We start from the raw sequence: 229902 nt of genomic DNA, 5'->3' as shown, positions 1-229902 counted from the left end.
AGGAACGCCTCCCGCACGCTCGCGGCGTACGCCTCGTTGCGGGGGCACCACGGCGCGGCGGGGATGTACATGACGTTGCCCCAGCCCACCTGGTCCTCGACCTGCGCGACGGAGTGGATGAGGTCGCAGTGCCACCACACGGTGTCGCCCGCCTGCACGTCGGGGATGCCGGAGACGGCCTCCATGAGCAGCGGGTGCCACTTCCACGTGATGGGGAAGGTCTGGTTGTGGGCGATACCGCAGAGCTCGTCGTCGGGGACGTCGTCGAGCAGCGGGCGCAGCATGAGGTAGGCCATCGCCTCCGGGATCGGCACCGTGTGGAGGACACCCTGGTCGTGGCCCATGTCGGACAGCGCCGTCCAACCCTGGAAGGTGCGGAACGCCGAGCACATCGTCGACGCTGGGTAGTTCACGGCCTCGGTGCGGTGGGCCGCGTTCCACGGGTCGTAGCTCTCGACGTCGCCGGAGAACAGGTGGCGGAAGACCTGCTGGTAGCCCTCGGTCATGAAGAGGTCGATGCTGCCGGTGTCGACGTGGGTGCCGAGCCCCGCCGAGTCCGTGCCCGGCGGGCGGCGGCGGATGCGGTCGGGGTAGAGCGAGTCCCGGTCCGGGTCGAACCACTGGCGACCCTCGGACTCGTGCGTCCACCGGCTGTTGAGGAAGCCCTGCACCGCGGCCATCCGCGGGCTCTGGCGCGCCTCCATCTGCGGCTGCGACCAGTAGATCGGGTAGATCTCGGGCGTGCTCTCGACGCTCGCGAAGAAGTCGTCGGCCGGACCGGTGTAGGTCTCGAAGAACTTGTTGCGCTCCACGTAGTCGACGATGTCGCGGTCCCACTGCAGGGCCTGATCGTTCGGGAAGGTGCCGCGCACCACGGCGCAGCCGCGCTCCTTGACCTTGGCGGCGAGCTCGGCGGGAACGGTGCCGGCCTCGATGTCGGCGAAGTCGATGACCGGCCAGACGCTCTCCCCTGAGGCGCGCTCGGCCTTGATCTTCTCGACCTTGAGGGCGATGGACGCCTCGAGCTCGGCGAAGAGCTCCTCGACGGTGCGGCCACTCGCGGCGATGCGGGCACGCAGCGCGCGCTTCACCTCGACGATGGCGCCCGTGACGTCCTCGGGCTTGCTCTCCCAGTGGGGCAGCTGGGGTGTGTCGGTCTGCGTGGTCATCGATGGTCCTCACTCGGCGGCGATAGTTTGTTAGGAGTCCTGACTGAAGGCAACGGTAGCGCAGCGCTCTGCTACTTTGCAAGGAGTCCTGACGAAAGGTTCCGACGTGCCCGCCGACCTGCCCACTCTCGACCTGCTGCGCTCCATGAGCGACCGCCACGTCCTCGCCGCGGTGGCAACGGCCGGCCAGCTGACCCGTGCCGCGGCCGCCAGCGCCACCGGACTCTCCAAGCCCACCGTCTCGCAGAGCGTCGCGCGCCTGCTCTCCTCCGGCGTCCTCGTCGAGGGCGAGCGCGCGACCGGGGGTCGCGGCCGGGCCGGCACCTACCTCACCGTCAACGACACGGCCGGTTGCGCCCTCGCCGTCCAGGCCGGACCGCACGGCATCGTCGGCGAGGTGGTCGCCCTCGACGGTCGCACCGTCGCCAGCCGGCGACGGTCGATCCCGGTGCCCGTCACCCCAGGCGCGCTCGGACGTGCCCTCGTCGCCGTATGCCGTTCGCTCGCGGCCGACTCCCCCGGGCCGATCCGGGCCATGACCCTCGCCGTCGCCGACCCCGTGGACCGGCGCACCGGACGGGTCATCGAGCTGCCGGCCAGCCCGTTCCTCGTCGGGGAGCTCGACCCCGTCGCCCTCCTCGACGGCGTCGTCCCGGTGCCCCCGGTCGTCGACAACGACGTCAGCTGGGCGTTGCTCGCCGAACGCGAGCACGGTGTCGCGGACGGGGTCGACGACGTCCTCCACGTCCACCTCGACGAGGGGATGGGTGCGGCCCTGTGGAGCGGTGGCCGGCCGCTGCACGGCGCGCGCGGCCTCGCCGGTGAGATCGCCTACTCCCTCACCTCGGTCCAGCGGCGAGGGTCGGCGGCGACGCGGAGCGGCACCCTCATGGAGTGCGTCGAGGCCCTCGGCTACCTCCGCGAGGGCGGCACGGCCGTCGACGTCGAGGCCGTCGTCGAGGACCTCGACCGCGGCGTCGGCCAGGCCCGCACCCTCGCCGCCGCCGTCGCCCAGGTCGTCCGGGCCCACTGCTACCTCCTCGACCCGGAGCTGGTGGTGCTCAGCGGAGGGTGGGGACGGCATACCAAAGTCGTCGACGCGGTGACCACCGCGATCGCCGAGGCGGACGGGCTCCAGGCCACCGTTCGCAGGGCCGAGGTGACCGAGAACGCCCCCCTGGTCGGCGCCCGCGCCAATGCGCTCGGCGAGTTGCTCCGGACCTGGGCTCCCGAGGCGCACGCCGTGCCACGATGACGCGTGTCAGCCCTTGTGACAGAGGCCACCCCGACTTGCCAAGCCCGCCCGGGGTCCGCTGTCACAGATTGACGAATGTCCCCGAGGGCGTCGCGGTTAGCGTCCTCGTATCCACGACGACGTGACACCACGCGCGTCGCCCGCTGAGGAAGGTACGCACATGGCTCTCGGATTTGGCTGGACCCTCAAGGAGGGCACGCTCGGGCCTGACGACGTCGTCGCTCCTCACGAGCGCCTCGACTGGGGCCGCACCGTCGGCCTCGGCGCGCAGCACGTCGTCGCGATGTTCGGCGCGACCTTCGTCTTCCCGCTCGTCATGGGCCTCAACCCGCAGCTCGCGATCATGATGAGCGGCATCGCGACCATCGCGTTCCTCCTCATCGTCCAGGGACGCGTGCCCAGCTACCTCGGCACCTCCGCCGCGTTCGTCGGCGGGGTCGCGGCGATCCGCTCCCAGGGCGGCGACTCCTCCGAGGTCACCGGCGCGATCCTCGTCGCCGGCCTCGTGCTCGCGCTCGTCGGCCTCGCGATCCACTTCCTCGGCTCGGCGGTCCTCCACAAGGTCCTGCCGCCCGTCGTCACCGGCGCCGTCGTCATGCTCATCGGCTTCAACCTCGCCCCGGTCGTGGCCAACATCTACTGGCCGCAGGACCAGTGGGTCGCGCTGCTGACGATGCTCTTCACCATCGTCTGTGCGGTGGCCTTCAAGGGGTTCATCAGCCGCATCGCGATCTTCCTCGCGCTGATCTTCGGCACGCTGCTGTCGTGGGTCCTCGACAAGACGATCGGCCAGATCAACTCGGTCCTGGGCGGCGCCACCGAGGCGACCGACCACTTCCGCTGGAACACCGACGCGATCGGTGACGCCGCGTGGCTCGGCTTCCCGGCCAAGACCATCTTCAACGCCGACGGCACCGAGGTGGCCGGCTGGCACACCCCGACCTTCACCACGGCCGCGATCCTCCTCGTCCTCCCCGCCGTCATCGCCCTCATCGCCGAGAACACCGGCCACGTCAAGGCCGTCGCCGAGATGACCGGCGCGGACCTCGACAAGGACATGGGCCGCGCGATCGGCGCCGACGGCGTCGGCACGATGCTCGCCTCGGTCGTCGGTGGCTCCCCCACAACGACCTACGCCGAGAACATCGGCGTCATGGCGGCCACCCGCGTCTACTCCACGGCGGCCTACTACGTGGCGGCGCTCGTCGCGATCCTCTTCGGTCTCTCCCCCAAGTTCGGTGCGCTCGTCGCGTCCGTCCCGGGTGGCGTGCTCGGCGGCATCACGGTCGTCCTCTACGGGATGATCGGCCTGCTCGGCGCCAAGATCTGGAAGGAGAACGGGGTCGACTTCGCCAACCCGATCAACCTCGTCCCCGTCGCCGCCGGCATCGTCATCGGCATCGGCGACGTCAAGCTCAAGTTCAGCGAGGACTTCACCCTCAGTGGCATCGCCCTCGGCACGATCGTCGCGATCGGCGCCTTCCACCTGGCGCGCACCCTCGCCCCGGCCGACCTCCGTCGGCGCGCCGACGCCGGAGGCTCGGGCGGAGGCACCGCCATCGCCACCGGCGACCGGGTCTACGGTGACGAGGACGGCATCGACGACCTGTACCAGCCCGGATACCCCGGCGACAAGGGTGAGCGCGACCCGGACCGCGACCGCCGGGTCTGACACGTCACCGCCGCCCCGCCCGGGGACGACTCCGGGCGGGGCGGCGCCATTCCCCCAATACGACCAGCAGGAACGACCAGCAGGCAGGAGCTCCCAGGTGAAACCGGCACCGTTCGTGCACCACTGCCCCCGGACCCTCGACGAGGCCGTCGCGGTCCTGGGCCAGGTCGGGCACGACGGCAAGGTCCTCGCCGGCGGCCAGAGCCTCATCCCCGTGCTCAACATGCGCCTGGCGCAGCCCGCCCACCTCGTCGACATCAACCGCGTCGCCGGGCTCGACACGGTCACCGTCACCGACACCCACGTGCGGGTCGGTGCGACCGTCCGTCATGCCGAGCTGGAGAAGCACGGCGAGGCGTATGCCGTGCTCCCCCTCCTGCGCCAAGCTCTCCTCTGCGTGGCTCACCCCGCGATCCGCAACCGCGGCACCACCGTCGGCTCGATCGCGCACGCCGACGCCGCCGGCGAGATGCCGTCCGTGCTCGTCCTCACCGAGGGCGTCATCGAGGTGGTCGGCCCCCGCGGGCGACGAGAGGTGGCCGCGTCGGAGTTCTTCGAGGGTCCGCTCCAGACCGTGCTCGAAGCCGACGAGCTTGTCGAGGCGGTCCGCTTCGCCCGGTTCGCACCAGGCACCCGAACGGCCTTCCTCGAGTCGGCCCGGCGCTCCGGCGACTACGCGGTCGCCGGGGTCGGCGTCGCGGTGGACGTGAGCACGGACTCCGGTGAGGCGGTCGTCACCGGCGCGCGGGCGGCATACGTCTCCGTCACCGACATACCGGTGGTCGTCGACCTCACCGACGCCGTTGCGGGACAGCCCGTCTCGTCGCGCTGGGATGGCGTCGACGAGCTGGTGCAGGCCGGGATCGCCCCCGAGGCGGACATCCACGCCAGCAGTGAGTACCGCCGGATGCTCGCCGCCGAGCTCACCCGCCGCGCACTGACGCGGGCCACGACGGAAGGGACGGCATGACCGACATCGACCAGGACGCGAGCACGACCGTCGACGTGACGGTGACCGTGAACGGCATCGCCCACACCCGGACCGTGGAGCCGCGTCGCCTGCTGTCCGACTTCATCCGGCACGACCTGCGCCTCACGGGCACTCACGTGGGTTGCGAGCACGGCGTCTGCGGCGCGTGCACCGTCCTCATCGACGGGAAGCCGATGCGGTCCTGCCTCATGTTCGCCGTCTCCGCGGAGGGCATGGCGATCACGACGGTCGAGGGCCTCGGCACGCAGGACGCGATGGGTCCGGTGCAGCAGGCCTTCGTCGAGTGCCACGGGCTCCAGTGCGGCTTCTGCACGCCGGGCTTCGTCACGACGATCACCGCCTTCATCGAGGAGAACCCCGACCCCACGTCCGAGGAGGCGCGCGAGGCGATCTCGGGCAACCTCTGTCGCTGCACGGGCTACCAGAACATCTGCAAGGCCGTCCTGCGCGCCGCCGAGATCAACCGTGAACGCGCCACGCCCGCCACGCCCGCCACGCCCAGCGAGGGCGGTGACCCGGTATGACGACCAGGCAGTTCGGCCAGCCCGTCCTGCGCCGGGAGGACCCGCGGCTCGTCACCGGCAACGGGCGCTACCTCGACGACCTGGGCCACACGGCATACGAGGCGGCGTTCGTGCGCAGCCCGCACGCCCACGCGCGGATCACCGACATCGACGTCGAGGGCGCGCTCGACGTCGAGGGCGTCGTCGCGATCTTCACCCACGAGGACCTCGAGGGACCGGCCGCCGACCGCCTGCCACTGCTCATCCCGCACCCGAGCATCGAGGCCGGCCGGACGGGGCACGCGCTCGCCAAGGACGACGTCAACCACGTCGGTGAGGCGATCGCGATGGTCGTCGCGACGAACCGCTACGTCGCCGAGGACGCGGCCCAGCGGATCGTCGTCTCCTACGAGTTCCTGCCGCCCGTCGTCGGCATCGAGAACGCCCGAGACGGCGCGAACCTCGTCCACGACGACGCCCCCGGCAACGTCGCAGCCCACCTGCTGCAGGAGGTCGGCGACGTCGAGTCCGCTCTGGCTGCGGCCCCTCACACGCTCACCCTCGACCTCGACATCGAGCGCAGCGCCTGCACACCCATGGAGGGCAGGGGCGTTCTCGCACACTGGGACTCGGACGAGCAGCGGCTGCGGCTGCACTCGTCCACCCAGACCTCCACCGGCGTCCGGGCCGCGGTGGCCGCCAAGCTCCAGCTGCCCTTGTCGCAGGTCGAGTGCATCGCCCCCGACGTCGGCGGCGGCTTCGGCGTGAAGATCATGCACCCGTGGCCCGAGGAGGTCCTCGTCCCGTGGGCGGCCCGGCGCCTCGACCACGACGTCAAGTGGACCGAGGACCGCCGCGAGCACTTCACCTCCAGCGCCCACGAGCGCGGCCAGGTGCAGCAGGTCACCGTCGGGTTCGACGACGACGGGCGGCTGCTCGGCCTCGACGTGAGGTTCTGGCACGACAACGGGGCCTACCTCCCCTACGGCGTCATCGTCCCGATCATCACCGCGACCCAGCTGCTCGGGCCCTACAAGCCGCAGAACTACCGCGTCGAGTTCTGGTCGTTGTACACGAACACCGCCATCGTCACCCCCTACCGTGGCGCCGGCCGCCCGCAGGGCTGCTTCGCGATGGAGCGCACCATGGACGCGATCGCCGCCGAGCTCGGACTCGACCGCGCCGAGGTGCGCTCGCGCAACTTCATCCAGCCCGAGGAGATGCCGTTCGACCAGGGGCTCATGTTCCAGGACGGCCGGCCCCTCAAGTACGACTCGGGCGACTTCCCCGCCTCGCTCGCGAAGCTCAAGGCGCTCGTGGGCTGGGACGACTTCGCGGCATACCGCGAGGAGGCGGAGTCGCAGGGACGCAAGGTGGGACTCGGCATCGGCTGCTACGTCGAGGGCACCGGCGTCGGCCCGTACGAAGGGGGCCACGTCCACGTCGAGACGAGCGGCCGCGTCAACGTCGCCACCGGCCTGACCACGCAGGGCCAGGGGCACCAGACGATCCTCGCGCAGATCGTCGCCGACGAGCTCGGCGTCTCCATCGATGACGTCCACGTGACCACCGGTGACACGCGGCGGATGCCGTATGCCGTGGGGACGTTCGCGTCGCGCGGCGCCGTCATGAGCGGCAACGCCGTCGCCCTCGCGGCCCGCGCGGTGCGCGCGAAGGCGCTGCGCATCGCCGCCGACGCGCTGGAGGTCGCCGAGGAGGACCTGCAGATCGAGGACGGGACGATCAGCGTCAAGGGCGCGCCGCACGCCTCGATCGCCCTGTCGACGGTGGCCGTCATGTCGAACCCGCTGCGCTACGCGTTCGACGAGTCGGCCAAGGCCGCGACCCAGTTCGCCGGCACCTTCGACCCGGACAAGCCGCCGGTCGCCGACGACGAGGAGCCCGGGCTCGAGGGCCAGGACTTCTACTCCCCGACCCAGGCGACGTTCGCCAACGGCATGCACGCCGCCATCGTCGAGACCGACCCTGTCACTGCGGAGATCCGGATCCTGCGCTACTGCGTCATCCACGACTGCGGCACCGTCGTCAACCCGATGATCGTCGAGGGCCAGGTCCACGGTGGGGTCGCCCAGGGCGTCGGTGGCGCGCTCTACGAGCGGATGGCCTACGACGAGACCGGGCAGCTGCTCAACGCCTCGTTCATGGACTTCCTCATGCCGTACGCGTCCGAGGTCCCGCACATCGAGACCGACCACCTCGAGACGCCCTCGCCCCTGAACCCGTTGGGGATCAAGGGCGCCGGCGAGGCGGGGACCATCCCGGTGACCGCCGTCATCGCGTCGGCCATCGAGGACGCCGAGGGCTTCCCGATCCGCTCGATGCCGATCAGCCCCAACGAGCTGTGGGACCTGCGCCGTGCGCACGCCCGCTCGCTCGAGACCGTGAGCCCGACCCCGACCGAGGAGTCCGCATGAAGATCTCCGGCAGCGCCCAGATGGCCGCCACCCCCGACCAGGTGTGGGCCGCAGTCCACGACCCGGCCGTGCTCGCCCGCTGCATCCCCGGGTGCCAGTCGCTGCGCGAGCTGTCACCGGGCCGCTACGCCATGACGGTGATGGCGGGGGTCGCGGCGATCAAGGGCTCGTATGCCGGCGAGGTCGCCATCAGCGACGTCACCGAGCCGACCGCGTTCACGATGAAGGCCGAGGGGGCCGGGGCGCCGGGCACCATCGCGACGACCGTCGAGGTCTCGCTGGCGCCGGGCGAGTCCGGCGGCACGGCGATCAGCTACGAGGCCGACGCGATCGTCGGGGGCCCGATCGGGGGCGTCGGCCAGCGGATGCTCGCCGGGGTGGCCCGCAAGATGGCCGGCCAGATGTTCACCGCACTCGACCGCGACATCGCCGGCGAGCGCCCGGCTGCGGCCCAGCCCGCTGCGGTGGGGGCCGGCGTGGGTGCCGCCGGTGGTGCGGTCGCGGCGGGCGGCGGAGACCAGGCGACGTATGCCGGGTCGGCCGGCCCGGGCGGTGCACCCGGATCGCTGGTGGGAGGATCGAGCAAGGACTTCGGCTTCGGGGTCCTCGTCGGCGGGGCGCTCACCCTCGTCGGTGTCGTACTGGGCTGGGCGATCGGAGGACGACGCTGATGCGTGCATTCACTGCAGCTGCCATCCAGGTGGCTCCCGTGCGGGGCTCCCTCACTCCGCAGGTCATCGAGGCCAACATCGCGCGCTGCGTCGACTTCGTGCGCCGGTGTGTCGCCGAGACCGGCGCCGAGCTCGTCGTGCTCCCCGAGTCGGCCACCACCGGGTTCACGCCCGACTGCCCCGTCGAGATGCTCTGGGACCTTGTCAGCGAGCTGCCCGGCGCCATGACCGAGCCGTTCCAGGCCGTGGCCCGCGAGCTGGGCGTCGTCCTCTGCGTCGGCACCTACGAGCGCGGCCCGCAGCGCGGAATCGTCTACAACGCGTCCGTCCTCATCGACACCGACGGCACACTCCTCGGGGTCTACCGCAAGACGCACCCGTTCTGCACCGAGGCCGTCTCGGGCGGCGGGTGGGTCACGCCCGGCGACACCGTCACCGTGAGCGACACCGCCCTCGGGCGGATCGGCATGATCATCTGCTTCGACGGCGACTACCCCGAGCTCTCCCGGATCCAGGCCGTCCAGGGCGCGGAGGTCATCTGCCGCCCGTCGGCGCTGCTCCGCTCGGCCGACATCTGGGAGCTGACCTCACGCGCCCGGGCCTACGACAACCACGTGTTCGTCATCGGCGCCAACGCGACCGGCATCGACCCGGCCGGGGTCATCTACTTCGGCAACAGCCACATCGTCACGCCCAACGCGACGATCGTCGCCAAGGCCGCCTCGCACGAGGGCTGGGTCTCGGCGCGCCTCGACCCCGAGACCGCGCTCGCCTCGCTCACGCCCGGCTCCAACATCCAGCAGGGTTTCGACCACCTGCGCGACCGCAACCTCGACCTCATTCGGGGCCACCGCGAGGAGCTCGAGGCGGCGGCCAAGACGTCGTTCCCCCACGGCGGCCCCCGGCCCGACCACGTACCCGAGGGCGACTGACCCTCGGCGGCATCCGACTGCCCTGTCGTTCTCGCAGCGGCATGGCGCCCGGGCGGCATGCCCGGGCGAGATCGACGTGCCGCTGCGGGAGGGACCCGACCTGGCCGACCGGGGCGCCCGGAACCCTCAGCCCTGCGTCCCCTGCGTCCCCTGCGTCCCCTGCTGGGCGAGCATGTCGCGCACCTCGCGCAGGGCGGGGTTGGTGAGGAACTCCTCGCCGATCTGCACGGTCGGGACGGTCTCGTTCCCCCCGTTGACGCTCCGCACGAGGGCCCGGGCCTCGTCGTCGGCCCAGATGTCCACGCTCTCGAAGTCGATCCCCGCGAGGCGCAGCTTCGTCCGCAGCTTCATCGAGAAGGGGCATCCCGCACGCGTGTAGACGATGACCCGCGTCCCGTGGTCGGTGTCCACCCGCGCGCCTCCTCTCCGCCGGCCCAGGCCGAGCGCTGGGCAAGACCGAGCGCTGGGCCCGACAGTGCCACGCGCGCCCGACTCGGGTCAACGGCCGCCGCCGACCCGCCCCACCGGCCTCCCCTTTTCCGGGGGCGGCGGGAAACGGTCCCCGGTTGAGACCGGCATCGTTGGCGGGTTGTGAGGCGGTTCCCGCGATCCGTTGGCAGAGATTGACAACGAGACCGGACGGCATACCCGGCTTGAATTTCAGGCATGGCGCAGCGACGGATCAGGATCGGTATCGACACGGGCGGGACGTTCACGGACGTCGTGGCCTTCGACGAGGACAGCGGTGAGCTGGTCACGACGAAGACCCCCAGCACGCCCAGCAACCCGGCGGACGGCTTCATCAACGGCATCGACAAGGTGCTGGGTCTCATGGAGGCGAGCGGCGAGGACATCACCGCCGTCTGCCACGGGACCACGGTCGCCACCAACAAGCTCCTCGAGGGCAAGGTGGAGCAGCTCGGGTTCATCACGACCGAGGGCTACGAGTTCATGTTGGAGATCGCCCGGCAGGCCGTGCCCGACGGCTACGGCAACTCCTACTTCTGGGTCAAGCCGCCGCGCATCGTGCCCGCGGAGGCCGTCCGCACCGTCGGCGGGCGCGTCGACTTCGAGGGCAACGAGATCCGCCCGTTCGACGAGGAGAGCGCCGTCGCGGCGGCCCGCTGGTTCAAGGACCGCGGCATCACGACGATCGGCGTCTGCTTCCTCCACTCGTATGCCGCGGACGAGCACGAGCTGCGGATGCGCGAGATCCTGCGCCGCGAGCACCCCGAGGCGATCGTCTCGATCTCGAGCGAGGTGCTGCGCGAGTACCGCGAGTACGAGCGCTCGATGACGACGCTCGTCGACGCCGCGGTCAAGCCCAACGTCAGCCGCTACGTGAGCAACATCCACAGCCGCCTCGAGGGCTTCACCGGCGACAGCGGCCGCGAGATCCCCTTCTACATCATGAAGTCCAACGGCGGTGTCCTCTCCGCCGACGAGGTCGTCCACCAGCCCATCACGACCGTCCTGTCCGGGCCGGCCGCCGGTGCGCTCGGCGCGGCGCTCATCGCGCAGAAGGCCGGCTTCGACAAGGTCCTCACCTGCGACGGTGGCGGCACCTCGACCGACGTCTCCGTCGTCCTCGACGGTGAGCCGACGCTGACGACCGAGGGCACCGTGGGCGCCTACCCGAGCAAGATCCCGATGATCGACGTCGTCACCGTCGGCGCCGGCGGCGGCTCCATCGCCTGGGTCTCCCCCGAGGGCGCGCTCAAGGTCGGACCGCACTCGGCGGGCGCCGACCCGGGCCCGCTCTGCTACGGCAAGGGCGGCACCGCGCCGACCATCACCGACGCCCACGTCACCCTCGGGCGCATCCCCCCGCACCTGCTCGGCGGTGAGATCCCGCTCGACGTCGACGCGGCCCGCACCGGCATCGAGGAGCTCGCCGGCCGGCTCGGCCTCGACTTCGAGCGCTGCGCCACCGGCATCCTCGAGATCTCGGCGTGGAACCAGGCCAACGCCCTGCGCCAGGTGAGCGTCAAGCGCGGGCTCGACGTGCGCGACTTCATGCTCACGACGTTCGGCGGCTCCGGCTCGCTGCTCGCCTGCCGCCTCGTCGACATCCTCGACCTCGCCGGCGTCGTCGTCCCACAGAACCCCGGCAACGTCAGCGCCTTCGGCCTGCTCACCGTCGACGTGAAGAACGACTACGTCCAGACGCAGGTGGCCAAGCAGACCGCGCTCGACCACGCAGCCATCGAGAAGACGTTCAGCCACCTCACGTCGCGGGCGGCCGCCGCCCTCGACAAGGAGGGCTTCGCGCCCGAGGAGCACCAGTTCACCCGCACCGTCGACCTGCGCTACTTCGGCCAGGCCTACGAGGTCCGGGTCACCGCGCCGACTGACCGGCCCGTCGACGCCGCGTACGCGGCCCAGGTCGGGGCGGGGTTCCACGACGAGCACCGCCAGCTCTACGGCTATGACTTCCGCGACGACCCGCGCCAGCAGGTCGAGTGGGTCAACCTCCGCGTCACCGGCGTCGGCCCGATCACCCGCCCGCAGCTGCGCGAGCTCCCCGCCGGCGACGCCGACGGCGGCTCGGTCGAGGACCGCGCCCGGCGCTCGACCCGCGGGGTCTGCTTCGACGCCGAGGACGGCTACGTCGAGACCGGCGTCTGGTGGCGGGCCGACCTCGCCGCCGGCGACACCATCGAGGGCCCCGCGATCATCGAGGAGTTCGGCTCGACTGTCCCCGTCCACCCCGGCTTCACCGTGGTGGTCGACCCGTACGGCAACCTCGTCATCACCAAGACCACGACCTCGACGAAGGACGCGCGATGAACACGGCAGGCCTGCCCACGGCATACGAGCACGGCAAGCGCCTCACCGCTGCCGACAGCAGCGTCGACCCGATCCTCGTCGAGATCGTCCAGGGCACCCTGGCGAGCGTCGAGATGGAGGTCGAGACCGCGATCGCGCGCACGTCCCGCTCCCCCATGATCCGCGACGCACACGACTTCCGTGCCGGGATCCACGACCGCCAGCTCCGCAAGCTCACCGGCCGGTCCTACAGCGCGCTCGTGCACCCGATCGCGCGCGACTTCCCGCTGTCGGAGATGAACGAGGGCGATGTCTTCTTCCACAACGACGTCTACGAGTCCGAGGGCGGCATCGGCCACCTCCCGGACCTCTGCGTCACCGTCCCCGTCTTCCACGAGGGCGAGGTCGTCGCGTTCGTGCAGGCCTTCGGCCACCACGACGACATCGGCGGCGCCGTGCCCGGCTCGATGCCGAGCAACGCGACGAGCGTGCACGAGGAGGGCCTGTCGGTCCCGCCGATCAAGCTCTGGGACGCCGGCGTGCCCAACAAGGCGGCGCTGCGGATCATGACCCGCAACTCGCGCATGCCCGACAGCCTCGCCGCCGACCTCGACGCCGAGTGCTCGGCCTGCCTCATGGGCGCCCGCCGCCTTGCGGACCTCTTCGCGCGCTACGGCCGCGACAGCGTCGAGGCCGCGTTCGACGCGATCCTCGACACGACCACCGAGACCTATCGCCGCGAGATCCTCAGCAAGATCCCCGCGGGCAGCTACGTCTGGGAGGACTACGCCGAGCACGACGGCATCGACGAGCCCCGGCTGCACACGCAGAGGATCACGCTCACCAAGGTCGACGACGCCCCGGCCGACCCCGAGACCAACTTCCCGGGCGGCCCACGGCTCATCGTCGACTTCACCGGCACCGCACCCCAGGCCAAGGGGCCGATCAACCACTGCGGCGACTACATCGGTGGCAACTTCCTCAAGAAGTGGCTGGCGCCGATCCTGCGCAACCTCGCCGACACCCCCGAACGGATGGCCGAGCTCGACGTCAACGAGGGCATCGTGCCGCTCATCGAGATGCGCTTCCCCGAGAAGGGCACGCTGCTCACGCCGATCTACCCGGCGCCGACCAACGCCCGCACCTTCGTCATCCTCCGCCTGCTCGGCGTCCTCTCGGGCGTCGTGGCGAAGGCCGTCGACGGCCAGATGCCGGCCGACCAGGAGACGATCCGCTACACCGGCGTCTACGGCAAGGACCGCGACGGCAACGACTACCTCATGCGCGAGGTGCTCGGTGGCGGCTCCGGCGGCCGCTACTACGCCGACGGCGAGGACACCATCCACGTCGTGCCGGACTCCCGCAACCTGCCGACCGAGTTCACCGAGTCGCGCTTCCCGTTCATCGTCGAGCGCCTCGGCCTGGCCGTCGACTCGGGCGGGGCGGGTCGCTACCGCGGCGGCCTCGGCTACGAGAAGCACATCCGGATGCTCAACGACGCGAACTTCATGTCCATCGCCGACCGCTCGATCCTCGCCTGCTGGGGCGTCAAGGGCGGCAAGGCCGGCCAGTCGTTCAGCGTCACCGTGGACGTCGGCGGCCCCGACGAGCGCGACGTCGACGCCCTCGCCGACGCCGAGCCCGTCAAGGCCGGCCAGGTCATCCGCATCCGCACCACCGGCGGCGGCGGCTGGGGCGACCCGCTCGAGCGTCCCCTCGACGAGGTCGAGCGCGACCTGCGCTGGGGCAAGGTCTCCCTCGAGGGTGCGCGGACGGCATACGGCGTCGTCGCGACCGGCGACAAGGACGACGTGAGCATCGACGCCGAGGCGAGCGAGGCCCTGCGCGCCCAGCTGCGCGGCGACCGCGAGGAGCAACCGTTCTTCGACCGTGGACCGGGGTACGCCCGCCTCGCCGACGGCGCCGCCGCCAGCGAGTACGACTGGGTGTGAGCCCGTCACCGAGTGAGGTCCTCGTCATCGGCGCGGCCGGCAAGACCGGCCGCGCCGTGACGCGCGCTCTCGTGGGCCGCGGGGTGCGCGTGCGCGCTGCGGTCCGGCCGGGGTCACGTGGTGTCCCGTATGCCGGCGCGTCGGTGCGCGTGGTCACGCTCGACCTCGCCACCGGGGACGGCCTGGCCGAGGCGATGGCCGGGGTCGACGGGGTCTACCACCTCGCCCCGAACGTCCACCCCGACGAGGTGCCGATGGCGCGTCGGGTCGCGCGCTCCGCTGCGGCACAAGGGGTGTCGCGCTTCGTCTTCCACTCCGTGCTGCACCCGGACGACGCGTCGATGCCGCACCACCGGCGCAAGGCCGAGGCCGAGCGAGCGATCCGCGCGCGACTGGACTCGGTCACGGTGCTGCGCCCGGCGGCATACGCGCAGAACCTGCTCCCCGCGGCCCGGGCCGGACGGATCGAGGTCCCCCACTCCGTCGACGCGCCCTTCACCAACGTCGACCTCGACGACGTCGCGGAGGTCGCGGCCGCGGTCCTCACGGAGGAGGGGCACGGCGGCGTGACGTACGAGCTCGCCGGCCCGGAACGGCTGACCGTGCGTGACATGGCCGAGATCGCGACCACGGTCCTCGGACACCCGGTCGAAGCGGTCGCGATGCCGGTGCAGGAGTGGGTCGCCGGTCCCGGTGCGGCCATGTCGGACCAGGCCCGCGACGACCTCGTCGCGATGTTCGAGAGCTACGACCGGCACGGGCTCGTCGGCGACCCGAGCACGCTCCGGCGCCTCCTGGGTCGGGAGCCGCGCACGTGGCGGGACCTCCTCGCCTGACTGCTGACGCCGGCGCAAAGTGCTGTCGCACGGCGGCACGGGCTGTCAGCATGAGGACATGACCGACGAACAGAAGTGGCTCGACCACGCCATCGACCTCGCCATCGCCAACGTGGCCAGTGGCGGAGGGCCGTTCGGTGCGGTCGTCGTCCGCGACGGGGCCGTCATCGGTGAGGGCGGCAACAGGGTCACGTCCGACCTCGACCCGACCGCGCACGCCGAGGTCGTCGCGCTGCGCAACGCGTGCCGCCAGGTGGGCGACTTCGCCCTGGTCGGAGCGACCGTCTACGCGTCGTGCGAGCCGTGCCCACTCTGCCTCTCGGCCTCCCTCTGGGCGCGGGTCGACGCCGTCGTCCACGCCGCGGACCGGCACGCGGCCGCGGCGGCGGGCTTCGACGACGCGGTCTTCCACGGGTTGCTGGACCCGGCGCCGGAGTCGGAGGCCTGGCCGATGCGCCGCGCGCACGTCCCCGCAGCCCGGTCGGAGGAGCCCTTCGACGCGTGGCGGGCCCTGCCGCACCGCACGGAGTACTGACCTTGGACGTCTCGACCTTCTACGCCCTGTTCTCCGCCACGTGCTTCACCCTGGTCGGGCTCTGGTGGACGGTCGTCCAGAAGCACGAGACCTGGCTGCGGACCGCGGAGGGACGCCGCGACATGGGCGGCATCTATCTCGCGTTCCTGCTGCCGGCACTCATGGGCCTGTTCGCGCAGATCGGGGGCACGACCAACCCGCTCATCTGGCGGGTCAGCTTCGTCGCCGTCGCCGCCATCGGCTGCTGGTCGACGCTGCGGCTGCTGCAGCGCTCTCGTCGGGACGGGGACGCGGGGACCTTCGCCCGCCACCGGTGGATCGCTGCCGTGATCTACGCGGCGATCGCCGTGCTCGGCGTCGCGCCGGAGATCGTCAAGCCGCTGGGGATCTCGCCGCTCCAGGCGGAGGCGACGCTGCTCATCCTGCTCGTGGCGGTGGCGCACTGGCTCGTGTGGGAGTTCATGACGCACACCGAGCCGGAACCGGAGTCCTGACCACCCGCCTCGTGTGCCTGAGCGCGAGCCCCCGGTCGCGCTCAGGCACACGAGGCGCGGCGGTGCGGTAGCATGTGTCGCATGGTACCCGGCGACGACGCCATCCTGACGCACCTCCGCCGTGGTGCGCTGGAGTACTGCGTGCTCGCCATGCTGCGAGACCAGCAGCTCTACGGTCTCGACATCGCGCGGCGCCTGGCCGTCGACGGCATCCTCATGTCCGGCGAGGGAACGCTCTATCCCCTGCTCGCCCGGCTGCGGCGGGGCGGACTCGTGGACACGACGTGGCAGGAGTCGGTCGAGGGACCGCCCCGCCGCTACTACGCCCTCACCCGTGACGGTCGCGACGCCCTCGCCGCCTTCACCCGCACGTGGAAACCCTTCCGCGACGCCGTCGACTCCGCACTCCTCAGGGGGAACTCATGAGCACTCCCGTCAGCCACCCGCTCGTCGGTGCGTACCTGCGCGACCTCGAGATGCTGCTCCACGGCGTCGAGCCCGGTGAGCGCGCCGAGGTCCTCGCGGGGGTGCACGAGCACCTCGAGGCGTCCCTGGGACCGGACGCCTCCGACGACGACGTGCGACGCACCCTGGCCGAGCTCGGCTCGCCGCAGTCGGTCGCCGACGAGGCGTATGCCGGCCGCCCGGCGCCCGCTGCACCCGCGGTGCCCGCGGCGCCCGTGCGTCCGCGTCCGTCACCGTGGCTGGCGCAGGTCGCGTGCGTCCTCAACGGTGTGATGCTCGCGCTCGTGCTGCTGCTGGGCTGGTTGGTCCCGCACGGGATGGAGTGGATCGGGCTGGCGGCCTTCTTCACCGTCCCGTGGCTCGCCGTCGCCGTCCTGACGTCGATGACCGAGGTGTGGTCGTCGGGCGAGAGGTTCCGCTCGATCCTCCTGATCCCGGCGACGCTTCTCGGGCTCGCCCTGCTGACCTGGGTCCTCACCGCGCTCATCGGCTGGCACGACCTCCCGCTGCACCTCACCACCCTGGCCGCGGTCCTCTCGGCCGCGTGGGTCGTCGTCGGCCTGATCCGCTCGGCGAACCGGCGGCCGGGCTGAGCGGGCGGGCATACGTCAGCCCCTCGCCTCGTGTGCCTCAGCGCGAGCCAGGGGTCGCGCTGAGGCACACAAGGCGGGGGTGGGGGCGGTTTGGCAGATGGTGACACCGTCGCCGCGCCGTCCTTGCCACGACCTGACCGGTTCCCGGGCCGCTCGGCTCCCTAGGCTCGACTCCACGCCCAACGAAGGAGCCGGACCGTGAGCGGACCACTGCAGGACATCACCGTCGTCGACCTGTCGCGCGCCCTCGCCGGGCCGCACGCGGCGATGATGCTCGGGGACATGGGGGCGCGGGTCATCAAGGTGGAGACGCCCGGCACCGGGGACGACACCCGCGGCTGGGGGCCACCGTTCGTCGGGCCCGAGGACGAGCCGATCTCGACGTACTTCCTCGCGGCGAACCGCAACAAGGAGTCGATCACCCTCGACCTCAAGTCCGACGACGGCCGCGACGTCCTCACCCGACTGGTGGAGCGTGCCGACGTGCTCATCGAGAACTTCCGCCCGGGCGTGCTCGACCGCCTCGGCTTCCCCGTGGAGCGGCTGCACGAGCTCAACCCCCGGCTCGTCGTCCTCGCCATCAGCGGTTTCGGCCACGACGGCCCCCAGGGCGGGCGCGCCGGCTACGACCAGATCGCGCAGGGCGAGGCCGGGCTCATGTCGGTGACCGGTCCCGACGCCGACAGCCCGCAGCGGGTGGGCGTGCCCATCGGGGACCTGCTCGCCGGGATGTACGGCGCGTTCGGCGTCGTCTCCGCCCTCCACGAGCGACACACGACGGGCACGGGCCGCGTCGTCCGCACGAGCCTGCTGGCCGCGGTGGTGGGCTCGCACGCCATGCACGGCACCGGCTACACGGTCGCGGGCCACGTCGCCCGTGCCCAGGGCAACCACCACCCGAGCATCTCCCCCTACGGCCTCTTCCACTGTGCCGACGGCGACGTGCAGGTCGCCTGCGGCGCCGAGTCGCTCTGGGTCAGGCTCGCCGAGGGCTTCGACATCGATCCCACGACGCCGGGCATGGCGACGAACCGCGAGCGCATCGCGAACCGCGACCAGGTGGCCGCCACCCTCAACGAGGCGTTCGCGTCGTGGCGACTCGACGACCTCCTCCCCCGGCTCGCCGAGCTCGGCATCCCTTCCGGGGAGGTGCGCACGATCGACCGGGTCTACGACTGGGACCAGACCCGTTCGCAGGGGCTCGTCATCGAGGTCGACCACCCGGTGCTCGGCCAGATCGAGATCCCCGGCCCGCCGATCCGCTTCGACGACAACGCCTTCGCCGGCGGACGCGAGACCCACCTCGCTCCTCCGACGCTCGGCCAGCACGACGAGAGCATCCGCGCCTGGCTCGACACGGAGGACCCCGCATGAGCGACAAGCCGCACCGGCCGACGTCGAGCGAGCTCATCGCCGCCGTCCTCGACGACGGCGCGTGGACGAGCTGGGACGAGGCGCCCCTGCCGGTGGCCGAGCCCGGCAGCCCGTATGCCGACGAGCTGGTCGCCGCTGCCGAGAAGGCCGGGACCGACGAGTCGATCGTCACCGGGGAGGGACGGATCCGCGGGCACCGCGTCGCCGTCATCGCCGGTGAGTTCGGCTTCCTCGCCGGCTCCATCGGGGTCGCGGCTGCCGAGCGCATCGTCCTCGCCTTCGAGCGGGCCACCCGGGAGCGGCTGCCGCTCTTCGCCGCCCCCGCCTCTGGTGGGACTCGCATGCAGGAGGGCACGCCCGCCTTCGTGACGATGGTGAAGATCTCGGGTGCGGTCGCGGCCTACAAGCGTGAGCACCTCCCCTACATCACCTACCTGCGCCACCCCACGACCGGAGGCGTGTTCGCGTCGTGGGGCTCGCTCGGCCACGTCACCGTGGGCGAGCCCGGCGCCACGATCGGTTTCCTCGGGGCCCGGGTCTTCGAGGCGCTCTACGGCGAGCCGTTCCCCCGCGACGTCCAGACGTCCGAGAACCTCTTCGCCCACGGGCTCCTCGACGCGGTCCTCCCGGTGGAGCTGCTCACCGAGACGGCAGGTCGCTTCCTCGACCTCGTGCTCGCCTCGCGCGACGACTCGTCCGCGCCCGACGTCCCCAGGGAGCCGCTGCGCGACGTCCCGGCCTGGGAGTCGATCACCCGCTCCCGCAACCCCGCTCGCCCCGGCGTGCGCGCCCTGCTCAAGCTCGGCGCGACCGACGTCCTCCCTCTGTTCGGCACCGGAGCCGGCGAGTGGGACCGGTCCCTGTTCCTCGCGCTCGCCCGGTTCCGGGGCGCGCCCTGCGTCGTCCTCGGGCAGGACCGGCGCGGCGAACGGACCGAGGCCCCCCTCGGTCCGTCCGGCCTGCGCGTCGCGCGTCGCGGGATGAAGCTCGCCACCGAGCTCAACCTGCCGCTCGTCAGTGTCATCGACACCGCGGGAGCCGCGCTCTCCAAGGAGGCGGAGGAGGGTGGCATGGCCGGGGAGATCGCCCGGTGCCTGTCCGAGCTCGTCGTCCTCGAGGTCCCGACCGTCTGCGTGCTGCTCGGTCAGGGCACCGGCGGTGGGGCGCTGGCCCTCATGCCCGCCGACCGGGTGATCAGCGCGCAGCACTCGTGGCTCTCGCCCCTGCCACCCGAAGGTGCGTCGGCGATCCTGCACCGCACGCCCGACCGGGCGCCGGAGCTCGCCGAGCGCCAGCGGGTGCGGTCGCTCGACCTCCTCGAGGACGGGATCATCGACCGGATCGTCGCCGAGCACCCCGACGCCGCAGACGAGCCGGAGGCCTTCTGCACGCGCATGGCCCAGGCCATCCGGCACGAGCTCGCCGACCTGTCCGAGCTCGACTCCACGCAACGGCTCACCTCCCGCCACCTGCGCTACCGACGCCTCGGAACCGCCTGAACCCCAGGCAGCCGGCGCGGCAGTGGCCGTAGGCTGACACGGTGGTGGCCGACTCGCCGATCCCACGGCAAGAAATCCGCTTCTGCCGCTCGAGCGACGGAGTGCAGATCGCGTATGCCGTCCACGGTTCGGGTCCGCCGCTCGTCGCTGACTCGTGCTGGTTGAGCCACCTCCAGTACGACTGGCAGTCGCCGGTGTGGCGGCACTACCTCGCCGAGTGGGGTCGGTCGCACACCGTCATTCGCTTCGACGAGCGGGGTCACGGCCTGTCCGACCGGGACGTCGACGACCACGACCTCGAGCTGCGGCTGGCCGACCTCGAGGCGGTGGTCGACCATGCCGGCTTCGACTCGTTCTCGCTCATGGCGATGGCGCAGGGCGGCCCCGTCGCCATCTCCTACGCGGCCCGCCATCCCGAGCGCGTGTCCCGGCTCGTCTTCTACGGCAGCTACTCCGGGCAGCAGTCGAAGGACGCCACCGAGGCGGAGATGAACGACACCCTCGACGCCCTCATCAAGGTGGGGTGGGCACGTCCGGACTCCGCGTTCCGGAGGGTCTTCACCTCATTGATGATCCCGAACGCGACCGAGGAGCAGCACCAGTGGCTCGACGAGCTGCAGCGAGTCGCGACGTCGGCCGAGACCGCGCGCAGCTCGCGCCGCCAGCGGCTGGCTGCGGACGCGAGCCACCTTCTCGACCAGCTCGACGTGCCCACCCTCGTGCTCCACTCGCGGGGCGACCGGATGAACGACTTCTCGGAGGCGCGCTACCTCGCCACGCACATCCGCGGCGCCCGGCTCGTCGCGCTCGAGAGCGAGAACCACATCGTGCTCGAGGACGAGCCGGCCTGGCCGGTGCTGTGTGCCGAGCTCGCGGCGTTCCTCGATGGCGACTCCGGGGTCGGCGGGGGGTCCACGCCCGACCTGGTCTCGCTGTCGGCGCGTGAACGGGAGATCCTCCAGCTCGCCGCTCGGGGTCTGGACAACCACGAGATCGCCGACGAGCTCGTCCTCAGCGCCCGCACGGTCGAGCGCCACCTCAGCAACGTCTACGCCAAGCTCGACCTGCACGGGAAGTCCGCCCGCACCGCCGCCGTCGCCCGCCTGCTCACGTCCGGCTGACCCTACGCGTATGCCGCCACGCGCGGCGCGGTGCCGCCCGCCGGTTGCGTGCACACGCCGATGTGCGCGTCACCGCCGCGTTCCTACGGTGGGTCCAGCCGGCCAAATCACGGCATCCCACACCCACGGAGGACGACCCGATGAGCACGACGACACCACCGACCACCACCACCGACGACGCGGCCCTCAAGGCCAGGCATCGCGCCATGTGGGCGCTCGGGGACTACCCCCGCGTGGCCACCGACCTCATCTCCAGCCTCGGGCCGATCCTCGTCGAGGCGGCCGGGGTCACGGCGGGGCAACGCGTGCACGACGTCGCGGCCGGCTCCGGCAACGTGGCCATCCCCGCCGCCCGCACTGGTGCCGACGTCGTCGCCACCGACCTCACGCCCGAGCTCCTCGCTCGCGGTGAGCAGCTGGCCGACGAGGAGGGTGTGTCGATCACGTGGCGGACCGCCGACGCCGAGGCCCTGCCCTTCGAGGACGAGGAGTTCGACGCGGTGCTGTCCTGCGTCGGGGTGATGTTCGCCCCGTACCACCGTCCCGTCGCGGACGAGCTCGTCCGCGTGTGCCGCCCCGGCGGCACGATCGGCCTCATCAGCTGGACCCCCGAGGGGTTCATCGGGCAGATGTTCGCGACGATGAAGCCGTACGCGCCGCCGCCGCCCCCCGGAGCCCAGCCGTCGCCGTTGTGGGGCCACGTCGACCACGTCCGCGAGCTCTTCGGCGACCGGGTCAGCTTCGGCTCGCTCGTCCAGCAGGACGTCGTCATCGACGAGTTCGCGACACCGCAGGACTTCGTCGACTTCTTCAAGGCCAACTACGGTCCGACCATCGCCGTCTACCGCGCCATCGCCGACGACCCCGACAAGGTCGCCGCGCTCGACCGCGACCTCGTCGCCCTCGCCGAGCGCTTCGACCGCAGCACTGGCCCCGACGGACTCGTTCTGGACTGGGAGTACCTCCTCGTCACGGCGACCCGCACCTGACCCGCGGCGCGGCAGGTGCGACACCTGACAAAGGCGAGGCGCCCGCCTGTCAGGTGCTGCCAACGCCCACGAGGACACCCCCTCCTAGGCTCGCCGCAACGGCATACCACTCAGGTGTGCGTCCGGTCCGGAAGGTGGACACGTGCGGGTTCTCGTGGCACTCGGCGGCAACGCCATGACCGCTCCCGACGGCTCGGCCCACCCGGCCGCCCAGGTGCGCGCCATCAGTGGGGCGATGGAGCACGTCGCCGAGCTCGTCGCCGCAGGGCACGAGGTCGTGCTCACCCACGGCAACGGCCCCCAGGTGGGCAACCTGCTCGTCAAGAACGAGATCGCCGCCCACGTCGTCCCGCCGGTGCCGCTCGACTGGTGCGGCGCGCAGACGCAGGGGACGATCGGCTTCACGATCCTCGACGCCCTCGAGCCAGCCCTGGCGCGACGCCACGTCGCGCGCCCGGTCGCGGCCCTCGTCACGCGCACCCTCGTCGACGCCGACGACCCCCACTTCCGCGAGCCGACCAAGCCGGTCGGGCGCTACCTGCCCGCCGACCAGGCGCAGCAGATGATCGAGCACGGGCAGCAGTGGGAGGACCGCGGCGACAAGGGCTGGCGCCGCGTCGTCGCGTCCCCGACGCCCGTCGAGATCCTCGACCTGGGGGCCATCCGCTCCCTCGTCGGGTCCGGTCACGTCGTCGTCGCCGCCGGCGGCGGCGGGATCCCCGTGGTGCGCGACCCGGACGGCAGCCTGCGCGGCGTCGAGGCCGTCATCGACAAGGACCTCACCGCGGCGCTGCTCGCCCGGGCGCTGGAGTGCGACATCCTCATCATCGCCACCGACGTCGACCACGCGATGGTCGACTACGGCACGCCCGACGAGCGCCCCCTCGGCTTCACCTCGCTCGCCCAGATGCAGGAGTTCGCCGCGGCCGGGCAGTTCGCCTCCGGGTCGATGGGGCCGAAGGTCGACGCCGCGATGCGCTTCGCCGCGAGCGGCGGCCGCAGCATCATCACCTCCCTCGAGCACATCACCGACGCCGTCGAGCGCGAGTTCGGCACCGTCATCGACACCAGCCCCGAGGACTGACCTCCACCGGTCCCGTCTCCCACCGCGTCATCCACACCAGAGAAAGGTCCAGCCGTGCCAGAAGCCATTGAGGTCCGCAAGGTTCCGATCCACAGCGTCTCCGACGCCTCCGAGCTCGCGAAGCTCATCGACGACGGGGTCATGGAGGCGAGCCGCGTCATCGCCATCATCGGCAAGACCGAGGGCAACGGTGGCGTCAACGACTACACGCGCATCATCGCCGACCGGGCGTTCCGTGAGGTGCTCGTCGAGAAGGGCGCCCCCGCCGACCAGGTCAAGCAGGTCCCGATCGTGTGGTCCGGTGGCACCGACGGCATCATCAGCCCCCACGCGACGATCTTCGCCACCGTCCCGGCCGACCGGGCCGAGCAGTCCGACGAGCTCCGTCTCACCGTCGGGTTCGCGATGAGCGAGGCCATCAAGCCCGAGGAGATCGGCTACGTCGGCATGGTCTCCAAGGTCGCCGACGCCGTGAAGGTCGCCATGGAGCGCGCCGGCATCACCGACCCCGCCGACGTCCACTACGTCCAGACCAAGACGCCGCTGCTGACGATCCACACCATCCGCGACGCGAAGTCGCGCGGCCAGAAGGTCTGGACCGAGCACACCCACGAGTCGATGGACCTCTCGAACGGCACGACCGGCCTCGGCATCGCCGTCGCCCTCGGCGAGATCGAGATGCCCACCGACGAGGACGTCATGCACAACCGCGCGCTCTTCTCGGCGGTCGCGTCCTGCTCCTCCGGTGTCGAGCTCGACCAGGCCCAGGTCGTCGTCGTCGGCAACACCCGCGGCATCGGTGGTCGCTACCGCATCGGCCACTCGGTCATGCGCGACGCCCTCGACGCCGACGGCATCTGGTCGGCGATCAAGGACGCCGGCCTCGACCTGCCCGAGCGCCCGCACACGAGCGACATCAAGGGCCGCCTCGTCAACGTCTTCCTCAAGTGCGAGGTGAGCCAGGACGGTCAGGTCCGTGGGCGCCGCAACGCGATGCTCGACGACTCCGACGTGCACTGGCACCGCCAGATCAAGTCGGCCGTCGGTGGCGTCACCGCCTCCGTCACCGGTGACCCCGCGGTGTTCGTGTCGGTCTCCGCCGCGCACCAGGGTCCCGACGGCGGTGGCCCCGTCGCCGCGATCGTCGACCTCGGTGAGGGTGAGCCGACCGGCTACGCCGCGCCGGGAGCGCCGACCAGCTGAGTCCCAGCTTTCGCTCCCCATGAGGGAACCGTGAGGGTCCGGAGGCTTTCGTGGCCTCCGGACCCTCACCCGTCCCTCCCGTCGTCCGAGGCCGCCCGGCGTCAGTGGGCGAAGTGGCGGGTGCCGGTGAAGTACATCGTCACGCCGGCCGCCCGGGCCGCCTCGATGACCTCGCCGTCGCGCATCGACCCGCCCGGGGCCACGACGGCCCGCACACCCGCGTCGAGCAGCACCTGCAGCCCGTCCGCGAACGGGAAGAACGCGTCCGAGGCCGCCACCGCACCCCGGGCCCGCTCGGCCTCGCCCGCGTTGGCGCGCGCCACCGCGAGGTGGCAGGAGTCGACCCGGTTGACCTGACCCATGCCGATGCCGACCGAGGCGCCGCCACGGGCGAGCAGGATGGCGTTGGACTTCACCGCACGCACCGAGCGCCAGGCGAACTGGAGGTCGGCAAGCAGGGCCTCGTCGGCCGCCTCGCCCGAGACGAGCCGCCAGCGCGCGGCGTCGTCGCCGCCGGTGACCGCGCCGTCGTCATCGGTCACGACCGCGTCGACGGCGTCGCGGTGCTGCATGAGCAGGCCGCCGCTGATCGGGCGGATCTCCGCGCCACCCTGCCGGGGCGGGGCGCACTCGAGCAGGCGGATGTTCTTCTTCGCGGTGAGGACCTCGAGGGCGTCGGCGTCGAACCCGGGCGCGACGACGACCTCGGTGAAGATGTCGGCGACCGTGCGGGCCATCTCGACGGTGACGGTCCGGTTCGTCGCGATGATCCCGCCGAAGGCGGAGACGGGGTCGCACTCGTGGGCCTTGCGGTGGGCCTCGGCGATGTCCGCGCCGACGGCGATGCCGCACGGGTTCGCGTGCTTGACGACCGCGACCGTCGGCTGGTCACCGTGGTCGTGGGCCGCGCGCACCGCCGCGTCGGCGTCGACGAAGTTGTTGTACGACATCTCCTTGCCGTGCAGCTGGCGCGCCTGCGCCAGTCCGGGCTGCGGCTGGAAACCGTTGGTGTAGAGGGCTGCTCGCTGGTGCGGGTTCTCGCCGTAGCGCAGCACCGTGGCCTTGTCCCAGGTCGCCCCGACCCACGCCGGGAAGCCCGAGCCCTCGCTGCTGTCGGTGTAGGCGTTGCCCATCCACGACGCGACGTGGACGTCGTAGGTGGCCGTGTGGACGAAGGCCTTCGCCGCGAGCGCCTTGCGCTGCTCGAAGGTGAAGCCGTCCGCGCGCACTGCGTCGAGGACGGCGGCGTATGCCGTCGGGTCGACGACCACGGCGACGCTCGGGTGGTTCTTGGCCGCGGCGCGCACCATCGACGGGCCGCCGATGTCGATCTGCTCGACGACCTCGTCTGCGGGCGCGCCGGAGGCGACCGTCTCGGCGAACGGGTAGAGGTTGACGACGACGAGGTCGAACGGCTCGACGTCAAGCTCGGCCAGCTGCTCGACGTGGTCGGGCTTGCGGGTGTCGGCGAGGATGCCGGCGTGGACGCGCGGGTGGAGGGTCTTGACCCGCCCCTCGAGGCGCTCCGGGAAGCCGGTGAGCTCGGCGACCTCGGTCACGGGGATGCCGAGTCCCTCGATGAGGGCGGCCGAGCCCCCGGTGGACACGATGGCCACCCCGGCCTCGTGGAGGCCACGGGCGAGCTCCTCGAGCCCGGTCTTGTCGTAGACCGAGACGAGGGCGCGGCGGACGGGGCGACGGTCCTCGGTGGGGCCGGGCGGGCTGACGGTGACGGCCATGGTGGTGGCTCCAATCGCGGGACGACGTGGGCGCGGACATGCTTGTCCGTGTGGGCGCACCCAGGCGGGCGATGCGATCCCCTGTGACTCCCCGGTGGTGGTCCACCGCGCCAGTCGTCGTCGCCGAGTCTACCGACGAGGGCGGTCCGCCCCCAACCTCACGTGGCGTAGGGCGACGGTGGCAGCGGGTCTGGCCACGAACCGCCGAGGACCCGGTCGACGTCGAGGACGATGACCACCCGCTCGGGGTTCGGGCGCGGGCGCCGGTAGCGGACGGCATACCGCTCCTCCGCGTCCCGCACGGAGACCTCGTCCTCGAGCACCCGGGTCGTGCCCTCGAGGGTGACCCACCGGCGCCCCTCGACCTGGGCCAGCGCGGCGCGGCGGCCGGCTCGGGCCTGCACCACCTTGGCGCTCCCCCGGCTCGCGATGACCCGCGCGACGCGCTGCTCCCGGTCCCACGTGAAGCCCACCGGGACGACGTGCGGTGAGCCGTCACGGCGCAGCGTCGTCAGGGTCGCGAGGTGCCGCTCGGTCATGAACACGACCGCAGCCTCGGGCAGGCCTGCCGGGTCCAGGGCCACGGGTCAGGCCGTCCGGAGGTCGTGGGCGAGGCGGCCGACGAGGTCGACGAGGAGCTCGCGCTCCACCACCTTGATCCGTTCGTGGAGGCTGTCCTCGGTGTCGTCGTCGAGGACCTCGACGGCGCGCTGCGCGAGGATCGGCCCGGTGTCGATCCCGGCGTCGACGAGGTGCGCGGTCGTGCCGGTCACCTTGACCCCGTGCGCGAGCGCGTCCCGCACGGCATGGGCTCCGGGGAAGCTCGGCAGCAGCGCCGGGTGCGTGTTGAGGATGGTCCACCCACCGAGCGTCGCCGGGCCGAGGAGCTTCATGAAGCCGGCCGTGACGACGAGGTCCGGCGCGCGCGCGGCGATCTCGGCGGCCAGCGCGACGTCCCACGCGCCCCGGTCCGAGAAGTCGGCCACCCGGCACACGAAGGTGCCGATGCCGGCTCGCTCCGCGCGACGCAGCCCCTCGATGCCGTCCCGGTCGGCGCCGACGGCGAGGATCCGCACGCCGTATGCCGGGTCGCGACACGCGTCGACCAGCGCCTGCAGCAGGGTGCCGGAGCCGGACACGAGGACGACGATGCCGGCGGGTGGGTTCACGCCGAGCACCCTACCGAGCGGGCCGGGAGCCGGTCAGCGGCGCAGGCGCCAGACGTCCCAGGCGACCACGGCCACGGCCCCGACGACGAGCTCGACACCGAGGGTGACGGCCAGCCAGAGGGCGGGGACGCCGACGTCCGAGAGCCGGTAGGCGCCGAGCGACCCACCGCCGAGCACGTCGAGGACGCCGACGGCGACCGCGACCATGAGGCAGGCCACGACCGCGACCGAGGCCTTGGTGCGCAGCGACGAGAGCCGGGCCACCGAGCGGAGCGAGCGACGGCCGATGTAGCCGCCGAGGAGCACTGGCAGGAGCACGAGGAGCCGCAGGGCCCACGGGTGGTCCCCCGGGGTCGGTAGGGCGCCGAGGACCGGCACGAGCGGGAGGAGGCCGCTCGTCGAGCCGGCGAGCCCGGTGTGGGCACCCTCGACGACGGAGAAGCCCGGGCCGGCGACGAACGCCACGACCCACAGGGCGAGGTTGGGCAGCGACGCGAGCTGGACCGCCGTGAGGAGCAGCCCGCCGAGGACGCCGGCACCGACCTCGGACTGGAGGTCGCTCACCGACCCCCACCGCAGGACGACCGCGGCGGCGACGGTCAGGGCCGCGAGGCCCAGCAGGACGGCGAGGCCGCGCACGGCGGGACCCCACGCCCGTCGGGCGACGTCGGGAGTCGGCATCCCCTGGAGGCGGGGGCCGAGGACGTCCTCCTCGCGAGCCAGCCGGCGCAGGGCCACGGCCAGCGCGAGGCCCGGCACGACGACCAGGGGCACGACCAGGCTCGGCCACCGCAGGGGCAGCGATCCCGCGAGCGTGAGGGCGGCGGCGCCACCGACGGCGACGGCATACCCGCCCCACCACCGACCGGCGGCCGACGCGACGGAGCGGGGCAGGAGGTCGGCGAGCCAGGCGTCCTCGACGTCGGACGTCGCGAGCGCGCGGCTCGCCCCGCGCGAGGCGCCCCAGACGACGAGGGCACCGAGCACCAGGGGGACGAAGGCGACGTTGGTCGCACCGGCCCCGAGGTGGGCGCCCTGGACGAGCAGCCACAACGACGCCGCGGCCCCGAGTGGCTCGCCCGACGACGCCTTGGGACGTGGGTCGAGCATCCACCCGAGCACCGTCGGGACGACGACGACGAGCAGCGAGAGCAGTCCCGTGACGAGGCCGAGGAGGACGTCGCGCGCGGAGTCGGGCAACCACGACGTGGCCGGCGACCCTTCGCCGTCCTCGTCGTCGGAGGGGCGCACACCCCGCAGCAGCTCCAGGACCGTCATCGCGCCCAGTCTCCCCCGGCCCGGCTCCGTGGCCGTGGCGCACACGCCGATGGGCACCGTCGAGGGCGATGCAACCTTCCCTGCCCGCGGTGCGTCTGGAGCCGTGACACCCTTCACGGGGACCGACATGGGGGGCAAGAGTGCAGAACCGGGACAGCACTGCGTTCGACGACTTCTACCGCGCCACCGCCCCACGCGTGATCCACATCGTGTACATCGCGACGGGGAACCTGACGCTGGCCCAGGACGCGACCCAGGAGGCGTATGCCCGGGCCTGGCGTGACTGGGACCGCGTGTCGCGCCATGACGACCCGCTCGCCTGGGTGCGGACGGTGGCTCGCCGGGTGGCCGTCTCCGAGTGGCGGCGCGCCCAGGCTCGAGGACGGGCCCACGTACGTCACGGCCAGAGCACGTCCGGCGCCGCACCGAGCGAGGACCGCGTCGCGGTCGTGGAGGCGCTCCAGCAGCTCAGCCCGGTGCTCCGCGAGACGGTCGCCCTGCACTACCTCGCCGACCGCAGCCTCGCGCAGATCGCCGCCGAGCTCGAAGTGCCCATGGGGACCGTCAAGGCCCGGCTCCACCGCGGTCGCGCCCAGCTCGCCGACCTGCTTCGCGCGACCGACCCAGCCGTGTCGACCCAGCGCACCGCACCGCACCGGGTCGAGGTCCCGGTCTGACGAGGAAGGAGGACCACCGTGGTTGACGAGCGCCCCATCGAGACCTGGTCTGACGAGGACGACAGCTTCGTCCGGCAGGCACTGAACTCGCTGCGAGCCGACGTCGAGGCGTTTGCGCTCCCCGACCCTCGGTTCGTCCGCGCCCGGGGGAACTCCAGCCGCCGCCACCGCACGATCGCCGGGACAGCCGCAGTGGCCGCCTCCATCGCGGTGGTCGCGGCCCTGGGCTTCCGAGGCGTCGCCGAGGATGACGCGGCGCCTCCACCCCTGCCGGCGACCCCGACGCCGACGGTCGTGCCCACCGAGCCACCCACGGTGCCGACGCCGACGCCGACACCCACGCCGACACGGACAGCGACCATCACCCCCAGCGCGACGCCGACGCCCTCCGCGTCGGTTCCCGTCACGGTGCAGTCCACGCCCGTCGCGACCCAGCGGCCCCCGTCCGTGGCTGCCCCTCCCCCGATGACGCCCAGCGTGGACCCGGCTTCTGGCTGTGCCGTGCCCGCCACGACGGCCGACACGACGGGCGTCACGACCTCGGCGGCGCAGGCGGCCAGGGCCCTTGTCGCGTGGGCCGCCGCCTGCGATGACGAGGCCGTGGTCGCGCAATTCGTCGATGACGCCACGGAGGTGGCCTTCAACGGCACCTCGATCTCCGGCGGTGACTCGCTCACCCGAGGCCTGACCCTGCCGGACCACGTCGACCGCTACCGCCTGCTCACGACGCTCCTGTCGCTCTCGCCAGGTGACATCGACGCCGAGGGCTTCTCCCAGTGGCCCCGACCCCCGAAGTCCGACGCGGACTGGCAGCAGCTCGTCGACGTCGGGCTCGTCTCGCCAGAAACCGCCGCTCAGGGCAGGACGGAAGGCAGCGCCTGGCACCCCTTCGTCCTCATGGCCGACACGGGCCAGGTCGTGGCGTTCACCGACGGAACCTGAGGTCGGCGCCACAGGCGAGCGGGCGGCATACCGAAGACTTCTCGGTATGCCGCCCGCTCGAGGGACGTGTCCAGGCTCAGGCCTGCAGGCCCTGCATGATCTCGCGCATGAGGTCGGCCGTCTCGGACGGCGTCTTGCCGACCTTGACGCCAGCGGCCTCGAGGGCCTCCTTCTTGGCCTGCGCCGTGCCCGAGGAGCCGGAGACGATGGCGCCGGCGTGGCCCATCGTCTTGCCCTCGGGAGCGGTGAAGCCGGCGACGTAGCCGACAACCGGCTTGGTCACGTGCTCCTTGATGTAGGCCGCGGCCCGCTCCTCGGCGTCGCCACCGATCTCGCCGATCATGACGATCGCGTCGGTGTCGGGGTCGGCCTCGAACGCCTCGAGGCAGTCGATGTGCGTCGTGCCGATGATCGGGTCGCCGCCGATGCCGACGCCCGAGCTGAAGCCGAAGTCCCGCAGCTCGTACATCATCTGGTAGGTCAGCGTGCCGGACTTGGAGACCAGGCCGATGCGGCCGGGGCCAGCGATGTTGGCCGGGATGATCCCGGCGTTGGACTTGCCGGGGCTGATGAGCCCGGGGCAGTTCGGGCCGATGATGCGGGTGCCCTTGTCCTTGCTGTAGTTGTAGAACTCCGCGGAGTCCTTGACCGCGATGCCCTCGGTGATGACGACGCACAGGCCGATGCCCGCGTCGATCGCCTCGATGACGGCGGACTTCGCGAACGCCGGCGGGACGAAGACGACGGACACGTCGGCGCCGGTCTCCTTCATCGCGTCGGCGACGGATCCGAAGACGGGGACGGAGGTGCCGCCCTCGAAGTCGACGGTCGTGCCGGCCTTCTTGGGGTTGACGCCGCCGACGATGTTGGTGCCCGAGGCGAGCATCCGGGTCGTGTGCTTCATGCCCTCGGAGCCGGTCATGCCCTGGACGATGACCTTGGAGCTCTCGGTGAGGAAGATTGCCATGTCAGAAAGGTGTCCTTGTCTGTTCGCTCGACGAGTCGAGGGTCACTTGGCGGCGGCCGCGAGCTCGGCGGCCTTCTGGGCGGCGCCGTCCATGGTGGCCTCGATGGACACCAGGGGGTGGTTGAAGTCGGCGAGGATCTGGCGACCCTCCTCGACGTTGTTGCCGTCGAGGCGGACGACGAGCGGCTTGGTGGCCTCGTCGCCGAGCGCCTTGAGGGCGCCGACGATGCCGTTGGCGACCGCGTCGCACGACGTGATGCCGCCGAAGACGTTGACGAAGACCGACTTGACCTGCTCGTCGCCGAGGATGATGTGCAGGCCGTCGGTCATCACCTCGGCGCTGGCCCCGCCGCCGATGTCGAGGAAGTTGGCCGGCTGGGAGCCGAGCGCCTCACCGGCGTAGGCGACGACGTCGAGGGTGCTCATGACGAGCCCGGCGCCGTTGCCGATGATGCCGACGTTGCCGTCGAGCTTGACGTAGTTGAGGCCCTTCTCCTTGGCGGCGGCCTCCAGCGGGTCCGCGGCCTCGGCGTCCTCGAGCGAGGCGTGGTCCGGCTGGCGGAAGTCGGCGTTGGCGTCGAGGGTGACCTTGCCGTCGAGGGCGACGATGTCGCCGTCGTTGGTCTTGACGAGCGGGTTGACCTCCACGAGCGTCGCGTCCTCGTCGCGGTAGACGACCCAGAGGCGCTCGAGCACGGGAACGATCTTGGCGCCGGTCTCGGCGTCGAAGCCGGCCTCGTCGACGATCTCCTGCGCCTTGGCGGTGTCGATGCCGACGTTGGGGTCCACCTCGACCTTGGCCAGGGCCTCGGGGCGCTCGACGGCGAGCTCCTCGATGTCCATGCCGCCCTCCTTGGAGCACATGGCGAGGTAGGTGCGGTTGGCCCGGTCGAGCAGGACGGAGAAGTAGTACTCCTCGGCGATCTGTGCGCCCTGGGCGATCATCACGCGGTGGACCGTGTGGCCCTTGATGTCCATGCCGAGGATCTCGCCGGCGAGCTGCTCGGCCTCCTCGGCCGACTTGGCCACCTTGACGCCACCTGCCTTGCCACGGCCCCCGGTCTTGACCTGGGCCTTGACGACGGTGACGCCGCCGCTCCGGGTCCCGATGGTCTCGGCCGCCGCCCGGGCCTCGGCTGCGGTGGTCGCCACCGCACCTGCGAGCACGGGAACCCCGTGCTTCTCGAACACATCGCGTGCCTGGTACTCGTAGAGATCCACGGATTCGTTCCCGTCCTCACGTCGTCGTCTGATGGCCTGCTCGTTCGGGCCGAGCCTAGCGCCGCCGCGAAGCCCCGGCGCCCCGTGGGTATCGATCCGGTGACGTCCTCGATGGTGATCCTCACGACATCCGCCCGCGGCCGTGCGGGGATATACCGTGAGCGCACCATGGATGCCTCGACGCGGACGCACCCGGCCGGATCCCGGCGATCGCTGATCGGCCGTGCCCGCGACGCGGTGGGCACGAGCCGCTCCGTGGCCCGCGACCTCGCCACCCTGCTCACGCCGCGCGCCGTCGTCGGCATGGCCATCGAGGGTGCGTGGGTCACGACCCACCTCGTGACCTACCCGCTCGGGATCTTCCAGGACCGCGCCGAGAGCCGGCGCGGCTACCGGATCGAGCACCTGGCGCCGGTGCAGCGCGGGCTGCTCATCTCCAACGTCGAGGCGGCCGGCACCCCGATCCTGCTCGTGCACGGGCTCATCGACAACCGCTCGATCTTTGCGATGCTCCGGCGTGGGCTGACGCGACGCGGGTTCAACTCGGTCTACTCGATGAACTACTCGCCGTTCACCGCCGACGTGCGCACCGCCGCGGCCCAGCTCGGCGAGGAGATCGAGGCGATCGTCGCGGAGACCGGCTACGAGAAGATCCACATCGTCGGCCACAGCCTCGGCGGCCTCATCGCGCGCTACTACGTGACCCGACTCGGCGGCGACGCCCGCGTGCACACGCTCGTCACCCTCGGCACCCCCCACCAGGGCACGTGGAGCGCCTACGCCCTCCCCACGCGGATCCTCAGCCAGATGCGGCCGGACAGCGGGCTCATCCGTGAGCTGGACGAGCCCGCCCCGGGCTGCACGACCCGCTTCATCAGCTACTGGTCGGACACCGACCTCGTCATCGTCCCGCAGGCCAACGGGGCGCTGCGCCACCCCGACCTCTCCGTGCGCAACATCCGGCTGCACGGCGTCGGCCACATCTCGCTCCCGATCGTGGGCGACGTCGCCCACGGCATCTGCACGGCGCTGGCCGAGCTGGACCAGCACGGCAGCACGGTGACGGCCGGAGTGACGGCCCTCGCGCCACGCCCTCGAGCGGGGACGACGGCCCGCCGGCGCCCGGCGCGAGACCGGGCGGGACAGCACGCCGCACTCGCCGGCGAGTGATCCACGTCACCGCGAGAGCGCTTCCGCGGCGTGACATCGCAGGTCACCGTCGTGTCGCGTGTAGCCGATCCACAGGCGAATCAATCCCGAATTTGTATAACGGTCAGGTCACGCTACGGTAGACGCTCCCGTGTCCCCTGCACGTGAGGTACCCCTGTCTTGACTTCCTCTTACGAGGCGCGTCACCGAGGCCGGCATCGCAAAGCTGCGACAAGTCGAGTCCCGCGCGCCTTCCATCCGGGCTTCGTGTTGCCCAGTGCCGCTGCCGTGGCCCTGGTCCTCACCGCCACCGGTGCGTCCGTGGCCGAGTCGTCTCCCCTGACGCTCGAGCTCACCGCCGCACAGACCCAGGTCGCTCGCGAGCAGGCCGCCACCGACGTCGCCCAGCAGGCCGACCTCTCGACGCGCCGCCAGCAGGTCGCGATCCAGACCGCTGCCCTCCAGGGCCGCGCGACGGAGCAGCAGCGCGTCTCCCGCTACCAGGCTCGCGTCGCCGCAGCCGCCAAGGCCAAGGCCGCGGCCGTCGCCGCGGCGGCCAAGGCCAAGGCTGCCGCCGTCGCCACCGCCAGGGCCAAGGACGCCCGTGAGGGCAAGCGCTGGGTCTCGCCCATCGCCGGTGCGTCGTTCACGTCCGGCTACGGCATGCGCTGGGGACGCATGCACTGGGGCAACGACTTCGGCTGCCCGGTCGGCACGCCGCTGCGGGCCATGTCGCGGGGCACCGTGACCTTCGTCGGCACCAACGGCAACATGGGCCGGCTCGTGAAGATCAGGTACTGGGAGGGCACCGAGTCCTTCTACGCGCACATGGACAGCTACGCCGTGAGCGTCGGCGACACGGTGCTGGCCGGCGACGTCGTGGGTCGCACTGGCAACACCGGCCGCTCGACCGGCCCGCACCTGCACCTCGAGATCCACCCCCAGGGTGGCGGCGCCGTCAACCCGGCACCGTGGCTGGCCGCGAAGGGCCTGCAGTGACCTGAGGATCCGCACCACCAGGTCGCAAGGGCGGCACCCGTTCCGGGTGCCGCCCTTGGTCGTCTGCCGTCCGCCCACGTCACCCGCCGGCCCCGGAGCCGGGCTGGAGCCCCCGACTTATTGCGCATTCCGGCCCCCGCGACCCCGACTTATTGCGCATTCCGTAGGACGGAATGCGCAATAAGTCGGGGGTCAGGGGCGGAGCTTGATGCCGAGGAGGTCGCGGGGCTGGCTCGTCGAATCGGCGGGCGGGTCAGAGCTTCTCGAGCGGGGCGAAGCGGAGCAGGAAGCGCTTGACGCCGGTGTCTCCCCCGAAGTCGACCTCTGCCTGGGTCTTGTCGCCCTCGCCCATCGTGCGCAGCACGGTGCCCATGCCGAACGTGTCGTGGGTGACCTTGTCGCCGTCCGAGAGCGGGATGACGGGCCGGTTGCCGGGCGAGCGGACCCCTGGCCGGGCCGCGAGCGACGCCACGGCGGGGCGCTGGCCCCGGTGCCCGATCGCCGCGGCGCCGCTGAGCTCGCGCTCCCACGTCAGCAGGTCGACGGGGATCTCGTCGAGGAACCGGCTCGGCGGGTTGTACTGGGGCGCGCCCCACGCGGAGCGCACGGCCGCCCGGGACAGGTGGAGGCGCTCGCGGGCCCGGGTGATGCCGACGTAGGCGAGGCGCCGCTCCTCCTCGAGCTCCTTGGGGTCGCCGAGCGAGCGCAGGTGCGGGAAGGTGCCGTCCTCCATGCCGGTGAGGAAGACGACGGGGAACTCCAGGCCCTTGGCGGTGTGCAGCGTCATGAGGGTGACGACGCCCTGCTCCTCGGCCTCGGCCGAGTCGGGGATCTCGTCGGCGTCCGCGACGAGCGAGACCTGCTCGAGGAAGTCCTCCAGCGAGTTGACCTCACCGGTCTCGGCGCGGGCCTCGTCGAACTCCTGCGCCACGGCGACGAGCTCGGCGAGGTTCTCGATCCGGGTCTCGTCCTGCGGGTCGTGGCTGGCGCGCAGCTCGGCGAGGTAGCCGGACTTCTCGACGATGGCCTCGAGCAGGTCCGAGACCCCGGCCTCGTCGTCGTCGCGCACCTTGCCGAGGTCCTCGAGCAGCGCCGTGAACCCCTTGATGCACGTGATCGAGCGGGTGGCGATCCCGGGGGCGTCCTCGGGGCGGCCCAGGGCCTCGACGAAGGAGATGCGCTCGCGCTCGGCCAGGGCGGCGACGACGGCCTCGGCCCGGTCGCCGATGCCGCGCTTGGGCACGTTGAGGATGCGACGGAGGTTGACCGTGTCGGCCGGGTTGGACAGGACGCGCAGGTAGGCCAGCGCGTCCTTGACCTCGCGGCGCTCGTAGAACCGGGTCCCGCCGACGACCTTGTAGGGCAGGCCGACGCGGACGAAGACCTCCTCCAGGGCGCGGGACTGCGCGTTGGTCCGGTAGAACACGGCGACGTCGCCGGGCTTGACGCCGTGCTCGTCATGGAGCCTGTCGATGGTGCGGGCGACGAACGACGCCTCGTCGTGCTCGTTGTCGCCGACGTAGCCGACGATCGGCGCACCCGAGCCGGAGTCGGTCCACAGGTTCTTCTTGCGGCGTGACTCGTTGCGCGAGATGACGGCGTTGGCGGCCGTGAGGATCGTCTGGGTCGAGCGGTAGTTGCGTTCGAGCAGGATCGTCCTCGCGTCCGGGTAGTCCTCCTCGAACTCGACGATGTTGCGGATCGTCGCGCCGCGGAAGGCGTAGATCGACTGGTCCGCGTCACCGACGACGACGAGCTCGCTCGGCTCGACGGCGTGCTCCTGCCGCCTGCCCTCGTGCCCGACGAGCTCGCGGATCAGCTGGTACTGGGCGTGGTTCGTGTCCTGGTACTCGTCGACCATGACGTGGCGGAAGCGCCGGCGGTAGTGCTCGGCCACGTCGGGGAATGCCTGGAACATGTGGACGGTGAGCATGATGATGTCGTCGAAGTCGAGGGCGTTCGCCTGCCGCAGACGACGTTGGTATGCCGTGTAGGCCTCTGCGAGGAGCCGTTCCGTATGGGTGCCACCGGGGTTCTCGGCGCTGGGCTCCGAACCCACGCGGGCGCTGAACGTCTCCTCGTCGACGAGCTCGTTCTTGAGGTTGCTCACCTGGTGGCTGAACGTGCGGGGGTTGTAACGCTTGGGGTCGAGGTCCATGTCGCGGATGACCATCGACATCAGCCGCTGGCTGTCGGCGGCGTCGTAGATGGAGAACGTCGACTTCATGCCGACCTTGTCGGCCTCGCGGCGCAGGATCCGCACGCACGCGCTGTGGAACGTCATGACCCACATCGCCCTGGCGCGCGGCCCCACGAGCTCTTGGACGCGCTCGCGCATCTCGGCGGCGGCCTTGTTGGTGAAGGTGATGGCGAGGACCTGGCCGGGCTGGACCCCGCGGGCCGCCAGGAGGTGGGCGACGCGGTGGGTGAGGACGCGGGTCTTGCCTGAGCCGGCGCCGGCGATGATGAGGAGCGGGCCGCCGGCGTGGAGGACGGCCTCGCGCTGCTCCTGGTTGAGACCCTCGAGGAGGGCGTCGGCGTCCTGCGGGCGGGCACCCCAGGCGGGCTCCGGCGGGGCCTGGTCGTCGGAGGTCGCCCACGAGGGGACTCCGGCGGCGTTGACGAGGGCCGCGTGCGCGCTCTCGTGCGCGCCGGCATCGGTCGTGGGGGCGGTCGCGGGGTCGTTCGGGGCCCCGGCGTCGCCGAAGTCCAGACCGTCGAAAAGGGTGCTCATCTCACCGCCAACCCTACGTCGTGGCGCTCACAGGCCCCGCCTCGTCCACGGTCTGCCCAGCAGGGCAGCCGCGCCAGTGGCTACCGGTTGATGAACGCCCGGCGCACCCTCGTCCTCCACGAGTGGGGTGGCGCCCAGGGGCGATCCGGGAGCTGGCCGGCGCTGTTGGGGGCCGGACCCAGGAGCACCACGCTGGAGACCCCGACGACGCCGACGACCGCGAGCACCCACCGGGGGACCTCCATGAGCAGGGTCGACGCGGAACCATTGAGGGCCCAGGTGACCAGAGCCACGACGACTCCGAAGACGACCGGGACCGCGACCCGGTAGGGCCACACCGACGGCGTGGTGGTGCTGCCGAGCGCCGCGGCTCGGCGACGACTTTCCGTGAGGCCCACCGTCCATGGCACGAGACCGATCACGGCGAACAGCACGAGGAAGCCGGTCAGGTCCGACCGGTCGACGGCAACGGCGCTCGACCACTCTCCCCCCGCGAACATCGCCTTCACACCCGAGGCCACGCCCAGGGCGGGGACCGCGCCCAGCAGGACCTGCCCCATCCACCGTCTCGGCGACAGCGGTCGCCACTGCGCCGCGTAGTCGACGGGCTGCCCGAAGGTGGTGACGAGGTCCTCGCCGGTCACCGCCGCGTGGCCCTCGACCTCGGCGACGATCTCCCGGACCCGGGCCTCGGGAACCCCGTTGATCCGGAGCTGCTCGGCGAGCTCCCTCACGTAGTGCAGCCTCGACGTCGTCATGTCAGCCCTCCAGAGCCGTGGTCATCGTGGCGGAGAACGCGCGCCACCCCGCGCGCCCGGCCTCGAGCTCGGCCCGGCCGGCCCCGGTGAGCCAGAAGTACTTGCGCGGCGGTCCCGACGTGCCGGTGACCCACTCGCTGCGGACCAGCCCTTCGTCCTCGAGCCGCCCGAGGAGGGGATAGATCGTCCCGCCCTTGATCCCCTCGAACCCCGCCTCGGCGAGCGAGGCCATGAGCAGGTAGCCGTACACGGACGTCTCCCGGGACAGGACCGCGAGCACCGCGAGGTCGAGGACGCCCTTGAGCCACTGGCTCTGCCTGTCCTCGCGCACCACCGCTCGTGCCATGGCTAGATGGTGGTCCCATCTAGGTGGTGATGTCAACTAGTCGTTCCACACCATGGCGGCGAGACTCGAGCGACCCGTCGGAGACGACGGGAACCGTTGCAGCACTTGTTGATTCGTCGATCTTCCGTGGGTCGAAGGCATTGACATCGAACGTGCGTTCGACGACAATGGAGGCATGGATCCAGCCCCCGCAACCCCGGTCGACGCGCTTCGCGCTGCGCTCACGGGTGCGCGGGACGTGCTCGACAGCGCGGCCGTGGGCGACGTCCTGGCACGGGTGAGCGGTCCCGAGCTGGCGGACCTGATGACGCTGGCCGACGAGGTGAGGGCACGGGCGGGGGCCGCGCAGGTACGGGTCGCCGCGGAGACGTTCCACCGGGGCGAGCTCAGCGCCGCTCGGCGTGGGGCGGGGTCGCTGCACGGATGGGTGCGCGAGCACGCCCCGTCGCTGCGGCAGGCCGGTGCCGGGCAGGTCGCAGCCCTGGCCCAGGACGTCGCGACGTCCGCGCCGGGAGGACTGTGGAGCAGCCACGGGCCGGACGCCGGAGCGTATGCCGACCCGACCCGTGCCGAGGGCGTCGTCTGGGCCCGGGTCGTCACCGGTGAGGTCGCACCGGCGCTGGCGCTCACGGCTCTGCGCGAGGTGACGCGCATGAAGGAGCTGCTCGTTCCGGAGGCGGTGTCCACCGTGGCCACGGCGATCCTCGACCACGGGGTGCAGTGGGGCGCGGTCGAGGCGAAGAAGATCCGGACGAGCCTCCTCGCCGCCCACGGCCGGGCCGGCGAGCTCGACGACCAGGACCGGCGCCTCCGCAGTGGCGCCTACCTGTCGAGCCCGCAGGTCGCCGACGGCGACGTCACCGAGTACCGGATGGCGATGACGCCGGAACAGGCCGCCACCCTCGAGGCCGCGATCGGTCCACTGTCCCGGCCAGCCCCCAACGACCAGACCGGTGAGCGAGACCTGCGCCCCGCGGGACAGCGCCGAGTCGAGGCCCTGGCCGCCATCTGCGCCCGGGCCGCTCGCGCGGACGCCGCCGACGGCCCACCCGGCGGAGCGGCCACGACCGTTCACGTCTCCATGGGGCTGGGCGACCTGAGCGCCGCCGGCAGCGAGGCTCCGACCGGATCCGGCCGGGTCATGGTGTCGCGAGCCCAGCAGACGATCCTCGCGCCGGCCACGATGCGCCGGCTCGCCTGCGACGCCGACGTCATCCCCGTCGTGCTCGGCTCCGAGGGCGAGGTCCTCGATCTCGGCCGGGCCGTCCGCCTCTTCACCCGCTCCCAGCGCCGGGCCCTGTGGCACCGTGACCGGGGCTGCTCCTTCCCCGGCTGCGACATGCCGTCCGGCTGGACCGAGGCGCACCACCTCGTGCACTGGGCCGACGGCGGCACGTCCGATCTCGGCAACGCTGCCCTGCTCTGCCAGCGACACCACACCCTCGTCCACGACCGACGCCTCGTCGCCACCGTGCATCCCCCCGACGAGCACGGTCGAGCCGTGAGCTGGGACCTCACCCGCGGCTCCTACGACCGCGTCCTGTCGAGCCGCCTCGAGCAGATGAGGCGCAGGCGACGGAGCGTCGATCGCCTCGACACCGGGCCACCCGACCCCTGGGCCGGCCAGCCACCCGAGCACGTCCTGCAGCAGATCGCCGACGAGTTCCTCGCCGACCACGACGCCGACGCCTGGGACCTCACGGCCTGAGCCGCAACCGTCACGGCTGCGCAGGCTGCCCCGGCTGCCCTGGCGGCCACCGCGGCCGTCGCGCCCCGCGACGGTGGGCCGACGGCATACGGTGTGGTGCATGGCTTCTCGCAAGGGTGAGTTCGGGGAACCGGTCCACCTCGACGTGGCCGGCCACGAGATCCGGCTGTCGAGTCCCGAGCGCGTGTACTTCTCGGCCCGCGGCGAGACCAAGCTCGACCTCGCGAACTACTACATCGCCGTCGGGGCCGGGATCCTCAACGCCCTGCGCGAGCGGCCCACGATGCTGCACCGCTTCCCCGACGGCGTCGACGGGAACAAGGTCCACCAGAAGCGCGTCCCCCGCGGAGCGCCGCCGTGGCTGGAGACCGTCCGGCTGCACTTCCCCCGCTACGGGCTGCACGCCGACGAGCTGTGCCCCACCGACCTCGCGCACATCGTCTGGGCCGTCCAGATGAGCACCGTCGAGTTCCACCCGTGGAACAGCCGGCGGGCCGACACCGAGAAGCCGGACGAGTGGCGCATCGACCTCGACCCCATGCCCGACGCCCCGTTCGACCGGGTCCGCCGGGTCGCGCACGTCGCCCACGAGGTCCTCGACGAGATCGGCGCCACCGGCTTCCCCAAGACGAGCGGAGGCCACGGGCTCCACGTCTACGTCCGGATCCGGCCCGACCACGGCTTCCAGGACGTGCGCCGCGCGGCCCTGGCCTTCGCGCGTGAGGTCGAGCGCCGGGCGCCCGAGGACGTCACGACGACGTGGTGGCGCAAGGACCGCGACCCCGAGGCCGTCTTCGTCGACTACAACCAGAACGCCCGCGACCACACCATCGCCAGCGCGTACTCGGTGCGCGGCAACACGATCGGCACCGTGTCCACCCCGATCGCGTGGGACGAGGTGGACGCCGTGGAGCCGCAGGACTTCACCATCGCGACCGTGCCGCAGCGCTTCGCCGAGCTCGGCGACCTCCACGCCGGCATCGACGACGCCGTCTTCGACATCGCACCGCTCCTCGAGTGGGCCGACCGCGACGAGCGGGACGGCCAGGACACGACCCCCGAGCCCGACGAGAACGACGAGAACGACGGGAACGACGGGAACGACGAGGACGACGCCACGCCGTGAGTCCCGACGACGGGGTCGTGCGGGCCGGACCCGACCCGCACCCCCTCACCGGCGAGCCGTTCCTCTCCCCCGTCCCACCGGGAACCGGCTGGCCCGGCGACCCGGCGCAGCCGACGACCCCCGTCGCCGACGACGCCGACGATGTCCGCGAGCTCGCCGCGGACGCCACCACCCTCGAAGAGCTCGACGCCCGCGTGAGCGTCTGCCGGGCGTGCCCCCGCCTGGTCCAGTGGCGCGAAACCGTTGCGAGAGAGGATCGCCGAGCCTCGTTCGCCGACCAGCCCTACTGGGGGCGTCCCGGGCCCTCGTTCGGCGACCCGAGAGCCGACGCCCTCATCGTCGGGCTCGCCCCCGCCGCCAACGGCACCAACCGCACCGGCCGGATGTTCACCGGCGACGCCTCGGGCGACTTCCTCTACGCCGCGCTGCACCGCACCGGCTACGCGACCCAGCCGACCTCGGTGGGTGCGGGCGACGGGCTGGAGCTGCACGGCATACGCATCGTGGCAGCCGTGCGGTGCGCCCCGCCGGCCAATGCCCCCACCCCGACCGAGCGCGCGACCTGCGCGACCTGGCTCGGCCGCGACCTCGAGCTGCTCGGTGACCACCTGCGGGTCGTCATGACACTGGGCGAGATCGGCTGGAGGGGCGTCCTCGCCGCCACCTCGGCGCTCGGGTGGGACGTCCCGAGGCCGCGGCCCCGCTTCGGCCACGCCGCCGAGGCCGAGCTGCGCACCCCTGCCGGCGTCCCGGTCCGCCTCGTCGGCTGCTACCACGTGAGCCCGCACAACACCTACACCGGGAGGCTCACCCCGGCGATGCTCGACGACGTCCTCCTCGGCCTGCGTACCTGACTCACGAACCCGCAGATGCGGCGCTAGGATCACTTCCATGCCGCAGATGCGCCTCTCCGAAGCCGCGATGTACCTCGGCGTCAGCGACGACACCGTCCGCCGCTGGGTCGACACCGGCACCCTCACCGCCGGCGTCGACGAGGCCGGGCGCAAGACCGTCGACGGGCACGCCGTCGCGCTGCTGGCCCGGGAGCAGTCACGGGCCGCGACCGACCCGTCGACCGTGGGCCGCTCGGCCCGCAACAGGTTCGTGGGCCTCGTCACCCACATCACGATGGACACGGTCATGGCGCAGGTCGAGCTCCAGTGCGGCCCGTTCCGCGTCGTCTCGCTCATGTCGAGCGAGGCGGTCCGCGAGCTCGGTCTCGAGCCCGGCTCGGTCGCCGTCGCCGTCGTGAAGTCGACGTCCGTGATCGTGGAGACCCCGTGACGAGGCCGTATGCCGTCCGCGCACCCCTCGCGGTCGCCGCCCTCACGCTCCTGGCCGGGTGCTCGCAGGGCAGCGCCGGCGCCACGGGGACCCCGCAGGACCCACCCGAGCGGACGCTCACCGTCCTCGCCGCGGCCTCCCTGCAGCGGTCGTTCGAGCGGATCGGCTCCGACTTCGAGGGCGACCACCCCGGCGTCACCGTCCGGTTCGGCTTCGGCGGCTCCTCCGGCCTCGTCGCCCAGCTCGCCGACGGTGCACCCGCCGACGTCCTCGCCACGGCCAACGAGCCGACGATGGACGCGGCCGTGGCCGAGGGCCTCGTCTCCGGCGAGCCGACGCCGTTCGCGTCCAACCGGCTCCAGATCGTCGTGCCGAAGGACAACCCCGCGGGCATCCGGTCGCTCCGCGACCTCGCCGGGCCCGGCGCCAGGGTCGTGCTCTGCGCACCCGCCGTCCCCTGCGGCGCGGCCAGCGCCGCCGTCGAGAAGGCTGCGGGCATCGACATCCGGCCGGTCAGCGAGGAGCAGTCGGTCACCGACGTGCTCGGCAAGGTGCGCTCCGGGGAGGCCGACGCCGGCCTGGTCTACGTCACCGACGTCGCGGGCGCCGGCGACGAGGTCACCGGGCTCGACGTGGGCGAGGCCGCGTCGGCCCGCAGCACCTACCCGATCGCCACGCTCAGGGGCGCCGACGACGCGGCACTCGCCGCGGAGTTCGTCGCGGCCGTCACGGGCGCCGAGGGCCGGACGGTGCTCCAGGCCGCCGGATTCACCGCACCGTGAGCCGCTCCGTGACCCGGCTGCCCCACCTCACGATCCCGCGCTGGCTGCTCGTCCCGGCCGCCCTCGGCGCGCTGCTCGTCGCGGTCCCGGTCGTCGCGATGGCACTGACGGTCGACTGGCGCGAGTTCTGGCCGCTCGTCACGTCCGAGGCGTCGACCGACGCCCTCTGGCTCAGCCTGCGCACGGCGTCCGTGAGCACCCTGCTCTGCCTGCTCTTCGGCATCCCCCTCGCGGTCGTGCTCGCGCGCACCAGCGGCACCGCCGCCACCCTCCTGCGCTCCCTCGTCCTGCTGCCCCTGGTCCTTCCACCGGTCGTCGGCGGCATCGCCCTGCTGCAGGCGTTCGGCCGGCGCGGGCTCCTCGGCGACACCCTCGACGTCCTCGGCCTGCAGATCGCCTTCTCGACCACGGCCGTCGTCATCGCGCAGACCTTCGTCGCGATGCCGTTCCTCGTGCTCAGCCTCGAGGGCGCCCTCCGCGCCGCCGGCACCCGCTTCGAGGACGTCGCGGCGACCCTCGGCGCCGGCCCGACGACCGTGTTCCGGCGGGTCACCCTGCCCCTGGCGCTGCCCGGGCTCGTCGCCGGGACGGTCCTCGCCTTCGCCCGCTGCCTCGGGGAGTTCGGTGCGACGATCACCTTCGCCGGCTCGCTCCAGGGCACGACCCGCACCCTCCCCCTCGAGATCTACCTCCAGCGCGAGGGGGACCCCCGGGCCGCCGTCGCCCTCTCCCTCGTCCTCGTCGCCGTCGCGGTCCTCGTCATCGCCCTCACCCGGGCTCGGCGCGACTCCCTCGTGGCGGGAACGACGTGACCCTCACCGCCGACATCACCCTCGAGTCCCGTGGCGTCGCCGTCGACCTCGTCGTCGAGACCGGCGAGACCCTCGCGCTGCTCGGCCCCAACGGGGCCGGCAAGTCCACCGTCCTCGCGGCCCTCGCGGGGCTCCTCCAGCCGAGGGGCACGGTCGCGCTCGACGACCGGGTCCTCTCCGACAGCGGCACGCGCACCTGGGTGGCGCCGCACGACCGCGGCATCGCCCTCCTCGCCCAGGAGGCGCGCCTCTTCCCGCACCTCGACGCCCGCGACAACGTCGCCTTCGGCCCCCGGGCCCGCGGGCAGTCACGCACCGAGGCCGCGACGACGGCGACCCGCTGGCTCGACGAGGTGGGCATGACGGCGCACGCGCACCGTCGCCCCCACGAGCTGTCCGGCGGCCAGCAGCAGCGGGTGGCCATCGCCCGGGCGCTCGCCACCGAGCCGCGGGTGCTCCTCGTCGACGAGCCGCTCTCGGCGCTGGACGCCGACGCCGCCCCCGAGATCCGCGACCTGCTGCGCCGGGTCCTCGCCGAGCGCACCACCGTCCTCGTCACGCACGAGGTCCTCGACGCCGCCCTGCTCGCGGACCGGGTCGCCGTCATGGACTCCGGCCGGGTCGTCGACACCGGTGAGACGACCCGCGTGCTCAGCCGTCCCCGCAGCGACTTCGGGGCCCGGTTCGCCGGCCTCAACCTCGTACGCGGCGTCACCCGCGACGGCGCGCTCCTCATGGCCGACGGGCGCCTCCTCCACGGGCTCGCCGAGTCGCCCGTCACGGACGGGCAGCCGGTCGCCGCGGTCGTGGCCCCGTCGGCGGTGAGCATCCACCTCACCCACCCGCACGGCAGCCCCCGCAACAGCCTCGACGCGGTCGTCGCCGAGCTCGAGCCGCACGGGCACCTCGTCCGGGTCCGCACGGACCTGCTCAGCGCCGACGTCACCCCGGCGGCCGTCGCCGAGCTCGGCCTGCACCGCGGCTCGGCCGTCGTCCTCGCCGTCAAGGCCACCGAGGTCCACCTGCACCCGTCCCGCCCACTCTCGCTAGCCTGAGTTGATGACCTCCGGTTCCGCACTGCCCGAGTCCGCTCCCGCCCTCGTCGTCACTCGTCACGGCGGCGCGAAGGTCCTCGACGTCCGCGACGAGCCACTCGGCGAGCCCGGGGCCGACCAGGTGCTCGTGCGGGTCGCCGCCGCCGGCGTCAACTTCATCGACGTCTACCAGCGCGAGGGCGTCTACCCGATCCCCACCCCGTTCGTCCTCGGCACCGAGGGCGCGGGCGAGGTCGTCGCGGTCGGGTCCGACGTGAGCAGCTTCGTCGTCGGTGACCGCGTCGCCTGGGGGCAGGGCCTCGGCTCCGCCCAGGCGTACGCCACCGTGGACACGAAGAACCTCGTCCACGTCCCCTCGGGCCTCGACCTCCAGACCGCGGCCGCCGCGATGCTCCAGGGCCTCACGGCGCACTACCTCACGACGAGCACGTATGCCGTCCAGCAGGGCACCGTGGCCCTCGTCCACGCCGCCGCCGGCGGCGTCGGGCAGCTGCTCACCCAGATGGTCAAGAGGCGCGGCGGCCGCGTCATCGCCACCGCCGGCTCGGCCGAGAAGCTCGAGACCGCGCGCGAGCGCGGCGCCGACGAGCTCATCAACTACGCCGAGGTCGACGACGTCGCGGCCGCCGTCCGCGAGCGCACGGACGGCCGGGGCGTCGACGTGGTCTACGACGGCGTCGGCAAGGACACCTTCGAGGCGTCACTCGCCTCCCTGCGACCGCGCGGCCTCATGGTGCTCTACGGCGGCGCCAGCGGCCAGGTCCCGCTCTTCGACCTGCAGCGCCTCAACGCCATGGGCTCGCTCTTCGTCACCCGACCGAGCCTCGGCGCACACGTCGCGACACCCGAGGAGCTGCGCGCCCGGGCCACCGAGCTGTTCGGCTGGATCGAGAACGGCGACGTGCAGGTGAGCATCGGTGGGCGCTACCCGCTGGCCGACGCGCGCGCGGCCTACGCCGACCTCGAGGGCCGCCGCACGCAGGGCAAGCTGCTCCTCATCCCCTGAGCGACAACCGGCGTCCCCTCGGGTCCGGAGGACCGCGACGACGGTGCCCGCCTGTCCCTCAGACCAGTCGGCGCCCCATGGCCCAGGCGGTGAGCTCGTGGCGGGAGGACAGCTGGAGCTTGCGGAGCACCGACGACACGTGCGTCTCGACCGTCTTCACCGAGATGAAGAGCTCCTTGGCGACCTCCTTGTACTGGTAGCCGCGGGCGATGAGCCGCATCACCTCGCGCTCGCGCGCGGACAGGCGGTCGAGCTCCTCATCGACCTCGGCGATCTCCCCCGCCGCCGCCCCGAAGGCGTCGAGCACGAAGCCCGCGAGCCGGGGGGAGAAGACCGCGTCCCCGTCGGCCACGCGGCGCACCGCCGTGTGGAGGTCGCGCGCGGTGATCGTCTTGGTGACGTAGCCACGGGCACCGGCCCGGATGACCGCGATGACGTCCTCGGCCGCGTCCGACACCGACAGGGCGAGGAAGCGGACCGGGGCGCCGGCCTCGCTCTCGACGCCGAAGCAGCCGTTGATGACGTCGGCCCCGCCCTTGCCCGTGCCTCCGGGGAGGTGGACGTCGAGCAGCACGACGTCGGGCCGGGTCTCGCGGACGACCTTGACCGCCGCCTCGACGTCGGGGGCCTCACCGACGATCTCGATCGCGGCGCCGGCCTCCTCGGCGAGCTCGCTGCGCACTCCCGTGCGGAACATCCGGTGGTCGTCGACGAGGACGACCCGCACGGGTCCGGTGCGGGCGGGGGTCCGGCCGGCTGGCGTCGTGGGTGTGGACATCAGTGCTCTCCTTCGAGGGGCGGCAGCGTGAGCTCCACCTCGGTTCCGTCCTCACGGCGGCGGACGCGGGCGCCGCCTCCGTGTCGTGCCATCCTGGCGAGGATCGAGGCCCGCACGCCGAGCCGGTCCTCCGGCACGTCGTCGACCTCGAACCCGTCGCCGCGGTCGCGCACGAACGCCTCGACCCCGTTCGGGCCGATCTCGACGTATGCCGTCACCGGCGGCTTCCCGTGCCGGGTCGCGTTGAGCATCGCCTCGCGCATGGCCCGGGCGAGGGCCGTGCCGTGCTCCTCGAGGGGCCGGTCGCCGGTGACGACGAGGTCGATGACGACCCCGTGGAGGTCCTCGACGTCGTGCGCGGCCGCGGTCACCGCGGTGGCGAGAGTCTCGTCGGAACCTGCGGGGCCGGCATACAGCCACGAGCGCAGCTCGCGCTCCTGGGCGCGGGCGAGCTGGGTCACCGACGCCGGGTCGTGGGAACGCCGCTGGATGAGGGCGAGGGTCTGGAGGACCGAGTCGTGCAGGTGGGCGGCGATGTCGGCGCGCTCGTTGGCCCGGGCCGCGACCTCCTGCTCCTCGCGGTAGTCCCGCCACAGCCGGACGACCCAGGGCGCCGCGATGAGGGTCGCCCCGACGAGGACGGCGAGCGTGGCGAGCAGGGCGTCGCCCATGGCGGAGAGCGAGCTGCCGCGGATGGTGAGGACGAGGATGCCGATGACCGCGACGGTGATGCCGAGGCCGAGGCGCACCCACATCCGCCCGCGGTCCTGCTCCTGCGTGCCGAGCCACTTCGTGCGCTCGGCGTCGTCGAGGTGCGACCACGCGACGGCGACGCCGGCGGCGATGAGGAGCAGCGGCAGGAGCACCCCGGCGCGCACGTCGACCCCGGCGAACTGCAGCCCGACGACGGTGCCGACGAAGACGAGCAGACCGCCGACCGCCACCGTCACGCCCCAGCGAGACTCCCCGAGGCCGGAGACCGCGCGCAGCGCCCCCGGCTCGCGCTGCTGGCCGCCGGTGTCGCTCGTCGGGGTCACCGCCCAGAGGAAGAGGTAGATGGGGATGCCCGGCCCGACGAGCGCGAGGACGACGACGGTGACGTGGACCCAGCGCCGGCTGACCCCGAGGTGGTCGGCGATGCCGGCGCACACACCGCCGATCCACCGGCCGTGCACGGGTCGGGTCAGCCGCGGCCTCCCGGGCGCGGGGAGGTCCGTCGGTGGCGCGACGCGCTCGTACGGTGTGGGCACACCCCCATCCTGACGCACGGCGAGCGAGACGGTGGCGATGGCCGGGGTGGCGTGGGGGTCACCTCAGGGAGTCGTCAGGGTCGACCCTCATGGCCGTGGGCCGCGCGCTCGGCCACTGTTGGTGACATGACGCAGACACCTCACCCCGCGGACGGCGGGCCCACCGGCCCGACCGGTCCAGCCGCTCCCCCGTATCCCGGTCCGCCGCCGACCCAGCAGCCGCCGTGGCAGCCGCCGTCGGAGTCGAGCCGCTTCTGGGACGACATCCTCGCGACCGGTCTGCGCCGCGACCGCTCCCGCCAGTGGTTCGCCGGCGTGTGCTCCGGCATCGCCCGCCGCGTCGACGTGGACCCGGTCCTCATCCGCGCGGCCTTCATCGCGCTCACCCTCTTCGGGGGGTTCGGCATCGTCGCCTACCTCGTCGCCTGGCTGCTCCTGCCGGACGAGGGCGGCCGGATCATGGCGCGCGACGCCCTCGACCGGGACGGCAGCACCGGCGCCACGGGGGCCATCGTCCTCTCGGTCATCGCGGTGCTCGTCATCGCGGCCATCGTCTTCGGCGACAACGGCTTCCTCATCGGCTGGGGCGTCATCCCGCTCGCCATCGTCGCCTGGCTGTTCTGGCGCCACCAGCAGGGCAGGGACAGCGTCCCGGCCTGGTCCTCCGCCGCGCAGGGCGCCCCGGTGCCGGGCGGGACCCCCGCCGGCGCCGCCCCGGGCGGCCTCGCCCCCACCGGTCCCGTCCCCCCAGCCCCGTCAGGAGCCAGCATGTATGCCGCCACCACCAGCCACGTTCCCGGGGCACCGCACGCTCCGATCGCACCGGAGGCACCCGGCGCCGGCCACGACGGGTGGCAGCCGCCGCCCGCACCCCCGGTCCCGCCGCGCTCGTGGGTCCCGGTCGCCCCGCCGCCCCCGCCGCGTCCGCGCCGACGCAGCGCCGGCTTCGCCGGGTTCGCGCTGACCCTGGGCATGGCGGCCGTCGGCTACGGCGCCGGCCTCATGCTCGACGGCCCGCTCGACTTCAGTGGCTCCGAGGAGCTCTTCGGCGTCATCCTCGCCCTCGGCGCGGCCGCCCTCACCACCCTCGTCATCGGGCTCTCGGGTCGTCGCAGCATCCTGTCGGCCGGTCTCGTGGTCCTCCTCGGGCTCGGTGCCACGGTGGCCGCCGTCGGTGAGGAGACGATCGGTGGCGAGCGCGGCATCCGCACCTGGACCCCCGTGCTCTCCGACTCCCCGACGAGCTACAGCCACGGTGCGGGCCGCACGACGCTCGACCTGCGCCCGCTCTTCGCCAGCCTGGCGACACCGCCGGTCGCCCCCACCCCGGAGGTGGCCCCGAGCCCGGTGCCGAGCGCGTCGGGCCTCCCGGTCCCGACGGTCACCCCGAGCCCGGCCCCGACGGCCACGGCATCGCCGCTCGTCCCGTCGGTCCCGCAGGAGATCACCGTGGAGCAGGGCGCCGGCGAGATGGACATCATCGTCCCCCCCGGCGCCGCCGCCCAGATCCGGGCCCGCGCCGACTTCGGTGAGGTGCGAGTCCTCGGCGACCTGCCCGCAGGCCGGTCCGACCGGGACGACGGCACCGACGACGGGCCCAGCGAGACGTTGACGCTCAGCCTGGGATCGGGCGCACCGGCCGTCACCGTCCGCGCCGACATCACGTTCGGTCAGATCACCATCAAGGAGGGCTGAGCGATGAGCCAGCACGACCAGACCACGCCCATCGAGACGGTCCTCGCCGAGTCGGACGACTCGCAGCGCCCCGACGCCGGCCGGACGGACCCGCAGGACCCGTCGGTCCGCGACGACCGCTCGGTCCTCCAGGACCGCCCGGACGACACCACGGCCTACCGCGGCTCGACAGCGGTGCCGGAGTTCCGGTCCGGCCCGGCCCCGACGACCTCCGTCGTCGGACTCCTCGGCCTGCTGACGACGATCGCGGTCCTCGTCTCCCAGGTCACCGATCTCGACATCCCCTGGGGTGTCGTGGGACCCGTCGCCGTCGTCGGCGCCGGTGTCCTCCTCGTCGTCCTCGGACTGGCGGGTCTGCGTGGTCAGCGATTCAGGGGTTGAGCGCTCACGCGGACACGCCGGCGACGGCGAGGGCTTGAGGGACCGAGCTCGCGAGCGACAGGCTCGCGAGCTCGGTCTCGTCCACCCATCGGGCGTCCGAGGTCGAGCCGCCCACGTCCAGCACGACCGGGTCGCTCGGCTCGGCGCAGTGCGCGGTGTGGAACAGGCGCACGGCGTGGAAGTCCTCCACCCGTCCGCCCGGAGCACGTCCCACCCAGTGCCTCGTCATCACGGTGAGCAGCCGGACGTCGCTCACGTGCTGGCCGGTCTCCTCGTGGACCTCGCGCAGGACCGCCACGGCCGGGTCCTCCCCCGGGTCGAGCCCGCCACCGGGCAGGTTCCACATCCCCGAGGCGTTCGTGTGCTCCGACAGCTCGGTCATGAGGACCCCACGCGAGCTGCGCACGACGGCATACGCCGCGACCCGTTGGTGGGCCACGGCGCTCGCGACGTCCGCCGCGGTCAGGCCGTCGTCCCGCTCCAGGCGTCCCGACGCGACGGCGTCGAGGTCCGGGCGGGCGGGCCGGACGGCATACGTGATCCGCAGGTCCTGCGATGAGCTCCTCGTCACCGACACCGGAGCGCCCGACCACCCCCGCCGGGCGAGCTCGACCGCCGGGTCGGCCCCGTGCTCGAGGGCGAACCCGTCGGCCCAGCGACCGCGGAGCATGGCGACGACCTCGATCACGACGCTTGCCCAGCGAGCCGGCGGGCGCGGGCGTACTCCCCGGTCGTGCTCTCGACCACCCGGTCCCACGACTGCGCCGGCGGCGTGGAGAGGTTGTGGGCGCGGATCCCGTGCAGACGATCACGGTGGCCGGCGAGGTCGGCCAGGGCCGCGGCGAGGGCGTCGTCGGACCCCCGGAGCAGGCCCTCGCGACCGTCGGTGACGAAGTCCTCCACCCCGGTCCCCGTGCGCGCCACGACCGCGAGACCCGCCGTCCGGGCCTCGAGCACCGCGATCCCGAAGGCCTCGAGGCGCGCCGTCGTGAGGTAGACGTCGCTGCGCCGGTGGAGGTCGCGCAGCTCCTCGCGGGTCACGCGCCCGGGCAGGTGGACCCAGTCGACGCCGTGCCGGCGGAGGCCCGCGGCGACGACCCGGCGCTGCGGCCCGTCCCCGACGAGGTGCGCCTCGATCCGCACGCCCGGGTGGGTCCGGTCGAGACGGTCCCGCGCCGAGCGCAGCACGTCGACGAGGGCGCCGGGACGCTTGCGCCGCACGAACCGCAGGGCGCTGACGACCCGGACGGCGTCGTCCGGCGCGCGGACCACGCCGGACTGCGGACGCCACGCGTCCACGTCGATGCCGTTGCCCAGCACCTCCACCTCGGCGCCGCCGGCCACCCCGGAGACGCGCGCGGCCGCCATGGTCGAGACGGCCGAGAGGGCCGCGCGCCCCTCGCCCCAGCGCCGGGCGTGCCCGAGCACCCGCAGGATCGGGGCGCTCCTGTCGATGACGCAGTGCCAGGTCACGGCGGTCGGGACGTCGCAGGCGAGCGCCACGTCGACGAGGCCGGTCGCGAACGGGCTGACGACCCCCATGTGCGCGTGCGCCACGTCGAAGCCACCGGAGCCCAGCAGCCGGCGCACCTCCTCCGTGGCGAAGGGGTTGACCGGTGGCGCGCCCGGGAACGGCAGCGGCAGCCGGTGCACGGTGACCCCGGCGTCGGTCTCGACGGTGCGGGTCCGGGTCTGCCCGGGGGTCGCCGTGACGACAGCGACCTCGTGCCCGGCCGCCACGAGCCGGCGGGCAAGGCCGTGCACCTGCACCTCGATGCCGCCGAGCCGCGGCAGGTAGCAGTCCGACAACAGGGCGACCCTCACGAGCGACCAGCCTGCCATGCGTCAGGATGGTGGCGATGACGCGCACGCTCGTGGCCTTCCACGCCCACCCGGACGACGAGGCCCTCCTCACGTCCGGCACGATGGCACGCGCCGCCGCGGAGGGGCACCGCGTCGTCCTCGTCGTCGCGACCGACGGGGCCCTCGGGCTCGCGGCCGACCGGTTCCGCAGCGGCGACGCCCTCGCCACGGTCCGGCTCGCCGAGACGCGCCAGTCCGCCGCCGCCCTCGGGGTCGTGCGCGTCGAGTGGCTCGGCTACGCCGACTCCGGGCACGGCGGGCCGGTCCCCGCGGACCCACCCGGGACGGTGCGCTTCTGCCGGGCCCCGGTCGAGGAGGCCGCTGAGCGCCTCGCCGCGATCCTCACCACCGAGCAGGCCGACGTCCTCCTCAGCTACGACGCCGCCGGGGGCTACGGCCACCGCGACCACGTCCGCGTCCACGAGGTCGGCGCCCGCGCCGCCGAGATCGCGCGGACCCCGCGCGTCCTCGAGGCGACCGTGCCCCGCGACACCATCGCCAGGGCGGTGCGCTGGGCCGCGAAGGTCTACCCGTTCCCCGACGGGTTCGACCCCACGACCTTCGAGCGCAGCTTCACCGCCCGGGCCGCCATCACCCACCGCGTCGACGTCCGCCGCTACGCCCGCGCCAAGCGGGCGTCGATGCGCGCCCACGCCTCCCAGGCGTCCAACGACGGCTCCCAGAGCGGCGACCGGACCCTCGCCGCGTTCCTGAGGATCCCGCGACCCCTCTACGACGTCGTCTTCGGTCGGGAGTGGTTCCGCGACCCGAGCGTGGCACCCGGCCCGGCGGACGGCATACGCACCGACATCTTCGAAGGACTGCCGTGAGCCGGCGCGCGAGACAGGTCGTCCGCGTCGTCCTCGGTCTCGCGCTCGCCGTCGGCCTCCTCGGGTGGGGCTTCCCGATCTTCGCCGACACCACGTGGGGCGAGATCTTCGACCACGTCCGGGCGGTGTCGTGGTGGCAGGCGAGCGGCTTCCTCGGCCTCGTGCTCGTCGGTCTCGGCTGCTACACGCTGACGTTCACCGGGTCGCTGCCGGGCCTGAGCAACTGGCGTGCCTTCATCGTCAACATCTGCGGCTCGTCGGTGAGCAACCTCCTCCCGGGAGGGGGCGCGGTCGGGCTGGCGGCGACCTACACGATCCTGCGCTCGTGGGGGTTCCGCAACCGTGACGTCTCGACCTCCGTGATCGTCACGGGTGTCTGGAACACGCTCGCCCGGATCGCCCTGCCCATCGTCGCGATCGTCATGCTGTGGGCCGGCAACGACGGGCTGCCGAAGTCGCTGACGAACGCTGCCCTGGCGGCGGCGATCTCCGGCCTGGCCCTCTTCGCCGTCTTCGTCGCGCTCCTCGTCAGCGAGCGAGCCGCTCAGGCCATCGGCGGTGGGGTCGACCGTGTCCTCGCCCCGCTCTTCCGGCGCCGCAAGCGCACGATGAGCCTCCACGCGCTCGTCCACGACCTGCGGCTGCGCATCAACGAGGTCGTGCGCACGGGCTGGCTGCAGATGACCCTGGGCATGGTCGGGTTCTTCGGGTTCTACTACCTGCTGTTCGTCCTCATCATGCACTCGGTCGACGTCTTCCTGCCGCTCGGGATCCTCTTCGCCGCCTTCGCGGTCGGGCGGCTCCTCACCGCGGTGGGCATCACGCCCGGTGGGGTGGGCGTGACCGAGTCGGCCACGGTGGTGGCGCTCGTCGGCTGGGGCGCCGAGTCGGCGTCGGCCGGGGCGGGCGTCGTGCTCTTCTCGATCTTCACGCACCTCATGGAGGTGCCGCTGGGTGCTCTCGGCTGGCTCGCCTGGTCGCTGAGCCCCCGCGTGCGGAACGCCACCGGCGAGGACCCGGAGGCAGCGGCAGTCAGTCCTGGATGAACACCAGGGCCATCGGGGTCTGCTCGCTGCCCTGACCGAGCGGGTTGTCCGCGAACATCTCCTCGAACCGGGCCTTGTCCCCCGGGACGTCGCTGCCGAGGACGTTGCGACCGATGTCGTTGGCGTCCATGACGATGGTCCCGGCGAACTGCTCCCTGTGTGCGGTGGGCACCCGCTCGCGGATCCCGGCCGACAGGCGGGCGGCCACCTGGTCGGGGTCCTTGGGCGCGAGCTTCGCGGAGACGTTCGAGGGGTAGGCGGAGTACTCGGTCGGGCCGTCGATGGCGCTGATGTCGTTGCCGACGAGCTCGTAGAAGAGCCCCTTGCGACCGATGACCTTGCCCACGGCCCCGCCGGCGGCGGCATAGAGGACGCGCGGGAGGCCGGCCTCCTCGATGGCGAGCTGCATCGTGAAGGGTGAGCCCAGCCCGATCCCCGCGGGCGTGCGGGTGACGTACTTGGACAGGACCCGGGCCGGCTTGCCGACCTTGATGTCCCAGATGAAGTACGAGCGACCCTGGGTGATGGCGATGATCTTCTCGGAGATGAAGAGGTACCAGCGACCCGTGGTCGCACCCTTGTGCTCCGGTCCGGCCGTCGGCAGGGTCGCGAAGAACTCCTCGACCCGCTCGAGCACCCGGGCGTCGAGGTCGTCGCCCTGCGCGAAGAGGTCGGTGCGCAGCGGGTAGCGGCGCACCGTCTCGCCGCGCGCGGTCGTGATGTCGAGGGCCTTGCCGGCGTTCGGCTCGACGTCGGACTTGGGCGCAGCCTGGGTGGTGGCCTTGTCGACCGGCGGGGCGTCGTCGAAGAACTCCTGCAGCCACAGCTCGAGGTTGAGGAAGCGCCAGAACATCATCGTGTCGGCGTTGTTGCTGCCCTTGATCCAGCCCTCGAAGGCGTGCAGGACGTCGGTCTGGCGGAAGTAGGGCCGGTTCGCGAACGACTCGCTGAGGAAGATCGAGTAGAAGTGGTTCTTGAGGCGCATGAACCACTCGGACTGCGGCGTCGTGAAGCCGATCTTGTTGCGGCGGCGGTTGATCGACTCCGGCAGCACGCCCCGTGTCGCGTCACGCAGGATCCGCTTGTTCCAGCCGTCCTTGATGATCGCCTCGTCGGTGAGGCTGAAGATGAACTTCACGACCTCCTTGTCGAGGAACGGCACGCGCCCCTCGAGGCTGAAGCGCATCGTGTTCTTGTCCTCGTAGCGCAGCAGGCTCGGCAAACTGTTGTGGAACAGGTCCTCGATGAGCCGCTTCTTGAGGTTGCTCTGCTCCACCGGGAACCGCTCGTCGCGGTGCCGGGCGGCGAACTCGGCGTTGAGGAGCGAGTTCACCGGGACGTCCTTGCGGCCGGTGAGCTTGGCCTTCACCCGGAAGCGCCCGAGGCGGTAGAGCACGTCGAGCGACTTGCTCAGCTCGGCGGCCGCGGCCCGGGCCCCCTGCGCGCGCAGCTGGCGGAGGTAGACGGCGTAGTAGGGGATGTAGCCGGCCATCATCTCGTCGGCGCCCTGGCCGTCGAGGAGGACGGTGACGTGCTTGGTCGCCTCGCGCATCACCTGGAACTGCGCGTAGGGACCGCTGGAGATGAGCGGCTCCTCCTGCGTCCGGATGAAGTCGCGCAGGTCGGCCTTGAACTCATCGGCGGTCGGGAGGATCTTGTGGCCGTCGACGTGGCCCTGGCAGATCTCGAGGACCTCGTCGACGTACTTCTCCTCGTCGTTGATCGAGTTCGGGAAGACGGCGCTGAAGGTGTTCTGCCGGACGCCGACCGACGCAGTGCGCTCGTCGCCCTCGTTGATGAGCTGGTTGATGACGACGGCGACGGCGGAGCTGTCGAGACCACCGGAGAGCGACGTGCCGACGGGGACCTCGGACTGCAGGCGCAGCCGGACCGCCTCGATGAAGCGCTCCTTGTACTCGGCCGCGGCCTCGTCGTCGTAGGGACGCTGCTCCTGCGCCAGCTCCGCGAGCTCCTCGCGCAGGCGGGTGAACATGCTCCGGCGGATGCCGTTCGCGTCGGCCTCGAGCATCTCGCCCGGCTGGAGCCGCTCGATGCCGTCGAAGAAGGTCTCGGTGCCGTCCTCGTGGGCCCGGAACTTGAGGTAGCGGTAGATGGCGCGCTCGTTGGGCTTCTTCTCGTACAGCCCGCTCGCGAGGATGGGCCGGATCTCGCTCGAGAACAGCAGCGCCTCCCCCTCCCCCGCCCCCTCTTTCGCAGCGTCAGCGTCAACGGTCGCTAGAACAGCCGTCGACGCTGACGTTGCGCCAGTCGCGGGGGCCGGCACGCGGCAGATGTAGACCGGCTTGATGCCGAAGTGGTCGCGGGCGAGGGTGAGCCGCTGCTCGTCGCGGTCCCAGATGGCCAGGCCGAACATGCCGTTGAAGCGGTCGAAGGCCTCCCCGCCCCACTGGGCGAACGCCTCGAGCACGACCTCGGTGTCGGAGTCTGTCGTGAACGTCCGGCCCAGGGCCTCGAGCTCGGACCGGAGGTCGAGGTAGTTGTAGACCTCGCCGTTGTAGGCGATCGTGTAGCGCCCGTCTGCGGTCGCCATGGGCTGCTGCCCGTGGGCGACGTCGATGATCGACAGTCGGCGGTGAGCGAGACCGCAGGGGCCGTCGACGAAGACGCCCTCACCGTCCGGTCCGCGGTGCTCCTGGCAGTCGTTCATCGTCTGCAGGAGCGTCTCGTTGGCGCTCAGGCCGTGATAGCCGGCGATGCCACACATGCGTTGGGGTCCTCAGTTCTGCTCGGGGTACCGGTCAAGCCTGCCAGACGCGGACGGATCGACGTCACTCCCACTCGATCGTGCCCGGCGGCTTGCTCGTGACGTCGAGCACGACCCGGTTGACCTCGCGCACCTCGTTGGTGATCCGCGTCGAGATCTTGGCGAGCACGTCGTAGGGCACGCGCGTCCAGTCCGCCGTCATCGCGTCCTCCGACGAGACCGGGCGCAGGACGACCGGGTGGCCGTAGGTGCGGCCGTCGCCCTGCACGCCCACGGAGCGGACCCCGGCGAGCAGCACGACCGGGCACTGCCAGATCTCGCGGTCGAGCCCTGCTGCGGACAGCTCCTGACGGGCGATCTGGTCGGCGTGGCGCAGGATCTCGAGCCGCTCGGCCGTGACCTCGCCGACGATGCGGATGCCGAGACCGGGGCCGGGGAACGGCTGGCGCCACACGATCTCCTCGGGGACACCGAGCTCGAGCCCGACCTGACGCACCTCGTCCTTGAACAGGAGCCGCAGCGGCTCGATCAGGGTGAACTGGAGGTCGTCGGGGAGCCCGCCGACGTTGTGGTGGGACTTGATGTTGGCCGTGCCGGTGCCGCCACCGGACTCGACGACGTCGGGGTAGAGCGTGCCCTGCACGAGGAACTCGACCGGGTGCCCGTCGCGCTCGGCCGAGCCCACGACGTCGCGGGCGGCCTGCTCGAAGACGCGGATGAACTCGCGGCCGATGATCTTGCGCTTCTCCTCGGGGTCCGAGACACCCGCGAGCGCGGCGAGGAACTGCTCGCGCGCGTCGACGACGACGAGGTCGACCCCGGTGGCCGCGACGAAGTCCTGCTCGACCTGCTCGGCCTCGTTCGCGCGCAGCAGCCCGTGGTCGACGAAGACGCAGGTCAGCTGGTCGCCGACGGCCCGCTGCACGAGGGCTGCGGCCACCGACGAGTCGACGCCGCCGGAGAGGGCGCACAGCACCCGCTTGTCCCCCACCGTGACCTGCACTTGCTGGATGAGCGACTCGACCACGTTGTGCGCGGTCCAGTCGCCGGCGAGCCGCGCACCGCGGTGGAGGAAGTTCTCGAGCACCCGCTGCCCGAAGGTCGAGTGCATGACCTCGGGGTGCCACTGCACGCCGTAGAGGCGGCGGTCGTCGTCCTCGAAGGCCGCGACGGGGGCGCCGGACGTCGAGGCCGTCACCCGCATGCCGTCAGGGGCGGCCGTCACGGCGTCGCCGTGGCTCATCCAGACGGACTGGTCGCTCGGCTGCCCGTTGAAGAGCGTCGAGCCGGTGTCGGAGACCCGCGCCGGCGTGGAGCCGTACTCCCCCAGCCCGGTGTGGTCGACGTTCCCGCCGAGCGCCTGGACCATGGCCTGGAAGCCGTAGCACATGCCGAACACGGGGACGCCGGCGTCGAGCAGGCCCGGGTCGAGCGAGGGCGCCCCCTCCGCGTAGACCGAGCTCGGCCCCCCGGACAGGATGATCGCGGCCGGAGACTTCTCGAGCATCTCCGCCACCGGCATGGTCGACGGGACGACCTCGCTGAAGACGTGGGCCTCGCGGACGCGGCGCGCGATGAGCTGGGCGTACTGGGCGCCGAAGTCGACGACGAGGACTGGACGGTCGGACAGGGGGGAGGTCTCGCTCACCCGCACAGGCTACTGGCGGGCGAGCCGACCCTCGACCTCGGCGGCGACCCTGCGCTCCACCCAGAACGACAGGAAGGGCACGCACCCGGCGAGCATGACCCCCACCATCTTCGGCAGCGACCACCCCACCTTGAAGCCGAGGTTGGCGGTGGCGACGAGGTAGACCATGTAGATGAACCCGTGCGGCTGGGGCCACCAGTGCAGCGGGTTCTGCTCCCCCTTCATCGACGTGCCGTACTCCAGCACGATCTCGACGAGGAGCACGAGCAGCCCGACGCCGACGATGAACGCCATCACCTTGAAGAAGGTCAGCGCCTTGCGTGCCGCCGTCTCGTCCCGGATCGCGCGCTGCGTCTGGCTGGTCTGCTCGTTGGTCCGTGCCACGTCAGCCATTGTCCCCGCCGCCCGTCACCGGCTCTCGACCGGCCTCCTCGCGCTCGTCGTCCTTGACGATCCGCCACCACATGAACAGCGCGAACAGCGCGAACGCCCACCATTGCAGTGCGTATGCCGCGTTGCGCCATTTGAAGCCCGTCTCACCCGACGGTGTGGGCACCCGTTCCATCGCCCCCACGTCGGCGGCGGCAGGCGCGGGGACCTGCTCCTGCTGGAAGACGAAGGCGTTGTACAGCTCCCCGGGCCAGCGGCTGACGAGGAGCGAGGTGTCGATCGAGCCGAGCTGGCCCTCGGGAGGCGGCTCACCGGCATACGGCGACTCCGGCGGAGCCAGCCCACCCGTGACGGTGACCTGTCCCGCGGGGACGGGCGGCGCGTCGGCGGCCGAGGTGACGAAGCCGCGCAGCACCGGCAGGGTCGCGCCGGTCGCCGACACCCGCAGCGGGGCGACGACCCAGAAGCCCGTGCGGCCCTCGAGCCGGCGGTTCGCGACGACGACCTGGTCGGGGCCGAACTCTCCGGTCGCCACGACGGGGCGCGTGCTCAGCCCCCCGGGGAAGTCCGCGTGCGGGGTGAGGACGGTCTCGACGGCGACCGGCTGCTGGGAGCGCGCCCGCTCGAGCGACTCGCGCAGCGCCTCGTCCTCGGCGACGCCGAGCTGCCAGCGCCCGAGCTGCACGAACGCGATGACGACGAGCACCGCCACCGCGAGCAGCGCGAGGTGGCGCGGCTTGCGGGCGGATCGGAGCACGGCACGAGCGTAATCGGGCGTCCTGAAAGGAAACTCGGTGGCTCGGCGTCCGACCTCCCTCCTACGGTGGGGTGCGATGCCCACGACGACCTGGCCGTACGCCCTCGAGGCCGACGCCACTCCCCCGACCCATCCTGACCGCCTCCTCCTCTGGCTGGTCCGGCGGCAGTGGCGCACCCTCGCGGCGGGCGCGGCCTTCGGGATCCCGTGGATGCTGTCGATCGCCCTCGTCCCGGCCGCCATCGGCAAGGCCATCGACGACGGTCTCGTCGCGCGCGACGGTCGGGCGCTCGTCCTGTGGGCCGGGGTCATCCTCGGCATGGGCCTGCTCAGCGCCGTGACGACCAACCTGCGGCACTGGTTCGCCGTGAGCAACTGGCTCCTCGCCTCGTTCCGCGCGGCGATCGTCACCGAGCGGGCCGTGCGCCGGGCCGGTCCGGCCCTGACGCGCGACAAGCCCGCCGGCGAGGTGCTGACGACGTTCGCCCGCGACTTCTGGCGGGTCGGTGAGTCGTTCGACGTCACCGCCCGGCTCTCCGGGGCGATCGTCAGCTTCGTCGTCGTGTCGGTCATCCTCCTGCGCGGGTCGCTCATGCTCGGGCTCGTCATGCTCATCGGCGGCCCGGTCCTGCTCGCGTCGCTGTCGTTCGTCATGCGCCCCCTGCAGCGGCGGCAGCAGGCCCAGCGCGAGGAGTCGGGCCGGCTCACGGCGCTCGGCGCCGACACCGTCACCGGGCTGCGCGTCCTGCGCGGCGTCGGCGGCGAGGAGAACTTCCTCTCCCGGTATGCCGGCCAGTCCGGTCGGGTGCGCGACGCCGGGGTGCGGCTGTCCGGCGTCCAGGCGCTGCTCGACGCGTCGCAGGTGCTGCTGCCGGGCCTGTTCGTCCTCGTCGTCACGGGGCTGGGGGCGCACCTCGCGGTTGCCGGGGACATCTCGCCGGGGCAGCTCGTCGCGTTCTACGGCTACACGGCCTTCCTCACGATGCCCCTGCGGACGGCGACGGAGTTCGTCAACAAGCTCACGTCGACCCGGGTCGCGGCCAGCCGGATCGCCCCGATCCTCGCCGCCGAGCCCGACCACCCGACCCGGGCCCGCGCCACCCCCGTCCCCCACTCGCCAATTCCCCCGTTGGGGACGGACACGCCGGTGCCCAACCGGGGAACTGGCGAGTTGGGGACGGACACGCGGGCCGGCGGGGAGCTCGTCGACCCGGCGTCGGGCGTCCGGATCGCCCCCGGCCAGCTCACCGCCGTCGTCTCGGCGCGCCCCGAGGACAGTGGCGCCATCGCCGCCCGCCTCGGCCGCGCGCTCCCCGGCCGGCACGGCGTCACGTGGGGTGGGACGGCCATCGACGACCTGCCCATCGACGAGGTCCGACGGGCTATCGTCGTGTCCCAGCCCGACCCGCACCTCTTCAGCGGTCCCGTCCGCCGCGAGCTCGGTGCCGACGAGGTCGACGACCTGGCCCTGACCGCCGCCCTGCACACCGCCGACGCGGCCGACGCCGTCGACTCGGTCGACGGGGGTCTCGACGGCGAGCTCGAGGAGCGCGGTCGGGCCCTCTCCGGCGGTCAGCGCCAGCGGTTGGCGCTGGTCCGGGCGCTGCTGCGCGACGCCGAGGTCCTCGTCCTCGTCGACCCGACGAGCGCCGTCGACGCCCACACCGAGGCCCGCATCGCCGAGCGCCTCGTCAAGCACCGCGCCGGCTCCACGACCGTGGTCGTCACGACGAGCCCGCTGCTGCTCGACCGCGCCGACCGGGTCCTCGTCGTCGAGAGCGGCGTCGTGACCGCGAGCGGGACGCACCGGGAGCTCGTCCGGGACCACCCGGCATACCAACGCATCGTCCTGCGCGGCGAGGGGGACTGAGCGATGACCCCGATTCTCAGCCAGATCGGCGAGACCGACCACGCCAAGCGCGCCCTGCCCATCGCCAGCCGCCAGACCGTCGTCGCGCACACCAAGGTCCTCCTGCGCGACCACCGCCGCCCGCTGCTGTGGGTGCTCGGCCTGCACGGGCTGGCCGCCCTCGTCGGGCTCGTCGGGCCCTGGGTCGTCGGGCAGATCGTCCAGGAGGTGACCCGCGGCGGGCCGAGCGAGGCGAGGCTGGACCGCATCGACACGCTCATCGTCGTGCTGGCCGCGGCGATCGTCGGCCAGACGGTGCTCACCTGGCTCGCGCGGCGGGCGGCGTTCATCCTCTCCGAGCACGTGTTCGCCCGGCTCCGCGAGGACTTCATCGGCTCCGCCGTGCGCCTGCCGCTGTCCACGCTCGAGCGCGCCGGCACCGGTGACCTCGTCGCGCGAACCACCAACGACATCGACGCGATGACCCACGTCATCCGCTTCGGCATCCCGGCGATCGTCGTGTCGGTCATGACGGTGTCGGCCACGGTCGTCGCCGCGGTGATCACCTCCCCGCTCGCCGCCCTGGCCCTGCTCGCCCCCCTGGTCGTGCACGTCCCGTCGAGCGCCTGGTACCTCCGACGCGCGGGCAAGGTCTACCTCTGGGAGCACGCGAGCTACGCCCGGCTCAACTCGGTCGGCTCGGAGACGATCGAGGGCCTGCGGACCATGGACAACCTCGGGCTGGGCGAGCGCCGGGGCGAGCGCTTCGAGGAGGCGCTCGCCGAGGCCGCGCGGGCCGAGCGGGTCGGCGTGAGCCTGCGGCTGCGGTGGTTCCCCTTCCTCGAGATCGGCTTCTTCCTCCCGATCTCCGCCTCCGTGCTCTGGGGTGGCTGGCTCGCGTGGAGCGGGCACATCTCGATCGGCGCGGCCACGGCGGTGACGCTCTACATCCAGCAGATGCTCGACCCGCTCGGCGACCTCATCAGCTGGCTCGACGAGATCCAGTTCGCCGCGACCTCGCTGTCGCGCGTCCTCGGCGTCGGCGAGGTGCCGCCGGACCGGGTGGCGACCGGCGAGAAGCCGCGGGGGGAGACGATCGTCGTCGACGACGTCCGCTACTCCTACCGCGAGGGTCGCGACGTCCTCCACGGCGTGAGCCTCGAGCTGCGCCCCGGTGAGCGCCTCGCCGTCGTCGGTCCGTCCGGCGCGGGCAAGTCGACGCTCGGACGGTTGCTCGCGGGCATCGACGGACCGCGCACCGGCCGGGTCACCGTCGGCGGGGTCCCGCTCGTCGACCTCGAGCTGGCGGACCTGCGCGGCGAGGTCGCCCTCGTGACGCAGGAGCACCACGTCTTCGTCGGCACGCTCGGCGAGAACCTGCGTCTCCCTCGCCCCACCGCGACCGACGACGAGCTCTACGCAGCCCTCGCGGCGGTCGATGCCGACGTCTGGGTCCGGGCCCTGCCGGACGGGCTCGAGACGACGGTCGGGTCAGGCGGGCACGCCCTCACCGAGGCGCAGGCGCAGCAGGTCGCCCTGGCCCGGCTCGTCCTCGCCGACCCGCACACGCTCGTCCTCGACGAGGCGACGTCGCTGCTCGACCCGCGGGCGGCGCGCCACCTCGAGCGCTCGCTCGCGGCGGTGACCCAGGGACGCACCGTGGTGGCGATCGCTCACCGGCTGCACACGGCATACGACGCCGACCGGGTGTGCGTCGTCGAGGCCGGCCGGATCAGCGAGCTCGGCACCCACGCCGAGCTCATCGAGCGCGACGGGGCCTACGCCGCCCTGTGGCGCGCCTGGCGCGACGAGGACTGACCCCCCACCCCCACCCCACTGGGCGACTTATTGCGCATTCCGACCCCCGCGCGCCGGACTGATGGCGCGTTTCGGCCGGCGTGGCCGGCCGAAACGCGCAATCAGTGGCGCGGCGGGGGTCGGAATGCGCAATAAGTCGTGGGTCAGGCGGGGCGCGCGGCTGGCGCGTTGCGGTCGGGGACGGGGGCCACGGGCATGGGGAGGCTGACCGGAGCTCGCAACAGGTCGGGGTGGACGGCGGGGTGGGAGGCCGGGACCGGGTCGAGCCGGCGGTAGACCTCGCCCTGGGCCGGACGCGGGTCGGCCCCACCCCGGTTGGGCCAGAACGACATCGCGCGCTCGGCCTGGGCCGTGATCGTCAGCGACGGGTTGACGCCGAGGTTCGCGGACACCGCGGAGCCGTCGACGACCGAGATTCCCGGGTACCGCCACAGGCGGTGGTAGGGGTCGATGACGCCGGCCTCGGCGCTCTCGCCGATGGTGACCCCGCCGAGGAAGTGCGCGGTCAGGGGAACGTCGAAGACCTCGCCCCAGCTGCCACCGGCGCTGGTGTAGTCGCCGGTGACCTCCTGGAGCCGGCGGGCCACGGCATGCATCGCGTCGTGCCCCTCCTGGATGAAGGTCGGGTTCGGCTCGCCGTGTCCCTGGTCCGAGGTGAGCCTGCCCCCACCGAACAGCCCTCGACGACGCGAGACCCTCAGCGAGTTGTCGCGGGACTGCATGACGAGCCCGATGATGCTGCGCTCGCTCCACCGCAGCGCCATCGGGAACTGCGTGAGCAGCGCCTTCGGCTCACGCGCGAGCTCGAGGAGGAACTGGATCGGCCGCGGCCACCTCGAGTTCCCGGGCACCAGGAGCGTCGAGAGCAGCCCCATCGCGTTGGACCCGGGCCCGTAGCGGACGTTCTCCACGTGCGTGTGCTCGTCCGGGTGGAACGACGCGGTGATGGCGATGCCCCGGGCGAGCCCGGCCTCGGGGTGAGGGTGCCGGGTCATGGCGCCGAGGAGCGCCTCGCTGTTGGTGCGGGTGAGGTGCCCGAGGCGCTCCGAGATGCGTGGCAGCTCGTCCTCGTCCCGCATGGCGTGCAGCAGCGACTGCGTTCCCCAGGTGCCGGCCGCGACGACGACGTGGCGGGCGGTGATGGTGCGGAGGTCCCTGCCGTGGGCCGGTCCCGTCCGCTCGTGCAGCACCCGGTAGGTCCCTTCCTCGTATGCCGTCCCTGCGCCGTCGCTTCCCGGCACGAGTCCCAGCCGGGTCACGGTGCGCATGGGCTCGATGACGACCCCGAGGGCCTCGGCGAGGTGGAGGTAGTTCTTGCGCAGCGTGTTCTTCGCGCCGTGGCGGCAGCCCACCATGCAGTTGCCGCACTCGATGCACCCCGTCCGGCGCGGTCCGGCGCCACCGAAGTAGGGGTCCTCGACCTCCACGCCCGGTTCGCCGAAGAACACCGCGGCCGGGACCTTGCGGAAGGTCTCGGGCACGCCCATGTCGGCGGCCACGTCGCGCCAGATCTGCTCGACCGGGCCCTCGCAGGGGTTCTCGACGACACCGAGCATCGCCGACGCCGTCTCGTAGTGCGGTGCCAGCTCGCTCGACCAGTCGGTGATGTGCCCCCACTGCGGGTCGCGGAAGAACGCCTCCGGCGGCACGTAGAGCGTGTTGGCGTAGTTGAGGGACCCGCCGCCGACTCCGGCGCCGGCGAGGATCATCACGTGGGGCAGCCGGTGGATGCGCTGGATGCCGAAGCAGCCCAGCTGCGGAGCGAACAGGTAGTTCCGCACGTCCCACGAGGTCTGCGCGAAGTCCTCGTCCTCGAAGCGCCGCCCGGCCTCGAGCATGTGCACCGAGTAGCCCTTCTCGGCCAGGCGCAGCGCGGCCACCGACCCGCCGAAGCCGGTTCCGATGACGACGACATCGACATCGACGTCGACGTCCCCGCCGGCGGGGGCGCCGGTCATCGCAGCCCGAGCAGGCGGGCCGCGCGCAGGGCGACGCTGACGCCGTGGGCGTACGCCTCGGGTGAGACCCCGGGGATGCCGCCGAAGCCGACGAGGTGCTGGACGCTCACGGTCTGGCTCTCGGTGTACTTGAGGATGCCCTCGCGTCCGTGACGGCGGCCGACGCCGGAGGCCTTCATCCCGCCCATCGGGGCGCCCGTGCTGCCCCACGTCGCGGCATACGGGTCGTTGATGTTGACCGTGCCGGTGCGGATGCGCGCGGCGACCCGCCGGCCGCGGGCGACGTCGCGGGTCCAGACGGAGGAGTTGAGGCCGTACTCGGTGTCGTTGGCGAGCTCGACGGCCTCGTCGTCGGAGCCGACCTCGTAGAGCGCGACGACCGGTCCGAAGGTCTCGTCGTCCCGGCACACCATGTCGGCGGTGACGCCGGTGAGGACGGTGGGCTCGTAGACGTACGGACCGACGTCGGGACGCGCCCGCCCGCCGGTGAGGACGATCGCGCCCTTGGCACGGGCGTCCTCGACGTGGCGCCGCACCCTCGAGAGCTGGCTCGGGCCGACGAGCGAGCCCATGTCCGGCCCGTAGACGAGCTCGGTGCCGAGCCGCAGGTCCTCGACGGCCTCGACGAACCGGGTGACGAACTCCCCGAAGACGTCACGGTGGACGAGCAGGCGCTCGGCGCTGATGCAGAGCTGCCCCGCGGAGGCGAAGCACGCCTTCACGGCTCCGGCGACCGCGCGGTCGATGTCGGCGTCCTCGGCGACGTACATCGCGTTCTTGCCGCCGAGCTCGAGGCTGAAGCCGACGAGGCGGGCCGCCGCGGACTGGCCCACGGCGCGGCCGGTGGGGGTCGAGCCGGTGTAGCAGACGTAGTCGGCCTGGTCGACGACCGCCTGGCCGGTCGAGGCCCCCGGTCCGAGGACGACCTGGAGGACCCCGTCGGGCAGCCCCGCCTCGACGAGGAGCCCGTGGGCGGCGAGCGCGGTGAGCGAGGACTGCAGGTCGGGACGCAGGACGACCGCGTTGCCCGCCATGAGCGCGGGGACGGCGTCGGTGACGGCGAGGCTGAGCGGGTAGTTCCACGGCGCCACGACGCCGACGACGCCCTGGGGACGGTGGCTCACGACCGTCCGCGTCAGGCCCGGGATGGCTCCGAGGACGCGCTCGTCGCGCAGGTAGCCGCTCGCCCGGCGGGCGTAGTGACGGGCGACGACGGCGCAGTCGGCGACCTCCTCGAAGGCGTGGCTGCGCGTCTTGCCGCTCTCGAGCTGGACGAGGTCGAGCAGCTCGACCTGGCGCTCGAGGACGAGGTCGTGAAAGCGCAGCATGACGGCCCCACGCCGTTCGAGGCTCCAGCCGGCCCACGCCCGCTGGGCGGCGCGGGCGGTCGCGAACGCGACGGTGACGTCACCGGGGGTCGAGACCGGGAGCGACGCGAGCGGCGCGCCCGTCATCGGCGTGTGGGTCACGTGCTGCTCGCCCCCCGGCCCGGCGACGACGCGCGCGGTGAGCGCGCGAGCCCGAGCCGGGTCGACGGCATACGTGGCGGTGGGGTCGAGCTCCGGGTCGGCGATGACATCGGTCATTACTCAAGGGTAACCAACTCGCCGCCGCGGCGACACCCGTCGCGGGTGAGACCTGCGCCCCACTCGTTCGGTCAGTCGCTCCCGTACGGCGAGACGACGACCTCGACCCGCTGGAAGTCCTTGAGCTCGGTGTAGCCCGTGGTCGCCATGGCGCGGCGCAGGGCCCCGACGAGGTTCGTCGTGCCGTCGGCGATCCGGCTCGGGCCGAAGAGGACCTCCTCGAGCGAGGCCACCGCCCCGACCTCGACCCTCTCGCCGCGCGGCAGCTCAGGATGGTGGGCCTCCGGGCCCCAGTGGAAGCCCCGCCCCGGCGCCTCGGTCGCCCGGGCCAGGGCGGCGCCGAGCATCACCGCGTCGGATCCGCACGCGATGGCCTTGACGATGTCGCCGCTCGTCCCGACGCCCCCGTCCGCGATGACGTGGACGTAGCGACCGCCGCTCTCGTCGAGGTAGTCGCGGCGGGCGGCCGCGACGTCGGCGATGGCCGAGGCCATGGGGGCGTGGATGCCGAGCGTGCGGCGGGTCGTGTGCGCGGCCCCGCCACCGAAGCCGACGAGCACCCCGGCCGCCCCGGTGCGCATGAGGTGGAGCGCGGCCGAGTAGGTCGCGGCACCGCCGACGATCACCGGGACGTCGAGCTCGTAGATGAAGCGCTTGAGGTTGAGCGGCTCGGTGCGGCCCGAGACGTGCTCGGCGGACACGGTGGTGCCGCGGATGACGAACAGGTCGACGCCGGCGTCGACGACCGTCTTCCAGAGCTGCTGGGTGCGCTGCGGGGTGAGCGCACCGGCGACGGTGACGCCGGCCTCCCGGATCGTCCGGAGCCGCTCGGAGACGAGGTCGGGCTGGATGTCGGCCCGGTAGATCTCCTGCATCCGCGCGGTCGCGAGCGCCGGCTCCAGCGTTGCGATCTCGGCGAGCAACGGCGCCGGGTCCTCGTAGCGGGTCCACAGCCCCTCGAGGTCGAGGACCGGCAGGCCACCGTGGCGGCCGAAGGCGATCGCGGTCTCGGGCGACATGACCGAGTCCATCGGCGCCCCCATGACGGGGAGGGCGAAGTGGTACGCGTCGATCTGCCACCCGATCGACACCTCCTCGGGGTCGCGGGTGCGCCGGGAGGGCACCACCGCGACGTCGTCGAAGGAGTAGGCGCGCCGGGCACGCTTGCCACGTCCGATCTCGATCTCGTTCACGCCCCGAGCCTAACCACGGCCATGGAATAACGGATTGGCGCCCGGCGCTCGGGCAGGAGCACAATGAAACGTTGCGGTTCTCCCGCGCCCCGGCACCGTCGCCGAACCCCATAATCCTTTTGCTCTCCCGAGGAGACCCTTCCTTGTCCACTCCTGCGTCCAGCCCTGCCCAGACCGAGTACCCCGACAAGATCGACGGTGCCGTCCTCAAGATCGCGGGTGTCGTCGTCCTCGGCGCCATCATGTCAATCCTCGACATCACCGTCGTCAACGTCGCCCTGCCGGACCTCCAGACGACCTTCACCGGCGAGGACAACCCGCTGCCCTACTCCACGGTCGCGTGGACGGTCACCGCCTACACGCTGGCCCTGGCCACCGTCATCCCGCTCACCGGGTGGGCCGCCGACCGCTTCGGCACCAAGCGCCTCTACATGCTCGCGCTGCTGCTCTTCACGGCCGGCTCGCTGCTGTGCGCCGCGGCGACGAGCATCAACATGCTCATCCTCTTCCGCGTCGTCCAGGGTCTCGGTGGCGGTCTGCTCATGCCGCTCGGCATGACGATCATGACCCGCGCCGCCGGCCCGGCCCGGATGGGTCGGCTCATGGCCATCCTCGGCATCCCCATGCTCCTCGGCCCCATCGGTGGCCCGATCCTCGGTGGCTGGCTCATCGACAAGGTGTCCTGGCACTGGATCTTCCTCATCAACCTGCCGCTCGGCATCGCCGCGCTCGTCTACGCGCAGTGGGCCCTGGCCAAGGACGCCCCCGAGCCCACCGAGTCCTTCGACTGGCTCGGCATGGCCCTCATGAGCCCCGGCCTGGCCTTCTTCCTCTACGGCGTCTCCTCGATCCCCGAGGAGGGCACGATCAGCTCGCCCAAGGTCCTCGGCTTCGCCGGGGCCGGCCTGGCGCTCATCACCGCCTTCGTCTTCCACAGCTTCCGCCCGGAGCACCCGCTCCTGGACCTGCGGCTGTTCAAGAACCGCAACCTCACGTGGTCGATCGTCACGATGTTCATCTTCGCCGGCGCGTTCTTCGGCGGCCTCCTCCTCGTGCCGACCTACCTCCAGACGGTGCGTGGTGAGGGTGCGCTCGACGCCGGTCTGCTCGTGGCCCCGCAGGGCCTGGGCGCCATGATCACGATGCCGATCGCCGGGGCGCTCGCCGACAAGCTCCCCGTCGGCCGCATCGTTCCCTTCGGCCTCGCGACGATCACCCTCGGCATGTTCGGCCTGACCCAGGTCGACGGGGACACGTCCTACTGGGGCTACCTCATCCCGGTCCTCTTCGTCATGGGCCTCGGCATGGGCGCGACGATGATGCCGCTCATGACGTCGGCCATCAAGACGCTCACCTCCCACCAGGTGGCGCGCGGCTCGACCCTGCTCAACATCAGCCAGCAGGTCGCCAGCTCGATCGGTGTCGCGATCATCTCGGTCGTGCTCACCAACGGCCTGCGCAACGAGCCGCTCGTGTCGCAGGCGGCCGCGTTCGGTGAGGCCTCGGCCCAGGACCCCGCCAACACGCCGTCGCTGCTCCAGCAGTTCCCGCTCGTCGGCGAGATCCTCGGGCGCTTCGGCGACGACGCCGCGGCCGGCCAGGCTGCGCTGCAGTCCGCGGTCCAGAACGCGATGGGCGAGGTGTTCGGCAGCACGTTCTTCGTCGCCGCGATCATGGTCGCGTTCACCCTCGTCACGGCGGCGTTCCTGCCGCGCAAGCACGAGGAGAGCCACCTGCTCGACGACGCCGACGCCCGCGAGGTCGCTCCCCCGGTCATCCTGCACTGACCCTGCGCTGACGCCCCGCGCGCCCCGTCGACGGCCGGTCCACCTCGGGTGGGCCGGCCTTCGGCATGCTGGGCCCATGGACGCGCCCCTGCCCGGTCGGCACAACGCCATCACCGACGTCGCCGGGGTGCTCGTCGGCCACGTCACCCGCGACGAGCCCGGCTGGCTCACCGGCGTGACGGTCGTCGTGCCGCCGCCGGGGACGGTCGGCGGCGTCGAGGTCCGCGGCGGCGCACCGGGGACGCGAGAGACCGACCTCCTCGACCCGACCTGCCTCGTCGACCGCGTCGACGCCGTCGTCCTCGCCGGCGGCAGCGCGTTCGGGCTCGCCTGCGCGGACGGGGCCCTCCACGGCGCGTTCGCCGCCGGGCTCGGCTGGTGCGTCGGCGAGCCCGACGAGGTCGTGCCCGTCGTCCCGGCCGCGGCGGTCTTCGACCTGGGTCGCGGCGGCGCCTTCGGTCACCACCCGGACGCGGCGGACGGGCGGACGGCCTACGCGGGAGCGCACGACGGACCGGTGGCTCAGGGCGCGGTCGGCGCGGGGACCGGGGCGCGCTCCGGTGGCCTGCGCGGCGGCGTGGGATCGGCGAGCGCGGTCGTCGACGGCGTGACGGTGGGAGCGCTCGTCGTCGTCAACGCGATGGGCTCCCCCTGCGACCGGGACGGCAGCCTGTATGCCGTCCGCTCCGGTCTCGCGGACGAGTTCGGCCGGGTGCCCGCTCCCGACCCCGAGCAGGTCCGGACCTACTGGGAGGAGCGCTCCGCCGAGGTGGACGAGCTGCGCGCCGGGACCGCGACGACGATCGGGGTGGTCGCGACGGACGCGACGCTGACCAAGGTCCAGTGCCGCAAGCTCGCCGAGGTGAGCCACGACGGCCTCGCGCGAGCCCTGTCACCGGTGCACACGGCATACGACGGGGACACGCTGTTCTCCCTCGCGACGGGCGACGGCCCGGCACCGGACGAGATCGACCTCGTCCGGCTGCAGACGGCCGCCGCGGACTGCGTCACGCGGGCGGTCGGCCACGCGATGCTCGCCGCGGCGTCGGTCGACCGGACCGCCGAGGGCGGCGTCGCGCTCGCGTCGTGGAGCGAGCGCCTCACCGCGGGCTGAGTCCGATCAGCCGAAGTGGCGGATCATGAACTCCGTGTCGACGTCGCGCCCCCCGGTGGGGTCGGGCGGCGGCTCGGTCTGCTGCGACGTCGTCATCTGCTCGGGGGCGATCCGCGGCAGGTCGACGTGCACACGGTGCGCGAGGTCCGTGGGGTGGGGGTCGGACTCGGGCACGGGGACTCCTCGTGGTCGTCGGTGACCCCAGTGTGGCCCACGGGGCTCAGCGGGACGAGTAGTTCGGCGCCTCGACGATGCCGGAGATGTCGTGCGGGTGGCTCTCCTTGAGCCCGGCCGTCGTGATCCGCACGAAGCGGCCCTTGGCCTTGAGGTCGGTGACGGTGCGCGCGCCGACGTAGAACATCGACTGGTGCAGCCCGCCGACGAGTTGGTGGGCGACGGCCCCGACCGGTCCGCGGTAGGCGACCTGGCCCTCGATGCCTTCCGGGACGATCCGGTCGTCGCTCGTGACGTCGGCCTGGAAGTAGCGGTCCTTGGAGTAGGACTTCTTGCCCCGCGAGCTCATCGCGCCGAGCGACCCCATGCCGCGGTAGGCCTTGAACTGCTTGCCGTTGATGAAGACGAGCTCACCCGGCGACTCCTCGCAGCCCGCGAAGAGCGAGCCGATCATCACCGAGTCGGCCCCGGCGACGAGCGCCTTGGCGATGTCGCCGGAGTACTGGAGGCCGCCGTCGCCGATGAGCGGGACGCCGGCCGGCCCGCACGCCTGCGCGGCGTTGTGGATCGCGGTGACCTGAGGGACGCCGACGCCGGCGACCACGCGCGTGGTGCAGATGGAGCCCGGACCGACCCCGACCTTGACGGCGTCGACGCCGGCGTCGATGAGGGCCTGCGCACCGGAACGGGTGGCGATGTTGCCGCCGATAACCTGCACGTGACTGGTCGCCGGGTCCTTCTTGAGCCGCTCGATCATCTCGAGGAGGAGGCGTGCGTGGCCGTGGGCGGTGTCGACGACGAGGACGTCGACGCCGGCCTCGATGAGGGTCGTGGCCCGCTGCCAGGACTCGCCGAAGTAGCCGACGGCGGCACCGACGAGCAGGCGGCCGGAGACGTCCTTGCTCGCGTGCGGGAACTGCTCCGACTTGACGAAGTCCTTGACCGTGATGAGGCCGGTGAGGCGGCCCTGGGCGTCGACGAGCGGCAGGCGCTCCCGCTTGTGCTGCCGCAGCAGGCTCGTCGCCTCCTCGTGCCCGATGTCCTCGGGGCCGGTGAAGAGCGGCATCGGCGTCATGACGTCGCGCACGAGGGTCGTGGCCCACTCGGCGACCGGGGTGAAGCGGAGGTCCCGGTTGGTGATGATGCCCAGCAGGTGGCGGCCCTCGTCGAGGACGGGGAGGCCGGAGACGCGGTAGCGCCCGCACTGCTCGTCGAGGTCCTCCAGCGTCGCGTCCGGGCCGATCGTCACGGGGTTGGAGATGCGGCCGGTCTGGGTGCGCTTGACGAGGTCGACCTGGTAGGCCTGGTCCTCGACCGAGAGGTTGCGGTGGAGGATCCCCAGGCCGCCCTCGCGGGCCATGGCGATGGCCATCCGCGCCTCGGTGACCGTGTCCATCGCCGCCGACACGAGCGGCACCCGCAGGCTGATCTCGCGGGTGAGGCGCGAGGTGGTGTCGACCTCGCTGGGGATGACGTCGGTCTCGCCGGGCTGGAGCAGCACGTCGTCGTAGGTCAGGCCCAGCTCGGCGAACGGTGCCGGGAGTCCTTGGGTGACGGCCTCGGCGGCCCGGGGCGCCGGGGCGCCGGATGAAGACGTCGGCGCCGGGGCGCCGGACTCGGCCTCGAGGTGGGTGGGGCGGTCGACACCAAGGCTCATTGCGCAAGTCTAGGCCAGCCGCGGACACGGTCGGAGTCGGCCACGGGGCGGCCCGACTTTGCCAATATTTTACTCGGGCAAGACCCGCTGCATGCCAACCCGTTCCTAGCCTGATGCTGCGCGGCACGGACGCGGAGGATGGCCGGCGCGACGACGCGTCGACCGGACGGAGGAGGGGTCATGACTGACATCGCACGACCGCCCAAGCCGACGCTCGACGTCTGGGAGTGGCAGTTCGACGGTCACTGCCGTCAGGTGAGCCCCGAGGTCTTCTTCCACCCCGAGGGCGAGCGCGGCAACCAGCGCCGCAGCCGCGACGACCGGGCCAAGGCCGTCTGTGACACGTGCCCCGTCCTCAAGCGGTGCCGGGAGCACGCCCTCGCGTCCCGCGAGCCCTACGGCGTCTGGGGCGGCATGACCGAGGACGAGCGGATTCGCATCATCAACCAGCGCGAGCTCGCGAGCTGACCGCCGTCAGGACCGACTGAGCGCGCCGCCGGCCGGCCGGGAGTGACCAGGGACACTCCCGGCTGACCGGCGCCCCGCACGTGCCCGGGTGGCTGGTCTGGATCAGGGAGAACCGTCCAGCCACCCGGGCATGACCTCTGCCCTCCCTGACCGACGGGCGACGGGCGACGGGCGACGGGCGACGGGCGCCCGGTCCGGCACACCACAGCGTCTGCGTGGTTGGTCAGGTTTCTCACCAACGGCGCAGACGCAGAGGTGACCGCTGCCGCTGGGAGGTCAGGCGCAGAGCCAGTCGACCCCGGCCCCCACGTGCAGCGCCGTGGTGTCGTACTGCGGCAGGACGCCGTCGCCGGGGCCGAGCAGCAGGCCGATCTCGGTGCACCCCAGGATGACGGCGTCGGCGCCACGGCCGGCGAGACGCTCGACCACTGACAGGTACTCCGTGCGCGACTCCTCGCGGACGACGTCGTGGACGAGCTCGTCGTAGATGACCCGGTGCACCGTCTCCCGGTCGTCCTCCGCGGGGACCAGCACGTCGAGCCCGCGCTCGCGCAGCCGCCCGGCGTAGAAGTCCTGCTCCATGGTGAACCGCGTCGCGAGCAGGGCGACGCTCCTGCGCCCGTCGGCGATGAGGGCGTCCGCCGTCGGGTCCGCGATGTGGAGCAGCGGGACACCGGCCGCGTCCTGTACGGCGTCCGCGACCTTGTGCATGGTGTTGGTCGCGAGGAGCATCGCCTCCGCGCCGCCGGCCGCCAGGCCCCGCGCGGCGTCGGTGAGCACGGCGGTGGCGACGTCCCAGTCGCCGTCGTGCTGGGCCCGAACGACCGGGTCGAAGTCGACGCTGTGGAGCAGGAGTCGTGCCGAGTGGTGGCCGCCGAGCCGGGCCGCGACGCCCTGGTTGAGGCCGCGGTAGTAGGCGGCCGTGCTGGTCCAGCTCATCCCGCCGAGCACTCCGAGCATGCGCATGCTCGCACCCTAGGCCACGTCGTGACGCACCTATCCTTGGTCGCGTGACCCCCACCGAGATCCCGATCGCCGGCGAGAGCATCCGCCTCGGCCAGCTCCTCAAGTTCGCGTCGGTCGTCGAGGACGGCGCCGACGCGCGAGCCGTGATCGAGGCGGGCGAGGTCGAGGTCAACGGTGAGGTCGACACCCGGCGGGGCCGCCAGGTGCGCCCCGGTGACACCGTCCGCTACGCCGGCGAGACCTTCGCCGTCATCCGGGAGCTCTAGGCCCGGGGTGCGACGAAGGGCACCAGGACCTCGTCCACGAGCTCCACGACGAGGTCGTCGTCGATGGGGTCACCGGTGAAGAGGAGCCGGTGCCACAGAACACTCTGTCCCAGCTCGCGGGCGAGGTGGACGGGCACGTCCACGCGGACGTCCCCCCGGCTGGACACCACGGGCGATCAGGGCCGACATCTCCGCCTTGCGGTAGCCGATGACGTCACTCCGAAAGGTCTGGGCGAGCTGCTCGTCCTGGACCGACGCAGCGACGACGCCCCGCAGGATCGCGGCCTGCGGGCCCGTGAACAGGGCCCCCACCCACGCAGCAGCGCCGGCATGTCACCGCGGTAGCTGCCGGTGTCCTCGTGCGGGATCGCGGTCCTCGCGATGGTCGGCAGGGTGTCGCGCAGCAGGGTGCGACGATCCGGCCAGCGGCGGTAGAGGACCGGCTTGCTCGTCTTGGCGGCGCTGGCGACGGCCTCCATCGTCACCGCTGCCGGCCCGCCCCGGGCCAGCAGCTCCAGCGCTGCCGCACGAATGGCGTCGTCGAGCTCGGCCCCCCGTCGGCGTGTCGCCATGTCCGCCTCCCGTCCGGCTGAGGAAACGCTTCGTCGGGGCCTTCGGTGGCGACCCGCGCCACGCCGTCGACGTGGTGGACCGCGTCGAGAAGCTCGACGAGACCGGCATCCGACTGGTGACACGGGTCGCCGGGGCGATCCTCCTCCAGCTCGAGCACACGTGGTCCGCCGGCGTCGAGGGCACGCACTACGTGAGCGTGATGGACATCGGCGCACGCAGTGCCCTCATGGGGCCGGTGAACGCCCACCTCAGGCGACGGTTCCCGGACGACATGGCGCACGCCTGGGTCCGCCACAACATCGAGGAGGTGGGTCAGCTCGAGCACCTGCTCCCCCGGCTGGCCCGCTCGAGCGCGGCGCCACCGCGCTGAGCCGGGTCAGGGGGTGGGGGGCATGCAGCGGATGACGGTGACGTCGCCGCTCACGGTGACGTCACCGGCTGCGTGGGGGACGAGCAGCACGTCGCCCGCCCGCACCTCGCGGGTGCCGTGCCGGGACGTGAGCGTGCCGGAACCGTCGACGACGACGACGGCCGCGTATGCCGCGGGCACGGTGACGTCGCCCGTCACCGGCCGGACGACCTCGGCGCTGAAGAACGCGCTCGCCTCGTCGGGCAGGGCTGGCCCGTGGCCCTCGACGTCGGCCCACCGCCGTCGCAGCGACGCGAGCCGCTCGGCCGTCACCGGTCCGTGGTCCACGCTGTGCAGCGCCAGCGGACGGTCCAGGCCGAGGAAGGCGTGGTCGAGCTCCAGCCCGAACCGCTCGTGCTCGAGCATGACCGAGAAGTCGGTCGGCTCCTGGAGCTCGAGGATGAGCACGCCCTCGCCGATGGCATGCGGCTGGCCCGCGGGCACGAGCACGGCGTCGCCGACGGAGACCTCGATGGGGTTGAGGGCGGCGAGCAGGCGCTCGTCCTGCGCGTCGACGAGATCGGCGAGCGCCTCGGTCGAGAGCTCGTCGCGGAAGCCGACCCACACGGTCGCGCCGGGCTCGGCGACGAGGACGATCCACGCCTCCGTCTTGCCGTGGTCGCAGTCGAGGTGGGCGGCCGCGAACTCCCGGCTCGGGTGCGAGTGGACCGGCAGGCGCTCGCCGCTGTCGAGCAGCTTGGTGAGGAGGTTCGGCTCCTCGCCGAAGCGGGCCACGTGCGCTGCGCCGAGCCAGCCGCGCGGGTCGGACCGGAGGGCGTCCGGGAGCGGGACCCCGGTGTCCAGGGTCGTCACTCCCCCGCCCCCCTCGGCGAAGAGGTGCGCGGAGGAGCCCACCCAGTCCTCGGGACGGTAGCCGTCGAAGTCCGCCGGCACCTCCTGCCCGCGGAAGGCGAGGATCCGTTCGCCGCCTCGGTAGAACCGACGGGGGGTGTTGGCCGCCAGCGTGGCGGTCGTGGCCGGTGCCGTGGTGGTCGGGGTGTCGGTCATGGCAGAGCCTTCCGGAGACGTGCGGATGCGGGGAGCCGGCCGGACTCCCGGACGATGAGACGGGTCGGCATGACGACGGTCTGGGCCGGCGACTCGTCACCGAGCAGTCGGGCGAAGAGCTGGAGGACCGCCTTCTGGCCGATCGACGCCGGGTCCTGGTGGACGACGGTCACGGCGGGCTCGACGAGGTCGGCGAGCTCGAAGTCGTCGTAGCCGACGAGCCCCATCTCGACCCCGACGGCGCGCATGGCGTGCAGCGCGGCCAGGGTGACCCGGTTGTTGCCGGTGATCACGGCGGTGACCGGCGCCCGCTCCCGCGACCACGCGCTGAGCCGGGTCGCGAGCGAGTCTGCGGTGTGGGGGCCCATCACCACGCGGGTGTCGCCCGGCAGGCCCAGGGCGTCGTGGATGCCGACGAACGCCTCGCGCCGCTGCCGCGCGGTCCAGAACTCGGCGTCGTCCCCGAGGAACGCGATCCGCCGGTGACCGTTGGCGACGAGGTGCTCGACGGCGCTGCGCACCCCTCCCGGGTTGTCGCTGATCACCGTGTCGCACGGCTCGCCGCGCACCGGACGGTCGACGTAGACGATGGGGGTGCCGCTCGCCGACACCGTCGGGTCGACCACCGGCTGCTCCCCGGCGGGGACGACGACGAGCCCGTCGACGCGGCGGTTGATGAGCCCCTCGAGCACGACCCGCTCGCGGGTCGGCGAGCCCTCGGCCGACGCCGTGATGAGCTGGTGCTGACGGATGCGGGCCTCGCGCTCGACCGCGGCGCTGATCTGCGAGTAGAACGGGTTCGCGAGGTCCTCGACGACGAGCGCGATGGTCTGCGTGCGGCCCTGACGCAGGATGCGGGCGCCGTCGTGGCGCATGAACCCGATGCGGTCGATGACCCCCCGCACGCGCTGCTCGGTGTCGCGGCGCACCCCGGACTCCCGGTTGACGACCCGCGACACCGTCTTGACGGAGACGTGCGCCTCCGCCGCCACGTCCGCCATGGTCGGCCGGGCCGATGTCCGCTTCCCTGACAACGCTGTCACTCCCTGATCACACCAAACTCCGTGCCCCGAGGCAACGTGAGCACGGACTCCCACGCTCACGGTGCCCGAGCTTGTCCGATTCCGTGTCCCCACCGGACAAGGGGGTCTCGCGCTGCGCTGTTGACGACGGGCCAGCAGGGTGGGGCGGGACGGCTGGTCACGGGAGATCGGCCGACTCGCGGATCCGGGCCCACCCCAGCGTGGGTGACCCCGGATCCCCGACACCAGAGCCACAGAAACGCGTATGCCGCGTGCGTCCCCGGGGGGAGGCACGCGGCACACGCGTCTGTGAGGAGCGAACGGCTCAGTGCGAGTGGCCGTGGCCGCCGTGGCCGTGGCCCGCGGAGTTGCCGTCCTCGTCGACCTTCTTCTCGACGACGAGGGTGTCGGTCGTGAGGACCATGGAGGCGATCGACGCGGCGTTGCGCAGCGCGGAGCGCGTCACCTTGACCGGGTCGATGACGCCGGCCTTGACGAGGTCCTCGTACTCGCCCGTGGCGGCGTTGAGGCCCATGCCCGGCTCGAGCTCGGAGACCTTGGCGACGGCGACGTAGCCCTGGAGGCCGGCGTTCTCGGCGATCCAGCGCAGCGGCTCGGCCGCGGCCTTCTGCACGATGGCGGCGCCGACCTTCTCGTCACCCTCGAGACCGAGCGTGTCGATGACCTTGACGGCCTGGATGAGGGCGGAGCCGCCACCGGCGACGATGCCCTCCTCGATGGCCGCGCGGGTCGCCGAGATGGCGTCCTCGATGCGGTGCTTCTTCTCCTTGAGCTCGACCTCGGTGTGGGCGCCGACCTTGATGACGCAGACGCCACCGGCGAGCTTGGCGAGGCGCTCCTGGAGCTTCTCGCGGTCCCAGTCGGAGTCGGTGCGCTCGATCTCGGCCTTGATCTGGCCGACGCGGCCCTCGACCTCGGTGCGGTCGCCCGCGCCGTCGATGATCGTCGTCGTGTCCTTGGTGACGACGACGCGACGCGCCTGGCCGAGCACGGTGAGGTCGGCCGACTCGAGCTTGAGCCCGACCTCCTCGGCGATGACCTGGCCACCGGTGAGGACGGCCATGTCCTGGAGCATCGCCTTGCGGCGGTCCCCGAAGCCGGGCGCCTTGACGGCGACGACGTTGAAGGTGCCGCGGATCTTGTTGACGACGAGCGTGGACAGCGCCTCGCCGTCGACGTCCTCGGAGATGATGACGAGCGGCTTGCCCGACTGGACGACCTTCTCGAGGATCGGCAGGACGTCGGCGATCGCCGAGATCTTGCCCTGGTTGATGAGGATGTAGGCGTCCTCGAGGACGGCCTCCATGCGCTCGGCGTCGGAGATGAAGTACGGGGAGATGTAGCCCTTGTCGAACTGCATGCCCTCGGTGAACTCGAGCTCGGTGGACGCGGTCGAGGACTCCTCGACGGTGATGACGCCGTCCTTGCCGACCTTGTCGAACGCCTCGGCGATGGTGGCGCCGATCTCGGGGTCCTGCGCACTCAACGACGCGATCGCTGCAACTTCACCCTTCCCGTCGACCTCACGGGCGTTCTCGAGGAGACGCTCGGACACGGCGTCGACGGCCTTGTCCATGCCGCGCTTGAGCGCGGCCGGGGCGGCACCGGCGGTGACGTTGCGCAGGCCCTCGCGGACCATGGCCTGGGCGAGGACGGTCGCGGTCGTCGTGCCGTCACCGGCGACGTCGTTGGTCTTGGTCGCGACCTCCTTGGCGAGCTGGGCGCCGAGGTTCTCGTAGGCGTCCTCGAGCTCGATCTCGCGGGCGATGGTCACACCGTCGTTGGTGATCGTGGGGGCACCCCACTTCTTGTCGATGACGACGTTGCGACCCTTCGGGCCGAGCGTCACCTTGACGGCGTTGGCGAGGGCGTCGACGCCACGCTCGAGCGCCTTGCGGGCGGAGTCGTTGAACTCCAGTTCCTTGGCCATGTTTGTCCTTCTCTTGTCGTTGCGTCTGCGTCGGTGGCGGCTCTGGCAGCCGTCCACGCAGACGCAAGCAGTGGTGGAACGAGATGCGCGTATGCCGCGGGCTCACCGTGGAGGCGAGCCCACGGCATACGCGGTGGTTCAGGTGTGCCGCGAGGGCACGGGCGGTGCGTCGATCAGCCGACGACGGCGAGGACGTCGCGGGCGCTCAGGATGAGAAGCTCCTGGCCGCCGTGCTTGACCTCGGTGCCGCCGTACTTGCTGAAGATGACGCGGTCGCCGACGGCGACGTCGAGCGGGACACGGTTGCCGTTGTCGTCGATGCGACCGGGGCCGACCGCCAGGACCTCGCCCTCCTGGGGCTTCTCCTTGGCGGTGTCCGGGATGACGAGACCGGACGCCGTGGTCTGCTCGGCCTCGAGCGACTTGATGACGATGCGGTCCTCGAGCGGCTTGATGGAAACCGACACTGTGTGACCTCCCCTTTGGGATGAGTCGAAGGTGGACATGTGTGCGTACGCGCTGCGGTGCTGTGGATCCGAATCGCCGTCGCGGGGGTCGAGTCGAGCCGCGTGCGCTGGCACTCACACGAGGCGAGTGCCAATGCCCCAAATCTAGGTCCGTGGTTAGCACTCGGTCAACTCGAGTGCCAGAACTTCTCCCGCTGTTCGCCGAGGGCGCAGCGACTGCGCCAATCCGGTGGCCGGCGCTCCCGCCCCGCCTGACAGGCTCCCCGCATGACTGCACCCGACCCGGCGAGCCTGCTGTCCGCCTACGACGCCCAGCTCCGCCGCGACGCCGAGATCCCCTCGGCCCTCTCGTCGACGGCGGTCGGTCCGCTGCTCCTCGCGACCTACCTCGGCGGGCGCGGCTTCATCACCTACCGCAGCCTCGACACCGACGCCGGGCCCGCGACGGAAGAGACGGTCGGGGGGCTCGTCACCGCGGCGGTGGAGCACTACCGCGCCCGGCCCGAGGTCCTCAAGGTCGAGTGGAAGTCCCGCGGGCACGACCACGCCCCGGGCCTGCACGCGGCGCTGCTCGCGGCCGGGTTCGAGCCCGAGGAGACCGAGTCGGTCATGGTCGGTGACGCGGCCCTGCTCGCCGTCGACGTCATCCTCCCGGAGGGGGTGACCGTGCGCCGGGTGAGCGACGAGGCCGAGGTCCGACCGATGCTGGCCATGCAGGCGGAGGTCTTCGGCGACGACCCCGAGGACGCCGCGGCCCACGACGAGGAGGTCCTGCACCGCCTCCGCACCCGCGACGACCTGGAGATGTGGGTCGCCGAGGTCGCCGGGCAGGTCGTCAGCGCCGGACGCCTCGAGCCGGTCGACGGCACCGACTTCGCCGGAATCTGGGGCGGTGCCACCCGCCCCGAGCACCGGGGCCGCGGGATCTACCGGGCGCTCACGGCGGCCCGCGCCCGGTCGGCGATCCGGCACGGGAAGCGCTACATCCACAGCGACTCGACCGAGTTCTCCCGGCCGATCCTCGAGCGGTCCGGGCTCGTCAAGGTCACGACGACGACTCCATATGTGTGGAAGCGGTGACAAAAGGACTAGTCATACGCCACTCTGGCCCGATGCAGACTCGCCCCACCGTCGTCGCGCTGCTCGCCGGCCTCCTCGTCGCGGTCTCCGGTGCCCCGTCGGCCTCGGCGTCCGTCACGCCGGCTGGTGACCCCCCGTACTCGCGGGACTCGCCCCGCACCTCTCACAAGCGGCTGGCGCCCACGACCGGCAGCCCGCTCCTCGGTCTGCAGGGGCGCGGGTTCGGTCACGGTCGTGGCATGTCCCAGTGGGGAGCACGAGGAGCAGCTGAGCAGGGACTGACCTTCACGAAGATCCTCGGCTTCTACTACCCCGGCACGACCCTGGGGTCGGTCGGCGACCCGACGATCCGGGTCCGCCTCACCGCGATGACGGGCCAGCCCACCACGGTGGCGGCCGAGGCACAGCTCACGCTCACCGACGGCGCCTGCACGGCTCCGCTCACCCGGCCCGGCGCGACCTCGTGGCGGGTCCTGCGCAGCGGCAGCCGCTGGCAGGTGCAGGGGTTCTGGACCAGCGCGACGGGGACCGCCGGGTGGTGGGGCTTCCCCACTCCCTGCACGGGGTTCGGCACCGCGGCAGGGCTGATGTTCGTGGGTGACGGGTCGGTGGCCGGCTCGGTGCTGACCCTGCGCACACCGGGTGGCAACCGTGACTACCGCGGGGGGATGCGGGCCACCACGGACAACCGACCGGGTACCGGGCAGGTGATCACCGTCAACCACCTGTCCACCAACCGGTACCTGCAGAGCGTGGTCCCCGCCGAGATCCCCGCGTCATGGCACCCGGAGGCCGTGAAGGCACAGTCCGTCGCCGCGCGCTCGTACGTCGCGGCGAGCCTGGGCAAGCCCTATTCGAGCGACATCTGCGACACGACGACCTGCCAGGTCTACCCCGGGCTCACGACGTCCCTCCCCGCGACGACGGCGAGCAATGCCGCCGTGGCGGCGACGACGGGCCAGATCCTGCGATACGGCTCCCAGGTCGCCTTGACGGAGTTCGGGTCGAGCAACGGCGGCCACATCACCGGTTCCTCCCTGCCCTACCAGGTGGCCAAACCGGACCCGTATGACGGCGCCGTGCCCGGCGCCCCGACCACGTGGAGCAGGAAGGACGTCACGGCGAGCGTGATCCAGGCCCGGTGGTCCACGATCGGCACGCTCCGGTCGCTGGCCTTCGCCCGCGACGGCAAGGGCGCCTGGTTCGGAGGACGCGTGACCCGGGTGACCCTGACTGGCTCGTCGGGCTCGGTCACGCTGACGGGAGAGGCGTTCCGCTCCGGACTGGGACTGCGGTCCACCTATTTCGGCACGATCGCCGCCTCGGTGGGTGGGGGCTTGGCCGGAAACGGGTTCGCCGACCTCGTCGTGGTCGGTCTCCTCGTTCGCGACACGGCAGGCACCGTGTCGCGCCATCCCGGCGCGGGCAGCGCCAGCTCGAGACCACGGGTGGGCAAGCGGACCGGGCGCGCGAGCTGATGCTCGGGAGCTGACGGCCGCCGCTCCCGAGCGAGAACCCTCGCGCAGGAATGAGAGGGTTGACGGGTGGACGTCAGCACGATCAGGGCCCTCGCCGCCCCGGATGGGCAGGAGCTGCTCCGGTCGCTGCCTCCCTACAGCGAGGCCACGGTCCTCAGCGTCCAGGAGCGGCTGCGCCGCGCCGGTCACAGCCCCGAGCTCGCGGGGGCCGCCCTGACCCAGCAGCGGCTGCGCGCCAGGGCGCAGGCGAAGTTCGGTGAGTTCGCCGCTGACATGCTGTTCACCCCGGACGGGCTCGAGCAGGCGACGCGGCTGGAGGTCGCCGTCGCGCACGCCCACCGCTTCAGCCGGGCCAGCCTGGCCACGGTCCACGACCTCGGCTGCGGCATCGGTGCCGACGCGGTGACGCTGTCGTCGCTGGGGGTGACCGTGCACGCGGTCGACGCCGACCCGGTCACCGCCGCCGTGGCGGACGCCAACCTCCGTCCATGGCCCGACTCCCGCGCCCGCGTCGGTCTCGCCGAGGAGGTCGACGTCGGGATCGACCCCGGCCGCAACCGTGTCGGCGCCTGGCTCGACCCGGCCCGACGCACGCGTGGCGTCGCCGACATCACCGGCCGGACCCGCCGCACCTTCAGCCTCGCCGAGATCTCGCCCCCGTGGGACTTCGTCCAGCAGGTTGCAGCCGCGGTGCCCGCGACGGGGGCCAAGCTCAGCCCAGGGCTCGACCACGCGGCGATCCCGGTCGGGACCGAGGCGCAGTGGACGTCGTGGGCCGGTGACGTCGTCGAGTGTGCGATCTGGTGGGGCCCGCTCACCCTTCATCGGGGGCGCACCGCCCGGGTGATGGGTCCCGGCGCGACCCCGGCCGTCGTCGACGAGTCGATGGCCGATCCGGTGGTCCCGCTCGCGGGCTCCCTGGCCGACGTCGGCACGTGGCTGCACGACGTCGACCGCGCCGTCATCCGGGCCGGCCTCGTCGGTGCGGTCACGCGGGCGACCGAGGGGGTGGAGTCCGACGAGGGCACCGGCTACGTCCTCACCTCGCGCGACGTCACGCGTCCCTGTACCCGCCGGTATGCCGTCCACGAGGCGATGCCGTTCACCGTCAAGACCCTGCGTGCGTGGCTCCGCGAGCACGGGGTCACCGGCCTGACGATCAAGAAGCGCGGGATCCGGCTCGACGACGAGCAGCTGCGTCGTGACCTGAAGATCGGCAACAGTGCCGGGAGTGGCGAGCAGGCGACCGTCGTGTTGACGCGAGTGGGTGGCTCGCCCACCGCCCTCATCGTCTCCCCCGCCTGACCGCCCCGCCCCCCGGTCAGAGGACCGGGTCGACCTGGGCGCCCTCGTGGCGCACCGCCGCGGCGCCGGCCGCCAGCGCCGCCTCGAGGGCCGCGGGTCGGTCCGCGCCGGCCGCCAGGGCCGCCGCCAGGGCGCCGCAGAACGCGTCGCCCGCCCCCGTCGTGTCGACGACGTCGGCTGCGGTGACGGCGTGGGCGGGTGTGGCGGCGCCGTCCCAGGTCACCCCGTTGGCGCCGAAGGTCACGAGCAGCGACCCGGGCTCGATCCCGGACTCCGCGAGCGCGACCATCTCGTGCTCGTTGGCGACCACCGGGTCGGCAAGGGCCACCACGTCGGCCGGCAGGGCGGCATACGGTGCGGTGTTGAGGACGACCCGCGCGCCCCGGTGAGCGGCGCGGCGGGCGGCGCTGCACACGACCGGCAGCGGGACCTCGAGCTGGAGGAGGAGCACGTCACCGGGACCGAGGTCGTCCACTGCGTGGACCTCGGCGTCACCCAGCGACGCGTTGGCGCCGGGGATGACGATGATGCTGTTCTCGCCGTGGTCGTCGACGGCGATGAGAGCATGGCCGCTGGCCACACCGTCGACGACGCGCACGCGGGTCACGTCGATCCCCCTGTCCTGAAGACGATCTCGGTGTGCCGTCCCGCCCGCGTCGTCCCCGACGCACCCGACCATGAGCACCTCGGCGCCAGCGGCGGCCGCGGCGACCGCCTGGTTGGCGCCCTTGCCCCCGGCGAGCCGGCTCAGGCCGTCGCCGAGGAGGGTCTCGCCCGGGCGCGGGTGGCGCTCGACGCGGGTGACGAGGTCGACGTTGAGCGAGCCGAGGACCATGACCCGGCCCATCAGCGGCCGCCCGTGACCGTGTCGAGCCAGAGCCGCGCGACCCGGGGCCCGTCGATCTCGAGCGCCACGTCGACCTGCGCGTGGGCGAGGCCGTGCGGGTCGTGGGCGAGGTCGCCGGACCAGTCCCGGGTGTCGACGATGGTGCGCCCCCTCGTCCAGGTGCCCGCGAGCTCGACGCGGACCGGGAGCCGCTCGGTGCGCACCGCGCCCGGGTCGATGACGACGGCCACCGCACCGGCGTCGCCGATGGTGGCGCTGTCGGTGCCGAAGCGGTGGCTCATGAAGCGGACCAGCCCGCCGGCCAGCGCCCCGGGGCCGCGCTCGTCGAGGGCCGCGAGCACCCCGGCCTCGGCGAGGGTGACGCGGGGCCCGTAGAAGACGTCGAGCCCGTACATCGTCACCGGCACGTCGTGGTCGGCGCTCGCGTCGAGCACCACCGCCGTGGCCTCCGGGTCGTGGAAGACGTTGAACTCGGCGGCGGCGGTCGCGTTGCTCACCTTCGCGCCGCCGCCCATGAAGACGATCCGCCCGAGCCGCGCGAACGACTCCGGGTACATCCGGGCGAGCAGCGCGATGTTCGTCATGGGCGCGAGCGGGACGAGCGTCACGGGGTCCCCCGCCGCGTGGCCCTCCTCGATGCGGTCGCGGAGCAGGTCGACGGCGTGGCGGGGGTCGGCGGTGGTCGTCGGGGCGGGCCAGCCGAGGTCGGCCATCCCGTCGTCGCCGTGCACGTGGCGGGCGTCCACCGGGCGCTCGAGCAGGGGGTGTGAGGCTCCGGCGCCGACCGGCACGTCGCCGCGCCCGCAGGCCTCGAGGACGGTGAGCGTGTTGCGGACGACGTCAGGCAGGGGGGCGTTGCCCCCGACGCAGGTCACCGCGCGCAGGTCGAGCCCGGGGTGGCGACTCGCGAGGATGAGGGCGCACGCATCGTCGACGCCCGTGTCGACGTCGAGGATGACGGGGGTGGGCATGGACCGAGGGTATGCCGTGCGTCGGCTAGCGTCGCTCCCGTGACGTCGCGCTCCACCTCCTCGCCCCTCCCCCGCCTGACCGCCGCCGTGGCCGCCTCCCTCGTCGGGCTGCTCGCGGCCGGGTGCGGCGGCGGCGCGACGGACGACCGCTCCTCGGGGACGACCTCGGGAAGCGCCACCGGAGGCGTCACCGGGAGCGCGACGGGCACGGCCCCGCCGACGGCCGGCGGGTCCATCGCCCCGAGCCCGTCCGGGTCCGCCGGAGGTCCCGTCACCGCCGGCGAGTGCGCACGCGAGAAGGCCGCCGGGCTCACCGAGGAGCAGGCGCTCGGCCAGCTCATGATGGTCGCCTTCGACACGGCGGCGCCGCGGACCGCCCTCGACGGCCTCATCGCCGAGCAGCACGTCGGCAACGTCATCTACCTCGGGGGCTGGGACGGCGCGGCGCGGGTCAAGGAGACGAGCACCCACCTCCAGGAGCAGGCCACGGACACCGCGACGGCCGGCATTCCGCTGCTCCTCGCGGCCGACCAGGAGGGCGGCGAGGTGCGCCAGCTGCGGGGCGCGGGATTCACCGCACCCCCGTCGGCGAAGGTGCAGGCGCAGATGTCGGCGCCCGAGCTCACCGCCGCCGCCACGACGTGGGCCCGCGAGCTCAAGGCCGTCGGTGTCAACGTCAACCTCGCCCCCGTCACGGACACGGTCCCCGCCGAGATCGGCCGGGCGAACGAGCCGATCGGGAAGTTCGGGCGCCAGTACGGCTCGGACCCCGGCACCGTGACGAAGGCGTCGACGGCCTTCCTCCAGGGCATGATCGACGGCGGCGTCATGGGCACCGTCAAGCACTTCCCCGGGCTCGGCCGGGTCGCGCGCAACACCGACTTCAACACGACCGGCATCACCGACACGGTGGCGACGAAGGACGACCCGTTCCTCGCACCGTTCGCCGCAGGGGTGAAGGCGGGGGCCGGGCTGGTCATGGTGAGCTCGGCCCGCTACCCCGGGCTGGACCCGACGAAGACGCAGGCGATGTTCAGCACGCCGATCATCAACGGGCTGCTCCGCGGCCAGATGGGCTACGACGGGGTCGTCGTCACCGACGACATCAACGCCCAGGCCGTGCGTTCGATCCCCGTCGCGCAGCGGGCCGTGGACTACGTCGAGGCCGGCGGGGACCTCCTGCTCACCGGCGACCCCGAGTCGGTGGCGCCGATGGTCGACGCGCTCGCCGCCCGGGCCCTGGCCGACGAGGGCTTCGCGACCCTCGTCGACACGTCGGTCCTGCGGGTGCTGGCCCTCAAGGAGCGGATGGGCCTCATCCGCTGCGGCTGAGTCGGGTCACTCGCGCGCAGGCACGTCGATCTCGCGGGCACATGGCGCCGCAGCGACCTGTGCCGTCGGGAACGACAGGGCACGACGAGAGCGACCCGACAGCCGCTGCGCGGGCGACCCTCAGGACTGGACCTGGGTCACCGGCATCGACGAGTCGGCGGGCAGGTCGAGGCGTGAGGCCTCCCGGCCCTTGAGCACCATCTGGGCGCCGAGCGCGGCGACCATCGCGCCGTTGTCGGTGCACAGCCCGGGCCGCGGCACCCGCAGCTCGATGCCGGCCGCGTCGCAGCGGGACTGCGCCATCTCCCGCAGCCGCGAGTTGGCGGCGACCCCGCCTCCGATCTGCAGGTGCTGGGCGCCGTGCTCCTTGCAGGCCAGCACCGCCTTGCGGGTGAGCACGTCGACGACGGCCTCCTGGAACGACGCCGCCACGTCGGCGACCGGCACCGGCTCACCGGCGGCCTCGCGCGCCTGCACCCAGCGTGACACCGAGGTCTTGAGCCCGGAGAAGGAGAAGTCGAAGCGGTGCCGCTCCATGTCGCGTCCGGTGGTGAGGCCCCGGGGGAAGTCGATGCTCACCTGGCCGCCGCGGGCCTCGCGGTCGATGTGGGGCCCGCCCGGGAACGGCAGGCCGAGCACACGCGCCACCTTGTCGAAGGCCTCGCCGGCGGCGTCGTCGATGGTGGAGCCGAGGCTGCGGATGTCGTTCGTGACGTCGGGGACGAGCAGGAGCGACGAGTGCCCGCCGGACACGAGCAGCGCCAGCGTCGGTTCGGGCAGCGGCCCGTGCTCGACGATGTCGACGGCGACGTGCGAGGCCAGGTGGTTGACCCCGTAGAGCGGGATGCCGAGCGAGAGCGCCAGCGCCTTGGCCGACGCCACGCCGACCATGAGCGAGCCCGCGAGGCCCGGGCCGGAGGTCACCGAGATCGCGTCGAGGTCCTTGAGGGCGACGCCGGCCTCGCGGCAGGCGCGCTCGATCGTCGGCACCATCTCCTCGAGGTGGGCCCGGCTGGCGACCTCGGGCACGACGCCACCGAAGCGCGCGTGGTCGTCGACACTGCTCGCGACGGCGTCGACGAGCAGCGTCTCGCCACGGACGATGCCGACACCCGTCTCGTCGCACGAGGTCTCGATGCCCAGGACCAGCGGCTGGTCGCTCATGACCCAGCACCCCTCTCCCCCAACAGCTTGCGCATGACGATGGCGTCGACGTCGCCCGGCTGGTAGTAGCGCCGCCGGACGGTGAGCACCGCGTAGCCACGCCGGTCGTAGAGCGCCCGCGCCGGTGCGTTGTCGGCCCGCACCTCGAGCATCATGGCCTCGGCCCCACCGGCTGCCGCGCGCGCCTCGAGCTCGTCGAGCAGGCTCTCGCCGAGCCCGGATCCGCGGTGCCCGGGCGCCACCGCGACCGTCATGAGGTCGGCGACCTGGCCGCCGTGGTCGATGCCCGCGTATGCCGCCAGCTCACCGTCGCGTTCCACCGCGACGTAGTCGCGGCGCGGGCGACCCGCCAGCTCGCCCCACCACGAGGCCTCGGTCCAGGCGTCGTCGGGGAAGGTCTCGGTCTCGAGCCGGACGAGCTCGGGGATGTCGGTCCACGACATCTCGCGCAGGGCGCTCATCGGGCCGCCCGCTCGGCGGTCGTCAGGGCGTCGGGACGGCGCAGGTAGAGCGGCTCCACCGGCATCTCCTCACCGTCCCGGACCCGCTCCACCGCGAGACGCGCGAGGACGGCGGCGTCGACGTCGAGCACCGGGACGGGGTTCGGGAACAGCTCGGGCCACAGGACCGGGCCGCGACCGACCGTGGGCAGCGAGCGCACGTCGTCGGGCAGGTCCGCCGGTCGCTCGACGGACGGGAAGGTGAGCCGCTCCGCGCGACCGGAGCGGACGGCATACCGGGACCAGTAGACCTCCTTGCGGCGGGCATCGGTCGCGATGAGCAGCTCGCCGTCCCCCACGGCCGGTGCGGCCTGGGCGGCGAGCACGTCGAGGCTGCAGATGCCGTGCACGGGCACACCGAGAGCATGGCCCATCGTTAGGCCGGTGACGATGCCGACGCGCAGCCCGGTGAAGGGTCCCGGGCCGTTGCCCACGGCGACCGCGGTGAGGTCGGACGGGGTGAGGGCGGCCGAGGTGAGGCAGGACGCGATGAGCGGGCTGACCCACTCCGTGTGGGCGCGCGGGTCGAGGTGCGACGCCGCGGCGAGGACGCGGGTGTCGTCGTGCAGCGCGACGGTGATCGCGGACGTCGACGTGTCGATGGCGAGGATCAGCACGGTGCGCCGGCCTGCCAGCGGTCGCCGTGGCCACTGACCGAGACGGTGCGGGCCTCGGTCTCGGGGTCGGCCTCGAGCACGACCTCGAGCCGGTCCTCCGAGAGGTCCTCGGCAAGCCCGTGGCCCCACTCGACGACGGTGACGCTGTCCTCGAGGGAGGTGTCGAGGTCGAGGTCGTCGAGCTCGTCGAGGCCGGCCAGCCGGTAGGCGTCGACGTGGACGAGGGCGGGCCCGCCCACGAGCGAGGGATGGACCCGGGCGATGACGAAGGTCGGCGAGGTGATCGGGCCGCGCACCCCGAGGCCGGCGGCCAGCCCCTGGGTGAGGGTGGTCTTGCCGGCGCCGAGCCCGCCGGTGAGGATGACGAGGTCACCGGGGCGCAGGCTCGCACCGAGGCCCTCACCGAAGGACCGGGTGTCCTCGGCCGTCGCCAGCACCCGAGCGGTCACGATGACACCGACTCCGGGGCCGTCGCGCCCACCGCGCCTGCCGCGCCCGCGTCCGCGTCCGCCGACGCCGATGCCGACGCAGAGCCCGAGGCCCTGGATCGGGTCTTGCTCTTGGCCTTGCCCCTGGTCGCGGTCTTCGCCCGGGACCGCCGGACCTCGCGGCCCTTGGCGATGTCGAGGACGACCCGGCGCACCCGCGGCTTCTGCTGGACGCTGAGCCCGGCCGCGATGTCCGCCTCGGCGCGGTCGACGAGGGCGAGGATCTGCCCGGTGACGACCTCGGGGTGCTCGAGCATGATGAGGTGGCCCGCGTCGCGGACGATGACGTGCTCGGAGCCGGGGAGGCGCTCCACGATCTTCTCGCTCTGGGCCGGTGGCGTGAGGAGGTCCCCCTCGCCGTTGACGACGAGCACCTCGGTGTCGGCCAGCGTCGCGAGGGTGGCGAGCTCGTCGTGGGTCTGGATCGCCTGGATGAACGCCGCCATGACCTCGAAGCGGGTCGAGAGGATGAGGTCTCCGGTGAACCGGATGAGCCCCTCGCTGACGGGCGAGTCGTAGGAGAAGCGGTCGACGATGACGTCCTCGATGTTGCGCCCGAGACGCCGTACCGGGGCGAGCCAGCGCTGGTGGGGCGCCAGCCGGGACAGCAGCCGTGGGCCGACCTGGCCGATCGCCCGCCCAACCAGCGGCCCGAAGCCGAGGTCGGTGAGCCCCTCGCCACCGGCGGCCGTGGCGATGAACGCCACGGCGATCACCCGCTCACGGACGAGGTCGGGGTGGTGGCGCGTCATGGCCATCGTCGTCATGCCACCCATCGAGTGGCCGACGAGGACGAGCGGGCCCTCCGGGCAGGCCGCGTCGATGACCGCGCGCAGGTCGTGGGCGAGCTGGTCGATCGTCGAGTGTTCGATGTCCGAGACCTCGGACTCGCCGTGGCTGCGCTGGTCCCACAGCACGACCCGGTAGCCGGCCTGCGTGAACGCCCGCCGCTGCAGCACCCACGAGCGCAGGCTGAGGCAGAAACCGTGCGACATGACGATCGTCGGCAGGTCGGGGTCCAGGTCGGCCGGGGTGTCGATCTCGACGTGCAGGTTGAGCCCGTCGGTCGCGATGACCTTGAGGACCTCGTCGGCCGTGTGAGCGAACCCGTCGCGCGGGTCCAGGCTGCTGAGCCGGCGACGCTCGGCGGCCGCCCGGTCCGCGGCGACCCCGGCGGCGGCCGCACCGGCGGCGGCAGCAGCGGCAGCCCCGAGCCCGATCGCCTTGCCGACCCCGGCCATCAGGCGCCACCTCCGACGACGACGCGCGGCAGGCGCCCGCTCATGCGGGTGACGATCTCGTAGTTGATGGTGCCGATCGCCGCCGCCCAGTCCTGCGCGGTCGGCTCGCCGTCGGCGCCGCGGCCGAGGATGACGACCTCGTCACCCGCGGCACCGGCATACTCCGGACCGAGATCGAGGACGAACTGGTCCATGCAGACCCGGCCGGCCACGGTGAGCCGCCGGCCGTCGACGGCGACCGGCCCGACCGAGCCGGCGTGGCGGGGGATGCCGTCGGCGTAGCCGACGGGCACGAGCCCGAGCATCGTGTCCGCGGTCGTCGTGTAGGCGTGCCCGTAGCTCACGCCCTGCCCGGCGGGGGCGTGCTTGACGAGCGCGAGCCGGGCGGTCACGCGCATCGCCTCGCGCAGTCCGAAGTCCTCGGGCGCGCCGAGGTCAGGCACCGGCGACAGGCCGTAGACGGCCAGGCCGGGCCGGACGAGGTCGAAGTGCGCGTCCGGGTTCGTCAGCGTGGCGGCGGAGTTCGCGAGGTGGCGCACCGACGGGCGTATGCCGGCCCGCTCCAGCTCGGCGACCGCCTCGACGAACCGCTCGCGCTGGTTCAGGACGGTCGGGTGCCGGGGGGCGTCGGCGAGGGCGAAGTGCGACCAGACCCCGACGAGCTCGACGGCGCCCTCCGCGACGACGGGCCCGAGGGCGCGTACGAGCTCGGTCCACCCCTCGCCCAGGGCCCCGTTGCGCGCGAGACCGGTGTCGACCTTGGCGTGCACCCGGGCCACCCGCCCGCGCTCGCGGGCCGCGGCGACGACGGCGTCGAGCGCCCACGGCGCCGACACGGAGACGTCGAGGTCGGCGTCGATGGCCGCGGCGAAGTCCGCTCCGGGCGGGTACAGCCAGGTGAGGGCCCGCGTCGTGACCCCGGCGGCCCGCAGCTCCAACGCCTCGGACAGCTGCGCGACACCGAGCCAGGTGGCGCCACCCGCGACGGCCGCGCGGGCGCTGTGGACGAGCCCGTGGCCGTAGGCGTCGGCCTTGACGACCGCCATGACCTCGGCGCCGGGAGCCCGTCGGACGAGCTCGCGCACGTTGTCGGAGATCGCGTCGAGGTCGATGGTGACCCACGCCGAGGCACCCTCGGGCGGCGCGGCGGTGACGGGGGCGGCTGACGTGGTCATGACGCGGTCAAGTCTAGGTGGGCCCCGCCTGCGTCAGCCTCAAGGGTCGCTGGAGCAACCGTCCACGCTGACGTCACGGTGGTGGGGCCCCGCAACGTCAGCGTCAAGGGTCGTTAGAGCAACCGTTGACGCTGACGTTGCGGGTGGGTCAGTGGCGGGTGAGGAGGTGGGCGACCGTGTCCGGTATGCCGTGGGCGACCCGGAGCGCCCGCACGGGGCCTCCCGCGCTCACCCGGTCGGCGGCCACGCCGTGGACGAGGGCGCCGAGGGCGCCGGCGTCGGCGGGGTCGAGCCCTGCGGCGAGCAGCGTGCCGATGAGACCCGCGAGGACGTCGCCCGCTCCCGCCGTCGCCAGCCACGGCGGGGCGTCGGCCTGCGACCGCACCGGGGCCCCCGGGTCGGCGGGGACGACGAGCGTCGTCGACCCCTTGAGCAGCACCGTCGCTCCGGTGCGCTCGGCCAGGGCCCGGGCGTGGCGCAGCGGCTCGGCCTCGACGGCGGCGCGCTCGACCGTCGCGTCCAGACCGCCGAGGCGGGTGAGCAGCGTGGCGAGCTCGCCGGCGTGCGGCGTGAGGAGCGTGGCCCGCCCCCGGCGGGCCGCGATGACGTCGTCGTCGACGAGGTCGAGCCCACCGGCGTCGACGAGCACGGGCTCACGCGAGGCGAGCGCCCGCCGGGCGACGTCGAGCTGCGCCGGCGCATCGTCGTCAGTGGCGTCGACGTCGAGCCCGGGTCCGACGACCCACGCCTGGACCCGACCCTCGGCGTGGACCGCCTCGGGGACGGCGGCCCGGACGAGTCCCGTGGATGTGGGCGTGCCGACGTAGCGGACCATGCCCGCACCGGCCTCGACCGCCGCCGTGACGGCCAGCACCGCCGCACCCGAGAACGCCTCACCGCCGGCGACGACGCCGACGACCCCCCGGGAGTACTTGTCGTCCTCGGGACCGGGCACCGGCCACAGGTCGACCACGTCGTCGAAGGTGAGTCGCACGACGGCCGGCGGGCGCTCGAAGGCCAACCCGATGTCGACGACGGTGAGCAGGCCGCACGCCTGCTCCGTGGGCGGCAGGAGGTGCACGGGCTTGGCCACCGAGAAGGTCACCGTCTCGTCGGCGAGCACCCCGTCGGGGTCGAAGCCGGTGCCGTCGGCGGCCTGGCCCGAGGGCAGGTCCACGGCGATGACGTGGGCGTCGTCGGGGATGGCGGCGACCCAGGCCGCCGACGCCGACGGCAGCCCCGGCCGTCCACCGAGACCGACGATGCCGTCGAGGACGATGTCGGCCTCGGCGACGTCCTCGAGCGCCTCGGCGCCGGAGACGATGACCACGCCGGCGGCCCGCGCCGCCTCCAGCGCGCCCGCGTGGACGTGCTCGGGGTCGAGGGCCGCCGCACAGCTGACGCCGGCCTCGGCGAGGCGCGCCACGGCATACAGGGCGTCCGCGCCGTTGTTGCCGGCGCCGACGAGGGCCACGACGGTCTCGGCGCCCAGCTGGTCCACCCGCGCCGCCACGACCTCGGCGAGGCCCCGGACGGCTCGGGCCATGAGCTCCCCGGAGGCGAGCTCGTCCGCGAGGGCAGCCTCGGCGGCATACACGTCATGCGCGGACCAGGCCTCGATCACGGTCATTCTCCTCCGACGACGACGGGTGGGTCAGGACTCGGCGATGACGACGGCGGAGGCGATGCCCGCGTCGTGGGACAGCGAGACGTGCACGGTGCGCACACCGAGCGCCTCGGCCCGGGCGGCGACGGTGCCCCGCATGACGACGTGGGGGCGGCCGTCCTCGCCGCGCTCGATCGTCGCGTCGGTCCAGTGCAGGCCGACGGGGGCGCCCAGCGCCTTGGCCAGCGCCTCCTTGGCCGCGAAGCGGGCCGCGAGCGAACGCATCGGCAGGCCGCGCTCGACCTCGGTGAACAGGCGCGTGCGCAGGCCCGGCGTGCGCTCCAGCGTCTCCGCGAAGCGCGCGATGTCGACGACGTCGATCCCCGTCCCGACGATCATCGGTCGGTCATCACTCGACGGTGACGCTCTTGGCGAGGTTCCTCGGCTGGTCGACGTCGAGGCCCTTGGCGGTCGAGAGGTGCAGGGCGAAGACCTGCAGCGGGACGACCGTGAGCAGCGGCTGGAGCAGCGGCGAGGTCCGCGGGACGCGGATGACCTCGTCGGCGAAGGGCACGACGTCCTCGTCGCCCTCCTGCGCGATGACGATGGTGCGGGCCCCGCGGGCGCGGATCTCCTGGATGTTGGAGACGACCTTCTTGTGCAGGCCGTGCGGGCTGTCCGGGCCGGGCACGACGACGAAGACGGGCAGGCCCGGCTCGATGAGCGCGATCGGGCCGTGCTTGAGCTCGCCCGCGGCGAACCCCTCGGCGTGGATGTAGGCGAGCTCCTTGAGCTTGAGCGCGCCCTCCATGGCCACCGGGAAGCCGACGTTGCGGCCGAGGAAGAGCACCGAACGGGTGTCGGCCATGAACCGCGCGATCTCCTGGACCCGGTCCATCGTGCCGAGGAGGTCCTCGATCTTGGCGGGGACCTCGTGCAGCTCCTTCATCACGGCCTGGGCGTCGTCGGCGAACGCACCGCCGCGCAGCTGCGCGAGGTAGAGCCCGAGGACGTAGCACGCGGTGATCTGCGCGAGGAAGGCCTTGGTCGAGGCGACGGCGATCTCGGGGCCGGCGTGGGTGTAGAGGACCGCGTCGGACTCCCGCGGGATCGTCGAGCCGTGCGTGTTGCACACCGAGATCGTCAGGGCGCCGAGCTCGCGGGCGTGCTTGACCGCCATGAGCGTGTCCATGGTCTCGCCGGACTGGCTGATCGAGACGACGAGGCTGCGCTCGTTGACGATGGGGTCGCTGTAGCGGAACTCGTGGGCGAGGCACACCTCGACGGGGATGCGGGTCCAGTGCTCGATGGCGTACTTGGCGACCATCCCGGCGTAGGCGGCGGTGCCGCACGCGACGACGGTGATGCGGTCGACGTTGCCGAGCTGCTCCTCGCTGATGCGGAGCTCGTCGAGCACGAGCCGGCCGCTCTCGTCGGTGCGGCCGAGGAGGGTGTCGCCCACGGCGTGCGGCTGGTCGAAGATCTCCTTCTCCATGAAGGTCGCGTAGCCGCCCTTCTCCGCGGCGGCGGCGTCCCAGGTGACCTCGTAGGCCTTGCCCTCGGCGGGGCTGCCGTCGAAGCCGATGACCTCGTGGCTGTCCGGGGTGATCGTGACGATCTGGTCCTGACCGAGCTCGAGGGCGTGGCGGGTGTAGCCGATGAAGGCCGCGACGTCGGAGCCGAGGAAGTTCTCGCCCTCGCCGAGGCCGACGACGAGCGGGCTGTTGCGACGCGCGCCGACGACGACGCCGGGCTGGTCGGAGTGCACGGCGAGGAGCGTGAAGGCGCCCTCGAGCCGGTTCACCACCTGGCGCATCGCCGACGTGAGGTCGCCGGTCTCGTCGAAGGCGCGCCCGACGAGCTTGGCCGCGACCTCGGTGTCGGTCTCGCTGCGGAAGTCCACGCCCTCGGCGAGGAGCTCCTTCTTGAGGGAGTGGAAGTTCTCGATGATCCCGTTGTGGATCAGCGCGAGCTTGTCGTCGTTGCCGCCGTGGTGCGGGTGGGCGTTGCCGTCGGTCGGGCCGCCGTGGGTGGCCCAGCGGGTGTGGCCGATGGCCGTCCGGGACGGGCTGAGCGGGCTGGACTCGAGGGCGCCACGCAGGTTCTCGAGCTTGCCGGCGCGCTTCTCCGACTCGACGCCGTCCTCGGTGACCATGGCGATGCCGGCCGAGTCGTAGCCGCGGTACTCGAGGCGCGCGAGGCCTTCCATGACGACGCCCTCGGCGCGGGCGTCCATGGTCGTGCCGACATATCCGACGATTCCACACATGGCCGCCAGCGTAGTGGCTCGCCCGCCCCACCCCGAACTGCCGGACCGCGCGCCCGGGACGGCGTATGCCGTCCGCCCGCCGTCGCGTGCGCCACAATGGCGCGCGTGTCTGTCACACCCGCAGCTCCCGCCCCCGGGCCGGAGTCGACGGCGCCGCTGCCGTCGCCCTACCTCGACTTCACGCGCGAGGCGTGGGCGGCCCGACGCGACGACCAGCCGCTGAGCCTCACCCCCGACGACGTCGCCCGGGTCACCGGTCTGGGCGACCGCGTCGACCTGCACGAGGTCGAGCAGGTCTACCTCCCGCTGTCCCGGCTGCTCGCCTTCTACGTCAACGCCACCGCCGGGCTGCACCGCGTCACGACCGACTTCCTCGGGGAGCGCCCGGCCAAGGTCCCGTTCGTCATCGGGGTCGCGGGTTCCGTGGCGGTGGGCAAGTCCACGACGGCGCGGGTCCTGCGCGAGCTGCTGCGCCGCTGGCCGCAGACCCCCCGGGTCGACCTCATCACCACCGACGGCTTCCTGTGGCCCAACGCCCACCTCGAGTCACGTGGGCTGCTGCAGCGCAAGGGCTTCCCCGAGTCCTACGACCGTCGCGGGCTCCTGCGCTTCGTGGCCGACGTCAAGTCGGGGGTGCCGAAGGTCTCGGCTCCGGTGTACTCGCACCTCACCTACGACATCGTGCCGGGCGCGGAGATCGTCGTCGACCAGCCCGACGTGCTCATCGTCGAGGGGCTCAACGTCCTCCAGCCGGCGACGGTGCGGTCGGACCGCAGCACCCGCCAGGTGCTCTCGGACTACTTTGACTTCTCGGTCTACGTCGACGCGCCGGTCGACCAGCTGCGCACCTGGTACGTCGAGCGGTTCCTCCGGCTGCGCGAGACGGCCTTCGCCGACCCGGACTCCTACTTCCACCGCTACGCGGCGCTCACCGACGACGAGGCCCGCGAGACGGCCGGGGGGATCTGGGAGCGGATCAACGAGCCGAACCTCGTCAAGAACGTCCTGCCGACCCGCGACCGCGCGACCCTCGTGCTCACCAAGGGCGGCGACCACAAGGTCACCGGCATCCGCCTGCGCCGTCTCTGAGGAGGGGGCTCCGACGATCAGGCGCTGACGAGCAGGCTCCGCCGAGCAGGCTCGGACCGCGGTGGACCGACCGCTCAGTACCAGTGCGGGTAGCGGTTGTTCCAGAACTCCCACGCGCCGCAGGGGCTGCCGTAGGACTCCTCGATGTACCAGAGGCCCCAGGTGATCTGGGTGATCGGGTTGGTGCGGTAGTCGGCGCCGAACTTCGCCATCTTGCTGGCGGGAAGGCTCTGCGGGATGCCGTAGGCACCCGAGGACGAGTTCTCCGCCGTGTGCTTCCACGCGCTCTCGCCCTCCCACAGGAGGTTGAGGCACCGCCACTGGCTCTCGCCCCAGCCGTGGTCGGCCAGCATGGCCTTGGCAGCCGAGCGCGGGTCGGCCTGCGCCGCGGCGACCGCGGAGGTGCGGGCCTTGTCGCGAGCGACCTTCTGGGCGGCGGCGGCACGGGCCTTGGTGAGGGCGGCGGTGCGCGCCTGGGCGGCCTTGGCGGCGGCGGCGTCGGCGGCGGCCTTCGCCTTGGCCTTCGCGGCGGCTTCGGCCTGGGCCTTGGCGCTCTGCGCGGCCTTCTGCGAGTTCACCCCGGCACGCTCCTGCGAGATGCGGGTGCTGTCGCTGACGCTCTCGTGGGCGGACCGGGCGGCCTGCGCGATGGCCGAGGCGCTCAGCGTGAAGGGCTCGGTGTCGGCGACGGCGTCGTTGGCGCTGACCCCGACCGCTCCGGTGCCGACGAGGGCCAGCGCGAGGCCGGCGGTCACAGCCGGGCGCCGGGCGACGCGGATGGCGCGGGTGAGGGTTCGCTCGGATGGGCGCGCGTGGCGCCCACGGTGCTGACCGCGGTACCTGCTGCTCATGTGACGTGTCCCTTCCCGGACGCAGAACAGCCCAACTGACGAAGCAGTCGGGCTGCGTTACCAAATCGAGACCTAATCTACGCGACCGGCCCCCGAGAGCCAAACCGGGAGGCGCCCCTGAGGTGACCCACGACGGAGGTATGCCGTCCGCACCGGACGGGGCGGACGGCATACCTGCTGGTCAGGAGGGGCGGCGGCGGCTCAGAGGTCCCCGTGCTCGGACTCGAGCAGGTCGGTGACGAGCGCCGCGATCGGGCTGCGCTCGCTGCGGGTCAGCGTGACGTGGGCGAAGAGCGGGTGGCCCTTGAGCTTCTCGATGACCGCGGCGACGCCGTCGTGCCGGCCGACCCGGAGGTTGTCGCGCTGGGCGACGTCGTGGGTCATGACGACCTTGGAGTTCTGGCCGATCCGGGAGAGGACCGTGAGGAGGACGTTGCGCTCGAGCGACTGGGCCTCGTCGACGATGACGAACGCGTCGTGGAGCGAGCGCCCGCGGATGTGGGTCAGCGGCAGGACCTCGAGCATGCCGCGGTCGAGGACCTCCTCGACGACCTCACGGGAGACGAGCGCCGAGAGCGTGTCGAAGACGGCCTGCCCCCACGGGTTCATCTTCTCCGACTCGGACCCGGGCAGGTAGCCCAGCTCCTGGCCACCGACGGCGTAGAGCGGGCGGAAGACGACGACCCGGCGCTGCTGGCGCCGCTCCATGACCGCCTCGAGGCCTGCGCACAGGGCGAGCGCCGACTTGCCGGTGCCGGCCCGCCCGCCGAGGCTGACGATGCCGATGTCGGGGTCGAGCAGGAGGTCGAGGGCGATCCGCTGCTCGGCACTGCGGCCGTGCAGCCCGAAGGCGTCGCGGTCGCCCTTGACGAGGCGGACCTGCTTGTCGGCGCCGACCCGGCCCAGGCCGCTCCCGCGCGGCGAGAGCAGCTTGAGCCCGGTGTGGCAGGGCATCTCCGCGGCGGCGAGGTGCTCGAGCCGCCCGTACTCGTAGAGGTGGTCCATCTCCTCGGTGGTCACCTCGACCTCGTCCATCCCCGTCCAGCCGGAGTCGACGGCGAGCTCGGCGCGGTACTCCTGCGCCTCCATCCCGCAGGCGGACGCCTTGACCCGCATCGGCAGGTCCTTGCTGACGATCGTCACGAGCCGCCCCTCGTCGGCGAGGTTGCGCGCGACGGACAGGATGCGGGTGTCGTTGTCGCCGAGGCGGAAGCCCGCCGGCAGCGACGACGGGTCGGTGTGGTTGAGCTCGACCCGCAGCGTGCCCCCGTCGTCACCCACCGGCACCGGCGCGTCGAGGCGACCGGCCGAGATCCGCAGGTCGTCGAGCAGGCGCAGTGCGGTCCGGGCGAAGAACCCGAGCTCGGGGTGGTGGCGCTTGGCCTCGAGCTCGGTGATGACGACCACGGGCAGCACGACCTCGTGCTCCTTGAACCGGAAGATGGCGCGCGGGTCCGAGAGCAGGACCGAGGTGTCGAGGACGTACGTGAGCATCGCCGGCTCGGCGACCGTGGCGCTCTCGCGCGTGGACTGCCGGGGGCTCCCGGCAGTCGTGGACGGGGCGGAAGCGGTGGATCGCGAGGTCGTGGCCACGGTGGGGCTCCTAGGCGCGCACGCTCAGCGGTGCGCTGACTCGAAGGTGTGGATCCCGTTCGGCCCACTGCCACGAGCAGGGAGCCGGGTGGGTCCCTCCTCCGGAGCGTGGTGCTCCATGCGATGGGCCTCCCGTAGCGCATCAGGGTGACGCGCTGAGCCCGACGCTACGACCGGGCCGCGGCCGGGTGGGTGGACGCGACCCGGCGTGTCGGTGGCCTTCTCGCAGTGTTTCGCCCGACGAGCGGGACGGGTGTGACGGGGGTGACTGGTGTGACGGATGCGACCGTCGTGGCTCGCTCAGGAACCGAAGCGCCGGTGCCGCTCGCCGTATGCGCGCAGCGCCCGCAGGAAGTCCACCTTGCGGAAGTCGGGCCAGTAGGCCTCGCAGAAGTAGAACTCCGAGTGGGCGCTCTGCCACAGGAGGAAGCCCCCCAGCCGCTGCTCCCCCGAGGTGCGGATGACGAGGTCGGGGTCGGGCTGGCCCCTCGTGTAGAGGTGCTCGGCGATGTGCTCCACGTCGAGCAGCTCGGCGAGCTCCTCGATCGTCGTCCCCCGGTCGGCGTGCTCGAGCAGCAGCGAGCGCACGGCGTCGGCGATCTCGCGGCGCCCGCCGTAGCCGACCGCGATGTTGACGAGCATCCCGTCGACGGCGCTGGTGCGGGCCACCGCGGCCTCGAGCCGGTCGCGCGTCCCCGGCGGGAGCAGCGAGAGGGCCCCCACGGTGTGCAGCCGCCACCGGCCGGTGTCGGCGAGCGCGTCGACCGCCCGCTCGATGATCGCGAGCAGCGGCGCGAGCTCGCTCTCCTCACGGGCCAGGTTGTCGGTGGAGAGCAGCCAGAGGGTGACGAGCTCGACGCCGACCTCCTCGCACCACCCGAGCAGGTTGGCGATGTTGTCGGCGCCCGCCTGGTGGCCCTCGCTCGTCCCGGCGCCGCGCGCCTTGGCCCACCGCCGGTTCCCGTCGAGCATGACGCCGACGTGGCGCGGGACGCTCTCGGGCCCGAGCTGCTTGGCCAGACGGCGCTCGTATGCCGTGTAGAGGACATCGCTGAGCGCCATGCCGTCACCGTACCGCTGGGTCCCGGCCGGCGACGGAGGGCACTTCTCCTGGCTCCGAACCTACGCAAACGTAGGTATCGTGGTCCCCATCATGAGCAGACGAGGCGAACCCCGCACCCTCGAGGCGATCGACGCCATCGAGGAGCGGGTCGACGCCGTCCTCGAGGCCGTCAAGCCCAAGCTGCGCGGGTGGCTGCACCTCGCCATGGCGCCGATCGCCTTCATCGGCGGCCTCGTCCTCGTCGTCCTCGGCGACACGGTCGAGGCGCGCGCCGCGGCCGCGGTCTTCACGGTGACCGCCGTCCTCCTCTTCGCGATGTCGGCCGTCTACCACCGCGGCGACTGGTCACCCCGGTGGGGCACCGCCCTCAAGCGGATCGACCACTCCAACATCTTCCTCGTCATCGCCGGCAGCTACACGCCCTTCGCACTGCTGCTGCCGACGAACCAGATGCGCACGCTGCTCGCGATCGTCTGGGGCGGGGCTCTGCTCGGCGTCGCCTTCAGGCTGCTGTGGGTCCACGCGCCCCGCTGGCTCTACGTGCCGGTGTACGTCGCCCTGGGCTCAGTCGCGGTGTTCTTCCTCGGGCCGCTGCTCCGTCACGCCGGGACCACGGTCGTGAGCCTCGTCGTCGCCGGGGGCATCCTCTACACCGTCGGCGCGGTCGTCTACGGGATCAAGCGCCCCAACCCGTCCCCGCGGTGGTTCGGGTTCCACGAGATCTTTCACACCCTGACGATCCTGGCCTTCGTCACCCACTACATCGCCGCGTCGATCGCGCTCTACGACCGCGTCTGACTCGCCCGCCGCCGCGGCTGCCTCGGCGGCCTTCTGGCGGTAGGACATCCGCCGCAGCCGGGCGTTCATGTTGCGCATGAGCAGCCACAGCGAGATGGCGAGGAAGACGAAGGCGAGGAACGCCCACAGCCCCGGTGCCGCCTGCTGGCTCGGCGTGAGGTCCGCGGCCGGGCTCGGGCTGGGGCTGGGCGAGAGTGGCAGAAGTGCGGCGATCATGCGGTGCGCTCCTTGCGTCCGTCGTGGGCGAGGGTGAGGGTGCCCGAGGTCGCGAGGGCGTCGGCCTGCGCCACGTCGCTCGGCAGACCGGCGAAGAGGTCCTCCTCGCCGTCGGCGATGGGGACGTAGGACAGGCCGGCCTCGTAGTCCTCCCACGGCCAGACCCGCGCCTGCTCCTCCCGGGAGACCTTGAAGAAGTTGCCGTCGGGGTCGATCTGCGTCGCGTGGGCGAGCAGTGCCGCGTCCCGGCGGTCGAACCACTCGTCGCACCTCACCCGCGTGGTGACCAGACGCTCCCGCTCCGGGGGCCAGTTCTCGAGCCACGCGGCATACGGGCTCTCCTCACCGAGTGCGGTGAGCGCCTCGTGGAAGGCGACGACACGGCCCCGGCTGAAGGTCTGGTTGTAGTAGACCTTGAGCGGCTGCCACGGCTCCCCCGCCGACGGGTATGCCGTCGGGTCGCCGGCCGCCTCGAACGCGGCCATCGACACGTCGTGGCACATGATGTGGTCGGGGTGCGGGTAGCCGCCGTTCTCGTCGTACGTCGTCATGACGTGGGGGCGGAAGCGGCGGATCTCGCGGACGAGGGCCTCCGTCGTCACCTCGAGGGGCTCGAGGGCGAAGCACCCGTCGGGCAGCGCCGGGAGCGGGTCACCCTCCGGCAGCCCGGAGTCGACGAACCCGAGCCACGTGTGCTGGACGCCGAGGATCTCCTGGGCCCGCTTCATCTCGTCGCGGCGCACCTGGGCGAGGTCGCGGATGATGTGCGGGTCGTCGGCGAGCTGGGGGTTGAGCACGTCCCCGCGCTCGCCGCCGGTGCACGAGACGACGAGGACGTCATGACCCTCGTCGACGTACTTCGCCATGACGGCCGCGCCCTTGCTGGACTCGTCGTCGGGGTGCGCGTGCACACACATGAGGCGCAGGCGTTCTGCCACGGGAGGGTCCTTCGCGATCGGTGGGCCGCACAGGCGACAATGGACTCGTTCCATCTTCGCACTCCGGGTTCGGACCTCGCGCCAACCCTGTCGACCGACCCGAGGACCGTCCGTGCCCCTGCCCCGCCCCGCCCCCGGCACGACCCGTTGGTGGGTCGTCGGCGGAGTCGGCATCACCGCGGCCGTGGCGGTCATCGTGTGGTTCGGGCTGGCCTCGGCCAACGCGCTGGGGGCGGACGTCACGACCTACAAGGTCGTCTCCGACTCCGAGATCACGGTCGGCTACGACGTCCACCGGCCCGACGGCGTCGCGGTCCGCTGCACCGTCGAGGCCCAGGACGTGCGGCACGCACGCGTCGGCACGGTGACCGACGACGTGCCGGCGGGGGCGCGCTCGGTCCACCGGGAGGTGCGGGTCCGCACGAGCGCGCGGGCCGTGACCGGCGTCGTCGCCTCGTGCGTGCGCACCCCCTGAGGCCCGCCGCGACCGCAGTGTGGTCGGCTCCCGCGGTCCGCTGGACGGGCAAAGCGGACCGGGCCCTCCGGCAAGCTGGCTATACTGGGTGTTTGCACCAGCGGGTCTGGGGCCACAGGACCAGCACGGTTCCGGCCCCGGGCCCTTTCACGTAGGACCACCAAGCCTTGGCCCAGCGGCGCTCGTCGCCCGGTCAGGGGCACCCAAGGAGTGAACTTCAGTGAGCGAGACCGTCGTCAAGGCGAGCTACCTGACCCAGGAGGCGTTCGACCGCCTCAAGGCCGAGCTCGAGCAGCTCTCCGGCCCCGGTCGTGCCGACATCGTCGCCAAGATCGAGGCCGCCCGCGAAGAAGGCGACCTCAAGGAGAACGGTGGCTACCACGCGGCCCGCGAGGAGCAGGGCAAGATGGAGGCCCGCATCCGCCAGCTGACCCAGCTGCTCGAGAACGCCGTCATCGGCGAGACCCCGGCGGACGACGGCGTCGTCGAGCCCGGCATGGTCGTCACCGTCGAGATGTTCGGCGAGAAGGAGACCTTCCTCCTCGGGTCGCGCGAGATCGCCGACCCCGAGCTGCAGGTCTACAGCGAGCAGTCCCCGATCGGCTCGGCCGTCAACGGCAAGAAGGCCGGCGAGTCGGCGAGCTACTCGGCCCCGAACGGCAAGAAGATCGACGTCACGATCGTGTCGGCCAAGCCCTACACCAGCTGACCCCGACACCCCCCGACGACGTGCCGCCCCCGACTCGGGGGCGGCACGTCGTGCGTTCCCAACGCCCCCGGCCCCACCCCCACCCCTCCCGCAACGTCAGCGCCAAGGGTCGTTAGAGCAACCGTTGACGCTGACGCAACAACAGGGCCTCCCGCAACGTCAGGGGGCGGGCGGCGCGGGGGGCGGGTGGCTCAGGGGGACTCGATGACGGTGTAGCCCTTGGCGCGCATCGCGTCGAGGACCCGGGTGCAGTGCTCGGGGCCGCGGGTCTCGAGCCGCAGCGCGATCTCGACCTCGTCGACGTTGATCTGCGGCCCGGTGCGAATGTGCTCGATCTCGAGGATGTTGGCGTCGACCCCCGCGCAGTCCGCGAGGATGCCGGCCAGGGAGCCGGGGGTGTCCGGGACGCGGACCGCGAACTGCAGGTAGCGACCCGCCGCCACCATGCCGTGCCGGATGATCCGCAGCATGAGGAGCGGGTCGATGTTGCCGCCGGACAGGACGGCGACGACCGGGCCGTCGACCTTCTCGACCTCGGCGTTCTCGAGCAGCCAGCCGACGGCCGAGGCGCCCGCGGGCTCGACGACGAGCTTGGCGCGCTCGAGCAGGAAGAGCAGGGCGCGCGACATGCCGCCCTCGCTCACGGTCTCAACGCTGTCGACGAGGTCGCGAACCACCGGGAAGGTCACGTCCCCCGGCAGCCCCACCGCGATGCCGTCGGCCATCGTGGACATCCGCTCGGCCGCGAGCGGGTGGCCGGCGGCGAGCGAGGCCGGGTAGGCCGCGGCCTGCTCGGCCTGCACCCCGATGATGCGGACGTCGGGCTTGAGCTCCCGCAGCGCGATCGCGATGCCTGCGAGCAGCCCGCCGCCCCCGAGGCCGACGACGACGGTCCTGACGTCGGGGCACTGCTCGAGGATCTCGAGGCCGCAGGTTCCCTGCCCGGCGACGATGTCGTGGTGGTCGAACGGGTGGATGAGCACCGCCCCGCTCTCTTGCGCCCACGCCCGCGCGTGGACGAGGCTCTCGTCGAGGGTCTGCCCGACCTGCACGATCTCGGCGCCGTAGGCCATCGTCGCCTGGACCTTGGGCATCGGCGCCCGCACCGGCATGTAGACCTTGACGTCGATCCCGAGCATCTGGCCCGCCAGCGCGACGCCCTGGGCGTGGTTGCCGGCGCTGGCGGCGACGACTCCGCGGGCCTTTTCCTCCGCCGTGAGCCGCGACATGCGCGTGTAGGCGCCACGGATCTTGAAGGACCCGGCCCGCTGGAGGTTCTCGCACTTGAGGAAGACGTCGGCGCCGACCCGCTCGGACAGTCCGCGGTTGAACTCCATCGGGGTCGGGGCGATGACGGTCGAGAGCAGGTCGGCGGCGGCGCGGATCTCGGCCACCGTCACCGTCGACGATGTGGGGGTCATGGCGCGAGGGTATCCCCGGGCGGGCTCAGTCCGTCGTGCGGTTGTTGAAGGCCCGCAGCGCGAGGGGCGCGATGACGGCCGTGATCGCCAGCGACCAGATGATCGTCGCCAGCTCGGGGTTCTGCAGCGGCCACGGCGCGTCGGCGCGCACGGCGGCACCGGCGACGCCCCAGTTGTCCCGAAGCGCCTGGGTCAACGCGCTGATCGGGTTCCACTCGGCCATGGTGCGGAGCCACGACGGCATGACGTCGGTGCGGGCGAAGGCGTTGGAGAGGAAGGTGATGGGGAAGATCGTCGTGAACATCAGCCCGTTGACGGCCTCGACCGAGCGCATGGCCGAGCCGACGAGGATGCCGATCCAGATCATCGCGAACCCGAAGAGGAGCAGCAGCCCGTAGCCGAGGAGCCCCTTGAGCACCCCCTCCCCCACGCGCCAGCCGATGAACAGCCCGGTGACCGACATGACGGCGACGCCGATCATCGAGTGGATGAGCGCGGCGATGCTGCGCGACACGAGGATGGAGGAGCGCCGGATCGGGAGGGAGCGCAGCCGGTCGACCATCCCCTTGCCGATGTCGGTGTTGAGGCCGATGGCGACGATGAAGGCGCTGAACGCGATCGTCTGCGCCATGATCCCGGGCAGCAGCCACGGCTTGTAGTCGACGCCGGGCACGTTGATCGAGCCCCCGAAGACGTAGGCGAAGAGCAGCACGAACATCACCGGCTGGATGGTGACGTCGGTGAGCATCTCGGGCTGGCGCTTGATGTGGGTGAGGTTGCGCCGGACGAGCGTGAGGATCTGGCGCACCTGGCCCGCTCCGCTCGGGCGGGGAGCCGTCCGGTCGAGCACGGCGGCCTGCGTGACGGCACTCATGCCGACACCTCCTCGTTGGTGGTCTCTTCTGCCTTGTGCCCGGTGAGGGCGAGGAACACGTCGTCGAGGCTGGGTCGCTGCATGCCCAGGTCGTCGACGTCGATGCCGGCCTCGTCGAGCCGGCCGGCGATGCTCGCGAGCGCCGCCACGTCGCCGCTGGGTGCGGTGAGCTTGCGGGCGTCGGCGTCGACGTGGATGTCGCCGACGACGTCACGGAGGAGCGCGGCGGCCTGCTGGACCTGGTCGTGGCGCGACACGGTGACGACGAGGCTGGCGGCGCCCGACTGGTCCTTGAGCTCGAGCGGGGTCCCCTGCGCGATGATCCGCCCGTGATCGATGACGACGATGTTGTCGGCGAGCTGGTCGGCCTCGTCGAGGTACTGGGTCGTGAGCAGCAGGGTCGTCCCGTCGCGCACCAGCCCGCGGAGCACCTCCCACAGCTCGACGCGGCTGCGCGGGTCGAGGCCGGTGGTGGGCTCGTCGAGGAAGAGCACGGCGGGCGCGGCGATGAGGCTCACGGCGAGGTCGATCCGGCGCCTCATGCCGCCGGAGTAGTCCTTGACGACCTTGTCTCCGGACTCGTCGAGCGAGAACCGCTCGAGCAGCTCGTCCGCGCGCGAACGGACCACCTTGCGGGGCAGGCCGTAGAGGTCGCCGATGAGGCGGAGGTTCTCGCGGCCGGTGAGCAGGTCGTCGACCGTCGCGCTCTGGGCGGTGAGGCCCATGCTGGCGCGCACCGCCTCGGGCTCCGTGACGACGTCGTGGCCGGCCACCCGGGCCGACCCCCTCGTCGGGATGGCCAGCGTGGTCATCATCCGGACGATCGTCGTCTTCCCGGCGCCGTTGGGCCCGAGGAGCCCGAAGACCGACCCCTTGGGGACCTCGAAGCTCACGTCGTCGACGGCGGTGAAGTCGCCGAACCTCTTGACCAGGCCCACGGCCTCGATGACAGGAGCGGTGTGTGGACTCATGGGTTCGAGCGTAGTTCCGACCTCCGACAGCGACCTACGCCTTTTCCCGATCCGGTGCGAGCGTGGCCGCGAGGGCCCGTGCGGCGTCGGGGTGACGGTCGGCGAGCAGACCACACGCGAAGAGCACGTATGCCGTGTCCTCACCGTGCGCTGCCGCCGCCGGGAGCGTCCACCCTCCCCCGTGGTCGGCGAGCACCGCGGTGAGGACGTCGTTGCCCAGGGCGGGCGGGCCGTGGCGGAAGACCCCGCCGGAGCCGAGGAGCAGCCCCACGTCGGCCAGCGGGCGTGGGCGGTCCCCCGACGCGCGCGTCCGGCCGTGCCGCCTGGCCGCGACGAGGGCGGCCACCCGGGCCAGCGCCGCCTCGTGGGCCCACTCCTGGTCGGTGGTGGCCTGGTGCGAAGGCACGGAGGCGACGTGTACGGCATACGCGCGGGTGTCGTCGCCGAGCCCGAGACCCTCACGGGAGGCGGCCTCGACGATGCCGAGGGCGTTCCAGCGCATCCCGAGGTCGGCCTCGACGGTCCGTTCGTGCCAGAGGGACCCGGCGACGTCGCGCTCGATCCGGGCGTCCTCGCCCTGCGGCCGCAGCACCGAGTACACGTCCGTGGTGGCGCCGCCGATGTCGATGACGAGGACGTCCTCGCCACGGACGTCGGCGAGCAGCTCCACACCGCGCAGCACCGCGTCCGGCGTCGGCGCCCGCACGAGCTCCGTGAAGCCGCGCCCGCGGGACAGCCCCTTGCCCCCGATGACGTGCTCGAGGAAGACCTCACGGATCGCCGACCGCGCCGCCGAGGGGGCGATCACCCCGATGCGCGGCAGCACGTTGCTCGTCACGACGTGGCGGCGCCCGGTGCGGGCCAGCTCCCGGGACACGTCGTCGGCCGCCTCGGCGTTGCCCGCGACGACGACGGGCATCGCGACCCGGGCCGCCGCGAGTCGAGCGGCGTTGTGCCGCAGCACGTCCGAGTTGCCCCCGTCGGTGCCGCCGACGAGCAGGACGAGGTCCGGGGAGGCGGCCCGCAGCGCGCGCACCCCGGCGCCGTCGAGGAGGCCGGAGGACACGTGGACCACACGCCCGCCCGCCGACAGCGCGACCCGGTGCCCGGCCTCGGCGGTCACCTCCCGCTCGTAGCCCACCACCGCGATGCGGAGCCCACCCCCGGCGGAGGAGCAGACGAGCGTCTCGGCGACAGGTCCGTGCACGCCGAGCTCACGGCACACCGCGTCGACGCCATCCATGACGTCCGTCTCGACCGTCGTCGGCGACGACGCGGCGCCGACGAGGCCGCCGTCCGCGAGGTCGACGACGACGGCCTTGGTGAAGGTCGACCCGACGTCGACACAGAGGGCGAGCGACACGTCAGGTGAGGCGGTCGAGCGCCTGCTTCAGGTCGGCGATGAGGTCCTCGACGTCCTCGATGCCGACGGACAGTCGGATGAGGTCGGAGGGGACCTCGAGCTCGGTGCCCGCGACGGACGCGTGGGTCATCCGACCCGGGTGCTCGATGAGCGACTCGACGCCGCCGAGCGACTCGCCCAGGGTCCAGATCTCGGTCTCCGCGCACACCTTGACGGCGACGTCCTCGCCACCCTTGACGCGGAACGCGACCATCCCGCCGAAGCGCCGCATCTGGCGCCTGGCGACCTCGTGGCCGGGGTGGTCGGGCAGTCCCGGGTAGTGCACGGCGGTGACCCCGTCGTGGCCCTGGAGGAACTCGACGATCTTCTCGGCGTTGTCGCTGTGGCGCTCCATCCGGATCGCGAGCGTCTTGAGCCCGCGCTGCACGATCCACGAGTCGAACGGCCCGGCGACGGCACCCATCGAGTTCTGGTGGAAGGCGACGCGGTCACTCGCCGACTCGCCGTCGAACCACGGCACGGTGACACCGTTGCCGACGACGACCGCACCACCGACGACGTCGGAGTGCCCGCCGCAGTACTTGGTCGTCGAGTGCAGGACGATGTCGGCGCCGAGGGCGAGCGGCTGCTGGAGGTAGGGCGACGCGAAGGTGTTGTCGGCGACGAGCAGGGCACCGGCCTCGTGGGCGATCGCGGCGAGCGCCTCGATGTCGGCGATGCCGAGCATCGGGTTCGTCGGGGTCTCGACCCACACGACCCGGGTCCGGCCGGGCTGGATCGCGGCGCGCACGGCGTCGTTGTCGGCGATCGCGGCGATCGAGTGCTCGACGCCCCAGTGGCTGAGGACCGTGTTGAAGAGGCGGTAGGTGCCGCCGTACGCGTCCGAGGGCACGACGACGTGGTCCCCGGGGCTGAGCAGCGCGCGCAGGACGGTGTCCTCGGCGGCGAGCCCCGAGGCGAACGCGAAGCCGCGCTCACCCCCCTCGAGCGCGGCGAACCCGGTCTCGAGGGCCGTGCGCGTGGGGTTGGCGCTGCGGCTGTACTCGTAGCCGTTCCGGAAGCCGCCGATCCCGTCCTGCTTGTAAGTCGAGGTCTGGTAGATCGGGGTGACGACGGCGCCCGTCGTCGGGTCCGGATCCTGACCGGCATGGAGGGCGCGGGTGGAGAAGCCGAGGGTCTGGTCAGTCATGGACGACAGGGTATGCCGCGTGCTCGCCGCCGCGTCAGGCGAGCCGTCGCTGCCACTCCCGCAGGAAGGCGGTGGGGCGGTACCCCAGTGCCCCGTTGACGGCGATCATCGGCGCGTTCGTCGTCGCGTTCCAGGTGCGGACGGTGCGCACCCGCGGCAGCTCGACGACGAGCGCCGCCATGGCGGCCGCCTTGAGCGCGAGGCCGAGCCCGTGACCCCGGTGCTCGCGCAGGACGAGCGTGTCCTGCTGGTAGGCCATCTCGGGCGCCTCCGCGGGCACCTGCAGCTGGGTGAACGCCACGAGCCGCCCGGTCGCGACATGGCGCGCGACGGACTCGATGGCCCGTCGGCCGCTCCGCCGCGTCGTCTCGCGGTGGTCCCGGAGCCGCTCGACGTCCCAGTGCTCCTCCTCGAAGGCGAGGTCGCCGACCGGGGCGTCGGTGCTCATCCGGGACTGGAGGTGGGCGCGGTCCTCGAGCCACTCGTCGCGGGTGTCGTCGGTCGAGGTCTCGATGACGTAGCCGGTCGGGTCGGGGGCGCTCCCGTGGGCGTGGGCGTGAGCCGTGACGTCGAGGTCGAGGTCGTTGCGGAGGTTCGCCTGGGCCACCTCGAAGCCGTGCCGGAGCAGGAACGCCTCCCCCGGGTCGGTGCCGGCGTCCGGGGACGACGACTCGGTGACGAGCGAGGTGCGGCCGGCGTCGCTCGCGGTGCGCACGACGTGCGCGAGGAGCGCGGTTCCGGTGCCTCTGCGTCGGTGGTCGGGCAGGACGGCGAGGTCGGTGAGCGCCAGGGTGAGGTTGTCCCGCAGCGGCATCGTCAGCTCGGCGGAGCCGACGACCCGGCCCGCGTCGTCGACGGCGGCGACGTAGCGCCGGTCCATGTTCGTGGACGCCTCGCGAGCGCGACGCGACGCCCACGACCAGGTGTCGTGGTCGTCACCCATCGACGCGACCGCGCTGACGACGAACACGTCGTGCCACGACAGGGCGAGCTCCGCGTGCGCGGGGTCGAGCGTGGTGACAGGGACGATGCGGGTGGCCATGGTCGCCATGGTCCTCGGCGCGGGCGGGTCCGGCCACCGAAATTCACCCGGCCTCGTGTGCCCCAGCGCGAGCCCAGGGTCGCGCTGGGGCACACGAGGCGAGGAACAACGAGCGCGGTCGAGCGTTAAACCAACAGAAACCCCCCGCTGCCGCGCCACCAGGAGTGCCCCATGTTCGGTTCACGCGCCAAGACCACCCTGCCCACCGCGGCCGATGCGCTGCCCGGCCGCGCGACCCGCCCGTTCACGGTCCCGACGACCCACGAGGTGCTCGGCACGCCGCTCGAGGGCCCGTGGCCGGACGGCACCGAGGTCCTCCACGTGGCGATGGGTTGCTTCTGGGGGGCCGAGCGGATCTTCTGGCAGCTGCCCGGCGTCGTGACGACCGCCGCCGGCTACACGGGCGGCTTCACGCCGAACCCGACCTACGAGGAGACCTGCACCGGCCGCACCGGGCACGCCGAGGCCGTCCTCGTCGCGTACGACCCGACCCGCACCTCGCCCGAGCTGCTCCTCAAGGCCTTCTGGGAGAACCACGACCCCACCCAGGGCAACCGTCAGGGCAACGACGTCGGCACGGCATACCGCTCCGCGATCTACTGGACCACGCCGGAGCAGGAGGCGGCCGCGAGAGCGACCCTCGAGGCGTTCCAAGGTGAGCTGACCCGCGTCGGCGCCGGGGAGATCACGACCCAGCTCGCGTCGGCCGAGGACGCCGGCCCGTTCTGGTACGCCGAGGACTACCACCAGCAGTACCTCCACAAGAACCCCAACGGCTACTGCAACCACGGCCCGAACGGCCTCACCTGCCCCGTCGGCGTCGCGAACCTGCCCGCGCAGACCGACGTCCTCCCGCCCGCCTGACCGGGAGCGGCCCGGATGCCGTCACGCACCTCGCGTGGCACAGTGCCCATCGTGACCGCCGACTTCACCACCAAGCCCACGCTGGAGGGCGAGCTCGTCACCCTGCGGCCCATCCGGGCCGAGGACGCCGACCTCGTCGACGCCATCGTCCGCGGTGACGACGAGATCGCGCGGCTCACCGGGTCGGTGCACTCGAGCACCGAGGCGCCGCCGACGCTCCCCCTCGACGAGCTGCGTGAGGTCTACGGGCGCTGGGCCGTGGCCGACGACCGGATCGTGCTCGCCGTCATCGACCGGGCCAGCGGGGCGCTCGTCGGCGAGGTCGTGCTCGCGGGCTGGGACGAGGGCAACCGGTCCTGCTGGTTCCGCATCCTCGTCGGTGCGGCCGGGCGGGGCCGCGGGCTGGGGACGGAGGCGACGCGGCTCGTCGTCGACCACGGGTTCCGTGTGCTCGGGCTGCACCGGGTCACGCTCGAGGTCTACGCCTTCAACCCGCGGGCGCGGCACGTGTACGAGAAGGTCGGCTTCGTCCACGAGGGCACCGGGCGCGAGGCGCTCCTCTTCGACGGCGAGTGGGTCGACGTCCACCACCTGGCCGTGCTCGAGACCGACTGGGTGTCCTGACCCACCGGTCGGGGCCCGTGTGACGAGTCGGGGCCTCAGCGCGCCCCGACTCGTCGAGGACCCCCCGACTCGTGCCACGCCAGGGAGCCTGCCCCGCGTCAGAGGGCCTGGGCGACGGTGAGGGCGAGGCCGAGGACGGCGGCGGTGGCGAGGCAGGCGAACCCGGCGATCCGCAGCGACGCGCCGACCTTCCAGTGGTCGGCCGGACCCGGCGGGTCGAACGAGGGGTGGTGACCGACGTCGGAGCTCCCGGCGGGGCCGCCGAAGCCGCCGGTGATCTCTGCGGTGGGCCGGGCCCGGCGCATGAGGACGAACCCGACGCCGAGCAGCACGGCCCCCGCGACGGCGAGGACGACGACGAACCACCACCAACCAGTCATGGCTGACAGCGTGGCACGGCAACGACGGCCCACCGGGTCGCAGGCCCCGCCCAATCCGGGGTCGGTGCAGCCGACGCCCGGTCAGAGGCGCGCCGCGAGCTCCGTGCCCTGCCGGATGGCGCGCTTGGCGTCGACCTCCGCGGCCACGTCCGCCCCACCGATGACGTGCACGGGGATGCCGGCCGGTGCCAGCTCGTCGGCCAACGTGCGGACCGACTCCTGGCCGGCGCAGAGCACGACGCTGTCGACCTCGATGACCCGCGGCGGCGGCGCTCCGTCGGCGTCCCCGAACGACACGTGCACGCCGGCGTCGTCGATGAGGTCGTAGGACACCCCCGTCACCTGCTCGACGCCCTTGGCCTTGAGGGCGGCCCGGTGCACCCAGCCGGTCGTCTTGCCCAGCCCCTTGCCGATCCCCGTCGCCTTGCGCTGGAGGAGGACGACCTCGTGCTTCGGCGTCTCGACGACCGCGGCGGTGAGCCCACCGCGCGTGAGCGCGGGGTCGCCGACGCCCCACTCGGCCCGCCACAGGTCGAGGTCGAGGGTCGCCGACGGCTGGGCGGTGAGGAACTCGCTGATGTCCACCCCGATCCCGCCGGCGCCGATGACGGCGACCCGCGGACCGGGTTCGCGCTCGCCGCGGACGAGCTCGGCGTAGGTCATGACGCTCGGGTGGTCCACGCCGGGGATGGACGGCACGCGGGGCTCGACGCCGGTCGCGACGACGACCTCGTCGAACCCGCCCTCGCGCAGCTCGTCGGCGGTGACCCGGTGGCCGACGTGCAGCCGCACGCCGGTCACCTCGATCCGGCGGCGGAAGTAGCGCACCGACTCGGAGAACTCCTCCTTGCCGGGGATGCGCAGGGCGATGGCGAACTGCCCGCCGATGTCGTCGCGCGCCTCGAACAGGTCGACGGAGTGACCGCGCTCGGCCAGGGCGGTCGCGCACGCGAGGCCCGCCGGTCCGGCTCCCACCACGGCGACCCGGCGCGCGCGGCGGGTCGGCCCGAGGACGAGCTCGGTCTCGTATGCCGCGCGCGGGTTGAGCAGGCACGTGGCCCGCTGCTTCCTGAAGGTGTGATCGAGGCAGGCCTGGTTGCAGGCGATGCAGGTGTTGATCTCGTCGGCGCGTGACTCCGCCGCCTTGCGGACCCAGTCGGGGTCGGCGAGGAACGGGCGGGCCAGCGAGACGAGGTCCGCGTCACCGGCGCCGAGGATCGACTCCGCGACCTCGGGCATGTTGATCCGGTTGGTCGCGATGACGGGGAGGGAGGTCTCGGACTTGAGGCGGGCGGCATACGAGGCGAAGGCCGCGCGGGGCACGGAGGTGACGATCGTCGGGACGCGCGCCTCGTGCCAGCCGATCCCGAGGTTGAGCACCGAGGCGCCGGCGGCCTCGACCTCACGGGCGAGCGCGGCGACCTCGTCCCAGGTCTGCCCGTCCGGCACGAGGTCCACGGTCGAGATGCGGTAGATGACGAGGAAGTCCTCGCCCACCTCCTCGCGGATGCGGCGGACGGCCTCGACGGCGAAGCGCCGCCGCTTCTCCGGGGTGCCGCCCCAGGCGTCGGTGCGGTGGTTCGTGCGCGGCGCGAGGAACTGGTTGACGAGGTAGCCCTCGGAGCCCATGAGCTCGACCCCGTCGTAGCCGGCCTCGCGCGCGAGCCGGGCCGAGCGCACGAAGGCGTCCAGGGTCCGCTCGACGCCGCGCGCGGAGAGGGCCCGCGGGCGGAACTTCGAGATCGGGCTCTTGATCGCCGACGGGGCGACGCACCACGGGGTGTACGCGTAGCGGCCGGCGTGCAGCAGCTGCAGGGCCACCCGGCCCCCGGCTCCGTGGACCGCGTCGGTGAGCACCCGGTGCTGGCGGGCCTCGCGTCGGGTCGTCAGCTTGGAGGCGAGCGGCAGGAGGGTGCCCTCGATGTTGGGCGCGAACCCGCCGGTGATGATGAGCCCGGCGCCGCCTCGCGCCCGCTCCGCGAAGAACGCCGCGAGCTTGGGGAAGTCACGCGCCCGGTCCTCGAGCCCGGTGTGCATCGACCCCATGACGACCCGGTTCGGCAGGGTCAGGTGACCGAGGTCGAGCGGTGCGAGGAGGTGCGGGTAGGCAGTCACTACTCGAGAGTAGGGAAACACCCGCACGGGCGTGAGCCCGTGCGGGTGTGTTCTCGCTCTCGGTGGGACCGGTCAGTCGACGAGGTGGCCCAGGAGGTCGGCGCGGGTGAGGACGCCGACCGGCTTGCCATCCTCGATGACGAGCACGGCGTCGGCGGTCTCGAGCTCGTGCCGCGCGGTCGCCACGGGCTCGCCGGCGCCGACGAGCGGCAGGCCCTTGCCCATGTGCTTCTCGACCGAGTCGTGCAGCGTCGCCTTGCCGACGAAGAGCAGCTCGAGGAGGTCACGCTCGCTCACGGCTCCGGCGACCTCACCGGTCATGACGGGCGGCTCGGCCTTGACGACGGGCATCTGGGAGACGCCGTACTCGCGCAGGATCTCGATGGCGTCGCGGATGGTCTCACCCGGGTGCGTGTGCACGAGGGCCGGCATGTCGCCGGACTTCGCGTGCAGGACGTCGCCGACGGTCGTGGCGGCATCGGAGTGCATGAAGCCGTAGGAGCTCATCCACTCGTCGCTGAAGATCTTGGACATGTAGCCGCGCCCCGAGTCCGGCAGGAGGACGACGACGACCGCCTCGGCGGGAAGGTCCTTGGCGACCTCGAGGGCCGCGACGACCGCCATGCCGCAGGAGCCCCCGACGAGCAGGCCCTCCTCACGGGCGAGCCGACGGGTCATGTCGAACGAGTCCGCGTCCGAGACGGCGACGATGCGGTCGACGACCTTCGGGTCGTAGGCGGCCGGCCAGAAGTCCTCGCCGACGCCCTCGACGAGGTAGGGGCGGCCGGAGCCGCCGGAGTAGACCGAGCCCTCGGGGTCGGCGCCGACGATCTGGACGCGGCCGCCGGCGCGGGTCTCGCTCTGCTCGCGCAGGTAGCGGCCGGTGCCGGTGATCGTGCCGCCGGTGCCGATGCCCGTGACGAAGTGGGTGAGCTCGCCGTCGGTGTCGCGCCAGATCTCGGGACCGGTGGTCTCGTAGTGGCTCGCCGGGCCGCCCGGGTTGGAGTACTGGTCCGGCTTCCAGGCGCCCTCGGTCTCGCGCACGAGGCGGTCCGAGGTGGAGTAGTACGAGTCGGGGTGGTCCGGCGCCACGGCGGTCGGGCACACGACGACCTCGGCGCCGTAGGCCTTGAGGACGTTGCGCTTGTCCTCGCTCACCTTGTCGGGGCACACGAAGATGCAGTGGTAGCCCTTGCGCTGCGCGACGAGCGCGAGGCCGACACCGGTGTTGCCGCTCGTCGGCTCGACGATGGTGCCGCCCGGCTTGAGGGCCCCGGAGGCCTCGGCCGCCTCGACCATCTTGACGGCGATCCGGTCCTTCACCGAGCCACCGGGGTTCATGTACTCGACCTTCGCGAGGACGGTCGCGGCGATCCCGTCGGTGACGGAGTTCAGCTTGACGAGTGGGGTGTTGCCCACGAGGTCGACGATGTGCTCGGCATACTTCATGGCGCCATTCTCCCATCCCTCGCGAACCACCCCGCACCGGAGGACCCACGGCGTATGCCGGCCCGTCCCCCAGGCGTCGACCTCCCGTTTCCGGGGATGGAACACCCCTGACCTCCCGGCGCGTTAGCGTGGGAGAAGGCACCACGAGGTCGACGAGGAGACATGGGACGCGCGCGACGGGCACGCAAGATCGCCGCCACGGCCGCCTACGGCGGCGGGGGCCTGGCGGCCGCGAGCGCTGCGCTCGGCGCGGTCGGCTACGGCGTCATCAAGACGGAGGCGCTGCTGGCCCGCCGCACCGTCGGCCGGCCGTTCGACACCTCGCCCGACGACGAGGGAACCTACGGCGCGGGTCCCGGTGAGCCGGTCGAGCTGCTCGTGCTCGGCGACTCCAGCGCCGCGGGCATGGGTGCGGTCCAGCCGCACCAGACGGTGGGCGGCATCATCGCCAACGGTGTCAGCGCCCTCATGGGCCGGCGGGTGCACCTCACCAACGCCGCTGTCGTCGGCGCCGAGTCGAGCGACCTCGAGCGGCAGCTCGCCGAGGGTCTCGAGTCGGTCATCCGTCCCGACGTCGTCGTCATCATGGTCGGCGCCAACGACGTCACCCACCGCATCGACCGACCGACCGCCGTGCGCCACCTCGAGCTCACCGTGCGGCGGATCCGCTCCCTCGGGAGCGAGGTCGTCGTCGGCACCTGTCCGGACCTCGGCACGATCGAGCCCCTGGCCCAGCCCTTGCGCCTGCTCGCGCGACGGTGGAGCCGCGACCTCGCCGCCGCACAGACGATCGCCGTCGTCGAGGCGGGCGGTCGCACCGTCTCCCTCGGTGACCTGCTCGGCAAGGAGTTCGCCGCCTCCCCTGCGACGATGTTCAGCGAGGACCGCTTCCACCCCTCGGCCGCGGGCTACGCGAGAGCCGCTGCGGCGCTGCTGCCGTCGGTGTGCGCAGCCCTCGGCGTCTGGGGCCAGGACACGACCGACCGCGCCCCGGAGGCCCGCCGCGGCGAGGGCGTCGGTCCGGTGGCCATCGCCGCTGGCCAGGCCGTCAGGGACGCCGGGACCGAGGTGGCCCCCACCGAGGTCGGCGGGCAGGCCCGTGGCCCGCGCGGACGCTGGGCGGTGCTGCTCCGCCGCCGGCCGGACGTCGTGGCCGCAGCCGTGGACCCCGAGCCGGACCCCTCAGGGGAGCCGACGCCGCAGCTCACCGAGCCGGGTGGCGAGCTCGGGCACCCCCGCTGAGGCCGCGTCCCACACGAGGACGCGGAGCTGGTCGATGAGCACGGCGGTGCCGAGCTCCGGCACCGGCTGACGGGCCGTGGCGTCGGCGAGGTCCTGCACGACGTCGCGCACGGCCCCGGACGCGGCGAGCGCGTGGTCCACGGGCAGCTCACGCCACCTGCGGACCACGCGCTCGAGCTCCCGAGAGACGTCATCGGGCAAGCGGTTCATCGCTCACTCGCGCAGACGGGCGAACAACCGGAGGAACTCGATGTAGAGCCAGACCACGGTGACGATGAGGCCGTGGGCGAGGAGCCAGCTGTACTTCTGCGGCGCCCCGGTCGCGATGGCCCGGTCGATCATGTCGAAGTCCAGCGCCAGGGTGACCGAGGCCAGGCCCACGGCGAAGATCGAGATGCCGATGCCGAGCAGGCCGCTGCCACCGAAACCGAACTTCGTGTCGGTGAACATCGCGAAGAGAAAGTTCACGACGGCGAAGATCGCGTAACCGAAGAGCATCATCGTGACGATGCGGCGGAACTTGTCGGTGACCTTGATGAGCCCGCTCTTGTAGGCGAGGAACATACCAGTGAAGGTCGCGGCCGTGGCCAGGGCGGCCGTCGGGACGACCCCGTCCCACTGCGTCTCGTAGAACTGGCTGACCGCGCCGACGAAGAGGCCCTCGACGACGGCGTAGCCGACGATGAGCGGCACGCTGAGCGTCTTCTTGAAGGCGATGACCAGGCCGAGCACCAGGGTGGCGACCATCCCGCCCATGAACAGCATGAAGCCGAGCTCACGGTTCTGGGAGGCGACGACCCAGCCGACGGCACCGAAGCCGAGGACGAGGGCGAACAGGCCCATCGTCTTCATGATGACGTCGTCCATGGTGACGCGGCCGGTGTCGACCGGTCCCGCGGTGGGCTGGTTGTACAGGTCCTGGAGCTGCTGCTGCGAGCCCCACGTGTCGGTCGCGCCCTGCTGGGGGTACGAGGCGTTGCCCGGGTTCTGGCCCTGACGGCCCTGCCCCTGGAAGCCGGCGTAGCCGGACTGGGCGTCCTTCTCGAGTCGGTTGAAGGCCGGGTTGCTGGCCATCGTGTCCTCCGTAGGTCTGGCGCGCTGGCGATCCACCGCGTCGTTCACCTATTCAATCGCGTCAAGGGGCCCGCGTGTTCCCCATCCTCGTCACCGGAGGGCAACGATCGGGTACGGCACCGCGGGGCGCAGTGCCCCCGACGGGGGTCGAACCCGCACCTGTGGCGATTTTAAGTCGCCTGCCTCTGCCAGTTGGGCCACGGGGGCGACGCCACCCTATGACGACTCCGGGCCAAGTCCGCGGAACCCACCGGTCGTCCCGGCTACGGCGAGTAGGCTCGAAATCCGTCATGATCGAGAACGGAAGACCCGAGAGCATGAGCCCCCAGGACGACCTCACCGCCGACGAGACACGGCGACGCGGGCCGAGGAAGGGCACGCCCCGCGCTCCGCGGATGCGTCGTGAGGAGCGGGAGCGCCAGCTCCTCGACGTGGCCGAGGCCGTCTTCGCCGACCACGGCTACCAGGAGACGACGATGGAGCTCATCGCGGCCGAGGCGGGCATCACCAAGCCGGTGATCTACGACCACTTCGGCTCCAAGGAGAACCTCCTCATCGCCGTCGTGGCCCGCGCCCGCAAGGACCTGCTGGCCTCGACCGCCGCTGCCCTGGCGGCGATCCCGAAGCACTCCCCGGTCGAGGACTACTTCCGCGCCGGGGTGCGGTCGTTCATGCAGTTCTTCGAGCAGCGCCGGGGCAGCTTCCGCGTCTACATGCAGGAGTCGGCGGTCGCGGTGGTGGCCGGCGCCGACATCGAGAGCCTTCGGCAGGCCCAGGCCCGCGAGATCGCCGAGCATTTCGGCGACATCCCGCAGATCGCCGCGTACCCGATGCCCTACCGCGAGGCGATGGCCGAGATCATGATCGCCACGAACGAGCGGGTCGCCGGATGGCGGCTGCGCAACCCCGAGATCGACCTCGACACCGCCGTCGAGATCGTCATGGCCGTGCTCTGGAACGGGTTCCGTTCCATTTCCGAGTCCGTGCCGGACGTCGCGGTCACGCCACGCAGCTGAGCGCGATCCCGTCGAGGATGTCGTGCTCCGAGGTGACGACCTGCGCGTCGGGCGAGCGCTCGAGCACCCGGCCCAGCACCTCGTGCCAGACGAGGGCGCCGGCGCCGATGACGTCGACGCGGCCGGGGTGCATGAACCCCAGTGCGGCCCGCTCGGCCCGGCTCAGGTGCAGCAGGTCCTGCGCCGCGTCCCGCTGCTGCTCCGGTGAGTGCCGGGCGAGGTGGATGCGGCTCGGGTCATATGCCGTGAGCCCGAGGACGTGCGCCGTGACCGTCGTGATGCTGCCGGCCAGGCCGACGACGGTCCCGATGCCGCCGAGGTCGACGACCTCCTCCGCGAGGTCGAGGGCCACGTGCACGTCGGCCGTGGCTGCGGCGACCTCGGCGGCGGTCGGCGGGTCGCTGTCGAGGTGCCGTTCGTGGATCCGGACGCAGCCGACGTCGACGGAGCGGGCGCCCTCCACGTGGGTGGTGCCGCGGACGAGCTCGGTCGACCCGCCACCGAGGTCCACGACGAGGTAGGGACCGCTGATCCCGGCCGCCCGCAGGTCACCGGTCGATCCGGTGAAGGAGAGGTTGGCCTCGACGTCGCCACTCACGACCTCGGGCGAGACGTCGAATCCCGTTGCGGCAAAGGCCTGCTCGACCCCGGTGACGAACTCGGCCGCGTTGCTCGCGTCGCGCGAGGCCGAGGTGGCGACGAAGCGCAACCGTGAGACGTCGTGCTCGCGGCACTGGACGGCATACTCCGCCGCCTGCCGCAGGGTGCGCTCCATGGCGACCGGGTCGATCGAGCCGGTGCGGTCCACCCCGTAGCCGAGCCGGACGACCTCGGTGCGGCGGACGACGTCCTCGAGGGCAACGACACCCGACGACTCGGCTGTGCCCACGACGTCGGCGATGAGCAGGCGGATCGAGTTCGTGCCGCAGTCGACCGCCCCGACGCGGGTCACGCGCCCGTGCCCTCGGCGAGCTCGGTGCACGGGTGCGACGCCCACCACTCGGGCAGCATCCCGAGCGCCTCGTCGCCGAGCGGGTTGACGCCCTCGCCGACGGAGAGCGAGTGGGCGACGAGGACGTGGAGGCACTTGACCCGCGAGGGCATCCCGCCGGCGCTGATGCCGTCGATCTCGTCGACGTGGCCGAGCTCGGTGCGACGGGCGAGGTAGTCCTCGTGGGCCGCGGCGTAACGCTGCGCGAGGTCCGGGTCCTGCTCGAGCCGGTCGCTCATCTCGCGCATCACGCCCTCGGACTCCAGGGTGCTGATCGCGCCGGTGAGGCGGGGGCAGGTCGCATAGAAGGAGGTCGGGAACGGGGTGCCGTCGGGCAGTCGGGGCAGGGTGCGCAGGACGTCGGGCTCACCGCACGGGCAGCGGTGCGACACCTCGACGACCCCGCGCGGGATGCGGCCGAGCTGGCGCTCCACGGCGTCGAGGTCCGCCCGGGCGACCGGCGGACGGTCGGGTGACGCGGTCACCGGCGCTGGTTGGACGGCACGTCGGCCGCCTGCATCGACGACCAGACGGTGTCGTACCAGGGCTCGACCACGTCGCCCCCGTGCGCGATCTCGCCGGTGGTGTCCTTCTGCTCCGGGTCGAGCACGGTGTAGGACTTCTCGCCGACCTTGACGAACTTGAGCCGGGTGCGTGCCTGCTGCTCGACGTAGGCGGGGTCCTCCCAGCGGGCCTGCTCCTCCTGCAGCTCCTCGACTCCTCGCTGCTGCTGGGAGACCTTGCTGCGCAACGCGTCGATGTCGGACTGCTGCTGCAGGTAGGCGCGCAGGGTCGGGGCGACGAGGATGACGAGGAAGAGGACGACGATGCCGAGGCTGACCTGGCGCACCGTCCTCCGGTTGGCCCGGGCGGAGGTGATCCGGTCGCGCCAGCCGGCCGCGGTCGTGCTGGCGACCCGGCCGATCGCGGCCTGCCGGGCCGAGCGGGCACGCGGGGTGGGTCGCTTGGACGCCGGACGTCGAGACGACGATCCGGGTCCGCGACCTGTCCCGCGTGCCACCCGCTCCTCAGGCCTTCCGGCGTGCGGCGAAGCGCGGGAACGCGGCGGCGCCGGCGTACTCGGCGGCGTCGTCCAGCTCCTCCTCGATGCGCAGCAGCTGGTTGTACTTGGCGACGCGCTCCGATCGGGCCGGTGCCCCGGTCTTGATCTGGCCGCAGTTGGTGGCCACGGCGAGGTCGGCGATCGTCGTGTCCTCGGTCTCGCCGGAGCGGTGGCTCATCATGCAGCGGAAGCCCGCCCGCTGGGCCATCTCGACGGCGTCGAGGGTCTCGGTGAGCGTGCCGATCTGGTTGACCTTGACGAGCAGGGCGTTGGCGGTACCCGTCTCGATGCCGCGCCCGAGCCGCTCGGGGTTGGTGACGAAGAGGTCGTCGCCGACGAGCTGGACCGCATCGCCGAGGCGGTCGGTCATGGCCTTCCAGCCGTCCCAGTCCTCCTCGTTGAGCGGGTCCTCGATGGAGACGAGCGGGTAGTCCTCGACGAGCTCGGCGTAGTAGTCGATCATCTCGGCCGAGGTCTTGGTGCCGCCCTCGAAGGTGTAGCCGCCACCGTCGCCGGCGGACTCGTCGAAGAACTCGCTGGCCGCGACGTCGAGCGCGAGCGCGATCTGGTCGCCCGCGGTGTAGCCGGCGCGGTCGATGGCCTCGAGGATGAGGTCGAGCGCGGCCCGGTTGCTCTCGAGGTTCGGTGCGAAGCCGCCCTCGTCGCCGAGCCCGGTGGACAGGCCCTTCTCCTGGAGCACGGCCTTGAGCGCGTGGTAGACCTCGGCGCCCCAGCGCAGGGCCTCACGGAAGGTCTCGGCGCCGATCGGCGCGATCATGAACTCCTGGATGTCGACGTTGGAGTCGGCGTGGGAGCCACCGTTGAGGATGTTGAGCATCGGCACGGGGAGCACGCGGGCGTTCGGGCCACCGAGGTAGCGGAACAGCGGGAGGCCGGCCGACTCGGCGGCGGCCTTGGCGACCGCGAGGCTGACGCCGAGGATCGCGTTGGCGCCGATCTTCTCCTTGTTCTTGGAGCCGTCGATGGCGATCATCTCGGCGTCGATGAGGCGCTGGTCGTGCGCCTCGAAGCCGAGGAGCTTGGGGCCGAGCTCGTCGATGACCGCGTCGACGGCCTTCTCGACGCCCTTGCCGTTGTAACGGTTCTTGTCACCGTCGCGGCGCTCGGCGGCCTCGAAGGCGCCCGTCGACGCGCCGCTGGGCACGGCCGCGCGGGTGATGGTGCCGTCGTCGAGGGCGACCTCGACCTCGACGGTGGGGTTGCCTCGCGAGTCGAGGATCTCGCGTGCTCCGACGGCGTCGATGCTGGCCACTTCGCCTCCTGGGCGGGCTGGGGTGAGGGGTGCTGGATGTCGCCTCCGAGCCTAGCCCGTGCGCGCGGTGACCGGTCCGACCGACCCGCACCGCCGGCCCCTGGGTGGCGGGCACGGGACCTCCGTGCCGGTCGAGGGCACCGTTCGGGCGGGGACGGTGGGGCACATCGGGTGGTGGACAGGGGCCCGGCCCGTCACGAGAGTGGGTCCTGAGGTCCTGCAGGGCGGCCGGCGGCCAGTGAAGGACGTGTCAGTCATGCCCGAGGTCACACGGCGCGCGGTGGTGGCGGGTGGCGCGAGCGGCGCCGCCAGCCTGTTCCTCGGTGGCACGGGCGTGGTCGTGGCGGCACCACGTGGCGGCCCTCCCCTGCTGGACGCGGCGAGCATCCCCAAGTACGCCGGCCCCCTGCTCGTCCCCCCGCCGATGCCGGTGACGTCCTCCGGCGCGGTGGACCGGTACGTCATCGGGGTGCGCCAGATCCGCCAGCAGGTGCTGCCGAGGGGTATGCCGGCCACCACCGTCTGGGCATACGGGTCCGAGACCGCGCGTGGCACCCACAACGCCCCGTCCCTGACCATCGAGGCGACGGCGGGCCGACCGGTCGAGGTCACCTGGGTCAACGGCCTCGTCAACGGCACCTCGGGTCGCTACCTGCCCCACCTCCTGCCCGTGGACCCGACCCTGCACTGGGCCAACCCGGGGGGCGGCGAGGAGGGGCGCGACGGCCACGCGAGCTTCCCTGCGACGCCGGGGCCCTACCGAGGGCCGGTGCCGATCGTCGTCCACCTCCACGGCGGTCACTCCGAGCAGGAGAGCGACGGGTACCCGGAGGCATGGTTCCTCCCTGACTCCCGGAGCATCCCGGACGGGTACGCCCGCGTCGGCACGCACCACGACGCGATGGCAGCGGCCTGGGCGCAGCGGCACGGGAGCGGCTGGGCGCCCGGCACCCAGCGCGCCCACTACGGCAACGACCAGCCCGCCGGGACCCTGTGGTTCCACGACCACACGCTCGGCATCACCCGCCTCAACGTGTACGCCGGGCCGGCCGGGTTCTTCCTCCTCCGGGGCGGTGCCCACGACCTCGAGGCCGGAGTCCTGCCGCACCGCGGCGCCGACAGCACCCCGCACGAGATCCCGCTCGCCATCCAGGACCGCGCGTTCCGCCGGGACGGGAGCCTCTTCTACCCGGACACCCGGGAGTACTTCGACGAGTTCGGCGGGCCCTACGTGCCCCACTCGGACATCGCGCCGATCTGGAACCCCGAGTTCTTCGGCACCGTGATGATGGTCAACGGGCGCACCTGGCCGGCGCACCGGGTCGAGCGCCGCCGCTACCGGCTGCGCCTCCTCAACGGGTGCAACTCGCGCTTCCTCGTCCTCGTGCTGGCCACGGACGCGACCGCACGGCCGGCGTCCCCCGCGGTGCCGTTCTGGCAGGTGGGCGGAGACCTCGCCTTCCTGCCCGCGGCGGTGCCGATGCCCCGACTGCTCCTCGCCCCGGCCGAGCGCGCCGACGTCGTGGTGGACTTCTCCGGGTTCCCCGCCGGGACGCGCCTCTTCATCGTCAACGAGGGCCCGGATGAGCCGTTCGGCGGCGGCGAGCCCGGTGAGGCCTTCGAGCGGGCCGATCCCGCGACGACCGGCCAGGTGATGTCGTTCACCGTCGTCGACCGCGTGGGACCGGAGACGAGCACCCCACCGGAGGAGCTGTCGCTGCCTGCGCCGCCACCGCCACCGCCGGCGGTGCGCACCCGGGCCCTGGCCCTGCTCGAGGCGGACTCGGAGGTGCTGGCCGGTGTGGGTCCGCGGGCGGCGTTCCTCGGCACGATGGCCGGTGCCGAAGCGGTCCCGCTCGCGTGGGACGAGCCGGTGACGGAGACGCCGGGGCTGGGCGACACGGAGGTGTGGGAGCTGCACAACCACACGGAGGACGCCCACCCGATCCACGTCCACCTCGTGCAGTTCTCGGTCATGGACCGGCAGGCCCCCGGAGGGGAGGCCCGGGCTCCCGAGCCGAACGAGACCGGCCCCAAGGACACGGTCATCGCCTACCCGCACGAGGTGACGCGGATCCGGGCCCGCTTCGACAAGCCCGGCCTCTTCGTGTGGCACTGCCACATTCTCGAGCACGAGGACCACGAGATGATGCGCCCCTTCCGGGTGGAGTGAGCGCCGTTCGTGCACAACCCGGTTCGCGAACCTTCACCGTGCTCGCGAACCGGTTCGGACCGGTTCACGAGCAACGACCCGGTTCGCGAACCCTTCTGTGCAGAGGCGGCTCAGGCAGCGAGCTGGCCGAGGACCCGGCGGACGAGGCGGTCGGGGTGCGACAGGTCGGCCCAGGTCACCCGGACGACCCGGTAGCCGGCGTCCCGGAGGCGCTCCTCCCGCCGCTTCTCGCGCATAAGCTCCCGCTTGCCGTCGAGCCCGTCGTACTTGACCGCCCCGTCGAACTCCACGACGACCCGCTCCCCCACGAGCAGGTCCACCCGGCCGATGAACCCGTCCTCGTCCTCGATCGGGACCTGTGACCGGACGTCGAGGCCGGCTCCGCGCAGGATCAGACGGGTCAGGGTCTCCCCCGGCGACTCGCAGCCCGGGTCGCTCGCCGTGATCGCGTGCCGGACCGTGCCGATGCCGTAGCGCGAACCGGGACGTGCAGCGGCCGCGGTCAGCGCGTCACGCGTCACCAGGCGCCGATGCAGTGCGGCGTCCATCGCGACCACCCCGGCCTCGAAGCCGCTCGCGGCCGCCGTGAGGACGCAGGCATCGGCCGCGGACACCACGCGCACGGGCCGATCCTTCGAGACCGACAGCTGCTCCGGCGTCGCCACGTGGACGTGCACTCCCGGGCGGATCCTGCTGGCGCGCACCGGAGCGACGACGTCGACCCCCTCGAGGTCCACGTCGTGGAGCGGGAGGCCGTGCAGCGCGAGCGCGGCGTGGTGCGACGCGATCCAGTCGGGATGCGCCAGGAGGACGCCCCTCACCGTGAGCAGGAACCGTGCCGTGCGGGTCGAGGCACCTCCCCATCGCTCCGACGTGACGAACACGCCGGGCCGGACCCGGTGCAGGGTACGGTCGCGCACCGCCGCTCGCAGGACCTGTGGAGCGACGTGCCGTGCTGAGGCGTGCAGCCGGGTGACGACGCCGTCGTGCTCACGCGCGATCCGCGCCAGCTGGGGGTGCAGTGCGGTCATCGCTCGAGGGTGCCGCAGGACGCCGAAGCGACCGAGGAGTTCTCCACAGGTGGGCGGGAGACCGGCTGAGAGGGCCGGCTGGAGGAGGCGGGCGGAGGAGGCGGGCGGAGTGGGCGGAGGTGGGCGGGCGGCATACGGCACAAGGTGGTTCGCGAACCGCACCGTTGCTCGCGGAACGGTTCAAACCGGTTTCCGAGCAACGACACGGTTCGCGAACCGCTTCGTGCAGCGCCGGGTCAGGCCGTGGCGGCGGCGTAGGCCTTCGCGAGGGCGGCGCCGAGGCGGGCGTTGCTGCGCACGAGGGCGATGTTCGTCTCGAGGCTGGCGCCGTCGGAGAGCTCGACGATCCGGCCGAGGAGGAACGGGGTGATGTCCTTGCCGGTGATGCCGCGTTCGCCGCACTCGGCGACGGCCTGGTCGATGAGCGCCGAGATCTGCGCGGGGGTCATCTCGTCCTCTGCGGGCACCGGGTTCGTCACGGCGATGCCGCCCCTGAGCCCGAGGTCCCACTTGACCCGCATCATCTCGGCCAGCTCGCCGACCGTGTCGCTGCGCATCGGCGAGGTGAAGCCGGACGAGCGCGAGTAGAACGACGGGAACTCGTCGGCGCCGAAGGTCACGACCGGCACGCCGAGCGTCTCGAGGACCTCGAGCGTGCGGCCGATGTCGAGGATCGACTTCACGCCGGCCGACACGACGGCGACGTCGGTCTGGCTCAGCTCGGTGAGGTCGGCGGAGACGTCCATCGAGTCCTCGGCGCCGCGGTGCACGCCACCGAGACCGCCGGTGACGAAGACGCGGATGCCGGCGAGTGCGGCCAGCCGCATCGTGCTCGCGACGGTGGTCGCGCCGTGCCGCTTCGTCGCCATGACGTGCGGGAGGTCGCGCAGGCTCACCTTCGCGACGTCCTCGTGCGTGGCCAGGAGCTCGAGCTCGTCGGCGGACAGGCCGATCCGCGCGACACCGTCGAGGACCGCGATCGTCGCGGGGGTCGCGCCGCCGTCGCGGACGATCTGCTCGACCTCACGGGCCATCTCGACGTTGCGGGGGTAGGGCATGCCGTGGCTGATGATCGTCGACTCGAGCGCGACCACCGGGCGGCCGGCGGCGAGCGCATCGGCGACCTCGGGGGCGAGGGCGAGGGCCGGGTGAGGCATGGACTGAGGAGCTGCCGACTGAGTTCTCAACGGGTTCCTTGCTGGGTGAGGCGCTCGGTGACGAGCGCGTGGGTGAGGTCGGGGCGGACAGTGTGACCGGACTCGGTCGTGAGGGCGGCGGTGGCCTGCCCGTATGCCGCGGCGTCCGGTGCGTCGCGACCCTCCAGGAGTGCGTGGACGAAGCCGGCCGTCATCGAGTCGCCGGCGCCGGTCACGTCGACGACGTCGGTCGAGACCATCGAGTTGGTGCTCACCGCGGCGGCGCCGTCGGGCGTGCGCGAGCTGAGCAGGCTGCCCCTGGCCCCGCGGCGCACCCACACGTGCTGGACGCCCAGGTCGTGCAGCTCGGCGGTCGCGCGGGTCATGCCGGGGACCGAGTTGGGGACGTCGCGGCCGACGAGGGCCGCGAGCTCGTCGATGTTGGGGGTGAGGGCGAGGACCGGGCGCTCGGGGCCGAGGACGGCCGCCATCCGTCCGGCCTTGACGACCGAGACCGGCTCGAGCACGACCGGGACGTCGCCGGCCCGCGCCAGGTCCAGCAGCCACGTCGTGACGTCGGCCGGGATGTTCCCGTCGACGACGAGGAGCTCGCAGTGCTGGACGAGGCCGCGGACGCCGTCGAGGTCGGCCACGGTGAGCGTGTCCGTGGCCGTCATGTCCGAGACGGCGACGCTGAGGTCGCCCTCGTGGTCGAGGACCGCGAGGTAGGTGCCGGTCGGCCGTGTGCCGACGACGACGTGGTCGACGTGGACCCCGGCGTCGCGGGTGTGGGTGAGGAGGTCGGCACCGAAGGCATCCCCACCCACGGCTGCGACGAGGTGGGTCGGGGTCCCGAGGCGGGCGAGGTTCTCGGCGATGTTGCGGCCGACGCCACCCGGAGTGGTCGCGACCCGGCCCGGGTTGCTCGTCGCGGCGGCGAGGACGGCGGCGCTGCGGGCCTTGATGTCGATGATCGCGCCGCCCACGACGACGACGGCCGCGTCGGGGCGCACGAGGTAGCCGCGCCCGAGGATCGCGCCCTTGCGGGTGAGGTTGGACAGGGCGACCGACACCGACGCCCTGGTGCTGCCGAGGCGGTCGGCCAGGGCGGCCGCGTCGAGCAGCGGGTCGCCACGGAGCAGGGTGAGGATCGCCTGCTCCTGCGGTGTCAGTCTCACTTGATCAGTGAAGCAGCACTTGGTTCTCCAAGTCAACTCTCGTGCGTGGCAGGCTCTGCGGTCAGATGGTCAGCCCATGACCGAAGGCGAACAGGGGGTCGTCGTACCCGGGGACGTCCTCGGGATGGGCCCGGACCTGGTCCATGGAACGGGGCAGGTCGAAGGGCAGCCGGCCCCTCGGTGCGACCCGGCGGGTGAGCGCGTCGAGGAGTGCGTCGTCGCTGGACCCGTAGGACCCGACGACGGCCGCGGCCAGGGGCAGCAGCGGGGTGAGGACCGCGGGGCGGTCGAGGCCGACGTCGACGACGAGCGGGCAGGCCGCCGCCACTCGCGCCAGCCTGGCGATCAGCCCCGGGGGAAAGTCGAGGGAGCCCTGGTGGAACCACGACTCGAGAAAGAGGTCGGCCCGGGGGTCGAAGGGCGCCGCGAGCCGGACGACGGCGACATCGGCGTCCTCGGGTCGCTCCACCCGTGTGCCGTGCCGGGCCACCACGTCGGGATCGACGTTCTCCGTGTAGATCCGCAGCCCGGGAGCGAGCGGCAGGACCGGGGACGCGTCGTCCCCGTTGGTCAGCACGGTGACCGAACCGGCCTGGGCGGCATACCCCTCGTCCCGGAAGTCCGTACGGCCGACGGTCGCCTCCGCGAGGTCCTCGTCGACATAGGGGTCGTCGAAGAGACCCAGCCGGAACTTCACGAGCAGGAGGCGTCGGGCCGACTCGTCGATGCGCGCCTCGGTGACCCGTCCCTGGGCCACGAGGTCCAGCAGGATCTCGACGCACTCCTCCCCACCGAACTGGTCGGCGCCCGCCTCGAGGATGAGCTCCATCCGGCTGTGCGGGTCCAGGTGCTCGACACCCCAGGCCCGCGCGGGCAGGACCTGGTCCCCGACGTGGTTGTCGTTGACCAGCTCCCAGTCGGTCACGACGACGCCGTCGTAGCCGAGGCCCTCGCGGAGCATGCCGGTGACGACCTGCCGGTTGAAGCCGAAACCGACCTGCTCGATGGCCTCGCCGTCGACCTCGAGCCCGACGGGCATCCCGTAGTACGGCATGATCCCGGCGGTCCCCGCGGCGATGACCGCGGGGAACGGCTCGAGGTGGTCGGCGAAACGGCCACCCGGGTAGACCTGCTCCCGCCCGTACGGGAAGTGCGCGTCCTCGCCGTCCTTCTGCGGTCCCCCGCCCGGGAAGTGCTTGGAGGTGCAGGCCACGCTCCCGGGCCCGAGCGACGCCTGCTGGAACCCCTCGAGGTAGGCGACGCCGAGCTCGGTGACGAGCCGGGGGTCCTGGCCGAAGGTGCCGGCCTGGCGGGCCCAGCGCGGCTCGGTCGCGAGGTCGAGCGTCGGGTGCAGGGCGGCGCGGATGCCCACCGCGACGTACTCCTGGCGCGCGATGTCGGCGAATGACCTCACCGCGGCCGGGTCCCGCAGCGCGGCGAGCCCGAGGGGTTCGGGCCACTGCGAGAAGGCCTTGGCGGTGAACGACACCCCCGCGTTCTCCATGAACGCGTGCCGGGGGTCCGTGGACACCGTCACGGGGATGCCGTGCGGCGTCCGGGCGGCCAACGCCTGGAGGGCGTTGTGCCACCTGGCCGCCATGCGCGGATCCCCGAGCAGGTGGACGTTGAAGTGGGTGAGGTGCTTGTCCAGAACGACGGTGCTCGTCGCCGACTTGCTGATCCGGCCCGCCTCCTCGACCACCGACCCGTCCTCGCCCGCCTCGATGACGGTCTGGAACATCAGCCCGACCTTCTCCTCGAGGGAGAGCCGGCCGAGCAGGTCCTCGGTCCGCGCGGACGCGTCGAGCCGCGGGTCCTCGTACGGGTCCATGACCCCGTTGCCGTTGAGGTCGCGGAAGGCCACGCCCTCCGCGCTCGTCCGTCCCAGATCGTCCACAGTCAGCTCCTCTGTCGTGCCCGCTCGTCCTGCTCGGTCCTCGTGCCCGTGAGTCAGTCCTTGACCACGCCGGCGCCGAACTCCTCGATGCCGATGACCGGCCGCAGCGCCGCCTCCACGTCGGGGGTGCTGAACGCCCGACGGAGCACGTCCTTGGCCAGGACGTTGCCGAGGGCGCCCATGACCATCGCCTGGTCGAGCGAGAGGTAGCGCCGTGCGATCGTGCCGCTGCGGGTCGCGACGGCGTCGAAGAACCCGCCGGCGCCGTAGGCACCGAGCTTCTTCTCGATCTTGAGCAGGTTCGCGGTGGCCTGGCCCCGCTCGAACATCATGGCGAGGAAGGACGCGTGGGGGGTCACGACCCCGTCGCCGAAGGTGGGGTTGGGGTTCTTGGCCGGACGGCAGTTGCCGAAGCCGGGGTCGTAGTTGGTCTTCTCCTTGTCGGAGAAGTAGCCCTCCGGGTTCAGCCCGAGCGCGTCGACGCCGTACTCGCGGTAGTTCGCGAACGGGTCGCTCGCCGGGGAGAAGCCCCAGTAGCCGTACTTGGCCTCGTCGAGGCCGTGCTCGCGCTCGGCCCGCACGTGCAGCGGGTGGTTGACGCCCCAGCTGCGCGGCGCCCACGTCTCCTCGGGGACGAACACGGCGGGCATGAGCTCCTCGAACATGCTGCCGCCCCAGCCGGGCACGATGTGCATGCCGCGGTAGGTGTAGGCGCCCTCGTAGACCTCGATGCCGAGGTAGGTGCGGGTCACCCCGACCGGCTGCATCTCGTGCCAGGACCAGTCGCAGGTCGCCGGGAAGGTCCGCCACGGTGCGAAGTAGTGCTTCCCGGGCACCTGGCCGGTGAGGATGCCGAGGTAGCTCGTGATCCGGGTCTCGGAGACGATGGTGTCGTAGTGGTGGGTCGTCAGCCACACGTCCCCGCCACCCACGTGGGTGCCGCGGTAGACACCGCCCGTACGGTCGTGGTCGAAGACGTAGAACCCACCGTGCATCAGGCCCCCGGTGCGCACCACCGGGTGACCGTTCTTGCCGTCGCCGGGGTTGTAGAAGGCGTCCCAGCGCATGTTCTCGAACAGCGCCCGGGCCCTGGGGCCCGCGACCCGGTCGGCGTTGGCGACGACGAGCAGGGCCGCTCCCAGCCAGCCGCTGTCGACGCTGGAGACGAACGGGTGCACCACGTCGCCGGTGCCGGGCCACGTGCGCAGCGCCTCACCCGTGGCCTCGTCGTACCAGTTGTAGTACATGCCGCTCGGCTCGTGGTGCTCCATGCCCTCGAGCGTCTGCAGGGTCCGGCTGAGGCGTCGGCTGCAGTCGGCAGCGCTGATGATCCCGAGCTCACGGGCGACGATCGCCGACCACAGGTAGCCGCCGATGTTCGTCGGCGACGTGTAGCCGGACCGGTCCCCCGGGGCGAGGGACTCGGGGATGTTGTCCGCCGGCAGGCCGGTCGCCGGGTCGGTCATGGCGTCGAGGCTGTGCCAGGTGTCGGTCGCCCACCGCCGGAGCCGCGACCTCGACGCGCGGGCGGTCTCCGCCGGTGCGGGCCTGGTCCCGGCGGGGCCGGCGAGTGCCGGCGGCGCGAGGCCGAAGGCCGCGAGCGCCGCGGCGCCTCCGACGAGGAGGCTGCGGCGGGCGGGTGCGCCCTCGGTGGGGCTGGTCGAACCGGTCATGGGGGACTCCGTTCTTCCGGGCGCGTGGGTGCGGCCCGGGTCGGGGAGGTGAGGTGGGTCAGGGTGTCTCGTGGTCGGGGCTCACTTGATGCCGGTGGTGGCGATGCCCTCGATGACGCGACGCTGGAAGGCGAGGAAGACGAGCAGGACGGGGATGACGACCACGGTCGCCCCCGCGAGGAGCAGCCCGTACTCCGTCGCGTTCTGACCCTTCGAGTACAGGGCGAGCGCCACGGGCAGCGTGTAGCTGTCCTCGGTCTGGGCCACGACGAGCGGCCAGAGGAAGTTGTTCCAGCTCCCGAGGAACGTGAGGATGCCGAGCGTCGCCAGGGCCGGCCCGCACAGGGGCAGGAAGATCCGGGCGAAGATGCGCAGCTCACCCGCACCGTCGACCCGGCCCGCGTCGAGGAGGTCTCGCGGGAGGCCGGAGATGAACTGCCGCATGAGGAAGACCCCGAACGGCGCCGCGAGGAACGGCAGCATCAGCCCCGGGAGGGTGTCGACGAGGCCGGCGTTCGCCACGAGGACGAACAGCGGGACGAAGGTGACGACGCCCGGGATGAGCAGCGTCGCCATCACCACGCCGAACAGGGCCCGCTTCCCGGGGAAGTCGAGCATCGCCAGGGCGTAGCCGAGCATCGAGCAGAAGAGCAGGTTGCCCAGCGTGACGACGACGGCGACGGCCGTCGAGTTGAAGAAGTACGTCCCGAAGTCGAGCCGCGAGAACAGCTGCGAGTAGTTGTCCAGGGTGGCGTTCTCCGGGAGCCAGGTGGGCGGGCTCTTCCGCAGCTCCGACGTCGTCTTGAAGCTGCCGACGATCATCCAGATGAACGGGGTGGAGACCACGAGGACGGCCACGCTGAGCACCGCGTACAGCCACCACTTCCCAGAAATCGAGCGGTTCACGGCGTCACTCCTTCTCGCGCAGGGCGCGGAACTGCACGGCCGTGACGATGGCCACGACGATGAAGATGAGATAGCTCAGCGAGGCGGCATACCCGTAGTTGCCGAACCCGAACTGGCGGTACGTGTAGAGCGACATCGAGACCGTGCTGTTGAGGGGTCCGCCGTTCGTCATGACGAACGGTTCCTCGAAGAACTGCAGGTAGCCGATCATCGTCGTCACCGAGACGAAGAGGATGGTCGGCCGGAGCATCGGGAGCGTGATGTGCCGGAAGCGCTGCCACGCGCTGGCACCGTCGATGGATGCCGCCTCGTGCAGGGCCCACGGGACGGCCTGCAGCCCCGCGAGGAAGATGATCATGCCCGTCCCGAAGTTGCGCCAGGAGGCCATCATGATGAGGGCGGGCATGGCCCAGTCGGGGTCGCCGAGCCAGTTCGGCCCGGTGATCCCGACCCAGCCGAGCACGGTGTTGATGAGCCCGAACTCCCGGTTGAGCAGGAACTGCCACACGACGGCGACGGCGACGATCGAGGTCACGACGGGGGTGTAGAACCCCAGCCGGAACGCCGACCTGAACCGCGAGATCCCGCGGTCGAGCGCCACCGCCGCGGCCAGCGCGAGGGTGAGCGTGAGCGGGACGCCGACGAGGACGAAGTAGGCCGTGTTGCGGGCGGCCCGCAGGAAGTTCTCGTCGGACAGAGCCCGCGTGTAGTTGTCCAGGCCGATGATGTCGACCGAGAACGGTGACTTGAGGTCCTTGGCCCGGGTGTCGGTGATGCTCATGAAGAGCGACTGGAACACCGGCCAGACCGTGAAGACGAGGAACAGCAGGCAGAACGGCAGCGCGAGCATCCACGCCGCCCTCCCCTCCTGGAGGCGCCGATGTGGACGACGCCTCCGGGGGGGAGCCTCTTCACGGCGCGCCGTGTCGGCGCCGTCGGCGAGGGTGGTCATGTCAGTTGCCGGTGCCGATCGACTCGGCCTGCGACTGCACGGCCTTGAGCGCGGCGGCAGGGTCGGCGCCGGTCTTGGTGACCTTCTCCATCTCCGTGTCGAACGAGGTCACGACCTGCTCCCAGGTGGGGAAGCTGGGCGGCGCCACCGCGGTCTCGAGCTGCTTGCCGAAGGTGGAGAGCTTCTTGTCCGCCGTGAGGGCCGGGTCCTGCCAGGCGCTCTTGACCGACGGGAGGTCGGTGGAGATGCCGTACCACTTGACCTGGGTCTTGGGGTCGGCGAGCCACTGGACGAACTTCCAGGAGGTGTCGCGGTCCTTGGTGTTCTTGAAGACGACGAGGTTGGAGCCACCGACGAACGAGCTCGACTGCTTGTCCGCGGGGATCTGCATGACGTCGTACTTCTCCTTGAAGCCCGCGCCACCCGCCTTCTCGACCGCGGACATCATCCACGGGCCCGAGATGAACATCGGGACCTTGCCGCTGACGAAGTCAGGCTCGGTGGTCGGCGTGGCCGGAGCCGCCTTGTCGGCGAGGCCGTCGGTGAAGAAGGACTGGTAGTACTCCGACGCCTTGAGCACCTCGGGGGTGTCGAAGTTGTAGGCCTTGCCGTCGTCCTTGGCGAGGTCGGCACCGGCCGACCACGCGAACGGCATGATCGACTGCCAGGAGCCGGTTCCGCCGGCCTGCAGGCCGATGCCGTAGGTCGCGCCGCCCTTCTCCTTCATGGCCTTGGCCATGTCCTTGAGGCCCGCCCAGTCGGTCGGCGGGGTCGTGATCCCGGCCTTCGCGGCGAGGTCCGTGCGGTAGTAGACGAGCCGCGTCTCGACGTACCAGGGGATGCCGTAGGAGGTGCCGGCGACCTCGGTCGTCTTCTGGGCACCGTCGAAGAAGACCGACTTGTCGATCTGACCCGGTGTGGGGTCGAGGGCGTCCATCCCGGCGAACTCACCCATCCACGTGGTCCCGACCATCGCGACGTCGGGCGTCTTGTTGGCGGTGATCGCCGTGGTGAACTTGTCGTGCGCCGCGTCCCACGGGATCGCCGTGACGTTGATCTTGGAGCCGGGGTTGGCCGTCTCGAACTCCTTGGCGAGCTCGGGGAGCTTCTCGCCCTCGGCGCCCATCGCCCACACGGTGATCGTGCCCGTGGCGGCTCCGGCCTTGACGGACTCGCCGGTCTGGGGGGCGGCGGTGTCGGCGCTCTCGCGTCCGCACGCGGACAGGGTCATGGCGACGGCCGCCAGGCCGGCCACGGTGATGGTGGTGCGTCTCATCGGGATCTCACTTTCGAGGGGTGGGGAGTGGGGATCGGGACCAGGTCGGGTTCTGGGGCGGACGAGGGCGAGCGGGCGCAACCGCACGACCCGCGGATGACGACCTCCGTCGGGAGGACGTGACGTTCGGGTGCCTTCGCGGACCCGGTGACGAGGTGGAAGAGCCGGTCGGCGGCGAGGGAGCCGACGTCGCGCACCGGCTGGCGGACGGTCGTGAGGCCCGGGCGCACGTACCTCGCGGTCATGACGTCGTCCCACCCGACGACGGCGACGTCACCGGGGACGTCGACACCCGCGGCCAGGAGGCGCGCCATGATCGCCAGGGCGAGCTCGTCGTTGCCGCACACGAGGGCATCCGCCTCGAGGTCTCCCGCGATGAGCCGCTCGGCGACGGCCTGGCCGTCGCTCTCGCGGAACGGCGCCAGCACCGGCTCGGCGGGCTGGAGACCCTGGTCGTGGTGGGCGAGGACGAATCCCTCGTACCGTTCCCGGACGTCGTGCGCGGCGTCGGGGTCGCCGACGAAGAGCAGCTTGGTGCGCCCGTGCGCGAGCAGGTGGTCGGTGAGGCGTCGCGCGCCGGCGACGTTCTCGGTGGAGATGACCTCGACGTCCGGGTGGGCGTCCGCGGCGATGAGCACGAGCTTCTTCCCGCTCCTCCTCACCCGCTCCACGTCGCGGCCGAGGAAGGCGATGCCGTCGACGCGGGTCGCCAGGGCGCGGATGGCGTCACCACCGCGGCCCTCGGCCTTGGCGATGACGAGCATGACCCCCTGGCGCAGCTCGGCCGCCTTGGTCTCGAACCCGGCCAGGAGCTCCGCGTAGTAGGGCCCTCCCAGCTCCGGCAGGACCAGACCCAGGGTGTGGTGCCGACGCTTGGCGAGGCTGCGGGCGGCGCCGGAGGGCGTGTAGTCGAGCTCCCGGACGGCGTCGAGCACCCTCGTGCGGGTGGCCTCGGTGACGAGCGACGACCCCTGGAGGACCCGGGACACGGTGGCGATCGACACGTGGGCGCGCTCGGCCACCGCGTAGATCGTCACCGCGTGGGGTCGCCCGTTCATGCCGTCTGTCCCTGCCTTCGTCATTGAAAGCGCTTACAAAGCCATGCTGAGCATGCAGGGACGCCCTCGCCGTACGGGGCGGTAGAACGGTCACGGTTCGATAACGGGTGTGTTCCCCGGGGCGGGCCACTCCTGGCTGAAGATCTCGGCCGCTCCACTCCTCGGGGCCACCCATCGTGAACGAGAGCAGGGCTCCGGCGGCCGCGGTGACGACCATTCCCACGGCCAGGCCGATCCCGGCGGCGACCCACGCGTTGATCCCGGTCCGCTGAGGCGTCGCAGCGTATGCCGGGTGGCCGGCATACGGGTCGGCCGCGCGGTGGGCGTCGGGCGGCTACGACGCTGACCTGACGGTCTCCTCCGGTGCGCGCCGTGCTCGACGGCGATCTCCTCGACGTCCGCCGTCTCTTCGTGGCGCGGCCGTCGGCGGTGCGCCCGGTGGCAGGCCGGTCTCAGGACCGGTGCAGGCCGGCCTTCTCCTCGGCCTTGATCCGCGCCCAGGCCTCCTCGACCTCCTCGGGGGTGGAGGCGTCGCCGTCGGCGAAGACATGGGGGTGGCGCCGCACGAGCTTGGCCACGAGGCCGCCCGCGACGTCGTCGATGTCGAACCGCTCGACGTCGGTCGGAGCGTCCTCGGCCACCCGAGCGTGGAAGAGCACCTGCAGGAGCACGTCGCCGAGCTCCTCGGCGAGGTGCTGCCGGTCCCCCGACCCGATGGCGTCGACGGCCTCGGCGGCCTCCTCGGTGAGGTACGTGGCGAGCGACTCGTGGGTCTGCTTCGCGTCCCACGGGCAACCGCCCGGCGAGCGGAGCCGGTCCATGACAACCACGGCGTCGAGCAGCCGTGAGCCGGGCACGTCCCACGAGCCGACGACCATCTCCACCTCGGGGGGCGTCTCGAGCCGGGACACCTCGGAGGCGATCGCGTCGGTCAGCCCGGGGTCCGCGTCGGACGAGCCGAGCCACACCACGTCGCTCTCGACGGCCCGCCCGACGAGCAGACGAGCCAGCTCGGGTGCACCCAGCGCGGCGTCCACCGGCTCCACCTCGAGGCCGGACTCGACCACGGCGTCGACGACCGGCTCGGTGAGGTCCCGCGACAGGCGCACTGACGCCGACTCGACGGCGGCCCAGGCACTGCGGGACATGAGACCCGGCGCGACGCGCGGGCTGGTGACGAGGAGGCTGAGGCGCCCCACGACGTCAGTTCTCGTCGGTGGCGGAGGCGATCCAGTTCGGCCGCGAGACGACGAGCTCGGCCCGGGCGGGGTCGAACGTCCCGTACCGCGGGCTGACCGTCACGTCGAGAGCGGCGATCTTCTCGACGAGCGCCTGGCGGGCCTCGGGCGCGCTCTCGAGCTCCCGCAGGCTCGCCTCCGCCTGGAGGATCTCGACCGTCGTGTCCAGCGGCTCCTCGGGGAAGTCCACGAGCGCGGCCCGAGCCGCGGACTCGCTCTGCGCCTTACCGGCGGCGGCGGCGGCCTCGTTGATGAACGGCGCGCGGATGAGCAGGGTGAGCGTCTGCGCCGCCGTGAGCGGCTGTTCGGGCGTGAAGGCGGTGTTGATCTGGTCGGTCGCCTCGCGCACCTGCTGCTCGGTGATGACGCGCCCCTCGACGACCGCGGCCGTCTCGGCGGAGGTCGTGCCGGCGCACGCGGAGGTCGCGAGCACGCCCGCGAGGGCGAGAGCGATGGCGGATGCCTTGACGGCCTTCACACGATGTCCCTTCGTTGGCGCGGTGGCGCTGTCGGAGTCACCTGCGCGGCTCCGCAGCCGTCGCCACCCTGGCTGCTTCACCCACATTGTCCATGACGACGCTGCGGATGACCGCACCTGCCCACTCGAGCACCTCGCGGTCGCGCAGCGGCTTCCCGCCGACGCGGGCCGTCATCGGCTTGGGCACGAGGATCGTGCCCAGCGCCTCCTTGATGATCGAGCCCGGGTGGAGGCGCATGAGACGCAGCTCCTGGCTCTCCCTCAGGGCGACCGGCCCGAAGCGGACCGTGGCGCCCTGGACGGTGATGTCCTTGATCCCGGCCGCGCGGGCAACGGTGCGCAGCCGCGCCACCTCGATGAGGTTCTGCACCGGCTCGGGCGGGTTGCCGTAGCGGTCGACGAGCTCGGCGAGGATCTCGTCGAGCGCGGCCTCGTCGGCGACGGTCGCGAGCTTCTTGTACGCCTCGAGACGGAGCCGCTCCCCCGGCACGTAGTCGTGCGGCAGGTGGGCGTCGACGGGCAGGTCGATCTTGATCTCCCCGATCTCCTCGTCCACGTCACCCCGGAAGGTCGCGACCGCCTCCCCCACGAGGCGGACGTAGAGGTCGAAGCCGACGCCGGCGATGTGCCCGGACTGCTCGCCGCCGAGGAGGTTGCCGGCGCCGCGGATCTCGAGGTCCTTCATCGCCACCTGCATGCCGGCGCCGAGGTCGGTGTGGCTCGCGATCGTCTGGAGCCGGTCGTGCGCGGTCTCGGTGAGCGGCGCCTCGGGCGGGTAGAGGAAGTACGAGTAGGCGCGCTCGCGCCCACGGCCGACCCGACCGCGCAGCTGGTGCAGCTGGCTCAGGCCGAGGCGATCGGCCCGCTCGACGATGAGGGTGTTGGCGTTGGAGATGTCGAGACCGGTCTCGACGATCGTCGTGCAGACGAGGACGTCGAACCTGTTCTCCCAGAAGTCGAGGACGACCTGCTCGAGCCGGTGCTCCCCCATCTTCCCGTGGGCGACGGCGATGCGGGCCTCGGGGACGAGCTCGCGGATGCGGGCCGCGGCCCGCTCGATCGTCGACACCTTGTTGTGGATGTAGAAGACCTGGCCCTCGCGCAGCAGCTCGCGCCGGATCGCGACGGTGATCTGCTTCTCCTCGTACGCGCCCACGTAGGTGAGGACCGGGTGCCGCTCTTCCGGAGGCGTTGCGAGAGTGGACATCTCGCGTATGCCGGTCACGGCCATCTCGAGCGTCCGCGGGATCGGGGTGGCGGACATCGCGAGCACGTCGACGGCGGTTCGCATCGACTTCAGCTGCTCCTTGTGCTCGACGCCGAAGCGCTGCTCCTCGTCGACGACGACGAGGCCGAGGTCCTTGAAGCGGATCGCGTCCGAGAGGAGGCGGTGCGTGCCGATGACGAGGTCCACGGAGCCGTTGGCGAGACCGTCGATGACCTGCTCGGACTCCTTCTTCGACTGGAAGCGGCTGAGCGGCTTGACCGTCACGGGGAACGGCGCGTAGCGGTCGGTGAAGGTCTGGAAGTGCTGCTGGACGAGGAGCGTGGTCGGCACCAGCACCGCCACCTGCTTGCCGTCCTGGATCGCCTTGAAGGCGGCGCGCACCGCGATCTCGGTCTTGCCGTAGCCGACGTCACCCGCGAGGAGGCGGTCCATCGGGACCTCGCGCTCCATGTCGGCCTTGACCTCGTCGATCGAGCTCAGCTGGTCGGGGGTCTCGACGTAGGCGAACGCGTCCTCGAGCTCGCGCTGCCACGGGGTGTCCCGCGAGAAGGCGTGCCCCTTGGTGGCCATGCGGGCGGAGTAGAGCTGGATGAGCTCGGCCGCGATCTGCTTGACGTAGCGCCGGGCGCGCGACTTGGTCTGCTTCCAGTCCGAGCCGCCCATCTTGTTGAGGGTGGGCTGCTCGCCGCCGACGTAGCGGGTGATCTGGTCGAGCTGGTCGGTGGGCACGTACAGCCGGTCGCCGGGCTGGCCCCGCTTGGAGGCGGCGTACTCGAGGACGAGGTACTCGCGCGTCGCCCCCTGGATGGTGCGCTGCATCATCTCGACGAACCGTCCGACGCCGTGCTGCTCGTGGACGACGAAGTCGCCCGGCGTGAGCTGGAGCGGGTCGACCTGCGCGCGGCGACGGGACGGCATACGCCGCATGTCCTTGGTCGACGGACCAGTGGTCGGGGTGCCGGTGAGGTCGGTCTCGGTGAGGACGACGAGCCGGCTCGGCTCGTGGATGAAGCCGCGACCGAGCTGGGCCGTGGTCACGTGGACGACACCCTCGTCGAAGGGGTCGAGGGTCGGGTCGAGGCGGGCGGGCACCTCGGCCTCGCCGAGCACCTCGACGATGCGGGTCGCGGAGCCGTGCCCGTCGGTGGCGACGAGGACGCGCCAGCCGGCATCGGTCCACTGGCGCAGGTCGGCGGCGGCCGACTCGATGTCACCGCGGTAGGCCGCGGGGTCCCGCGTGCCGGTCTCGACCACCTCACCGTCGCTCGTGTCGGCCGTCTCGGTGTCGAGCGCGAACGGGGTGAGGTCCCACCACGGGTGGTCGCTCTCGCGGGCGTGGTCGCGCAGGTCACCGACGGACCAGAACGAGGCGGAGCCGAGGATCCGCTCGAGGTCGATGGGGACGGCGTTGCCGGCGGCGGCGTTGGCCCAGCCGGCCTCGAGGAACTCGCGGCTCGTCGCGACGAGGTCGTGGGCGCGGGTGCGCACCCGCTCGGGGTCGCAGGCGACGACCGGGGACCCGGCGGGGAAGCTGTCGAGCATCGACTCCATGCCGTCGACGAGCGCTGGTGCGAGCGACTCCATGCCCTCGACCGCGATGCCCGCGGCGAGCTTGTGGAGCAGGTCGGCGGCGCCGGGGAGCTGGTCGGCGAGGACGGCGGCGCGGTCCCGGACCGCGTCGGTGAGGAGCACCTCGCGGCAGGGCGGCGCCCAGAGCCCGTGGGGGGCGACCTCGAGCGAGCGCTGGTCGGCGACCTTGAACCAGCGGATCTCCTCGACCGTGTCGCCCCAGAACTCGATGCGGAGCGGGTGCTCCTCGGTCGGGGGGAAGACGTCGAGGATGCCTCCGCGGACGGCGAATTCGCCACGGCGCTCGACGAGGTCGGTCCGGCTGTAGGCCGCGGCTGCGAGCCCCTCGACGACCGCGTCGAGGTCGTGGTCCTGGCCGGCGCGCAGCGAGACCGGGGCGAGGTCGCCCAGTCCGACGGCGATGGGCTGCAGGACCGCGCGTACCGGCGCGACGACGACGGAGAGCGGACCGTGGGCGACGTCGTCGTCGGCGACCGAGGCCGGGTGGGCGAGGCGGCGCAGCACGGCCAGACGACGACCCACGGTGTCGGAGCGCGGGCTGAGGCGCTCGTGGGGGAGCGTCTCCCACGACGGGAAGTCGGCGACGACGTCGTGGTCGAGGACGCAGCCGAGGGCGGCGGTGAGGTCCTCCGCCTCGCGGCTCGTGGCCGTGACGACGAGCAGCGGGAGGCGCTCGGGCGCGACGGCCCGAAGGCGCTTGACGGCGGCCGCGATGAGCACCGGGCGGGCGCCCGCGCTCACCGAGACGTCGAGCGAGAGCGTGCCGGTGGCAGTGGCGGTCTCGAGGAGGGAACGGATCCGGGGTTCGGCGCCGAGGTGGTCGACGACGGGTTGCAGCGTAGGCATCGAGGTCCAGCCTAGTTCGCGGAGGTGACCATGCCTGCCCCGCGGTGCAGACGGCCGGCGGACACGCCGACCAGGCCGATCGCAGTACTCGTGGCCGCCGCCACCATCGTGAGCAAGGCTGCGATCGCGAGCGCGACGCCGAGTGGGTCCGCTGCCGCGATCCCGCTGATGCCGAGCAGGACGGCGAACCCCAGCACCACGCCCACGCCGATCAAGACGAATCCGCCGCGGCGGGTGGTCGGAGGCGGCAGGTTGGCGGGCCCGATGGCCCGACCGACGAGGGCGCAGCCGCCGCCGATGCCGATGGGTGCCAGTACCTGCGGAAGCGTGTGCCACCCGGTGAACAGGACAGCTCCGCCGGTTCCGGCCACGACCAAGGCAGCGAACCACAGCAGCGGTCGGCGCCACCGCACGGACGCACCCACGCTGGTCAGGAGCCACGAGCAGCTCAACCCGGCGGCGAGGCCGACGTGGCCGCTCAGGGGGTTCAGTCCGCTCGGCGCCGGCAGCTGCCCGTGCTTGAGTCCTTGGACCACAGCATTCGTGACGAGCACGACCACCGCAAAGGTGGCGGCCCCGCGACGATCGCGACGCCACCCGGCATACCCGACAAGAACCGCCAGCGCGAGAAGGGCGGGAATCCCCACGAAGTGCAGTGTTCCCCGGAGCAGTCGCCACGGCCCCGGGCGGGGACGGACGGACTCCACCACCTCCGCGCCGACGCGCGCCCAGGCCCCCGCTTGCGCGAGCTGACCGCTGAGTTTGACGGAGATGACGACGACAGCAACCCCTCCGGCCGCCACAAGCAGTCGGCGCGCTGTCCCCCTCATGGGGAAGACCCTAGTCATCCCGCACTCGTGTACGAGCCCGACTGAGGGCGGCAGTTTTCGCCAAACCACGGTTGCCGCGCCCGCCATGTGGCTACCCTCCATTTGAGGGAGCATTCGCGTGATCTGCTGCAGCCGCCGCGTCCTTTCGACCCGGGCTCAGGGCTGCGTTCCGCGTTTCTCGCGCCGGTGCGAGGAACGCAGCGAAGTGGGGGCACGCCCGCTCCGAGTGCGGTTTCGACGACGTTGGAGGGCGCGTGAACAGGGGGATCCCCTTCTCGGACATCGCGGCACAGCAGGCCGAGATCGCCGACGAGGTGCTGCCGATGTGGAGGGCCCAGTTCATGGCGGCGGCCTTCATCGGCGGTCCCGAAGTGTCGGCCTTCGAGGGCGAGTTCGCCGACTACATCGGAGTGGCGCACGTCGTCGGGGTGTCCAACGGCACCGACGCCCTCGAGCTCGCCTACCGCGCCGTCGGCGTCGGTGCGGGCGACGAGGTGATCATTCCCGCGAACACCTTCATTGCAACCGCCGAGGCGGTGTCGCGTATCGGCGCCGTGCCGGTGCCCGTCGACGTCGACCCTGCCCACCTGCTCATCGACCCCGACGCCGTCGAAGCCGCAATGACCTCACGAACCCGGGCCATCGCGCCCGTGCACCTGTACGGGCAGACCGCACCGATCGAACGGATTCTGCCGATCGCCGAACGACACGGCATCGCGGTGGTCGAGGACGCTGCACAGTCGCAGGGGGCGACCTCGTCCGCCGGACGGGCCGGTTCCCTCGGTCGGGTGGCTGCCACGAGCTTCTATCCCGGCAAGAACCTTGGTGCCGCCGGAGACGCGGGTGCCGTCATGACCAACGACGGCGAGGTTGCGGCCTTCGTGCGCAACGTTGCGGCGCACGGCAGCTCGACCAAGTACGTTCATGAACGCATTGGCATGAACGCTCGGCTCGACGCCGTCCAGGCGCCGGTGCTGCGTGCCAAGCTGCGTCGCCTGGATGCGTGGAATGACGCGCGACGCGCTGCGGCAGCACGCTACGGCGAGCTCCTCGCGGAGGTCGACGAGGTGCGCCGGCCGCTCGAACGACCTGGCAACCACGACGTCTGGCACCTCTATGTCATTCAGGTCGACGAACGCGACAAGGTCATGGCCCGCATGGATGAGGCTGGAGTGGGTGTCGCTCTTCACTACCCCACGCCGATCCACCTGACCGAGGCGTACGCCGGACTGGGCCACCGCTGTGGAGAGTTCCCTGTGACCGAGGCCGCAGCGGCCCGGATCCTCTCCCTGCCGATGTTCCCCCACCTCACTGGCGAACAGCAGGAACGAGTCGTGGGGGAGCTGTGCCGAGCACTCCGGACATGACGGAGCAGCACACCGAGGGATCCGTCGCCCACCGCGCGTCGCGAGCGTTCATGTGGAGCATTGGCAACACGGTCGTGGCGCGGCTGGGCACCCTGGCAATCGGCGTGGCACTGGCCCGGACCTTGGGCCCCTCGGAGTTCGGGATCTTCGCGATCGCCACGGTCACGATGCTCGCCATCCTCAGCTTCAACGAGCTCGGCGTCAGCCTGGCGGTGATCCGGTGGCGGGACGACCCCAGGATCATCGCTCCCACGATCAACACGGTCGCCGTCGCGAGCAGTGCCGTCCTCACCGCCGCGGTGATCATCGCGGCGCCCCAGGTCTCGACGATGCTCGGCGACGTCCGGGCGACGCCGGTGGTGCGGGTGATGGCGATCTCCATCCTCCTCAACGGTCTGGTCGCGACGTCCGCCGCCGTGCTCCAGCGCGAGTTCATGCAGAAGAAGCGGACCATCGCCGACCAGGTCAACACGTGGCTCGGGGCGGGACTGTCCCTGGTCCTCGCGCTTCTCGGGTGGGGAGCCATGAGCCTCGCGATCGGACGACTCGTCGCGAGCGTCGTCTTCGGCCTGCTGCTCATCCGGTGGTCACCCATCCCGTACCGCTTCGGGTGGGACCGCGAGGTCGCCAGCCGGCTCCTGAGATTCGGGTTGCCGCTCGCCGGGTCGAGCATCATCGTCTTCGCCGCCGGTTACGCGGACCAGGTGATCGTCGGCTCGATCGCCGGCGTCCAGGCGCTCGGCTTCTACGTCCTGGCCTACAACCTGGCCAGTTGGCCGGTCTCGATCTTCTCGCTGCCCCTGCGGGCCGTGGCACCGGCGGCCTTCTCCGCGCTCAAGTCCGAGCCCGAACGCATGACGCAGGGCTTCACCCGGATCCTGAGCATCCTCGCCTGCGTGGCACTGCCCGCGTGCCTGGCCATCAGCGGTGCAGCTGAGCCCGTGGTCGCCTTCGTCTACGGGGCCGACTGGGCGCCAGCGGCCGATGTCCTGCTCTGGCTGGCAGCATTCGCCGGCCTGAGGATCCTCTTCGAGCTCGCCTACGACTACCTCGTCGTCCAGGGCAAGTCTGGTGTCGTCATGCTCATCCAGGCGACGTCGTTCGCCGTGGCGCTGCCCGTCATGCTCTGGGCAGGCCGTCGCGACGGGCAGGCCGGTGTGGCCGCAGTCCAGCTCGTCGTCGCACTCGTGGTCGTCGCCCCGCTGTATGTGCTCGCCCTGCACCGCATCGGCGTGCGTGCCTCCAACATCACGGCCTCGGTGATCGTGCCGACCGCTGCCGCGCTCGCGGTCTGGGGCGTATGCCGTGTGCTCGCGAACTCCGTCGACGGAGCGTTCCTCGGCGCTGGGTCCGCTGGGCTCTTCGCCATGTGCGTCATCGCGGCGCTCGCGTTCTGGAAGCGAGACGAGCTCAGGCTGCTCCGAGCCGCGATTCGTGGAGGGGGGGCGACGTGAAGATCCTCGTCTACCCACACGACCTCAACATGGGCGGAAGCCAGACCAACGCCATCGAGCTGGCAGCGGCCGTCTCCAGACTCGGGCACGAGTGCGTCGTCTTCGGTCGCCGCGGCACGCTGTGCGACCGCATCGAGGAGCTCGGCATCGAGTTCATCGAGTCCCCCGACCCGGGCCGACGGCCGTCACCCCGCGTGGCTCGGGCCCTGCAGGCGGTCGTCCGCGAGCGCGGTATCGACGTGATCCACGGGTACGAGTGGCCGCCGGGTCTGGAGGGCTGGCTCGCCGCCGAGCGACTCCCCGACGTCGCGGCAGTGTGCACCGTGATGTCGATGGCGGTCGCCCCGTTCCTGCCGCGGTGGATGCCGCTCGTCGTGGGTACCCAGCAGATCAGTGCACGAGAACAACAGGCGGGGCGCCTCAGCCTCAACCTCATCGAGCCCCCGGTGGATCTCGACCACAACCGGATCGACGACCCGAGGACCGTCGCCGCGTTCCGCAGCGAGTGGGCGCTCGACGAGCGCCCACTCGTCGTCTGCGTGAGCCGGCTGGTGCGTGAGCTGAAGTCCGAGGGTGTCCTCACCGCCATCGAGGCAGCCGTGACGATGCAGGAGTCGACTCCGTTCCAGCTCGTCATCGTCGGCGACGGACAGGCCCGCGCAGCGATCCAGTCCGCGGCCGATGAGGCCAACAAACGACTTGGTCGCCGCACGGTGACCCTCACGGGCGAGCTCGCCGACCCCCGACCGGCCTACGGCGCCGCGGACATCGTGCTCGGCATGGGCGGCTCGGCCCTGCGTTCACTCGCTTTTGCGAAACCTCTTGTCGTGCAGGGCGAGTACGGCTACTTCCGCACCCTCACCCGTGCCTCCCTGGGTGAGTTCCGCTGGCAGGGCTGGTACGGCGTCGGCGCCGGGAAGGAGAGCGGCAGGGCTGCCCTCGAGGCCGAGCTCGCGCCGCTCCTCGCCGACGAGGCGTTGCGCCTAGGGCTCGGATCCTATGGACGTGGGGTGGTGGAGGAGTTCTCTCTCGAGTCCGCCGCCAGACGACAGGTGACGATCTACCGGGATGCGGTGGCCGCTCGGGGAGAGCACAAGAAGCAGGTGGTCGACGCTGCCCGCTCGGCCGTGCAGCTGGCGCGCTACTACGTCGGGCAACGCGTCGCCCGCGTCCGGGGTCGCCAGCGGACGGACGACTTCAATGCCGTGCCGGTGGTCTCGCGGAGCCCGGAAGGCACCGCGTCGGGCGTGCTGGGTGGTGGGGCCGGCACATCCTCGGCGACGGGCCCGATTCTCTGGTTCCCCGGCGTGGGCTGGGACACCCTCGCCGGGACGGACCGGCAGCTGGCCACCGCGATCGCTCGGCACTCGCAGATCGTCTGGGTGGACACTCCCCACTCGATCCTCCGACGCCGCGACCGCATCCCGCCCGCGGTGAGCGAGCCCATCCCCAACGTCGTGCGGCTGCGGGCGCCGACCATTGCAGGTGTGCAACGCCCGCTGCTGAGGGACCTGGCCAACCGTCGGCGTGCGTCCGTCGCGCGGCGCTACCTCGAGCAGAACGGCCTGCGTCCCAGTGCCGTGATCGCCTCGACGACGGCGCCGATGCTGCACCACGTCCGCGACCTCGGCGGACGGCGCGCCTTCTACGCCACCGACGACTTCGTCGAGGGCGCCCCTCTCTGGGGGGTGAGCAGGCGCTACCTCGCTGCGGCCCGCGAGAAGAACCTGCGCGCCGCGGATGTCGTCCTGGCCGTGACCCCCGAGCTCGCCCGGCACCTGCAGCGGACGCCGACACCTCCGTGCTGGCTGCCCAACGGAGCCGACGTCGCCCGACTGGCCACTGTCGAGGCGACCGCTCCGGCCGACGTCCCGCTGGAGCGCCCTGTCGCGGGCGTCGTGGGACAGTTCAACTCCCGCACCGACCTCGCTCTGCTGGACGCGGTACGCGCCGCCGGCACCAGCCTTCTCCTCGTCGGGCCGCGATTTTTCGTGGACAGCAACGATGACGAGGCCTTCGACCGCCTGATCGGCAGTCCGGGAGTCCACTGGGTCGACGGCCTGCCTCGCGAGGAGCTGGCGCCGTACCTGGCGGCCGTCGACGTGGGCCTCACTCCTTATGTCGACTCGATGTTCAACGCACGGAGCTATCCGCTGAAGACTCTCGAGTATCTCGCTGCTGGAATTCCCGTGGTCTCCTCGGATGTGGCGCCCCTCCGCGGACTCGACCGGGCCTTCGTGAGCGCCGAGTCGGAGGTCGACCAGTTCTGCGAGTGCGTGGCGAAGGTCGCTGTCTCCCAACTGGATCGGTCCGACATACGCCTGTCCGTCAAGGATGCCGCGTGGGAGGCGCGGGCCGACCACCTCCTCGACCTCCTCCGGGACGGCCCCAGCCCGCTCACCCCTGCACTCACCGAAAGACGTGCCGACTGATGCGCACTGCGTTCCACCACCTCCTGTCCACGACCGTCGCCCGTTCGCCGGCGCGCCCTGCCCTCACCTATCAGGGCGAAACACTGACGTATGCCGCTGTCTGGGACCAGGTCGAACACGCGTCCAACCAGCTGAGCGGCCTCCACCTGGGCAGAGGAGATCGCGTGGCGATCTACCTCGAGAAGCGGGTCGAGACCGTCGTGGCCATGTTCGCGACGTCGGCGGCCGGGGGGATCTTCGTGCCGGTGAACCACGTCCTCAAGCCGATGCAGGTCGGGCACATCCTCGCCGACAGCGGCGCCCGTGTCCTCGTCACCACGGTCGACCGGCTGGCCCAGCTCGAGTCGATCCTGCCCGCGAGCGCGGTCGAGCACGTGGTCCTCGTCGGCTCTCCCTCATCGCGCGCCGTGGGCCGCGTCGTCGTCCATGAGTGGTTGTCGAGCAGCCCCCGTGTGCCGAGGCCGGCGGCGCCCGCCTGTCACCCACCGATCGACGTCGACCCGGCGGCCATCCTCTACACGTCGGGCAGCACCGGCAGTCCCAAGGGCGTGGTGCTCAGCCATCGGAACCTCATCGTCGGCGCCGAGAGTGTGAGCAGCTATCTCGGCAACACGGAGGACGACGTCATCCTCAGCGTCCTGCCGTTGAGCTTCGACGCGGGACTGAGCCAGGTGACCACAGCCTTCTCCGTGGGTGCGCACAGCGTGCTCATGAACTACCTCCTGCCACGTGACGTCCCCAAGTTGTGTGCCCGACACCGGGTGACTGGACTGACTGGTGTACCGCCTCTCTGGCTGCAGCTGATGGATGTGCCCTGGCCGGCCGAGGCAACACAGCCGATGAGGTACTTCGCCAACACCGGCGGTCGCATGCCCAGAACCACGCTGCAACGGCTACGGGACACCTTCGCGCACGCTGCACCCGTCCTCATGTATGGGCTCACCGAAGCCTTCCGGTCGACCTACCTCGACCCCGCCGAGGTCGATCGCCGGCCCGACTCGATCGGCAAGGCAATCCCCAACGCAGAGATTCTCGTTCTCCGCCCGGACGGTACACGCTGCCAGCCGGGTGAGGAAGGCGAGCTCGTCCACCGAGGCGCCTTGGTCGGCCTCGGCTACTGGAACGACCCCGTGCGGACCGCCGAGCGCTACCGGCCCTTCGTGCAACCCGGTCACGAGTGGCGCACACCCGAAATGGCCGTCTGGTCCGGCGACACCGTCGTCACCGACGACGAGGGCTTCCTCTACTTCGTCGGCCGAACCGACGACATGATCAAGACGTCCGGCTACCGCGTGAGCCCCACCGAGATCGAGGAGGCCGCCTACGGAACCGGACTCGTCCGCGACGCCGTGGCGGTCGGTGTCGACGACCCCACGCTCGGGCAGCGCGTCGTCCTGGTGAGCACCCCCAAGGGCACCGAGCTCGACGTCGACACACTCACCAGTGAGCTGCGCAAGACCTTGCCAACCTTCATGGTCCCCGCTCGGATCGAGGTGCGCGACGAGCTGCCGCGCTCCCCCAACGGCAAGTTCGACCGCAACCAGATTCGTGCGGAGGTCGGATCATGAGGCCCCTCGAGCACGTGTCCACCTTTGGCACGATCGGCGCCGAGCTGAGCATCCGTGGCATACCGCTGAGCCGCCTCGCTGCGAGGGTCGGCTCCACGCCGTTCTTCGCCTACGACCGAGGGCTCCTCGACGCACGGGTCGACATGCTGCGATCCGCCCTTCCGCCCCAGATCGAGCTCAGCTACGCCATGAAGGCGAACCCGATGCCTGCCGTCGTGCAGCACCTCGCTGGCCGGGTGGACCGCATCGACGTGGCGTCATCCCTGGAGATGGCGGCCGCACTCGACACGACGATGCGTCCCGACCGAGTGAGCTTTGCCGGCCCCGGCAAGACCCCGGCCGAGCTGCGTCAGGCGGTGGCAGCAGGCGTCCTCATCGAGGTGGAGTCCACGACCGAGCTGGACCGCGTCGTTGCAGCGGGGTCCGAGCTCGGTCTGACGCCGTCAGTCGCCGTCAGGGTCAACCCCGACTTTGCCGTGAAGGGTTCGGGAATGCGCATGGGAGGAGGGCCCCAACAGTTCGGCATCGACGCCGAAGTGGTGCCAGATGTCTTGCGCACCTATGCAACGCGGGGCCTCGACATCAGCGGATTCCATGTGTTCGCCGGCTCACAGAACCTCAATGCCGACATCATCGCCGAGGCCCAGGTGCGCACGGTCGAGCTCGTCTCCGGACTGGCCGAGGGCCTGCCCGGGCCCCTGCGCTACCTCAACCTCGGTGGCGGTTTCGGCATCCCCTACACCGAACGCGACCAACCGCTCGACCTCTCGGCCGTCGGAGCCAACCTTCACGAGCTCGTGGAAGGACCGATCGCCCACCGGTTCCCGGGTGCCAGCACCGTGATCGAGCTCGGGCGCTACCTCGTTGGAGAGTGCGGCATCTATGTGACCAAGGTCGTGGACCGCAAGGCGTCGCGTGGACGCGACTATCTCGTCGTCGACGGTGGCATGCACCATCAGCTGGCGGCCTCCGGCAACTTCGGCCAGGCGATCCGCCGCAACTACCCGCTGGTCATCGGCAACCGTCTGGAGGAGGAGCCCAGCCACGAGGTGACCGTCGTTGGCTGCCTCTGCACGCCTCTGGACCTGCTCGGTGACAAGGTGCACCTCCCCTCGGGGGACATCGACGACCTGGTGGTCATCTTCCAGCAGGGGGCCTACGGCCTCACCGCCAGTCCCACGGCCTTCCTCGGACACCCCGCACCTGCAGAAGTCCTCGTCTAGTTGTACTGACCCGGGACGTTGGTTGAGTGGTTGCGATCCGCTGATCTGATCAGTGGCGCGGGAAGGGCCTCCCGCGGTGGAGTGGAACTGCCAAGTCACCACTGCCACGCACAGGAGGCCCTCATGTCCCACGCTAATGCCGCGCTGACTGTTCGTCATCGGCTCAAGGTCGCCCAGCTCGTCGTCGAACAGGGCGTGCCGATCAGTGAGGTCGCTGCCCGGTTCCAGGTGTCCTGGCCGACGGTGAAGCGGTGGGCGGCCCGGTACGCAGCGGGTGAGCCGATGAGCGACCGCTCGAGCCGGCCGCACGCGATGCCGGCCAAGACCTGCGCGGCGACGACGAAGCGGATCGTGTCGTTGCGGCTGCGCAAGCGACTGGGTCCGGTCCAGCTCGCGGCGCACGTTGGCGTCGCACCCTCGACCGCGCACCGGGTCCTGGTCAGGTGCCGACTGAACCGGCTCACGCACGTCGACCGCGCCACCGGCGAACCGGTCCGCCGCTACGAACACGACCACCCGGGGGACCTGCTGCATGTCGACGTCAAGAAGCTCGGCAACATTCCCGACGGCGGCGGGTGGCGCTTCGTGGGCCGAAGTCAGGGCCTGAAGAACCGAGCGGCCACCCCGGGCAAGCCGAGGAACAAGCACCACAACCCGAACATGGGGCACGCGTTCGTGCACACCGCCATCGACGACCACTCCCGAGTCGCGTACGCCGAGATCCACGACGACGAGACCGCTGCCACCGCGACCGCGGTGCTGCGCCGCGCTGTCGCCTGGTTCACCGCCCGTGGCATCACCATCCGCAGGGTCCTGTCCGACAACGGGTCCCCGTACGTGTCCCATCTGTGGCGGGACGTCTGTGCAGAGCTCGACATCAAGCACTCACGCACCCGGCCCCGCCGACCCCAGACCAACGGCAAGGTCGAACGCTTCCACCGCACCCTGGCCGACGGCTGGGGGTACGCCCGCTGCTACACCTCAGAGACCGAACGGCGTCAGGCTCTGCCAGCATGGCTTCACGAGTACAACCACCACCGACCCCACACTGCCTGCGGGAACAAGCCGCCCTTCACCCGCTTGATCAACCTGTCGGGTCAGTACATCTAGTCCTCGCCAACAGATCGGAAACGACATGACCTCAACCCTGAACTCGGTGCGTACCGTCCTGGTGCAGTCCCTCGACCTCCAGCAGAACCCCCAGGAGCTCACGACCGAGACCCCCCTGTTCGGCGCGCTCCCGGAGCTCGACTCCCTCGGGGTGCTGGCCCTCGTGAGCGCGCTCGAGGATCAGTTCGACATCACCATCGAGGACGACGAGTTCGGTGCCGAGCTGTTCGAGACGGTGGGCTCTCTCACCGAGTTCGTCGAAGCCAAACTGAGCTAGTCGGCACGTCGATGTTCCACCCCGGAGCTCTACGCGGGTTCCTGGCGACGGTCGGGAGCACGGAGACACCCGCCGGACTGCGCCCCGGCAGTAGGACGATGTCGGCGGACGGTTCGGTGGCCCTGTGGCACTGGGGGCTGGGGGAGGTTCTCGGCGACAGGCCCACGTTCACGATCTCCAGGGTCGTGAGGGACACCGACGGCACGGTGCCGGACCAGCGGGTCGCTCACCTCATGCGGTCCGACCCCGGCGCACTGACCAGGTTGCTGCCACCGTTCGGGGCCGTGAGCGCGCTTGATGACCGAGTCACGATGGTGGCTGACTCGATGGGCTTCCAGCACCTGTTCCACACGCCGATCGCGGCCCCGCACCCGGTCATGTCCAGCTCATGTCTGTTGGCCGCCCGGACCGTCGGCGCCGCGCTCGACCCTGTTGCTGTCGGGACCCAGTCGTTGCTCGGATGGCAGCTGGGTCAGCGCACTCTCTTCAGCGGCGTCGACAAGCTTGCCCCCGGAGCCGTGGCACACCTGGATCGCGGGGGTGTCCGGGTCACCAGTCCGGAGGAGCCCGCGCGCGAGCCGCTGAGCCTCGACAGAGCCGTGGCCCAGGCCGCGGACCTGCTTCGCACGTCGCTCGCAGCCCTGCTCGATGACCACCCCGACGCGGTTCTGCAGCTCACGGGCGGGATGGACTCCAGGCTGTTGTTGAGCGCCCTCCCCGAGGAGCGACGTCGTGGTCTCCATGCGATGACGCTCGAGGTCCCGGGCACGGACGACGTGCTGATCGCACGGTCGATCGCGCAGCGCTACGGTTTGCGGCACGAGGTTCACGGACTCTCCAGCATCGACGACATCGACCCGGCCGACGCGTGGGGACGCTGCACCGACGACGCGGTGCGGCTCGATGCCATGTCGGACCCGGTCGCCCTCGCCTCACAGCGGGTGGCCGAGCAGGCCTTCGACCAAGGCGTGCGGATCTCCGGCCTCGGTGGTGAGATCGCCCGCGGCTTCTACTACCTCGGCCGAGTTCGCGACCGCGCCTACTCCCGCAAAGACGCCGAACGCCTTGCGTCGTGGCGGATGTTCGTCAACGAGGCGGTCGAGCACGATGTGCTCGATGCCGAGTTCATGGCCTGGGCGCGAGACGGGGCGACGACGCAGGTCCACCACGCGCTCACGTCCGCAGGTGACGAGTGGTTCCGTGCCTCGGACGACCTCTACGTACGGCATCGGATGCAGCGGTGGGCCGGTGCCACGGACACGGCGGTGTCCGACCGCAGGGTGGTGATCAACCCGATGCTCGACGCCGGATTCCTCGACATCGCCAGCCGTCTGGCACCCCGCGACAAGGCGGGGTCCCGGTTCCTCGCACGCCTGCAGATGGAGCTCGACCCCGAGCTCGGACAGCGGCCCCTCGATCGGCGCCCGGCGCCGGCCGTCTACGCCTCCCCTCCGCGATGGCAACCCGCAGTGGCTGCCGCAAGCCTGGCTCATCGGGCTGCACGCAAGGGCCTCCAGAAGGTGCGGAGAGGGGCACGGCCGCCGGCCGGTGGCACGGTGATGGCGCGGAAGGTCGTCGAGTTCTGGCGTGCCCATCCCGAGACACTGCGCCCCTTCAGCGAGCTGGACTTCGTCCGCAACGCCTGGGTCGAGGACGTCCTGGAGGGCCGCGTCGAGCCACGGCCGAGCTCGGTCGCATTCGTGACGAACCTCGTCGTGGCGCAGGCGTTCCCCGAGCCCCCGCCTGGCTAGCGCACGCCGCGGGCCGCGGCGATCTCGCCGTAGAGGGTGTTCAGTCGCGCGACCCGGTGAGACCACAGGTGGTGCTGTGCGACGTGCTCACGCCCTGCCGCACCCATGCGGAGCCTCAGCTCGCGGTCGGTGACGAGTGTTCGGAGTGCGTCGGCGCAGTCTGCCGCCAGCTGGTCCGGCGAGACCGCGTCGAGTCGGATCGCACACGAGTCGTCGACACTCGCCCCGGGCCCGCCTCGCCGGCAGACGACCACGGGCAACCCGAACGACATCGCCTCAAGACTGACGTTGCCGCCGGGCTCGCGATAGCTCGGGAAGACGAAGATGTCGGCACGCTCGTAGTAGCCGTCGACCTCGGCCCGAGGAAGCTTGCCGTGGAACGTCACCACCCCCTCGACACCGAGTTCGGCGGCGAGCCCTTCACACGCCTCGCGGTCATTGCCGTCTCCGACGACATCCAGGTGGATGTCGAGGTCGCGCAGCTCGGCCAGTGACCGGATGACATCTCGCAACCCCTTCGTGCGGACGGTGCGGCCGACGTGCAGCAGCCGAGTGGTGCCCTCGCGCCGCGAACGGTCGACGGGCGGTTGCACGCCGTGGACCGCGGTCTCACTCATGATCTCCAGTCTCTGGATGCGCAGGTCCGCGAGGAACTCGGCGACGTAGTCGGCGATGCCGATCACGCAGTCGGCGGACTCGTAGGTCCGCCGGAGGAGCCGATCGTGCCGGATCCGCAAGGCGTCGAGGTGCCGGAGCTTCTGCCACCAGGGTGTGCCCCCCTCCTCGCCCGTGAATCCTGCGGGCGACTCGAGACTCCCGCCCACGGGACCAAGGACCAGAGGCAACCCCAGGCCCGCTGCCGGGGACGGGTAGCGCATCGCGACCGGGATCACCTGATGAGCGATGTCGAACAGCTCCCCGGCCCGCTGACGCGCCCGGATCCAGCGTCGGGCCCGGACATAGAACGGCAGGTAGCCCGGCTGCATGAGGCTGTTGAATCGCTCGAACCTGTCGACACCGACCGGCTCGGCCCACTCCACCACTCGCACTCCAGGCAGCTGCAGCGACATCGGCGTGTGCCCGCGCTTGAAGGTGCACACCAGGGTGACGTCGAACGCGAGGGAGAGCTCCTTGACCCACTGGAAAGCGACCCATGCCTCGCCGACATCCTCACCGTCGCACGCGGGCGCGATCATGAGGAGGCGCATGGTGTGCTCGGGCTGGTTCGCCATCATCGTGGGAGCAGGCTGTCGTTGGCCCGCAGGGCCGGGGGACGCGTGGAGGGGCGAAGCAGGGCGACCATCGTGGGCCATGACCTGCCGTGGCCGAGAAGTGCCCGGCGAACCTCGATGAGCACAGTGAGTGCGAAATAGACCGCGGCCAACATGGTTCCTCGACGCCGACGGTAGAGTCGAACCCTGTTGAGGATCTTCATCGTGTGCGTTGTCGCGCTCTCACCCGAGCCTCCGCCCACATGCATCGCGCCGGCCGTCGGTACGTACACGGTGGCCCACCCCGCATCCTTGGCGCGGAGGCTGAAGTCGGTCTCCTCGGAGTAGAGGAAGTACGACTCGTCCATGCCGCCCATCGCCGCGTAGCAGTCCGCGTCGATCAGCAGAATCGCCCCGACCGCCCAGTCGACCTCGTGCTCATGGTCGTATTCTGCGGGATCCTCGATGCGTTCGGTGAAGCGCGGCAGCCCCGTGAAGCTCAGCCCGCCGACGCGCCCCATCGTCGGTCCACGCCGCAACGTCGGTGACAGGCTGCCATCCTCCTCGCGCACCCGGGGAGCCACGATGCCCACATCGGACCGGTTGAGGACGCTCAACATTGCGGGCACACAACCCGCATCGAGGACCACGTCCGGGTTGAGGATGAGCACGGCCCGCGCGGCGGGCGCAGCGCGCACACCCCGGTTCATCCCTGCGGCGTACCCTTCGTTGGTCGAAGGGACGACCTGGCAGTCCGCGCGCGACATGAGCAGATCCAACGTCGTGTCCGTGGAGCCGTTGTCCACGACGGTGACGGAGAACGACAGGTCGCCCATGGCTTCGGGAATGCTGTCGAGCAACTGAGCAACATGTCTCTGGCTGTTGAAGGTCACCACCACCGAGGCGACATCCACGGGTGACGTCATGTCCGTCCTCTCATCCGAGGTGCTCCGCTTCGATGTGACGTAGCGCGCCAGCGGTGCCCAACACGATGAACAGTGTCCCCATGGTCATCGGGAAGGCAAAGGCATCGAACATGAAGAGGCACGAGAACCCGGCACACACAGACGCCACGAGGGCGAGCGCGAGGTCACGGGAGGCGACGTCGTGCAGGCGCGCGCGCAGCCGGAGCAGCGTCACCACCGCCGTCACCCCCACCGCCAGGAACGCCAGGGTGCCCACGACCCCCACCGTGACCAGGAGGAGGAGGTACTGGTTGTCGAAGATCCGGTACTTGGGCAGGAAGGTGCCCAGACCACGACCGAACCAAGGGTGGCGTTCGAAGAACTCGAATGCCAGCGCGAAGCTCCCCGTGCGCGATGCGATGCTCGGGTCATCCCCTGCACCGGTGAAGAGCCCGAGCACCGAGAGGAGGAAGTTCGGCCTCAGCACCATCGTGGCGAGCACGCCCACCCCACCCGCTGCGAGAAGTACCCACCGCTGAGCCGTGCTCCACCCAGCCATGCAGATGAGGAGTGCCACGAGTGAGCCCAAGTAGGCCGAGCGGGACGAGGTGAGCGGGATGATCGCGCCAATCGTCAGCGCGGGCAGCCATCGCAGCAGTGGAGGACGACGCGTGTGGAAGAACCCGACGTGCAGGGCGATGGGCAGCAGGATGGACAGCAGGACACCGAACTCGATGGGGTGGATCGAGGTGCCGGCGGGCCGCGGGAAGCCGCCGCGGGTCACGAGACCGTACGCCGGGGCGCTGTAGAGGCCAGGGATGGAGATCCGATCGACCCACACCTGGCGCGTCACCACCTGCACGAGCCCCAGAAAGGCAATCACGAACCCGCAGTAGACAAACCGCCAGATGAGCGTGTCCAGGCGGCTCCGGGTGACGATCCCGTCGTGGGTGAGCAGCAGGGTCCCGGACCACGAGGCCAGAGCGAGCAGCGCCACGGAAGCGGGGCTGATCTCGTCGGGGCTCATGGGGCGTGACATGGAAAAGACGTAGGTGAGCCCGGCACAGAAGAGAAAGACCCCGAGTGCCATCCGCACAGGCTGGGCAAGGCTCGAGGTCCGCCGAATCGCACCGAGGAACAAGAAGGACCAGAGGAACAAGCTGCCGAGCCCAAAGAGCATGGAGGGTGCACCGGCGCTGCCCAACGGACCCACGACGAGCCGTGACGGCACGAAGAGCAGGAGCATGAGGTAGCACGTTAGCCAACCCACCGCATCACTCGGCTGGAGCTTGAGTGCGGAGCGGTGCGACTGCTCCCTGACGGTCAAGCCCGGCGCCCCGCCGGCGAACGCTCGCTCGGCGTCGACACGGAAGCGCCGCTGAGAGCTTCCGTGCCTGCAGACACCTCAGCAGGCTCATCAGTCCTCGCCGAACCAGGCGGGGACGCTTCGCCAAGTCCGTGGGTGTCTGCCAGCCCACTCTCGTCCGTCACCGCCTCCGCATCGTGGCGCTTCCTCGAGCGGGTGGCACGCATGGTTCGGCGCGCGCCTCCACGGCCGCGTGCCAGCCGCAAGTTCACGTCAAGGTCCGGATCATCATCCTGGTCCGACGTCTCGAGGACACGCAGGCGACGACGCTGGATGAGGGCATCCACGGCATACCCTGCTGCTCCTGTGCCGACCGTGCCGACGACGAGGGCGGCAATGACCATTCGGATCGTACCGGCCCGGCTGACGTCCGCCTCCTTGTCGACCGTCAATGGCATGGAGCCGATGGCCGTGTCGGCAGGGGCCTCAACTTGGGCCTGGAGGCGGGCCAGCTCCTCTGGTATCCGGGCAACCAGATGGTTGAGCGTGTCCATCGTCGCTTGTGCGCTCGACGCCGTGACATCGACGGCGATGACCGGACCGCGGGTGGAGTCGTCGATTCCGATCGTGTATTCGGCAGACGGTGAGCGCTCCTCCACCTCGGCACGTGCCAAGGCGCCCGAGAAGGACGCCACGAGGATTCCCGCTGGCTGCTCCAGGCCACTCAGCTGCAGAAAGGGGTTACCGCCCTTGCCCACAGCGGCATCTGAGGGCAGCAGGAGCACGAGACCCCTGGCGTGGTACTCAGGCGGGCTCGTCGTGAACGCGACATAGGAGAGGGCACCGGTCACGAGGAGTCCGACGACCACGACGTACCATCGCCGACCCAGGGCCCGCAGCACCTCCAGAACCACTTGCTGCCTCCATATCGTCTCCACCCCGGCACCTGCATCGCTAGTCTAGGTCGCGGAGGGTGTGTGGCTGATGATTATCTGGGAGGTCACCAGAGTTCTGTTGCGCTACTGGGCGGTCGTCCTCGTCGGCGCCCTGTGCACGGCGAGTGCCGGTCTGGTGGTGATCAGCGATGATGGCGTCCACTTCACTCGTACCGACCTCGCGTTCCTGGCGCCGACCTCGACCCTCTATCCCAATGCCCTGCGGACGCAGTCGGAAGACATCATCGACACCGCCGGAGTGGTCGCCAAACGCGTCACCGGCCCCGGCAAGGTCACGAAGTTCGCCGCACCCGACGTCACCCTGCTCGGTCTCGGCGTTCGAGACGGCTGGTCCGTCCGCCTGCCGGATACCGGAGGGCAGTGGGCGTCGAACTACGCGACCCAGATGCTCGTGCTCGACGTCGTTGCCCCGACGAGGGAGGCAGTCGAAGCACGCCAGTCCGAAGTCATCCGTCAGGTACACAATGAGCTCCTGAATCTCCAGGAGCAGGCCGGGGTCGCGCCGATCAATCGCATCTCGATGTTCCCGGCTCCGGAGTCGACAGTGATCTACCAAGTGCTGGGCGACCGCCGCAAGGCGCTGGCCATGACGGCCTGCCTCGGAGTGGCGGTCACGGTCACGATCGTCTTGGCAGCGGAACGGCGACGACGCCGAGTCCTCACCGCCCGCAGAAGCTCGCTGTCCGCGGGGGCTGTCTCCGTTGCCTGACGACCACGCCCGGTCCAAGGTTGCGGTGCTCTCCATCGGTCCCGCCGACGCCGAACGCGTATCGGCCTTCCTCCAAGAACACCTGAACCCGCGAGTTCCAGCGCACCAGTGGGCGGGGCTGCTTCGACCCCCGTGGGGGGTGGTCGGTCCGAATCAGGGTTTCATGATCCTCGACGGCGACAATCGCATCGTCGGTGTGTACGTCGGGGTCTACTCGATCCGCGGTGACGGAGCGATCCGGGTGTGCAACCTCGCTGCGTTCTGCGTTCTCGAGGACTACCGCTCGCACTCCTTGAGCCTCCTGCGTGCTCTGCTCCGTCAGCAGGACTGGGTCTTCACCGACCTCTCGCCCAGCGGGGCCGTTCCGGCACTGAACGAACGTCTGGGCTTTCGACACTTCGATGCGTCCACGCGTCTCGTGCTCAATGTGCCCCGAGTCAGCCGTCGTGGTGAGGTCACCGCGAGTCCGGATGTTCTGCGAGCAGTTCTCAGCGGCGAGGACGCGACCGTGTTCCACGACCATCGCCACGCCCCCGCATCCCGACACCTCGTGGTGAGCGACGAGAGCGGCTACGGCTACCTGATGTACAGGCGCGACCGCCGCAAGCGGCTGCCGCTCTTTGCCTCTCCGCTGTACGCCGGGGGGGATCCTGGTGTCCTGCAACGGTTGTGGCCCGCAGTCTCGGCCCATTTGCTGACCCGGGGCATACCGGCGGTGCTCGCCGAACGGCGCGTCCTGGGATTCACGCCATCAGGGCCGGGAGCAGACCTCACTCGGCCTCGGCCCAGGATGTATCGCGGAGACCTGCCGCCGGAGGCCTCGAGCGATCACCTCTACAGCGAAATGACCCTGCTCGAGTGGTGAGAGGCAGTGCCTCCGACCACCCGAGCAGGGTCGAGCGGATCAGTTCGCGTCGAGCCGATCAGTTCGCGTCGAGCCGATCAGTTCGCGGCGAGCGGATCAGTTCGCGTCGAGCCGATCAGTTCGCGGCGGGAACAGTCGCTCCGTCGTTCCAGAGGTTGTTCGTCCACACGTTGCCCGGCGCTCGAGAATCGAAGGACGTGATGGGTCCCCAGATTCCGCACTTGCCATTCGGGCCGCGCATGAAGATGTTGTTCGTGAACTTGATGTTGTTCACACCTGCGGAGTAGGGCTTGCCGGTGGTCGATCCACCGTAGGCGCAGTAGCCCATCGAGCCGAAGGGTCCGCCGTCGATGAGGTTGTTGTCGATGGTGTTCTTCTGGACGATGGCGAAGTCGCCGTAGCCGGTCAGGGCTGCAGAACACCCAGCGTCGGGCGGCACGGGTGTTGAGTCGCACGTGATGTGGTTGTGTCGGATGATGCTGTTCGAGCCCATGCGGATCGCCGACTCGTGGTCGATGCCTCGCTTGTCGGTGTACTGACCATGGAGGTAGGAGTCGGCCACGGTGCAGTTCGCGGCACAGTTGATCGATCGGCTACCGCCAGTGACCTCAACCCGGGTCGCGACGAAGTTGACGTCGCCGATGCCTGTCCCGGCGCTCTGCGGCATCCGCACCTCGCTGTCGGTGAGGGTGAACGAGCCGTTGAAGTAGTCGGAATCGCTGTAGATCGTCCCGTTGATGACGGAATCCGTGATCGTCACGCCCTGGGCAAGGATGCGGAGGTCGCAGTTGATCGTCTTGGCGTCGATGACGAGGTTGTTGGTCTGGATCGAGCACGGTCCCGTGTAGGGCGTCAGACTCGTCCCTGCCGGCACACCGGTCGTGGCGGCGTTCGGGAAGCTCCGACCGAGCACCACGGTTCCCCCGGTGCTGGGCGTCGGGGGCGTGGGCGTCGTGGTGGGCGGGCTCGTCGGCGTCACCGTTGGACTCGGAGTGGTCGGGGTCGGGGTCGCCGTGGTCGGGGTCGGGGTCGCCGTGGTCGGGCTCGGGGTCGCCGTGGTCGGGGTCGGGGTCGCCGTGGTGGTCGGACGCGGAGTCCCCGTCGTTGGCGTCGCGATGGTCGGGCTCGGCGAGGCGCTCGGCGGCGTGGTCCCACCGTCCGCGCTGTAGACGACGTCGACGAGGTAGTTCGATCCCTTGTAGGTCTGTGTGGGGAAGGGAGCCCGCTCGTCATAGGAGTACACACCGGCCCCGCTCGGGAGGGCGAATCCGTTCTGACTGCGCGCTCTCGAGAGGTCGTTCTCGATCACGGGGTAGCCCCCGGCGGGGGCGTGATAGGACACGACGTAGCTGTCGCTCGCCTTGAGGGGGACGGGCGTCTCGAGTGGAATCGTCCTCCAGCCCTCGGTCCTGGACTCGCTGAACTGCACGCTGCTGAGCACGCGACCGCTCGAGGACCACAGGGTGGCCTCCGTGACACCGGATGCCTTGCTGCCTTGGTAGAACTGGATGGCCGAAACCTTCCCGGCCTCCTCCGGCCGGAACTTCACACCGAGCTCGACTGCCCTGCGATCGGGATCCGCGGACACCTCTGGCGACAGATCGTCGGAGAAGATTCCGTTGGTGCTACCCATTGCTGACGTCGCTGTCGCGACCGCGGCCAGACTCAGGGCTCCAATGGCAAGGTAGGCGAGGCCGCGTCGCCGGCGGCTGCTGACGGGCGTGGGGGCGTGGGGTGGGGAAGTCATGCTTTCCTTCGGGTGGTGAGGCGCTCGTCGACGGTGTGCGTCACCAAGTCACCTTGAGGGGGTCTTGGCTGGGCAGGGGCAGAAGGGGGAAACCAAGACGTATCGCACTGTGAGTTCGCCGACCATACCGACGTCGGCCCGCTGCAAGGCAATAGCCCATCCTGGTCGCACGGTCACTCACCGTCCTCCACCCACCTTCCCTTGGGGCAAAGGCCCTGCTCAGAGCGTCTGCCGTATCACCTGACTCGTTTGACTGCACTGGCGACCACATTTCGGACCTCGCGTCGTCCATATGTCGGGCCGGTGATCGCCATGACCGATTCCACGGTGTCGTCGGCCGTCACGCTGTAGCGGGCTTGCAGCCATGATCCCGCCCTGGCCGGGAATCTGTCGCTCGTGAAGACGGTCTCGTAGCCCGCCCGCCGGAGTCTGTTGAGCACCACCCGGTCGTATCGCCCCAGCGGGAGAGCTGCAGTAGTCACATTCGCCCCACACGCCTCTTCCAACACCTCTCTCGCCTCGACGAACTCTCGCCTCTCGTCCTGCGGATTCAGGAAGCGCCAAGAGATGTGCTTCCAACCGTGGTTGCCGATCGTCATGCCTGCCGCCCGCAGTTCCCGCAGGTCCGAAGCGCTCAGGCTGGCTGGCTCGCCGAGGCGGCCAGCCAGCGCGAAGAACGTCGCACTCAACCCTCGATCGCGAAGGGCCGGAAGTGCCACGGCGATGTCGGTCGTGTTGCCGTCGTCGAAGCTGAGTTCGATGTCCTGCTTCGCAGCCACGGCGTCGAGGATCCTGAGGAACACCTCCTCGGCCACCCAGTACTTCGCCTCACCCTGCTCGCGTTCGTCCTCGCACTGACCGATGCCGTGGAAGCACAAGTGCGTGATCACCGGGCGCTCCCTTGCTGGGAGGTGCGCGTGCTGGCGTCGCGTCCCCATCCCCGTGCGCCCTCGCGTCGACTCAGTGCTTCGGCACACAGCGTGATGAGGACGTAGGGCACGGCCGCAGGCACCAACCTCAGGTCGCGCACGACCACGTCACTCAGCCACGCCCATCTGTCGGACGGGCACACGTCCACGTCGACCTCGGACCTGGCCGCTGCCGCCTGAAGCTGCGCGTTCCCCCTTCGCACACGCACGAGCCGGCGCACGAGCTCTCGCACCCCGAAGGGCGCCTGCACGACGACCTCGACCTCGGTCACCAGGGCCTTCTCGGCGTCGGTGAAGAGCGAGTCGAGGAACAGGTCGTCGGCGATCATCTCGGGAAAGTCCGCAAACCGCGCCCTGCCCTGCTTCGACAGCGTGATGATGCCGCGGCCGAAGAGACCCCGGTCGAAGGCCGGCAGTCGCTCGTTGATGGCGAAGTACGCCCGCACTCCCCACGACCGCCCGTGCGTGTCGATGCGTCGGCGGGGCACGGCTGCAAGGACCGAGGGTGACTGCACGGCGTCGACGATCCGGGCGACGGCATCCTCGGGGAGAACGATGTCGGCGTCGAGATAGATGCGCGGGAAGGACGTCACCTCTGCGTCGCCCGCGTTGAGCGCACCGACTTTGCTGGGCTGCTGCCGTTCCACCACCCGAACCCCCCGGCCAGCAGCAACCTCAGCGGTGCGGTCCGTGCAGCCGTTGGCGCTGACGACGACTTCGAGAAGTCCGTCACTTCGTTGGCGCAGAAGCGCGTCAAGGCACTCGCCGATCACGGCCTCCTCGTTGTGGGCGGCAATGACGACGCTCACCATGATCGAGCCTCCCGCAGCCCCCGCATGTTCACGTGAGCGCGCCTATCGCCCTGAGGCTGCTGCGGCCTTGACGGCCTCGACGACTCGGGACTGTTCCTCATCCGTCATCTGGTGGAAGAGCGGAAGAATGAGGGTGTGGTCCGTGAGTCGCTCGGTCACCGGGAGCGCACCGTGATCCGTGCCGGCGTATGCCGGCTGGCGATGCGCCGCCATGATTCCGCGCCGAGCCGAGATGTCGGCCTGCGCCAGGTGCGCGAGGAGCTCGTCCCGGCTCAACGGAAAGGCCTCGCCGACCTCGACCCACAAGGACTGGAAGTTCGCTTCGCCGGCGACGGGGTCGTCGACGAGACGCAGTCCGGAGATCCCGACGAACGCCTCGCGATAGCGAGCCGCCAGCTCGCGGCGTCGCACGACGACCTCGTCGAGCCGGCCGAGCTGCACGATGCCCACAGCAGCCTGCAGGTCGGTCATCCGGAAGTTGAAGCCGACCTCGAGATACTGCTCGGCGGGCGGCAGCACGCTCTTGTGGCGCTCGGCGGCGGAGACGTTCATGGCGTGCTCCCGCAGGGTCCGGGCACGGATGGCCCAGTCCTCCCTCGTCGTCGTGAGCATGCCGCCCTCGCCCGTGGTGACGATCTTGCGCGGGTGGAACGACCATGCCGTGATCTCCGAACCCGCTCCCACAGGTCGGCCACGGTAGGTCGAACCGGCGGCACACGCCGCGTCCTCCACCACGGTGATGCCGAGTGGATCGCACAGCTCCCTGATAGCCCGGAGATCGACCGGTATGCCGCCCTGGTCGACGACGATGACAGCGCGGGTCCGTGAGGTCAGAGCCACCTTGAGCGTGTCGGCCGTGACGTTGCCCGTCTCGGCGTCAACGTCGGCGAACACCGGCGCGGCGCCCACGTACGTGACCGCATTCGCGGTCGCGATGAAGGAGAGCGACGGGACGACGACCTCATCTCCGGTCCCGACCCCGGCCACGACGAGGGCAAGGTGCAGGGCGGTCGTGCAACTGGACACGGCCACGGCATACGGCGCTTGCATCCTGGTGGCGAAGGCCGACTCGAAAGCTGCGACGCGTGGGCCCTGGGCGACCCAGCCCGACTCGATGACCTCCGTGACCGCCGCAACTTCCTGCGCACCCAGCCAGGGCTGCATCACGTTGACGCGGGTCATGACGACACTGCCGGCAGAGCCCGGCCGGCGGCCACCGACTCGCGCAACGGGCGCCACCACTCGACGAGCTCGCGCAGCCCGTCCTCGAGCCCGGTGGTCGGCTCCCAGCCGAGGTCTGCCCGGGCGGCCGAGATGTCTGCGAGGCGGCGGCTCACTCCGTTGACCGCGCGCTCCGGACCGTGCTCGACGTGCAGGTCGGAGCCCATGGCGCGCAGCAGAGCCTCGGCCAGACCAGTCAAAGAGGTCTCCTCGCTGCTGGCGATGTTGTAGACGCCTTCGCGGACGTCGGAGCTCATGGCCAAGATGTTGGCCCTCGCGATGTCGACCGTGTAGACGAAGTCCATCGTCTGCTGCCCGTCACCGAAGATGAGCGGCGGCTGCCCGTCGGAGATCCGCTCCATCCACCGCACCAGCACCTCGGTGTAGAGACCGTGGACGTCCATGCGCGGTCCGTAGACGTTGAAGTAGCGCAGGGCGACGTAGTCGAGGCCCGACATGGCCCGGAAGCTGCGTGCCATGCCCTCGTTGAACGACTTGGCCGCGCCATAGAAGGTGTCGTTGTTGTGGTGATGGTGCCGCTCGGTGGTGGGAAACTCCTCGGCGAGTCCGTAGACCGACGCCGAGGACGCCAGGACCAGCTTGTCGACCTTGTGCTCCGCCGCAGCCTCCAGGACGGTGAAGGTGCCGTCGACGAGGACCTCGAGTGCGAGCCGGGGTTCCTCGGCGCACTGGGTGATCCGAATGGCCGCCTGGTGGAACACGAGATCGCTCCCTGACGTGAGGTCGTGAACGAGGTCACGGTCCTTGAGGTCCCCCACGACGAGATCCACGAGCCCAGAGGCCGACGCCGCCTCGAGATTGTCGCGACGTCCGCGAACAAGGTTGTCCAGCACCGTTACTCGCGACGCCCCTGCCTCGACGAGCTGGTCGACGATCGTTGACCCGATCGTCCCCGCCCCACCGGTGACCAGAACGCGCGCTCCCCGGATCGCGCTCATACCAGCGCCCCCTGCGGCCGCGTCGACTCGCCGACGCGCACCATGCGGCCGTCCGCCTTCAGGCTGGCCGATGCCGCCTCGAGGACGTCGAGAACGCGAAGTCCGGCACCCCCGTCGGTGAGGGGTGCGCGACGCTCGGTGATCGCCGCCGCGAACTCGGCGACCATGGCACCCAGGGCTTCGCGCTCCGGCAGCGACGGAGCACGCATGTCACCGAGCCGGTAGGAGATGCCAGCCGCCGTGCGGTCAGCAAGGCTGTCGGTCCGCGACGACAGGTCGAGGTCCACACCGCGGTCATAGACACTGAGCCGTTGCTGGGGGTTGAGGTCGTCCCAGACCACCGTCCGCCGGCTCCCACCGATGACCATCTGCCGGATCTTGGTCGGGCTCAACCAGTTGACGTGGACGTGGGCCATGGCGCCGTTGGCCAGCGGCATCGTGAGGTAGCCGACGCAGGCACGACCCGCTCCGATGGGGTCGGCGCCGTGGGCAGCGACGCTCTCGGGGGCCAGCCCTCCCGGGAGGATGACGTCGAGGATGGACAGGTCGTGAGGTGCGAGGTCCCACAGGACGTCGACGTCGGGCTGCACCAGACCGAGGTTGATGCGCACGGAGTCGATGAACAGGATGTCGCCGAGCTCGCCCGACTGCACCATCTTGCGAAGCGCCTGGACCACCGGGGTGTAGCAGTAGGTGTGGTCGCACATGAGCACCACACCATGACGCCGTGCCTGTTCCACCATCTCGGCCGCATCGTCGCGCGTCGCCGCAAGAGGCTTCTCCACCAGCACGTGCTTGCCGGCTGCGACCGCTGCCATCGCGATCGGGTGGTGGGTGTTGGCGGGAGTCGCGATCGCGACCGCGTCGATGTCGTCCCTCGTGAGCAGGCGCTCGAGCGAGGTCTCGACGTCTACGCCGGACGCGTCACCCACGACGCGCGCTGCCCGCTCCGCGTCGAGGTCGCACACCGCAGCGAGCGACCAGTCCGCCGAGCTGCGGAAGTTGCGGACGAGGTTCGGGCCCCAGTACCCGGCTCCGACTACAGCGATTCTCAACGTCATTTCGCCCCTCCGATGACCGACCGAGTGCCCTCGCGAACCAGGCGCCGCGGACGTCCCCGGTGCTGCTGAGTGGCCCTGTCAGAGTACATGGAACGCAAGGGTCACACTCTTGGTTTGGGCAGTTGCCAGACGTGCTCCGGAGCTCGTCGAGATCACTCGGTACTGGAGGTACCTGGCCGAGCGGGTGATGGATCCGGTGCTCGCCGAAACCGTGCTCCAGGCCGTCCATCCGGTGCCCGGCGTCGGGGAGCTGCCCGACCTCACCTGGATGGTGACGCCGGTCCCAGAGGGTGCGGTGACGTCTCGGGTCAGCGTGTCCCAACCGACGCTCGCGCCGGCATCCACGACGGCTGAGACATAGGTGGACGACGCGGCATACGGACCGATGCGAACCCAGTCGGCCACGAGCGGCGAGGCATCCTGTGTCGGATTCACGAGCGCAGCCCTGAGCGAGACCGAGGGCACGAATCCGCTGCTCGCCACCTGCACGCCATCGACGAAGAACACGGCAGTGTTGTTGACCCAGTCGACGCGGTATTCGCGACTGGCCCCGGCATAGGTGCCTGGGATGGCAACCGTGATGTTGTTGGGCCCTGCGTCATTGACGATGGCACTCAGTGCGCCACTGGCGCTCATGGCAAAGACTGCTCGCACTCCCGACGCCGCGCCATTGTTTCGGGCCCAGCCGAGGAGCTGCCCCGGAGCGAGCTTCGCCCACGTGGCGATGCTGGTCCCGGACGCACGGGTGGCGGTCGCGAGCTGCGCCCCGGAGATCGTGGCGCTCCCGTCGCTGACGATCGAGGACCCACCTGTCACGAGCGAGGTCGACGTGAGCCTGGCGGGCACGCTCGACCCATCAAACTCGTAGCCCGCGGACGGGGTGGAGAGGACCTCACCACCGGCACTGTCTGCCACGTATCCCCCGGTGCCAGTGGCGAACTCGGCCACGGTCGAGGCCGACACCGGCGTGGTCGTGGGGGCGTACTGGGCCGCTGCGGCGCTCGCTATGGGCGAGGTCGTCGAGTTACCGGAGGGATCTGCCGAGGTCACTCGGTAGTGGTAGCGCGTGTTGCGCACCAGTCCGCTGAGAGTCACCGAGTGGCTCGTGCCGCTCGATCCGGTGGCCGTGGACGTCAGCGACGTGGCGGACGTGCCGTAGGAGACGGAGGTGGTGGCGGATTCGTCCGTCGTCCACGTGACCGTCGCCGTGGTGCCAGAGCCCGTGGCCGACACCGACGTGATCGTCGGGGGGGTCGCATCAGCGATGGTGAAGGACAGTGGGCTCGCCGACGCCGTCGGCGAGGTGGACGCATTCCCAGCGGCATCGGCAGACGTCACCCGGAAGAAGTAGGTGACTCCGCCGCTCAGACCAGAGAGGGTCGCGGAGTGACTCGTCCCGGTCACACCCGTGACCGTCGAGGTCAGCGACGTCGCTGACGTGCCGTAGGCGACAGAAGTCGTCGCCGACTCGTTGGTGGTCCAGGTGACCGTTCGAGACGTCCCGGACCCGGCCACCGCCACGTTCGTGATCGTCGGGGGGGTCGCATCATCGATGGTGAAGGACAGTGGGCTCGCCGACGCCGTCGGCGAGGTGGACGCATTCCCAGCGGCATCGGCAGACGTCACCCGGAAGAAGTAGGTGACTCCGCCGCTCAGACCAGAGAGGGTCGCGGAGTGACTCGTCCCGGTCACACCCGTGACCGTCGAGGTCAGCGACGTCGCTGACGTGCCGTAGGCGACAGAAGTCGTCGCCGACTCGTTGGTGGTCCAGGTGACCGTTCGAGACGTCCCGGACCCGGCCACCGCCACGTTCGTGATCGTCGGGGGGGTCGCATCATCGATGGTGAAGGACAGTGGGCTCGCCGACGCCGTCGGCGAGGTGGACGCATTCCCAGCGGCATCGGCAGACGTCACCCGGAAGAAGTAGGTGACTCCGCCGCTCAGACCAGAGAGGGTCGCGGAGTGACTCGTCCCGGTCACACCCGTGACCGTCGAGGTCAGCGACGTCGCTGACGTGCCGTAGGCGACAGAAGTCGTCGCCGACTCGTTGGTGGTCCAGGTGACCGTTCGAGACGTCCCGGACCCGGCCACCGCCACGTTCGTGATCGTCGGGGGGGTCGCATCATCGATGGTGAAGGACAGTGGGCTCGCCGACGCCGTCGGCGAGGTGGACGCATTCCCAGCGGCATCGGCAGACGTCACCCGGAAGAAGTAGGTGACTCCGCCGCTCAGACCAGAGAGGGTCGCGGAGTGACTCGTCCCGGTCACACCCGTGACCGTCGAGGTCAGCGACGTCGCTGACGTGCCGTAGGCGACAGAAGTCGTCGCCGACTCGTTGGTGGTCCAGGTGACCGTTCGAGACGTCCCGGACCCGGCCACCGCCACGTTCGTGATCGTCGGGGGGGTCGCATCATCGATGGTGAAGGACAGTGGGCTCGCCGACGCCGTCGGCGAGGTGGACGCATTCCCAGCGGCATCGGCAGACGTCACCCGGAAGAAGTAGGTGACTCCGCCGCTCAGACCAGAGAGGGTCGCGGAGTGACTCGTCCCGGTCACACCCGTGACCGTCGAGGTCAGCGACGTCGCTGACGTGCCGTAGGCGACAGAAGTCGTCGCCGACTCGTTGGTGGTCCAGGTGACCGTTCGAGACGTCCCGGACCCGGCCACCGCCACGTTCGTGATCGTCGGGGGGGTCGCATCATCGATGGTGAAGGACAGTGGGCTCGCCGACGCCGTCGGCGAGGTGGACGCATTCCCAGCGGCATCGGCAGACGTCACCCGGAAGAAGTAGGTGACTCCGCCGCTCAGACCAGAGAGGGTCGCGGAGTGACTCGTCCCGGTCACACCCGTGACCGTCGAGGTCAGCGACGTCGCTGACGTGCCGTAGGCGACAGAAGTCGTCGCCGACTCGTTGGTGGTCCAGGTGACCGTTCGAGACGTCCCGGACCCGGCCACCGCCACGTTCGTGATCGTCGGGGGGGTCGCATCATCGATGGTGAAGGACAGTGGGCTCGCCGACGCCGTCGGCGAGGTGGACGCATTCCCAGCGGCATCGGCAGACGTCACCCGGAAGAAGTAGGTGACTCCGCCGCTCAGACCAGAGAGGGTCGCGGAGTGACTCGTCCCGGTCACACCCGTGACCGTCGAGGTCAGCGACGTCGCTGACGTGCCGTAGGCGACAGAAGTCGTCGCCGACTCGTTGGTGGTCCAGGTGACCGTTCGAGACGTCCCGGACCCGGCCACCGCCACGTTCGTGATCGTCGGGGGGGTCGTGTCGGCCGGCGGAACGGTCACGGTGGTCACGAACACGGGGTCGACGAGATAGCTCGCACCCGAGCTGTTGCCGGGGAAGCCGCCGCCGTAGAGGAAGCGGCCCGCGTTGGACGTCGTGTGCAGGGGTGGCGCGTCGATGGGGCTCGAGAGTCCGGATGCGGTCGACGAGTAGCGCCCGTTGGGCGCCAGGTAGGAGACGACGTACGCCGTGCCGGCCGTCACCGGGACCGGGGTGTCGAAGGCTGCCGTCTGCCATCCGGTGGTGGACTCGCTCGACACGGGCGCCGTCGCGAGCCGGGTCCCCGTCGATGTCCACAGCGACACCACGTGCGTTCCTTGATTTTCGGGACTCTTGTAGAAGCGAACGGCCGTGATGCTCCCGTCCGTGTCCGTGCTGAACGCCGTGCCCAGCTCGATCGGGGCCGTGTCGGGGTCGCTGAGTGTCAGCGGACCCGTGGCGTCGCTCCACAGGCCACAGGGGCATACCCCGGGCGTCGGGTCGGGCAGCGCGGTCGTGAACGTCCAGGTGGTCGGGCTGGTCATCACGTTCCCGGCCACGTCGGCGGCGGTCAACGAGACGACATGTGCCACGCCGCGAGCGAGCGCTGACGCCGGAGTGAAGGTGACCTTGCGCGTGACGGGGTCGTAGCTCGTCGTGCCACTGACGACGGCCCCGCCGACGGTCTTCACCGTCATGGCGAGCGTGGCCTCGTCAACCGCCTCGTTGAACGTCGCCGAGGGCGAGGAACCGGCCGACTGGCTCGTGGCGCCGGGCGTGGGCGTCATCGAACCGACGGTGGGTGGCGTCCGGTCCGCCGGTGTGCCCGGCATGAAGATCGGGTCCACCCAGTAGTTCGTCGCGCCAAAGGAGTTGACCGGGAAGCTGGACGCAGTGCCGTACCGATACCTGCCGTTCGAGCCGGTCGCGGCGAGGGAACCGTTGGAGTAGCTGCCCGCGAAGAACTGGCTGGTCACCGAGTAGTGACCGTTGGGCGCGAAATAGGACGCCACGTAGCTGTTGCCCGCAACGATCCCCACGGGTGAGGTGAAGGTGAGGTTCTGCCACCCGCTCGCCGACTCACCGGTGAAGGTTCCGGTGGCCAGGAGCTCACCACTCGCCGACCAGAGGTTGCCGATGTGCGTCCCCGTGTTGAGAACGCTCTTGTAGAAGCGGACGCCGGTGACCTGACCGGTGACGTTCGAGGAGAACGACACTCCCAGCTCCACCGCTCCGCCGTCGCCGCCATCGACAGTGGTGGGCACCTCGTGACTCGCGAAGAGCGTGCAGGGGCATGCCGCTCCGGCCGTGGTGAACTGCCACGAGTAGGGCGACATGAGGTTGCCCGAGAGCGCCGTCGCACCGCTCACCGTCGCGGTGTAGGTCCTGCCCGCCTGGAGCGTGGACCCTGGGACGAAGACGATGGTGCGGGTGGACACGGCGTAGGTCGCCGTCCCGTCCACCGCGACGCCGGACTCGTCAACGAGCGCCAGGCGGGGGGTGCCCGGCTGGACCTGTCCGTTCAGTGTCGCGGACACGGAGGTCCCGCGGTTGACGTTGGTCGACGTGTCGACCGGGGCTGTGGAGGCCACTGTCGGAGCGGCGTCGCTGGCCATGAACACGAGGTCGACCCAGTAGTTCGCGCTGGAGGGCGACAGGGGTGCCCCACTTCCGTAGGTGTACACCCCTCCACCGGCGACCGTGTGCAGCGGGCCCGAGTCCACCGCGGAACCGAGGCCACCGTTGGTCACGGAATAGGCTCCGTTGGGCGCGGCATACGAGACGATGTAGGTCGTTCCGGCCGTGAGGTCGATCGGTGTCGTGAAGTAGGCCGTCTGCCACCCGCTCGTGGTCTCGCCGGAGAAGCTCACGGTCCCGAGCAGGCCACCGGCAGAGGTCCAGATCGAGCCCGTGTGGGCGCCGACGTTGAGCGGCCCCTTGTAGAACCTCACACCCGTGGCCGCACCGTCCACGTCCGAGGTGAACTTCACTCCGACCTGGACGCTGCCGGAGTCCGGGCTGCTGGCGACCTCAGGTGTTGCGGAGTCGGGCCAGATCGTGCACGGACAGATCCCGGGCAGGGGGTCGTTGAGGGACGTGGTGAAGGACCACGAGTAGGGGGCCGGCATCGGAGTGCCGGCACCGCTGAGGGCATTGACCGTTGCGGTGTAGGTCGCTCCCTTGGTCAGCGCCGCCGAAGGGGTGAAGCGCACGGTCCGCGACGGCACATCGAAGGCCGAGGTGCCCGCGACGGCGACACCGGCCGCGTCCTTGAGCGCGAAGGTGACGCTGGCGGGATTGACCGTCCCGACGAAGGTGGCGCTCGGCTTGACCGTGCTGGCCACGCTCGAGGCCCCCGAGATCGGGGAGGTGGTCGCAACCGTGGGAGGCGTCGTGTCATCGCGGGCGAACAGGACGTCGACCCAGTAGTTGCTGTCCTTGTAGGACTCGCTCGGGAACTGGTGCCCGCCGGCGTAGACGCCGTTCGTGACGTTCGAGCCGCGTCCTGGGGCCGTGAGCGGGGCAGCCCGGTGGTCTGCGCCGACGAAGAAGTTCATGTCTGCCGGATAGCGGCCCACGGGGGCGAAGTAGGAGGCGACGTAGGTCGTGTTCGCGGCCACGGGCACAGGTGTGGCGAAGGACATCGTCTGCCAGCCCGACGCCGACTCCCCGGTGAAGGTGCCCGCGGCCAAGGCAGCGCCGCTTGCGGACCACAGGGTGCCGACGTGCGTTCCCCCGTTGCCCGTGCCCTTGAAGAACCGGATTCCGGAGACGAAGCCGTCGACATCAGCCTTGAACTTCACACCGAGCTCGACAGGGGACGTGTCAGAAGTCGTCTGAACGGATGGCACCGTCGAACCGAAGAGCGAGCACGGGCAGACGATCGTGACGGCGACGGACGTCGGGGTGCTCACGTTGGCGCTGTCGTCGCTGGCGCGCACCCGGATCGACGAGGTACCGACCCCACTGAGGTTGCCGGTGTAGGACCAGGCGGTCGTGCCGGTGGCCCGATGGTAGGTCGCGCCCGCGTCGAGGGAGACCTCCAGGTTGGTCACGACACCCCCGCCCACGTCGGCGGCGGTCCCGCTGACGGTCACCTGCGTGCCGTTGGCCAGAGTCACGCCTGCGCTCGGGCTCGTCACGGTGACAGCGGGTGCCTGCGAGTCGGATGACTGCGCGGGCATGACGAGACCGGCGAGCAGAGTGGTGGGCTGAACGCCCATGTCGGCCAGCAGGTTGAGCGTCGCCTGTTGCATGCGGGGGTCGGCGGGGTTGGAGTTGTCACCGTCGTGGTACTGGTCCAGGCCCCAGCCCCAGTTGATCGTGCCGGCACCGAAGACGAGGGCGCCGCTCGCAGCCCGGTAGAGGGTGAGGCTGTGCGTGGTCGTCCCCGGTCCGACCTGCGTCCCGGCGGGGTTCTGGACGAGCTGGTCGGTGGGACCCGTCGTCTCGGACAACCGCATCAACCCGGCCGGGCGGTGGCCGTTGTCGATGTCCTCGTCGGACTCGTAACCGATGCTGTGCGGTGCGAGCTGCGCCGACCCCCCGGCGGGAAGGGTCGCGAGGCTCGTGTTGCGCCACAACCTCGCCTTGCCCTGAGCGGCCGACACCGTGATCCTCAGATCCGTGTCGTTCGACATGTATGCCGTACCAGTCAGCGCATTCTCGGGTCTGGAGCCGTGAGGGCTGACGTATGCCGGGTCGCGCCAGGTGGACGTCGATTCGGCACCCGGAGTGATCTGCGAGGACTCCCAGCTGTCCTTGTAGCAGACCAAGGTTCGGTTGGCGGTGTTCGTCCCGTCGATGCTCGGGGCCAAGGAGGAGTGCCAGTACACCTCGTTGCCCGACAGGAAGGCGAGATGGACTCCGGCGTCACGGGCAGCCTCGACCTTGGTCCGTTCCGACTGCGACCAGTACTCGTCGTGCCCGACCGAGAGGAAGGCCTTGTGATTGGTGAGTACCGTCTCCCCCGTGCTCACGTCGATGTCGGTGGTGTAGGACACATCCACACCGTTGGCTTCGAGGAACCGGAGGGTGGGGTACTCGTTGCTGAAGACGAAGTCCCGTCCAAGGCTGGCGCCACGGGTGGCGAACGGGCGGTTGTAGCTGAGCTTGAAGGCCCGCGCCTGGGTCCCCGTCAGCGACGACGGGGCGGTGTAGAAACTTGCCCCGCCGTAGGTGTTGTAGGCCTGCCACGTGGCGTCCGACGTCTTGAAGACGACGTCCGAGCGACGGTCGTCGTCCCGGACCACGAAGGTGATGTGGCTGAAGTCGTTGCCCATCGACAGCTTGGCGACGTAGACACCCGAGACTGCAGTGGCTGGGACGGCCCACTGTGTCGAGACCGCCCACGTACCGCAGTCGTAGTTGTGCGTCGAGGGATCGGATGCGCACGCGGGCTGGTTGGCCGGGTTCGACACCGTCCAGCGTGGTGTCTGTCGACGGGCCCCCTGCCCGCCGTAGTAGCCGAGCCGGTAGACGTCGACGGTGTAGTTGCCGGAGGCCTTGACCTTGAACTGCACGGTCTCGCCGGGGTTCACGCTCATCGTCGTCGCAAAACCCTGGACGGTCGAGTCACCGGCGCCCTCGATGTCCCACTCCGACGGGGCATTCCCCGGCTTGCTGTTCTCGCACGCCACCTGGTTGCCCCCGGAACCGCAGGGATCCCCAGCGGCCTGGGCGGACGGCATACCGAAGGACGACAGGACCACGGCCACGCACACGAGAATCCTGAGGCATCGTGTTCGCGCGCTCATCGGGTGAAGCCTCGAATGCCATGACGAGGTCTGTTGTCGCCGGGCAACCTCCACGACTGCCACCTCATCTCTCTGGTTCCACCTCTGCCCACCGCCGGTGCCCCGCGGACACCCCATGAAGGTTCCTGAACCCTAGGACGCGGACGGTGTCCGGACGGGGGGTTCGGGCGAAGGTCGACCACATGGTCGTCACGACCGGCCCAAAGGGTGATGTCCACCTGACATGGAATGACCAGACGAGGCGTCAGGGCCGAAGAAGCTGCAATGCGGGCACGTGGTCAACGCTCGCTGTCTACTCTGGTTGGACCACTCAGCGGCCCATCGCCAGCGGACGAGGAGGCCCAGGTGTATCTCGCGGAACGACCGCGCGACGACGAGGCTCGCGCCTCGAACTCAGCCGCGTCCGGGGACCCCCGTCCCCGACAGGTCTCGGGGACGGTGTGGGCCCTGGGCGTGGTCAGCCTGCTCACCGACATCTCGTCGGAGTCCGTGGCGGCCATCCTTCCCGTCTACCTGACGGCAGTGGTCGGACTGAGCCCGTTGGCCTACGGATTCATCGACGGGCTCTACCAGGGCGTGAGCGCGTCGGTTCGCATCCTCGGGGGCTACCTCGCCGATCGCGCTGACCGTCCCAAGTGGGTCGCTGCCGTGGGCTACGGCCTGTCGGCAGCCACGAAGGTCATCCTCATCGTGTCCAGTGGGCTGGGCTCGCTCACCGTCGCCATCACCCTGGACCGTCTGGGCAAGGGCCTGCGCACGGGACCTCGGGATTCACTGATCGCCGCTTCGACGGCGCCCCCACACCTGGGTCGTGCCTTCGGCGTGCACCGTGCCCTCGACACCGTGGGCGCCGCGATCGGCCCCCTCCTCGCCTTCGCCATCCTGTGGGTGGTGCCGGGTGACTTCGCCGCGGTCTTCGTCACATCGTTCGCCGCCGCCCTGCTCGGGCTGGCCGTGCTGGCCATGTTCGTGCCCAACCTCAAGCCGCGTGCCACCACCCGCGCAGCGTCCAACCACGCCAGCCCCGGCCACACCGTGCCTGCGGTGCGACCGTCGCTGTCCCTGATGCGGCGTCACGGCATGGGCCGTCTGGTCCTGACCGCCGCCCTGCTTTCGATGCTGGCCATCAGCGATGGATTTCTGTACCTCGCGTTGCTCACCCGTGACGATCTCGCCTCGACCTACTTCCCGCTGCTGTTCGTCGGCACCAACATCGCGTACTTCCTTCTCGCGATCCCGTGCGGACGGTTGGCCGACCGGATCGGTCGGCAACGCGTCTTCGTCGGCGGGCACCTGCTTCTCGTCGCGGCGTATCTCTGCGTTGCCGGCCCGGTGCGCGGCGCAGCCATCACCATTCTCTGTCTCGTGTGCCTGGGCGCCTACTACGCGGCGACCGACGGGGTGCTCGCCGCGCTGACCGCCAGCATCGTCCCGGTGCAGATTCGCGCTGTCGGCATCGCCACCACCCAAACGGTCGTCGCCGTGGCCCGGTTTGCGTCCTCGTTGGTCTTCGGTGCCCTCTGGACCGCTGCCGGACGCACCGAGGCGGTGCTGGTCTTCGCGGCCCTGCTCCTGGTTGCCATCCCCGTGGCGGGCAGGCTCATCTCCAGCCTCTCCGCTGCGCCCGCACCCGGTTCCGGCACGATGCAGAATGGCCGGTCGTGAGCACGCGCCTTCGCTTCCTGATCATCACCCTCGTCGCCATCGTGGTCGTGGGAGGAGCCGCTGCGTTCATCGCTCGCTCCCGCACCGACCAGCAACGCATCACGGCCACTGCCCCGGGACAGAGCACAGTGGCGCAGGCTTCTGTCGAGGCAGGGCCACGGATCGTCTTTCGCAACACGGCGCTGGGGCCAGCGTTCGGTGAGGTCGCCATGGTGCCGCTGGACCAGCCGGGGAAGGCGCGCGCCCTCACCGGGCGACAGTGTGATCGGGTCTTCGCGACGGCCGGCCGGACGCTGTGCCTCGCGTCCGACCGTGGCATCGTCACGACGTACTCCGCGAGGGTCTATGCCGACGGGACCACGGCTCCGCAGCGGCTTCAGCTCACCGGCAGCCCGAGCCGGGCCCGCCTCTCGTCCGATGGTCGGTTGGCGTCGACAACCAGCTTCGTGGCGGGGGACTCATATGCCACGGCATCGTTCTCCACCCGCACGATCGTGACCCGCTTGGCCAACCAGGTGAGCTTCGACCTGGAGGAGTTCACTCTCGTCGATGGGGGCAAACGGATCGCGCCGGTCGATCGCAACTACTGGGGCGTCACCTTCGCCGGCGACGACGACCAGTTCTACGTCACGGTGGCGTATGGCGGGCAGACTCACCTCGCGCGTGGTCGACTCTCCACTCGCCGGATCGAGACGGTCCGAACCGACGCCGAGTGCCCCTCCCTGTCTCCCGATGGGACGCGGGTCGCCTACAAGAAGCGGGGCAACCGCGAACGCGGCGACTGGCGTCTCGTCGTCCTCGACATCAAGACGGGCCAGGAGACGCAGCTCGCCGAACGACGCAGCGTCGACGACCAGGTCGAGTGGCTCGACGACGCACGCATCCTCTACGGATTGCCGGGCGAGGGCTCCCGTGCCGCAGAGTCGAACGTCTGGGTGGTCCAGGCCAACGGGTCGGGTCGGCCGTCCATTCTCATCCCCAAGGCGTGGTCGCCCGCCGTCATCCGGTGAGGACTGACGTCGCCTGCCGCGCGAGGTCCATGGGCATCGTCACAGCCATCCGAGTGGATGAATGAGCTGCATCCCACAGGTCACCCACTGAAAGGGCACCGCCCTCGCGAGCGATCGCGATGCCACGCTGTCCGAGATGGTTGCAGATCAGGAGCTGGTGGTCGTCGATGTGTTCCCCGTACGCCGCCCGTCGGGGCACCATCACCGGAACACGGCCCGACTCCAAGACCATGAGGGCAGACCCGATGCCACCGTGTGTCACGACGAGGTCTGACTCCCGAATGGCGCTTCGCAACTCGTCGGCGGGCACCTGGTTGCGCCCGGTGACCGGCACTCCCGTGAGGTCCGTGGCGCCGGTCTGCCACAGCACCTCGGCGTCCGGTGCGCACACCTCCGGCAGGAGGATGGCGAGCCGCTCGACCAGGCGCCGAAATCCGTAGCGCGGCATCGTGCCCAAGGTCACGACCACACGATTCGCTGACGATCCCGGCGCCAACGGCGCCATGGTGGGACCGCCCAGCTCGAAGGCGTCGAACACTGATCCGACGTAGGACCAACCACCGCCCTCCCACGACTTGTACTGGGTGAAGAGACGAGTACCGGGGACATGACTGACCAACCGTCCCGCAAGGCTCGGCCCATCGGCACGCGCTGCGCTCTCGATGTAGTAGCGCGGGACGTTGCAGGCGGCCGCCGCAAGAAAGAAGGGAACGGCGATCCCTGCGCCGGTCGAGACCACAGCTCCGTATCCGCCTCGACGCATGATGCGCAAGGCCGACGGCACGCACTTGGCGGCGGCCGCCAGGTCGCGAGGCCGGATGTAGCCGACGTGATGCACCGTCTCGTCGCGAAGAAGGGCCCGCGACTGGGGACCATCGAAGGTCGCCCACTCTGTGGCACCGAGCGAGTCCCCGAGCCGATCTCGTAGTCGCAGCAACTGTTCGAGGTGTCCACCGGTCGAAGCGACGAGCAACGTCGGACGGTTGCCGGAGCTCAGCGGCTGGCGGGGAACCTGCGGCACGATCGACGAACCGTTTGGCTCAATGGAACGACTGGACATCTTACGGGTTCCCTTCTGTCGACGGCGGCGAACTCGGATCCAACGAACGACCGGGGACTGCGTCGTGAGCCCCCCGTGGGCGGTTGACGCAGCACCGTGCGATCCCCACGGTGTGCGCCTCGTTGCTCATGATCCGACGCAAGGCACCAGCCGCTTTCTGCTCGCGTCCCGCTTGCGGGGACGGGGCCTGCTGTGGTGTTGGCCGGAGATCGACCCCACACTCCAGACGCTAGGAGGGCAGTCGGGGGCTCGCTGTCGTAAGTGCGAAAGATGGCCCGCTGGGGCCCCGGAGGGTTCCCTTGGAACCACGAGACGGTCACCGTTGGGCCCCATGCGGTGCCACCCGTCTGACTCGAGGGGTCTCGAATTTCGAGCCATTCTGAGAGTGAGGTCAGGCGGAGCTCGCTCGTTCGTTGAACGGCGTTGGAACGCGGGCTATATCGGGCGGGCAGGAACACCCACCCATGTCTCACCTGGGGGCTGATCCTGCAACAACACCGCACCCATGCCCAGCGTCGCGCCTTCGCCCACCGTGACGCCTTGGCGCACCGAGGAGTTCATGCCGAGATAGGCCGCGGGACCCACGCGCACGCCACCCCCGAGCCGGACTCCGGCTGCCAGGGTGACGAAGTCCTCGACAACGACGTCGTGGGTGAGCGTCACGTGTGGCATCACGACAACGTGAGCTCCGATGGTGATGGGAGCGGTGATGACGACGCCGGCGAGAAGGATTGCGCCAACACCGACGACGGTGCCGGGGGGAACGACTGTCCGTTCGTCGATGAGTGTCGCGTACCGCTCGGCTCCCACACCGTCCCCGCGCAGGCGCTCGACCACTCGTCGGCGCAGTGAACCTTGGCCAACGCACACCAGCAGGGCGTTGGATTCAGCGTCGGTGAGCGCCTCGAACGCCTGCAAGGAATCAGTCGTTCCGAGCACCGTGATGCCCCCTGGCAGAATCTGTCCTGCACGGTGCGGGTCGTCGTCCAGGCACCCCACGACGCCGCGGCGCAGTCGCCTGGCACATTCGGCGACTTCGATGGCAAGACCGCTGGCGCCGACCAGCAGCAAGGGAGCCTGGCTCATGGACTCATCCTCGACCATGGCGTGGGCTCACACGGATCCCACGGCCGTTCATGTGTCACCGATGACAAGCGTGAACGCCCATCAGTACGCACCGCTGCCCCCGACCACGGCGCGTGCAGTCCGGATGAGGATCTGAAGGTCGAGGGTCGTGGACCAGTTGTCGACGTACCAGAGGTCCAGGCGTACGGTCTGCTCCCAGTTCAGGGTCGACCGACCGCTCACCTGCCACAGACCGGTCATCCCCGGACGGACCCGTAGTCGGCGCATGGCGTCCGGCTCGTAGCGGTCGACCTCCGATGCCAGTCCCGGTCGGGGTCCCACGAGCGACATCTCGCCGCGCAGGACGTTGATCAGCTGGGGCAGCTCGTCGAGGGAGAACCGGCGCAGCCATCGGCCGACCCGAGTCACCCTGGGGTCGTCACTGCTCTTGAACAACACCGCGTTGACCTCATGACCGATGTCCGAGAGAGCCGCCAGCCTGGCTTCGGCGTCGACGACCATCGTGCGGAACTTGTAGATGCGGAACTCCTGACCACTCTGGCCAATCCGCTTCTGGTGAAAGAGGATCGGGCCTTTGGAGTCCAGACGGACGGCCAGCGCCACCAGCATGAGGAAGGGAAGGCCGAGGACGGTGAGGATGACGGCCAGGGTCAGGTCCTGCATTCGCTTGACCACGAGACGGGTGCCGGCACGCACCGGGCGCTCGAGGTGAAGGAGGGAGACTCCCGCCTCGGCCCGGATCGAGAGGCGCGGACCGGCAACCTCGAAGATTCCCGGCGAGATGACCAGGTCGACATGACGCTCCTCCAGCTCCCACGCGAGCTCGCGCAGCTCCTTGCCGGTCAGGCCCGGATGTCCGCTCACCGCAACCAGTGCCGCGTCACTGAAGTCCACGGCGAGCGTGACGTCACCCGGCCTTCCGGCGACAGGTACGCCTTCGATGGCGGCGCGGTCCTTGGCTCCGGTGACACACGCTCCAACGAGCTCGAAGGAGTTCGACGGAGACCTCCTCAGCTCGCGGATCAGCTCGCCCGCCGATTTCGCCGTCCCGACGACGATCGTCCGCTGGCGGTACTTCCCGCGGAGCCGCTCCCGGGTGAGCCACGACCGCAGGCCCTTGCGCAGCACCAGTGCCAGGCTGACGAGGAGGGGGACGACCAGGAAGACGTACCCACGCGCCAGCTCCAGCTTGAACGCGTACGACGTGAAACCCGCGCCACCCAGGAGGAGGGCCCCGGCCCACAGCACCACCCGGTACTCCTGGGCGCCCTGGCCGAGGTGGCGACCCTGGTATCCCTGGAGGAGGCGCACGGCCGTCACCCACGTCAGCGGGGTGAGGAGCAGCACCACGGCGATGCCATCCGGGAGTCGGCCGAACCGCAGCACCACTGCTGCTGCACTCGCGATGAGAGCGCACAGCCCGTCGCCGAGGATCAGCCGCAGGCGATAGGCGGCGGGCCACCCGAGCTCGGTCCGCGCCCGTGTCCGAGGAGGAGAGGGTGAGGGTGCGTCCGCCTTCGTCGCACGCATCCAGGTCCTGCTCCGCCGCAGCGCGACGGGCGGCAGGAACAGGCCGACGTCAACGTGTCCGGCCTCACGTGAGCCCTGTCCCTGCACGCCGCACCCACCAAGTTTTCGATTGGTCAGTTCTCGTGGCGGTCCTCCTCACCACACTTGCGACGCTAGGGAGATGGTGATCTGCGGGGTGGCTCAACCATGAAAGATGAGCCAACTCGGTCATGCTTTGCGACACGCATGTGCCAGACGACCCCCCCGGCTCTCACCCGAGGGGGTGAGGACCACACGGCCCATCCTCACGAAGGCGCGTGGTACCTCTGTTGGGCGTCCGTGAGTCCGTGGGCGATGAGCATCTCGACGGCGTCCGCTGCGTCGCCGAGCAGGAACGGAAGCTCCTTCCGCTCGGTCGCGGAGAAGTCCTTGAGGACGAAGTCCGCCGGGTCCTGACGGCCGGGCGGGCGCCCGATGCCGACTCGGACGCGCAGGTAGTCGCGGGTGCCGAGTGACGTCGAGATCGAGCGCAGCCCGTTGTGGCCGCCCTCGCCGCCGCCGAGCTTGAGGCGTACGTCACCCGCCGGGATGTCGAGCTCGTCGTGGACGACGACGAGGCGCTCGGGCTCGATCGAGAAGAACCCCATGAGCGCCTTGACCGGCCCCCCGGACTCGTTCATGAAGCTGCTGGGCACCGCGATGACCGCTGACGGGCCGGGCACGCCACCCGGGCCGGTGCCGATCCTCACCTGCGCCGCGGCCGCGCGGGACTTGTGCGACCGCAGCGGGCTCCGCGTCCTCGTCGCGAGCTCGTCGACGACCATCGCCCCGACGTTGTGGCGGTTGCCGGCATACGTCGGGCCGGGGTTCCCGAGTCCGATGACCAGCCACGTCTCACTCACAACCGACGAGTATGCCGTCCGCCCCCGCCCGCCCCCAAACTCCCGCTTGCGTCTGCGTGGTTGGTCGGAGACTTCACCATCCACGCAGACGCTAGCGTCGGGGGCATGATCAGCGACCTCGTCCTCGGCACCATGTACTTCGGCACCCGTACCGACGAGGAGACCTCGTTCGCGCTGCTCGACCGCTTCGTCGAGGCCGGGGGCGAGATGATCGACACCGCCAACTGCTACGCGTTCTGGAGCAGCGAGTCGGGGGCCGGTGGCCAGAGCGAGGCGACGATCGGCCGGTGGCTCGCCGCCCGCCCGGGCGTGCGCGAGGTGGTGCAGCTCGCGACCAAGGTGGGTGTCGAGCCCGTGGACCCGGCCGACCACGCGGCCGGCGTCGAGGGACTCTCCTGCGAGGTCGTCGCGCGGGAGTGCGACCGCAGCCTGGCCCGTCTCGGTGTCGGCACCATCGACCTCTACTGGGCCCACGGCGAGGACCGGTCCACCGACGTCACCGCGAGCGCCGAGGCCTTCGGCCGGCTCGTCGAGGCGGGCAAGGTGGCCCGGCTCGGCGTCTCCAACCACGCGACGTGGCGGGTCGAGCGCGGGCGGGCGCACGCCCTGGCGCAGGGCCTCGAGCCGTGGACGGCCCTCCAGCTCACGACGAGCTACGTCCGACCGCGTCCCGACGTCACCGTGCCGGGCAAGGACCACCGGTTCGGCTTCGTCAGCGAGGAGACGCTCGACTACGTCACCGAGAACCCGCCGATGGAGCTGTGGGCCTACAGCCCGCTGGTCCAGGGCAGCTACGACCGGGAGGACCGACCGTTCCCGGACGAGTACGACCACCCCGGGACGACGCGACGGCTCGCGGTCCTCGGCGAGGTCGCCGCCGAGCTGGGCGCGACCCGCGGCCAGGTCGTCCTCGCATGGCTGCTGCACGGCACCCCCGCCATCCGGCCGATCGTCGGGGTCAGCTCGGTGGGACAGCTCGACGAGGCGCTCGCCGCCGGCTCGCTGGCGCTGGACGACGCGACGATGACCCGGCTCGACCGTCCCTGCTGAGATCGCGCGGGCCGACCATCGCCCCGACCACCGCGGCCGTCGGGCGCCCACAGACGCCGGCAGGCCCGGTCCGCGTCCGGACCGGGCCTGCTGAGGTGAGGCGTGGAGCGCGGTGGCTCAGGCGTCCTCGGACTTCTCGGTGTCGCCCTCGGCAGCGTCGCCCTCGGCGGACTCGCCCTCGGCTGCCTCGACCTCGGCGTCGGACTCCTCGTGCTCGATGCCGGCCTCGGCCTCGGCCTCGGCGAGCTCGGCCTCGAGGGCCTCCGCGGAGATCTGCTGGGTGACGTTGACGACGAGCATCTCGGCGTCGGTGACGAGCGTGGCGCCCTCGGGCAGCGTGACGGCGCCGGCGAGGATCTGGGTGCCGGCCTGGAGGCCCTCCACCGAGACGGTGATCGACTCGGGGATGTTGGTGGCCTCGGCCTCGACCTGCAGGCTCGAGTTGTCGAGCGTGACGACCGTCTCGGGGGCGGCCTCGCCCTCGAGGTGGACGGAGACGTCGACGGTGACCTTCTCGCCCTTGCGGACGATGACGAGGTCGACGTGCTCGATGACCGGCTTGATCGGGTCGCGCTGGACGTCCTTGGCCAGGGCCATCTGCTCCTTGCCGTCCAGGACGATCGTGAGGAGCGCGTTGGGGTTCTTGAGCGCCATCATGGCGTCGTGGCCCGGAAGCGTGATGTGCACGGGGTCGGCACCGTGGCCGTACATGACGGCGGGGATCTTGTGGTCGCGGCGGATCTTGCGGGCCGCGCCCTTGCCGAACTGGGAGCGGGCCTCGGCCTGCAGCGTGATGGTGTCGTTGGACACGGGAGTCTCCTGGAGATCGGGGCGAATCGGTCAGGTGGACGTCGAGTGGACTCGACGCAGCGGTGGCCTCGACGCGGGACACGGCACGGACAGGCGCGCTGGTCCACGGAGAGCCAGGGGTCCACGACCTGTGACTTCGATGACCACCGCGTCGATCACGGACGTGCGACCGAACATCTCTGGCCGGTGCAGCGTCCCTCGCCGAGGCAACCCCGAAAGTCTAGGCGACTGGGTGGGGGGCAGGCCAATCGGCCTTCGAGGCCTCCTCGTCTGTGTCACCGACCTGCGGGTATGCCGTCCGCCCGCCCTCGTCGTCGCCGTCACCGCCGCCCTCGTGCTCGGGCTGCGGCTCGCCGAGCCGCACGGCGACGACCCCGGCGAGGATGAGGAGCCCGCCGGCGAGCTGGATCCAGCCGGGCAGCTCGTCGAGGAGGACCCAGGCGACGAGGACCGCGAAGAGGACCTCGGACAGGCCGACGAAGCTCGCGACCGTGGCGCCGACGAGGCGCGTGCCCATGACACCGACGGCGTAGGCGAGAGCGGCCGCGACCACGGCGAGCTCGGCGATCGGCACCCACCACGCGGTGGCGAGGCCGGCGATCTGCACGCTGTCGCGCGCGGTGGCGTAGTCGATGAGCCCGGTGGCGCTGGCGGCCACGAGCGCCACTGCACCGACGCCCAGACCGAAACCCGCGAGCGCCAGTGGCGGGAGCGACTCCTCGTGGTCGTGGCTCGACGACACGTAGAACGTCGCGAGGCCGACCGCAGCGAGCAGGCCCCAGACGACACCCGCCCAGGAGATCTGCACGCCCGAGAGGACGTCGAGGACAAGGACCAGCCCGAGCACCGACAGGGCGACACCGGCGAGGGTGAGGCGGGTGGGACGACGTCCGTGACGGGCCCACATCCAGCCGACGACGAGGACGCTGCCGAGGTACTCGAGGAGCAGGGCGACCGCGATGGACAGCGTCTCGACGGCGTTGAAGTAGGCGAACTGGCAGCCCGCGACCGCCACGAGGCCGAAGGCCGCGACGGCCCCGGCGTTGCGCCGCAGCAGGTACCACCGCCCGCGCACGGCCCAGGCCGCGACCGGCACGAGGAGGACGGCGGCGAAGCCCACGCGCCACGTGACGACGCCGGCGGGCGACCAGCCGGCAAGCAGCAGGGCCTTCGCGAACGCGCCCGACGTGCCGAACGACGCCGACGCGAGGACGACGAGGAGGAGTCCGAGCAGCATGCTGCGAGCGGAGCGGTGCGGGGTTCCGGCGTTCACGGACTCACCTCTGTCAGGAGTAAACTATGGTCTTGACCCTTACCTCCGCCACGCTAGACCCGCCCGCTGTCAGGAGTCAAGATGGTTTTTGCCCATGACACGGAGCTCTCGCTCCAGCACGCCGCCGACCTCATCAACACCGAGCCCGGTTTCGGCGACTCCGCCGAGGAGGACCTGCCGACGCTCGAGGCGCTCGTGCGCCACCTCGACCGCTGGGAGTGGAGCGGCGGACGGCCCCGCACCCGCGCCGAGCTCGAGGCGGTGCACGCCCTGCGGCCCCGGCTGCGCGAGCTGTGGAGCCGGGACGTGGAGGGGCTCGTCGAGGGCGTCAACGCGCTGCTCGCCGAGCACCGCGCCCTCCCCCGGGTGGTCCGGCACGACGACCTCGACTGGCACATCCACGCGACTGACGACGACGCCCCCATCGCCACACGGGTGGCGGTCGAGGTGGCGATGGCCGTCACCGACCTCATCCGCGCCGGCGAGACCGAGCGGCTGCGGGTCTGCGCCGCCGACGACTGCGGTGACGTCGTCATCGACCTCACCAAGAACCGGAGCCGGCGCTACTGCGACGGGACGTGCGCCAACAAGGCCCACGTCGCGGCATACCGCCTGCGCCGGCACAGCACCTGACGGCGGGCTGGGACCAGGGTCAGGCGCGGCCGCCGAAGAGGCTCGTCACCGAGCCGTCCTCGAAGACCTCCTTGATGGCCGCGCTGATGAGCGGGGCGATCGACAGCACGGTGAGGCCCTCGAACTCGCTCTCCGGTGCGATGGGAAGCGTGTTGGTGACGATGACCTCGCGGGCGGCGCAGTCGCGCAGCCGCTCGGTGGCCGGCGCCGAGAGGATCGCGTGCGTCGCCGCGATGATGACGTCCTTGGCGCCGTCGGCCCTGAGGGCGTCGGCGGCCTTGGCGATGGTGCCGCCGGTGTCGATCATGTCGTCGACCAGGACGCAGACGCGCCCCTTGACCTCTCCGACGACGCGGTTGGCGACGGCCTGGTTGGGCTGGTTGACGTCGCGCGTCTTGTGGATGAAGGCCAGCGGCACCCCGCCGAGGCGCTTGGACCACTGCTCGGCGACCTTGATGCGGCCGGCGTCGGGCGAGACCACCGCGAGGTCCTCGCGGCCGTACTTGGCCGACACGTAGTCCGACAGCACCGGCTGGGCCATGAGGTGGTCGACCGGACCGTCGAAGAACCCCTGGATCTGGTCGGTGTGCAGGTCGACGGCGATGAGCCGGTCGGCGCCCGCGGTCCTGAACAGGTCAGCCATGAGGCGCGCCGAGATCGGCTCACGACCGCGGTGCTTCTTGTCCTGGCGGGCGTAGCCGTAGAACGGCATGACGACGGTGATCCGCTTGGCGCTGGCCCGCTTGAGCGCGTCGATCATGATGAGGTGCTCCATGATCGCCTCGTTGAGCGGCGCGCTGTGGCTCTGGATGACGAACGCGTCGGAGCCGCGCACGGACTCCTCGTAGCGGACGTAGATCTCACCGTTGGCGAAGTTGTAGGCGCTCGTCGGGACGAGCTCGGTGCCGATGAGCGCGGCGATCTCCTGCGCCAGCCCCGGGTGGGAGCGGCCCGAGAACATCATCAGCTGCTTCTTGGGCTTCTTGCGGATGTTGGCCGACTTGGGGCGGTCTTCCTTCGTCATGCTCGGGCCTCTCCTTCTCGAGACCCAGTCGCCGGTTCCGCGCTTTCTCCCGTGTGCCGGGTGCCCGCCTCCGCGGCCGCCGCGGCGGCCGCTGCGGTAGGGGTGCCGGCGCGGGCCCGGGCGACCCAGCCGTCGACGTTGCGCTGGCGCCCGCGGGCGACCGCGATCTGGCCGGGCTCCACGTCACCGGTGAGGGCGCTGCCGGCCGCGACGTAGGCGCCGTCGGCGACGTCGACCGGGGCGACGAGGACCGTGTCGCTGCCGACGAACGAGTGCTTGCCGATCGTCGTGTGGTGCTTGGCGACGCCGTCGTAGTTGGCGAAGATCGTGCCGGCGCCGATGTTGGCGCCCTCGCCGATGGTCGCGTCGCCGCAGTAGGTGAGGTGCGGGACCTTGGCGCCGTCACCGATCGTCGCGTTCTTGGTCTCGACGAAGCCGCCGATCTTGCCCTGCGCGCCGAGGACGGTGCCGGGGCGGAGGTAGGAGAACGGGCCGACGCTCGCGCGCGGGCCGATCCTCGCGAGGTGGGCCTCGGTGCGCTTGACCTCCGCGCCCTCGCCCACCTCGGTGTCGGTGAGCGTCGTGTCGGGTCCGATGCGGGCGTTCGCGCCGATGGACGTCGCTCCGAGGAGCTGGGTGCCGGGCAGGATGACCGTGTCGCGGCCGATGGAGACGTCGCTGTCGATCCACGTCGTCGCCGGGTCGACGATGGTCACGCCCTCGCGCATCCAGCGCTCGTTGCTGCGCCGGTTGAGCTCGCGTCCGAGGGTGGCGAGCTGGACCCGGTCGTTGACGCCCTCGGTCTGCCACAGGTCGTCGATGACGTGGGCGCTGACCCTCTTGCCGGCGTCGCGGGCGATGCCGAGGACGTCGGTGAGGTACTTCTCGCCCTGGGCGTTGTCGGTGCCGACCTCGGCGAGCGCGGAGCGCAGGACGGCCACGTCGAAGGCGTAGATCCCGGAGTTGATCTCGGTGATCGCGCGCTGGTCCTCCGTGGCGTCCTTCTGCTCGACGATGCCGGCGACGCCGCCGTCGGCGTCCCGCACGATGCGGCCGTAGCCGTGCGGGTCGTCGAGGTGCGCGGTGACGACGGTCGCGGCGCTGCCGGATTCATCGTGACGGGCGACGAGGTCGACGAGGGTCTCGCCGGTGAGCAGGGGCACGTCGCCGTAGGTGACGAGGACCGTGCCGGTGAGCCCGTCCGGGAGCACCTCGAGCGCGCACTCGGTGGCGCGGCCGGTGCCCTTGACGTCGTCCTGGTCGGCGATGGTCGCGGTGGCGTCGACCTCACCGATGTGGCCGGCGACGAGGTCACGCTCGTGCCGGACGACGACGGCGAGGTGCTGGGGGTTCGTCGCGCGGGCCGCGACGATGGCGTGCCCGACGAGACTGCGACCCCCGATCCGGTGCAGCACCTTGGGGGTGGCTGACTTCATCCGGGTCCCCTCGCCTGCGGCGAGGATGATGACGGCGGCGGGCCGAGCAGTGGTCACGAGGTGGGCTCCCGAAGATCGCGGCGACGTACCGCGCCACTGTACCGACGAGTCGGCGGTATGCCGTCCTCGCCCGTTCCCGCGCACCCCTCACGGGTGTCGGCACTCGGTGCCATCGTGGGGCGATGGCGACGATCTACTACACCGGATGCACCCTGGACGGCTTCATCGCGACGCCGGAGCACTCCCTCGACTGGCTCATGTCCCGCGACATCGACGGCGACGGCCCCATGGGCTACGACACCTTCGCCCCCCGGATCGGCGCGTGCGCCATGGGCGCGTCGACGTGGCAGTGGCTGCTCGACCACGACCCCGAGAACTGGTCCCCGAAGCCGACGTGGGTCTTCACCCACCGCGACTTCCCGGCGTCCGAACAGGTGCGGTTCACCAGGGCCGACGTCGTGCAGGTCCACGCGCAGATGGTCGAGACCGCCGGCGACAAGGACGTCTGGCTCATCGGCGGTGGCGACCTCGTCGGCCAATTCCACGACGCCGGGCTGCTCGACGAGGTGTGGGTCCAGTACGCGCCGGTGACGATCGGGGCAGGAGCGCCGGTGCTGCCCCGCCACGTGGAGCTGAGGCTCGAGGAGGTGGCCCGCAACCGCGACTTCATGTGCGGCCGCTACTCGGTCGTGCGCTGACCGGTTCGCCTGGCCGCCCGGCCGCCCGGTCGCCCCTCCGTCAGTCGAGCTCGGTCACGGTGCGCTCGCCCGGGACACCGCCGATCTCGATCCTCGTGTTCGAGACGTTGTTGCTGGAGTTCGACTCCTTGAGGCGGTTGCGGAAGTTCGTCGTCACCCGCACCGAGTAGGTCCCGTTGGGCAGGCCGGTGAGGTCGAAGGCCTGACCCGGAAGACCCTGGTAGTACGTGTCGCCCCACCCGGCCGGCAGGACCTGTCGGATCCAGAGCGCGGACTGGCCGCTGCATGCGGACCAGAGCCGGTCGGTGTCGACGCGCTGCTCGGCGCCCGGCAGCGTGAGGTCGATCGGGTCGGTGGGGGCCAGGCAGAAGGCCTGCTTCCCACTGCGGGTGATCGAGCCGTTCGCGGCCACGAGGTCGTACTGGGCGATGTCCTCGAAGTGCCAGTGCAAGTGACCCTCCCGGGGGTCCCACTCGAACTCACCGGCCGGGAACGACCGGGTCGGGACACCGTTGCGGTACTCCCACTGGGTCGCCGCCATCGTGCTCTCGTCGACGCGGTAGCCCTCGACGACCAGCGGCCCGGAGCCGAGGTTGGCGATGTTGGCACCGAACGACAGCTGGTCCCTGCCCTCCTCGTCGGTCCCCGCGTACATGTCGAAGGCCGGCAGCGCGACCATGTCGGGCAGGCCGTTCCCCTTGCGGCTCTTGTCGGCCACCGCCTGGTTGCCGCGCTCGGGGGTGCCCCGCGCCGTCGCGATCCGCAGCGCCGCCGACGAGTCGAGGGTCGCGGTGCGTGCCGCCCGGGCGTTGACGTCCGCGGCCGCGGCCCGGACCACCGGGTCGAGCGTGGCCGGTCCGTGTCCGGAGCCGTGGGACGCCTGCGGTGTCTGTGGGGCCGGGGTCGAGTGCGCGGCGTGGGCTTCCCCGGCGACGCGGGCGGCCGCACTCGCGTCGGCGACGGGGGGCTCCTCCCCCGGGCTCGGGCAGTACTCGGGGTCGTACGGGCACGGCACCGTCGCGACCGTCATGGTGAGGGACGCGACGGCCTGCTTCGCCGGGATCGCGAACTGGCGGACGTACGTCGGCGCGATCCGCAGGGTGAGCGAGTAGTCACCGTCGGCGCCCTCGAAGTTGCTGAGCAGCTCGTTCCCGACCCCCGCCGCCCACCCCTTGTCGAGACCGTAGACGAGGTGCCTGGTGAGCCCGGTGCCGCAGTTGTTCGCCATGACAGGCTCCGCCGGGCCGGTCGCGTCGAGCCTCGCCTGCGACGACATGCCCCAGTCACCGCCCGGGCAGAATCCGAGCTGCTGGCGGGAGAGGACCTGTCCGGACGCGTCCTTCACCTCGAGGTCGAGGAAGTCGGGCAGCCCGACCGACATCGGCCCTCGCGACGGCGTCTGGATCTTGCGGTCGCGGGTGATCTTCCCGCGCTCGTCACGGCGGACGAGCCAGAGGTCCGCTGTGCCGTCCGCCGCCGGCAGCGCCTCGATCTGCAGGGCGGCCTTCGTCACCCCGACGTAGGTGCCCAGCTCGGCGAAGATGTAGGGGTCGCCCTCCATCCGCTCGACCTGGAGGTGGGGAGTGGCGACGCGCAGCCCCAGCTGGGGGTCGCCGGGGGCTGCCATCGCGCTCCACCCCTGCGCGACTCCCACGGCCGACAGTGCCAGCACCCCTGCGCCAGCAACGATCCGACGGTTGACCTTCATGCCCAGACCCTCCCCATCGAGGTGACGCACCGTGAGCACGGTGCCTGCGACAGAGGTCGGCGGGGCCGGTGGACCGGACCCGCCTCGGATGCCGCTGGGGAACAGCGAACCATGCAGGGCACCCCGTCCGCAGGGACACGCCACAAAAGCCACCCGCGCCGGTTCGTCGTCGTCGGCGACGCCACCGCACGGGTGGAGCCGCTCCCCGGGTAGGAGTCGAACCTACGTCGCTAGTCCTGATTCAAAGTCAGGCGGGCCCTGCCGGCAGACCAACCGGGGAACGATGCGCGAGGCGAGCCCACGGCATACGACGCCCAAGGGTAGTTGACCTGCGCGGAGGTGACGGCGACCGCCCGACCGGGCGCAGGGCACAATGGTGCGAGTGAGTCGAGACGAGGCAGGGGCCAAGGCGCGCACTCCGCGGGGGCGGATGACCGGGGCGCAGCGACGTGAGCAGCTCATCGGCATCGGGCGCAAGCTCTTCGCGAACCGCGGCTACGAGGCGACGACCGTCGAGGAGATCGCCAGTGCGGCCGGGGTGTCCAAGCCGGTGGTGTACGAGCACTTCGGTGGCAAGGAGGGCCTGTACGCCGTCGTCGTCGACCGCGAGATCCAGTCCCTCCTCGGGGCGATCGCCGGCGCGCTGACCTCGGAGGGCGGGTCGCGTGCGCTGCTCGAGCGGGCGGCCATGGCGCTGCTCGACTACATCGAGACCTCCACCGACGGCTTCCGCATCCTCGTGCGCGACTCGCCGCCCGGGCAGCAGACCGGCAACTTCGCCTCGCTCATCTCCGACGTCGCCTCACAGGTCGAGCACCTGCTCGCGGCCCAGTTCACCTCGCGCGACCTCGACCCGAAGCAGGCGCCGATGTACGCGCAGATGCTCGTCGGCATGGTCGCGCTGACCGGCCAGTGGTGGCTGGAGAACCCCAGGGCGAAGAAGCGCGACGTCGCCGCCGGGCTCGTCAACCTCGCCTGGAACGGCCTCACCGGCCTCGAGGCGAAACCCCAGATCACCCACGACTGACCCCCTCCTCCCGACTTCTTGCGCATTCCGCCCCGGCGGAATCAAGGAAGTCACGCAACACCGTTGGCGATGTTCGCAGACAGTAGTTCGTTGAGCATCTCGGCTGGGGTTTTGAAGGCGTGGCGTTTGCGGGGTCTGGAGTTCAGTTCGGCGGCGATGTTGTCGAGCATCCCGGGCCCGTAGAAGCTGAGGTCGCTACCTTTGGGCAGGTACTGGCGCAGCAGCCCGTTGGTGTTCTCGTTCGTGCCGCGCTGCCAGGGCGAGTGGGGGTCACAGAAGTAGATCTCCAGACCGGTGGCTTCGGCGATCTGGGCGTGACGTGCCATCTCGCTGCCCTGGTCCCAGGTCAGCGACCGTCTGAGCTGTTCAGGCAGCGTCAGCATCTTGGCCACCAGCGCGTCCTGCACGGCCAGGGCGCCGTGGTTGTCGGGCAGGTGCAGCAGCATCGTGAAGCCGGTGGTGCGCTCCACCAACGTGCCGACCGCGGACGCCGAGGCGGTGGAGCCGAGGATGAGGTCGCCTTCCCAGTGTCCGGGCACCGCGCGGTCCTCGACCTCGGGCGGGCGCGAGCTGATCATCACCATGTCCGGGATCCGCGCGCGGCGCTCACCCTCGCGGCGGCGTGGTCGGCGCATCGACCGGCCGGTGCGCAAGCACGCGGTCAGCTCCCGCTTGAGACCACCACGGGCCTGGATGTACAGCGACTGGTAGATCGTCTCGTGCGACACCCGCATCTCCGGTTCGTCGGGGAAGTCGACCTTCAGTCTTCCAGCGACCTGTTCCGGGCTTTCGTGCCGCTCCAGCCTGGCCTGGACCTCCCCACGCAGCCGGAGATTGGTGGCCAGCTTCGCCGCGCGAGGAGCCGTGCGGCCACGATCGACTGCGGCTTGGGCCACCGAGGGACGGTAGCCGCGCCTGGTCGCGCCCCGAGCCAGCTCGCGGCTGATGCTGCCCGGATCACGCCCCAGCCGGCGGGCGATCTCCCGTACCCCGCGGTCGGCATGGACCAACGCCGCGATCTCCTCCCGCTCCGAGAACGACAGGTACCGGCCAACCGGGGCGGCAACAGACGTGGGTTTCACCCCGCCAGCCTCCCGGAAGATGCGACTGGCCCACCTGTACGACAGCCCCGTCAACCCGCCCGCATCCTCCACGCTCAACCCGTCCCGGATCCCAGCCCAAAACCGGCGATCCAGCTCCCGCGGCGCCCTCGGCCGACCCCTCATGACAAACAACTCCTCGTGATCGAGGTGTTGCGTGACTCCCTTGAACCCGCCCCCCAGCGACGCGACATATTGCGCATTCCGGCCGTACCAACGGCACTGGAGTGCGGTTCGTACGCCCGGAATGCGCAATATGTCGGGGCGGGCGGAGGGTCAAACGGTGAAGTCGAGCTTGGGGGCGCGGACCTGCTGGAACTCGATGCGGTTGCCGACCGGGTCGTCGGTGTGGAAGCGCTGCGCACCGGGCACCTCGTGGTTCCAGCGCACCTCTCCCCCGGCGCCGGCGATCGCGGCCGCGAGCCCGGACACGTCGTCGACCCCGAAGCACGGGTGGGCCTTGCGGGCGGCGGCGAACCCGTCCTCGACTCCGCAGTGCAGCTCCTGCTCGCCGACGGCGAACCAGACCCCTCCGCCGGCGGCGAGCACCGGAGGCTTGGGGATCTCGGGCATCCCGCAGACGACCCCGTAGAAGTGGCGCAGCAGGTCCTCGGTCCCGGCGGGGCAGGCGACCTGGACGTGGTGGATGCCGAGGACGCTCATGACGCCTCGTTCCGGCGGGCCACGGCGAAGACGCGGCGGAACGGGAACAGGACCCCGACCTCGCTGCGCGGGTACGCCTCACGCAGCGCCGCGGCATACGGCTCGAGGAAGGCGTTGCGCTCCTCACCCTCCGGGAGGATGTCGAGGACCGGCCGCAGCCCGGTGCTGCTCACCCAGTCGAGCACCGGGTCCTCGGACTCGCCGTCGGGGTCGAGGACGTGCGCGTAGACGGTCTCCCACGCGTCGACCGTGCAGCCGAGCCGGCTGAGGAAGGTGAGGTAGGTCTTCGGCTCGCCCACCGCCGGGAGGTCGAGCGCCGCGAGCAGCTCGTTGGCGCGCGCATGCGTGGCTGCGGTCGCCCGCATGAGGGCGTGGCTGGGGGCGTCGAAGTTGTTGGGGACCTGGAGCGCGAGCCAGCCGCCGGGTGCGAGGGCGTCGACCCATGTCGGCAGGAGGTTGAGGTGGCCCGGCACCCACTGGAGCGTGGAGTTGGTGATGATGACGTCCGGCGTCTGGCCCAGCGTCGCCGGGTCCCAGTCGGCGAGGTCCGCCTGGACCCACTCGACGCGCCCCTCGGTGTCCAGGGCACGGGCCGCCTCGAGCATCGACTCGGCCCCGTCGACACCGACGACGCGGGCGTTCGGCCACAGCCGGGCGAGCGTGAGCGTGGCCGGTCCGTGGCCGCAGCCGAGGTCGACGACGAGCTCGGGCTCGTCGGCCCTCACCTGCGCGAGGAGGTCGGCGAACGGTCGGCTGCGCTGCTCCCCGAACCGTGCGTATGCCGCGGGGTCCCAGCTGGCCTGTGCGCGCATCGTTGCTCCCTCTGCTGTCTCCGGCGGCCCGACCGGCCGCTCGGCCCCACCCTCCCGCGAGACATATCTTGATGTCAAGATACTTGACGGGAGTACAGTCACCCCCATGCCCGAGGATGATGTCGACCGTATCGTCTCGGCATGGCGTCGTGAGCGACCCGAGCTCGACGTCACGCCGCTCGAGATCCTCAGCCGGGTCTCCCGACTGGCCCGGCGCCTCGACCTCGCCCGGGGCGCGGCCTTCGCCGAGCACGGTCTCGACGGCTGGGAGTTCGACGTGCTGTCCGCGCTGCGCCGCGCGGGCGCGCCCTACGAGCTCTCACCCGGACAGCTCGTCTCCGAGACGCTCGTGACGAGCGGGACGATGACCAACCGGGTCGACCGGCTCCTCACCCGCGGCTACGTCGAGCGCCACCCCGACCCGCGCGACCGGCGTGGCGTCATCGTGCGCCTCACGCCCGAGGGGATGCGCGCCGTCGACGCCGCCCTCGACGACCTGCTCACCCACGAGCGGGGCCTGCTCGCCGAGCTGCCCCAGGCCGACCGCGGCCCCCTGGCTTGGCAGCTGCGCGCGCTGCTCGTCTCCATCGAACGCCCCTGACCCGCAACTCCGCGTCCGCTTGCGTCCGCAACGCTGGTCGGGTTCTCGACCAAGGTTGCGGACGCGCGCAGCCTGCCGAGCTGGGGTGTCCGCAACTCTGGTCGGGTTCTCGACCAAGGTTGCGGACGCAGACGGGCGGCGGAGCGGCGCTGACCGGGGCGGGTCAGGGTTCGAGGACGTCCGCGGCCTCGAGCCACTCGAGCTCGAGGACCTCGCGCTCGTCGACGATCCCGCGCAGCTCCTGGTTGAGCTCGAGCACCTTCGCGTGGTCGCTGACGTGCTCGGTCATCGCCGCGTGGATGCGCTCCTCGCGGGCGGCGAGCTTCGACAGCTGCTTCTCCACCCGGGCCATGACCTTGCGGGCGTCGCGCTGCTCCGCCGGGCTCGCCGCCGGTTGCGTCAGCGCAGAGGGTCGTTCTAGCGACCCTTCGCGCTGACGTTGCGAGTCGGCGGACGACGAGGACGACGGCGAACCGGCGGCGGAGGCGGAGGCGGAGGCGGGGTCGGGAGCGCTGACGGCGTACGACGGGGTGACGGTCGCCCGGAGCCGGAGGTACTCCTCGACCCCACCGGGGAGCTGGCGCACCCGGCCGTCGCCGAGCAGCGCCACCTGCTGGTCGGCGACCCGCTCGAGCAGGTAGCGGTCGTGCGAGACGACGAGGAGCGTGCCGGCCCACCCGTCGAGGACGTCCTCGAGGGCGGTGAGCGTCTCGATGTCGAGGTCGTTGGTCGGCTCGTCGAGCAGCAGCACGTTGGGCTCGTCCATGAGCAGGCGCAGCACCTGGAGCCTGCGCCGCTCCCCACCGGAGAGGTCACCGACGCGCACCTGCTGGCGCGGACCGGGGAAGCCGAGCCGCTTCGCGAGCGAGGAGGCGCTCACCTCCTTGCCGCCGAGCACGGTGACCTTGCGGACCTCCTCGACGGCCTCGATGACGCGTGCGTCGCGCAGCCGGTCCAGCTCGCGCACCTCCTGGGTGAGGTGACCGATCCGGACGGTGATGCCCTCCTTGCGCTTGCCCGACGCGAGCGGGACCTCACCGGCGAGCGCGCGCAGCAGCGTCGACTTGCCGGAGCCGTTGACCCCGACGATGCCGATGCGCGCCCCCGGCGCGAGGTGCCAGGTGAGGTGGTCGAGCAGCACTCGGTCGCCGGCGGTGACGGTCGCGTCGATGAGGTCGATGACGTCCTTGCCCAGCCGGCTCGTCGCGAACGCCATGAGCTCGACGTCGTTGCGCGGCGCCGGCTCGTCCTCGATGAGCGCGTTGGCGGCGTCGATGCGGAACTTCGGCTTCGTCGTGCGTGCGGGCGGGCCGCGCCGCAGCCACGCGAGCTCCTTGCGGAGCAGGTTGTTGCGGCGGTCGGCGGTGACCTTGGCCATCCGCTCGCGCTCGGCCTTGGCGAGGACGTATGCCGCGTAGCCGCCGTCGAAGCCGTTCACCTGGCCGTCGACGACCTCCCACGTCCGGGTGGCGATGGCGTCGAGGAACCAGCGGTCGTGGGTGATGGCGACGAAGGCGTTGTCGGGTCGCGACCGGTGGTGCACGAGGTGCTCGGCGAGCCACGCGACACCCTCGACGTCGAGGTGGTTCGTCGGTTCGTCGAGGAGCAGCACGTCGGGGTCGTCGACGAGCAGCTTTGCCAACCCGAGCCGGCGCCGCTCGCCACCGGACTTGCCGGCCACCGTCGAGTCGAGACCGCTCACGGCGGGTGCGTCGATGCCGCCGAGCAGGCCGGTGAGGACGTCGCGGATGCGCGAGTCGCCGGCCCACACGTGCTCGGCGCGACCGCCGAGGACCGCCTCGCGCACGGTGGCCTGCGGGTCAAGGGAGTCGTCCTGGGTGAGGACGCCCACCGTCGCGCCGCCGAGCCGGGCCACCCGACCGCTGTCGACGCCGAGCTCCCCGGCGATGACCCGCAGCAGGGTGGTCTTGCCGCCGCCGTTGCGCCCGACGACGCCGATCCGGTCGCCGCCCGAGACGCCGAGCGAGACGCCGTCGAGCACCTGGGCGGTGCCGAGCGCGAGGGCAGCGCGCTCGACCGAGATGAGGACGGCCACTAGTCGACCCGGGCCGGGATGACGTGGGCGCCGTGGACGGGACCGACGGCCTTGCGCACCTCTCGGGCGGCCCCGGTCGCGGTGAGGGCGACGGTGAGGTCGATCGCGGCCTCGACGTCCTCGACGAGGAAGGCCACCGTCGGCCCGGACCCGGAGACGACGCCACCGAGGGCGCCGAACGCGAGGCCGCTCTTGAGGACCTCGCCGAGCTCGGGACGCAGCGAGATCGCCGCCGCCTGGAGGTCGTTGGTCAGCTGCCGGGCGAGGACGTGCGGGTCGCCGGTGCGCAGCGCGCTCATGAGCTCGGGGTTGGGCACCGGGTCGGGGACGGGGGTGTCGCCGCGGAGGGCGTCGCACTCGGCATAGACCTCCGGGGTGGACAGCCCGATGTCGCTGATCGCGAAGACCCAGTGGTAGCTCCCCCGGGCGAGCACCGGGGCGAGCCGCTCCCCCCGGCCGCTGCCCATGGCGGTGCCACCGCGGATGAGGAAGGGCACGTCGGAGCCGAGCTCCGCGGCATACTCCTCCAGCTCCTCGGTGGTCAGGCCGAGCGACCACAGCCGGTCGCACGCGACGAGGGTGGCGGCGGCGTCGGCCGACCCGCCGGCCATGCCCCCGGCGACGGGAATCGACTTGACGATGCTCACGTGGACCGGCGTGTCGATCGCGGTCTCGTCGGCGAGCAGCCGGGCCGCCCGCAGGGCGAGGTTGGACGCGCCGTTCGGGACGACGTCGGCGTACGGCCCGTTGACGCTGCAGCCCCAGTCGTCGTCGAGGGCCACGGTGACGTCGTCATGGAGGCTGACCGCCTGGTAGACGGTCGACAGGGTGTGGAACCCGTCGTCGCGCGCCGGGCCGACGAGGAGCTCGAGGTTGACCTTGGCCGGGACACGCACCGTGACGGGCGCGGGGTCCGAGTACGCCGAGGTCATGCGGCCACACTAGTCACGGGCCGACGCCCTGCCACATCCACGCTGTCAGCGAACACGGTGGCGCGGGCGCGACGGGACGGGTCGACTGTGGACATGCGACTCCTCGTGCTCGGTGGGACGGCCATGCTCGGGCGTGCCGTGGCGGCGCACGCGCTCGCCGAGGGCCACGACGTGACCTGCCTGGCCCGGGGCACCGCCGGTGACGCGCCCGACGGTGCCACGTGGCTGCGCGGCGACCGGGACGAACCCGACGGCCTGCGCGGCGTCACCACCGGCGACGCCCGCTGGGACGCCGTCGTCGACGTCTCGCGCCAGCCCGGTCAGGTCCGGCGAGCGGTCGGGGCGCTCGCCCCCGTCGCCGACCGCTTCGTCTTCGTCTCCACAGGAAACGTGTATGCCGACCACTCCCGTCCCGGGGCCGACGAGAGCGTGCCTCTGCTTCCGCCCCTGGACGGCGACGTCATGACCGACATGGAGGTGTACGGGGAGGCGAAGGTGGCGTGCGAGGCCGCCGTGCTCGACGGCTTCGGCGACCACGCCCTCGTTGCCCGGGCGGGGCTCATCGGCGGGCCGGGCGACTGGTCGGGACGCTCGGGCTGGTGGCCGTGGCGGTTCGCCCACCCCGTCGGTGCCGACGGTGCGGTCCTCACGCCCGACGACCCGGACCTGCCGATGTCCCTCGTGGACGTGCGCGACCTCGCGACCTGGCTGGTGCGGTGCGCCGCGTCCGGGACCTCCGGGGTCTTCGACGCGGTGGGCGAGCCGAACACGCTGGGCGGCCTGCTCCGCGCCGCCCGTGACGTCGCCGGCCACGAGGGGCCGGTCGTCGCCGCGACGGCGGACTGGCTCGCCGAGCACGGGGTTCAGGAGTGGATGGGGCCGGACAGCCTGCCGCTGTGGATCTCGGACCCGCAGTGGCGCGGCTTCGGCGGGCACACCGGCGCGGCGGCCCGGGCCGCCGGGCTCGCCTGCCGGCCCGTGGTAGAGACGCTGCGGGACGCGGCGGCCCACGAGGAGGGCCGGGAGCCGGGCGACCCGAGGAGGTGCGGACTCTCGGACGAGACCGAACGGCGGCTACTCGCCCTGCGGGGCCACTGAACCGTCACGCTCGGCCTGCTCGGCCTGCTGGGCAGGCTGAGCCCGCTGAGCCCGCGGAGCACTCTGGGCACGCAGGGAGCTGTGGGCGCTGGCGATCGCCGCGAACTGGTGCACGTCGAGCTGCTCACCCCGGGTCCGCGGGTCGATGCCGGCGGCGACGAGCGCCTCCTCGGCGGCCGGGGCCGAGCCGGCCCAGGACGCGAGCGCGGCCCGGAGGGTCTTGCGGCGCTGCGCGAACGCGGCGTCGACGCACGCGAACACCTCGGCGCGGGTTGCGTCGGTCGGCGGGGGTTCGCGGCGGGTGAGCGAGACCAGGCCGGAGTCGACGTTGGGCACCGGCCAGAACACCGACCGGCTGACGTTGCCGGCGAGGGCGACGTCGGCGTACCAGGCGGCCTTGACGCTGGGCACGCCGTAGGTCTTCGAGCCGGGTCCCGCCGCGAGCCGCTCGGCGACCTCGAGCTGCACCATGACAAGGATCCGCTCGATCGTCGGGAAGCGCTCGAGGAAGCTCAGCACCACGGGGACCGAGATGTTGTAGGGCAGGTTCGCGACGAGCGCCGTGGGCGCGTCACCGGGCAGCGTCTCGACGCGCAGGGCGTCGGCGTGGACGACCGTGAGCTTCTCGGCCACCCCGGGCGCGACCGTCCGGACGGTCTCGGGCAGCGCACCCGCGAGGATCGGGTCGACCTCGACGACGGTCACGTGCCGGGCCACCGGCAGCAGGGCAAGGGTGAGTGACCCGAGACCCGGGCCGACCTCGACGACGACGTCGTCCGGGCCGATGCCGGCCACCCGCACGATCCGCTGGACGGTGTTGGCGTCGATGACGAAGTTCTGGCCCCAGGTCTTGGTGGGCCGGACGCCGAGGCGGGTGGCGAGGTCACGGACCTGGGCGGCCCCGAGGAGCCCGGACGTCGACATGGTCGCCACCCTATGACCCGGGGCGGGGCGGGACACGACCGAGGCGTGCCTCCCCATGGGGGAGACACGGCCTCGAGTGCGTGTGCCGTCAGGCGGCGCCGGGGTCAGGCGGCGTGCCCGCAACCCCACGGCTGCAGGCCACGGTCGGCGTAGACACGGTTGGCGACGGTGATCTGCTCGGCGCGCGACGCGAGGTCGGCGCGGGGGGCGAAGTCGCCACCGCCGGCTCCGAGCCAGGTGCCGGTGTTGAACTGGAGGCCGCCGTAGTAGCCGTTGCCGGTGTTGATCGACCAGTTGCCCGTGGACTCGCACTGGGCGATCCGGTCCCACATGGCGGCGTTGGCGAGGTTGAGGCCGGCACCGGAGGTGTTGCCGGCCGACGAGGCGCGGGCGGGGGCAGGGGCCGAGCGCGAGCTCGTCCGGGGCGAGGTCGACTTGGCCGCAACGGGGCGGTCCTTGGTGCCGACTGCGACGACCTTGTTCACGGGCGCCTTGTTGACCTTGGTGCTCAGGGTCTGCACCGCCGTGACCTTGCCGTCGACCAGGGTGCGTCGCACGGTGACGGCCTTGGACCCCGCACGACCTTCGGTGATCACCTTGCGTGTCCCTGCGTAGAGCCTGGCGTCCTTCTTCGTCGTCGTCCCGAAGGCCACAGCCTGAGCGGTGGTGACGTTCTGGAGCACCACCCTCTGGACGGTGATCCCGAGCCCGCTCTTCAGGGGGGTGGCGAGCGCCGGGGAGACGCGATCGTCCTTGTCGTGGGCCACACCGAGCTCCCGGAGGGCATCGGCGACGGTCGCGGACGTGGTCGTGTGTGACAACTTCTTCTTGTCGACGGCCACCGTCACGCTCTTGGGCGTGATGACGGTGAGGGCCAGTCCGTCGCGGCCGAGGGCCTGCGATCGGGAGGCGGAGAGCTTGGCGTTGCTGCCGGCGCGGATGTCGAGGTCGCGCAGGGCGGCGTCGACCGTGGTCGCCGTCGTCCAGTACTCCTTGGTGACACCGTCCACGTTCACGGTGAGCTTGCGGCCGTAGCGGACGGAGATGGTGTCGCCGTCACTGATCGGGCTGCCGACGGAGGGGGTGACCTGGTCGTGCTCGCCGACGGTGATGCCCTTCTTCTCGAGGGCGTCGCCCACGGTCGAGCCGAACACGTGCAGGGACGAGGCGTTGCCGTCGACCGAGAGGGCCACGGACTTGTCGAGGTGGGCGACGCCGAAGGAACCGGCGGCCACCGTCAGTGCCGCAGCACCTTGGGCAGCGAGGCGCAGGGGACGAGAAATCAAGAAGTGCTCCGATGATCGAACTCTCCGGACACCGAGGCGAGCGACAGCCCTCAGGGGGGACCGCGGGTCCCCAGGGGAGGGAGCCCGACAGCAGGAGAGCGAGGTCTCACCGGTGTGACACCGGCGTCCTCGCCCCTGCTTTTCGCCCGAAGCCCAGCTCCGGCCAACGCCACAACCATCCCGAGAAACGGGGCAAAGGTCAAATTTTGGTAACGGTGAGGTGGGCCACGGTGTGGCGTACCGGCCCCGCCGCCGACGTCACCAAGGCCCGTAGACCCGCTCCGAGTTGGCCGACAGCGCCTTGCACAGCGTCGGCACCGCGACTCCCAGGGTGGCGGCCATCGCCCGCACCGTGAGCGGCACGAGATGGGGTGCGTTGACCGCCCCGCGGTGGGGGTGCGGCGTGAGGTAGGGCGCGTCGGTCTCGACGAGCAGCCGGTCGAGCGGGGTGACCGACAGGGCGTCCCGCAGGCCCTTGGCGTTCTTGAACGTCACCGTCCCCGCGAAGGACAGGTAGTAGCCGCGCTCCGCGCACTCCTGCGCCATCGTCACGTCGCCCGAGAAGCAGTGCAGCACAGTCGAACTCGGCGCCCCCTCCTCCTCGAGGATCCGCAGGACGTCGGCGTGGGCGTCCCGGTCGTGGATCTGCAGCGCCTTGTCGAGCCGCTTCGCCAGGTCGATGTGCCAGCGGAAGCTCTCGTGCTGCAGCCCCTGCCCCTCGGGGCCGGTCCGGAAGTAGTCGAGGCCGGTCTCGCCGACGACCCGGATCCGGGGGTGGCGCGCCAGCGCCTCGATCTCCTCGTATGCCGCCGCGAGACCGCCGCTCTCGGCCAACCGTGGCACCTCGTTGGGGTGCAGGGCGACGCCACCCAGCATCCCGGCATACGTGTCGACCATCTCCACGGTCTGGCGCGCGGCAGGGAGGTCGCAGCCGATCTGGACGACGCGGTCGACCCCCACCGCGGCGGCGCGGGCGAGCAGGTCGGCGACGTCGACCGGCACCCCGTCACGCTCGATGTCGAGGTGGGTGTGGTTGTCGACGACCGCGATCGGCAGGGCGTCGGGCAGTCCGGGGAGGGTGTCCCGGCCGGATCCGGTCACGACTCGCGGAGCCGCTCGAGCTCCTCCTCGACGACCGACTCGTCGAGCTTGACGAAGACGCCGGTCGGCTTGGCGATGGGGGCGCCGACGGTGACCGGCCGCGACTCCCAGCGCGGGGTGGAGCCGTAGGAGCCGGTGATGAGCGGGTAGGTGCGGTCCGCGTCGCCGTCGAGCCCGTGGACGTCCTCGACAACCGGCATCGGGATGAACTCGCCCTCGCCGCCGATGAACGCGTGCACCCGGTTGGCGGCGTGCGGGAGGAACGGCGCGAGGATCGTGTTGAGGTCGCTGACGCACTGGATGAGGGTGTGCAGGACCGTCGCGAGGCGCTCGCGCTGGTCGTCGCCCTTGAGCTTGAACGGCTCGGTGTCGGTGACGTACTTGTTGACCTCGCCGACGGCCCGCATCGCCTCGGCCACGGCCGACTTGATCCGCTGCCGCGCGAGGAGGTCGCCGACGGTGTCGAAGGCCGCGAGGGTGGCGGCGCGCACCGCTTCGTCGACCGGCTCGAGGGCCCCGGGCTGCGGGATCTCGCCGAAGCTCTTGGCGATCATCGCCCCGGTGCGGTTGACGAGGTTGCCCCAGCCGGCGACGAGCTCGGAGTTGTTGCGCTGGACGAACTCGGCCCAGGTGAAGTTGCTGTCCTGGTTCTCCGGGCCGGCAGCGCAGATGAAGTAGCGGATCGGGTCGGGCCCGTAGCGCTCGAGGACCTCACGGATGCCGATGACGTGACCACGGCTGGAAGAGAACTGCTTGCCCTCCATCGTGAGGTACTCGCTGCTCACCACCTCGGTCGGCAGGTTGAGCACGCCGTACGTGCCGGGCTCGCCGCCCTTGGCGCCGCGGCCGGCATACGCGAGCAGCTCGGCCGGCCAGATCTGGGAGTGGAAGGTGATGTTGTCCTTGCCCATGAAGTAGTACGAGAGCTGGTCCTCCGGGACCTCGCCCTCGACCCACCACTCGCGCCAGCGCTCGTCGTCGCCGGTGCGCCGCGCCCACTCGATCGAGGCCGACAAGTAGCCGACGACCGCGTCGAACCAGACGTAGAGGCGCTTGGCCTGCTGGTCCTCCCAGCCCTCGAGCGGCACCGGGATGCCCCAGTCGATGTCGCGGGTCATCGCGCGCGGCCGGATGTCGTCGAGGATGTTGAGGCTGAACTTGATGACGTTGGGGCGCCACGTGCCGCTGGCCTCGCGGCCGGCGAGCCACTCGCGCAGGGCGTCGGCGAGCGCGGGCAGGTCGAGGAAGAAGTGCTGCGTCTCGATGAACTCCGGCGTCTCGCCGTTGATCCGGCTCTTCGGCGCGATGAGGTCGGTGGGTTCGAGCTGGTTGCCGCAGTTGTCGCACTGGTCGCCGCGGGCCTCGGCGTAGCCGCAGATCGGGCAGGTGCCCTCGATGTAGCGGTCGGGCAGGGTGCGGCCGGTGCTCGGGCTGATCGCGCCGCGGGTCGTCTGCTCGATCATGTAGCCGTTGGCGTGCACCTGCCGGAACAGCTCCTGCGCCACGGCGTAGTGGTTGGCGGTCGTCGTGCGCGTGTAGAGGTCGTAGGAGCAGCCGAGGTCGGCGAGCTCGCGGGCGATGATCGCGTGGTTGGTGTCGACGAGCTCCTGCGGCGTGACGCCCTCCTTGTCGGCGAGGACGAGGATCGGGGTGCCGTGCTCGTCGCTCCCGCTCACCATGAGCACGTCGTGGCCGGCCATCCGCATGTAGCGGGAGAAGACGTCGGAGGGCACACCGAACCCGGCGACGTGGCCGAGGTGGCGCGGCCCGTTGGCGTACGGCCAGGCGACAGCAGACAGAATTTTGCTCACCGGTCGATCCTAGGCGTCGCGCACGACCCGGCTCGCGAACCCCGATGCGTATGCCGTCCGCTCGCCGATCCGGGTCAGTTCCGGCCCATCCCCGCGTCCCGGGCGCGGATGATGACCTCCGCACGGTCGGTGGCCTGGAGCTTGGACAGGATCGCGGAGACGTTGTTGCGCACCGTCTTCGGTGCGAGGAACAGGGCGGAGGCGATCTGCCCGTTGGTCCGGCCGGCCGCGATGAGGTCGAGGACCTCACGCTCGCGCTCGGTGAGCATCGGGAACTCGGTCGCGCTGCGGGCCGGCGAGGGCGACAGGAGGTCCCCGATGCGCGCGGCCAGGGACGACCCGAACACGACACCGCCGGCGTGCACGGTCGTGATGGCCCGGGTGACCTCGTCCTGCGAGGCACCCTTGACGAGGTAGCCGCGGGCGCCGGCGCGCATGGCTTGGAGCAGGGTCCCGTCGTCCTCCCCCATCGTGAAGACGAGGACGCCCACCGCGGGGTCGGCCGCGAGCACCTGCCGCGTCGCCTCGATCCCGTTGAGCTGCGGCATCTGGAGGTCCATGACGATGACGTCGGGGTGGTGCTCGGCCGCGAGCGCCACGGCCTCGGCGCCGTCGCAGGCCCGGGCGACCACCTCGATGTCGGGGTGCGGCTCGAGCAGCGTGGCCAGCCCGTCGCGGAAGACCGGGTGGTCGTCGGCGATGAGGACGCGGATGCGGCCGGTGGGCTCGTCAGCGGGCGACATGCTGCTCCTGTCGGTTCTCGGGAGTGGTCGGCGTCGGCGTCGTCGGTGGGTTCGGCGCCGCCGCGACGGTCGGCAACCACGCCCGCACGGTCGTCCCGCCCCCGTCGGGACACGCGACCTCGTAGCGGCCCCCGAGCTCCTCGACCCGCTCGCGCATCGACCGCAGCCCCACCCCGGCGACGGCGTCCTCGGGAATCCCGCGTCCGTCGTCCGACACCTCGACGACGAGGTCCGCCGGACCGGTCGTCAGCGACACCGCGACCCCGGCCGCGTCCGCGTGGCGGGCCACGTTGGTCAGGGCCTCGCTGACGATCCGGTAGGCCGCGACCTCGACCGCCGCCGACAGCCCACCGAGGTGACCGGCCGCCACCTGCACCTCGATCCCCGCCGTCCGGAGGCGTTCGGCCTGCTGCTGCACGGCGGCGAGCAGGCCCAGGTCGTCCAGCGCGGGTGGGCGCAGCCCGTGGACGAGCCGGCGCACGTCGGCGAGCGCCTCCGTGATCTCGGCGCGCGACTGGACGACGAGCCGGTGCGCGGTCTCCGGGTCGGTCCCGACGGCATTCCCCGCCGCGTCGAGCCGCATCGCGACCCCGCCAAGCACGGGCCCCAGCCCGTCGTGGAGGTCGCGCCGGATCCGGCGGCGGTCCTCCTCGCGCGCGAGCACGAGCTGCTCGCGGGACTCCTGCAGTTCCTGCGCGAGCATGCTCGCCCGCACGGCGATCGCGGCCTGCCGGACGACGTCGAGGAGCAGGGCCTGGTCGCGACGCGACAGCATCCCGCGGATCCCCCCGTCGGGGAGCGAGATCGAGCCGATCCGCTCGCCCCGGTAGGCGATCGGCAGGGTCCGCGTCGCCGACGGTGCCGTGCCGTGCGTCGCGGCCAGCCCGTCACCGCCGCGGCCGAGCACCTCGACGCGGACGAAGCCGACGTGGAAGGCCTCGGCGACCGCCGACGCGAGGGTCGGAAGCTGCTGCTCGAGCCCGCCGGACTCCTCGAGTCGGGCGGCGAGCGCCGACACGACTTCGTACCTCTCACCGCGCAGCCCCATGATCCGGCGCCGCACGAGCGCGGTGAGCCAGGCGCGCAGCGGTCCGTAGGCGGCGACGGCGAGGACGAGGACGAAGACCGTCACCTGCCGCTCCTCGAAGCGGTCGCCCAGCAGGGCTGCGGCCGCCGCCACGAGGACGACGTCGAGGAGGATGAAGCCGGCGGCGATCCCGCCGTAGACGAGGGTCCCGCCGACCAGCGCGTCGACGTCCCCGGTCTGGGGCCGCACGACGCCGATGACGACGGAGACGCTCGTGACGGCGAGGGCGGCGACGAGCGCGGTCATCCCGACCGGGCCTCCGACGTCGAGGACCATGACCCCGCCGGCGAGCAGGCACACGAGCGCGGCCCAGAGGAGCCACCGCAGCCGCGTGCGCTCGACGCCGTCCGCCGAGGCGTGCCGGGCGAACACGACGGCCGCCGACAGCGGCAGGGCCGCGATGGTCACGACCTGGGCGACGCGGAGGAGCACGGTGGTCAGCCCGACCGGCAGCGGCAGCTCGACCTGCGGCAGCAGCTGCACCGCCGACTCCGGGAGGAGGCCGGTGTAGATCGCCTCGTCGGGAGCGAGCATGAGGAGCACCGGCAGCACGAGCGACATCGCCACCGCCACCAGCGCCACCACCCGCCAGCGACCCGCGGGCAGCCGCCCCGACGGGTAGGTGACGAGCAGGAGCGGGAGTGCGACGAGCAGCAGCGCCCCCGCCTCCGAGAAGACCCAGTAGGCCGGTCCGGTGAGCGGTGGCACGGGCGACTGCGTGAGGCCCCACACGGCATATGCGGCGCACAGGCCGTCGAGCGCCCAGAAGGCACCGGTGCCGGCGAGCAGCAGACCCACGACGTGGCGGGGGCGGTAGGCGAGGATCGCGGCCCCGCAGGCCCCCACGAGCGACCCGATGAGCACCGACGTCACGCCGCGGTCGGAGACGAAGCGCTCCCGGTCGGCGTCGGTGACGAGCCCGTCGAGCAGGGCCGTCCCGACGAGGAGGGCGACGAGGACGACACCGAGCAGGACCGGAACACCCGTGCTGTGCACCCGGGCACCTGGCGCCGGCGGCGCGGGCAGGGCGGGAAGGGCGGCCACGCGGCAAGTCTGCCCGCGGCCACGTCCCGCTGTCAGGGGATCGAGGTCCCGTCACGACGGGACATCGACGGGACCGGATCGGGGACCGCGCTCCCTGACGCCCGGGTCACGGGGCGCCCGAGAGTTCTCGGCAACGGCACCGAGCGCGGCGCCCCCACCGAAGGAGAACCCGATGTCCGTCACCCAGACCCCCGCACCGGCCCGGTCCGACCTGGCCACCGCCCCGCTCGTGGAGACCACGGACGTCGACGGCCCAGCCCGCACGCACCCCTACCGCGTCCACGGCGCGCTGCTCACCGCCGGCGCCCTCGCCTGGTCAGCGGCGATCGCGGCCCTCGGGCTCAACAACGAGTCGCTCCTCAACCAGTACGTGCACAACGCCACCGCGTTCCTCTTCCAGGTCGGTGTCCTCGCCCTCGTGCGGGTGCTGTGGCTCACCCGAGCGATCGGCGCGGGCCGGCTGGCGCGGACCCTGCTGCGGATCGAGACGGGGTTCCTCGCCCTCGCGATGGCGTCGACGACGTCCGACTTCCTCGGCCTGACCGACCTCGAGAACCCGGCCTCCCTCATGCTCGACATGTTCTGGCCGATCTCGATGCTCGGCATGTGCCTCATCGGCATCCGCATCGCGGTCGCCGGCCGCTGGACCGGCGTCTCGCGCTTCTGGCCGATGGTCGCGGAGAGCTGGGCCGTCGTCACCGTCCCCACCATGGCCATCCTCGGCGAGGGCACCGCCCGCTGGGTCGGGGCGCTCCACCTCGTCGTCGGCTACGCCGTCCTCGGCCGGATCGTCGCCCGCAAGCAGGCTCGCACGGACGCCTGAGACACGGCACAGCGCGTATGCCGTGTGGTCCCGACCCCGGGACCACACGGCATACGCGTGCGTGGGTCGCGAGGTCTCAGCGGGGCCGGACCGTGAGCGCCTGCGCGAGGGTGCCGAACGGGCCGGACTCGTCGTGCAGCACCGACGAGGTCAGGCCGGTCCCCGCGGCGCCGAAGGTCACCGTGGTGTCGAAGCCGAGCCACCCCTCCCCCGGCGAGCGGAACAGGTGCGCCGTGACGTCGAGGTTGGGGAACGCCACGTCCCGCGGGTGGGCCCGCACGGTCATCCCGTTGGCGATGTCGAGCAGGCCGACGGCGGCGACGAGGCGGCCGTGCGGCTCGTCGACGAGGGGCACGTCGGTGCGCACCCAGAACGCCGCCCGCCCCGGCTCCTCCTGGGCTCGCCGCAGCGACACCGACTCGATGAACCCGCCGGGCCAGACCGTCCGCGGGTCCCATGCCGGGACGTCCGCCGGCGCCGGGATCGCCGGAAGCCCGCTGCCTGCAACGCTGCTCGTGTCCCTCGCGTCGAGCAGCCAGGCCCGCAGGGTCACCGCCGGCCGGCCGCCGTGGGACAGCACGGCCTCGACCAGCTCGATGGTCCGGCCGGGCCGCAGGACCCGGACCTCCACGTCGCACACCTCCATCGGGAGGGTCCCGAGGATGTCGTAGGACAGCCGGGCGAGCCCCAGTCCGTCGTCGCGCCGGGCGTCCCGGTCGAGCTCGACGAGGTGGGCCATGAGGCCGAGCGCCGGGGCGACGTGCTGCTCCTCGAGGTTCCACGCCCCCTGGACGTGGGACGTGGGCACGAAGCTCGCGTCGCCGACCCGCCGGAAGTAGCTCATCGCCCCATCCTCCCTGCCGGGTCCGCGAGCCGGAGATCACCCCCGGCATCGAGTAGACATGTCCTCGAGGGCGCGGTCCGGCGTCCGGACGACAGGGAGGTCGACACGTGATCGCCGCACTCACCGGCTTGGGGCTCTCCGCCGCGGCGGGGCTCAACGCCTACATCCCGTTCATGGTCGTCGCGCTCATCGCGCGCTTCACCGACGTCATCACGCTGCCGGAGAGCTTTGCGTGGATCGAGTCGCCCTGGGCCATCGGCGTCGGCGCCGTGCTGCTCCTCACCGAGCTCGTCCTCGACAAGATCCCCGCCGTCGACACCGTCAACGACGCGATCCAGACCTTCATCCGGCCGAGCATGGGCGGGTTGATCTTCGCCGCCACGACGGCCGCGGAGGACCTCGACCGGTCGACGTGGATGGGCGACAACCCGTGGGTCGGGGTCGTCCTCGGCATCGTCGTCTCCGGGCTCGTGCACTCCGGCAAGATGGCCGCCCGCCCGGCGATCAACGCCGGCACCCTCGGCATGGGCGCCCCGGTCGTCTCCACCGCCGAGGACGGCGCCTCCGTCGGCCTGTCCCTCGTCGCGATCTTCATCCCGGTCCTCGTCATCGTCGCCCTCGCAGCCCTGGCCTGGCTCCTCGTGTGGATGTGGCTCAGGGTGCGCCGGTGGAAGCGGCGGCGAGCCGACCGGATCGGGCCGGACCCGGCATACCCTCGGGTCTGAGCGGTTCCACGAGCTCTGGGCCGGCGTGCAGCGGGCGTCCACGTTCGGTGCATAGGCTGCGCCGCATGGAGGTCACCGAGGAGCGCGCCCTGACGCGGCGGGACCTCCTCGCCGAGACGTGGCTCGTGCTCGGCGTCTCGCTCGGTGCGTCGGCGATCTGGAGCGCGCTGTCGCTCGTCCGCAAGCTGTCGGCCGAGGCGCCGCTGGGGCAGCAGACGACGGCGATGAACTCGTCGGTGACGCCGGACCGGCCGTGGCTCGACCTCGTGTACCAGCTCGTCGAGGTCGGGCTGGCCCTCGTCCCGGTCCTGCTCGCGATGCACCTGCTCTCCCGGGGGGACGTGCGGGCGCGGTTCGCGATCGGGTGGGACTGGACCCAGCCGGCGCGTGACCTCGTGCGCGGCCTCGGCCTCGCGGCGCTCGTCGGCGTCCCCGGCCTCGGCCTGTACGCCGTCGCCCGGGCCCTCGACCTCAACACCACGATCGCGGCATCGAACCTCACCGACGTGTGGTGGGCGGTGCCCGTGCTCGTCCTCGCGGCGGCACAGAACGCGGTGCTCGAGGAGGTCGTCATGGTCGGCTACCTCTTCACCCGGTGGTCGCAGGCCGGCTGGTCGACGGGTCGGATCCTGCTGTCGTCGGCTCTGATCCGCGGGTCGTACCACCTCTACCAGGGCTTCGGCGGGTTCGTCGGGAACGCCCTCATGGGGCTGCTCTTCGGGTGGGTCTACACCCGCACCAGGCGCGTGGGGCCGCTCGTCGTCGCCCACACGGTCCTCGACGTCGTCGCCTTCGTCGGCTACGCCCTCCTCAAGGACCGCCTCACCTGGCTCTGAGGTGGGTCCGGCTGGCGCCCCGAGCCGCAAGTCGGGGGTCCTGTCACGAGTCGGGGCCGGCAGGGACCCCGACTCGTCACGCAACCCCCGACTGGTCGTCCTGGTCGAGCCACGTCGAGCGCCGCTCGGGCCGAACGCCCTGGTCGGTGAGGATCGCGAGCAGCCGGTCGGGTCTGAGCAGGTCGGCCCACACCCACCGCGCAACCCGGGTCCGGCGTCGAAGGGGGTCCTCGCGCTTCTTCTCGGCCCACAGCACCCGCCCCACCTCCTCAGCGCTGGCCCCGGCCGGGATGCGGTACTTCGTGCGCCCGTCGAACTCCCCCACCGTCCCCTCCCATCAGAAGTCGACGTCCCCGATGTGGCCGTCCGCGTCCGAGAACGACACCTGCAACCGCGGCTTCGGGATGAGGAGACGGAACATCTGCACCCGCGAGAAGCTCTCTCCCGGAGACATGCTCGCCCCGTCGGCGAGCGCCACGGCCCTCGCGGCGGACGCCCGTCCGCGCGCTCGCCGCGGCACGAGAGCGAGTCCCGGCGAGGTCGTCGCGCGTGCACATCGCGTGCCGGAGGCAGTAGTCGGCGGCGGTGACCGTATCCTGCAGCGCGCCGTACCGCGCGAGGTCGACCACCGTCCGCGCCGGCGGCGTGACCAACACACCGTGGACCCGCACGCACTCGCTCTCGCCACCGAGGAGCGGGCGGAGCACGGACGACCCGCTGACTCCTCGGCGGGTCACGAGGTGGCGCACCGTCGTGGGCCAGGCGTTGATCCGTGGGACCCCCAGAACCGCGGCAGCCGACTCACCCGCGAACCGCAGCGACTCCCCCGCCCGGTGGGTTCGCATCGTCGCGTGCACGAGGGCGGCGTGGCGGTCCACCGGGGTGAGCGCCGCGAAGCTCGCCTCGGGCAACCAGACACCCGTGCGCACCTGCCGCCACCCGCCCCGGCTCGGCTCGGTCCCGACCCGCCGCAGGTCGGCGGTCCGAGACAGCCGACTCGGGTCGAACGGTGGGTGGCGAGGGGGTCCGAGCACCCCCCGAGGGTCGCAGGACTCGTCGGTGGTGCCGCGGAGTTGTCCCCAGGCTCCGCCAGTCGGGGGTTCCGTGACGAGTCGGGGTGCGCGCCACCCCCGACTGGTCGCACGGCCCCCGACAGGTGAGCGCGCGGCATACCCGGAGTGGGTGTGCCGCGCGCTCGCGTCGTGTGGGCGGGCTCAGCGGCCGTGCTTGAGCGCGGTGCGCAGGTCCTTGTTGAGCTGGGAGATGACGTCCTGCGGGATGCCCTTGGGGCACGCCTGCGAGCACGCGCCGACGTTGGTGCAGCCCCCGAAGCCCTCGTGGTCGTGCTGGCCGACCATCGACACGACGCGGGCATCGCGCTCCGGCTGGCCCTGTGGCAGCTCACCGAGGTGGGTGATCTTCGCGCCGAGGAAGAGCATGCCGCTGGCGTTGGGGCAGGCGGCGACGCACGCGCCGCACCCGATGCACTCGGCGGCCATGAAGGCACGGTCGGCGTTGTCCTTGGGGACGGGCGTCGCGTGGGCGTCCGGGGCCGAGCCGGTGTTGGCCGAGATGTAGCCGCCGGCCTGGATGATCCGGTCGAGCCCGCCGCGGTCGACGACGAGGTCGCGCACGATCGGGAACGCCTCGGCCCGCCACGGCTCGACCGTGATCGTGTCGCCGTTCTTGAACGAGCGCATGTGCAGCTGGCAGGTGGTCGTCCGCTCGGGGCCGTGTGCGTGACCAGAGATCATCAGGCCGCACATGCCGCAGATGCCCTCCCGACAGTCGCTGTCGAAGGCGATGGGCTCCTCACCGTTGGCGTTGAGCTTCTCGTTGAGGACGTCGAGCATCTCGAGGAACGACATGTCCGGGCTGATGTCCGACATGCGGTAGGTGACGAGGCCGCCCGTGTCGTCGGGTCCGGTCTGGCGCCAGATCTTGAGGGTCAGGTTCATGATCGGGGCCCCCGGAAAGTATCGGAGTGACGAAGGAACGTAGAACTTTCTGGGGTGGTCACTTGTAGCTCCGCTGCTTCAGCTCGATGAACTCGTACGTGAGGTCTTCCTTGTGCAGGACGGGCGCGCCCATGCCGGCACCAAACGTCGTCTCGCCGTCTGCGTCGTGGGGCGGCGTGAACTCCCAGGCCGCGACGTAGGCGAACTCGTCGTCGTGACGCAGCGCCTCACCGTCCTCGGTCTGGCTCTCGGCCCGGAAGTGCCCGCCGCAGGACTCGCGGCGGTGCAGCGCGTCGATGCACATGAGCTCGCCCAGCTCGAGGAAGTCGGCGACGCGGCCGGCCTTCTCGAGGGACTGGTTGAGGGTGTCGGCCGCACCGAGGACCCGGACGTTGCGCCAGAACTCGGCGCGCAGGCCACGGATGAGGTCGATGGCCTTGAGCAGGCCCTCCTCCGAGCGCTCCATGCCGCAGTACTCCCACATGATGTTGCCGAGCTCGCGGTGGAACGAGTCGACGCTGCGCTCACCGTTGATGGCGAGCAGGCGCTCGGTGCGCTCCTCGACCTCCCGGCGGGCGCCCAGGACGGCCGGGCTGTCCTCGGTGAGAGGCGTGGCCGGGGAGGTGGCGAGGTAGTCGCGGATGGTGTTGGGCAGGACGAAGTAGCCGTCGGCCAACCCCTGCATGAGGGCGGAGGCGCCGAGCCGGTTGGCGCCGTGGTCGGAGAAGTTCGCCTCGCCGGTGACGAAGAGACCGGGGATCGTCGACTGGAGGTCGTAGTCGACCCAGAGCCCGCCCATCGTGTAGTGCACGGCCGGGTAGATGCGCATCGGTGTCGTGTACGGGTCCTCGCCGGTGATCCGGGCGTACATGTCGAAGAGGTTGCCGTACTTGTTGCGGACCGCGTCCTCGCCGAGACGCCCGATGGCGTCGGCGAAGTCGAGGTAGACGCCACGGCGGAAGTCGCCGACGACCGGGCCGACACCTCGACCCTCGTCACAGACGTTCTTGGCCTGGCGGGAGGCGATGTCGCGGGGCACGAGGTTGCCGAACGAGGGGTAGATCCGCTCGAGGTAGTAGTCGCGGTCGCCCTCGGCGATGTCGCGCGGGTCCTTGTCGCAGTCCTCGCGCTTCTTCGGCACCCAGATGCGGCCGTCGTTGCGCAGCGACTCCGACATCAGGGTCAGCTTCGACTGGTGTTCACCGGCGACCGGGATGCAGGTCGGGTGGATCTGGGTGTAGCAGGGGTTGGCGAAGTGGGCGCCCTTGCGGTGCGCGCGCCAGGTCGCCGTGACGTTGGAGCCCATGGCGTTGGTCGAGAGGAAGAAGACGTTGCCGTACCCACCGGAGGCCAGCACGACGGCGTCGGCGAGGTGGGTCTCGATCTCGCCGGTCACGAGGTCGCGGGCGATGATCCCGCGCGCCCGGCGCTCCGAGCCTTCGCCATCCACGATGACCTCGAGCATCTCGTGGCGGGTGAACTGCTCGACCGTGCCGGCGGCGACCTGGCGCTCGAGTGCCTGGTAGGCCCCGATGAGGAGCTGCTGCCCGGTCTGCCCGCGGGCGTAGAACGTGCGGGACACCTGGACGCCACCGAAGGAGCGGTTGTCGAGCAGGCCACCGTACTCACGCGCAAACGGGACGCCCTGCGCGACGCACTGGTCGATGATGTTCGCGCTCACCTCGGCGAGGCGGTAGACGTTGGTCTCGCGGGAGCGGTAGTCGCCGCCCTTGACCGTGTCGTAGAAGAGGCGCTGGACGGAGTCGCCGTCCTCCTTGTAGTTCTTCGCGGCGTTGATGCCGCCCTGCGCGGCGATCGAGTGCGCCCGGCGCGGGGAGTCCTGGAAGCAGAAGGACTTCACGTGGTAGCCGGCCTCGCCGAGGGTCGCGGCGGCGGCGCCACCGGCGAGCCCGGTGCCGACGATGATCACCGACATCTTGCGACGGTTCGCCGGGTTGACCAGGGCCGCCTCGAACTTGCGACGGGTCCACTTCTGCTCGATCGGCCCGGCCGGGGCCTTGTGGTCGGCGATGGGGGCGCCGTCGCGGTAGATGCCGTGGACGAGGCCGGAGGAGTTCTCAGTCATGTTCAGCGACACCTTCAGTCGATCAGGCCGAATGCGATGGACAGCGGCGGGATGAGGAACCCGACGACGATGAGTGCGGCGAGCCCCAGGCCGAGGCCGCGGGCACGCGTCCGGGCCTTGGGGGTCGAGGTCCAGCCGAGGGTCTGCTGGGCGCTGAAGACACCGTGCATGAGGTGCATGAACAGCGCGACCATCGCCGCGACGTAGATGAGCGTCATCCACCAGACCTCGAAGCTCGCGACGACGAGCTGGTAGGGGTTCGCGGTGACGTCGATGCCCTGCTTGTCGGCGTTGGGCGAGACCTTGACGATCGTGAAGTGGATGAGGTGCCACACGATGAACAGGAGGAGGAAGACCCCGCCCCAGCGCATCCACTTCGTCGTCGCGGCCGTCTTCATCGCCGCGTACTTGGTGCGACGCGCACTGCCGGCGCGGCTCCAGAGGGCGAACGCGGCATACACGTGGCCAACGATCGAGAGGAGGAGGACGAGCCGCACGATCCACAGCAGCCCGCCGTACGGGAGCATCGGCTCACCGAAGGAGCGCAGGTGCTCGGCGTAGCCGTTGAACGACTCCTCGCCGGAGAGCGCCTTGAGGTTGCCGTACATGTGCAGCAGGAGATATCCGACAAAGACCAGGCCGGTCACTGCCATGAGCAGCTTGAGCGCGATCGTCGTGCTCCGCGCCGTCGTCGTGCGCGGGGAGAGCGTCGTCGTGGGCATGGACGAAAGGTACCCCGCCCGACACGCGCGGACCTGCTCAGGCCGACCTAACTCACGTGTGAGATACGCACGTTACCCACGCGTATGCCGCCCGCTCCCCTCCCACTCACCGCTCACGCGTCGAGGCGGGCCAGCTCGTCGACGCTGAGCTCGAGATCCGCCGCGGCCACCGAGTCGCTGATGGACTGTGGCCGCTTGGCGCCCGGGATCGGGATGACGACGCGGGACTGGGCGAGCTCCCAGGCGAGGGCGACCTGCTGCGGGCTCACGCCGCGAGCGGTGGCCACCTCGGCGAAGGCGGGGTGCTTTTCGGCGAGCTCCTTCGCGCCGCCGAGTCCTCCGAGCGGACTCCACGGGAGGAAGGCGAGGCCGAGCTCCTCGCAGACGTCGATCTCGGGGCGGCTGCTGCGGAAGGCGGGGCTGAACTGGTTCTGGACGCTCACGAGGGAGTCGCCGAGCGCGGCGTGGGCGGCCCGGATCTGCTCGGGGTTCGCGTTCGAGAGGCCGACCCGGCCGACCTTGCCGCTGTCGGCGATCTCCTTGAGCGTCCCGATGACCTCGTCGTACGGCACCTTCGGGTCGGGGCGGTGGTGCTGCCAGAGCGCGAGCTGCTCGACCCCGAGGCGCTCGAGGCTGGCGTCGACGGCGCGGCGCAGGTGGTCGGCCGAGCTGTCGAGGTCCCATCCGCCACCCTCGGTGCGCACGTGCCCGCCCTTAGTGGCGAGCAGGACGCGGTCGCGCACGCCGAGCTCGTCGAGGATCGAGGCGATGAGACGCTCGTTCTCGCCCTGGGCCCCGATCCCCTTCTCGTCGCCGGGGCCGTAGGCGTCGGCGGTGTCGAAGAGGGTGACGCCGGCGTCGAGCGCGGCGGTCACCGTGTCGAGGAGCTGCTGTCGCGGCTGGCTCCCGCTCTGGTCGAACGTCATCAGCCCCAGGCCGATGGCGCCGACCTGCGTGTCTCCGAGGGTGCGTGTCTGCATGGACCCAACCTCACGACCGCGGCGCCCCACGTCAAGTCGAGGGTGCCGGGCTCGACGACGGCACCTGAGGGGCCCGCCCGGTCGTCGCCCTTCACGGTTCGCGAACCCCACGATGGCTCGTGAACCTGATCGTTCCGGTTCACGAGCACCAACGCGGTTCGCGAACCGTGTCGTCATCGGCACGACCCCGTGGGCGGCGCGCCCCTTGACCGGTCCGGTCGGCCGGCGGGACAGTGGACGAGCGGGCCCCGGCGGGCGCATGGCCCGGGAGGGAGGCGTCGTGGGACGTTCCCGGCTGGTGACCGCCCTCTTGGCGGCCGCGTTGCTCGTGGGGTGCTCGAGCGGCGAGGATCGGGCCCCGTCGCCGTCGCCCATCGCCATGACGACCGCGGGGGGCGGGGTGCCGTTCCCGCCGGTCGGGCCGGCGGTGGACGAGCGGCTCGCCGCCACCCTGGGGGCGGAGGTCCGGCGCTGGGTGACCGAGGGCTACCTCCCCGGCCTGACCGTTGCCGTGGTCACCCGCGGACGAACGTGGTCCGGCGCAGCGGGGGTCGACGGGAAGGGCAGCCCGCTCCTCCCGACCTCGGGCCTGGCGATCGCCAGCATCACCAAGACCTTCGTCGCGGCCGAGGTGCTGACCCTGGCGCAGGAAGGGCTGGTCGACCTCGACGCCGCGGCCAGCACGTACGTCCGGAGTCCCCTGCTGAGCCGGGGCGTGACCGTGCGCCAGCTCCTCGAGATGCGCAGCGGCCTCCCACAGCAGCCGAACTGGGATGCCTACGCCGCGTCGACGACCAGGAGGTGGACGGCGGCCGAGGCGCTGGCCGTCGTTCCCACGGCGGTGGCAAAGCCCGGGCTGGACGGCGACTACAACAACGTCAACTACTGGGTGCTGGGGCTCGTCATCGAGGCGGCGCGGAAGGCGCCGCTCGAGGACGTGCTCGAGCGCGACCTCTTCGAGCCGGCCGGACTCGAGCGCCTCACCCTGCAGACCGATGCGGGGCTGCCTCCCCCGCTGGGGCAGCCGCTCGACGACGAACCCGCCATGCCGATGCCCGCGGAGAACGACGGCTACCTGCCCTTCCGCGCACTGGCGAGCGCGGCGGGCGCCGCGGGCGGAATCGCCGCCGACGCCCCCACCGTCGCGCGCTGGGGGTACGAGCTGTACGGCGGGCGGATCCTCGAGAAGGAGTCCCTCGAGGAGATGACCGACTTCGGTGACGACCTCTACGGCCTGGGGACGATGGACCTCAGCCAGCTGAGGTGGAACGTCGACGCCGTCGGGCACGCGGGCGAGATCCTCGGCTACCGGTCGGCGCTGGCCGTCTTCCCCGACTCGCAGCTCGCGGTCGCGATCCTCACGCCCAGCACCGCCGACCCGGGGGCCCTGGTGCAGTACCTCGTCAAGGCCGGCGGCCTCCTCACCGGCCCCTGACCCCACCCCCGACTTCTTGCGCTTTCCGGTCAACAGCGTCGGCGACCGGCCACCCACGTACTGACCGGAAAGCGCAAGAAGTCGGCCTCGGGGGTGCGGGGTGCGTCAGCGCTGGGCGGCGAGGGCCGCGTCGTAGAGCGCCTTCTTGGACAGGCCGGTCGCCGCGGAGACGTCGGCGCACACGTCCTTGAGCCGCTCGCCCTCCGCCACCCGGTCGAGGATCCCGGTGAGCTGGCTGTCGACGTCGCCCACGACGACGTCGGCACCGGCGACGACGACGGTGATCTCCCCCTTGACGCCGTCGTCCGCCCACGCGACGAGCTCGACGAGCGAGCCCCGACGCACCTCCTCGTACGTCTTCGTCAGCTCCCGGCACACCGCCGCCCGGCGGGTCCCGCCGAACACCTCCTCCATCGCGGCCAGCGACTTCGCGATCCGGTGCGGCGCCTCGAAGAACACCATCGTCCGGTGCTCCCGGGCAAGGCCCCGCAGCACCCGGATGCGCTCCCCGCCCTTGCGCGGCAGGAACCCCTCGAAGCAGAACCGGTCCACCGGCAGCCCCGACACCGCGAGCGCCATGAGGACTGCCGACGGGCCCGGGACGCACGTGACGCGGACGTCGATCCCGATCGCCGCGGACACGAGTCGGTACCCCGGGTCGGACACGGACGGCATACCCGCATCGGTGACGACGAGGACGCGCGCGCCCCCGCGAAGTCTCTCCACGAGGTCCGTCGTGCGGGCGGCCTCGTTGTGCTCGTGGTAGCTGACGACCGAACCGGTCGGGTTGACGTCGAGCGACTGGCAGAGCCGACGCAGCCGCCGGGTGTCCTCCGCCGCGATGACGTCGGCGGTGGCGAGCTCGTCGGCCAGACGGGGCGCCGCGTCGCGCGGGTCACCGATCGGTGTCGCCGCGAGGACGAGAACTCCCTCACCGGCGTCAGTCATGGCGCGATCCTCCCACGGCTCCCACACATCGGTGGTGCCTACGATGTGCCGGTGACCCGGACCGACGAGCTGCACGCCCGCCTGCTCGGGACCACTCCCACCGACCGCGTCTGGGGCTGGGTCGGGCCGCTGCTCGTCGCGGCGATCGGCGGGTTCCTCCGGTTCTGGAACCTCGGCCGGCCGGACTCGCTCTCCTTCGACGAGACCTACTACGTCAAGCAGGGCTGGTCGCTCGTCGAGCACGGCGTCGAGCTGCGCGTCGCGGGGACGAACGAGGACGCGGACAAGCTCTGGAACGCCGGCAACGTCAAGGTCTTCTCCGACCAGGGGGACATGGTCGTGCACCCGCCCGTCGGCAAGTGGCTCATCGGCGCCGGCGAATGGCTGTTCGGGCCGACGAACCCCTTCGGGTGGCGCTTCGCCGCCGCGGTGCTCGGCACCTTGTCGATCCTCGTCCTCGGCCGGGTCGCCCGGCGGATGTTCGGCTCGACGGCCCTGGGGTGCATCGCCGCCCTGCTGCTCGCCGTCGAGGGCACCCACTTCGCCCTGTCCCGCACCGGCATCCTCGACATGGTCGTCTCGTTCTTCGCCCTCGCCGGGTTCGCCGCGCTCGTCGTCGACCGCGACCGGGCCCGCGAGCGCCTGGCACGCCTGGTCGGGAGCCAGCCTGCCGGTACACCCCTGACCCGAGGGCCGTGGCTCGGCGTGCGGCCATGGCGCTGGCTCGCCGGTCTCTCGCTCGGCCTGGGCGTGTCGACGAAGTGGTCGGGGCTGTTCTTCCTCGCGGTCTTCGGACTCATGACGGTCTTCTGGGACATGGGTGCGCGCCGCGCCGTGGGCGTCCGTTCGTGGGTGCGCGAGGGCCTGTTCAAGGACGGGCCGTATGCCGCGGTGCAGCTCGTCGTGACCTCCGCCGTCGTCTACGTGCTGTCGTGGTCGGGCTGGTTCGCGTCGAGCAACGGCTACCACCGCAGGTGGGACACCTTCCACCCCGGCGAGGGCATCCAGTGGCTGCCGGCGGCGCTGCGCAACTGGGTGAAGTACCACCAGGACATGTGGCAGTTCAACACCACGCTGTCGACGCCGCACTCGTACTCGTCCAACCCGTGGGGCTGGATGATCCAGGCCCGGCCGACGTCGTTCTTCTACAAGGGGGACGACCTCGTCCAGGGCGGGTGCGACGTGGGCTCGTGCTCCCAGGCGGTCCACACCATCGGCACGGTCTCCATCTGGTGGGCGGGGATCGTCGCCCTGCTCGTCTGCGCCTTCTTCTGGGCGGTGCGCCGTGACTGGCGCGCGGGGGCCGCCCTCGCCGGGGTCGTCGCCGGCTACGCGCCGTGGTTCCTCTACCAGCACCGCACCATCTACGCGTTCTACACGGTGGCGTTCGTGCCCTACGTCGTGCTCGCCGTGACGTTCTGCCTCGGGCTGGTGCTCGGCGGCCGCGCCGTGAGCCGCGAGCGGCGGCTGGCCGGGGTGCTCGTCGTCAGCGCCTACCTGCTCGTCACGATCGGGCTGTTCGCGTGGTTCTACCCCCTCTACAGCGGGGAGGTCGTCCCGTACGAGCACTGGCGCCGGCTCATGTGGTTCCCCTCCTGGATCTGAGCCCGCTCACCGCTCGGCCACGCCTCCCCCGGTGTCGGTGCCGCGGCATACGGTGACGTCGTGTTCTTCTTCCCGGGCGAGGACCGCCCCGTCATCAGCCCGCACGACCTGCGCACCGCGTCGGAGTGCGAGTTCTCGCTGATCCGGGACCTCGACGGGCACCTCGGACGAGTGGTCCGAGCCGACGACGAGAGCTCGCCGATGATGGAACGCATCATCGAGCTCGGCAACGCCCACGAGAACGCCGAGCGCATCCGCCTCGGCCGGCTCCACCCCGGGCGCGTGCGTGACCTCACCCGTGGCCCGCACTCCCGCGAGGGCTACACGGCCGCGATGCAGCAGACCCTCGAGGCGCTCGACTCGGACGCCGTGGTCCTGTGCCAGGCGACCTTCTTCGACGGCGACGTCCTCGGATACGCCGACTTCCTCGAGCGCACCGACGCGGGATGGCTGGTCAGCGACACCAAGCTCGCGCGGTCCGCGAACGTCCCCGCCCTGCTCCAGATCGCCGCGTATGCCGCCCAGCTCCAGGACCGTGGTGTCCCCACCGCGCCGTGGGCGCGGCTCGTCCTCGGCAACGAGGACCGTCGCGACTTCCCGCTGGCCGACATCGTGCCGGTCTACCGGTCCCGGCTCGCCCGGCTGCAGCGGATCATCGGCGAGCACCTGCGCGACGACGGTCCCGGCGCGTGGGGCGACGACCGGTGGATCACTTGTGGGCGCTGCGACGTGTGCGAGGCCGAGGTGGCCGCCCACCGCGACCTCACCCTCGTCGCGGGGGTCCGCCCGAGCACGCGCAAGCACCTCGTCGGCGCCGGGATCAGGACGATCGACGACCTGGCCGCCTCGACCGGGTCGGTGGACGGCATCCAGGAGGCCCGGCTCGAGCGGCTGCGCGCCCAGGCCCGCCTCCAGCTCACCCAGCTCGACGACGTGGACGCGCCCGTCGTCTACGAGGTGTTCGACGAGGCGCCCATCCGGCGGCTGCCCGTGCCCAGCACCGGTGACCTGTTCTTCGACTTCGAGGGCGACCCCCTGTGGGCCGAGCGGGGGTCGAAGGACTGGGGCCTCGAGTACCTCTTCGGCGTCGTCGAGGTGGACTCCGGCCCCGACGTCTTCCGCGCGTTCTGGGCGCACGACCGGGAGGAGGAGAAGCAGGCCCTCATCGACTTCGTGGCCTACGTGCAGGAACGACGGCGTCGGTGGCCGGGGCTGCACATCTACCACTACGCGCCCTACGAGACGGCCGCGCTCAAGCGGCTCGCCTCCCGCCACGGCGTGTGCGAGGACGACGTCGACCAGTTCCTGCGCGACGAGGTCTTCGTCGACCTCTACGCGACGGTCCGCGGGGCGATCCGGGTCTCGCAGCGGTCGTACTCGATCAAGAAGCTCGAGCCCCTCTACATGGAGGCCCGCACCGCGGACCTGCAGAAGGGGGACGACTCGATCGTCGAGTACCACCGGTTCATGATGGCGCGGCTCGAGGAGCGCTGCGACGCGGCCCGGGACATCCTCGGCGGCATCGCCGAGTACAACAAGGACGACTGCATCTCCACCCGGCTGCTCCGGGACTGGCTCGTGAGCCGGGTCCCACACGGCGGGGTCGGCGAGGTCGTCGAGGCGCTCGCGCCGCGACCGCTGAGCGACGAGCGCGAGGCCGCGCTGCGGCTGGAGGCGGAGCTGCGGGCCCTCGTCGAGGGCGTCACGCTCGACCAGCGCACCCCCGAGGACCACGCCGTGGCCCTCGTCGCCGCGTCGGTGCTCTTCCACGCGCGCGAGGACAAGCCGTTCTGGTGGGAGCACTACGAGCGGATCAAGCACCCCGTCCAGAACTGGATGCGCTCCGCGGGCGTCGCCATCGTCGAGGGCCAGCCGGAGCTGCTCGCGCCCTGGCACAAGCCGACGCCCCGCAGCGGCATGAAGCGGATCTACACGGTGCGCGTCGACCCGGCCGGCGGGACGATGCTCGACGTCGGCGGCAAGGTGGCGGCGCTCTACCCCGCCCCGCCGAGCTTCCCTGCACCGGCCGACCACCTGCCGGGCAACGCCCACGCGAGGAGCCCCGGCACGGTGGAGATCATCGAGGCCGAGGAGGAGATCACCGACCGCGGTCGCGTCTTCCAGCGCCTGACGATCCTTGAGAACGCCCCCGCCAAGGCGGAGATCGACGACTTCCCGGTGGCGTTCGTGCCGGGCGGCACGGTCGGAACGAGGAACATCGACGAGGCCCTGCACGAGCTGGCCCGCGAGGTGCTCGAGACGCACCCGACCCTTCCCCGACGCGCCGGCATCGACGTCCTGCGGCGCACCCCGCCACGGCTGCGCACGGGTGCGCCGCTTCCCGCCCCGGGCTCGGGGGACGCCCGCTTCATCGAGGCCATCACCGCCGCCCTCACCGACATGGACGACTCCTACGTCGCCGTCCAGGGTCCGCCCGGGACCGGCAAGACCCACGTCGGGGCGAGGGTGATCGCCCGGCTGGTCCGCCTCGGCTGGAAGGTCGGGATCTGCTCGCAGGGCCACGCAGCCGTCGAGAACATCCTCGACGCGGTCGTGCGCGCCGGGGTCCCGGGCACGCAGGTCGCCAAGGCCCCCAAGTACGCCGACGCCCCCGACTGGACCGCCCTCGACAAGGCCGACGACCTCGCGCCGTTCATCGCCGAGCGGGCGGAGGCCGGACTCGGCGTCGTCGTCGGCGGTACCGCCTGGGACCTCACCAACACCGGCCGCATCGAGCGCGGGTCGCTCGACCTCGTTGTCATCGACGAGGCGGGGCAGTTCTCGCTCGGCAAGACCCTCGCGGTGTCGATGGCGGGTCGGCGCCTGTTGCTCCTCGGCGACCCGGCTCAGCTCCCCCAGGTGTCGCAGGGCACCCACGCCGAGCCGATCGACCACTCAGCGCTCGGCTGGCTCGCCGGCCACGGCGACCTCCTGCCGCCCGAGCTCGGGTACTTCCTCGAGACGACGTGGCGGATGCACCCGCGCCTCACCGAGGCGGTGTCCCAGTTGTCGTATGCCGGCCAGCTCACCTCCGAGGAGCACGTCACCGCCGTGCGCACCCTCGAGGGGGTGGAGCCCGGGGTCCACGAGGTGCTCGTCGAGCACCGCGACAACAAGAACTTCTCCCCCGAGGAGGCCGACGTCGTCGTCGGCCTCGTCACCGATCTGCTCGGCCGCACCTGGACCGCCGGCGACGAGGCCGGCGCCGAGGGTGGGCGCCCGCTGACCCAGCAGGACTTCTGCGTCATCACGCCGTACAACAGCCAGGTCGGCATGCTCAAGGTGCGCCTGCGGGCCGCCGGCCTCGACGAGGTGGCGGTCGGCACGGTCGACAAGTTCCAGGGCCAGGAGGCCCCGGTCGCGATCCTGTCGATGGCAGCGTCCGCCCCGGGGGACGTGTCGCGCGGGATGGGCTTCCTGCTCAACCGCAACCGGGTCAACGTGGCGATCTCCCGGGGCAAGCACGCGGCCTACGTCGTCCGGTCCGCCGTGCTCACCGACTTCTCCCCGCGCAGTCCGGACGAGCTCATCGCCCTCGGCGCGTTCCTCGGGCTGTGCAGGCTCGCTGGCACGGCCTGACCACGGCCTGGTCAGGCCGTGGTCACCGCACGACCTTGACGTTGAAGGCGGGCGTCCCGAGGGCCCCCATGAGACGCAGCCAGAGGGGGAGGAACATCTCGGTGCCGCGCGCGGTCGTGATGTCGCCCAGGTCGATGACATCGGTGTGGCCGAAGCTCTCGAGGAGGTCGACGACCACGGCCTTCGCCGTGGGGTCGTCGCCCGACACGAAGACCGACGATTCCTGGCCGAGGCTCTTCGGGTCGACCATGAGGAGGGCGTTGAGGGTGTTGAGCGTCTTGACGACCCGCGCCTCGGGGAAGGCCTGCTGGATCTGTTCGCCGAGCGAGTCACTGTCCTTGACGAGCAGGGTGGGTGGGAAGCCCGCGCTGAAGTCGAGCGGGTTCGAGATGTCGATGACCACCTTGCCGGCGAGGTGGTCGGCACCGGCCTGCCCGAGGGCCTCGAGCGCCACGGCGCCGTTCGTCGCGTTGACGACGACCTCGGAGCGAGCAGCCGCCTCGGGCAGCGTCGTCAGCTCGACCGACGGGTGGGAGTCCAGCCAGGTGCTGAACGGCGGGTTGCCCATGCCGTCGGGCTCGCGGCGAGCCCGGGTGGCCTCCGGGTCGCGGGTCCCGACGACGACGTCGTGACCGAGGTGGACGAGCCGGTGGGCGAGGGACTGGCCGACCATGCCGGTGCCGAGGACTGCGATGTTCATGGGTGCTCCCTGGGTGACGATGACCGAGTAGACAGATCTGTCTACCTCTGGCCGCGATCCTAGCAGACAGATCTGTCTACCCACAAGGTATGCTGACGGACAGCCATCTCCCACCGGAGGAAACGATGCCCCGACCCACCTCGACGCCGGAGGTCCCGCGCAGCAGCGCGGCCCGCGACCGCATCCTCGAGGCAGCCTTCGCGCTCTTCTACGCCCGCGGCATCAGGGCCGTCGGGGTGGACCTCATCATCGCCGAGTCCGGCGTGGCCAAGGCGACCTTCTACAGGCACTTCCCTGCCAAGGACGACCTCGTGGTGGCCTACCTCGACAAGGTCGACGGAGTGTGGACCGGGCAGCTCCGGGCTGCCGCAGAGGCGGCCGGCCCCGACCCGGCTGCGCAGCTCGTCGGGCTCTTCGACGCCCTCGGGACCGCGTGCCGCCGCGAGGGGTACCGGGGGTGCGCGTTCATCAACGCGGCCGCGGAGTCGCAGCCGGGCACGGCGGTCCACGACCGCACCGTGGCCCACAAGGCTGCCGTCATGGCGTGGATGAGCGGCCTGGCGGAGCAGGCCGGAGCTCCCGACGCCGGCTCCCTCGCCCGCTCGCTCGCCCTCCTCCTCGACGGTGGCCTGGCCAGCGGAGCGCTCGACGCGAGCCCGGACGCCCCCGAGGCCGCCAAGGTATCGGCGCGTGTCCTCGTCGGATCCACGGTGAAACCCCGGGGTCGCCGCGCGGCGCTACGCTCCTGAGATGAGCCGGATCTTCACGACCAGCGTCGCGTCCGTCTACCCGCACTACGTCACCAAGGCGGAGCGCAAGGGCCGGACCAAGGCCGAGGTCGACGAGGTCATCACGTGGCTGACCGGCTACGACCAGAAGGCCCTCGACGCCCACCTCGCCGGCCGGACGACCTTCGAGGACTTCTTCGCCCGGGCCGAGCTCAACCCGAACGTCTCCCTCATCACCGGGACGGTCTGCGGCATCCGCGTCGAGGAGGTCGAGGACCCCTTGATGCAGCAGATCCGCTGGCTCGACAAGCTCGTCGACGAGCTCGCCAAGGGCAGGCCGATGTCCAAGATCCTCAGGTCTGCGGTCCCGAGCGCGTGACGTCGTCCTCGGCCGACTCCGGCCGGGCGTCGAACCCGACGTCGATCTGCTGGTAGCCCTTGAACCGTCCGATGCGGGCCTGCTGCGTGTAGGCGCGGCGGTCGCCGTCGGTGAGGTCGACGTTGTCGGTGAAGGGGGTGAGCAGGGCGCGCGGCCAGAGCCGGGCGTGGCGGACGACGTCCGCCTCGGCGGACAGCACGATGCCCATGGCGGCGATGTGGAAGAACGCGAACAGGCCTATGACGATGGCGAAGATGCCGTTCGACGACGAGCTCTCGGTGGCCCGCTCGACGAGCCCGACCCCGAAGTACTGCACCAACTGCCACGTCGCCGCCGCTCCGAGCGCGCCGAGGGCCACGTCCTTGAGCCCCACGTCCCGAGCCACGGCACGACGCATGGCGAGGGCGAAGACCAGGGCCGTGACGGCATACTGCGCGATGTTGAGCAGCACACGGGTCGTCGCCGGGTACGAGATGAGGCCCGTGGTCGCGACGACGGACAGGCCCGTCGTGGCCGCCACGAAGAGCAGCACGTTGAGGAGCAGCACGAAGCTGCGGGCCCGGGCCTTGAAGGGGTTGGGGCGGGAGTTGCGCGGGATTCCCCACGCCGTGTTCATCGCGTACTGGAACGCCTGACCGATGCCCAGGCCTCCGTAGAGCGCGACCACGCCACTGGCGACGATCCCGATGGTGCTCCCCTGGAGCGTCCCCGGGTCGCCGAGCTGGGCACCGAGCACCGGGATCTCGGAGAGCGTGGACTCCAGCAGCCGCTCCTGGAGGTCAGGGCGGCTCTGGAGCACCGCTCCGAGGACGGTCGTGAAGAGCAGCAGCAACGGGAAGAACGACAGGAAGGCGTAGTAGGCGATGAGCGCGACGAGGTAGCCCGCCTGGTCGTCGAAGAACTTGTAGACGACGGCGAGCGGGAACCCGAGGACCGTGTGCTTCCGCTGGAAGCGGTCTACGTGCTCGGCGATACCCACTCGCGCATCACATCACGGCGGTGGCACCACCGGGGTCAAGCGCCCTCAGGCGCCGTGGTCCCCGTCGGGAGTCTGGGTGGATCCTCGTCTCGTGCCCTCGGGGTCCGCGGTGCGCTCGTCCGACTCCTCGAGGATGAGGCGAGCCTGCTCCTCGGGGTCGTCGCTGCCCACGGCACGCTCCTCCGGAAGGAGCTCGGCACGCGCGTGGACGCGGCTGTCGTCAGGGCCCTGGCTCATGTTCCGACCGTACCCCTCGATGGGCGCCGATCCCCTCCGCTCGGTGTGGACAGAGGCCCAGGGGGACACGGCGCCTGACACGCGTGTCACCGGGGATCGCGGTCAGGCAGCAAGCGTCCTCAGGACGGCGCCGAGGTCGGGTTCGTTGCGGCGGTTGTAGGGCAGCCTGGACAGGAGCATGCCCATGGCGCAGCTGTTGGTGAGCGCGGCGCCGGTGAGGCCTGCGCCGATGCCGGCCGAGATCCACTTGGCCCACGGCGCAACGGTGCCGGCCAGAACGCCAGCGAGGACGACGCTGCCGGCCACGAGGCGGACCTGGCGTTCGAGCTCCCACGTCTCGGAACCGCGGGTCACGGGGCCGCCAGCGGCCTCCCATGCGGTGACGCCGCCCGTGAGGACATGCACGTTGTCGAGCCCGGTGACCCCGAGAAGCGACTCGGCCTGGCCCGCGCGGGCACCCGAGCGGCATACGAGGACGACCTCGTCGCCGAGGTGGGTCCGCAGCTCGGTTCGATGCTCCCGCAGCAGATCGAGGGGCACGTTGCAGGAACCCGGGATGTGGGCGGTGGTGAACTCGGCCGGGCTGCGGACGTCGAGCAGTCGTGGACCTCCAGGAGAGGTGAGCCACTCCTGAACGGCGTGGGCGTCGAGCCCGGTGGGACGGCGGGGCGCACCGGCCTCTGCCGGCTATTCGGTCACGGTGGTGGAGTTCATGGTGTCCTTTCGTGTCCCACTGCCGGGCACCTCAGAAGAGGGTGGGCAGGGCGCGAGCAGCGGTGTAGAGGGCAACACCGACGAGCAGCACGGCGAAGGCGCGCGTGAGGATCGTGGGGTGGAGCCGGGAGGTGAGTCGGCCGCCGACGAGACTGCCGACCACGGCGGCCGCCGTGAAGGCCGCGATGAGGGGCCAGTCGAGATCCGTTCCGACGGTGGTGATGCGTGCCATGAGAGCGGTGGCGCTGTTCACGGCGATGACGAGCAGGGAGGTGCCGACTGCGACAGGCATCGGGAACGACAGCGCCAGGACGAGGGCCGGCACGAGGACGAATCCGCCACCCACGCCGAAGAAACCGGTGAGCAGCCCCACGGCGGTGGCGGTCACGACGACCTTGGCGAGCCGGGGGCAGGCGCAGGTGAGGGGGTGGAGGGTGAGGATGGGTTCGGACGTCGGATCCGCCGCCTCGGGCCCCACGTCGCGGCGGAAGGACCGGCGCAGCATGAGGGTCGCGACGACGAGCATGAGGCCGGCGAAGGCGCTGAGCAACACCTGCGGCGCGACCCGCGACGCCATGAGCGACCCGATCAGCGAGCCCCCCGTCCCCAGCGCCCCGAACATCAGCCCCTGTCCGACGCGGACCCGGTGCGCCCGGGCGTGCGGGAAAAGGGCGATGAGCGAGGTGACGCCGACGATGAGCAGCGAGCTGGTCGTTGCCGTGCGGGGTTCCTGCCCCAGGACGTAGACGAGCGCGGGGACGGTGAGGATCGAGCCGCCGCCGCCCAGTGCGCCCAGCGCGAGGCCGATGACCAGCCCGAGCGGGATGACGAGTGGCGACACGAGGTGTCAGGAACGGCCGAAGAAGCGCGCGAAGGCCGAACCGTTGCCGGCTGCGCTCTTCTCGGCGTCGCTGTGCCCGGGGCAGCGCTCACCTCGGGGGACGTTGGCCATGACCTGGTCGACGTGCTGGCCGCAGCCGGCCCAGGTGGTCTTGCCGCAGACCTTGCAGTTGGCGGGACGACACATGAGGGTTCTCCTTCGGGGTGGGACGTGTGTGGGGTCGGACTGGGGTGCGTGGGGTCGGACAGGTCAGGCGGCGGTTGCGGTGAGGGGAAGGCCGGAGGAGGCCGCGCTCTCGTCGTAGCTGTCGTCGACGGCCACCACGGGGACGTGGTGGGAGGCGAGGACGGAGGCCGCGATCGAGGCACGGTACCCGCCGGCGCAGTGGACCCAGACCTCGCCGGACGGCACCTCGGACACCCGGGAGAGGAGCTCGTGGAGGGGGATGTTGACCGCGCCCTCGATGTGGCCGCCGTCGTACTCCATCGCGCGGCGCACGTCGAGCACGGCCACCCGGCGGTGGTGGCGCACCTGCGCCAGGTCGGCGAACACGGCGCGCTCGAAGTGCCCCAGCGTGCCTTCGGTCCACTCCTCGGGGCCACCGGTCGCGGCGCCCGCTAGGTCGTCGATGCCGATGCGGACGAGCTCGCGCTGCGCCTCGGCGACCTGCTCGGGCGAGTCGCCGAGCAGGGTGAGGGGAGTCCCCCAGGGGATGAGCCAGCCGAGGTAGGTCGCGAACTGCCCGTCGAGACCGAAGTTCAGGGTGCCCGTGACGTGCCCAGCGGCGAAGGCGGTGCGGCTGCGCAGGTCGACGACCCACTCACCGGCGGCGATGCGCGCTGCGAGGGTGTCCTTGTCGGCGGACTCAGGAGGGGCGAGGTCGGGCGCTCCCGGGCCGGCGCTGTTGGCCGGCCCCATGTGGGCGTAGTACGCGGGGTAGGCGTCCAGACCGGCGAGGGTGTCGGCGACCCAGCGCTCCTCGTCCTGGGTGAGGGCGGGGTTCTGACGCTTCTCTTCACCGATCGTCGACGCCGTCGTGTCGCCGGTGGAGCCGGCCGAGCAGAACGAGCCGAAACCGTGGGTCGGCAGCACGTGGGCCTGCTCCGGCAGCTCCTGCGCCAGGCGCTGTGCGGACGCGAACTGGTGGTGCACGAGGTCGTGCGTGTGCTCGTGACCCAGGAGGTCCGGACGACCGGTGGACCCGAAGAGCAGGGACCCGCCGGTGAAGACACCGACGGCCTCGAAGTCCGATCCGGGGGCCTCCGCTGCCTCCAGGGCGAAGGACAGGTGGGTGTAGGTGTGGCCCGGCGTGGCGATGGCCCGCAGGCGCATCGTCGCGGACGCCTCGACGACGTCGCCGTCGTGGATGGGCGTGCGCTCGAAGGAGACGTCATCGGCGGCGTTGACGTGGTACGCCGCACCGGTCGCCTGCGCCAGGGCGAGCCCGCCGGTGACGTAGTCGTTGTGGATGTGCGTTTCGAAGACGTGGATGATTCGGACGCAGGCCTCGTCGGCGAGCGTCAGGATGCGGTCGATGTCGCGCTGCGGGTCGATGACGAAGGCCACGGCACCGTCGTGTGCGAGGTAGGAACGGTCACCGAGGGTGGGGGTTTCGATGGGGATGATCACCGGGGTCGAGCTCATGGCGCGAGGTCCTTCCGTGGGGGTGGTGGGCAGGGGTGCCGCCCACGACGGAGCTGGCGTCGAAGCCGGACAGGACGAGGAAGTCCGACCTGGAACCGGAGCGGTTCCCGCTGTCGGCGAGCGCCTCGACAACTGCTCGAGGGTGGCCTCGGACACCTGGGACTCCTGCTGGTGGGCATACCCGTTGGGGTATCCGCCGACGGCTACGCTAGTACCCCCCCGGGTATCACTGTCAAATCGGGAACCGACTTGGAGGTATACCCCCATGGGTATACGATGCGAGGGAAGGAGAGCATCGAGCAGGCAGTCCTGCTCGACACCCCAGTAGGTATGGACCCACCCTCGTCCCGCAAGGAGATCCCATGAGCACCCAGACCCTGACCAGCCAGAACTTCGAGGCCACCGCCACCGCGGGCGGTATCGTCCTCGTCGACTTCTGGGCGTCCTGGTGCGGCCCGTGCCGCCAGTTCGCACCGGTCTTCGAGGCTGCGTCCGTGAAGCACCCCGACATCGTGTTCGGGAAGGTCGACACCGAGGCGGAGCAGGCGCTCGCCGGGGCCGCGCAGATCACGTCCATCCCGACGCTCATGGCCTTCCGCGACGGCATCCTCGTGTTCAGCCAGCCCGGTGCGCTGCCCGCCGCCGACCTCGAGCAGGTCATCGAGGGTGTGCGCGCACTCGACGTGGACGACATTCGCGCGAAGATGGCCGCGGAGAAGCAGACCGTCTGACCCGTCGTCCCCATCGACAGGACCCCCAGACCGCCGAACCGCTCACCGCCCGCCCCACCGCCGACCACGAAGGAGCCCGTCATGGGTTACGCCCTGAGCACCACCGTTCACCGGCCGTTCGCCGAGGCGCTCGACGCCACCCGGTCGGCGCTGTCCGACCAGGGGTTCGGTGTCCTCACCGAGATCGACATCTCCGCGA

203 protein-coding genes, 2 tRNA genes and 1 riboswitch (2 of these 206 running past the window's edge) are annotated in these 229902 nt (G+C 71.5%); of the genes, 84 read left to right on the top strand and 121 right to left on the bottom strand.

What is annotated here, in order from left to right:
- Nucleotides 1-1169 carry the 5' portion of a DUF1479 domain-containing protein gene (locus AC3EU2_RS12065; RefSeq protein WP_488176542.1) on the bottom strand. 118 nt of this gene lie to the left of the window's left edge, so 1169 of the gene's 1287 nt are visible here — the first part of the coding sequence; it begins with the start codon at nt 1167-1169; its stop codon lies off the left edge, out of view.
- A 106-nt stretch (nt 1170-1275) separates the two neighbouring features.
- Between AC3EU2_RS12065 and AC3EU2_RS12060 the strand changes: the two genes are divergently transcribed.
- The 7 genes from AC3EU2_RS12060 to AC3EU2_RS12030 all read left to right on the top strand — a co-directional run bounded on the left by AC3EU2_RS12060 (nt 1276) and on the right by AC3EU2_RS12030 (nt 9628).
- Nucleotides 1276-2424, top strand: a complete 1149-nt coding sequence (locus tag AC3EU2_RS12060) for an ROK family transcriptional regulator (RefSeq protein ID WP_488176541.1) — start codon at nt 1276-1278, stop codon at nt 2422-2424.
- A gap of 160 nt (nt 2425-2584) precedes the next feature.
- Complete coding sequence (locus AC3EU2_RS12055; RefSeq protein ID WP_488176540.1) at nt 2585-4096, top strand: uracil-xanthine permease family protein; 1512 nt, start codon at nt 2585-2587, stop codon at nt 4094-4096.
- 97 nt (nt 4097-4193) lie between these two features.
- Nucleotides 4194-5066 carry an FAD binding domain-containing protein gene (locus tag AC3EU2_RS12050; RefSeq protein ID WP_488176539.1) on the top strand — a complete coding sequence of 291 codons (873 nt, stop codon included), beginning with the start codon at nt 4194-4196 and terminating at the stop codon, nt 5064-5066.
- Nucleotides 5063-5611, top strand: a complete 549-nt coding sequence (locus tag AC3EU2_RS12045; RefSeq protein ID WP_488176538.1) for a (2Fe-2S)-binding protein — start codon at nt 5063-5065, stop codon at nt 5609-5611. The genes AC3EU2_RS12050 and AC3EU2_RS12045 overlap by 4 nt, the downstream gene beginning before the upstream one ends.
- Entirely contained in the window at nt 5608-8025 is a 2418-nt protein-coding gene (gene cutA, locus AC3EU2_RS12040; protein WP_488176537.1) for an aerobic carbon-monoxide dehydrogenase large subunit, read from the top strand. The genes AC3EU2_RS12045 and cutA overlap by 4 nt, the downstream gene beginning before the upstream one ends.
- The gene (locus AC3EU2_RS12035; RefSeq protein ID WP_488176536.1) at nt 8022-8696 is read left to right on the top strand and encodes an SRPBCC family protein; all 675 of its coding nucleotides are present in this window, start codon (nt 8022-8024) and stop codon (nt 8694-8696) included. Before cutA ends, AC3EU2_RS12035 begins: the two co-directional genes overlap by 4 nt.
- Nucleotides 8696-9628, top strand: coding sequence for a carbon-nitrogen hydrolase family protein (locus tag AC3EU2_RS12030; RefSeq protein WP_488176535.1), 933 nt, complete (start codon nt 8696-8698; stop codon nt 9626-9628). The genes AC3EU2_RS12035 and AC3EU2_RS12030 overlap by 1 nt, the downstream gene beginning before the upstream one ends.
- A 126-nt stretch (nt 9629-9754) precedes the next feature.
- Here the strand turns inward: AC3EU2_RS12030 and AC3EU2_RS12025 are convergent, their stop codons facing one another.
- Complete coding sequence (locus tag AC3EU2_RS12025; RefSeq protein ID WP_488176534.1) at nt 9755-10039, bottom strand: glutaredoxin domain-containing protein; 285 nt, start codon at nt 10037-10039, stop codon at nt 9755-9757.
- A 255-nt stretch (nt 10040-10294) separates the two neighbouring features.
- Between AC3EU2_RS12025 and AC3EU2_RS12020 the strand changes: the two genes are divergently transcribed.
- The 13 genes from AC3EU2_RS12020 to bar all read left to right on the top strand — a co-directional run bounded on the left by AC3EU2_RS12020 (nt 10295) and on the right by bar (nt 24542).
- Nucleotides 10295-12418 carry a hydantoinase/oxoprolinase family protein gene (locus AC3EU2_RS12020; protein ID WP_488176533.1) on the top strand — a complete coding sequence of 708 codons (2124 nt, stop codon included), beginning with the start codon at nt 10295-10297 and terminating at the stop codon, nt 12416-12418.
- Nucleotides 12415-14349 carry a hydantoinase B/oxoprolinase family protein gene (locus tag AC3EU2_RS12015; protein WP_488176532.1) on the top strand — a complete coding sequence of 645 codons (1935 nt, stop codon included), beginning with the start codon at nt 12415-12417 and terminating at the stop codon, nt 14347-14349. The genes AC3EU2_RS12020 and AC3EU2_RS12015 overlap by 4 nt, the downstream gene beginning before the upstream one ends.
- Nucleotides 14346-15185: an NmrA family NAD(P)-binding protein gene (locus tag AC3EU2_RS12010; protein ID WP_488176531.1), complete on the top strand. Its 840-nt coding sequence runs from the start codon at nt 14346-14348 to the stop codon at nt 15183-15185. Before AC3EU2_RS12015 ends, AC3EU2_RS12010 begins: the two co-directional genes overlap by 4 nt.
- A 58-nt stretch (nt 15186-15243) precedes the next feature.
- Nucleotides 15244-15720 (top strand): nucleoside deaminase, encoded by a 477-nt coding sequence (locus AC3EU2_RS12005; protein ID WP_488176530.1) that lies wholly within the window; start codon nt 15244-15246, stop codon nt 15718-15720.
- A gap of 2 nt (nt 15721-15722) precedes the next feature.
- On the top strand, nt 15723-16214 hold the full coding sequence (locus AC3EU2_RS12000) for a hypothetical protein (protein WP_488176529.1): 492 nt from the start codon (nt 15723-15725) through the stop codon (nt 16212-16214).
- Between the two features lie 81 nt (nt 16215-16295).
- A complete protein-coding gene (locus tag AC3EU2_RS11995; RefSeq protein ID WP_488176528.1) occupies nt 16296-16640 on the top strand; it encodes a PadR family transcriptional regulator in 345 nt (114 codons plus the stop codon).
- Complete coding sequence (locus AC3EU2_RS11990) at nt 16637-17272, top strand: HAAS signaling domain-containing protein (protein ID WP_488176527.1); 636 nt, start codon at nt 16637-16639, stop codon at nt 17270-17272. Before AC3EU2_RS11995 ends, AC3EU2_RS11990 begins: the two co-directional genes overlap by 4 nt.
- 198 nt (nt 17273-17470) lie before the next feature.
- Nucleotides 17471-18646, top strand: coding sequence for a CaiB/BaiF CoA transferase family protein (locus AC3EU2_RS11985; protein ID WP_488176526.1), 1176 nt, complete (start codon nt 17471-17473; stop codon nt 18644-18646).
- Nucleotides 18643-20145: a carboxyl transferase domain-containing protein gene (locus tag AC3EU2_RS11980; RefSeq protein ID WP_488176525.1), complete on the top strand. Its 1503-nt coding sequence runs from the start codon at nt 18643-18645 to the stop codon at nt 20143-20145. Before AC3EU2_RS11985 ends, AC3EU2_RS11980 begins: the two co-directional genes overlap by 4 nt.
- A gap of 41 nt (nt 20146-20186) precedes the next feature.
- Complete coding sequence (locus tag AC3EU2_RS11975) at nt 20187-21266, top strand: alpha/beta fold hydrolase (RefSeq protein WP_488176524.1); 1080 nt, start codon at nt 20187-20189, stop codon at nt 21264-21266.
- Between the two features lie 140 nt (nt 21267-21406).
- Nucleotides 21407-22255 carry a class I SAM-dependent methyltransferase gene (locus AC3EU2_RS11970; RefSeq protein ID WP_488176523.1) on the top strand — a complete coding sequence of 283 codons (849 nt, stop codon included), beginning with the start codon at nt 21407-21409 and terminating at the stop codon, nt 22253-22255.
- A gap of 142 nt (nt 22256-22397) precedes the next feature.
- Nucleotides 22398-23339 carry a carbamate kinase gene (locus AC3EU2_RS11965; RefSeq protein WP_488176522.1) on the top strand — a complete coding sequence of 314 codons (942 nt, stop codon included), beginning with the start codon at nt 22398-22400 and terminating at the stop codon, nt 23337-23339.
- A 54-nt stretch (nt 23340-23393) separates the two neighbouring features.
- Entirely contained in the window at nt 23394-24542 is a 1149-nt protein-coding gene (gene bar / locus AC3EU2_RS11960; RefSeq protein ID WP_488176521.1) for a barbiturase, read from the top strand.
- Between the two features lie 101 nt (nt 24543-24643).
- Here bar and purH read toward each other — a convergent pair whose 3' ends face one another.
- The 4 genes from purH to AC3EU2_RS11940 form a co-directional block, all read right to left on the bottom strand.
- A complete protein-coding gene (purH, locus tag AC3EU2_RS11955; RefSeq protein WP_488176520.1) occupies nt 24644-26281 on the bottom strand; it encodes a bifunctional phosphoribosylaminoimidazolecarboxamide formyltransferase/IMP cyclohydrolase in 1638 nt (545 codons plus the stop codon).
- Between the two features lie 51 nt (nt 26282-26332).
- A riboswitch (ZMP/ZTP riboswitch) is annotated at nt 26333-26409 on the bottom strand.
- Nucleotides 26410-26439: 30 nt separating this feature from the next.
- The gene (locus AC3EU2_RS11950) at nt 26440-26865 is read right to left on the bottom strand and encodes a TIGR03618 family F420-dependent PPOX class oxidoreductase (RefSeq protein ID WP_488176519.1); all 426 of its coding nucleotides are present in this window, start codon (nt 26863-26865) and stop codon (nt 26440-26442) included.
- Nucleotides 26866-26868: 3 nt separating this feature from the next.
- The gene (gene purN, locus AC3EU2_RS11945) at nt 26869-27459 is read right to left on the bottom strand and encodes a phosphoribosylglycinamide formyltransferase (RefSeq protein WP_488176518.1); all 591 of its coding nucleotides are present in this window, start codon (nt 27457-27459) and stop codon (nt 26869-26871) included.
- Nucleotides 27460-27483: 24 nt separating this feature from the next.
- Entirely contained in the window at nt 27484-28728 is a 1245-nt protein-coding gene (locus tag AC3EU2_RS11940; protein WP_488176517.1) for a cell division protein PerM, read from the bottom strand.
- Nucleotides 28729-28868: 140 nt separating this feature from the next.
- On the opposite strand from AC3EU2_RS11940, the gene AC3EU2_RS11935 reads away from it, so the two are divergent.
- Nucleotides 28869-29405 (top strand): RNA polymerase sigma factor, encoded by a 537-nt coding sequence (locus tag AC3EU2_RS11935; protein ID WP_488176516.1) that lies wholly within the window; start codon nt 28869-28871, stop codon nt 29403-29405.
- Nucleotides 29406-29423: 18 nt separating this feature from the next.
- Nucleotides 29424-30347, top strand: a complete 924-nt coding sequence (locus AC3EU2_RS11930; protein ID WP_488176515.1) for a hypothetical protein — start codon at nt 29424-29426, stop codon at nt 30345-30347.
- A gap of 76 nt (nt 30348-30423) precedes the next feature.
- Here AC3EU2_RS11930 and sucD read toward each other — a convergent pair whose 3' ends face one another.
- Both sucD and sucC read right to left on the bottom strand, forming a co-directional pair.
- A complete protein-coding gene (gene sucD / locus AC3EU2_RS11925) occupies nt 30424-31314 on the bottom strand; it encodes a succinate--CoA ligase subunit alpha (protein WP_488176514.1) in 891 nt (296 codons plus the stop codon).
- 42 nt (nt 31315-31356) lie between these two features.
- Nucleotides 31357-32535 (bottom strand): ADP-forming succinate--CoA ligase subunit beta, encoded by a 1179-nt coding sequence (gene sucC / locus AC3EU2_RS11920; RefSeq protein WP_488176513.1) that lies wholly within the window; start codon nt 32533-32535, stop codon nt 31357-31359.
- 168 nt (nt 32536-32703) lie between these two features.
- On the opposite strand from sucC, the gene AC3EU2_RS11915 reads away from it, so the two are divergent.
- Entirely contained in the window at nt 32704-33705 is a 1002-nt protein-coding gene (locus AC3EU2_RS11915) for an esterase/lipase family protein (protein ID WP_488176512.1), read from the top strand.
- Between the two features lie 246 nt (nt 33706-33951).
- Nucleotides 33952-34683 carry a M23 family metallopeptidase gene (locus AC3EU2_RS11910; RefSeq protein WP_488176511.1) on the top strand — a complete coding sequence of 244 codons (732 nt, stop codon included), beginning with the start codon at nt 33952-33954 and terminating at the stop codon, nt 34681-34683.
- Between the two features lie 253 nt (nt 34684-34936).
- Here the strand turns inward: AC3EU2_RS11910 and pcrA are convergent, their stop codons facing one another.
- The 3 genes from pcrA to AC3EU2_RS11895 all read right to left on the bottom strand — a co-directional run bounded on the left by pcrA (nt 34937) and on the right by AC3EU2_RS11895 (nt 38521).
- A complete protein-coding gene (pcrA, locus tag AC3EU2_RS11905; protein ID WP_488176510.1) occupies nt 34937-37417 on the bottom strand; it encodes a DNA helicase PcrA in 2481 nt (826 codons plus the stop codon).
- Between the two features lie 80 nt (nt 37418-37497).
- Nucleotides 37498-38175: a hypothetical protein gene (locus tag AC3EU2_RS11900; protein ID WP_488176509.1), complete on the bottom strand. Its 678-nt coding sequence runs from the start codon at nt 38173-38175 to the stop codon at nt 37498-37500.
- Between the two features lies 1 nt (nt 38176).
- Nucleotides 38177-38521, bottom strand: coding sequence for a PadR family transcriptional regulator (locus tag AC3EU2_RS11895; RefSeq protein ID WP_488176508.1), 345 nt, complete (start codon nt 38519-38521; stop codon nt 38177-38179).
- 175 nt (nt 38522-38696) lie between these two features.
- On the opposite strand from AC3EU2_RS11895, the gene AC3EU2_RS11890 reads away from it, so the two are divergent.
- The 8 genes from AC3EU2_RS11890 (at nt 38697) to AC3EU2_RS11855 (ending at nt 46294) form a co-directional block, all read left to right on the top strand.
- A complete protein-coding gene (locus AC3EU2_RS11890; RefSeq protein ID WP_488176507.1) occupies nt 38697-40229 on the top strand; it encodes an HNH endonuclease signature motif containing protein in 1533 nt (510 codons plus the stop codon).
- 100 nt (nt 40230-40329) lie between these two features.
- A complete protein-coding gene (ligD, locus tag AC3EU2_RS11885; protein WP_488176506.1) occupies nt 40330-41355 on the top strand; it encodes a non-homologous end-joining DNA ligase in 1026 nt (341 codons plus the stop codon).
- Nucleotides 41352-42209: a uracil-DNA glycosylase gene (locus tag AC3EU2_RS11880; RefSeq protein WP_488176505.1), complete on the top strand. Its 858-nt coding sequence runs from the start codon at nt 41352-41354 to the stop codon at nt 42207-42209. Before ligD ends, AC3EU2_RS11880 begins: the two co-directional genes overlap by 4 nt.
- A gap of 37 nt (nt 42210-42246) precedes the next feature.
- On the top strand, nt 42247-42639 hold the full coding sequence (locus AC3EU2_RS11875) for a TOBE domain-containing protein (RefSeq protein ID WP_488176504.1): 393 nt from the start codon (nt 42247-42249) through the stop codon (nt 42637-42639).
- On the top strand, nt 42636-43421 hold the full coding sequence (gene modA / locus AC3EU2_RS11870) for a molybdate ABC transporter substrate-binding protein (RefSeq protein ID WP_488176503.1): 786 nt from the start codon (nt 42636-42638) through the stop codon (nt 43419-43421). The genes AC3EU2_RS11875 and modA overlap by 4 nt, the downstream gene beginning before the upstream one ends.
- The gene (locus AC3EU2_RS11865; RefSeq protein ID WP_488176502.1) at nt 43418-44233 is read left to right on the top strand and encodes an ABC transporter permease; all 816 of its coding nucleotides are present in this window, start codon (nt 43418-43420) and stop codon (nt 44231-44233) included. The genes modA and AC3EU2_RS11865 overlap by 4 nt, the downstream gene beginning before the upstream one ends.
- Nucleotides 44230-45288, top strand: coding sequence for a sulfate/molybdate ABC transporter ATP-binding protein (locus AC3EU2_RS11860; protein WP_488176501.1), 1059 nt, complete (start codon nt 44230-44232; stop codon nt 45286-45288). The genes AC3EU2_RS11865 and AC3EU2_RS11860 overlap by 4 nt, the downstream gene beginning before the upstream one ends.
- A 4-nt stretch (nt 45289-45292) precedes the next feature.
- A complete protein-coding gene (locus AC3EU2_RS11855; RefSeq protein WP_488176500.1) occupies nt 45293-46294 on the top strand; it encodes a quinone oxidoreductase family protein in 1002 nt (333 codons plus the stop codon).
- Between the two features lie 58 nt (nt 46295-46352).
- Here the strand turns inward: AC3EU2_RS11855 and AC3EU2_RS11850 are convergent, their stop codons facing one another.
- Both AC3EU2_RS11850 and AC3EU2_RS11845 read right to left on the bottom strand, forming a co-directional pair.
- Nucleotides 46353-47072 carry a LuxR C-terminal-related transcriptional regulator gene (locus AC3EU2_RS11850; protein WP_488176499.1) on the bottom strand — a complete coding sequence of 240 codons (720 nt, stop codon included), beginning with the start codon at nt 47070-47072 and terminating at the stop codon, nt 46353-46355.
- The gene (locus tag AC3EU2_RS11845) at nt 47072-48322 is read right to left on the bottom strand and encodes an ATP-binding protein (RefSeq protein WP_488176498.1); all 1251 of its coding nucleotides are present in this window, start codon (nt 48320-48322) and stop codon (nt 47072-47074) included. The genes AC3EU2_RS11850 and AC3EU2_RS11845 overlap by 1 nt, the downstream gene beginning before the upstream one ends.
- A 126-nt stretch (nt 48323-48448) precedes the next feature.
- On the opposite strand from AC3EU2_RS11845, the gene AC3EU2_RS11840 reads away from it, so the two are divergent.
- A complete protein-coding gene (locus AC3EU2_RS11840) occupies nt 48449-50017 on the top strand; it encodes a PspC domain-containing protein (protein ID WP_488176497.1) in 1569 nt (522 codons plus the stop codon).
- Nucleotides 50018-50020: 3 nt separating this feature from the next.
- On the top strand, nt 50021-50398 hold the full coding sequence (locus AC3EU2_RS11835; RefSeq protein ID WP_488176496.1) for a hypothetical protein: 378 nt from the start codon (nt 50021-50023) through the stop codon (nt 50396-50398).
- Between the two features lie 4 nt (nt 50399-50402).
- Here the strand turns inward: AC3EU2_RS11835 and AC3EU2_RS11830 are convergent, their stop codons facing one another.
- Complete coding sequence (locus tag AC3EU2_RS11830) at nt 50403-51086, bottom strand: NUDIX hydrolase (RefSeq protein WP_488176495.1); 684 nt, start codon at nt 51084-51086, stop codon at nt 50403-50405.
- A complete protein-coding gene (locus AC3EU2_RS11825; RefSeq protein WP_488176494.1) occupies nt 51083-52240 on the bottom strand; it encodes a glycosyltransferase family 4 protein in 1158 nt (385 codons plus the stop codon). The genes AC3EU2_RS11830 and AC3EU2_RS11825 overlap by 4 nt, the downstream gene beginning before the upstream one ends.
- A gap of 8 nt (nt 52241-52248) precedes the next feature.
- Between AC3EU2_RS11825 and AC3EU2_RS11820 the strand changes: the two genes are divergently transcribed.
- Entirely contained in the window at nt 52249-53091 is an 843-nt protein-coding gene (locus AC3EU2_RS11820) for a PIG-L deacetylase family protein (protein WP_488176493.1), read from the top strand.
- Nucleotides 53088-54137 (top strand): lysylphosphatidylglycerol synthase transmembrane domain-containing protein, encoded by a 1050-nt coding sequence (locus AC3EU2_RS11815; RefSeq protein WP_488176492.1) that lies wholly within the window; start codon nt 53088-53090, stop codon nt 54135-54137. The genes AC3EU2_RS11820 and AC3EU2_RS11815 overlap by 4 nt, the downstream gene beginning before the upstream one ends.
- On the opposite strand, the gene AC3EU2_RS11810 is transcribed toward AC3EU2_RS11815, so the two are convergent.
- The 4 genes from AC3EU2_RS11810 to AC3EU2_RS11795 form a co-directional block, all read right to left on the bottom strand.
- The gene (locus AC3EU2_RS11810; protein WP_488176491.1) at nt 54124-56862 is read right to left on the bottom strand and encodes an asparagine synthase-related protein; all 2739 of its coding nucleotides are present in this window, start codon (nt 56860-56862) and stop codon (nt 54124-54126) included. The two genes, AC3EU2_RS11815 and AC3EU2_RS11810, sit on opposite strands and share 14 nt — an antisense overlap.
- Before the next feature lie 64 nt (nt 56863-56926).
- The gene (gene guaA / locus AC3EU2_RS11805) at nt 56927-58516 is read right to left on the bottom strand and encodes a glutamine-hydrolyzing GMP synthase (protein WP_488176490.1); all 1590 of its coding nucleotides are present in this window, start codon (nt 58514-58516) and stop codon (nt 56927-56929) included.
- Nucleotides 58517-58519: 3 nt separating this feature from the next.
- Complete coding sequence (locus tag AC3EU2_RS11800) at nt 58520-58894, bottom strand: DUF3817 domain-containing protein (protein WP_488176489.1); 375 nt, start codon at nt 58892-58894, stop codon at nt 58520-58522.
- Nucleotide 58895: 1 nt separating this feature from the next.
- Nucleotides 58896-59657, bottom strand: a complete 762-nt coding sequence (locus tag AC3EU2_RS11795) for an SURF1 family protein (protein WP_488176488.1) — start codon at nt 59655-59657, stop codon at nt 58896-58898.
- A 76-nt stretch (nt 59658-59733) separates the two neighbouring features.
- On the opposite strand from AC3EU2_RS11795, the gene AC3EU2_RS11790 reads away from it, so the two are divergent.
- Both AC3EU2_RS11790 and AC3EU2_RS11785 read left to right on the top strand, forming a co-directional pair.
- Nucleotides 59734-61527 carry an ABC transporter ATP-binding protein gene (locus AC3EU2_RS11790; protein ID WP_488176487.1) on the top strand — a complete coding sequence of 598 codons (1794 nt, stop codon included), beginning with the start codon at nt 59734-59736 and terminating at the stop codon, nt 61525-61527.
- A gap of 3 nt (nt 61528-61530) precedes the next feature.
- Nucleotides 61531-63324 carry an ABC transporter ATP-binding protein gene (locus tag AC3EU2_RS11785; RefSeq protein ID WP_488176486.1) on the top strand — a complete coding sequence of 598 codons (1794 nt, stop codon included), beginning with the start codon at nt 61531-61533 and terminating at the stop codon, nt 63322-63324.
- A 143-nt stretch (nt 63325-63467) separates the two neighbouring features.
- Here AC3EU2_RS11785 and AC3EU2_RS11780 read toward each other — a convergent pair whose 3' ends face one another.
- The 3 genes from AC3EU2_RS11780 to AC3EU2_RS11770 all read right to left on the bottom strand — a co-directional run bounded on the left by AC3EU2_RS11780 (nt 63468) and on the right by AC3EU2_RS11770 (nt 68061).
- Nucleotides 63468-65282 (bottom strand): GMC oxidoreductase, encoded by a 1815-nt coding sequence (locus AC3EU2_RS11780; RefSeq protein ID WP_488176485.1) that lies wholly within the window; start codon nt 65280-65282, stop codon nt 63468-63470.
- A complete protein-coding gene (locus AC3EU2_RS11775; protein ID WP_488176484.1) occupies nt 65279-66868 on the bottom strand; it encodes a succinic semialdehyde dehydrogenase in 1590 nt (529 codons plus the stop codon). Before AC3EU2_RS11775 ends, AC3EU2_RS11780 begins: the two co-directional genes overlap by 4 nt.
- 71 nt (nt 66869-66939) lie before the next feature.
- On the bottom strand, nt 66940-68061 hold the full coding sequence (locus AC3EU2_RS11770; RefSeq protein ID WP_488176483.1) for a GuaB3 family IMP dehydrogenase-related protein: 1122 nt from the start codon (nt 68059-68061) through the stop codon (nt 66940-66942).
- 143 nt (nt 68062-68204) lie between these two features.
- On the opposite strand from AC3EU2_RS11770, the gene AC3EU2_RS11765 reads away from it, so the two are divergent.
- Entirely contained in the window at nt 68205-69848 is a 1644-nt protein-coding gene (locus AC3EU2_RS11765; RefSeq protein ID WP_488176482.1) for a DHA2 family efflux MFS transporter permease subunit, read from the top strand.
- 76 nt (nt 69849-69924) lie between these two features.
- On the top strand, nt 69925-70962 hold the full coding sequence (locus AC3EU2_RS11760) for a P1 family peptidase (RefSeq protein WP_488176481.1): 1038 nt from the start codon (nt 69925-69927) through the stop codon (nt 70960-70962).
- Nucleotides 70963-70968: 6 nt separating this feature from the next.
- Here the strand turns inward: AC3EU2_RS11760 and AC3EU2_RS11755 are convergent, their stop codons facing one another.
- On the bottom strand, nt 70969-71136 hold the full coding sequence (locus AC3EU2_RS11755) for a hypothetical protein (RefSeq protein ID WP_488176480.1): 168 nt from the start codon (nt 71134-71136) through the stop codon (nt 70969-70971).
- A gap of 46 nt (nt 71137-71182) precedes the next feature.
- On the bottom strand, nt 71183-72793 hold the full coding sequence (gene guaB, locus AC3EU2_RS11750; RefSeq protein WP_488176479.1) for an IMP dehydrogenase: 1611 nt from the start codon (nt 72791-72793) through the stop codon (nt 71183-71185).
- A gap of 180 nt (nt 72794-72973) precedes the next feature.
- Here guaB and AC3EU2_RS11745 point away from each other — a divergent pair, with 180 nt between their 5' ends.
- Nucleotides 72974-73261: a WhiB family transcriptional regulator gene (locus AC3EU2_RS11745; RefSeq protein ID WP_488176478.1), complete on the top strand. Its 288-nt coding sequence runs from the start codon at nt 72974-72976 to the stop codon at nt 73259-73261.
- 276 nt (nt 73262-73537) lie between these two features.
- Here the strand turns inward: AC3EU2_RS11745 and AC3EU2_RS11740 are convergent, their stop codons facing one another.
- Nucleotides 73538-74227, bottom strand: coding sequence for an aspartate/glutamate racemase family protein (locus AC3EU2_RS11740; RefSeq protein ID WP_488176477.1), 690 nt, complete (start codon nt 74225-74227; stop codon nt 73538-73540).
- Nucleotides 74228-74271: 44 nt separating this feature from the next.
- On the opposite strand from AC3EU2_RS11740, the gene AC3EU2_RS11735 reads away from it, so the two are divergent.
- Nucleotides 74272-74493, top strand: a complete 222-nt coding sequence (locus AC3EU2_RS11735; protein ID WP_488176476.1) for an RNA-binding S4 domain-containing protein — start codon at nt 74272-74274, stop codon at nt 74491-74493.
- On the opposite strand, the gene AC3EU2_RS11730 is transcribed toward AC3EU2_RS11735, so the two are convergent.
- On the bottom strand, nt 74490-74660 hold the full coding sequence (locus tag AC3EU2_RS11730; RefSeq protein ID WP_488176475.1) for a TetR/AcrR family transcriptional regulator C-terminal ligand-binding domain-containing protein: 171 nt from the start codon (nt 74658-74660) through the stop codon (nt 74490-74492). The genes AC3EU2_RS11735 and AC3EU2_RS11730 overlap by 4 nt on opposite strands.
- Before the next feature lie 9 nt (nt 74661-74669).
- Nucleotides 74670-75065 (bottom strand): helix-turn-helix domain-containing protein, encoded by a 396-nt coding sequence (locus AC3EU2_RS11725; RefSeq protein ID WP_488176474.1) that lies wholly within the window; start codon nt 75063-75065, stop codon nt 74670-74672.
- Here AC3EU2_RS11725 and AC3EU2_RS11720 point away from each other — a divergent pair.
- Nucleotides 75056-75436: a hypothetical protein gene (locus tag AC3EU2_RS11720; RefSeq protein WP_488179522.1), complete on the top strand. Its 381-nt coding sequence runs from the start codon at nt 75056-75058 to the stop codon at nt 75434-75436. The two genes, AC3EU2_RS11725 and AC3EU2_RS11720, sit on opposite strands and share 10 nt — an antisense overlap.
- Before the next feature lie 6 nt (nt 75437-75442).
- On the opposite strand, the gene AC3EU2_RS11715 is transcribed toward AC3EU2_RS11720, so the two are convergent.
- The 4 genes from AC3EU2_RS11715 to groES all read right to left on the bottom strand — a co-directional run bounded on the left by AC3EU2_RS11715 (nt 75443) and on the right by groES (nt 79923).
- Complete coding sequence (locus AC3EU2_RS11715) at nt 75443-76483, bottom strand: class I mannose-6-phosphate isomerase (protein ID WP_488176473.1); 1041 nt, start codon at nt 76481-76483, stop codon at nt 75443-75445.
- Nucleotides 76480-77484: a LacI family DNA-binding transcriptional regulator gene (locus AC3EU2_RS11710; protein ID WP_488179480.1), complete on the bottom strand. Its 1005-nt coding sequence runs from the start codon at nt 77482-77484 to the stop codon at nt 76480-76482. The genes AC3EU2_RS11715 and AC3EU2_RS11710 overlap by 4 nt, the downstream gene beginning before the upstream one ends.
- A 346-nt stretch (nt 77485-77830) precedes the next feature.
- The gene (gene groL, locus AC3EU2_RS11705; RefSeq protein WP_488176472.1) at nt 77831-79456 is read right to left on the bottom strand and encodes a chaperonin GroEL; all 1626 of its coding nucleotides are present in this window, start codon (nt 79454-79456) and stop codon (nt 77831-77833) included.
- Between the two features lie 173 nt (nt 79457-79629).
- Complete coding sequence (gene groES / locus AC3EU2_RS11700) at nt 79630-79923, bottom strand: co-chaperone GroES (protein ID WP_035940235.1); 294 nt, start codon at nt 79921-79923, stop codon at nt 79630-79632.
- Nucleotides 79924-80190: 267 nt separating this feature from the next.
- On the opposite strand from groES, the gene AC3EU2_RS11695 reads away from it, so the two are divergent.
- The 3 genes from AC3EU2_RS11695 to AC3EU2_RS11685 all read left to right on the top strand — a co-directional run bounded on the left by AC3EU2_RS11695 (nt 80191) and on the right by AC3EU2_RS11685 (nt 83786).
- Nucleotides 80191-81003, top strand: a complete 813-nt coding sequence (locus tag AC3EU2_RS11695) for a GNAT family N-acetyltransferase (RefSeq protein WP_488176471.1) — start codon at nt 80191-80193, stop codon at nt 81001-81003.
- A gap of 32 nt (nt 81004-81035) precedes the next feature.
- Entirely contained in the window at nt 81036-82481 is a 1446-nt protein-coding gene (locus AC3EU2_RS11690) for a SpoIID/LytB domain-containing protein (protein WP_488176470.1), read from the top strand.
- Between the two features lie 66 nt (nt 82482-82547).
- Entirely contained in the window at nt 82548-83786 is a 1239-nt protein-coding gene (locus AC3EU2_RS11685) for a THUMP-like domain-containing protein (RefSeq protein ID WP_488176469.1), read from the top strand.
- A 16-nt stretch (nt 83787-83802) separates the two neighbouring features.
- On the opposite strand, the gene AC3EU2_RS11680 is transcribed toward AC3EU2_RS11685, so the two are convergent.
- Both AC3EU2_RS11680 and AC3EU2_RS11675 read right to left on the bottom strand, forming a co-directional pair.
- Complete coding sequence (locus tag AC3EU2_RS11680; RefSeq protein WP_488176468.1) at nt 83803-84633, bottom strand: PfkB family carbohydrate kinase; 831 nt, start codon at nt 84631-84633, stop codon at nt 83803-83805.
- Complete coding sequence (locus tag AC3EU2_RS11675; protein WP_488176467.1) at nt 84633-85604, bottom strand: nucleoside hydrolase; 972 nt, start codon at nt 85602-85604, stop codon at nt 84633-84635. The genes AC3EU2_RS11680 and AC3EU2_RS11675 overlap by 1 nt, the downstream gene beginning before the upstream one ends.
- A 39-nt stretch (nt 85605-85643) precedes the next feature.
- On the opposite strand from AC3EU2_RS11675, the gene AC3EU2_RS11670 reads away from it, so the two are divergent.
- Nucleotides 85644-86936 (top strand): glycoside hydrolase family 3 N-terminal domain-containing protein, encoded by a 1293-nt coding sequence (locus AC3EU2_RS11670; RefSeq protein ID WP_488176466.1) that lies wholly within the window; start codon nt 85644-85646, stop codon nt 86934-86936.
- A gap of 120 nt (nt 86937-87056) precedes the next feature.
- On the opposite strand, the gene tsaD is transcribed toward AC3EU2_RS11670, so the two are convergent.
- The 9 genes from tsaD to glmS all read right to left on the bottom strand — a co-directional run bounded on the left by tsaD (nt 87057) and on the right by glmS (nt 95996).
- Entirely contained in the window at nt 87057-88100 is a 1044-nt protein-coding gene (gene tsaD, locus AC3EU2_RS11665; protein ID WP_488176465.1) for a tRNA (adenosine(37)-N6)-threonylcarbamoyltransferase complex transferase subunit TsaD, read from the bottom strand.
- The gene (rimI, locus tag AC3EU2_RS11660) at nt 88097-88561 is read right to left on the bottom strand and encodes a ribosomal protein S18-alanine N-acetyltransferase (RefSeq protein WP_488176464.1); all 465 of its coding nucleotides are present in this window, start codon (nt 88559-88561) and stop codon (nt 88097-88099) included. The genes tsaD and rimI overlap by 4 nt, the downstream gene beginning before the upstream one ends.
- Nucleotides 88558-89217 carry a tRNA (adenosine(37)-N6)-threonylcarbamoyltransferase complex dimerization subunit type 1 TsaB gene (gene tsaB, locus AC3EU2_RS11655; RefSeq protein ID WP_488176463.1) on the bottom strand — a complete coding sequence of 220 codons (660 nt, stop codon included), beginning with the start codon at nt 89215-89217 and terminating at the stop codon, nt 88558-88560. Before tsaB ends, rimI begins: the two co-directional genes overlap by 4 nt.
- Nucleotides 89211-89666 carry a tRNA (adenosine(37)-N6)-threonylcarbamoyltransferase complex ATPase subunit type 1 TsaE gene (tsaE, locus tag AC3EU2_RS11650; protein ID WP_488176462.1) on the bottom strand — a complete coding sequence of 152 codons (456 nt, stop codon included), beginning with the start codon at nt 89664-89666 and terminating at the stop codon, nt 89211-89213. The genes tsaB and tsaE overlap by 7 nt, the downstream gene beginning before the upstream one ends.
- Nucleotides 89663-90946 carry an alpha/beta fold hydrolase gene (locus AC3EU2_RS11645; RefSeq protein WP_488176461.1) on the bottom strand — a complete coding sequence of 428 codons (1284 nt, stop codon included), beginning with the start codon at nt 90944-90946 and terminating at the stop codon, nt 89663-89665. The genes tsaE and AC3EU2_RS11645 overlap by 4 nt, the downstream gene beginning before the upstream one ends.
- On the bottom strand, nt 90946-92121 hold the full coding sequence (gene alr, locus AC3EU2_RS11640) for an alanine racemase (protein ID WP_488176460.1): 1176 nt from the start codon (nt 92119-92121) through the stop codon (nt 90946-90948). The genes AC3EU2_RS11645 and alr overlap by 1 nt, the downstream gene beginning before the upstream one ends.
- 148 nt (nt 92122-92269) lie before the next feature.
- Nucleotides 92270-93745: a bifunctional ADP-dependent NAD(P)H-hydrate dehydratase/NAD(P)H-hydrate epimerase gene (locus AC3EU2_RS11635; RefSeq protein WP_488176459.1), complete on the bottom strand. Its 1476-nt coding sequence runs from the start codon at nt 93743-93745 to the stop codon at nt 92270-92272.
- A gap of 30 nt (nt 93746-93775) precedes the next feature.
- The gene (locus tag AC3EU2_RS11630) at nt 93776-94126 is read right to left on the bottom strand and encodes a holo-ACP synthase (RefSeq protein ID WP_488176458.1); all 351 of its coding nucleotides are present in this window, start codon (nt 94124-94126) and stop codon (nt 93776-93778) included.
- Nucleotides 94127-94136: 10 nt separating this feature from the next.
- Nucleotides 94137-95996, bottom strand: a complete 1860-nt coding sequence (gene glmS / locus AC3EU2_RS11625) for a glutamine--fructose-6-phosphate transaminase (isomerizing) (protein WP_488176457.1) — start codon at nt 95994-95996, stop codon at nt 94137-94139.
- A gap of 96 nt (nt 95997-96092) precedes the next feature.
- Here glmS and coaA point away from each other — a divergent pair, with 96 nt between their 5' ends.
- Nucleotides 96093-97085: a type I pantothenate kinase gene (coaA, locus tag AC3EU2_RS11620; protein WP_488176456.1), complete on the top strand. Its 993-nt coding sequence runs from the start codon at nt 96093-96095 to the stop codon at nt 97083-97085.
- A gap of 74 nt (nt 97086-97159) precedes the next feature.
- Here coaA and AC3EU2_RS11615 read toward each other — a convergent pair whose 3' ends face one another.
- The 3 genes from AC3EU2_RS11615 to AC3EU2_RS11605 form a co-directional block, all read right to left on the bottom strand.
- A complete protein-coding gene (locus AC3EU2_RS11615; RefSeq protein WP_488176455.1) occupies nt 97160-97936 on the bottom strand; it encodes an aggregation-promoting factor C-terminal-like domain-containing protein in 777 nt (258 codons plus the stop codon).
- Nucleotides 97937-98137: 201 nt separating this feature from the next.
- Nucleotides 98138-99430: an RNA 5'-3' helicase PhoH2 gene (gene phoH2 / locus AC3EU2_RS11610; protein WP_488179479.1), complete on the bottom strand. Its 1293-nt coding sequence runs from the start codon at nt 99428-99430 to the stop codon at nt 98138-98140.
- 399 nt (nt 99431-99829) lie between these two features.
- Nucleotides 99830-100591: an isoprenyl transferase gene (locus AC3EU2_RS11605; RefSeq protein ID WP_488176454.1), complete on the bottom strand. Its 762-nt coding sequence runs from the start codon at nt 100589-100591 to the stop codon at nt 99830-99832.
- 91 nt (nt 100592-100682) lie between these two features.
- On the opposite strand from AC3EU2_RS11605, the gene trhA reads away from it, so the two are divergent.
- A complete protein-coding gene (gene trhA, locus AC3EU2_RS11600) occupies nt 100683-101390 on the top strand; it encodes a PAQR family membrane homeostasis protein TrhA (protein ID WP_488176453.1) in 708 nt (235 codons plus the stop codon).
- 212 nt (nt 101391-101602) lie between these two features.
- On the opposite strand, the gene mca is transcribed toward trhA, so the two are convergent.
- Nucleotides 101603-102544, bottom strand: a complete 942-nt coding sequence (gene mca, locus AC3EU2_RS11595; RefSeq protein ID WP_488176452.1) for a mycothiol conjugate amidase Mca — start codon at nt 102542-102544, stop codon at nt 101603-101605.
- A 112-nt stretch (nt 102545-102656) separates the two neighbouring features.
- Between mca and AC3EU2_RS11590 the strand changes: the two genes are divergently transcribed.
- Nucleotides 102657-103019, top strand: a complete 363-nt coding sequence (locus tag AC3EU2_RS11590) for a DUF4307 domain-containing protein (RefSeq protein WP_488176451.1) — start codon at nt 102657-102659, stop codon at nt 103017-103019.
- 220 nt (nt 103020-103239) lie between these two features.
- A complete protein-coding gene (gene greA / locus AC3EU2_RS11585) occupies nt 103240-103728 on the top strand; it encodes a transcription elongation factor GreA (protein WP_488176450.1) in 489 nt (162 codons plus the stop codon).
- A 191-nt stretch (nt 103729-103919) separates the two neighbouring features.
- On the opposite strand, the gene ilvA is transcribed toward greA, so the two are convergent.
- From ilvA to AC3EU2_RS11555, 6 genes are read right to left on the bottom strand one after another with little or no spacing between them, the layout of a single operon-like run.
- The gene (gene ilvA / locus AC3EU2_RS11580) at nt 103920-105149 is read right to left on the bottom strand and encodes a threonine ammonia-lyase (protein WP_488176449.1); all 1230 of its coding nucleotides are present in this window, start codon (nt 105147-105149) and stop codon (nt 103920-103922) included.
- Between the two features lie 25 nt (nt 105150-105174).
- Nucleotides 105175-106023, bottom strand: coding sequence for an ABC transporter permease (locus AC3EU2_RS11575; RefSeq protein WP_488176448.1), 849 nt, complete (start codon nt 106021-106023; stop codon nt 105175-105177).
- Complete coding sequence (locus tag AC3EU2_RS11570) at nt 106020-106994, bottom strand: ATP-binding cassette domain-containing protein (protein WP_488176447.1); 975 nt, start codon at nt 106992-106994, stop codon at nt 106020-106022. Before AC3EU2_RS11570 ends, AC3EU2_RS11575 begins: the two co-directional genes overlap by 4 nt.
- Nucleotides 106995-107028: 34 nt before the next feature.
- Complete coding sequence (locus AC3EU2_RS11565; protein ID WP_488176446.1) at nt 107029-108357, bottom strand: glutamate mutase L; 1329 nt, start codon at nt 108355-108357, stop codon at nt 107029-107031.
- Nucleotide 108358: 1 nt separating this feature from the next.
- Complete coding sequence (locus AC3EU2_RS11560) at nt 108359-109546, bottom strand: cystathionine gamma-synthase (RefSeq protein ID WP_488176445.1); 1188 nt, start codon at nt 109544-109546, stop codon at nt 108359-108361.
- A 34-nt stretch (nt 109547-109580) separates the two neighbouring features.
- Nucleotides 109581-110588 carry a GNAT family N-acetyltransferase gene (locus AC3EU2_RS11555; protein WP_488176444.1) on the bottom strand — a complete coding sequence of 336 codons (1008 nt, stop codon included), beginning with the start codon at nt 110586-110588 and terminating at the stop codon, nt 109581-109583.
- 171 nt (nt 110589-110759) lie between these two features.
- Between AC3EU2_RS11555 and msrA the strand changes: the two genes are divergently transcribed.
- Together msrA and AC3EU2_RS11545 are read left to right on the top strand one after the other, a co-directional pair.
- Nucleotides 110760-111452 carry a peptide-methionine (S)-S-oxide reductase MsrA gene (gene msrA, locus AC3EU2_RS11550; RefSeq protein ID WP_488176443.1) on the top strand — a complete coding sequence of 231 codons (693 nt, stop codon included), beginning with the start codon at nt 110760-110762 and terminating at the stop codon, nt 111450-111452.
- A 51-nt stretch (nt 111453-111503) separates the two neighbouring features.
- Nucleotides 111504-112076: a GNAT family N-acetyltransferase gene (locus AC3EU2_RS11545; RefSeq protein ID WP_488176442.1), complete on the top strand. Its 573-nt coding sequence runs from the start codon at nt 111504-111506 to the stop codon at nt 112074-112076.
- A gap of 98 nt (nt 112077-112174) precedes the next feature.
- On the opposite strand, the gene AC3EU2_RS11540 is transcribed toward AC3EU2_RS11545, so the two are convergent.
- The 3 genes from AC3EU2_RS11540 to AC3EU2_RS11530 all read right to left on the bottom strand — a co-directional run bounded on the left by AC3EU2_RS11540 (nt 112175) and on the right by AC3EU2_RS11530 (nt 116020).
- Nucleotides 112175-112456, bottom strand: coding sequence for a hypothetical protein (locus AC3EU2_RS11540; RefSeq protein ID WP_488176441.1), 282 nt, complete (start codon nt 112454-112456; stop codon nt 112175-112177).
- A gap of 81 nt (nt 112457-112537) precedes the next feature.
- On the bottom strand, nt 112538-114571 hold the full coding sequence (locus tag AC3EU2_RS11535) for an FAD-dependent oxidoreductase (protein ID WP_488176440.1): 2034 nt from the start codon (nt 114569-114571) through the stop codon (nt 112538-112540).
- A 72-nt stretch (nt 114572-114643) separates the two neighbouring features.
- Complete coding sequence (locus AC3EU2_RS11530) at nt 114644-116020, bottom strand: cystathionine beta-synthase (protein WP_488176439.1); 1377 nt, start codon at nt 116018-116020, stop codon at nt 114644-114646.
- A 162-nt stretch (nt 116021-116182) separates the two neighbouring features.
- Here AC3EU2_RS11530 and AC3EU2_RS11525 point away from each other — a divergent pair, with 162 nt between their 5' ends.
- Nucleotides 116183-117262 (top strand): SGNH/GDSL hydrolase family protein, encoded by a 1080-nt coding sequence (locus AC3EU2_RS11525; protein WP_488176438.1) that lies wholly within the window; start codon nt 116183-116185, stop codon nt 117260-117262.
- Here AC3EU2_RS11525 and AC3EU2_RS11520 read toward each other — a convergent pair.
- From AC3EU2_RS11520 to AC3EU2_RS11510, 3 genes are all read right to left on the bottom strand, one after another.
- The gene (locus AC3EU2_RS11520; protein WP_488176437.1) at nt 117203-117472 is read right to left on the bottom strand and encodes a hypothetical protein; all 270 of its coding nucleotides are present in this window, start codon (nt 117470-117472) and stop codon (nt 117203-117205) included. The two genes, AC3EU2_RS11525 and AC3EU2_RS11520, sit on opposite strands and share 60 nt — an antisense overlap.
- Before the next feature lie 3 nt (nt 117473-117475).
- Nucleotides 117476-118336 carry a Bax inhibitor-1/YccA family protein gene (locus AC3EU2_RS11515; protein ID WP_488176436.1) on the bottom strand — a complete coding sequence of 287 codons (861 nt, stop codon included), beginning with the start codon at nt 118334-118336 and terminating at the stop codon, nt 117476-117478.
- A 132-nt stretch (nt 118337-118468) separates the two neighbouring features.
- A tRNA-Leu gene (locus AC3EU2_RS11510) sits at nt 118469-118543 on the bottom strand.
- 110 nt (nt 118544-118653) lie between these two features.
- On the opposite strand from AC3EU2_RS11510, the gene AC3EU2_RS11505 reads away from it, so the two are divergent.
- On the top strand, nt 118654-119352 hold the full coding sequence (locus tag AC3EU2_RS11505) for a TetR/AcrR family transcriptional regulator (RefSeq protein WP_488176435.1): 699 nt from the start codon (nt 118654-118656) through the stop codon (nt 119350-119352).
- Here AC3EU2_RS11505 and AC3EU2_RS11500 read toward each other — a convergent pair.
- The 4 genes from AC3EU2_RS11500 to eno are packed head-to-tail and all read right to left on the bottom strand — an operon-like array spanning nt 119336 to nt 122679.
- The gene (locus tag AC3EU2_RS11500) at nt 119336-120304 is read right to left on the bottom strand and encodes a Ppx/GppA phosphatase family protein (RefSeq protein WP_488176434.1); all 969 of its coding nucleotides are present in this window, start codon (nt 120302-120304) and stop codon (nt 119336-119338) included. The two genes, AC3EU2_RS11505 and AC3EU2_RS11500, sit on opposite strands and share 17 nt — an antisense overlap.
- Nucleotides 120301-120828 (bottom strand): DUF501 domain-containing protein, encoded by a 528-nt coding sequence (locus AC3EU2_RS11495; RefSeq protein WP_488176433.1) that lies wholly within the window; start codon nt 120826-120828, stop codon nt 120301-120303. The genes AC3EU2_RS11500 and AC3EU2_RS11495 overlap by 4 nt, the downstream gene beginning before the upstream one ends.
- The gene (locus AC3EU2_RS11490) at nt 120825-121364 is read right to left on the bottom strand and encodes an FtsB family cell division protein (RefSeq protein WP_488176432.1); all 540 of its coding nucleotides are present in this window, start codon (nt 121362-121364) and stop codon (nt 120825-120827) included. Before AC3EU2_RS11490 ends, AC3EU2_RS11495 begins: the two co-directional genes overlap by 4 nt.
- A 7-nt stretch (nt 121365-121371) precedes the next feature.
- Nucleotides 121372-122679, bottom strand: a complete 1308-nt coding sequence (eno, locus tag AC3EU2_RS11485) for a phosphopyruvate hydratase (RefSeq protein WP_488176431.1) — start codon at nt 122677-122679, stop codon at nt 121372-121374.
- A 256-nt stretch (nt 122680-122935) separates the two neighbouring features.
- Between eno and AC3EU2_RS11480 the strand changes: the two genes are divergently transcribed.
- Nucleotides 122936-124852: a multicopper oxidase family protein gene (locus AC3EU2_RS11480; protein ID WP_488176430.1), complete on the top strand. Its 1917-nt coding sequence runs from the start codon at nt 122936-122938 to the stop codon at nt 124850-124852.
- A gap of 110 nt (nt 124853-124962) precedes the next feature.
- Here AC3EU2_RS11480 and AC3EU2_RS11475 read toward each other — a convergent pair whose 3' ends face one another.
- The 13 genes from AC3EU2_RS11475 to AC3EU2_RS11415 all read right to left on the bottom strand — a co-directional run bounded on the left by AC3EU2_RS11475 (nt 124963) and on the right by AC3EU2_RS11415 (nt 141986).
- Nucleotides 124963-125883 carry a hypothetical protein gene (locus AC3EU2_RS11475; protein WP_488176429.1) on the bottom strand — a complete coding sequence of 307 codons (921 nt, stop codon included), beginning with the start codon at nt 125881-125883 and terminating at the stop codon, nt 124963-124965.
- Nucleotides 125884-126119: 236 nt separating this feature from the next.
- A complete protein-coding gene (locus AC3EU2_RS11470) occupies nt 126120-127040 on the bottom strand; it encodes a pseudouridine-5'-phosphate glycosidase (protein WP_488176428.1) in 921 nt (306 codons plus the stop codon).
- A 26-nt stretch (nt 127041-127066) separates the two neighbouring features.
- The gene (locus tag AC3EU2_RS11465) at nt 127067-128197 is read right to left on the bottom strand and encodes a PfkB family carbohydrate kinase (protein WP_488176427.1); all 1131 of its coding nucleotides are present in this window, start codon (nt 128195-128197) and stop codon (nt 127067-127069) included.
- 61 nt (nt 128198-128258) lie between these two features.
- Complete coding sequence (locus AC3EU2_RS11460; RefSeq protein WP_488176426.1) at nt 128259-130094, bottom strand: glycoside hydrolase family 3 protein; 1836 nt, start codon at nt 130092-130094, stop codon at nt 128259-128261.
- Nucleotides 130095-130147: 53 nt separating this feature from the next.
- Nucleotides 130148-131767, bottom strand: coding sequence for a glucoamylase family protein (locus AC3EU2_RS11455; RefSeq protein ID WP_488176425.1), 1620 nt, complete (start codon nt 131765-131767; stop codon nt 130148-130150).
- An 81-nt stretch (nt 131768-131848) separates the two neighbouring features.
- Nucleotides 131849-132673: a carbohydrate ABC transporter permease gene (locus AC3EU2_RS11450; protein ID WP_488176424.1), complete on the bottom strand. Its 825-nt coding sequence runs from the start codon at nt 132671-132673 to the stop codon at nt 131849-131851.
- A gap of 4 nt (nt 132674-132677) precedes the next feature.
- Nucleotides 132678-133523 (bottom strand): carbohydrate ABC transporter permease, encoded by an 846-nt coding sequence (locus tag AC3EU2_RS11445; RefSeq protein WP_488176423.1) that lies wholly within the window; start codon nt 133521-133523, stop codon nt 132678-132680.
- Nucleotides 133524-133626: 103 nt separating this feature from the next.
- Nucleotides 133627-134901, bottom strand: a complete 1275-nt coding sequence (locus AC3EU2_RS11440; protein ID WP_488176422.1) for a sugar ABC transporter substrate-binding protein — start codon at nt 134899-134901, stop codon at nt 133627-133629.
- On the bottom strand, nt 134898-135959 hold the full coding sequence (locus AC3EU2_RS11435) for a LacI family DNA-binding transcriptional regulator (protein ID WP_488176421.1): 1062 nt from the start codon (nt 135957-135959) through the stop codon (nt 134898-134900). Before AC3EU2_RS11435 ends, AC3EU2_RS11440 begins: the two co-directional genes overlap by 4 nt.
- A gap of 452 nt (nt 135960-136411) precedes the next feature.
- Complete coding sequence (locus AC3EU2_RS11430; RefSeq protein WP_488176420.1) at nt 136412-137158, bottom strand: MazG nucleotide pyrophosphohydrolase domain-containing protein; 747 nt, start codon at nt 137156-137158, stop codon at nt 136412-136414.
- Between the two features lie 4 nt (nt 137159-137162).
- Nucleotides 137163-137675: a hypothetical protein gene (locus AC3EU2_RS11425; RefSeq protein ID WP_488176419.1), complete on the bottom strand. Its 513-nt coding sequence runs from the start codon at nt 137673-137675 to the stop codon at nt 137163-137165.
- Between the two features lie 37 nt (nt 137676-137712).
- A complete protein-coding gene (mfd, locus tag AC3EU2_RS11420; RefSeq protein ID WP_488176418.1) occupies nt 137713-141339 on the bottom strand; it encodes a transcription-repair coupling factor in 3627 nt (1208 codons plus the stop codon).
- Between the two features lie 11 nt (nt 141340-141350).
- Entirely contained in the window at nt 141351-141986 is a 636-nt protein-coding gene (locus tag AC3EU2_RS11415) for a hypothetical protein (RefSeq protein ID WP_488176417.1), read from the bottom strand.
- A gap of 524 nt (nt 141987-142510) precedes the next feature.
- Between AC3EU2_RS11415 and AC3EU2_RS11410 the strand changes: the two genes are divergently transcribed.
- The 8 genes from AC3EU2_RS11410 to AC3EU2_RS11375 all read left to right on the top strand — a co-directional run bounded on the left by AC3EU2_RS11410 (nt 142511) and on the right by AC3EU2_RS11375 (nt 153351).
- Nucleotides 142511-143536, top strand: coding sequence for a DegT/DnrJ/EryC1/StrS family aminotransferase (locus AC3EU2_RS11410; RefSeq protein ID WP_488176416.1), 1026 nt, complete (start codon nt 142511-142513; stop codon nt 143534-143536).
- Nucleotides 143533-144990, top strand: a complete 1458-nt coding sequence (locus AC3EU2_RS11405) for a lipopolysaccharide biosynthesis protein (RefSeq protein ID WP_488176415.1) — start codon at nt 143533-143535, stop codon at nt 144988-144990. Before AC3EU2_RS11410 ends, AC3EU2_RS11405 begins: the two co-directional genes overlap by 4 nt.
- Nucleotides 144987-147422 (top strand): glycosyltransferase, encoded by a 2436-nt coding sequence (locus AC3EU2_RS11400; protein WP_488176414.1) that lies wholly within the window; start codon nt 144987-144989, stop codon nt 147420-147422. Before AC3EU2_RS11405 ends, AC3EU2_RS11400 begins: the two co-directional genes overlap by 4 nt.
- Complete coding sequence (locus AC3EU2_RS11395) at nt 147422-148990, top strand: acyl-CoA ligase (AMP-forming), exosortase A system-associated (protein ID WP_488176413.1); 1569 nt, start codon at nt 147422-147424, stop codon at nt 148988-148990. The genes AC3EU2_RS11400 and AC3EU2_RS11395 overlap by 1 nt, the downstream gene beginning before the upstream one ends.
- Nucleotides 148987-150213: a pyridoxal-dependent decarboxylase, exosortase A system-associated gene (locus tag AC3EU2_RS11390; protein WP_488176412.1), complete on the top strand. Its 1227-nt coding sequence runs from the start codon at nt 148987-148989 to the stop codon at nt 150211-150213. The genes AC3EU2_RS11395 and AC3EU2_RS11390 overlap by 4 nt, the downstream gene beginning before the upstream one ends.
- A 123-nt stretch (nt 150214-150336) precedes the next feature.
- A complete protein-coding gene (locus tag AC3EU2_RS11385) occupies nt 150337-151323 on the top strand; it encodes an IS481 family transposase (RefSeq protein WP_488176411.1) in 987 nt (328 codons plus the stop codon).
- A 46-nt stretch (nt 151324-151369) separates the two neighbouring features.
- Nucleotides 151370-151600: an acyl carrier protein gene (locus tag AC3EU2_RS11380; protein WP_488176410.1), complete on the top strand. Its 231-nt coding sequence runs from the start codon at nt 151370-151372 to the stop codon at nt 151598-151600.
- A 185-nt stretch (nt 151601-151785) separates the two neighbouring features.
- Nucleotides 151786-153351 carry an asparagine synthase-related protein gene (locus AC3EU2_RS11375; RefSeq protein ID WP_488176409.1) on the top strand — a complete coding sequence of 522 codons (1566 nt, stop codon included), beginning with the start codon at nt 151786-151788 and terminating at the stop codon, nt 153349-153351.
- Here the strand turns inward: AC3EU2_RS11375 and AC3EU2_RS11370 are convergent.
- The 4 genes from AC3EU2_RS11370 to AC3EU2_RS11355 all read right to left on the bottom strand — a co-directional run bounded on the left by AC3EU2_RS11370 (nt 153348) and on the right by AC3EU2_RS11355 (nt 157687).
- Complete coding sequence (locus tag AC3EU2_RS11370) at nt 153348-154586, bottom strand: glycosyltransferase family 4 protein (protein WP_488176408.1); 1239 nt, start codon at nt 154584-154586, stop codon at nt 153348-153350. The two genes, AC3EU2_RS11375 and AC3EU2_RS11370, sit on opposite strands and share 4 nt — an antisense overlap.
- Nucleotides 154583-155488 (bottom strand): glycosyltransferase, encoded by a 906-nt coding sequence (locus tag AC3EU2_RS11365; protein WP_488176407.1) that lies wholly within the window; start codon nt 155486-155488, stop codon nt 154583-154585. Before AC3EU2_RS11365 ends, AC3EU2_RS11370 begins: the two co-directional genes overlap by 4 nt.
- Before the next feature lie 10 nt (nt 155489-155498).
- The gene (locus AC3EU2_RS11360) at nt 155499-156713 is read right to left on the bottom strand and encodes an O-antigen ligase family protein (protein ID WP_488176406.1); all 1215 of its coding nucleotides are present in this window, start codon (nt 156711-156713) and stop codon (nt 155499-155501) included.
- 77 nt (nt 156714-156790) lie between these two features.
- Nucleotides 156791-157687 (bottom strand): hypothetical protein, encoded by an 897-nt coding sequence (locus AC3EU2_RS11355; RefSeq protein ID WP_488176405.1) that lies wholly within the window; start codon nt 157685-157687, stop codon nt 156791-156793.
- A gap of 70 nt (nt 157688-157757) precedes the next feature.
- Here AC3EU2_RS11355 and AC3EU2_RS11350 point away from each other — a divergent pair, with 70 nt between their 5' ends.
- The gene (locus tag AC3EU2_RS11350) at nt 157758-158438 is read left to right on the top strand and encodes a hypothetical protein (RefSeq protein ID WP_488176404.1); all 681 of its coding nucleotides are present in this window, start codon (nt 157758-157760) and stop codon (nt 158436-158438) included.
- 163 nt (nt 158439-158601) lie between these two features.
- A complete protein-coding gene (locus AC3EU2_RS11345) occupies nt 158602-159303 on the top strand; it encodes a hypothetical protein (protein ID WP_488176403.1) in 702 nt (233 codons plus the stop codon).
- A 115-nt stretch (nt 159304-159418) separates the two neighbouring features.
- Here AC3EU2_RS11345 and AC3EU2_RS11340 read toward each other — a convergent pair whose 3' ends face one another.
- The 7 genes from AC3EU2_RS11340 to AC3EU2_RS11310 all read right to left on the bottom strand — a co-directional run bounded on the left by AC3EU2_RS11340 (nt 159419) and on the right by AC3EU2_RS11310 (nt 174021).
- The gene (locus tag AC3EU2_RS11340) at nt 159419-160936 is read right to left on the bottom strand and encodes a DUF4082 domain-containing protein (RefSeq protein ID WP_488176402.1); all 1518 of its coding nucleotides are present in this window, start codon (nt 160934-160936) and stop codon (nt 159419-159421) included.
- A 350-nt stretch (nt 160937-161286) separates the two neighbouring features.
- Complete coding sequence (locus tag AC3EU2_RS11335) at nt 161287-161940, bottom strand: polysaccharide deacetylase family protein (RefSeq protein WP_488176401.1); 654 nt, start codon at nt 161938-161940, stop codon at nt 161287-161289.
- Entirely contained in the window at nt 161937-162791 is an 855-nt protein-coding gene (locus AC3EU2_RS11330; protein WP_488176400.1) for a glycosyltransferase family 2 protein, read from the bottom strand. The genes AC3EU2_RS11335 and AC3EU2_RS11330 overlap by 4 nt, the downstream gene beginning before the upstream one ends.
- Nucleotides 162792-162833: 42 nt before the next feature.
- Nucleotides 162834-163973, bottom strand: a complete 1140-nt coding sequence (locus AC3EU2_RS11325; protein WP_488176399.1) for a DegT/DnrJ/EryC1/StrS family aminotransferase — start codon at nt 163971-163973, stop codon at nt 162834-162836.
- Nucleotides 163970-164971 (bottom strand): NAD-dependent epimerase/dehydratase family protein, encoded by a 1002-nt coding sequence (locus AC3EU2_RS11320; protein ID WP_488176398.1) that lies wholly within the window; start codon nt 164969-164971, stop codon nt 163970-163972. The genes AC3EU2_RS11325 and AC3EU2_RS11320 overlap by 4 nt, the downstream gene beginning before the upstream one ends.
- Nucleotides 164968-166032 (bottom strand): Gfo/Idh/MocA family protein, encoded by a 1065-nt coding sequence (locus AC3EU2_RS11315; protein WP_488176397.1) that lies wholly within the window; start codon nt 166030-166032, stop codon nt 164968-164970. The genes AC3EU2_RS11320 and AC3EU2_RS11315 overlap by 4 nt, the downstream gene beginning before the upstream one ends.
- A 78-nt stretch (nt 166033-166110) precedes the next feature.
- Entirely contained in the window at nt 166111-174021 is a 7911-nt protein-coding gene (locus AC3EU2_RS11310) for a DUF4082 domain-containing protein (protein WP_488176396.1), read from the bottom strand.
- 492 nt (nt 174022-174513) lie between these two features.
- Here AC3EU2_RS11310 and AC3EU2_RS11305 point away from each other — a divergent pair, with 492 nt between their 5' ends.
- Together AC3EU2_RS11305 and AC3EU2_RS11300 are read left to right on the top strand one after the other, a co-directional pair.
- Nucleotides 174514-175725 (top strand): MFS transporter, encoded by a 1212-nt coding sequence (locus AC3EU2_RS11305; RefSeq protein ID WP_488176395.1) that lies wholly within the window; start codon nt 174514-174516, stop codon nt 175723-175725.
- Complete coding sequence (locus AC3EU2_RS11300; RefSeq protein ID WP_488176394.1) at nt 175722-176735, top strand: TolB-like translocation protein; 1014 nt, start codon at nt 175722-175724, stop codon at nt 176733-176735. The genes AC3EU2_RS11305 and AC3EU2_RS11300 overlap by 4 nt, the downstream gene beginning before the upstream one ends.
- Here the strand turns inward: AC3EU2_RS11300 and AC3EU2_RS11295 are convergent.
- The 4 genes from AC3EU2_RS11295 to pth all read right to left on the bottom strand — a co-directional run bounded on the left by AC3EU2_RS11295 (nt 176725) and on the right by pth (nt 181292).
- The gene (locus AC3EU2_RS11295; RefSeq protein WP_488176393.1) at nt 176725-177795 is read right to left on the bottom strand and encodes a glycosyltransferase; all 1071 of its coding nucleotides are present in this window, start codon (nt 177793-177795) and stop codon (nt 176725-176727) included. The two genes, AC3EU2_RS11300 and AC3EU2_RS11295, sit on opposite strands and share 11 nt — an antisense overlap.
- Before the next feature lie 435 nt (nt 177796-178230).
- The gene (locus AC3EU2_RS11290) at nt 178231-178881 is read right to left on the bottom strand and encodes a NeuD/PglB/VioB family sugar acetyltransferase (protein WP_488176392.1); all 651 of its coding nucleotides are present in this window, start codon (nt 178879-178881) and stop codon (nt 178231-178233) included.
- 81 nt (nt 178882-178962) lie between these two features.
- On the bottom strand, nt 178963-180411 hold the full coding sequence (locus AC3EU2_RS11285) for a sugar transferase (protein ID WP_488176391.1): 1449 nt from the start codon (nt 180409-180411) through the stop codon (nt 178963-178965).
- 284 nt (nt 180412-180695) lie between these two features.
- Nucleotides 180696-181292, bottom strand: coding sequence for an aminoacyl-tRNA hydrolase (pth, locus tag AC3EU2_RS11280; RefSeq protein WP_488176390.1), 597 nt, complete (start codon nt 181290-181292; stop codon nt 180696-180698).
- 105 nt (nt 181293-181397) lie between these two features.
- Here pth and AC3EU2_RS11275 point away from each other — a divergent pair, with 105 nt between their 5' ends.
- Nucleotides 181398-182342: an aldo/keto reductase gene (locus tag AC3EU2_RS11275; protein ID WP_488176389.1), complete on the top strand. Its 945-nt coding sequence runs from the start codon at nt 181398-181400 to the stop codon at nt 182340-182342.
- Nucleotides 182343-182459: 117 nt separating this feature from the next.
- Here AC3EU2_RS11275 and AC3EU2_RS11270 read toward each other — a convergent pair whose 3' ends face one another.
- Together AC3EU2_RS11270 and AC3EU2_RS11265 are read right to left on the bottom strand one after the other, a co-directional pair.
- Nucleotides 182460-183152, bottom strand: coding sequence for a 50S ribosomal protein L25/general stress protein Ctc (locus AC3EU2_RS11270; protein WP_488176388.1), 693 nt, complete (start codon nt 183150-183152; stop codon nt 182460-182462).
- Between the two features lie 220 nt (nt 183153-183372).
- Nucleotides 183373-184425, bottom strand: a complete 1053-nt coding sequence (locus tag AC3EU2_RS11265) for a DMT family transporter (RefSeq protein ID WP_488176387.1) — start codon at nt 184423-184425, stop codon at nt 183373-183375.
- Nucleotides 184426-184506: 81 nt separating this feature from the next.
- Between AC3EU2_RS11265 and AC3EU2_RS11260 the strand changes: the two genes are divergently transcribed.
- The gene (locus tag AC3EU2_RS11260; RefSeq protein ID WP_488176386.1) at nt 184507-185058 is read left to right on the top strand and encodes a CGNR zinc finger domain-containing protein; all 552 of its coding nucleotides are present in this window, start codon (nt 184507-184509) and stop codon (nt 185056-185058) included.
- 19 nt (nt 185059-185077) lie between these two features.
- Here AC3EU2_RS11260 and AC3EU2_RS11255 read toward each other — a convergent pair whose 3' ends face one another.
- Entirely contained in the window at nt 185078-186082 is a 1005-nt protein-coding gene (locus AC3EU2_RS11255) for a ribose-phosphate diphosphokinase (protein ID WP_488176385.1), read from the bottom strand.
- The gene (gene glmU, locus AC3EU2_RS11250) at nt 186079-187575 is read right to left on the bottom strand and encodes a bifunctional UDP-N-acetylglucosamine diphosphorylase/glucosamine-1-phosphate N-acetyltransferase GlmU (RefSeq protein ID WP_488176384.1); all 1497 of its coding nucleotides are present in this window, start codon (nt 187573-187575) and stop codon (nt 186079-186081) included. Before glmU ends, AC3EU2_RS11255 begins: the two co-directional genes overlap by 4 nt.
- A 125-nt stretch (nt 187576-187700) precedes the next feature.
- On the opposite strand from glmU, the gene AC3EU2_RS11245 reads away from it, so the two are divergent.
- Complete coding sequence (locus AC3EU2_RS11245; RefSeq protein ID WP_488176383.1) at nt 187701-188216, top strand: dihydrofolate reductase family protein; 516 nt, start codon at nt 187701-187703, stop codon at nt 188214-188216.
- A gap of 40 nt (nt 188217-188256) precedes the next feature.
- Here AC3EU2_RS11245 and AC3EU2_RS11240 read toward each other — a convergent pair whose 3' ends face one another.
- Nucleotides 188257-189924 (bottom strand): lysyl oxidase family protein, encoded by a 1668-nt coding sequence (locus AC3EU2_RS11240; RefSeq protein ID WP_488176382.1) that lies wholly within the window; start codon nt 189922-189924, stop codon nt 188257-188259.
- 201 nt (nt 189925-190125) lie between these two features.
- A tRNA-Gln gene (locus AC3EU2_RS11235) sits at nt 190126-190204 on the bottom strand.
- Between the two features lie 150 nt (nt 190205-190354).
- Between AC3EU2_RS11235 and AC3EU2_RS11230 the strand changes: the two genes are divergently transcribed.
- Nucleotides 190355-190951 (top strand): TetR/AcrR family transcriptional regulator, encoded by a 597-nt coding sequence (locus tag AC3EU2_RS11230; RefSeq protein ID WP_488179478.1) that lies wholly within the window; start codon nt 190355-190357, stop codon nt 190949-190951.
- 50 nt (nt 190952-191001) lie between these two features.
- Here the strand turns inward: AC3EU2_RS11230 and AC3EU2_RS11225 are convergent, their stop codons facing one another.
- The 3 genes from AC3EU2_RS11225 to AC3EU2_RS11215 form a co-directional block, all read right to left on the bottom strand.
- A complete protein-coding gene (locus AC3EU2_RS11225) occupies nt 191002-192177 on the bottom strand; it encodes an IS30 family transposase (RefSeq protein WP_488176163.1) in 1176 nt (391 codons plus the stop codon).
- Between the two features lie 150 nt (nt 192178-192327).
- A complete protein-coding gene (locus AC3EU2_RS11220; protein WP_488176381.1) occupies nt 192328-192714 on the bottom strand; it encodes a VOC family protein in 387 nt (128 codons plus the stop codon).
- Complete coding sequence (locus AC3EU2_RS11215; RefSeq protein WP_488176380.1) at nt 192711-193526, bottom strand: methyltransferase domain-containing protein; 816 nt, start codon at nt 193524-193526, stop codon at nt 192711-192713. Before AC3EU2_RS11215 ends, AC3EU2_RS11220 begins: the two co-directional genes overlap by 4 nt.
- A 106-nt stretch (nt 193527-193632) precedes the next feature.
- On the opposite strand from AC3EU2_RS11215, the gene AC3EU2_RS11210 reads away from it, so the two are divergent.
- On the top strand, nt 193633-194127 hold the full coding sequence (locus AC3EU2_RS11210; protein WP_488176379.1) for a MarR family winged helix-turn-helix transcriptional regulator: 495 nt from the start codon (nt 193633-193635) through the stop codon (nt 194125-194127).
- A gap of 163 nt (nt 194128-194290) precedes the next feature.
- On the opposite strand, the gene AC3EU2_RS11205 is transcribed toward AC3EU2_RS11210, so the two are convergent.
- Together AC3EU2_RS11205 and AC3EU2_RS11200 are read right to left on the bottom strand one after the other, a co-directional pair.
- A complete protein-coding gene (locus AC3EU2_RS11205; protein WP_488176378.1) occupies nt 194291-196183 on the bottom strand; it encodes an ABC-F family ATP-binding cassette domain-containing protein in 1893 nt (630 codons plus the stop codon).
- Nucleotides 196183-197115 carry a 4-(cytidine 5'-diphospho)-2-C-methyl-D-erythritol kinase gene (locus AC3EU2_RS11200; RefSeq protein ID WP_488176377.1) on the bottom strand — a complete coding sequence of 311 codons (933 nt, stop codon included), beginning with the start codon at nt 197113-197115 and terminating at the stop codon, nt 196183-196185. Before AC3EU2_RS11200 ends, AC3EU2_RS11205 begins: the two co-directional genes overlap by 1 nt.
- A 93-nt stretch (nt 197116-197208) precedes the next feature.
- Between AC3EU2_RS11200 and AC3EU2_RS11195 the strand changes: the two genes are divergently transcribed.
- A complete protein-coding gene (locus AC3EU2_RS11195; RefSeq protein WP_488176376.1) occupies nt 197209-198213 on the top strand; it encodes an NAD-dependent epimerase/dehydratase family protein in 1005 nt (334 codons plus the stop codon).
- On the opposite strand, the gene rsmA is transcribed toward AC3EU2_RS11195, so the two are convergent.
- The 6 genes from rsmA to AC3EU2_RS11165 form a co-directional block, all read right to left on the bottom strand.
- A complete protein-coding gene (gene rsmA, locus AC3EU2_RS11190) occupies nt 198190-199137 on the bottom strand; it encodes a 16S rRNA (adenine(1518)-N(6)/adenine(1519)-N(6))-dimethyltransferase RsmA (RefSeq protein ID WP_488176375.1) in 948 nt (315 codons plus the stop codon). The genes AC3EU2_RS11195 and rsmA overlap by 24 nt on opposite strands.
- A gap of 104 nt (nt 199138-199241) precedes the next feature.
- Nucleotides 199242-200372, bottom strand: coding sequence for a resuscitation-promoting factor (locus AC3EU2_RS11185; protein WP_488176373.1), 1131 nt, complete (start codon nt 200370-200372; stop codon nt 199242-199244).
- A 309-nt stretch (nt 200373-200681) separates the two neighbouring features.
- On the bottom strand, nt 200682-201524 hold the full coding sequence (locus AC3EU2_RS11180; protein WP_488176372.1) for a TatD family hydrolase: 843 nt from the start codon (nt 201522-201524) through the stop codon (nt 200682-200684).
- Nucleotides 201521-203335, bottom strand: coding sequence for a methionine--tRNA ligase (gene metG, locus AC3EU2_RS11175; RefSeq protein ID WP_488176371.1), 1815 nt, complete (start codon nt 203333-203335; stop codon nt 201521-201523). The genes AC3EU2_RS11180 and metG overlap by 4 nt, the downstream gene beginning before the upstream one ends.
- A 74-nt stretch (nt 203336-203409) precedes the next feature.
- Complete coding sequence (locus AC3EU2_RS11170; RefSeq protein WP_488176370.1) at nt 203410-204078, bottom strand: response regulator transcription factor; 669 nt, start codon at nt 204076-204078, stop codon at nt 203410-203412.
- Nucleotides 204065-206209: a sensor histidine kinase gene (locus AC3EU2_RS11165; RefSeq protein WP_488176369.1), complete on the bottom strand. Its 2145-nt coding sequence runs from the start codon at nt 206207-206209 to the stop codon at nt 204065-204067. The genes AC3EU2_RS11170 and AC3EU2_RS11165 overlap by 14 nt, the downstream gene beginning before the upstream one ends.
- 172 nt (nt 206210-206381) lie before the next feature.
- Here AC3EU2_RS11165 and AC3EU2_RS11160 point away from each other — a divergent pair, with 172 nt between their 5' ends.
- Nucleotides 206382-207032: a hypothetical protein gene (locus AC3EU2_RS11160; protein WP_488176368.1), complete on the top strand. Its 651-nt coding sequence runs from the start codon at nt 206382-206384 to the stop codon at nt 207030-207032.
- 76 nt (nt 207033-207108) lie between these two features.
- Here the strand turns inward: AC3EU2_RS11160 and AC3EU2_RS11155 are convergent, their stop codons facing one another.
- A complete protein-coding gene (locus tag AC3EU2_RS11155; protein ID WP_488176367.1) occupies nt 207109-207876 on the bottom strand; it encodes a thioesterase family protein in 768 nt (255 codons plus the stop codon).
- Between the two features lie 107 nt (nt 207877-207983).
- Here AC3EU2_RS11155 and AC3EU2_RS11150 point away from each other — a divergent pair, with 107 nt between their 5' ends.
- Both AC3EU2_RS11150 and AC3EU2_RS11145 read left to right on the top strand, forming a co-directional pair.
- On the top strand, nt 207984-208601 hold the full coding sequence (locus AC3EU2_RS11150) for a DUF4126 domain-containing protein (protein WP_488176366.1): 618 nt from the start codon (nt 207984-207986) through the stop codon (nt 208599-208601).
- A gap of 65 nt (nt 208602-208666) precedes the next feature.
- Complete coding sequence (locus tag AC3EU2_RS11145; protein ID WP_488176365.1) at nt 208667-209437, top strand: CPBP family intramembrane glutamic endopeptidase; 771 nt, start codon at nt 208667-208669, stop codon at nt 209435-209437.
- Between the two features lie 76 nt (nt 209438-209513).
- Here the strand turns inward: AC3EU2_RS11145 and AC3EU2_RS11140 are convergent, their stop codons facing one another.
- The 5 genes from AC3EU2_RS11140 to AC3EU2_RS11120 all read right to left on the bottom strand — a co-directional run bounded on the left by AC3EU2_RS11140 (nt 209514) and on the right by AC3EU2_RS11120 (nt 215183).
- Complete coding sequence (locus AC3EU2_RS11140) at nt 209514-209762, bottom strand: hypothetical protein (protein ID WP_488176364.1); 249 nt, start codon at nt 209760-209762, stop codon at nt 209514-209516.
- An 889-nt stretch (nt 209763-210651) separates the two neighbouring features.
- Nucleotides 210652-211395 (bottom strand): succinate dehydrogenase/fumarate reductase iron-sulfur subunit, encoded by a 744-nt coding sequence (locus AC3EU2_RS11135; protein WP_035934450.1) that lies wholly within the window; start codon nt 211393-211395, stop codon nt 210652-210654.
- 58 nt (nt 211396-211453) lie between these two features.
- Nucleotides 211454-213481 carry a fumarate reductase/succinate dehydrogenase flavoprotein subunit gene (locus AC3EU2_RS11130; RefSeq protein ID WP_488176363.1) on the bottom strand — a complete coding sequence of 676 codons (2028 nt, stop codon included), beginning with the start codon at nt 213479-213481 and terminating at the stop codon, nt 211454-211456.
- 14 nt (nt 213482-213495) lie between these two features.
- Nucleotides 213496-214203, bottom strand: coding sequence for a succinate dehydrogenase cytochrome b subunit (locus tag AC3EU2_RS11125; RefSeq protein ID WP_488176362.1), 708 nt, complete (start codon nt 214201-214203; stop codon nt 213496-213498).
- A gap of 113 nt (nt 214204-214316) precedes the next feature.
- On the bottom strand, nt 214317-215183 hold the full coding sequence (locus tag AC3EU2_RS11120) for an aldo/keto reductase (protein ID WP_488176361.1): 867 nt from the start codon (nt 215181-215183) through the stop codon (nt 214317-214319).
- Nucleotides 215184-215463: 280 nt separating this feature from the next.
- On the opposite strand from AC3EU2_RS11120, the gene AC3EU2_RS11115 reads away from it, so the two are divergent.
- The gene (locus AC3EU2_RS11115; RefSeq protein WP_488176360.1) at nt 215464-216618 is read left to right on the top strand and encodes a serine hydrolase domain-containing protein; all 1155 of its coding nucleotides are present in this window, start codon (nt 215464-215466) and stop codon (nt 216616-216618) included.
- 105 nt (nt 216619-216723) lie between these two features.
- Here AC3EU2_RS11115 and rsmI read toward each other — a convergent pair whose 3' ends face one another.
- Nucleotides 216724-217566, bottom strand: a complete 843-nt coding sequence (gene rsmI, locus AC3EU2_RS11110) for a 16S rRNA (cytidine(1402)-2'-O)-methyltransferase (RefSeq protein ID WP_488176359.1) — start codon at nt 217564-217566, stop codon at nt 216724-216726.
- A 51-nt stretch (nt 217567-217617) separates the two neighbouring features.
- Here rsmI and AC3EU2_RS11105 point away from each other — a divergent pair, with 51 nt between their 5' ends.
- Complete coding sequence (locus tag AC3EU2_RS11105) at nt 217618-219171, top strand: dolichyl-phosphate-mannose--protein mannosyltransferase (RefSeq protein WP_488176358.1); 1554 nt, start codon at nt 217618-217620, stop codon at nt 219169-219171.
- Nucleotides 219172-219231: 60 nt separating this feature from the next.
- Complete coding sequence (locus AC3EU2_RS11100) at nt 219232-222750, top strand: TM0106 family RecB-like putative nuclease (protein ID WP_488176357.1); 3519 nt, start codon at nt 219232-219234, stop codon at nt 222748-222750.
- A 22-nt stretch (nt 222751-222772) separates the two neighbouring features.
- On the opposite strand, the gene AC3EU2_RS11095 is transcribed toward AC3EU2_RS11100, so the two are convergent.
- Complete coding sequence (locus tag AC3EU2_RS11095; protein WP_488176356.1) at nt 222773-223450, bottom strand: NADPH-dependent F420 reductase; 678 nt, start codon at nt 223448-223450, stop codon at nt 222773-222775.
- Nucleotides 223451-223575: 125 nt separating this feature from the next.
- Here AC3EU2_RS11095 and AC3EU2_RS11090 point away from each other — a divergent pair, with 125 nt between their 5' ends.
- Nucleotides 223576-224199, top strand: coding sequence for a TetR/AcrR family transcriptional regulator (locus AC3EU2_RS11090; RefSeq protein ID WP_488176355.1), 624 nt, complete (start codon nt 223576-223578; stop codon nt 224197-224199).
- A gap of 1 nt (nt 224200) precedes the next feature.
- Complete coding sequence (locus AC3EU2_RS11085) at nt 224201-224557, top strand: DUF2200 domain-containing protein (protein ID WP_488176354.1); 357 nt, start codon at nt 224201-224203, stop codon at nt 224555-224557.
- Here the strand turns inward: AC3EU2_RS11085 and AC3EU2_RS11080 are convergent.
- The 6 genes from AC3EU2_RS11080 to AC3EU2_RS11055 all read right to left on the bottom strand — a co-directional run bounded on the left by AC3EU2_RS11080 (nt 224532) and on the right by AC3EU2_RS11055 (nt 228972).
- The gene (locus AC3EU2_RS11080; RefSeq protein WP_488176353.1) at nt 224532-225536 is read right to left on the bottom strand and encodes a YihY/virulence factor BrkB family protein; all 1005 of its coding nucleotides are present in this window, start codon (nt 225534-225536) and stop codon (nt 224532-224534) included. The genes AC3EU2_RS11085 and AC3EU2_RS11080 overlap by 26 nt on opposite strands.
- Before the next feature lie 45 nt (nt 225537-225581).
- Entirely contained in the window at nt 225582-225773 is a 192-nt protein-coding gene (locus AC3EU2_RS11075) for a hypothetical protein (RefSeq protein ID WP_488176352.1), read from the bottom strand.
- A 102-nt stretch (nt 225774-225875) separates the two neighbouring features.
- Nucleotides 225876-226373 carry a rhodanese-like domain-containing protein gene (locus AC3EU2_RS11070; protein WP_488179477.1) on the bottom strand — a complete coding sequence of 166 codons (498 nt, stop codon included), beginning with the start codon at nt 226371-226373 and terminating at the stop codon, nt 225876-225878.
- A 145-nt stretch (nt 226374-226518) separates the two neighbouring features.
- Nucleotides 226519-227328, bottom strand: a complete 810-nt coding sequence (locus tag AC3EU2_RS11065) for a sulfite exporter TauE/SafE family protein (protein WP_488176351.1) — start codon at nt 227326-227328, stop codon at nt 226519-226521.
- Nucleotides 227329-227334: 6 nt separating this feature from the next.
- Nucleotides 227335-227514, bottom strand: a complete 180-nt coding sequence (locus AC3EU2_RS11060; protein WP_488176350.1) for a hypothetical protein — start codon at nt 227512-227514, stop codon at nt 227335-227337.
- A 63-nt stretch (nt 227515-227577) separates the two neighbouring features.
- Entirely contained in the window at nt 227578-228972 is a 1395-nt protein-coding gene (locus AC3EU2_RS11055) for a rhodanese-like domain-containing protein (protein WP_488176349.1), read from the bottom strand.
- A gap of 362 nt (nt 228973-229334) precedes the next feature.
- Between AC3EU2_RS11055 and trxA the strand changes: the two genes are divergently transcribed.
- Both trxA and AC3EU2_RS11045 read left to right on the top strand, forming a co-directional pair.
- Nucleotides 229335-229703: a thioredoxin gene (trxA, locus tag AC3EU2_RS11050; protein WP_488176348.1), complete on the top strand. Its 369-nt coding sequence runs from the start codon at nt 229335-229337 to the stop codon at nt 229701-229703.
- Between the two features lie 81 nt (nt 229704-229784).
- On the top strand, nt 229785-229902 hold the start of the coding sequence (locus tag AC3EU2_RS11045; RefSeq protein WP_488176347.1) for a DUF302 domain-containing protein. It continues 272 nt past the right edge of the window; the window shows 118 of its 390 coding nt (coding positions 1-118); its start codon is at nt 229785-229787; its stop codon lies off the right edge, out of view.

This window comes from Knoellia sp. B-D-2 (assembly GCF_057714695.1).
This window is presented reverse-complemented; position numbering and strand designations above follow the sequence as displayed.

Coding starts and splice junctions, on each gene's coding strand:
- AC3EU2_RS12055 (WP_488176540.1), top strand. CDS start 2,585: ATGGCTCTCGGATTTGGCTGGACCCTCAAGGAGGGCACGCTCGGGCCT.
- AC3EU2_RS12045 (WP_488176538.1), top strand. CDS start 5,063: ATGACCGACATCGACCAGGACGCGAGCACGACCGTCGACGTGACGGTG.
- cutA (WP_488176537.1), top strand. CDS start 5,608: ATGACGACCAGGCAGTTCGGCCAGCCCGTCCTGCGCCGGGAGGACCCG.
- AC3EU2_RS12035 (WP_488176536.1), top strand. CDS start 8,022: ATGAAGATCTCCGGCAGCGCCCAGATGGCCGCCACCCCCGACCAGGTG.
- AC3EU2_RS12030 (WP_488176535.1), top strand. CDS start 8,696: ATGCGTGCATTCACTGCAGCTGCCATCCAGGTGGCTCCCGTGCGGGGC.
- AC3EU2_RS12020 (WP_488176533.1), top strand. CDS start 10,295: ATGGCGCAGCGACGGATCAGGATCGGTATCGACACGGGCGGGACGTTC.
- AC3EU2_RS12015 (WP_488176532.1), top strand. CDS start 12,415: ATGAACACGGCAGGCCTGCCCACGGCATACGAGCACGGCAAGCGCCTC.
- AC3EU2_RS12005 (WP_488176530.1), top strand. CDS start 15,244: ATGACCGACGAACAGAAGTGGCTCGACCACGCCATCGACCTCGCCATC.
- AC3EU2_RS11995 (WP_488176528.1), top strand. CDS start 16,296: ATGGTACCCGGCGACGACGCCATCCTGACGCACCTCCGCCGTGGTGCG.
- AC3EU2_RS11990 (WP_488176527.1), top strand. CDS start 16,637: ATGAGCACTCCCGTCAGCCACCCGCTCGTCGGTGCGTACCTGCGCGAC.
- AC3EU2_RS11980 (WP_488176525.1), top strand. CDS start 18,643: ATGAGCGACAAGCCGCACCGGCCGACGTCGAGCGAGCTCATCGCCGCC.
- AC3EU2_RS11970 (WP_488176523.1), top strand. CDS start 21,407: ATGAGCACGACGACACCACCGACCACCACCACCGACGACGCGGCCCTC.
- purH (WP_488176520.1), bottom strand. CDS start 26,281: ATGGCCGTCACCGTCAGCCCGCCCGGCCCCACCGAGGACCGTCGCCCC.
- AC3EU2_RS11940 (WP_488176517.1), bottom strand. CDS start 28,728: ATGACGGTCCTGGAGCTGCTGCGGGGTGTGCGCCCCTCCGACGACGAG.
- sucD (WP_488176514.1), bottom strand. CDS start 31,314: ATGGCAATCTTCCTCACCGAGAGCTCCAAGGTCATCGTCCAGGGCATG.
- AC3EU2_RS11915 (WP_488176512.1), top strand. CDS start 32,704: ATGGATGCCTCGACGCGGACGCACCCGGCCGGATCCCGGCGATCGCTG.
- pcrA (WP_488176510.1), bottom strand. CDS start 37,417: ATGAGCACCCTTTTCGACGGTCTGGACTTCGGCGACGCCGGGGCCCCG.
- AC3EU2_RS11900 (WP_488176509.1), bottom strand. CDS start 38,175: ATGACGACGTCGAGGCTGCACTACGTGAGGGAGCTCGCCGAGCAGCTC.
- AC3EU2_RS11895 (WP_488176508.1), bottom strand. CDS start 38,521: ATGGCACGAGCGGTGGTGCGCGAGGACAGGCAGAGCCAGTGGCTCAAG.
- AC3EU2_RS11890 (WP_488176507.1), top strand. CDS start 38,697: ATGGATCCAGCCCCCGCAACCCCGGTCGACGCGCTTCGCGCTGCGCTC.
- ligD (WP_488176506.1), top strand. CDS start 40,330: ATGGCTTCTCGCAAGGGTGAGTTCGGGGAACCGGTCCACCTCGACGTG.
- AC3EU2_RS11875 (WP_488176504.1), top strand. CDS start 42,247: ATGCCGCAGATGCGCCTCTCCGAAGCCGCGATGTACCTCGGCGTCAGC.
- AC3EU2_RS11855 (WP_488176500.1), top strand. CDS start 45,293: ATGACCTCCGGTTCCGCACTGCCCGAGTCCGCTCCCGCCCTCGTCGTC.
- AC3EU2_RS11850 (WP_488176499.1), bottom strand. CDS start 47,072: ATGTCCACACCCACGACGCCAGCCGGCCGGACCCCCGCCCGCACCGGA.
- AC3EU2_RS11840 (WP_488176497.1), top strand. CDS start 48,449: ATGACGCAGACACCTCACCCCGCGGACGGCGGGCCCACCGGCCCGACC.
- AC3EU2_RS11835 (WP_488176496.1), top strand. CDS start 50,021: ATGAGCCAGCACGACCAGACCACGCCCATCGAGACGGTCCTCGCCGAG.
- AC3EU2_RS11825 (WP_488176494.1), bottom strand. CDS start 52,240: ATGGCAGGCTGGTCGCTCGTGAGGGTCGCCCTGTTGTCGGACTGCTAC.
- AC3EU2_RS11820 (WP_488176493.1), top strand. CDS start 52,249: ATGGTGGCGATGACGCGCACGCTCGTGGCCTTCCACGCCCACCCGGAC.
- AC3EU2_RS11810 (WP_488176491.1), bottom strand. CDS start 56,862: ATGTGTGGCATCGCCGGCTATCACGGCCTGAGCGCCAACGAGACGCTC.
- AC3EU2_RS11790 (WP_488176487.1), top strand. CDS start 59,734: ATGCCCACGACGACCTGGCCGTACGCCCTCGAGGCCGACGCCACTCCC.
- AC3EU2_RS11785 (WP_488176486.1), top strand. CDS start 61,531: ATGACCCCGATTCTCAGCCAGATCGGCGAGACCGACCACGCCAAGCGC.
- AC3EU2_RS11780 (WP_488176485.1), bottom strand. CDS start 65,282: ATGACCGGCGCCCCCGCCGGCGGGGACGTCGACGTCGATGTCGATGTC.
- AC3EU2_RS11775 (WP_488176484.1), bottom strand. CDS start 66,868: ATGACCGATGTCATCGCCGACCCGGAGCTCGACCCCACCGCCACGTAT.
- AC3EU2_RS11760 (WP_488176481.1), top strand. CDS start 69,925: ATGGACGCGCCCCTGCCCGGTCGGCACAACGCCATCACCGACGTCGCC.
- guaB (WP_488176479.1), bottom strand. CDS start 72,793: ATGAGCCTTGGTGTCGACCGCCCCACCCACCTCGAGGCCGAGTCCGGC.
- AC3EU2_RS11745 (WP_488176478.1), top strand. CDS start 72,974: ATGACTGACATCGCACGACCGCCCAAGCCGACGCTCGACGTCTGGGAG.
- AC3EU2_RS11740 (WP_488176477.1), bottom strand. CDS start 74,227: ATGCGCATGCTCGGAGTGCTCGGCGGGATGAGCTGGACCAGCACGGCC.
- AC3EU2_RS11725 (WP_488176474.1), bottom strand. CDS start 75,065: ATGGCGACACGCCGACGGGGGGCCGAGCTCGACGACGCCATTCGTGCG.
- AC3EU2_RS11715 (WP_488176473.1), bottom strand. CDS start 76,483: ATGACCGACACCCCGACCACCACGGCACCGGCCACGACCGCCACGCTG.
- AC3EU2_RS11710 (WP_488179480.1), bottom strand. CDS start 77,484: ATGGCGGACGTGGCGGCGGAGGCGCACGTCTCCGTCAAGACGGTGTCG.
- groL (WP_488176472.1), bottom strand. CDS start 79,456: ATGGCCAAGGAACTGGAGTTCAACGACTCCGCCCGCAAGGCGCTCGAG.
- AC3EU2_RS11695 (WP_488176471.1), top strand. CDS start 80,191: ATGACTGCACCCGACCCGGCGAGCCTGCTGTCCGCCTACGACGCCCAG.
- AC3EU2_RS11690 (WP_488176470.1), top strand. CDS start 81,036: ATGCAGACTCGCCCCACCGTCGTCGCGCTGCTCGCCGGCCTCCTCGTC.
- AC3EU2_RS11680 (WP_488176468.1), bottom strand. CDS start 84,633: ATGGGCCGGGTCATGGTCCTCGGCTCGCTCAACGTCGACCTCGTCACC.
- AC3EU2_RS11675 (WP_488176467.1), bottom strand. CDS start 85,604: ATGCCCACCCCCGTCATCCTCGACGTCGACACGGGCGTCGACGATGCG.
- tsaD (WP_488176465.1), bottom strand. CDS start 88,100: ATGAGCGACCAGCCGCTGGTCCTGGGCATCGAGACCTCGTGCGACGAG.
- rimI (WP_488176464.1), bottom strand. CDS start 88,561: ATGAGCGCCCTGCGCGAGATGTCGTGGACCGACATCCCCGAGCTCGTC.
- AC3EU2_RS11645 (WP_488176461.1), bottom strand. CDS start 90,946: ATGGCCGGGGTCGGCAAGGCGATCGGGCTCGGGGCTGCCGCTGCTGCC.
- alr (WP_488176460.1), bottom strand. CDS start 92,121: ATGACCACGTCAGCCGCCCCCGTCACCGCCGCGCCGCCCGAGGGTGCC.
- AC3EU2_RS11630 (WP_488176458.1), bottom strand. CDS start 94,126: ATGATCGTCGGGACGGGGATCGACGTCGTCGACATCGCGCGCTTCGCG.
- glmS (WP_488176457.1), bottom strand. CDS start 95,996: ATGTGTGGAATCGTCGGATATGTCGGCACGACCATGGACGCCCGCGCC.
- coaA (WP_488176456.1), top strand. CDS start 96,093: ATGGCGCGCGTGTCTGTCACACCCGCAGCTCCCGCCCCCGGGCCGGAG.
- AC3EU2_RS11615 (WP_488176455.1), bottom strand. CDS start 97,936: ATGAGCAGCAGGTACCGCGGTCAGCACCGTGGGCGCCACGCGCGCCCA.
- phoH2 (WP_488179479.1), bottom strand. CDS start 99,430: ATGCTCACGTACGTCCTCGACACCTCGGTCCTGCTCTCGGACCCGCGC.
- AC3EU2_RS11605 (WP_488176454.1), bottom strand. CDS start 100,591: ATGGCGCTCAGCGATGTCCTCTACACGGCATACGAGCGCCGTCTGGCC.
- trhA (WP_488176453.1), top strand. CDS start 100,683: ATGAGCAGACGAGGCGAACCCCGCACCCTCGAGGCGATCGACGCCATC.
- ilvA (WP_488176449.1), bottom strand. CDS start 105,149: ATGACCCCCACATCGTCGACGGTGACGGTGGCCGAGATCCGCGCCGCC.
- AC3EU2_RS11575 (WP_488176448.1), bottom strand. CDS start 106,023: ATGAGTGCCGTCACGCAGGCCGCCGTGCTCGACCGGACGGCTCCCCGC.
- AC3EU2_RS11570 (WP_488176447.1), bottom strand. CDS start 106,994: ATGAGTCCACACACCGCTCCTGTCATCGAGGCCGTGGGCCTGGTCAAG.
- AC3EU2_RS11560 (WP_488176445.1), bottom strand. CDS start 109,546: ATGACTGACCAGACCCTCGGCTTCTCCACCCGCGCCCTCCATGCCGGT.
- AC3EU2_RS11555 (WP_488176444.1), bottom strand. CDS start 110,588: ATGGCCACCCGCATCGTCCCTGTCACCACGCTCGACCCCGCGCACGCG.
- msrA (WP_488176443.1), top strand. CDS start 110,760: ATGTTCGGTTCACGCGCCAAGACCACCCTGCCCACCGCGGCCGATGCG.
- AC3EU2_RS11540 (WP_488176441.1), bottom strand. CDS start 112,456: ATGACTGGTTGGTGGTGGTTCGTCGTCGTCCTCGCCGTCGCGGGGGCC.
- AC3EU2_RS11530 (WP_488176439.1), bottom strand. CDS start 116,020: ATGAAGTATGCCGAGCACATCGTCGACCTCGTGGGCAACACCCCACTC.
- AC3EU2_RS11525 (WP_488176438.1), top strand. CDS start 116,183: ATGGGACGCGCGCGACGGGCACGCAAGATCGCCGCCACGGCCGCCTAC.
- AC3EU2_RS11520 (WP_488176437.1), bottom strand. CDS start 117,472: ATGAACCGCTTGCCCGATGACGTCTCTCGGGAGCTCGAGCGCGTGGTC.
- AC3EU2_RS11515 (WP_488176436.1), bottom strand. CDS start 118,336: ATGGCCAGCAACCCGGCCTTCAACCGACTCGAGAAGGACGCCCAGTCC.
- AC3EU2_RS11505 (WP_488176435.1), top strand. CDS start 118,654: ATGAGCCCCCAGGACGACCTCACCGCCGACGAGACACGGCGACGCGGG.
- AC3EU2_RS11480 (WP_488176430.1), top strand. CDS start 122,936: ATGCCCGAGGTCACACGGCGCGCGGTGGTGGCGGGTGGCGCGAGCGGC.
- AC3EU2_RS11475 (WP_488176429.1), bottom strand. CDS start 125,883: ATGACCGCACTGCACCCCCAGCTGGCGCGGATCGCGCGTGAGCACGAC.
- AC3EU2_RS11470 (WP_488176428.1), bottom strand. CDS start 127,040: ATGCCTCACCCGGCCCTCGCCCTCGCCCCCGAGGTCGCCGATGCGCTC.
- AC3EU2_RS11455 (WP_488176425.1), bottom strand. CDS start 131,767: ATGACCGGTTCGACCAGCCCCACCGAGGGCGCACCCGCCCGCCGCAGC.
- AC3EU2_RS11445 (WP_488176423.1), bottom strand. CDS start 133,523: ATGCTCGCGCTGCCGTTCTGCCTGCTGTTCCTCGTCTTCACGGTCTGG.
- AC3EU2_RS11440 (WP_488176422.1), bottom strand. CDS start 134,901: ATGAGACGCACCACCATCACCGTGGCCGGCCTGGCGGCCGTCGCCATG.
- AC3EU2_RS11435 (WP_488176421.1), bottom strand. CDS start 135,959: ATGAACGGGCGACCCCACGCGGTGACGATCTACGCGGTGGCCGAGCGC.
- mfd (WP_488176418.1), bottom strand. CDS start 141,339: ATGCCTACGCTGCAACCCGTCGTCGACCACCTCGGCGCCGAACCCCGG.
- AC3EU2_RS11410 (WP_488176416.1), top strand. CDS start 142,511: ATGGCGGCGGCCTTCATCGGCGGTCCCGAAGTGTCGGCCTTCGAGGGC.
- AC3EU2_RS11405 (WP_488176415.1), top strand. CDS start 143,533: ATGACGGAGCAGCACACCGAGGGATCCGTCGCCCACCGCGCGTCGCGA.
- AC3EU2_RS11395 (WP_488176413.1), top strand. CDS start 147,422: ATGCGCACTGCGTTCCACCACCTCCTGTCCACGACCGTCGCCCGTTCG.
- AC3EU2_RS11390 (WP_488176412.1), top strand. CDS start 148,987: ATGAGGCCCCTCGAGCACGTGTCCACCTTTGGCACGATCGGCGCCGAG.
- AC3EU2_RS11385 (WP_488176411.1), top strand. CDS start 150,337: ATGTCCCACGCTAATGCCGCGCTGACTGTTCGTCATCGGCTCAAGGTC.
- AC3EU2_RS11370 (WP_488176408.1), bottom strand. CDS start 154,586: ATGATGGCGAACCAGCCCGAGCACACCATGCGCCTCCTCATGATCGCG.
- AC3EU2_RS11365 (WP_488176407.1), bottom strand. CDS start 155,488: ATGACGTCACCCGTGGATGTCGCCTCGGTGGTGGTGACCTTCAACAGC.
- AC3EU2_RS11360 (WP_488176406.1), bottom strand. CDS start 156,713: ATGCTCCTGCTCTTCGTGCCGTCACGGCTCGTCGTGGGTCCGTTGGGC.
- AC3EU2_RS11350 (WP_488176404.1), top strand. CDS start 157,758: ATGATTATCTGGGAGGTCACCAGAGTTCTGTTGCGCTACTGGGCGGTC.
- AC3EU2_RS11345 (WP_488176403.1), top strand. CDS start 158,602: ATGATCCTCGACGGCGACAATCGCATCGTCGGTGTGTACGTCGGGGTC.
- AC3EU2_RS11340 (WP_488176402.1), bottom strand. CDS start 160,936: ATGGGTAGCACCAACGGAATCTTCTCCGACGATCTGTCGCCAGAGGTG.
- AC3EU2_RS11330 (WP_488176400.1), bottom strand. CDS start 162,791: ATGGTGAGCGTCGTCATTGCCGCCCACAACGAGGAGGCCGTGATCGGC.
- AC3EU2_RS11325 (WP_488176399.1), bottom strand. CDS start 163,973: ATGACCCGCGTCAACGTGATGCAGCCCTGGCTGGGTGCGCAGGAAGTT.
- AC3EU2_RS11320 (WP_488176398.1), bottom strand. CDS start 164,971: ATGAGCGCGATCCGGGGAGCGCGCGTTCTGGTCACCGGTGGGGCGGGG.
- AC3EU2_RS11315 (WP_488176397.1), bottom strand. CDS start 166,032: ATGACGTTGAGAATCGCTGTAGTCGGAGCCGGGTACTGGGGCCCGAAC.
- AC3EU2_RS11295 (WP_488176393.1), bottom strand. CDS start 177,795: ATGTCCAGTCGTTCCATTGAGCCAAACGGTTCGTCGATCGTGCCGCAG.
- AC3EU2_RS11290 (WP_488176392.1), bottom strand. CDS start 178,881: ATGAGCCAGGCTCCCTTGCTGCTGGTCGGCGCCAGCGGTCTTGCCATC.
- AC3EU2_RS11285 (WP_488176391.1), bottom strand. CDS start 180,411: ATGCGTGCGACGAAGGCGGACGCACCCTCACCCTCTCCTCCTCGGACA.
- AC3EU2_RS11275 (WP_488176389.1), top strand. CDS start 181,398: ATGATCAGCGACCTCGTCCTCGGCACCATGTACTTCGGCACCCGTACC.
- AC3EU2_RS11260 (WP_488176386.1), top strand. CDS start 184,507: ATGGTTTTTGCCCATGACACGGAGCTCTCGCTCCAGCACGCCGCCGAC.
- AC3EU2_RS11255 (WP_488176385.1), bottom strand. CDS start 186,082: ATGACGAAGGAAGACCGCCCCAAGTCGGCCAACATCCGCAAGAAGCCC.
- AC3EU2_RS11245 (WP_488176383.1), top strand. CDS start 187,701: ATGGCGACGATCTACTACACCGGATGCACCCTGGACGGCTTCATCGCG.
- AC3EU2_RS11240 (WP_488176382.1), bottom strand. CDS start 189,924: ATGAAGGTCAACCGTCGGATCGTTGCTGGCGCAGGGGTGCTGGCACTG.
- AC3EU2_RS11230 (WP_488179478.1), top strand. CDS start 190,355: ATGACCGGGGCGCAGCGACGTGAGCAGCTCATCGGCATCGGGCGCAAG.
- AC3EU2_RS11225 (WP_488176163.1), bottom strand. CDS start 192,177: ATGAGGGGTCGGCCGAGGGCGCCGCGGGAGCTGGATCGCCGGTTTTGG.
- AC3EU2_RS11220 (WP_488176381.1), bottom strand. CDS start 192,714: ATGAGCGTCCTCGGCATCCACCACGTCCAGGTCGCCTGCCCCGCCGGG.
- AC3EU2_RS11215 (WP_488176380.1), bottom strand. CDS start 193,526: ATGCGCGCACAGGCCAGCTGGGACCCCGCGGCATACGCACGGTTCGGG.
- AC3EU2_RS11210 (WP_488176379.1), top strand. CDS start 193,633: ATGCCCGAGGATGATGTCGACCGTATCGTCTCGGCATGGCGTCGTGAG.
- AC3EU2_RS11200 (WP_488176377.1), bottom strand. CDS start 197,115: ATGACCTCGGCGTACTCGGACCCCGCGCCCGTCACGGTGCGTGTCCCG.
- AC3EU2_RS11195 (WP_488176376.1), top strand. CDS start 197,209: ATGCGACTCCTCGTGCTCGGTGGGACGGCCATGCTCGGGCGTGCCGTG.
- rsmA (WP_488176375.1), bottom strand. CDS start 199,137: ATGTCGACGTCCGGGCTCCTCGGGGCCGCCCAGGTCCGTGACCTCGCC.
- AC3EU2_RS11170 (WP_488176370.1), bottom strand. CDS start 204,078: ATGTCGCCCGCTGACGAGCCCACCGGCCGCATCCGCGTCCTCATCGCC.
- AC3EU2_RS11160 (WP_488176368.1), top strand. CDS start 206,382: ATGTCCGTCACCCAGACCCCCGCACCGGCCCGGTCCGACCTGGCCACC.
- AC3EU2_RS11155 (WP_488176367.1), bottom strand. CDS start 207,876: ATGAGCTACTTCCGGCGGGTCGGCGACGCGAGCTTCGTGCCCACGTCC.
- AC3EU2_RS11145 (WP_488176365.1), top strand. CDS start 208,667: ATGGAGGTCACCGAGGAGCGCGCCCTGACGCGGCGGGACCTCCTCGCC.
- AC3EU2_RS11135 (WP_035934450.1), bottom strand. CDS start 211,395: ATGAACCTGACCCTCAAGATCTGGCGCCAGACCGGACCCGACGACACG.
- AC3EU2_RS11130 (WP_488176363.1), bottom strand. CDS start 213,481: ATGACTGAGAACTCCTCCGGCCTCGTCCACGGCATCTACCGCGACGGC.
- AC3EU2_RS11125 (WP_488176362.1), bottom strand. CDS start 214,203: ATGCCCACGACGACGCTCTCCCCGCGCACGACGACGGCGCGGAGCACG.
- AC3EU2_RS11120 (WP_488176361.1), bottom strand. CDS start 215,183: ATGCAGACACGCACCCTCGGAGACACGCAGGTCGGCGCCATCGGCCTG.
- rsmI (WP_488176359.1), bottom strand. CDS start 217,566: ATGACTGACGCCGGTGAGGGAGTTCTCGTCCTCGCGGCGACACCGATC.
- AC3EU2_RS11095 (WP_488176356.1), bottom strand. CDS start 223,450: ATGAACATCGCAGTCCTCGGCACCGGCATGGTCGGCCAGTCCCTCGCC.
- AC3EU2_RS11090 (WP_488176355.1), top strand. CDS start 223,576: ATGCCCCGACCCACCTCGACGCCGGAGGTCCCGCGCAGCAGCGCGGCC.
- AC3EU2_RS11085 (WP_488176354.1), top strand. CDS start 224,201: ATGAGCCGGATCTTCACGACCAGCGTCGCGTCCGTCTACCCGCACTAC.
- AC3EU2_RS11075 (WP_488176352.1), bottom strand. CDS start 225,773: ATGAGCCAGGGCCCTGACGACAGCCGCGTCCACGCGCGTGCCGAGCTC.
- AC3EU2_RS11060 (WP_488176350.1), bottom strand. CDS start 227,514: ATGTGTCGTCCCGCCAACTGCAAGGTCTGCGGCAAGACCACCTGGGCC.
- AC3EU2_RS11055 (WP_488176349.1), bottom strand. CDS start 228,972: ATGAGCTCGACCCCGGTGATCATCCCCATCGAAACCCCCACCCTCGGT.
- trxA (WP_488176348.1), top strand. CDS start 229,335: ATGAGCACCCAGACCCTGACCAGCCAGAACTTCGAGGCCACCGCCACC.